This window comes from Aeromonas sp. 600276 (genome assembly GCF_049175815.1).
GTDB classification, from domain to species: Bacteria; Pseudomonadota; Gammaproteobacteria; order Enterobacterales; family Aeromonadaceae; genus Aeromonas; species Aeromonas dhakensis.
Genome location: NZ_JAAKVU010000007.1, coordinates 55984 through 228670, shown reverse-complemented (window position 1 = coordinate 228670; position 172687 = coordinate 55984). Strand labels below are relative to the sequence as shown.

Annotated in this window: 150 protein-coding genes, 2 tRNA genes, 1 other RNA gene and 2 pseudogenes; 62 read left to right on the top strand and 93 right to left on the bottom strand. The window is 61.0% G+C overall.

The genetic code is table 11. The features are described from left to right. Positions 1-76: 76 nt before the first annotated feature. From G5134_RS09695 to G5134_RS09675, 5 genes and pseudogenes are all read right to left on the bottom strand, one after another. A pseudogene (locus tag G5134_RS09695) lies at positions 77-175 on the bottom strand (AAA family ATPase); the annotation flags it as partial. A gap of 157 nt (positions 176-332) precedes the next feature. Beyond that, positions 333-1028 carry a hypothetical protein gene (locus G5134_RS09690; protein WP_065017921.1) on the bottom strand — a complete coding sequence of 232 codons (696 nt, stop codon included), beginning with the start codon at positions 1026-1028 and terminating at the stop codon, positions 333-335. A 446-nt stretch (positions 1029-1474) separates the two neighbouring features. Further along, entirely contained in the window at positions 1475-1951 is a 477-nt protein-coding gene (locus tag G5134_RS09685) for a GNAT family N-acetyltransferase (RefSeq protein WP_065017920.1), read from the bottom strand. Between the two features lie 54 nt (positions 1952-2005). Then, positions 2006-2269 carry a hypothetical protein gene (locus G5134_RS09680; protein WP_065017919.1) on the bottom strand — a complete coding sequence of 88 codons (264 nt, stop codon included), beginning with the start codon at positions 2267-2269 and terminating at the stop codon, positions 2006-2008. Between the two features lie 243 nt (positions 2270-2512). Beyond that, positions 2513-3550 (bottom strand): Mal regulon transcriptional regulator MalI, encoded by a 1038-nt coding sequence (locus G5134_RS09675; protein WP_065017918.1) that lies wholly within the window; start codon positions 3548-3550, stop codon positions 2513-2515. Between the two features lie 280 nt (positions 3551-3830). On the opposite strand from G5134_RS09675, the gene malX reads away from it, so the two are divergent. Next, on the top strand, positions 3831-5402 hold the full coding sequence (gene malX, locus G5134_RS09670) for a maltose/glucose-specific PTS transporter subunit IIBC (RefSeq protein ID WP_065017917.1): 1572 nt from the start codon (positions 3831-3833) through the stop codon (positions 5400-5402). 87 nt (positions 5403-5489) lie between these two features. Then, positions 5490-6686: a MalY/PatB family protein gene (locus tag G5134_RS09665; protein WP_065017916.1), complete on the top strand. Its 1197-nt coding sequence runs from the start codon at positions 5490-5492 to the stop codon at positions 6684-6686. 62 nt (positions 6687-6748) lie between these two features. On the opposite strand, the gene G5134_RS09660 is transcribed toward G5134_RS09665, so the two are convergent. From G5134_RS09660 to G5134_RS09650, 3 genes are all read right to left on the bottom strand, one after another. Continuing rightward, entirely contained in the window at positions 6749-7039 is a 291-nt protein-coding gene (locus tag G5134_RS09660; RefSeq protein ID WP_065017915.1) for a hypothetical protein, read from the bottom strand. A 41-nt stretch (positions 7040-7080) separates the two neighbouring features. Then, a complete protein-coding gene (locus G5134_RS09655) occupies positions 7081-7215 on the bottom strand; it encodes a hypothetical protein (RefSeq protein ID WP_268038277.1) in 135 nt (44 codons plus the stop codon). Positions 7216-7410: 195 nt separating this feature from the next. Further along, entirely contained in the window at positions 7411-9300 is a 1890-nt protein-coding gene (locus G5134_RS09650) for a PTS fructose transporter subunit EIIC (RefSeq protein ID WP_065017913.1), read from the bottom strand. Between the two features lie 735 nt (positions 9301-10035). Between G5134_RS09650 and G5134_RS09645 the strand changes: the two genes are divergently transcribed. Further along, positions 10036-10185 (top strand): hypothetical protein, encoded by a 150-nt coding sequence (locus G5134_RS09645; protein ID WP_081050850.1) that lies wholly within the window; start codon positions 10036-10038, stop codon positions 10183-10185. Positions 10186-10259: 74 nt separating this feature from the next. Here G5134_RS09645 and G5134_RS09640 read toward each other — a convergent pair whose 3' ends face one another. Together G5134_RS09640 and manA are read right to left on the bottom strand one after the other, a co-directional pair. Then, entirely contained in the window at positions 10260-10766 is a 507-nt protein-coding gene (locus tag G5134_RS09640; protein ID WP_017766110.1) for a hypothetical protein, read from the bottom strand. Between the two features lie 235 nt (positions 10767-11001). Beyond that, the gene (manA, locus tag G5134_RS09635; RefSeq protein WP_065017912.1) at positions 11002-12201 is read right to left on the bottom strand and encodes a mannose-6-phosphate isomerase, class I; all 1200 of its coding nucleotides are present in this window, start codon (positions 12199-12201) and stop codon (positions 11002-11004) included. A gap of 129 nt (positions 12202-12330) precedes the next feature. Here manA and G5134_RS09630 point away from each other — a divergent pair, with 129 nt between their 5' ends. Then, positions 12331-13206: a helix-turn-helix transcriptional regulator gene (locus G5134_RS09630; RefSeq protein ID WP_005298937.1), complete on the top strand. Its 876-nt coding sequence runs from the start codon at positions 12331-12333 to the stop codon at positions 13204-13206. A gap of 202 nt (positions 13207-13408) precedes the next feature. Continuing rightward, positions 13409-14662 (top strand): NADP-dependent isocitrate dehydrogenase, encoded by a 1254-nt coding sequence (gene icd, locus G5134_RS09625; protein WP_005298939.1) that lies wholly within the window; start codon positions 13409-13411, stop codon positions 14660-14662. Between the two features lie 77 nt (positions 14663-14739). Here icd and G5134_RS09620 read toward each other — a convergent pair whose 3' ends face one another. The 3 genes from G5134_RS09620 to G5134_RS09610 form a co-directional block, all read right to left on the bottom strand. Next, positions 14740-16194: a SulP family inorganic anion transporter gene (locus G5134_RS09620; protein ID WP_065017910.1), complete on the bottom strand. Its 1455-nt coding sequence runs from the start codon at positions 16192-16194 to the stop codon at positions 14740-14742. A gap of 294 nt (positions 16195-16488) precedes the next feature. Then, a complete protein-coding gene (locus G5134_RS09615; protein ID WP_005298942.1) occupies positions 16489-16665 on the bottom strand; it encodes a hypothetical protein in 177 nt (58 codons plus the stop codon). Between the two features lie 334 nt (positions 16666-16999). After that, on the bottom strand, positions 17000-18331 hold the full coding sequence (locus G5134_RS09610) for a D-serine ammonia-lyase (RefSeq protein WP_065017922.1): 1332 nt from the start codon (positions 18329-18331) through the stop codon (positions 17000-17002). A gap of 357 nt (positions 18332-18688) precedes the next feature. Here G5134_RS09610 and dsdC point away from each other — a divergent pair, with 357 nt between their 5' ends. The 7 genes from dsdC (at position 18689) to G5134_RS09575 (ending at position 30247) form a co-directional block, all read left to right on the top strand. Then, positions 18689-19657, top strand: coding sequence for a DNA-binding transcriptional regulator DsdC (gene dsdC, locus G5134_RS09605; protein WP_065017909.1), 969 nt, complete (start codon positions 18689-18691; stop codon positions 19655-19657). Positions 19658-19936: 279 nt separating this feature from the next. Further along, entirely contained in the window at positions 19937-21556 is a 1620-nt protein-coding gene (gene dptF / locus G5134_RS09600; protein ID WP_026141823.1) for a DNA phosphorothioation-dependent restriction protein DptF, read from the top strand. A 2-nt stretch (positions 21557-21558) separates the two neighbouring features. Further along, positions 21559-22887: a DNA phosphorothioation-dependent restriction protein DptG gene (gene dptG / locus G5134_RS09595; protein WP_421231984.1), complete on the top strand. Its 1329-nt coding sequence runs from the start codon at positions 21559-21561 to the stop codon at positions 22885-22887. Continuing rightward, positions 22868-27973, top strand: coding sequence for a DNA phosphorothioation-dependent restriction protein DptH (dptH, locus tag G5134_RS09590; protein WP_421231983.1), 5106 nt, complete (start codon positions 22868-22870; stop codon positions 27971-27973). Before dptG ends, dptH begins: the two co-directional genes overlap by 20 nt. Next, a complete protein-coding gene (locus G5134_RS09585; RefSeq protein ID WP_421231982.1) occupies positions 27973-28440 on the top strand; it encodes a hypothetical protein in 468 nt (155 codons plus the stop codon). Before dptH ends, G5134_RS09585 begins: the two co-directional genes overlap by 1 nt. Positions 28441-28443: 3 nt before the next feature. Next, the gene (locus G5134_RS09580) at positions 28444-28953 is read left to right on the top strand and encodes a hypothetical protein (RefSeq protein WP_421231981.1); all 510 of its coding nucleotides are present in this window, start codon (positions 28444-28446) and stop codon (positions 28951-28953) included. Positions 28954-28972: 19 nt separating this feature from the next. After that, positions 28973-30247: a DNA sulfur modification protein DndB gene (locus G5134_RS09575; protein ID WP_421231980.1), complete on the top strand. Its 1275-nt coding sequence runs from the start codon at positions 28973-28975 to the stop codon at positions 30245-30247. A 12-nt stretch (positions 30248-30259) separates the two neighbouring features. On the opposite strand, the gene dndE is transcribed toward G5134_RS09575, so the two are convergent. Genes dndE through dndB form a run of 4 tightly spaced genes read right to left on the bottom strand, consistent with a single transcriptional unit; the run spans position 30260 to position 35337 of the window. Continuing rightward, positions 30260-30616 (bottom strand): DNA sulfur modification protein DndE, encoded by a 357-nt coding sequence (gene dndE / locus G5134_RS09570; protein WP_421231979.1) that lies wholly within the window; start codon positions 30614-30616, stop codon positions 30260-30262. Then, complete coding sequence (gene dndD / locus G5134_RS09565) at positions 30609-32588, bottom strand: DNA sulfur modification protein DndD (RefSeq protein ID WP_421231978.1); 1980 nt, start codon at positions 32586-32588, stop codon at positions 30609-30611. Before dndD ends, dndE begins: the two co-directional genes overlap by 8 nt. Continuing rightward, positions 32585-34249 (bottom strand): DNA phosphorothioation system sulfurtransferase DndC, encoded by a 1665-nt coding sequence (gene dndC / locus G5134_RS09560; RefSeq protein WP_421231977.1) that lies wholly within the window; start codon positions 34247-34249, stop codon positions 32585-32587. Before dndC ends, dndD begins: the two co-directional genes overlap by 4 nt. Then, on the bottom strand, positions 34246-35337 hold the full coding sequence (dndB, locus tag G5134_RS09555) for a DNA sulfur modification protein DndB (RefSeq protein ID WP_421231976.1): 1092 nt from the start codon (positions 35335-35337) through the stop codon (positions 34246-34248). Before dndB ends, dndC begins: the two co-directional genes overlap by 4 nt. Before the next feature lie 98 nt (positions 35338-35435). On the opposite strand from dndB, the gene dndA reads away from it, so the two are divergent. Together dndA and G5134_RS09545 are read left to right on the top strand one after the other, a co-directional pair. Continuing rightward, on the top strand, positions 35436-36560 hold the full coding sequence (dndA, locus tag G5134_RS09550) for a cysteine desulfurase DndA (RefSeq protein WP_421231975.1): 1125 nt from the start codon (positions 35436-35438) through the stop codon (positions 36558-36560). Next, positions 36557-37378, top strand: a complete 822-nt coding sequence (locus G5134_RS09545) for a restriction endonuclease (protein WP_211162445.1) — start codon at positions 36557-36559, stop codon at positions 37376-37378. The genes dndA and G5134_RS09545 overlap by 4 nt, the downstream gene beginning before the upstream one ends. Here the strand turns inward: G5134_RS09545 and G5134_RS09540 are convergent. The 4 genes from G5134_RS09540 to smpB form a co-directional block, all read right to left on the bottom strand. Further along, positions 37375-39402, bottom strand: coding sequence for a DNA phosphorothioation-associated putative methyltransferase (locus tag G5134_RS09540; RefSeq protein WP_421231974.1), 2028 nt, complete (start codon positions 39400-39402; stop codon positions 37375-37377). The two genes, G5134_RS09545 and G5134_RS09540, sit on opposite strands and share 4 nt — an antisense overlap. Next, on the bottom strand, positions 39396-39941 hold the full coding sequence (locus G5134_RS09535) for a hypothetical protein (protein WP_156559784.1): 546 nt from the start codon (positions 39939-39941) through the stop codon (positions 39396-39398). Before G5134_RS09535 ends, G5134_RS09540 begins: the two co-directional genes overlap by 7 nt. A gap of 163 nt (positions 39942-40104) precedes the next feature. Next, positions 40105-40464: a transfer-messenger RNA gene (gene ssrA, locus G5134_RS09530) on the bottom strand. Positions 40465-40643: 179 nt separating this feature from the next. Then, positions 40644-41132 (bottom strand): SsrA-binding protein SmpB, encoded by a 489-nt coding sequence (smpB, locus tag G5134_RS09525; RefSeq protein ID WP_025201963.1) that lies wholly within the window; start codon positions 41130-41132, stop codon positions 40644-40646. A gap of 169 nt (positions 41133-41301) precedes the next feature. Here smpB and G5134_RS09520 point away from each other — a divergent pair, with 169 nt between their 5' ends. Together G5134_RS09520 and G5134_RS09515 are read left to right on the top strand one after the other, a co-directional pair. Beyond that, positions 41302-41736 carry an SRPBCC family protein gene (locus tag G5134_RS09520; protein WP_005298951.1) on the top strand — a complete coding sequence of 145 codons (435 nt, stop codon included), beginning with the start codon at positions 41302-41304 and terminating at the stop codon, positions 41734-41736. After that, a complete protein-coding gene (locus tag G5134_RS09515) occupies positions 41729-42076 on the top strand; it encodes an RnfH family protein (protein WP_065017461.1) in 348 nt (115 codons plus the stop codon). The genes G5134_RS09520 and G5134_RS09515 overlap by 8 nt, the downstream gene beginning before the upstream one ends. 125 nt (positions 42077-42201) lie before the next feature. Here the strand turns inward: G5134_RS09515 and G5134_RS09510 are convergent, their stop codons facing one another. From G5134_RS09510 to yiaY, 3 genes are all read right to left on the bottom strand, one after another. After that, positions 42202-42837 (bottom strand): NAD(P)H-binding protein, encoded by a 636-nt coding sequence (locus G5134_RS09510; protein ID WP_065017460.1) that lies wholly within the window; start codon positions 42835-42837, stop codon positions 42202-42204. A gap of 124 nt (positions 42838-42961) precedes the next feature. Next, on the bottom strand, positions 42962-43300 hold the full coding sequence (locus G5134_RS09505) for an outer membrane protein assembly factor BamE (protein ID WP_005298963.1): 339 nt from the start codon (positions 43298-43300) through the stop codon (positions 42962-42964). A gap of 135 nt (positions 43301-43435) precedes the next feature. Beyond that, positions 43436-44587, bottom strand: a complete 1152-nt coding sequence (yiaY, locus tag G5134_RS09500; RefSeq protein WP_065017459.1) for an L-threonine dehydrogenase — start codon at positions 44585-44587, stop codon at positions 43436-43438. A gap of 391 nt (positions 44588-44978) precedes the next feature. Between yiaY and udp the strand changes: the two genes are divergently transcribed. Next, complete coding sequence (gene udp / locus G5134_RS09495) at positions 44979-45734, top strand: uridine phosphorylase (RefSeq protein WP_005298967.1); 756 nt, start codon at positions 44979-44981, stop codon at positions 45732-45734. Between the two features lie 119 nt (positions 45735-45853). Here the strand turns inward: udp and G5134_RS09490 are convergent, their stop codons facing one another. Further along, the gene (locus G5134_RS09490; protein ID WP_065017458.1) at positions 45854-46618 is read right to left on the bottom strand and encodes an RluA family pseudouridine synthase; all 765 of its coding nucleotides are present in this window, start codon (positions 46616-46618) and stop codon (positions 45854-45856) included. 164 nt (positions 46619-46782) lie between these two features. Between G5134_RS09490 and rihA the strand changes: the two genes are divergently transcribed. Together rihA and G5134_RS09480 are read left to right on the top strand one after the other, a co-directional pair. Next, on the top strand, positions 46783-47718 hold the full coding sequence (gene rihA / locus G5134_RS09485; RefSeq protein WP_065017457.1) for a pyrimidine-specific ribonucleoside hydrolase RihA: 936 nt from the start codon (positions 46783-46785) through the stop codon (positions 47716-47718). A gap of 34 nt (positions 47719-47752) precedes the next feature. Next, positions 47753-48223, top strand: a complete 471-nt coding sequence (locus tag G5134_RS09480) for a hypothetical protein (RefSeq protein ID WP_005298971.1) — start codon at positions 47753-47755, stop codon at positions 48221-48223. A 213-nt stretch (positions 48224-48436) separates the two neighbouring features. On the opposite strand, the gene G5134_RS09475 is transcribed toward G5134_RS09480, so the two are convergent. From G5134_RS09475 to G5134_RS09465, 3 genes are all read right to left on the bottom strand, one after another. Continuing rightward, on the bottom strand, positions 48437-48733 hold the full coding sequence (locus G5134_RS09475) for a winged helix-turn-helix domain-containing protein (protein ID WP_005298972.1): 297 nt from the start codon (positions 48731-48733) through the stop codon (positions 48437-48439). Continuing rightward, complete coding sequence (locus G5134_RS09470) at positions 48730-49260, bottom strand: DUF1523 family protein (RefSeq protein WP_010634531.1); 531 nt, start codon at positions 49258-49260, stop codon at positions 48730-48732. The genes G5134_RS09475 and G5134_RS09470 overlap by 4 nt, the downstream gene beginning before the upstream one ends. Before the next feature lie 178 nt (positions 49261-49438). Then, positions 49439-51061, bottom strand: a complete 1623-nt coding sequence (locus tag G5134_RS09465; RefSeq protein WP_065017456.1) for a methyl-accepting chemotaxis protein — start codon at positions 51059-51061, stop codon at positions 49439-49441. 164 nt (positions 51062-51225) lie between these two features. Here G5134_RS09465 and G5134_RS09460 point away from each other — a divergent pair, with 164 nt between their 5' ends. Together G5134_RS09460 and G5134_RS09455 are read left to right on the top strand one after the other, a co-directional pair. Next, entirely contained in the window at positions 51226-51858 is a 633-nt protein-coding gene (locus tag G5134_RS09460; RefSeq protein WP_017786084.1) for a LysE family translocator, read from the top strand. 208 nt (positions 51859-52066) lie between these two features. After that, on the top strand, positions 52067-52855 hold the full coding sequence (locus tag G5134_RS09455) for a DUF1460 domain-containing protein (protein WP_005298979.1): 789 nt from the start codon (positions 52067-52069) through the stop codon (positions 52853-52855). A gap of 86 nt (positions 52856-52941) precedes the next feature. Here G5134_RS09455 and G5134_RS09450 read toward each other — a convergent pair whose 3' ends face one another. The 9 genes from G5134_RS09450 to G5134_RS09410 all read right to left on the bottom strand — a co-directional run bounded on the left by G5134_RS09450 (position 52942) and on the right by G5134_RS09410 (position 61379). Continuing rightward, positions 52942-54150, bottom strand: a complete 1209-nt coding sequence (locus tag G5134_RS09450) for a cation:proton antiporter (RefSeq protein WP_065017455.1) — start codon at positions 54148-54150, stop codon at positions 52942-52944. A gap of 33 nt (positions 54151-54183) precedes the next feature. Continuing rightward, complete coding sequence (locus tag G5134_RS09445) at positions 54184-55287, bottom strand: beta-N-acetylglucosaminidase domain-containing protein (RefSeq protein ID WP_065017454.1); 1104 nt, start codon at positions 55285-55287, stop codon at positions 54184-54186. Positions 55288-55326: 39 nt separating this feature from the next. Next, entirely contained in the window at positions 55327-57054 is a 1728-nt protein-coding gene (locus G5134_RS09440; protein WP_005298984.1) for a potassium/proton antiporter, read from the bottom strand. A gap of 269 nt (positions 57055-57323) precedes the next feature. Then, entirely contained in the window at positions 57324-57470 is a 147-nt protein-coding gene (locus G5134_RS09435) for a hypothetical protein (RefSeq protein WP_005298986.1), read from the bottom strand. Further along, the gene (locus tag G5134_RS09430) at positions 57467-58156 is read right to left on the bottom strand and encodes a M15 family metallopeptidase (protein WP_065017453.1); all 690 of its coding nucleotides are present in this window, start codon (positions 58154-58156) and stop codon (positions 57467-57469) included. The genes G5134_RS09435 and G5134_RS09430 overlap by 4 nt, the downstream gene beginning before the upstream one ends. After that, positions 58153-59280, bottom strand: coding sequence for a succinyl-diaminopimelate desuccinylase (dapE, locus tag G5134_RS09425; RefSeq protein ID WP_065017452.1), 1128 nt, complete (start codon positions 59278-59280; stop codon positions 58153-58155). Before dapE ends, G5134_RS09430 begins: the two co-directional genes overlap by 4 nt. Before the next feature lie 9 nt (positions 59281-59289). Then, entirely contained in the window at positions 59290-59640 is a 351-nt protein-coding gene (locus tag G5134_RS09420) for an ArsC family reductase (protein WP_065017451.1), read from the bottom strand. Positions 59641-59836: 196 nt separating this feature from the next. Continuing rightward, a complete protein-coding gene (locus G5134_RS09415) occupies positions 59837-60748 on the bottom strand; it encodes a LysR family transcriptional regulator (RefSeq protein WP_017783426.1) in 912 nt (303 codons plus the stop codon). 316 nt (positions 60749-61064) lie between these two features. Continuing rightward, positions 61065-61379, bottom strand: coding sequence for a hypothetical protein (locus G5134_RS09410; protein ID WP_005298999.1), 315 nt, complete (start codon positions 61377-61379; stop codon positions 61065-61067). Between the two features lie 286 nt (positions 61380-61665). On the opposite strand from G5134_RS09410, the gene dcuC reads away from it, so the two are divergent. Together dcuC and G5134_RS09400 are read left to right on the top strand one after the other, a co-directional pair. Beyond that, positions 61666-63042, top strand: coding sequence for a C4-dicarboxylate transporter DcuC (gene dcuC / locus G5134_RS09405; protein ID WP_065017450.1), 1377 nt, complete (start codon positions 61666-61668; stop codon positions 63040-63042). 84 nt (positions 63043-63126) lie between these two features. Further along, positions 63127-64266, top strand: coding sequence for a M20 family metallopeptidase (locus G5134_RS09400; RefSeq protein ID WP_065017449.1), 1140 nt, complete (start codon positions 63127-63129; stop codon positions 64264-64266). Positions 64267-64351: 85 nt separating this feature from the next. Here G5134_RS09400 and G5134_RS09395 read toward each other — a convergent pair whose 3' ends face one another. The 3 genes from G5134_RS09395 to asnS all read right to left on the bottom strand — a co-directional run bounded on the left by G5134_RS09395 (position 64352) and on the right by asnS (position 68260). Beyond that, entirely contained in the window at positions 64352-65008 is a 657-nt protein-coding gene (locus G5134_RS09395) for a hypothetical protein (RefSeq protein ID WP_065017448.1), read from the bottom strand. Between the two features lie 131 nt (positions 65009-65139). Continuing rightward, positions 65140-66483 (bottom strand): anaerobic C4-dicarboxylate transporter, encoded by a 1344-nt coding sequence (locus G5134_RS09390; protein ID WP_005299013.1) that lies wholly within the window; start codon positions 66481-66483, stop codon positions 65140-65142. Between the two features lie 376 nt (positions 66484-66859). Continuing rightward, entirely contained in the window at positions 66860-68260 is a 1401-nt protein-coding gene (gene asnS, locus G5134_RS09385) for an asparagine--tRNA ligase (RefSeq protein ID WP_005299016.1), read from the bottom strand. 193 nt (positions 68261-68453) lie between these two features. On the opposite strand from asnS, the gene G5134_RS09380 reads away from it, so the two are divergent. Further along, positions 68454-68804 carry a hypothetical protein gene (locus G5134_RS09380; RefSeq protein ID WP_065017447.1) on the top strand — a complete coding sequence of 117 codons (351 nt, stop codon included), beginning with the start codon at positions 68454-68456 and terminating at the stop codon, positions 68802-68804. On the opposite strand, the gene G5134_RS09375 is transcribed toward G5134_RS09380, so the two are convergent. Next, positions 68801-69634, bottom strand: coding sequence for a HAMP domain-containing protein (locus tag G5134_RS09375; protein ID WP_065017446.1), 834 nt, complete (start codon positions 69632-69634; stop codon positions 68801-68803). The genes G5134_RS09380 and G5134_RS09375 overlap by 4 nt on opposite strands. 133 nt (positions 69635-69767) lie before the next feature. Next, positions 69768-71042, bottom strand: coding sequence for an adenosylmethionine--8-amino-7-oxononanoate transaminase (gene bioA, locus G5134_RS09370; RefSeq protein ID WP_065017445.1), 1275 nt, complete (start codon positions 71040-71042; stop codon positions 69768-69770). A 219-nt stretch (positions 71043-71261) separates the two neighbouring features. On the opposite strand from bioA, the gene bioB reads away from it, so the two are divergent. From bioB to htpX, 5 genes are all read left to right on the top strand, one after another. Then, the gene (gene bioB, locus G5134_RS09365) at positions 71262-72350 is read left to right on the top strand and encodes a biotin synthase BioB (protein ID WP_045529651.1); all 1089 of its coding nucleotides are present in this window, start codon (positions 71262-71264) and stop codon (positions 72348-72350) included. Further along, a complete protein-coding gene (bioF, locus tag G5134_RS09360; RefSeq protein WP_065017444.1) occupies positions 72347-73543 on the top strand; it encodes an 8-amino-7-oxononanoate synthase in 1197 nt (398 codons plus the stop codon). Before bioB ends, bioF begins: the two co-directional genes overlap by 4 nt. Further along, positions 73533-74336 (top strand): malonyl-ACP O-methyltransferase BioC, encoded by an 804-nt coding sequence (gene bioC, locus G5134_RS09355; RefSeq protein WP_065017443.1) that lies wholly within the window; start codon positions 73533-73535, stop codon positions 74334-74336. The genes bioF and bioC overlap by 11 nt, the downstream gene beginning before the upstream one ends. Positions 74337-74419: 83 nt before the next feature. Continuing rightward, entirely contained in the window at positions 74420-75100 is a 681-nt protein-coding gene (gene bioD / locus G5134_RS09350; RefSeq protein WP_005299037.1) for a dethiobiotin synthase, read from the top strand. A 112-nt stretch (positions 75101-75212) separates the two neighbouring features. Beyond that, positions 75213-76085: a protease HtpX gene (htpX, locus tag G5134_RS09345; RefSeq protein ID WP_065017442.1), complete on the top strand. Its 873-nt coding sequence runs from the start codon at positions 75213-75215 to the stop codon at positions 76083-76085. 61 nt (positions 76086-76146) lie between these two features. Here htpX and G5134_RS09340 read toward each other — a convergent pair whose 3' ends face one another. Together G5134_RS09340 and G5134_RS09335 are read right to left on the bottom strand one after the other, a co-directional pair. Then, positions 76147-77859 (bottom strand): methyl-accepting chemotaxis protein, encoded by a 1713-nt coding sequence (locus G5134_RS09340; protein WP_017766177.1) that lies wholly within the window; start codon positions 77857-77859, stop codon positions 76147-76149. A gap of 223 nt (positions 77860-78082) precedes the next feature. Beyond that, the gene (locus G5134_RS09335) at positions 78083-79897 is read right to left on the bottom strand and encodes an MOSC N-terminal beta barrel domain-containing protein (protein ID WP_065017441.1); all 1815 of its coding nucleotides are present in this window, start codon (positions 79895-79897) and stop codon (positions 78083-78085) included. Positions 79898-80273: 376 nt separating this feature from the next. Between G5134_RS09335 and G5134_RS09330 the strand changes: the two genes are divergently transcribed. Together G5134_RS09330 and nifJ are read left to right on the top strand one after the other, a co-directional pair. Then, the gene (locus G5134_RS09330; RefSeq protein WP_065017440.1) at positions 80274-81920 is read left to right on the top strand and encodes an NAD(P)-binding protein; all 1647 of its coding nucleotides are present in this window, start codon (positions 80274-80276) and stop codon (positions 81918-81920) included. Beyond that, a complete protein-coding gene (nifJ, locus tag G5134_RS09325; RefSeq protein WP_421231973.1) occupies positions 81917-85492 on the top strand; it encodes a pyruvate:ferredoxin (flavodoxin) oxidoreductase in 3576 nt (1191 codons plus the stop codon). The genes G5134_RS09330 and nifJ overlap by 4 nt, the downstream gene beginning before the upstream one ends. 72 nt (positions 85493-85564) lie before the next feature. Here the strand turns inward: nifJ and G5134_RS09320 are convergent, their stop codons facing one another. After that, on the bottom strand, positions 85565-88069 hold the full coding sequence (locus tag G5134_RS09320) for a penicillin acylase family protein (RefSeq protein ID WP_065017438.1): 2505 nt from the start codon (positions 88067-88069) through the stop codon (positions 85565-85567). A 188-nt stretch (positions 88070-88257) separates the two neighbouring features. Between G5134_RS09320 and G5134_RS09315 the strand changes: the two genes are divergently transcribed. Then, the gene (locus G5134_RS09315; RefSeq protein WP_065017437.1) at positions 88258-89373 is read left to right on the top strand and encodes a helix-turn-helix domain-containing protein; all 1116 of its coding nucleotides are present in this window, start codon (positions 88258-88260) and stop codon (positions 89371-89373) included. Between the two features lie 76 nt (positions 89374-89449). Here G5134_RS09315 and G5134_RS09310 read toward each other — a convergent pair whose 3' ends face one another. From G5134_RS09310 to G5134_RS09285, 6 genes are all read right to left on the bottom strand, one after another. After that, positions 89450-89665, bottom strand: coding sequence for a YdcH family protein (locus G5134_RS09310; RefSeq protein ID WP_005299061.1), 216 nt, complete (start codon positions 89663-89665; stop codon positions 89450-89452). Positions 89666-89951: 286 nt separating this feature from the next. Further along, positions 89952-90542 carry a hypothetical protein gene (locus G5134_RS09305; protein WP_017786544.1) on the bottom strand — a complete coding sequence of 197 codons (591 nt, stop codon included), beginning with the start codon at positions 90540-90542 and terminating at the stop codon, positions 89952-89954. Between the two features lie 11 nt (positions 90543-90553). Continuing rightward, the gene (locus G5134_RS09300) at positions 90554-91900 is read right to left on the bottom strand and encodes an MATE family efflux transporter (protein ID WP_065017436.1); all 1347 of its coding nucleotides are present in this window, start codon (positions 91898-91900) and stop codon (positions 90554-90556) included. Positions 91901-92045: 145 nt separating this feature from the next. After that, positions 92046-93869 carry a SulP family inorganic anion transporter gene (locus G5134_RS09295; protein ID WP_065017435.1) on the bottom strand — a complete coding sequence of 608 codons (1824 nt, stop codon included), beginning with the start codon at positions 93867-93869 and terminating at the stop codon, positions 92046-92048. A 70-nt stretch (positions 93870-93939) separates the two neighbouring features. After that, positions 93940-94560 (bottom strand): nucleotidyltransferase family protein, encoded by a 621-nt coding sequence (locus G5134_RS09290; RefSeq protein ID WP_065017434.1) that lies wholly within the window; start codon positions 94558-94560, stop codon positions 93940-93942. Next, positions 94550-94807 carry a GNAT family N-acetyltransferase gene (locus tag G5134_RS09285; protein ID WP_005299077.1) on the bottom strand — a complete coding sequence of 86 codons (258 nt, stop codon included), beginning with the start codon at positions 94805-94807 and terminating at the stop codon, positions 94550-94552. Before G5134_RS09285 ends, G5134_RS09290 begins: the two co-directional genes overlap by 11 nt. Before the next feature lie 134 nt (positions 94808-94941). Here G5134_RS09285 and cysM point away from each other — a divergent pair, with 134 nt between their 5' ends. Both cysM and G5134_RS09275 read left to right on the top strand, forming a co-directional pair. Further along, entirely contained in the window at positions 94942-95847 is a 906-nt protein-coding gene (gene cysM / locus G5134_RS09280) for a cysteine synthase CysM (RefSeq protein ID WP_065017433.1), read from the top strand. Positions 95848-96012: 165 nt separating this feature from the next. Next, the gene (locus G5134_RS09275; protein WP_065017432.1) at positions 96013-96294 is read left to right on the top strand and encodes a hypothetical protein; all 282 of its coding nucleotides are present in this window, start codon (positions 96013-96015) and stop codon (positions 96292-96294) included. A 34-nt stretch (positions 96295-96328) separates the two neighbouring features. On the opposite strand, the gene G5134_RS09270 is transcribed toward G5134_RS09275, so the two are convergent. The 4 genes from G5134_RS09270 to G5134_RS09255 are packed head-to-tail and all read right to left on the bottom strand — an operon-like array spanning position 96329 to position 100069. Further along, positions 96329-97513 (bottom strand): iron-containing alcohol dehydrogenase, encoded by a 1185-nt coding sequence (locus G5134_RS09270; protein ID WP_065017431.1) that lies wholly within the window; start codon positions 97511-97513, stop codon positions 96329-96331. 16 nt (positions 97514-97529) lie between these two features. Beyond that, positions 97530-98045, bottom strand: coding sequence for an SCP2 sterol-binding domain-containing protein (locus G5134_RS09265; RefSeq protein ID WP_065017430.1), 516 nt, complete (start codon positions 98043-98045; stop codon positions 97530-97532). Further along, entirely contained in the window at positions 98026-98628 is a 603-nt protein-coding gene (locus tag G5134_RS09260) for a TetR/AcrR family transcriptional regulator (RefSeq protein WP_421231972.1), read from the bottom strand. Before G5134_RS09260 ends, G5134_RS09265 begins: the two co-directional genes overlap by 20 nt. A gap of 10 nt (positions 98629-98638) precedes the next feature. Further along, on the bottom strand, positions 98639-100069 hold the full coding sequence (locus G5134_RS09255) for a coniferyl aldehyde dehydrogenase (RefSeq protein WP_065017428.1): 1431 nt from the start codon (positions 100067-100069) through the stop codon (positions 98639-98641). 211 nt (positions 100070-100280) lie between these two features. On the opposite strand from G5134_RS09255, the gene G5134_RS09250 reads away from it, so the two are divergent. Next, the gene (locus tag G5134_RS09250) at positions 100281-100574 is read left to right on the top strand and encodes a hypothetical protein (protein WP_005299095.1); all 294 of its coding nucleotides are present in this window, start codon (positions 100281-100283) and stop codon (positions 100572-100574) included. Positions 100575-100634: 60 nt separating this feature from the next. Here the strand turns inward: G5134_RS09250 and G5134_RS09245 are convergent, their stop codons facing one another. Continuing rightward, positions 100635-101084, bottom strand: a complete 450-nt coding sequence (locus tag G5134_RS09245; protein WP_005299102.1) for a C40 family peptidase — start codon at positions 101082-101084, stop codon at positions 100635-100637. Positions 101085-101936: 852 nt separating this feature from the next. On the opposite strand from G5134_RS09245, the gene ahh1 reads away from it, so the two are divergent. Continuing rightward, complete coding sequence (gene ahh1 / locus G5134_RS09240; protein ID WP_017781836.1) at positions 101937-103802, top strand: hemolysin Ahh1; 1866 nt, start codon at positions 101937-101939, stop codon at positions 103800-103802. A 68-nt stretch (positions 103803-103870) separates the two neighbouring features. Here the strand turns inward: ahh1 and G5134_RS09235 are convergent, their stop codons facing one another. After that, entirely contained in the window at positions 103871-104779 is a 909-nt protein-coding gene (locus G5134_RS09235) for a hydrogen peroxide-inducible genes activator (RefSeq protein WP_019838557.1), read from the bottom strand. 146 nt (positions 104780-104925) lie between these two features. On the opposite strand from G5134_RS09235, the gene G5134_RS09230 reads away from it, so the two are divergent. Beyond that, positions 104926-105528 carry a peroxiredoxin C gene (locus G5134_RS09230; protein WP_005299113.1) on the top strand — a complete coding sequence of 201 codons (603 nt, stop codon included), beginning with the start codon at positions 104926-104928 and terminating at the stop codon, positions 105526-105528. 5 nt (positions 105529-105533) lie between these two features. Here G5134_RS09230 and G5134_RS09225 read toward each other — a convergent pair whose 3' ends face one another. The 7 genes from G5134_RS09225 to G5134_RS09195 all read right to left on the bottom strand — a co-directional run bounded on the left by G5134_RS09225 (position 105534) and on the right by G5134_RS09195 (position 112048). Then, positions 105534-105725 carry a hypothetical protein gene (locus G5134_RS09225; RefSeq protein WP_156559781.1) on the bottom strand — a complete coding sequence of 64 codons (192 nt, stop codon included), beginning with the start codon at positions 105723-105725 and terminating at the stop codon, positions 105534-105536. Between the two features lie 11 nt (positions 105726-105736). After that, a complete protein-coding gene (locus G5134_RS09220; protein WP_011705412.1) occupies positions 105737-106702 on the bottom strand; it encodes an alpha-L-glutamate ligase-like protein in 966 nt (321 codons plus the stop codon). A gap of 3 nt (positions 106703-106705) precedes the next feature. After that, positions 106706-108244 carry an inactive transglutaminase family protein gene (locus G5134_RS09215; protein WP_011705413.1) on the bottom strand — a complete coding sequence of 513 codons (1539 nt, stop codon included), beginning with the start codon at positions 108242-108244 and terminating at the stop codon, positions 106706-106708. Positions 108245-108247: 3 nt separating this feature from the next. Continuing rightward, entirely contained in the window at positions 108248-109006 is a 759-nt protein-coding gene (locus G5134_RS09210; protein WP_197495604.1) for an ATP-dependent zinc protease, read from the bottom strand. 82 nt (positions 109007-109088) lie between these two features. Beyond that, the gene (cmoB, locus tag G5134_RS09205; protein WP_065017426.1) at positions 109089-110066 is read right to left on the bottom strand and encodes a tRNA 5-methoxyuridine(34)/uridine 5-oxyacetic acid(34) synthase CmoB; all 978 of its coding nucleotides are present in this window, start codon (positions 110064-110066) and stop codon (positions 109089-109091) included. Then, positions 110063-110806, bottom strand: a complete 744-nt coding sequence (gene cmoA / locus G5134_RS09200) for a carboxy-S-adenosyl-L-methionine synthase CmoA (RefSeq protein ID WP_065017425.1) — start codon at positions 110804-110806, stop codon at positions 110063-110065. Before cmoA ends, cmoB begins: the two co-directional genes overlap by 4 nt. 393 nt (positions 110807-111199) lie before the next feature. Then, the gene (locus G5134_RS09195; RefSeq protein WP_065017424.1) at positions 111200-112048 is read right to left on the bottom strand and encodes a DUF72 domain-containing protein; all 849 of its coding nucleotides are present in this window, start codon (positions 112046-112048) and stop codon (positions 111200-111202) included. A gap of 432 nt (positions 112049-112480) precedes the next feature. On the opposite strand from G5134_RS09195, the gene aspS reads away from it, so the two are divergent. The 4 genes and pseudogenes from aspS to G5134_RS09175 all read left to right on the top strand — a co-directional run. Further along, entirely contained in the window at positions 112481-114247 is a 1767-nt protein-coding gene (gene aspS / locus G5134_RS09190; RefSeq protein WP_026141833.1) for an aspartate--tRNA ligase, read from the top strand. 102 nt (positions 114248-114349) lie between these two features. After that, the gene (locus G5134_RS09185; RefSeq protein ID WP_005299136.1) at positions 114350-115090 is read left to right on the top strand and encodes a YebC/PmpR family DNA-binding transcriptional regulator; all 741 of its coding nucleotides are present in this window, start codon (positions 114350-114352) and stop codon (positions 115088-115090) included. Positions 115091-115348: 258 nt separating this feature from the next. Next, on the top strand, positions 115349-116965 hold the full coding sequence (locus G5134_RS09180; RefSeq protein WP_065017423.1) for a phosphoethanolamine transferase: 1617 nt from the start codon (positions 115349-115351) through the stop codon (positions 116963-116965). 22 nt (positions 116966-116987) lie between these two features. Further along, positions 116988-117086, top strand: a pseudogene (locus G5134_RS09175) (arylsulfatase); the annotation flags it as partial. A gap of 235 nt (positions 117087-117321) precedes the next feature. Here G5134_RS09175 and nagC read toward each other — a convergent pair. From nagC to nagB, 3 genes are read right to left on the bottom strand one after another with little or no spacing between them, the layout of a single operon-like run. Further along, a complete protein-coding gene (gene nagC, locus G5134_RS09170) occupies positions 117322-118536 on the bottom strand; it encodes a DNA-binding transcriptional regulator NagC (RefSeq protein WP_010634486.1) in 1215 nt (404 codons plus the stop codon). A 4-nt stretch (positions 118537-118540) separates the two neighbouring features. Next, positions 118541-119686, bottom strand: a complete 1146-nt coding sequence (nagA, locus tag G5134_RS09165) for an N-acetylglucosamine-6-phosphate deacetylase (RefSeq protein WP_017783866.1) — start codon at positions 119684-119686, stop codon at positions 118541-118543. 9 nt (positions 119687-119695) lie between these two features. Then, a complete protein-coding gene (gene nagB / locus G5134_RS09160; RefSeq protein ID WP_011705423.1) occupies positions 119696-120496 on the bottom strand; it encodes a glucosamine-6-phosphate deaminase in 801 nt (266 codons plus the stop codon). A gap of 273 nt (positions 120497-120769) precedes the next feature. On the opposite strand from nagB, the gene nagE reads away from it, so the two are divergent. The 3 genes from nagE to glnS all read left to right on the top strand — a co-directional run bounded on the left by nagE (position 120770) and on the right by glnS (position 127017). Further along, positions 120770-122224 (top strand): N-acetylglucosamine-specific PTS transporter subunit IIBC, encoded by a 1455-nt coding sequence (gene nagE / locus G5134_RS09155; protein ID WP_011705424.1) that lies wholly within the window; start codon positions 120770-120772, stop codon positions 122222-122224. Positions 122225-122346: 122 nt separating this feature from the next. After that, positions 122347-125010, top strand: a complete 2664-nt coding sequence (locus tag G5134_RS09150; protein WP_065017422.1) for a beta-N-acetylhexosaminidase — start codon at positions 122347-122349, stop codon at positions 125008-125010. Positions 125011-125355: 345 nt separating this feature from the next. Beyond that, positions 125356-127017, top strand: coding sequence for a glutamine--tRNA ligase (glnS, locus tag G5134_RS09145; RefSeq protein WP_065017421.1), 1662 nt, complete (start codon positions 125356-125358; stop codon positions 127015-127017). 98 nt (positions 127018-127115) lie between these two features. On the opposite strand, the gene fur is transcribed toward glnS, so the two are convergent. Continuing rightward, on the bottom strand, positions 127116-127544 hold the full coding sequence (gene fur / locus G5134_RS09140; protein WP_005299160.1) for a ferric iron uptake transcriptional regulator: 429 nt from the start codon (positions 127542-127544) through the stop codon (positions 127116-127118). Between the two features lie 241 nt (positions 127545-127785). Between fur and G5134_RS09135 the strand changes: the two genes are divergently transcribed. Continuing rightward, positions 127786-128268 (top strand): DUF4442 domain-containing protein, encoded by a 483-nt coding sequence (locus G5134_RS09135; RefSeq protein ID WP_042007121.1) that lies wholly within the window; start codon positions 127786-127788, stop codon positions 128266-128268. Positions 128269-128327: 59 nt separating this feature from the next. On the opposite strand, the gene fldA is transcribed toward G5134_RS09135, so the two are convergent. The 4 genes from fldA to G5134_RS09115 are packed head-to-tail and all read right to left on the bottom strand — an operon-like array spanning position 128328 to position 130250. Further along, positions 128328-128852 (bottom strand): flavodoxin FldA, encoded by a 525-nt coding sequence (gene fldA / locus G5134_RS09130; RefSeq protein WP_005299167.1) that lies wholly within the window; start codon positions 128850-128852, stop codon positions 128328-128330. A 39-nt stretch (positions 128853-128891) separates the two neighbouring features. After that, positions 128892-129188, bottom strand: a complete 297-nt coding sequence (ybfE, locus tag G5134_RS09125) for a LexA regulated protein (RefSeq protein ID WP_005299169.1) — start codon at positions 129186-129188, stop codon at positions 128892-128894. Positions 129189-129208: 20 nt separating this feature from the next. Continuing rightward, positions 129209-129430 carry a DUF2788 domain-containing protein gene (locus G5134_RS09120; protein ID WP_005299172.1) on the bottom strand — a complete coding sequence of 74 codons (222 nt, stop codon included), beginning with the start codon at positions 129428-129430 and terminating at the stop codon, positions 129209-129211. 55 nt (positions 129431-129485) lie between these two features. After that, positions 129486-130250, bottom strand: a complete 765-nt coding sequence (locus G5134_RS09115; protein WP_065017420.1) for an alpha/beta fold hydrolase — start codon at positions 130248-130250, stop codon at positions 129486-129488. A 292-nt stretch (positions 130251-130542) separates the two neighbouring features. Between G5134_RS09115 and seqA the strand changes: the two genes are divergently transcribed. After that, positions 130543-131052, top strand: a complete 510-nt coding sequence (seqA, locus tag G5134_RS09110; protein WP_065017419.1) for a replication initiation negative regulator SeqA — start codon at positions 130543-130545, stop codon at positions 131050-131052. Between the two features lie 57 nt (positions 131053-131109). Next, positions 131110-132759: a phosphoglucomutase (alpha-D-glucose-1,6-bisphosphate-dependent) gene (gene pgm / locus G5134_RS09105; protein ID WP_065017418.1), complete on the top strand. Its 1650-nt coding sequence runs from the start codon at positions 131110-131112 to the stop codon at positions 132757-132759. 85 nt (positions 132760-132844) lie between these two features. On the opposite strand, the gene G5134_RS09100 is transcribed toward pgm, so the two are convergent. After that, positions 132845-133726 (bottom strand): DMT family transporter, encoded by an 882-nt coding sequence (locus G5134_RS09100; protein WP_065017417.1) that lies wholly within the window; start codon positions 133724-133726, stop codon positions 132845-132847. A gap of 96 nt (positions 133727-133822) precedes the next feature. Between G5134_RS09100 and G5134_RS09095 the strand changes: the two genes are divergently transcribed. After that, positions 133823-134305: a MarR family winged helix-turn-helix transcriptional regulator gene (locus G5134_RS09095; protein ID WP_041216612.1), complete on the top strand. Its 483-nt coding sequence runs from the start codon at positions 133823-133825 to the stop codon at positions 134303-134305. Between the two features lie 24 nt (positions 134306-134329). Here G5134_RS09095 and G5134_RS09090 read toward each other — a convergent pair whose 3' ends face one another. After that, positions 134330-134920 (bottom strand): TetR/AcrR family transcriptional regulator, encoded by a 591-nt coding sequence (locus tag G5134_RS09090; protein ID WP_065017416.1) that lies wholly within the window; start codon positions 134918-134920, stop codon positions 134330-134332. A 112-nt stretch (positions 134921-135032) separates the two neighbouring features. Between G5134_RS09090 and G5134_RS09085 the strand changes: the two genes are divergently transcribed. Continuing rightward, complete coding sequence (locus tag G5134_RS09085; protein WP_065017415.1) at positions 135033-135698, top strand: peroxiredoxin-like family protein; 666 nt, start codon at positions 135033-135035, stop codon at positions 135696-135698. A gap of 78 nt (positions 135699-135776) precedes the next feature. Here the strand turns inward: G5134_RS09085 and mltB are convergent, their stop codons facing one another. From mltB to G5134_RS09045, 8 genes are all read right to left on the bottom strand, one after another. Further along, on the bottom strand, positions 135777-136880 hold the full coding sequence (gene mltB, locus G5134_RS09080) for a lytic murein transglycosylase B (RefSeq protein ID WP_065017414.1): 1104 nt from the start codon (positions 136878-136880) through the stop codon (positions 135777-135779). 95 nt (positions 136881-136975) lie between these two features. Next, positions 136976-137578, bottom strand: coding sequence for a CDP-alcohol phosphatidyltransferase family protein (locus tag G5134_RS09075; RefSeq protein ID WP_065017413.1), 603 nt, complete (start codon positions 137576-137578; stop codon positions 136976-136978). A 14-nt stretch (positions 137579-137592) separates the two neighbouring features. Then, on the bottom strand, positions 137593-138231 hold the full coding sequence (locus G5134_RS09070) for an ATP-binding cassette domain-containing protein (RefSeq protein ID WP_065017412.1): 639 nt from the start codon (positions 138229-138231) through the stop codon (positions 137593-137595). Positions 138232-138260: 29 nt separating this feature from the next. Further along, on the bottom strand, positions 138261-139931 hold the full coding sequence (locus G5134_RS09065; protein WP_065017411.1) for an ABC transporter permease: 1671 nt from the start codon (positions 139929-139931) through the stop codon (positions 138261-138263). Further along, positions 139931-141115 carry an ABC transporter substrate-binding protein gene (locus tag G5134_RS09060; RefSeq protein ID WP_065017410.1) on the bottom strand — a complete coding sequence of 395 codons (1185 nt, stop codon included), beginning with the start codon at positions 141113-141115 and terminating at the stop codon, positions 139931-139933. Before G5134_RS09060 ends, G5134_RS09065 begins: the two co-directional genes overlap by 1 nt. Positions 141116-141132: 17 nt before the next feature. Further along, positions 141133-143283 (bottom strand): FAD-dependent oxidoreductase, encoded by a 2151-nt coding sequence (locus tag G5134_RS09055; RefSeq protein ID WP_065017409.1) that lies wholly within the window; start codon positions 143281-143283, stop codon positions 141133-141135. Next, positions 143283-143864 carry a carboxymuconolactone decarboxylase family protein gene (locus G5134_RS09050; RefSeq protein WP_065017408.1) on the bottom strand — a complete coding sequence of 194 codons (582 nt, stop codon included), beginning with the start codon at positions 143862-143864 and terminating at the stop codon, positions 143283-143285. Before G5134_RS09050 ends, G5134_RS09055 begins: the two co-directional genes overlap by 1 nt. Positions 143865-143875: 11 nt before the next feature. Further along, positions 143876-144550, bottom strand: coding sequence for a DUF1499 domain-containing protein (locus tag G5134_RS09045; RefSeq protein ID WP_065017407.1), 675 nt, complete (start codon positions 144548-144550; stop codon positions 143876-143878). A 51-nt stretch (positions 144551-144601) separates the two neighbouring features. Here G5134_RS09045 and G5134_RS09040 point away from each other — a divergent pair, with 51 nt between their 5' ends. Beyond that, a complete protein-coding gene (locus tag G5134_RS09040) occupies positions 144602-145162 on the top strand; it encodes a peptide-methionine (S)-S-oxide reductase (protein ID WP_065017406.1) in 561 nt (186 codons plus the stop codon). A 14-nt stretch (positions 145163-145176) separates the two neighbouring features. Here G5134_RS09040 and G5134_RS09035 read toward each other — a convergent pair whose 3' ends face one another. Then, positions 145177-145455, bottom strand: coding sequence for a peptidylprolyl isomerase (locus G5134_RS09035; protein WP_065017405.1), 279 nt, complete (start codon positions 145453-145455; stop codon positions 145177-145179). An 81-nt stretch (positions 145456-145536) separates the two neighbouring features. Further along, entirely contained in the window at positions 145537-145911 is a 375-nt protein-coding gene (locus tag G5134_RS09030; protein ID WP_017779265.1) for a hypothetical protein, read from the bottom strand. 569 nt (positions 145912-146480) lie between these two features. Here G5134_RS09030 and G5134_RS09025 point away from each other — a divergent pair. After that, positions 146481-148256 carry an autotransporter assembly complex protein TamA gene (locus G5134_RS09025; protein ID WP_017783884.1) on the top strand — a complete coding sequence of 592 codons (1776 nt, stop codon included), beginning with the start codon at positions 146481-146483 and terminating at the stop codon, positions 148254-148256. Positions 148257-148465: 209 nt separating this feature from the next. After that, complete coding sequence (locus G5134_RS09020) at positions 148466-152248, top strand: translocation/assembly module TamB domain-containing protein (RefSeq protein WP_421231971.1); 3783 nt, start codon at positions 148466-148468, stop codon at positions 152246-152248. A gap of 128 nt (positions 152249-152376) precedes the next feature. Here G5134_RS09020 and G5134_RS09015 read toward each other — a convergent pair. Together G5134_RS09015 and G5134_RS09010 are read right to left on the bottom strand one after the other, a co-directional pair. After that, positions 152377-152461 (bottom strand) — tRNA-Tyr (locus G5134_RS09015). A 52-nt stretch (positions 152462-152513) separates the two neighbouring features. Continuing rightward, positions 152514-152598: transfer RNA gene (locus G5134_RS09010), tRNA-Tyr, on the bottom strand. A gap of 125 nt (positions 152599-152723) precedes the next feature. On the opposite strand from G5134_RS09010, the gene G5134_RS09005 reads away from it, so the two are divergent. Further along, positions 152724-153233, top strand: coding sequence for a VC2046/SO_2500 family protein (locus G5134_RS09005; RefSeq protein ID WP_042008255.1), 510 nt, complete (start codon positions 152724-152726; stop codon positions 153231-153233). A gap of 66 nt (positions 153234-153299) precedes the next feature. Here the strand turns inward: G5134_RS09005 and hpf are convergent, their stop codons facing one another. Then, positions 153300-153638: a ribosome hibernation-promoting factor, HPF/YfiA family gene (hpf, locus tag G5134_RS09000; protein ID WP_010634460.1), complete on the bottom strand. Its 339-nt coding sequence runs from the start codon at positions 153636-153638 to the stop codon at positions 153300-153302. A 370-nt stretch (positions 153639-154008) separates the two neighbouring features. Between hpf and G5134_RS08995 the strand changes: the two genes are divergently transcribed. The 5 genes from G5134_RS08995 (at position 154009) to yciA (ending at position 161323) form a co-directional block, all read left to right on the top strand. After that, positions 154009-156501, top strand: coding sequence for a putative bifunctional diguanylate cyclase/phosphodiesterase (locus tag G5134_RS08995; protein ID WP_024942825.1), 2493 nt, complete (start codon positions 154009-154011; stop codon positions 156499-156501). Positions 156502-156610: 109 nt separating this feature from the next. Further along, positions 156611-158527 carry a transglycosylase SLT domain-containing protein gene (locus G5134_RS08990; RefSeq protein ID WP_065018696.1) on the top strand — a complete coding sequence of 639 codons (1917 nt, stop codon included), beginning with the start codon at positions 156611-156613 and terminating at the stop codon, positions 158525-158527. 179 nt (positions 158528-158706) lie between these two features. Further along, positions 158707-159705 (top strand): LacI family DNA-binding transcriptional regulator, encoded by a 999-nt coding sequence (locus G5134_RS08985; protein ID WP_065018697.1) that lies wholly within the window; start codon positions 158707-158709, stop codon positions 159703-159705. Positions 159706-159963: 258 nt separating this feature from the next. Continuing rightward, a complete protein-coding gene (locus G5134_RS08980) occupies positions 159964-160776 on the top strand; it encodes an NAD-dependent epimerase/dehydratase family protein (RefSeq protein ID WP_065018698.1) in 813 nt (270 codons plus the stop codon). 148 nt (positions 160777-160924) lie between these two features. Further along, positions 160925-161323 (top strand): acyl-CoA thioester hydrolase YciA, encoded by a 399-nt coding sequence (gene yciA / locus G5134_RS08975; protein ID WP_024942822.1) that lies wholly within the window; start codon positions 160925-160927, stop codon positions 161321-161323. Between the two features lie 6 nt (positions 161324-161329). Here yciA and G5134_RS08970 read toward each other — a convergent pair whose 3' ends face one another. Next, positions 161330-161554: a hypothetical protein gene (locus G5134_RS08970; protein WP_005299261.1), complete on the bottom strand. Its 225-nt coding sequence runs from the start codon at positions 161552-161554 to the stop codon at positions 161330-161332. Between the two features lie 111 nt (positions 161555-161665). On the opposite strand from G5134_RS08970, the gene G5134_RS08965 reads away from it, so the two are divergent. After that, positions 161666-162511, top strand: a complete 846-nt coding sequence (locus tag G5134_RS08965) for an endonuclease/exonuclease/phosphatase family protein (RefSeq protein ID WP_010634455.1) — start codon at positions 161666-161668, stop codon at positions 162509-162511. 65 nt (positions 162512-162576) lie between these two features. Here G5134_RS08965 and G5134_RS08960 read toward each other — a convergent pair whose 3' ends face one another. Further along, positions 162577-164124: a lytic transglycosylase gene (locus G5134_RS08960; RefSeq protein ID WP_065018699.1), complete on the bottom strand. Its 1548-nt coding sequence runs from the start codon at positions 164122-164124 to the stop codon at positions 162577-162579. Between the two features lie 70 nt (positions 164125-164194). Further along, positions 164195-164959: a hydroxyacylglutathione hydrolase gene (gene gloB / locus G5134_RS08955; protein WP_065018700.1), complete on the bottom strand. Its 765-nt coding sequence runs from the start codon at positions 164957-164959 to the stop codon at positions 164195-164197. 71 nt (positions 164960-165030) lie between these two features. Here gloB and G5134_RS08950 point away from each other — a divergent pair, with 71 nt between their 5' ends. Continuing rightward, complete coding sequence (locus G5134_RS08950; protein WP_010634452.1) at positions 165031-165753, top strand: methyltransferase domain-containing protein; 723 nt, start codon at positions 165031-165033, stop codon at positions 165751-165753. A 43-nt stretch (positions 165754-165796) separates the two neighbouring features. On the opposite strand, the gene rnhA is transcribed toward G5134_RS08950, so the two are convergent. Continuing rightward, on the bottom strand, positions 165797-166261 hold the full coding sequence (rnhA, locus tag G5134_RS08945; RefSeq protein WP_005299276.1) for a ribonuclease HI: 465 nt from the start codon (positions 166259-166261) through the stop codon (positions 165797-165799). 52 nt (positions 166262-166313) lie between these two features. Between rnhA and dnaQ the strand changes: the two genes are divergently transcribed. Continuing rightward, positions 166314-167048, top strand: a complete 735-nt coding sequence (gene dnaQ, locus G5134_RS08940) for a DNA polymerase III subunit epsilon (RefSeq protein WP_005299278.1) — start codon at positions 166314-166316, stop codon at positions 167046-167048. Further along, positions 167045-168313, top strand: coding sequence for a TIGR03503 family protein (locus G5134_RS08935; protein WP_017786582.1), 1269 nt, complete (start codon positions 167045-167047; stop codon positions 168311-168313). Before dnaQ ends, G5134_RS08935 begins: the two co-directional genes overlap by 4 nt. Before the next feature lie 94 nt (positions 168314-168407). Here the strand turns inward: G5134_RS08935 and G5134_RS08930 are convergent, their stop codons facing one another. Continuing rightward, the gene (locus G5134_RS08930; RefSeq protein ID WP_005299285.1) at positions 168408-169925 is read right to left on the bottom strand and encodes an HD domain-containing phosphohydrolase; all 1518 of its coding nucleotides are present in this window, start codon (positions 169923-169925) and stop codon (positions 168408-168410) included. A 165-nt stretch (positions 169926-170090) separates the two neighbouring features. After that, the gene (fadE, locus tag G5134_RS08925) at positions 170091-172547 is read right to left on the bottom strand and encodes an acyl-CoA dehydrogenase FadE (RefSeq protein WP_065018701.1); all 2457 of its coding nucleotides are present in this window, start codon (positions 172545-172547) and stop codon (positions 170091-170093) included. Positions 172548-172687 lie beyond the last annotated feature (140 nt).

The window sequence follows — 172687 nt, the reverse complement described above, 5'->3', positions numbered from 1 at the left end:
GAAGGAAGTGCGCACTAAAGTAGCGTAAACAAGACACCGGTTTGAGGCCGGTGTCAGGTGATAACTAGATCTGTACATCCAGATTGACCTCGTGGATAGTCAACCGCTCAGCCCATCGAGCCGCCAACCCGCTCTTGCCCGATCCCGAGTTGCCAATAATCAGAATTCGTTTCATCTTTGAGTGCTCTTTTCTGGAACAGATATCTGGAGGCTGGAAAGTAGAGGTGATGACGCGAATGTCCGAATACGCTTCGCTATTCGAACCTACGGGCTATCAGGATTTATGGTCAAATTTGGTATCACCGCACATCTGCGTTATAGATAATTTTATTTTACTCATCAGCCATTAGATGGATTTCTATCTCGCCGATTAGATTTGATTTTTTGCGTCTGTACTCGTCGATAGCATAAATTTTATTTTCTTTATCTTTGGGTGGTACAGGTGTTTCTGGTAGCTCCTTAACCAAAATAATGCATTCTTTTGCGACCAAATCCTTATCAGCTAAATCACAGATATTATCCATTAACTTTAATATTTCATCTTGCACGTCATCAATCTTATCTACAATGTCAGTGGCGAGCATAGCTCCTTTTGCTCCGCGTTTAATGCTTTCCAGTTTATTAAATACTTTATGAATGGAACCAATAATTCCAGTTCTAGCTTCCACTCTGATTACATCGTGGTGTTTTGCCTTAGTTTGATATAAAGATTCCGATATGATGGCATCCGATAACCATTTTGCATCAGAATACAGAAGTTGAAGGCCCTCTCTGAAATCTTTATAAGAACTAATGCCTTGAAGTAGAAGCATTAGTGTGCCAATCACAGTTACACGAGCTTTTATTGAGCCATCTTCAAACTCAATATTGATATCAAGACCTTCAGATAAAAAGAACTCAGTGCGAGTTAAGGAAAACCTTCTTAAATTTTCCTTGAATAATTCTAACTGCTCATCTGTTTCCATTCCTCTCGGCTCAACATGAATGTAAGCCTGGCTAAGAATGTTTTTGTTTATATAGTCTGCCACAGTATCATCTTAATTTGTGTTGGTGGTTTAATCGCCAAAAAATTGTTGTTTAAAAATTAACATCGACTTCAATCGTCCTTGGAAATGACGATAAATATCACAATTATTGAAATCATCTACATTCTGGCTAAAGAAAATAAGCGGTGTGATTTCTTGTGTCAGCACCAGTTTCTACGCTTCGACCACTTGTATATTGAGCTGTATAGAGAGGCCAAACCCCACGCTACCGCCCGTGGATTACAGCCTCCAGCCTGCTGCGGTCATCCGGCGATGTGGTGGATGGCGAAACGGCTGCACAGATGTGTCTCTGCAAGAATGGTTGCCAAGTGGACATCTTAACCAAGGTGACTGGGTGGCAAAACAAGAGGCTGATAAAAACCAGCCACAGATCAATAAATTGCTTGGTAAGGATGATGTGTTGGCTGCCGCCCACCGGTAGCAACGGGTTACTGGCCGCTATGGAGCGGGTTATTGGGTTCCAGCATCAGTGAAAGCCGCAGCATATCCTTGTGCTGGATACCGTGCTCCATCAAGGGCTCCGGATAGTGGATAAGGAAGTGATCCTTGATGACGCCATCCACGCGAAAGCCGTGGCGCTGGTAATAGGTGAGCTGGTGGCCGAAGCTGCCGGTACCGAGCTCGACGCGGTGTACCCCTTTCCCGGCCAGGCTGATCAGCACGAAGCGCAGCAGGCCGGAGCCGATGCCTTGCCGCTGGCGATTGGGGGCAACGGAGATATTGAAGATCTCGGCCGTTTGCTCCCCCACCAGACCCGCCACACAGGCGCCCACTACCTCGTTGCCCGCCAGGGCGGCAAAGCCCCAGGCGCCGGACAGATAGGTGGCAATGCGCTGCTCTGCGGGATCGGCCTCCAGCAGCAGCGCCAGCGGCAGTTGACCGGGGGCCATCTCGACAAAGGTCATCTTTATTTCTCTTTTATCTCGCTCTGACTGTCCGGGGGCGCCGTCTTCTGGGCCTCAATATTCCAGAAACTTCTCGCCGCAGCGCTCGCAAATCAGGTGCTTTACATGGGTGGCCTGGTAAGCCAGCGTTTCGCCAAACGCCCAGTTGGTGATACTGCTGGAAGTAAAAGCTTGCCAGAAGGCTTTGCGCGGATCCTTGGGCATGATGTCCTGAGTGTGATCGCGGGCGACCAGCACCACGATATGGCGGGTGCGCTCCCGGCATTTGTCACAGCGATGGATTTCACTCGGCGGGTTCTGGCCGTGCGGGTTGCTCATACAGGGGCTCGTGAAGAGAGTGGGTGCCCATCATATTCCTCTCCACTTGGCTCTCAATATCTCCTTGCCAACCCAGTGAGCAGGCTCACATTTTTGCGCCCGCGCTTTTCTGCTTGACCACAACACCCCCTTGCCTGGCGCCGCAACAGGGGGCCTCAAGCCGATGCCCGTTTTTGCGGTTTGCTGATGAGCGGTGACGATATGGCAAATTCGGTCTGCTGCAGACGGACCTGCCTTGCCAACTCAGGCCGACGCCCGCTTCTGCAAGTTGGGGGTGATGATATGGCGGTTGGGGGCGAGCTCTGGTTGCTGCATCCGGGTCAGCAGTCGTCTTGCCGCCTGACGGCCGATTTCGCGGGCTGGTGAGCTGACGAAGGTGAGGGCGGGGGAGGTGAGTTCGGCCTCTGCCACGTCGTCAAAACCGAGCAGGGCCACCTGCTGGCCGATGTAGTTGTCCTTGCCCACGGTGCGGCCGCTCGCCTCGACGCCATAGATGGCGCCGAGCGCCACCTCGGGGTAGTGGCAGAGCACGGCGGTCACCTTGGGGTGCTGGTGCAGCAGCTGGGCGATGGTGTCGGCGGCGCTGCGCTGGGTGCGCTCGCACTCCAGTACCCACTCCAGTTTGAAGGGCAGGCCATATTGCAGCAGGCTGGCGCAGTAGCCGCCGATGCGCTCGGCGCGGGTGAGGGAGTCGGCCCGCCCGCCGACGTAGGCGATATGGCGGTGCCCCTGCTCGATCAGATAGGTGGTGGCCTGTTGGGCGGCGTGGGTGTTGTCGGGGCCGATAAAGTCGACGTCATCCCGATAGTAGGAGCGGGCGGCGCACACCACCGGCAGTTCGGAGTCGAGCAGGGTCTCCAGGGTTTTGGCCGCCGCGCCGCGCACCGGATTGAAGATGATGCCCGCCACCCCCTGCCGTGACAGGGAGTGGATGCTCTGCTGCAGCCGCTCCGGGCTGTGGCCGCACTGGGTCAAAAACAGCAGATAGCCCTGCTGCTCCAGCACCTCGCTCACCCCGGCGGTTACCTCGGTATAGAAGGGGTCGGTGATGTCGCGCAGGATCAGCCCCACCAGATTGGATTGCTGGCTGCGCAGGTTGGCGGCGGCGCTGTTGGGCACATAGTCGAGCTCTTTTATCGCCTGTTGCACCCGCTCGGCGGTGGCTGGGGAGATGCGCCCCTTGCCGTTGAGCACCATGGAGACGGTGGTGACCGACACTCCCGCCCGCTGGGCGACATCGGTGATCTTGGTGGCTTTGGCAGAGAGGGATTTGGGCGACATAGGGCGAATGGACGACGGACAGTTGAGAGAGAGGCCCCAGCATACCTGCTTGGGTTGCCAAGTGAAACGTTACATCACCATCTGGCCGATCCGGCTCACAAATTTGGATCCTGCTGCCAGTCAGCCCCCTTATTCTGTGATCATGTCGGCACTTGTAAGTTGATAAAACGTTTTATCATCCAGCAAAACCTGATGCTGACCCGCGCCTTTTGCTTCGAGATTGCCTCGAGCGGGGGAGGGCAGCCGCAGACATTGCTGTCTATTCACAAGGAGCCGTTTCATGGCCAAGCCTCAAGCCAAATCCACCATCTGGGAGTTCCTGCAGAGCCTCGGCAAGACCTTTATGTTGCCGGTCGCCCTGCTGGCCTTCTCGGGCATTTTGCTCGGTGTCGGCAGCTCGCTCACCAGCGATGCGGTCAAGCAGAGCATGCCCTTCCTCGACAATACCGTGCTGCAACTACTGTTCCTCTGGATGACCAAGGTGGGGCTGGTGGCCTTTATCTACCTGCCGGTGATGTTTGCGGTGGCCATTCCGCTCGGGCTGGCGCGAGAAGAGAAGGGGGTTGCGGCCTTTGCCGGTTTCGTCGGCTATGCGGCGCTCAACCTCTCCATCAACTTCTACCTGACCGTGGCCAACGTCATCGGTGACGCGGCGGCGGAGAAGGCCTACGGGGTGAAATCGATCCTCGGTATCAGCTCCATCGACACCGGGATTCTGGGGGCCATCATCGTCGGGGTGATCGTCGCGAAGCTCCATGCCCGTTTCTACACCTACAAGATGCCCGATGCGCTCGCCTTCTTCGGCGGTGCCCGCTTCGTGCCCATCATCACCGCACTGGTGCTGGGTGTGGTCGGCTTGGTCGTGCCGTTCGTCTGGCCCTGGTTTGCTGCCGGCATCAACGGTATCGGGGCGCTCATCTCCCACGCCGGTCCCTTCGGCCCCTTCCTGTTCGGTACCGGTGAGCGTCTGCTGCTGCCACTCGGCCTGCACCACATTCTGGTGGCGCTGATCCGCTTTACCGAAGCGGGCGGCACCCAGCTGGTATGCGGTCACGAGGTGAGCGGCGCCCTCAATATCTTCTACGCCGAGCTCTCCTGCGCCGACACCACCGGCTTCTCGGTCTCTGCCACCTCCTTCCTCTCCCAGGGCAAGATGCCTGCCTTCCTCGGCGGCCTGCCGGGTGCGGCGCTCGCCATGTATCACTGCGCTCGCCCGGAAAATCGCGGCAAGATCAAGGCGCTGCTGGTCTCCGGCGTGGTGGCCTGCGTCATCGGCGGCATCACCGAGCCGCTGGAGTTCCTGTTCCTGTTCGTGGCGCCGGTGCTCTACGTCATTCACGCCATCCTGACGGGTCTGGGCTTTATGACCATGGGGCTGCTCGGCGTCACCATCGGCAACACCGACGGCAACCTCATCGATTTTCTGGTGTTCGGCGTGCTGCAAGGTACCGCCACCAAGTGGTATCTGGTGCCGGTCGCGGCCGCCATCTGGTTTGCCATCTACTACAGCGTGTTCCGCTTCGCCATCGTGCGCTTTAACCTCAAAACCCCTGGCCGTGAAATCGAAACCAGCGAGGCTGCCCAGCCCGCAGGCAAGAAGGCCGGTAACAGCGGTTACAACGGTGAAATCATCCTCAACGCCCTGGGCGGCGCCGATAACATTCTGGCGCTCGATAACTGCATCACCCGCCTGCGGATGTCGGTGCAGGACATGAGCCGGGTCGATGACAAGGTATTGAAAGCGAACGGCGCCATCGGGGTGATCAAGCTCGACGAGCACAACCTGCAGGTGGTGATCGGCCCGCAGGTACATCTGGTGAAAAACCAGCTGCAGAGCCTGATGGGGGCCTGAACCGGCCAATAAGAACCGAACGGGGGGCGCAAGCCCCCCTTGTTTGCCTCTCCAAATATGTCTCCTGTTTATGGAGGGAGAAACTTCATGCACGATATTTATGACTTCGACCGCGTGGTCGACCGCCACGGCACCTACTGCACCCAGTGGGACTATGTCGCCGACCGTTTTGGCCATGCCGACCTGCTCCCCTTTACCATCTCCGACATGGATGTCGAGACCGCCCCCTGCATTTGCCAGACCCTGGCAACCCGCCTTGAGCACGGGGTATTTGGCTACAGCCGCTGGAATCACGACGACTTCAAGGGGGCGGTGAGCAACTGGTTTGCCCACCGCTACGGCGCGAGCCTCGACCCCGAGACGCTGGTTTACGGCCCTTCGGTCATCTATGTGATTGCCCAGCTGGTGAGCCTCTGGTCGGCGCCGGGTGAGGGAGTGCTGGTGCACACCCCGGCCTACGACGCCTTCGGCAATATGCTGGCCGCCAACGACCGGGTGCTGCTGCCTTGCCCGCTCAAAAAAGCAGAGGGGAGTTACCAGATCGACTGGGAATGTTTCGAGCAGCAAGCGGCCCGCCCTGATTGCCGGATTTTGCTGCTCTGCAGCCCCCACAACCCCACCGGCCGGGTCTGGACGCGGGATGAACTGGGCCGGATGGCCGACATTTGCCAGCGTCACGGGGTCAAGGTCATCTCGGACGACATCCATATGGATGTGAGCTTTGCCCGCTACCTGCCGTGGAGCGAGGTGGCGCCGGATGACAGCTGGGCACTGGTGAGCTCGGGCTCCAAATCCTTCAATATTCCGGCCCTTGGCGGCGCCTATGCCTTTATCGCCAACGCTGGGGCGCGGGCCGCCTATCTGCAGCGGCTCAAGGCGGCCCATGGCCTCTCATCGCCCTCCATTCTCGGGGTGCTGGCCCATATCAGCGCCTATCGGGACGGCGCCGCCTGGCTCGATGCCCTGAAAAGCTATCTGCACGGCAATCTCGCTCATGTGGCGGCGCGGCTCAACGCCGCCTTCCCCGCCATTGACTATCGGGTGCCCGAGGGAACCTATCTCGCCTGGATTGACTTGAACGGCCTCGGCATCGACACCACCGAGCGGATGGATGCGCTGCAAGCCTTGCTGGTGGAGAAATACCGGGTCGCCATCATGCGCGGCGACACCTATGGCCCCGAAGGCACAGGCTATATCCGCCTCAACGTCGGCTGCCCACGCTCGAAGGTTGACCAGGGGCTTGACGCCCTGATCGGCGCGCTCACCGAACTATTGAGGGATTAATGGAAGGGAGACACCATCAGCGGGCCGCCTCAAGGGCGGCTCGTTGCATTTGGGGAGGCCATTTAGCGTGGCTCTTCGGTGCGAAACAACACCTTGCCGCAGGCGAGGCAGGTATGGCGAAAGCGGTGATCAAACCAGCCGGTCTGGGGGTGACCGAGCACCTTGTCCGAGCCGCAGGCACAGCAGCGGGCGCTGAGCGTATCCCCGCAGGCACACTCGGGATGGGCGCTCAGGTACTCGGCGCGAGTGGGCAGGCGCAGCCAGTCGGGGTGGGCGTGGCGCCTGTCCCAGAAACGCATGGCATAGAGGCTGGCCGCAAGGGCAAGCAGGCTGAACAGCCATAAGAGGTCCATGATGTAACTCCTTGGTGAAAAAACGCGATAAGGGGCCTGGATCAGAGAATGACACGGCTGCGAAACAGCACCTTGCCGCAGGCACAGCAGCTGGCGTTTTCACTATCGTCGGTGGCGCATTCGGGATGGTGGGCGAGGCACAGGGGCAGGGTGAGCCGTACATCCGTCAGATCCATCTGTGCAAGGCTCCGTCCATGTGTGGTCGCCAGGCCGGCTGGCAGGGGAAGGCACAATATGGCTCCTATCTTATCGATCCTGTGGGTGAGGTCGCCATCCCCGTTCGGGCGGCTGACGAAGGGCTTGCTGCCTGATGCCGGGATAAAAGAAGGGGCCCTCGGCCCCTTCTGTCGCAGGTACTCTCAAGTCCGTTATCAGGCCACCTGACGCCCCGGCCGGGTGCGGGCCAGCAGCCCCTCCGGGTTGTGGATGGCCTCCCGGGTCTTCACATCGATGACCTCGATATGGGCGAAGCGCTCCCTGTTCTTGATGGCCACATCGTGGGCCAGGATGACGCAGCGGGCGTTTGCCACGTCCTTGGCGCTGATGCGGTTGATGATGCCGTTGGCGCCCTGGGTTTCCACTTTGAGCTTGATGCCGGCCTTGGCGGCCGCCTTTTGCAGGCTCTTGGCGGCCAGGAAGGTGTGGGCCACGCCGGAGGGGCAGGCGGTGATGGCCAGCACCTCGGCTTCCCCTTCCGCCTCGATGATCTGGTACTCCTCCTGGCGCTCGCTGCTCTCTTCGGTGTCACTGACCGGCTTTTTCAGCAGGTTGACGATAAGGGCCGTGGTGAGGGCGCCGAGCAGGGTGCCGAGGATATAGCCCATCTTGCCCTCCACCACCGGCAGTACGATCCAGCCACCCCAGGGGGCGTGGTTGATGCTGTGCATCAGAAAGCCGGTGATGTTGCCGACGATGCCGCCTGCGACGATGGCCGGGATGACCCGCACCGGGTCGGCGGCGGCAAACGGAATGGCCCCCTCGCTGATGCCGATCATGCCCATGATGGCGGCCGCCTTGCCCGCTTCACGCTCCTCTTTCTTGTAGCGCTTGGGGGAGAGCAGGGTGGCCAGCGCCATGCCGAGCGGCGGTACGCAGATGGCGATGCCGACCCCGCCCATCAGCCAGGGCTGGGTGTTGACCTGGGTCTGGGCGAACAGGGTGGCCACCTTGTTGATGGGGCCGCCCATGTCAAAGGCGGTCATGCCACCGAGGATGGCCCCCAGCATCACCTTGCCAGAACCCGCCATGCCGGAGAGCCAGTGATTCATCCCCTCCATCATGGCGGCGATGGGGGCGCCGATCACCCACATGACGATGCCGCACACCAGGAAGGTGCCGATCAGCGGATAGATGAAGATGGAGCCGAGCGAACTCATGGAGTCCGGCAGCTTGATGCGTTTGAGCTGGTTGACGATGAGGCCGGCGATAAAGCCCACCAGGATGGCGCCGAGAAAACCGGTGTGAAACTGCTGCACGGCAATCCAGGAGCCGATCATGCCGGGGGCCAGGCCCGGTTTGTCCGCCATGGAGTAGGCGATGTAGCCGCCCAGCACGGCGGTAAACAGGGTGAGCCCGGCAATCCCCATGTCGGCCATGTCCTTGAGCACGCCCGCCTCGGGCACGGCGCCCTTGCCGCTGATCATCACCGACAGCGACAGCAGCACGCCCCCCGCGACGATGAAGGGGATCATGTGAGAGGTGCCAAACAGCAAATGCTGCTTGAGGGTGTTGAGCGGGGCCTTGATGCCGCGCTCCTGCGGCTCTGCCGGCTGGGCAGGTTGCGCTTGGGCGGGGGCGGCCGGGGCTGCGGACGGCCCTGGTGCGGCCAGCAAGGCGAGTACCTCGGCGTGGCTGGTGGCCGCCTGCATGCTGGCGATGAAACCGGGTTCCAGCAGCTTGGTGGAGAGCTCGGCCAGCACCTCGATATGGTGGTTGGCGCCGCCGGCCGGGGAGGCAATCATGAAGAACAGCTTGGAGGGCTCGCCATCCTCGGCGCCGTAGTCGATGCCCTGGCGGCTGATGCCGACCACGATGGCAGGCTCTCGCACCGCCGCGCTCTTGGCGTGGGGCAGGGCCACCCCCTGTTCGAAGCCGGTGTTGTCGAGCGCCTCTCGCGCCCAGAGGTCGCGCACAAACTGCTCCTGACTGGCTATCTTGCCGCTGGCCTTGAGCCTCTCGGCCAGTTCGACAAACAGCGCCTGCTTGTCGCGGGCCGCAAGATCGAGGCAGATCAATCCTTCATCTATCAGGGTGGTGAGCATGGTTCTCTCCTGGCTGGTGCCGTCCGAATGGAACGGGTCCTGTTGAAAACGGTGGTGTAACTGGTTGACCTGCCTATTGTTTCTCCCAAGTGCCTCGGCCGAAATCGGACATATGTGCCCTTTACTGGATTTTTGTGTTGATGGCGCCTGCCTGTGACCCTGCTCGCATTTTGTTCGGTTAGTAAAGACCGCGGGTGATGAACAAAAAAAGCTTTAAAAACAGATGATTATTCTTGGTGTGGGGGCAATTCATCACCAGTCGACGGTTGGGTGGTCTGCTCTTTGTGGGCTGAAGGATGGAGATTTGTGTGCTCCCGTGGTCAGCAAAACTGTGAGCCGCTCGGCAAAAGCGGCTGCCTGGCTCTGGGCGGCGCTTATGGTGGCGGGGCTGCAAGGGACGAAAACACGGGGCGTGAAAAATTAGTGCATAATCGGCGCCTTGAAAAGGGCGTGTGAACTCGCTACGAGATCACTTTAAGATACTGATATTTAATGGTTTACATCTCATGCACAGGAGCGGAAAGCGAGCCTTTTGAGCTCATTTAGATGGTTTTACGAGAGACGTTTAATCATTTTTTAGATTGCTTTGTGCATATCCAATCGTTTATTTAGTTGGACAGTTTTGGCAAACCGGAAGTCAAACTTGATGAACCGACAGGCCAACGCCCTTGATGCGGAGTGTGCCGTCAACCCGTTTTACTTGTCATGTTCACCCAGATGTAAGGAGACATCCTGATGGAAAATTTGGCCCAAAATATCGACACCATGCGCGAAGAGTTCAAGCAACAGGAGCGCAAACAGGCCCACGACAAATGGCAGGCCAGGGTCGAAGAGCTGCAGCAGATCCGTACTGAAGAGCCTCAGTCGGAGGCGGTAGAGGAGTGACCTCGCCATGGGCCCGGCGCTGATGCGTGTGGCCCGGCTGAATGCAAAACCCCCGCCTGTATGGCGGGGGTTTTTTATTGCAACTCGATGGCGTTGTGGTTCTGCCACTGGCGCAGGCGCTGTTTGAGGGAGCCATCGCCAGGGGGGATGAAGTCATCCATCAGGTAGCAGCGGTTGTCGCCGCTCTTCTGAAAGTGGAGGCTGACGGTCTGCGGCTCTTTCTGGGCGTCGGAGAGGGCGAACAGATAGTGCATCCTGACCGTTACCCCTTGCTCTTGCTCCTTGGCCAGGGTGAAGCTGACGGGTTCGCTCACCTCGCCATCCTGGGCGTTGATCCAGGGGTCTGCATCGATGGCACACACCTCGCCGTCGGCGTTGCACTCGGCCTCGCTGCTCAGCACGGCAAAGAAGTCGGGGGTGAGCAGCGCCTTGAGCGGCGCCGGATCGGCGTAATAGAAATCCTTGTGCTCGCTCCAGAACGCCTTGGCCAGCCTGAGCGCCACCCCCTTGTCGCAGGCGGCGTGCACCGGGCCGCCCAGCAGCGCCAGCAGTAAAACGGATAGTCCACAGTAGCCTTTCATGATGTTCTTCCTGAACTGGGGCCGGCTGGCAGTGCTGCTCCGGCGGGTATCAAGGCGTGTGATAGCCAGACGGGCATGATAGCCAACCCGGCAGAGGGCGACAGCAGGATCTGATGATTTTATGCCGCACATCAAGAAATTAGTCGGCAAAGGCGGAAGTGGACAGTGGCGGTCACTGCCAACAACAAGGGCCATCCTGGATGGCCCTTGTTGTCATGGCTCGATTTGAACCGGCTTAGCAGCGGTTGCCGGCGCGGGCGACCCGGCCCTCGGCCAGCAGCTGGTAGCGGCCGGTGGCGGCCGGGATGAAGGCGGACTGACCCTTCTCGAGGCGCAGGGTGTCGTCACCGCGCTTGAGGATCACTGCCTCGTCGATGGCAAACAGGATCTCGGCGCTGGCAGTGGTGAGCTGGTGCTCGCCCGCCGGATAGACGCTGAAGGTGAAGTCCGGCACCGGCACCTCGAAGTGCTGCACCGCCCCTTCCTGGCGGGGGGCAAGCAGGATCTGGTCGTCCGGCTTGGGCAGGCAGCGGGTGCAATCCAGCAGCTCGGCCACGTCTATGTACTTGGGGGTGAGCCCGGCGCGCAGCACGTTGTCGGAGTTGGCCATGATCTCGAGGCCGGTGCCGCGCACATAGGCGTGCGGGGTGCAGGCGTCCAGATACATCGCCTGACCGGGCTGCAGGGTCACTACGTTGAGCAGCAGCGGCGAGAACAGCCCCACATCCCCCGGGTACTGGGCGGCCAGGCTGGTGATGAGAGCGAAGGTCTCCTCATCCTGATGGGTGGCGGCAAAGGCCAGCAGGCCCGCCAGTGCCTCCTCCTTGCGCGCCCCTTCCAGCACCAGCAGCTGGTGGAAGAAGTGCTGCAGACCCGCTTCATTCTGGCTGGCGGCGAGGGCGGCGACCAGCTCGGCAAGGGCGGGCAGCTTGACCCGTTCGAACAGCGCCAGGATGGCCGGGATGGCGCGAAAACCGTTCATCGCCTGATAGGGGGTGAGGGCAAACACCAGCTCGGGCTTGTGGTTGGGATCCTTGTAATTGCGATTGGCGGCCTTGGGCGAAATGCCGGCGGCCTCTTCCTTGGCAAAGCCCGCTTCGGCCTGCGCCTTGCTCGGGTGCACCTGAATGGAGAGGGCCTTCTCGGCGCACAGCACCTTGAACAGGAACGGCAGGCTGCCGAAACGGGCCTGGGTGGCCTCGCCCAGCACGGCGGCGGGGGCGCGCTCTATCAGGGTCGAGAGCTTTTGCGCCTGCCCGGCCAGCATGACCTCAGAGCAGCCGTTGGGGTGGGCACCCATCCACAGTTCGGCCTGGGGCTTGCCCGCCGGATTGGGGATGCCGAACAGGGTGGTGAGGGCGTCATGGCTGCCCCAGTCGTAGCCTTGAATCGGATTTTGCATTGACAAAAAAGAGGGCAGATCGCGACTGCTCATAAGGGATGCCTCATTTGGTGTGCAGAAAAACGGGTGCAGAAAAGGGTGGCATTGCTGCCGTGGACCGGACTATAACATGGGCGGTCGCGGGCACCGCAACCGCTTGCCTCTCTCTTGATCAGGATCAGCATGTCTCTTGTCTTCAGCCAGTTGCTCGATGGCGCCCTCCACGAGCAGGCCCCCTTCGACCAGATCTGGTTTGCCCAGGATCAGGGGGTGCCGCCCGGTTTCAGCTATCAGGTCAACTTTCCCCGCCTCGAGCTGGTGTTCAGCGGCGAGTACCGCAACCAGATCTGGGACAGGGAGCAGGGTTGCCAGGAGATCTGCATCGCCCCGGGGCAGGCGCTCTACATCCCCCCCAACGGCTGGAACAAGCCGCTCTGGACCACCGACTGCTCGGTGCTGAGCCTGCTGTTCGGCAAGCGCCAGCTTGGCTTCAGTCTGGTGAGCAAGCGGCGGGAAGACCCCGATTTCTTTGACGTGCAAAAGCACAGCATCATGGCCAGGGCCGGCCATGTGAACGAACACATACTGGCGGCACTGAACGTGCTGACCGAGGATCCCGCGCGCTCCCCCACCGACAATCACCTGCTGCAGGCGCTGCTCACCAGCGTGCGCCAGCTGCTGGCCGAGTCGACCTTCGAGCGGCCGCGGGGGGCCGAGCTGTTTCACGGGATCTGCATCTATATCCAGGAGAACTTTCACCGCCCCATCAGCCGGGATTCGATCGCCCATCGCTTCAACGTCTCGGCCAGCCACCTGTCGCACCTGTTTCGCGAGCAGGGGCACATGCGCCTGGCCGATTACATCAGCTGGGTGCGCATCGATCGGGCCAAGTTCATGCTCAAGAAATACCGCTTTCGCCTCGAAGAGGTGGCCAGCCGCTGTGGTTACAGCGATGTGAACTATTTTTGCCGGGTGTTCAAGCAAAAGACCGGCTTGACCCCCTCCCAGTACCGGGCGCTCAGCCAGCCGCAGGGGCAGGCCGAGGGGCTGGCGGGATAAGCAGGGATGCCGCCGGAGCCTGCCCAGCTCAGGCGCCGGCGGGGCTGCTTCGGATCCGCAGCAGGCTGAATGGACGCATTGTGATCCAGTGCGCGACTATGGTCTGACATGCGTGCTCGCCATTTGATTCTGCCAATGGATGGGCTTAAGATGGCCGCGCGCAACTTACAGATTGATAACAAACGGAAGTTAGGAGATGCCGATGGAAAGCAAAGTAGTTATCCCGACCCAGGGCCAGAAAATCACAGTCGATGCCAACGGCAAGCTGCAGGTTCCCAACCATCCGATCATTCCGTTTATCGAAGGGGATGGCATCGGCGTGGACGTGACCCCGGCCATGTTGAATGTGGTGAATGCCGCGGTCGAGAAAGCCTACAAAGGCGAGCGCAAGATCGCCTGGATGGAGATCTACACCGGCGAGAAATCGACTCATGTCTATGGCGAAGGTGCCTGGCTGCCGGCCGAAACCCTGGATTTCATTCGTGAATACTGCGTGGCCATCAAGGGCCCCCTGACCACCCCGGTCGGCGGCGGTATTCGCTCCCTCAACGTGGCCCTGCGCCAGGAGCTGGATCTCTACATCTGCCTGCGTCCGGTCCGTTACTACGAGGGCACCCCGAGCCCGGTCAAGCGTCCTGATCTGACCGACATGGTGATCTTCCGCGAGAACGCCGAAGACATCTACGCCGGCATCGAGTGGAAAGCCGACAGCGATGAAGCCAAGAAGGTGATTTCCTTCCTGCAAAACGAGATGGGCGTGAAGAAGATCCGCTTCCCCGAGACCTGCGGCATCGGCATCAAGCCCATGTCCAAGGCCGGTACCGAGCGTCTGGTCCGTGCCGCCATCGAGTATGCCATCGACAACGATCGTGACTCCGTGACCCTGGTGCACAAGGGCAACATCATGAAGTTCACCGAAGGTGCCTTCAAGGATTGGGGCTACGCCCTGGCCCAGAAAGAGTACGATGCCCAGCTCATCGACGGCGGCCCCTGGTGCTCCTTCAAGAACCCGAAAACCGGCAAGACCATCGTGGTCAAGGACGTCATCGCCGACGCCTTCCTGCAACAGATCCTGCTGCGCCCGGCCGAGTATGACGTCATCGCCTGTATGAACCTCAACGGCGACTACATCTCCGACGCGCTGGCGGCTCAGGTAGGCGGTATCGGCATCGCGCCGGGTGCCAACATCGGCGACGGCGTCGCCCTGTTCGAAGCGACCCACGGTACCGCGCCGAAATACGCCGGTCAGGACAAGGTCAACCCGGGCTCTCTCATCCTCTCCGCCGAGATGATGCTGCGCCACATGGGCTGGGTTGAGGCGGCCGACCTCATCATCAAGGGGATGGAAGCGGCGATCCGCAACAAGACCGTCACCTATGACTTCGAGCGTCTGATGGAAGGGGCCACCCTGCGCTCCTGCTCCCAGTTCGCCCAGGACATGGTCGACCAGATGTAAGTCTGTAGAGATGCAAAAGGCCAGCCCCAGGGGGCTGGCCTTTTTTATGGGCGTTTGGTTCCAGAAGCGGCGTTCGGTCAGGTCGCCGGGGCAAAGCGGCCGAGCAGGGCTGCGCTGGCGTCGCTCACGCCTGTCAGCTGCACTTCGGTGCCGGCAGCCTCGAAGCGGCGGCGCACCGTGGTCAGGGCCTCGGCGGCGCTGAGATCCCAGAAGTGGGCGTCACTTAAGTCGATCACCACCCGCTCGAGGGATTCACCTGTGTCAAAGCCGGCGCAGAACTGCTCTGTGCTGGCGAAGAAGACCTGGCCGTGCACCCGGTAGGTGCGGGTGGCGCCGTGGCGCTCGCTGTCGCTGTGCACCAGCAGGGTACGCGCCACCTTGTGGGCGAAGAAGAGGCAGGCCAGCAGCACCCCGGTCAGCACCCCGAGGGCCAGGTTGTGGGTCACTACCACCACGGCCACCGTGCTCAGCATTACCAGGTTGGTGGCCAGCGGCGTCTTGTGCATGCGCAGCACTGAGCCCCAGGAGAAGGTGCCGATGGATACCATGATCATCACCGCCACCAGGGCGGCCATGGGGATCTGGCGGATCCACTCGTCCAGGAACACCACCATGACGATGAGCAGGGCCCCCGCCACCAGGGTGGAGAGGCGGCCGCGGCCACCGGATTTCACGTTGATGACCGACTGGCCGATCATGGCGCAGCCCGCCATGCCGCCCATCAGGCCGGCGGCGATGTTGGCCAGCCCCTGCCCCTTGCACTCGCGGTGGCGATCGCTGCGGGTGCCGGTCATCTCGTCGACGATGGCGGCGGTCATCAGGGATTCGAGCAGCCCCACCACGGCCAGGGCGGCGGAGTAGGGGAAGATGATGGTCAGGGTCTCGAGATTGAGGGGCACCTCGGGCCACATGAAGACCGGCAGGGTGTCCGGCAGGGCGCCCATGTCGCCGACCGTGCGCACCTCGAGGCCGAGGCCGACGCTCACCGCGGTGAGCAGCACGATGCACAGCAGCGGCGAGGGGAGCAAAGTGCCGATGCGCGGCAGGCGTGGGAACAGGTAGATGATGCCAAGCCCGGCTGCGGTCATGGCGTAGACCTGCCAGCTGACGTTGGTCAGCTCCGGCAACTGGGCCATGAAGATGAGGATGGCCAGAGCGTTGACAAAGCCGGTCACCACCGAGCGCGAGACGAAGCGCATCAGGGCGCCGAGGCGCAGGTAGCCGGCCAGGATCTGCAGCAGGCCAGTGAGCAGGGTAGCAGCCATCAGGTATTGCAGGCCGTGCTCGCGCACCAGGGTCACCATCAGCAGGGCCATGGCGCCGGTGGCGGCGGAGATCATGGCCGGGCGGCCGCCGGTGAAGGCGATGATGACGGCGATGCAGAAGGAGGCGTAGAGCCCCACCTTGGGATCGACGCCGGCGATGATGGAGAAGGCGATGGCCTCCGGGATCAGGGCCAGGGCTACGACCGTGCCCGACAGCAGATCCCCCCTGACGTTGCCAAACCACTCTTGTCTGATGCGCTCACGCATGGATTGTTCTCGCTCGTTGCTGGCGCTCTGGGCGCGCGTTGTCGTTATGGGCGCGGTGGCCGCGCGGCTCTAACAAAGGGGAGGGGCAGGGGCAAGGCGCGAACGGGTCGATGTGACGCCTAATTGCGCATGGCAGGCGGCCTTGCGCGGTAACCTGTTGAAACGATGCGGGTAACGATATGAAGCAGGCAGATCCGCACTGTCATGGCGAGAGAACAAAGGAGGCGAGGGGAGGAAGGGGCTGGATAAAAGAGAGCCTTGCAGTTTGGGGCTGCAAGGCAAGGATTCGGATGATTAGGTGGTTCGTTCCAGATGGTGCTGGTAGATCTGCTGCCATTTGTCCTGCTCGGCCTCGTCCCCTTGGGTCTGCCAGAACTCGCAGATGGAGCTGGCGAGTTCGGATGCCATGGCGTGGTCCCCATCACGGCGACTCATCAGATATTGTCCCAGCCAGCTTTGATATTGTTTCATTGCCCGATCTCCTTATCTCGTGTGTCTTGCTGACCGCCGCCAGGCTTTGTGCCGGACGGGGCCATCAGGCCACGGTTTTTCTGCATGCCCTTGATGGTTGTGATCAACGGATTGGGTCGCGATCTCGCCCGAACAGGGCGCCAACGTGGGTGCAGATGTCAAAAAACGGTCACTATCGTATCACAAAATAACCAGCTTGGGGGGATTGTCAGCAATTCAGGGTGTCCAGCTGTCTGGCCGTCTGATGTGTGGGATGGTGAGCAGAGGCGCCATCTTGCTGATCCCACACGAGAAAAACCCGCCAGTCTGGCGGGTTTTATGGCTGAAAAAAAGATCAGAGGCGGGCGCTGGCCAGGTACTTTTCCATCTCCTCGGCGGGCACCATGCCGCCGCCGGTGGCCCACACCAGGTGGGTGGCGCTGGCCATCTTGGCGACATCCAGCCCCTGACCGGCCTGCCACTCAAGGTCGGCCGCGACGCGCCACGGGCCTGCCATGCCGGCCAGCGCCGAGGGTTCCAGCTTGATCTGCTCATCGCGGGCCAAGAGTCCCAGCAGGTCGTACATCTCCTGATCGCTCAGGGTGTAGAAACCTGCCAGCAGCCGCTCCATGGCGCGGCCGACGAAGCCGGAGGCGCGTCCCACCGCGAGGCCATCGGCGGCGGTGAGGTTGTCGATGCCCAGATCCTGCACCGCAATGGCATCGTGCAAGCCGGTGTGCACCCCCAGCAGCATGCAGGGGGAGTGGGTGGGTTCGGCGAACAGGCAATGAACGTTGTCACCGAAGGCGAGCTTGAGGCCAAAGGCCACCCCGCCTGGGCCGCCGCCGACGCCGCAAGGCAGGTAGACAAACAGCGGATGGTCGGCGTCCACCACAATCCCCATGTCATCAAACTGCTTTTTCACCCGCTCACCGGCCACCGCGTAGCCGAGGAACAGGGTGCGGGAGTTCTCGTCGTCGATAAAGAAACAGTTGGGGTCGCGCTCGGCCTCCTTGCGCCCCTGCTCCACCGCCACCCCGTAATCCTCGGCGTATTCCACCACGATGGCGCCATGTTCGCGCAACTTGCGCTTCTTCCACTCCCGCGCATCGGCCGACATGTGGACGGTGACGCGAAAGCCGAGGCGGGCGCTCATGATGCCGATGGACATGCCGAGGTTGCCGGTGGAGCCCACCGCGATGCTGTACTGACTGAAGAAGTGGCGGAACTCGTCTGTGAACAGCTTGCGATAGTCGTCCTCTTCGCAGAGCAGACCGGCCTTGATGGCCAGCTGCTCGGCATGGGTCAGCACCTCGTAGATGCCGCCGCGTGCCTTGATGGAGCCGGAGATGGGTAGGTGGCTGTCTTTTTTGAGTAGCAGCCGGCCACTCACCTTGACCCCATAACGGCCATTCAGGGCGCGCTGCATGGCCGGGATGGCGGCGATGTCGGATTCGAGAATGCCCTTGTTGGCGCGGGTCTCGGGGAAGGCTTCGCACAGGTAGGGGGCGAAGCGGGCCAGGCGGGCGGAGGCATCCGCCACATCGCGGCCATCGAGCCCCACATAAGGCAGACCTTCCACCAGGGTGGTGGCCTTGGGGTTGAACCAGCTGACCGGTTCCAGCGCGATCAGGGAGTGCAGCAGCGGAAACTGCTGGGTGAGTTGTGATACGTCGATGTTTTTCATGGTGTTCTCGGCTTCGTCATTGAACTCGGGCATGCAGGTGCCAGCAGGGTTGCGCCCACCGTGGCAAACCTGGCACAGAGCCATGGGGTCCATGATGGCTGTCGGCCGGGGGCGCCGAGCCCTGTTGAGGCGCTCATAGCGCACCCCGGCATGGGAATAAGCTTGGCGTTATTCAATGCCAACGAGGTGGCCGTGACAAATGATGAAATGAGCGTCTTGGATGAGCTGGATTGATGCAAGGGCGCTACATTCATCACATTGTTGACCTGATGGCGATATTGGGTGGTGTGAGCTGATGCAAGGGGCGCTTTTTCGGTATCATCGGCGCACGTGTTGAAGGGGGGCAATGGGGGCGTCATGTATAAGCAGGATCACCAGGTGGCCAGAAGCCGTATCGCGGGCAACAAGCTGCTCAACGGCTATCAGCTGGCCAGGCTGCACACCTTCGAAGCGGCAGCCAGACACGGCTCCTTTGCGCTGGCCGCCGACGAGCTGGCGCTCAGCCCGAGTGCGGTGAGCCACCGCATAAGCGCCTTGGAGGAGGAGCTTGGCTTCAAGCTGTTCCAGCGTTTTCACCGCAAGGTGGCGTTGACGGCGGACGGGCAGCGGGTGTTCTGGGCGCTCACCTCATCGCTGGAGTTCATCAACCAGGAGATCCTGGAGATCCGTCATCAGGAGCTGTCGGGCCCCCTGACCGTCTTCTCACGTCCCTCCATCGCCCAGTGCTGGCTGGTGCCACGGCTGGCGGATTTCGCCCGTCAGCATCCCCAGATCGAGCTCAACGTCATGACCGGCAACGAGAACATCAACCTGCATGGTTACGGCATCGATCTCGCCCTCTATTTCGACGACAAGACGCCTGCGCGGCTCGCCATCCACCCGTTGATGGACGAGTACATGGTGCCGGTGTGCAGCCCCGAGTATGCCGAACAGCACGGGCTGCTAGGCAACCCGGCCAACCTGGCACACTGCCGCCTGCTCCATGACCGGCAAGCCTGGAGCCAGGATTCCAACGATGACGAGTGGTCCGGTTGGGCCGAGCAGTCCGGCGTGTCGCTTTCGGCATGCAGGGCCAGCATGGGGTTTGATCGCTCCGATCTCGCCATCATCGCCGCCATGAACCACGCCGGGGTGGCCATGGGGCGCCAGAACCTGGTGAGCCAGCGGCTGGCACGGCGCGAGCTGGTGGCCCCCTTCCCGGACATGGCGGTGCGCTGCGCTCAGCGCTACTACATCGCCACCCTGCCCAATTGCCAGAACCCCAAGGCGCAAGCCTTCATCGACTGGGCCTGCCAGCAGGCGCGGGAGAGGGTGCCGGTTTTGTAGAAAAAGAAGGCAGCAGGAAATACAAACAAGACGGACCGTCATCTTCTTCAGAGTGCTTTCAAAACATCGAAGCTGGAAGTTCAGAGGCTACTGTAGACCAAACCTGTTCTGTAGCTGGTGTTTGATTAAAAGTGCGCATATGGTGAGCACGTTTTGGTAATTAGTTGAGGTTTGATATGACGGGCATCAAGGAGTCATACAAAGACATGTCTTTCTAGTAGTCTCTCAATGATTCAATCGGTTACTATCTTGCTGATATGGAAATGGCAGGGTTATATCGTGAGTTCAATCCCCCTTCGCAAGGCCCTCGGGGTCTTGGCTAAATCTTCTTCTTTCTCGGTCAAGACGACAACACAACGTCAGAGAGATCTGTTTGATGATCTCAAGGATTATCTCTACGTTACGCCCGAAATCGAACATGACTTTGAGAAGTGCCTCCGTTCATTGCAGCCTGGTGAGTGCGTGTTTTTATGCGGCAGTAGTGGTGATGGCAAATCTGAAATATTGTCACGTAGCTATGACCAATATAAAAACAGATGCACTTTCCATCTGGATGCAACCCATAGCTTTTCGCCTCATCAATCAGCAATCGATGCGCTAAACGAACTCTTTGATCGCGCCGGAGATGGGGCTAAACCCCTAGTTGTTGGTATCAACATCGGTATGCTGGCCAACTTTGCCAAAGAAGGGGCTGAGCGGCACAGTGCACTGCGTGGCGTGATTGAGCGCTTCTTGGATAGCGGCGAGAGAACGCAAGGGACATATCACTTTCTGGATTTCGAGTCCTATCCAAAATTTCGTTTTAATGATGACGCAGGCAGCTATTCAAGCTTTATGCGTCAACTGCTCAAGCGGTTAACCCAGCCAACCGATGACAATCTGTTTCATGCTATTGCGCTTGCAGATGAGCAACGTCAACGTGACATGCGCCTCATCGCCAATTTCAGGCTGCTGGCCAATGAGCACGTGCAAGAGATTATCATTACTACTCTGTTCAAAACCCGTTTGATCAAGGATCAATTCATTACGACTCGTGCCTTGCTGGATCTGCTCCATCAGCTTCTGGCCGGGGAGCATTACCTCTTTGACAACCTGTTTCTGGCTAAAGACAGCGAGCTAAGCCTGCGTCTTGCTGACTTTGATCCTGCCCTGATTCATACCCAAGCGGTAGACCAGTTTGTGCTGCGTTATGAGCTGAATCTACCGGATGAGGCTCTGGATGCCTTTATGGACGAGCTGGCAAAACTGGGGATCGTGTTCAACGAACCTCGTGATAAAGCGGGTCAAGCCGCATCTCTTCTGCGCCTCTTTTATCTGCTTAAGGACTGTGAGTTTGGCAATAACTACCATCACCAATTCAAAGTCGATTTTGAAGAGCAGGTACTTGAACACTATGCCACCGTCTGGCTGCAGCATAGCCAGTACCTTGGGGAGGGTGGAAGCCAGCTGGCCTTGCGCAATTTCTATGTGAAGGCGCTGATCCCGGCCATTTTTGTCTATGCCAACCGCAATGCCCCTGAGTTGTCAAAGCGTGAGCTTTCTCTTGGTCAATTTGGCCAGTGTCATGTCGCGGCACCTGTCGAGCTGAAAGCTGATTACAGCGCAATTCAGCGCCAGCATGTCGAGAAACACGATCATTTCAGCGCCTATCTGAAGGTTGATGAGCAGCCCTTGGCACCGATGGCAATCAACCTCAATCTGTTTGAGCTGATCTGCAAGCTCAACAATGGCTATCGGCCAAACAAGTACGACAAGAATGCCATTGTGTTGCTCGATGAGATGGTTGAGCAAATCCGCGCTGTCGCCAAAAAGAGCCCTGTTCTTCACTATTACGAAGGTGATCAGCATTACCGTCTTGGCTTGGATGACGGCATGATCACTGTAGAAGGAACCAGATAGTCATGTCTCTGTATCCAATTCCTGTCGGATTAGCTCCGGTTGATAAAAACAAGCTCACCAACTACTGGCCCATTCGCAACAAAGGCAATGAGTTTGACTGGGATACCGTGACGGGTGTCGTGCTGGGGCTTTCCTTACGCAAGCAGGTGACTGCCTATGAGTTCGAGCAGTTTAAGGAAGAGTGCAAAGTCCGGTTTGTAGGCAAGCTAGATGATCCTGATTTTTGGCAGGTGCTTGAGCGAGCCTATTTTTTAAATGACTCACTCTTTCACATTTCACCTCTGTTCCTGTTGTTTAAGGCCAAAGGGAAGAAGAGTGGACAAGCCGATCTCAGCGCACCAGATACGCGATTGTGCAAATTATTTGCAGGCCTGTTGGGGGATTTCTTTCTTGCAGATGCGCTCGATGACAAGCTCAACTTTGTCGAGCAAGAACTGTTGTCAGTTTTGCAAGGCAGGCTGCAAAGCGGCAGCCTGGTAAAAAATGAGGATGAGCAACCTTATCTGCCGTTTTTGAATGCCGTATTTCGTGAAGATATTCGCTTTTTGGCTGCACATCCCCAATATCTGCTGCAAGCCTTGCCTGGCACACTCAAGCTGTATGCCTTTGCTTACTGTGCTCAGCTGGCGCTGAATGTGACCGACTGGCAACATGAGCCCCAAAGCAAGCCTCTCTACTTTATTCTCGATTCGGAAAAGGCCAGCTCTGAACGTACATCGGTAAAGCGTTCTGGCTACAAGCTGCTGGCTGCGGCCAGCGAGCGGGTTTTCCCGCTACTTTCCGCCCTTGACGTGCTCCAGTTGCCAGGGGATGCCAAGAAAAGACCGCTCTGGCAGGTTTATCGCGATGCCACGGAATATGCTGACCAGACTCAGTTGCTGGAAGATTTGAACAGTTATCTGCAGGCCTTTAGAGAAATCCGTAAATTGCAGTCTGTACGACCTCTCACAAACAGCGTGGCAGAAGCTTTTGAGCAACTCAAAGAGTTGGCTCTGGAGCAATTCCGTGATGCCAATACCTCCCGTGGCGGCGTGAACAAAAAATATGTCAAAGAGCTGGAAGAGAAGCTGCTGAGTGATTTTATTCAGGCCCGAGGGGCCGCTGGCCGCACCCTGGTACTGAATCAGGATCAGCTGTTGCTGTTGACCAATCTCACCATCGGCAAGGCCGACAAGCTGCGCCTGCACGATCTGCGCAAAGGCTTCGAGCAGCGCGGTTTTTATCTTGATAACCAGTCATTGCAGCAACTGGTCAGCTTCTATGAGCGCATGGGCAATGTAGAACGAATGAGTGATAGTGGAGACGCCGTATATGTCCGCAAGACCCTTTGAGCATTTTCTGGCCGAGCGTTTTATCGAGTGGGTCAGTGCTGACATTGAGCCGGGCTCTCGTTACCAGTTCAAATCCCCCAGCGCTGAAAACGGCCTGGTGCTCTATCAGTCACTGGTGACCTTTGCTGCCACAAATACGCTGGCTACGGCCGATGGCATTGACCTGCCATATATAGAGTGCAATGGCGTGCGGGTTTTACCTGTGTTGCATGGTGAGGCTCCGGGATTTACCGAAAACTACATTTCCCGTTTACGTGATCTGGTCGCAGGGCGCAGTGCAGAATTTGAAAAAGCAGCCCTGCTCATTATCCACAACAGCATGCTGGATACCCTGATCAACAGTGCGCTTGATTTGGGGGCGCCCGGTGCGGTCTGGCATCCGGATAGTCTCTCGCAGCAGCTTGGCGCACTGATTGATGTTGGCAGCAGTAACAAGGAGCTGTCAGCCTGCCTGCTTGAAGAGCAACTGGCCCTCATCACCGAAGAGGGGGCGACCGTATTTGGTTTTGCTCCTCTGTTCAGTGCACTTGATCAAGATGGTGTTCTGGAGTTTGATGAGCTCCAGCTATTCAATGATCCGGTCATTTTGAGCTGGAGCGGCAAGAAGGCTCAGATCAGCAAGCGGCTCCAAGCCAACCGCAAGCTGCGGCGCGAGATTGAAGATGCGGTTGAGCATTATGATCTCGATCAGCTTGAGAGTGTCCTGAAAGAGTTCAGCGCCAAATTTATCCGCCAGCATTTCCAGGATGAGAGCTGGCGTGAGCTGGAATTCGAGGCCTACCTCAAAGAGATTGAAGCCAACAAAGCGCAAAAGTTGCTATTGGAAGAGGTGGCCGTTGACAGCGGTTCACTGCAACAAAGAGCCAAGAGCCAGAGCAAGGCGGGACAACGCGATCTGAGCCTGCTGATCCAGCTCCCGCCGGGAGAGAAAACCCTCAACCTCTCTTTCACCTTCATCGGCAATGATCTGGACGAGAGCCAGTTCAAACTGATGCACAATGGGCCGCTCAAAAATGCGGTCACTTACTCTGTCAGCCGTGTCGGAGGTAAACGCTGCTGGGCGACGGTGACCTTGCCCGTCACAGGAGAACCCACCTTTTTTAGCCTTGAGCTTAAACGCGATAACCGCTCCGAAGAGTACAAGTTCCGCTGTCTGGTGGTAGAGCAGGGAGATTTCTATTTCGATGAGTTGCTGCACTGCTTCCGAGTGGATGCGGGCAAGAAGTGGCTGACCCTGCTGCTGGAAGAGAACAAGTTCAAGGTCAACCCAGAGCAAGACGCCATCATGCATCTGGTTGACGATGAGGGCGAAGTGGACTGCAGCACCTGTGGCTGGGTGAACTTTGATACGCTGGCCGAGCAGAGCGAACAGATCCAGTTTGAGCTGGTCAATGGCGAGCGTCGCTTGCCCATCAATATTGAAGGCCCGGCCGCCGATGAGAGTATTTGCGTTCCGCTGCTGTTTGACCGGGATCGTTTCGCCAAGCTGCTCAGAGATGACCGTAACGCCGAGTATCTGCGGGCCAAAGGCAAGATCATTTTTGATAACAGCGAAAGTGGGGTGGCCGGGATCCGCCAGCAGCTGCTGAACCTCGAAGCACGGATGGTTGATGAGCGGGCCTTGTATATTGGTTTGAGTGCCGATCCAATGCCACTTGCGGCGATTAGTGCAAGGTTCCCTGACTTGCATGGCGCTTATGCCGCCCTGTTTGACTATCTGCAACACCATAAAACATTGCCCAGCCTGGTGGCTTGGGGTGACAGCTATTGCGCCCTGGTGCAGCGGGTGCTGGATGCCTACGAAGCGGCGTTAAGCGAGATACCGACCAATGCGGTGTTGGCGCTCGAGCACAAACAGCTGATGCGCATTGGCCTGTGTCGCCAGGATGAGTGGCAACGCCTTAGCCCGCTGCACCCCTTGGTACTTGCCTATCACCTGCAACTGGTGACCGAGATAAAAGCCGATCGCGATGAAGATGGCGTCAGCTCTTTTGCCGAATTGCCAGAGGTGACCCGCGAGCGCCTGGTTGCATCTGGCTTGCTGCCGTTCGTATACGACAATGACTCTGGCTACGCTCATCTGCTACCGGTGCGGGAGAACAGCTTCTGGCTCGACGTAGTGCCACAAAAGCAGGAGAGCTACAGCTACATCAAGCGTCTGGTGCGCGACAAACTGGCCGAGTTTACCCAAGCCTATTCCCGACTGTTCAGTGCCGGGGCCAAGAGCACCCTGATCGTCAATGCCATCAATCAGGCGAGTGCGGCAGAGCTCTTCCTCGGTTTGATCGAACACTTCAAGCTGCACAAAGAGCAAGCGATCGCCATCCATGTGAACTTCTACGATGAGCGGCTGCAATTCAACGATTTCGACCGCTTTGCCGAAACGGCCGCTTATGACGAGCTGAAAACCTGGCTTGGCTTGAACACTACTGCGCTGCGTGCTGAGGCCGATATGCTGATCGACCTGATCCGCAGCCGTCTGACCTACAGCAAGTTCACCCTGCCCAACGAGCGCGAGCAGTTTGCCTATGCCCATCTGGCGTTCTTCCGCAACCAGGAGCCGGTAGAGTGCCATCCCATCAATACCGATGAGGCACTGAGTGGTGTGCTGTGTGATGGTTTGATCGCCGGGGAAGCGGCCGAAACGAAAGGGGCGGCCTATTTCACCGCCTTTGGTCTGCGTGGCGTGCCCTATCAAGGAGTACAGTCGCTGCGGGTGGCCCGCATGCTGGGCAACCTGTGGCAGCCGGCCAGCCAGAGCAATGCCCAGTATTTGGCAACCAGCCTGGGGCTGGCGGTCAGTGCCGATTTCAAGGCTCTGCTGACCCGCTCTTATGACAGCGCACTGTGGACCACCATCATCGATCCCAAGGTGACCCTCGATTTCTTCACCAGTCAGCAGGATGTGGTGCTGATCCACTACTCGGATCAATACACCAGCACGGCCGGTTATGACGCCATCACGGTAACCAAGCAGGTCGACCTCTTTAAACGCTTGTTGCAAAAAGAGGGTCACGGACAAGGGGAGACGCTGCTCTCCGAATTCAATGCCTTCAACGGCGAGTGGCTGCTCAAGATGCTCACGGCCAACGACAAGGAGCGCAAAGAGAAGAACGGCATCATCGGTGCTTACAAGTTTGTCTCGGCCCTGCTGCGGCAATCTGATATCTGCTGGGTCCCCCTCTCCGTGGCCGAGATGATCCGCGTTTCCGGCAATGTTGGCCTCAAGATGAGCGACAGCGAGTTCTCCCGTCAGGTGCATGGGTATCGCAAGGGGGCCATTTCCGATGACGTGCTCTTTGTCGGCTTCAAGGGCAAGCAACTCTATCTGCTGCCTCTGGAGGTCAAGACTGGTGTCAGACCCGACTTTGCCTATGCCGGGCAACAGGCGCTGGAGCTTAAACGTTACTTGATGGAGGAAGTTCTTGGCCCCAATACCCTGGCTGCGCGGCTCTACCGTGGTCTTTTTATTCGCCAGGTGCTGATGCAGGTCGACAAGCTTTGCCTCTATCAGGTGATGCAGTCGGCGCAGCTTGCACCGCTATTGACCGAGCGGGAGTGGTGGCTCAAAGGGGAATATACCCTGGCCAGCGTGCCAGACTATCCCGAAGGCTTTGTGGTCGCCCATATCGAAAACGACAGCTTCTTTGTGCCTCACTACCAGATGACCGAGCGGGGCGTATTGCAGGTTGAACTGCCCTATGCTTTGCTGGGAAGCCTTATTCAGGCCTGCAGTGCCCCTGCGCTTGATGAGCTGGTGACCCTGTGCCATGTAGACAAACAATATCTGCTGGGGCCCAGAGAAGAGGCGGCGGAGCCTGAATACGGCTCTCAACAGCAGCCAACAGAAGGGGGCAATCAAGCTGGGGATATGGCGCCAGTGGCACCAGCCACAGATACCCAAAACACCGATCCGGTTACCCCAGTAGCGGTGGAAACGGGACTGACCGACGAGCCGATAGAGCCCATGCGTATCCTGTTTGGCCACGAGGCGCTGCGGCAAACGCCGCTCTATTGGGAGCCCACCAATACCGCCCGTTTTATGAATACCAATACCGGCATCATAGGCACCATGGGCACCGGCAAAACCCAGTTTACCAAGTCGCTGATCACCCAGCTGATGCGCCAGCAAGACAACAACGTCGAGGGGGCACGGATCGGACTGCTGATCTTCGATTACAAATCTGACTATGTGGATGATACCTTTAGCGAGGCCAACCAGAGCAAGCGGCTGCGGTTGTATCGCCTGCCGTACAATCCGCTCTCGCTCTATGGCGATATGCCGATGCTGCCGGTGCATACCGCGACCGGGTTTGCCGAGACCCTGGCCAAAGCTTTTGGCCTCGGGCCCAAACAGCAGCTGCGACTGCGCAAGTTAATCCTCGATGCCTATGAGCTGGCGGGGATCAGCAGAGCTGACGCCAGCACCTGGTCAAGGCCTGCGCCTACCTTGGCTCAGGTGTGGGATCTCTATCTTGAACAGGAGAAGGTGGAGGAGGACTCTCTCTACGCGGCGCTCGACTCACTGGTCACTTACGAGATCTTTGAAACCATGCCGGATAAGGTGAGCTCCCTGTATGAGCTGCTCGATGGTGTGACGGTGATCGAGCTGGCGGGCTACTCACCCCAGATCCAGAACCTGGTGGTAGCCCTGACGCTGGATCTCTTCTATTCGCAGATGCAAAAGCGCGGCAAGCCGCAAGTCAACGGTGATTATCGCCAGATCACCAAGATGATCCTGGTCGACGAGGCCGACAACTTCATGTCGCAGGACTTCCCCAGCCTGCGCAAGATCCTGAAAGAGGGGCGCGAGTATGGGGTAGGGGTGATCCTCTCAACCCAGGACTTGAGTCACTTTAAAACCGGGGAAAACAACTACGGCTCTTATATTTTGACCTGGGTGGTGCATCGCGTCGCCGAGATCAAGAATGCCGATATCAAGGCCATCTTTAATAAAGATGATAAGACCGAGCAAGAACAATTAATGGAAACCATCCGCAAACTGGATAAGCACTTTAGTCTCTATATCGATGGAGATAAAAAGGTATCTATGATGCGGGATAAGGCATTTTGGGAGTTAATTTAATGGCTTCATTTCCATCAGATATTATTAGTGGGGTGGTTAGCGGTATTGTGACTTCGCTATTTATATGGATATTTATTGAAATAAAAAATAAGAGCTTGCTTCCACTGCTTAGGTCTTGGATGTATCGTGGTGTAATGATTTCTGGAAATTGGCATGCAGAGGTCAATAAACAAGATTGTAATGCTACGTATGTATTATTTATTGAACAGTCAGGATATCAGCTTTTAGGTGAATTCAGTGTTAGTTATAAAACTGATGGTGAGGTTAAAACTGGAAGTTATAAACTAAAAGGAGTCATTTCTGATGGTGTTGCTTCATTTTTAGTTGAAAATAGAAGTCTTGGTACTAGTGGGTCTCTAGTATTGAAGGTTGTAACTGGGGCTGGAGCAATGGTTGGACTGTTCACATATAAAGGTTCATCTTGCGAAAGAATAACAAGTGAAGAACTGACATTCAATAAGAAATAAGATATGGATAATGTAAATCACTCCAAAAAAATTGAAATATCATTACCAGTAGAGTTCATGCTGGATAAAAAGAAAATTCTTGATTTTAGACGAACATTTTCTGATATAGGTGACAAACTTATTTTTGATGTGGATAACAGAAATGCTGAACTACCACCTCAAATGGCACTCTATATATTAGTTTGGAATCCTGATTTATCGTTCGAGTTGGATGACATGACATCCATGAACTTCAATTATATAGTCTATGTTGGGTTAAGCCATAACATCCGTGATGAGTTTTTAAGTGGAGAACTTAGTGACCTGAATGAAAACATTGCTGTTCATCGTGATGCAAATAATAAAAATTATAAACAACATGCTAAAAATTTCAAAAAGTTAATATGCTGTTGTTTATTTGGTGAAAGGGATGTATTGGAAAAAATGAAAGGATTGATTAATGATTTATTTTGCCCATATGGTAATCAGATTAGAATCAATGGTTCATTTGGGTTGACTGAAAAAGCATTTTAATTAAAAGCGAGGAAATTAAATGTCAAATAGAACTTTAATACCAGCATTGAAAGCACATGTAGGTGATTGGGTTTACTTTGTTTGTGTGATGAAGTATGGGCAAGTCGCAAAAGAAATAGAGTTTGCACATGAATTAAATGGTAATAACCAACTTGGGCAACTTATTCAAAGAGGTATATCTGATAGAACCAAAGAAATCACTGAATATATATTGAACTCAAAGCATAGATTTCTTGGCTCATTAATTGTAGCTGCTTGGGGGGGGGATCCTAAATATACGCCTGTTCGTATGGAGCAAACAGAACATGTTTCTGGTATAGATAGTTCTTTTGGTCTTTTGACTTTTGATGGAACACAGAGATATTTTGCTCTTGATGGGCAACATAGACTTAAAGCAATAAAAGACGCGATTAAACTTGATGATTCTCTGACATCTGAAGAAATCAGTGTTATTTTGGTTAGTCATCAAAAAACAAAAGATGGTCAGCAAAAAACTAGGCGTCTCTTTACCAATATAAATAAAAATGCAAAAAGTACGTCTGTTAGTGAAAACATAGCACTTGATGAAGATGATGGGTATGCCATTATCAATAGATGGTTGATTGAAGGGCACCCTATTTTATCGGAACAAGATAGGGTTGCAGTTTTTACTAAAGCTGGTGATAGTGGGGAATTATCAATAGCATCTAGCGTCAAAGATAGTGATAGAAAGGCAATTACATCGATTAAACAGCTTTATGAAATAATTAAAGCAATAGGATATGGTTCATCAATTGATAACTTATCAAAAGCCGCAAGACCCAGTGAAGAGCAGCTAGATGAGGCTTATGATTTTATATCAAAGCGAATCGATGAGCTATTAATTTCCTGTGGAGACATCGTCAAATTAATTAGTGATAATCATGACTTGCGACTGCTAAGAAAATCCAAATTAAATCCTGGTTCTGAACATCCTTTTTTAAAGGGGATTATACAGCGGGCAATATCAAGTGTTATACGCCAACTTTTAGAGGAAAATAGAGTCTCTTGGGAGTTTATTCTTAATAAATTGGAAGATTTACCTTGGACTCTTGCGAGTTATCCATGGTGCAGTGTCACAACTATGAATGAATCAGGCATAAAAATGTTGACCCAGAGAGATTATCAACGTTTGCTTGAGGATTTGCTCATATGTCATATTGCGCCTCGAACAAAAGCTGAGATTAAAAAAACTAGAGAACGTTATAAAGATCTTAAAATGTCAGATTATGGGGTTGCCGCAAGTGAGTTAGAAAAAAATTTAATACAAAGCTAATTTATGGGGCAGCTATAGCTGCCCCATAAAATCATCAATTTTTAATATCCGGGCATGTAAATAAGAAATTCCACGGTGAATATGAATTTTAATCCAATTGTCATATTCATTTGGTGATAACTCATCATTATGGAATTTCATCATGATTATATTTATATAAATTTTATCATACTCTCCAGAGAATGTTTTCCAATTTATCTCAACAGAACTATCGGCTTTGATATCCTCGAATGGTGGGGCAGACTCTTCAGCTAAAGAAAGGCATAAAGCCCATCGGCAAAGCACATTCCAGTTCTCTATACCTGTCTTGCGCTTGATAACAATTAGCTGCTGTTTAGCTTTTTCTGATAAACGAATATTATCAATCATTATTTCTCTCCGGGAAATATCCAGGATTTATCGTAGAGGTAAAATTCTGTTCCTCGAAACAAATATGATACTCCTTGGCAATATAAGGCTTGAGTTCCTTATAGTATTTACCTTGGATCTCTTCATCGGTCGATAAAAGAATGACCTGAGATGCTGCTTGTGGGAAATAGTGCTTGATTAGATGGCTTCTATGCTGTCCATCAAGACGTCCCATTGGGGTGTCAATAATTGTTGGTAACTCTTTTCCTGACTCGTCAGCTAGCCCCCATAAGACGGCTATTGCCAGCAGCTGCCTTTCACCAGCGGAGAGTCTAGCAGGGGAGATAGGTTTATTATCTTGTGCATAAAGAGTTAACACAAATGTATCAGTATTGATTTCAATCTTGGTGATTAGGCTGTCTTTACGTTTGACCTGATTAAACTTGGAGATAATCTTGGTTTGTAGCTTATCAATATTATCTTTGATGAGATCTGTTTTAAAGGAATCCACAATATCTTGTAGTCTTCCCATATGAGCAAAGAGTTGTTGCTGCCGCTGCTGCTCAAAATCGATGGCATTACCTTGTACTCGAATTGAGGTAACCTGTATTTCTGCCTGCTCGATATCTGTTGCCAATTTTTGTGCGGCTACAAGTAAATCCTCTTTTTCTTTTTTAGCCTTGCCAAGTTCATTATCTGCTTCTACTGAGCGTGTAATGATATGCTCAACAGATGCTAACTCAGGAATGGCAGCGAGTTGCCGTTCTACGAATTGCAGCTTTTCATATAACTTTTCTTTTTCCTGAATTAGTGACGACGCTTCCTGTTCTTCGGCTGCGATCCGTTCAGCAAGGCCATCGAAAATTGCAGGGCTACTGTTTAAATAGCAGGGTTCCGAGTAGAGCTGATCAGAAGCCTCTCTCTCTTTAGATAACTCGGTTTGCAAAGACTGGATAATACTTTGCTCTGTACCTCGTTCATTTAATAATCCAAATATTTTATTCTCTTGGTTAATAAGTAAAGAGCGAGCGGTATGATAGCGTTTTATCTCATCTTCTTTATAAAGCTGAGATTTGGTCTGTTCTATTAATGAAGAGACGAGCTTCAAAGGCAAGGCCCCTGCAGCAAGTTTGATCAACTCGCTATTGATGCCATCTATCTTTGTTGAAATTTCAACTTGTTGACGAGAGAGCTCATCTTTTTTATGTAAAAGATGAGCGCCATTATCTTTCAGTTGTTGTCGCCAATAGGCTACTTCCGCTTCTCTATCTAGAGTCTGTTCATCTATATCAATTAGGTTATTATGTAATGTGTTTTTAGCTTCCCAAAAGGCTTCAAGCCGAGCTTCAGCCTCTTCCAGTTTCACCTTTTGCTTGGGATCCAGCAGCTGGTTTTGACCTCGTTTTTTCAGCACATCAAGGTCAATATTGAGCTGTGACAGCAATTCAAGACCGAGCAGACTTTCGATACCCGTCTTTACCAGACTGGCAGAACGAGCGGGATCTGCAAGATGTTCAATCTTTTCACCATCAAAAAAGAACAGTTCAGACAGTGATTGCGGGATAAATTCATTGATAAATTCTCCCCAATGCTCGCTCAATAGTGCATCTGGATGACCGTTATGACTGACGACAACTACTTCCTTGCACTCTTTGTCAATCTCCTTCTCCCAAGCTCGATTTATTTCATAAGTATGATCTTTACCGAGAATGGTATGTCTGAAGCGAAGTGAGAGAGAAGCTTTTTTTTCAGTTGCGTAACGGTTTATCGCCTGCTCCAGATATGCTGGATAGCTAAGGCGACCACGATTGGAGCATTTGGCATGTTTGCCATAAAGAGCCAATTGCAAGGCATCTAAAAAGGTTGTTTTACCACCGCCATTGAGTGCACCAAAGAGGATTATCGGTCTTTTATGATCGGGGCTATCAAGGTCAACCTCATGGCGTCCTTTATAGATACCAAAATTTTCTAACACGAGTTGTTCAAAAATCATGCTGATAGCTCTTCAATATCAATTTGTTCATCTTCCAAGAAATGACTATTGTTCGTCAAAGCAAGTTGTAGCTTCTCATTTTCCCACAATAGTTGTTCTTTATCCTGCTCAGGTAAATTGGGCTGTAATAGTTTTATTTTGTTTTCATTGAGTTTTCTGTTCAGTGCAAAGTCTCTGGCCTCTTTAATATTGTTGAAGGCCATAGTTTGCAAGCTTGTGTCCAGCTCTTTATATAGATTTGCACGACGCAACATATTGCTATGCTTATCTTCGATCGAGATCAGTGTTCTAATCTGCTCATAGATTAAGCCATCGGGATCATTGTACGTGGAGCATTTGTTTCTCAATTTTTCCATTATATTGCTATTTAATAAACTATGATGTGAGCGTTTGGCTCCGGGATATTTTTTACCCAGCGTGCGTTCATAAATATGAGGAACGCTATCTTCAACCTCGTGTTTATCTTCCAGCCATATATGGCGAATCGCTTCCAAATCTTCCAAAGAGAGTAACTCTAGGTTGCGAACTTCATCTGGACCTATCTCTTGTACGAGTTTTTGTGCTTCGAGCACTTTTTGGAGCATGTGTTCTCTAAATGGCTGCCGATAAGGACCACGAACCAGATCCGCACCATATTCATTGATATGAACGGTCAAGGAGCCATTCATTCGACGAAAATCACGACGCTCCTTGTCTGCTTGTATTTTTTTACCTTTGTGCTCTTTATTTGAATCATTAATGTCGATTTCGTTGCGGAGCTGCAGGAGAGGCAACATCCACTCTTTTTCAGTGTCATTTTGAATCATTGCAGCCATAGATTTATCTTCACCTACCATGGTACAGACATAACAGCCAAAACGACTATCTCCACAACTAGGTGTTGACTTATCAACGACGAGAGGGCATTCACCATCCGCAGTTGCACCTTGATACATACCAAGTAGCTCTTGATTTTTAAAACCCCATGGATTTTTAAATTGCATCAGGTATTGCCAGACATCGTCATTACTCCAGTCGGCGATAGGAGTATATATCCAGACACGATCAAGCTGTTTGTTAACAGTTAATCCAACTGCGCTACGAGTATTATCTTCTCTGTTTTCGTAACTTTCCATTGTTGCTGCTCTTGTCGCGCTTTCCGCTTTCCGCGTGCCAAGAACAAGAATAGCCTCACCGTTATTTTTAACGACTGTCTTAATAAAGTTATTAGATGGACTGATTTTGAGTCGATCGGTACACCAGCGAAACTTATAGCGAGGCGCAGGGTAACCACGACCAATCAGATTGACCCAGAAGCGATCTTTTACTTCTGGTGTCAGGCGATGTGGAATAATATTTAAGTGTTGCTCAGCTACCGCTTGTCGCATCTGTTCCAATGAGCGTCCTACCCACATGGCAACAATCGGATTTTCAACAAGCGTGTCAGTACTGATCACATGGACAGGTTTATTAGCTTTACCTTCGGCATGCAGTTCCTGCATGGCATACCACACTAGCTGGAGTATAGCGGTGGAGTCTTTACCACCACTGTAACCAATTACCCAGGGGATCTGATCACTAAGATAAAGTGATTTGGTGCGGTCAACCAAGAACCGAATTGTCTCTGTAAACCCGGCTGTATCAAATGCTGAACGGGAAGGGGTATGTATTTCGGTACTCATGCCTTACCTTTTCTAAATAGATATTCAGCTTGTTCCTCTCCTTCAGAGAGGGGGAGGCCAAGGTGTTGTTTGATCAGTGTTGCAGTTAATAACGTCGTATTTGATGTCTTTTGAACACGGCCAGCGATTAGAGCCCGACCTTCCCATATTTCTGCATTTTGACGTAGCCAATCTAGTGTCAATAGCCCAGATAGGGATTGCTTCAGGTCATAATTCTTTTCAAGAAGAGTCTTACCAGCCAAACCTAATGCGTGCAGTGTTACGGCATGGCTATGGATAAAGTCTTCACGAACTTCCCCAGCAGTCAGTTTGGATAGCCTGACAAGTTTCCATTCTGGTATGACATGATCTACTTCATTCCAAAAACGGCATGCCTCACGGGTCGCTTTAGTTATGTCGATGCTTTCCCAATTGCTAAACAAGGCATGAGTTGCCTGATGAATAGCGCTAAGAGTAAAGAGTTTGCGGGAGCGTTTACCAAGTTTGTTTTGCTCCATATCGACAATCCCTTTAAAGGCTTTGGATTTGGACGCAACAGCCCGAGCGACAGCTGCACTCTTATCTCGTTGGTCGTATGCGATGGCCAGAGATTTGCTGGCTTTGACCTGATTCTGATTGAGGTCTGTAAACATCTGCTGTGAACGAGCTAATCCCTGATCGAGGAAAAAAACCACAGAGATGCTTTCATCTGCCAAGGATGGATCTTCTTTTAGGGCTGCTTCAATCGCAGCTCTGCGATGTTGTCCGTCATTGATGATAAATTGTGCGTCCAACCCAATTCTGAGGGCCCCGATACGGCTCGCTTCACCACTGGTTCCCATTGGTTCAAATCTCACATCTCCGTCAATCGAGGCGGTGATGGCAGAAAACACGTAGGAATCTCTATTGCGAACTATATAGTCAGCCATCACCGGGATCCGCCCTACGTTGAGGGTTCTCTGTGCGCGCAGTTCAGGCGAGAGATCCTCATCATCAAACCTGAAGATGCGTGGCAATAGCTTGAGAGGACACATTGACACGTAGTACTCAGAGCCCGCCTGGATACCACGAATTGCTGGAAAAACGAACTCAAAGGAGGGTTCAAACATGGTAACCTCTTGCGCTCCACACTGTATGTGACACCATGTCGATGGGTTCGAACAAAAGTCGTGTGTACGTACGAACATTGAAAGAGGTGGCAAGGATAATGGCAGTTTACTTGGATTGCAATGCGACAACACCGGTTTCTTCAGGGGTCGCAGAGGTTGTCATACGCTATATGACTGAGGAATATGGCAATTCTGGGAGCCGTACTCATGAGTTCGGGGTTGTAGCAAAGCAAGCTGTTGAGAGGGCGAGAGGGCAGGTTGCAGCTGTTGTTGGTGCTGACAAGTCTGATGTCTATTTCACCAGCGGTGCAACCGAAAGCAACAATTTAGCTATTTTGGGACTGGCTCAATATGCGGAACAACAGGGACGCAAACATATCATCACAACTCCTATTGAGCATAAGGCTGTATTGGAACCAATTGCTCAACTTGAGGCTAAAGGATTTGAGGTCACGTATTTGCCGATGGATTCTTCAGGCATGGTGGATCCTGCGCATCTTCGTGATGCATTGCGCCCCGACACCGCGCTGGTTTCGATCATGCACATTAATAACGAAACTGGGTCTATTCAGCCAATCAGCGAGTTGTGCGAAGTGCTTACTTCCCATGATGCTTTTTTCCATGTAGATGCGGCTCAAAGCTATGGAAAATATTCTGAGGTTCTTGAAGATCCACGTATCGACATGATCAGTGTCAGTGGTCATAAAATGTATGCTCCAAAAGGTGTGGGTGCTTTGTTACTGAAGCGGCGCAATTTTAAAAGGGCACCTCTTACCCCGCTGATGTTTGGTGGTGGGCAGGAGAGAGGCTTGCGCCCAGGCACTCTTCCTGTTGCCTTGATTGCAGGTTTAGGTCAAGCCTGTGAAGAAGCCAAACGCGATAGCGAGCAGCGTCGTCGTTATTGCGAGCAGATCAAGGAGCAATTACGTTCTGCCCTTCGCCCGCTCGGGTGTATTGAAAATGGCCAGAACACGGCTAGTCATGTTTTGAATGTCTCAATTCCTGGGATCAACTCTGAAGCGGCACTCGTTGTGCTTAAAGGTATCGTTGCGTTATCGAATGGTTCTGCATGCACCTCTCAAAGCTATGTGCCCAGCCATGTCTTGATGGCTATGGGTCTAGATGAAGAAAGAATTGAAGGTGCGATACGGATCTCTTGGTGCCACATGACAAAAGACATACCATTGGTAGAACTTGTTGATCGGATTAAGAAATTACAGTGACTAATCGAACCATCGTTGAAGCAGCTAAGCAGGCTTTGTTATTGATTGGGCATTCTGCCTCGGTAGATGAGGTGTATGACGTAATCGTGACACATCAGCTATATGAGTTTGGGGCCAAATCACCTCACTCGGTGATTCGTGTCACCATGGATCGCCACTGTGCCAACAAGTCACTAGGTTCCATGCATAAGCAGCGTTTTTTCCAAAAGAACGATGATGGGTCATATGAGCTGCTGTCAGATGTGAAAGAAGTCCTACAGCCTGAACAGAATACCTCTTCTTCGGAACAGCAACGCTCTGCTCAGGAAGTTGAGAACTATATAGAGCAGATCCTTGATTTGGCTGCTGTCCAGCGTGAGAAAGTAAAAGCTGAAATTTTAAGCAGCCTGCGGAGCTTTTCTCCTGAGCAGTTTGAATCGTTTTGTCGCTTATTTTTATCAAAATATGGATTTACTCGTATGGAGTTAACATCTCGTGGTCGAGATGGCGGCATTGATGTAAGAGGATTGTTGAAAATGGGGCTTGCTGAAATGCGCGTAGCAGTGCAATGCAAGCGATATGCAGAAGATAATAAGGTTGGGCGTCCGTCAGTATCTGCATTTCGGGGTGATATTACCGGCGACTTTGAGCAGGGAATATTCATGACGACCAGCGGATTTACCAAAGAAGCTGAGGAAATTTCATTCAAGCCTGGCTGTGTGCCTATTATTCTGATTGATGGTGAGCAACTGGCAGATATTATGATAGATAAAGGAATTGGTGTTCAGCGCCAGCTCATTGATGTATTTGATTTTGATGCCTCATTGTTTATCAATTAACGTTTTTTGCCTCGATGTATTCGGTAACCAATGATTTTCATATCAGCATGATCTAATGCACTGTTAAATTGGGAGCGGCTCAGGTTGAGGTCCTGAGCCAAGTCTACTGATAGTAATTTGCTCAATCTTTGCTCCAGTGCTCGTTGTGCCTTGAAGCTCGGATCATCCGGTGCCATCAGATAGCTTTTGTTGAGCAGTGGTGGCCGGGTCTGCTCATTGATGTAGTCAAAGAAATCGACCTCCTGCTCGGCCATCTTGATCTTGACCCGCTCCACCAGATGGGGGATGGGCTTGCTGAAGTCGTCATACCCCATCAGGCTCACCTTGCCTGAGCGGATGTGCAGCTTGATCACGTCGATATCGGTCAAGTCACCGTAGAGCTGGCAGGCCGCCCCGAGGTAGACACGCAGCAGCGGCGGTAATTGCGGAATAAAGCATTTGTGCAGCAGCAGTGAATGGCTGGGATAGAGCAGGCTGTTGGGGAGCTGTTGATGGGCCAGCTCGCAGGCCTGGTTGATGAGGGCGATATCCGCAATCTGGTAGAGCAGTGCTCTGGCTGCCTGTTGTGCCTGCGGGTTGCCACCGAAAAAGGCTTTGATATCCCGCTGCAGCTCGCTGGGATACTGGGTATAAGCATGGCGTTTACCAAACAGGTTGAGTGCCAGGTAGACCTGCAAATCTTGCTGCCGTTCCAGCTCGGCCTGCTTTAACTGGGCAAGGTCAAAATGCTGGCCAAGCAGGGTCATGGCTTTACGATGGCTGCCTGCTATCTCTCTTAACTCATCGCTTTGTTCAAATTCGTCATTGGCCGGGATTCGGCCAAGGGTCAGCGCCCGTTGCCAGAAGGCTTCAAACAGTGGTTGATGGCGAGTGATCAGCAGTGCTGCTGCGGCCTGGTGGTTGGGCGTGGGCGAGGTCAGCTGCTGCCAGCTGTGGCTTCTGCGTTGACGCAGTGCCAAAAAGCGTTGCTCTTCGAGCTTGTCTTTGAACACATAGAAGATGCCTGGCCCCACGGCAATGGCATTTTCATCCAGTGTTCTGTCTATGTAGTGCTTGAGCTCGCTTTGGTTGTAGTAGCGCTGAAAGGTGTTGCGCGAGGTGATGACGCCATCTTTATAAGGGGTGAACTGGGCAATAAAGCTGTCGTTGGCCAGCATGGCCGAGACAACCAGCAGTGTTTGGGTCAGCTCCCAGGCACCGAGCAGCGCTTCCATTCGCTCATCTTGATCCTCAATCACATTGATCACAAAACCGAGATTGACCAGATGGGAGACCACCTTCTCGCCATCTGGGCGAAAGTTCGGGTCCCAGCCCAGCGCGTCAATACCGTGTGCTTCCAGTTCCCGCAGGTCATCCCCCCGGCCGCAACCGTAATCAAACAGCGCATAGTCGCCGTTGAGATAACCATGGCGTGCCAGCATCTTTATGGGGGTCGAGAGTTCATGGCGAACCAGCGCCGTTTTATGGCGATCAATCTGTGGGCCACCCTCTTCAGGCGGCAGGGCGGAGGTGCGAAACAGGCGTCCATCAACCAGTTGGTAGCCATGTCTTGCGATAAGGCACTCCCACGATGCTTTGAAGCCAATCATGTGGGGATGATTGTAAAGTCCCGCCAACTCTCCCTCTTCGGTGACCTGGCGACAGCTCTCTGCCTGTGGGTGATCGGGGGTCAGCATGCACTCTTTGCGATGCAGAATGGGGGGATTGTCTTGGCTGTCGTAGCAGGTAACGGTATGGCTCAGTTTGGCCAGATCAACGGTCACGCTCTGCTTGAGGCTGGGGTAGGCCTCTTCGAAGAAGGTGGGGTAGCTGAGCAGGGATAGCCGAAAGTCCTGCTTTGCCAACTTGACTAGATCCCATTCACATTCCGGCAGTTTGAGCGCTTGTGCCACCGCACATATAAAGCGGTAGAGCTGTGGGCTGGTCGTGGCCAGGGTCTCTTTGTGCAGATAGACCGCGTCAGGCAGCACTTTTTTGTATGGCAGGGCTGCGACCAGTTGCGTGAAGTGCTCGGGGGTCAGCATCGGCACACTCCTTTGAGTTGGGTGAGTGTCAGCCGCTTGGGAATTCGCCTTTCATGGTGAGTGGTGAGTTCGACCAAGGCACGGTTTTGTTCGTGCCCATAGCTGATATGCAGTGGCCGGTCTGGGCCATAGAGATAGAGACGATCAAACGGGGTGTGCTGCGCCAACCAAAGGGCTACCTGATAGCTGTTTTTCCCTGGGTATATCAGATCAACCGCGGCCCCTTGCCGAGGACAGACAACTCTTCCTCGCTGATTGAGTTCACAGGCCGCATGTTGATCCAGTGTGGGAGCTATTCCGGGGGAGGCGTTGGAAAGAATAGCTTTGCGCAGTGTTACCCCGCAAAACCCATAGGTCAGCAATGGGTGGCCAAATGCTTCTACCAGCGGATCGAGAATATGCGTTGCCAGTTCACGGTAGGCCAACCAGCTTTCGGTTTGTTCCGGCAAGTTTGGGCACTGGAGGCGTTGCCAGGTTTCACCACAGTGAAACAGCATCTCGAAGGTGAAATGTTGGCTGCAGGCATCCTCTAAGCGCATGACGAATCCTTATGAACCAGTGCGTTATATTACTGGTTTTGCCTTCACAGTAGAGCCATCAATCCGTGAGAGTGATCTCGAAAAGCCAACAGGTTGGGTCTTTGTGAACAACATAGACAAACAAAAAGGGCCACCTCTTGCGAAGTGGCCCTTTCCAAACGTTTGGTGGAGCTGGGGGGATTTGAACCCCCGTCCAAAATTACTACATCCTTGGCACTACATGCTTAGTCACTCTTTACATTCGCCAACCCGCTGCGGAGAGACACGCCACGAATTGACTAGCTCGATTGGTTTTAATGCTTCCGCCCCGAGCAGGACTTCCACACGATCCTGTGAAGGATGACCTTCCGATTCCCTAGGACACAGGCAAGCTAGGGTAGAAGGGCTCTGCGCAGGTTATTAAGCTGCCAGTGCGTAGTTTTCGTCGTTTGCGACTATTTTTTTGCGGTTTATTAACGAGGCCTACCGCACCTCGGCATGCACCTTGGGTTTCGTGAATCTTGTCGAATCCAGAATCAGCCCCAAGTTGTTAAGAGGGATTGTACGCAAAAATCCTGCCATGGCAAGGCGTTGATGGTCATTCCCGCAGGGAGCTGCTCTGTTTGCCGATTTATTGTGCGCACGCCTGGCGGGAGCGGGTAAGCGGCGGGCCGGAAAAGAAAAAGTCCGGGCAGGAGCCCGGACCTTGCAGCATCACGCGGATTAGCCGCGGTGCTTGTTCTTCATGATGCGCGCTTTTTCCCGATCCCATTCGCGGGCCTTGGTGTCTTCGCGCTTGTCGTGCTCTTTCTTGCCCTTCACCAGGCCGATTTCGACCTTGACCCAGCACTGTTTCCAGTAGAGGGCGAGCGGCACGATTGTATAGCCCTGACGGGCGATCAGACTTTCGAGCTTGTCGAGTTCACGACGGCTCAGCAGCAGTTTGCGGGTCCGGGTCGGGTCGCACACCACGTGGCTGGAGGCAGCCTGCAGTGGCAGGAAGCTGGAGCCGAACAGGTAGGCCTCGCCATCGCGGAAGATGACATAGGCTTCGCTGATGTTGGCCTTGCCCGCCCGCAGGGATTTGACTTCCCACCCTTGCAGGGACAGACCGGCCTCGATCTTCTCTTCGATGAAGTATTCGTGGCGCGCGGTTCTGTTGAGTGCAATGGTGTTGGACCCGGCTTTGTTTTTACTGTTTTTTTTGCTCATGACGGGCGATTTCCGGCAATGACTGGGAGGAGGGCATTATACGTGGGCAAGGGCGGCTGTAAAACGCGCAGCGGGTCAACTGATGGCTTTATGAGCAGTTTGACCGAGGTTTTACCTCCAAAAGCGCAAACATGGTGATAAAATCGCGGCGATTGGATGAGGAAAAGCCATGCCCCGTATTACTCGCAGTGCCCTGGTGATGTTCAGCGCAGAACAGATGTTCAGGCTGGTCAATGATGTTCACGCCTATCCGGAGTTCCTGCCCGGTTGTGTCGGCAGCCGTGTCCACGAAACCGGCGATGACTATATGACGGCGTCGGTCGATGTGGCCAAGGCCGGGATTGCCAAGACCTTTACCACCCGCAACCTGCTCGAGGCCAACCGGCAGATCAAGATGGAGCTGGTGGAGGGGCCCTTCAGCAAGCTGGCGGGCTGGTGGACCTTCACCCCGCTGGACGTGGATGCCTGCAAGGTGGAGTTCGATCTCGACTTCGAATTTACCTCCAAACTCATCGAGCTGGCGTTTGGCCAGATCTTCCGCGACCTGGTGAGCTCCATGGTGCTGGCCTTCTCCAACCGCGCCAAGGTGGTGTACGGTGCCTGATCAACTCAATATCGAAGTGGTCTATGCCCTGCCTCAGCAGCAAACAGTGCTGCGGCTGCGGGTGGCGCCGACCACGACGGTGCAGGCCGCCATCGAGCAGTCCGGCATCATGAGCAAGCATCCCGAGATCGATCTGGCGGTCAACAAGTTCGGCATCTACAGCCGGCCGGTCAAGGGCGCCGAGTTGCTGCAAGATGGCGATCGCATCGAGATCTACCGCCCGCTCATCGCCGATCCCAAGGAGATGCGCAAGAAGCGCGCCGAGAAGGCCAAGGAGGAGGGGCGTGCCGACGTGGTGACCGGCGGCCGGCCCAATGCCAACCGCAAACACTCTGACTAAATGCCTGTATTGGCAGGCATGATACTTCGTATAAAAAGTGCCAGCACTGGCACGGCACCGCATATAAAAGGCGCCTTGGCGCCTTTTTTGATCCCGTTATCCACCTGCCAAGTTAAGACGCTTCGCTACAGCTGGAGCAGCCGCTCGTTCTCGACCACTTCGCAGCCGGCGGGCTGGCGGGAGAGGGCTATCATGGCGCGGGCCACCTGGCCGGCCTCGATGGCGCGCCAGCGGCGCAACCTGCCGACCAGCAGCGGTTTCAGCAAGGGGTAGATGGCCTGGAAAAACTGCTCCGAGCGGCGCGGTGGCTGGCGATCCCCCAGCAACATGGCGGGGCGCACGATGGCGAGCCGCTGCCAGGGCTGGGCCAGCAGAGCCTGCTCCATCTCCCCCTTGGTACGGGGATAGAGGGCGGGGGAGTGCGGGTTGGCCCCCAGGCTCGAGACCACCACCAGCCGCTGGCAGCCGTGGCGGCTGGCCAGCTCGGCAAAGGCCAGCACATAGTCAAGATCGACCTGGCGAAAGGCCTCGGCGGAGCCCGCTTCCTTGCGGGTGGTGCCAAGGCAGCAGAAGGCGAGATCCACCGGTTCGGGCAGATTCACCTCGGCCAGCATATCGAAATTGACCGGCAGCCAGTGGTGGGCGGGCTGCGGCTCTCCGGGCTTGCGGCAGAGCAGGGTCAGTTCATGCTCCGCGGGCAGTTGCCGCACCAGCTCGCGGCCGATAAGGCCAGTGGCTCCGGCGATCAGGATCCTGCTCATGCTGCTCTCCCTGTGTGATTGAATCGAGGCCAGTATTGGGCGAGGGGCAGCCCTCTGCAAGGGGGGAATGGGTGGCCGGCGGTGTTAAAACAAAACCGGCGCGAGGCCGGTTTTGTGGATGGGATCAGAGCGGGGTATGGAAGGCCGCTGGCAGCGGGAAGTCGCCGGTGACCGTGGCCAATCTGTCGTTGACGAAGGTCAGGGTGAGCTCCTTGCGCTCTTTTTCGCCGCGCCCCGGCTGGAATTCATAGAGGTAGTACCAGGTGTTCGGGTCAAAGCCATCGCGCAGCATGGCGGAGCCCAGCACGAACTCGACCTGCTCGCGGGTCATGCCCTGGCGCAGTTTGTCGACCTGTTTTTGTTCCACATAGTTGCCCTGAGGAATATCGATGCGATAGACCAGGCTGCAACCGGACAGGGTGAGGGCGGTCAGGGCCGCGGCAATCAGGTGTTTCATCCGCATATCGAGTTCAGATCATCCATTCAAGTCTTTTTAAGCTCGGCAAATCATACCGGCTCCCTCTACGGAAGTAAAAAGCCATTGATCCATCAGCCAATAAAAAGGGCCGCCATGCGACCCTTTTTGCCCATTGCCCCCTTACATGGCGGCGCGGAAGATGGCGACGATCTCGGCGTGGCTCGCCTGTTTCGGGTTGGTGAAGCCGCAGGCGTCTTTCAGGGCGTTCTCGGCCAGCAGGTTGAAGTCGTCAGCCTTGACGCCGAGCTGCTCTAGTCCGGCCGGGATCTTGACGTCGCGGGCCAGCTGCTGGATGGCGGCAATGGCGGCGGCGGCCCCTTGCTCATCGGTCATGGCGCTCACGTCCACCCCCATGTGACGGGCCACGTCCTTCAGGCGGCCGGCGCACACCTGGGCGTTGTAGGCCTGCACGTGGGGCAGCAGCACGGCATTGCACACCCCGTGCGGCAGGTCGTAGAAACCGCCCAGCTGGTGGGCCATGGCGTGCACATAACCCAGGCTTGCGTTGTTGAAGGCCATGCCGGCCAGGAACTGGGCGTAGGCCATCTGCTCGCGGGCGTGCAGATCGTCGCCGTGGTTGACCGCGGTGCGCAGGTGTTTGGCGATGAGCTGGATGGCCATGATGGCGCTGGCATCGGTCACCGGAGTGGCGATGGTGGAGACATAAGCCTCGATGGCGTGGGTCAGCGCATCCATGCCGGTGGCGGCGGTGAGGCCGGCCGGCTTGGCCAGCATCAGCTCGGGGTCGTTGACCGACATCAGCGGGGTGACGTGCTTGTCGACGATGGCCATCTTCACGTGGCGGGCCTCGTCGGTGATGATGCAGAAGCGGGTCATCTCGGAGGCGGTGCCGGCGGTGGTATTGATGGCGATGAGCGGCAGTTGCGGCTTGGCGGAGCGATCCACCCCTTCGTAATCCTTGATGCTGCCACCGTTGGCGGCCACCAGGGCGATCCCCTTGGCGCAGTCGTGGGGAGAGCCGCCCCCCAGCGAGATGACGCAGTCGCAGCCATTGGCCTCGAGCATGGCCAGGCCCGCTTCCACGTTGGTCATGGTCGGGTTGGGTTTGGTTTCGTCGAAAACTGCGCTTTCAATGCCATGTTCTGCCAGCAGGCCGGCCACCTTGGCCACCACGCCAATCTGATTGAGGATCTTGTCGGTGACGATCAGCGCCTTGCGATGGCCATAACCCTTGATATCGGCTGCCGCCTCTTGCAGGCAGCCTGCTCCCATCAGGTTGATTGCGGGAATATAGAACTTGAATGTCGCCATGATGGACTCCGTATGATTAGCCATTAAGTGGTATACGGGCGCCAACATAGCACCGTCAGGGGGGATGAAAAGGGGTCAATAGTATCTGCTTTGCAACTTTATGGACTCGATCACGTACCGGAAACATGGGCCGCGACAGGGATTGACAAGCACGCTAGCCTGTTCGCGAACAGAAAAACGTTTTTCAATTAATTCATCAAGTTAGCAAACGTTTTGCGCCGAATTTGTGGCTGTCAATGCAAGGAAGTGTGAGATGCTTCAAGGAATTGGAAAGCGCTTTCGACCATAGTTGGCGCCTCCCCGACGAGGGGAGTGAAGGCTTGAAAGTACCATAAAGAATCACCTTAACTTGCCCCTGACCATGCTGGTGGGGAGCAACCAGGAGTCCACTATGTCTGATGTATTTCACTTGGGTTTGAAAAAAGCGGATCTGCAAGGCGCCACCCTGGCGATCGTTCCCGGTGACCCCGAGCGCGTGAAGCGCATCGCAGAGCTGTTGGATAACCCGGTGCACCTGGCCAGCCATCGTGAATTCACTACCTGGCGCGGCGAGATGGACGGCAAGGCCGTGATCATCTGCTCCACCGGTATCGGCGGCCCGTCCACCTCCATCGCGGTGGAAGAGCTGGCTCAGCTGGGCATCCGTACCTTCCTGCGCATCGGCACCACCGGCGCCATCCAGCCGCACCTGAACGTGGGCGACGTGATCGTCACCACCGGCTCCGTGCGCCTCGACGGTGCCAGCCTGCACTTCGCGCCGATGGAGTTCCCGGCCGTGGCCGACTTCGACTGCACCACTGCGCTGGTCAACACCGCCAAGGAGCTGGGTTCCAAGCTGCACGTGGGCGTTACCGCCTCTTCTGACACCTTCTATCCGGGTCAGGAGCGCTACGACACCTTCTCCGGCCGCGTGGTACAACGCTTCCAGGGTTCCATGAAAGAGTGGCAATCCATGGGCGTGCTGAACTTCGAAATGGAGTCCGCGACGTTACTGACCATGTGTTCCAGCCAGGGCCTGCGCGCCGGCATGGTGGCCGGTGTCATCGTGAACCGTACCCAGCAAGAGATCCCGAACGCCGAGACCATGGCGAAGACCGAATCTGATGCCATCAAGATCGTGCTGGGCGCTGCCCGCAAGCTGATCTGATAGCCCTCTTTGTAACAAAGAGTACCGAGTGGGGGGTGGGGGCCGTTGCGAAAGCGCGGCCCCTATCTTTAGCCGCCGTTGACCGCTTTTCCCCTTCTCCTTTTCCCCTCTTTTCTGCGTTACCCCTGTTGCCCCGTCATGGCCGCCAGCACCTGCTCAAAGGGTGCCTCACAGCGGATCTGCATCGGCTCGCCACTGACCGGGTGAACAAAGTCGAGTTCACTGGCGTGCAGCATCAGCCGCGGCGCCTGGGTGCAGCCGGGCGGCAGCAGGCCGCCATAGAGATCGCAACCCAGGATGGGATGGCCCAGCTGCTGGCTGTGGATGCGCAGCTGATGGGTGCGGCCGGTCTCCGGCACCAGTCTGACCCAGGTCAGCGGCACGGTTTGTCCCTGAATCTGCTGCTCCAGCCGCTCAATCACTTGATAGCGGGAGCGGGCGGGCTTGCCGCTGACGGCGCAGATGCTCATCAGCGGAAACAGCGCCGGATCCTTGGCGATGGGGGCGTCGATCACCCCTTCGTCTTCGGCCAGGTGGCCGCACAGCAGGGCGCTGTAAGCCTTGCTCACGGTGCGCTGGCTGAACTGGTGGCAGAGCAGGGCGTTGATGGCCTTGTTCCTGGCCACCAGCATGATCCCCGAGGTGCCAAAATCGAGGCGATGGACCAGGGCGCAACCGGGATAATCCTGCACCAGCCGGTGGTGCACAGAGTCGAGGTTCTGCGGGTTCTTGCCCGACAGGCTCAGTAGGCCGCTCGGCTTGTTGATGAGCAGCAGGTGCTCATCCTCAAACAGGAGCTCGATGGCGGCCGCACAGGGCGGGGCGATGAAGGTGTCGATGATGGCGGACATGGGGCGCACGGTCTGAAAAGGGAGGGGGATCATACCCGAACCGGCGGGGCACGGCGAATAACTGCAGGGGCGGCCCTCGTCTTGTGACTAACTGCTTGATAACGCAGGGAAGGGGCCATTTTGTGACCCCTTCCAGAGTTAATGCAGCCGCGGCTTGCTAAGGTATGGCTCCCTGTCATGTTGTAAGGAGCCTGTCCATGGCGTTGCCCGTTATTCTCGATTGCGATCCCGGCCACGATGATGCCATCGCCCTCATCCTGGCGCTGGCCAGCCCCGAGCTCAAGGTGCTGGCGGTCACCACCAGCGCCGGCAACCAGACGCCGGACAAGACCCTCAATAACGCCCTGCGCATCCTGACCCTGCTGGGGCGTGACGACATTCCGGTGGCGGCGGGGGCCCCCAAGCCGCTGGCTCGCGAGCTTATCATCGCCGACAACGTCCACGGCGAGTCGGGCCTCGATGGCCCCAAACTGCCGGATCCCGCCTTTGCCCCCGTGGCCATGACCGCCCTTGAGCTGATGGCCAAGTGCCTGCGCGAGAGCCCTGAGCCCGTGACCCTGGTGCCGACCGGCCCGCTCACCAACATCGCCCTGCTGCTGGCGGCTCACCCCGAGCTCAAATCCAAGATCGCCCGCATCGTGCTGATGGGCGGCGCGGCGGGAGCCGGCAACTGGACCCCGGCGGCGGAGTTCAATATTTATGTGGACCCGGAGGCGGCCGACATGGTGTTCAAGTCGGGGCTCCCCATCACCATGTGCGGGCTGGACGTGACCCACGAGGCGCAGGTGATGGACGAGGACATCGAACGGGTACGCGCCATCACCAATCCGGTGGCCCAGTGCGTGGCCGGGCTGCTCGACTTTTTCATGATCTACCACCGGGATCCCAAGTGGGGATTTGCTGGCGCGCCGCTGCACGACCCCTGTACCATTGCCTGGTTGCTGGCTCCCGCGCTGTTCCACGGGGTCGAGTGCCGGGTCGATATCGAAACCGGCGGCACCCATACTAGCGGCATGACGGTGGTGGATCGCTACGGTCTGACCGGTAAGCCGGCCAATGCGCTGGTGCTGCTGGGGCTGGATCGGGCTGGCTTTATCGATCTGCTGGTCACGCGGCTGCGGGCCTTTGACTGAACGCAGTTCCACTCTTGCAAGAAGGGGCGAAGCGATGTGGAAGACAGGGCTGGCACTGTTGGCCGGGTTGCAACTGACGGGATGTGCCACGCCGTTCGAGTCGATGTGGCAGGGGCTGGCGACCTGCGAGCTGGATGATCTCTATCTCGACAGCGAGACCGGCAAGCCGGCGCACCCGCAGCTCAACCACTACACCCCCTACAAGGTGGCGGATGGCTTCGCCTGGTACAAGACCCGCCAGGAGTTGCACGGCCTACCCATCAGCGGTTTTCTCATTCCGGCCTCCACCTTCGAGGTGCACGCCCTGTTCGTGGATACCCCCATCGCCAACGCGCGCCGGCTTACCCACAATGCCTACGGCAGCGAGTTTTCCGACGAACAGAAGCACGACGAGGGGTTGGCCCCTTTGCTGCTGCGCGATCCCAACAACCCCAAGCGCTCCATCATCGACTGCACCCGGGGCGAGAGCCAGGAGTCGCTGCCGGAGGAGCCTTTCCCCGAGTAGAAACAAGGCCGACGCCTTGGCGGAGATAGAAAGAGGGCCAGCCTTGTCGGCTGGCCCTCTTTCATTTTCGCGGATTGTCCCCCAGTCACTGACGAGTGATGCTCAGGTCTTTAGGGATAACCCAGCGTCTCTTTGATGACCGGCAGTTGGGCCTTGATCCAGGCCGGGTTGTTCGGATTGTCCCCCAGTCACTGACGGGTGACGCCGATGTCTTTAGGGGTAACCCAGCGTCTCCTTGATAACCGGCAGTTGGGCTTTTATCCAGGCGGGATTGATGGGCCCCCAGTCACTGATGCGATAGTGCCCCTGCAGATGGCGAGCCCCCTCGGTCTGCTCGAAGCCGCAGCTGATGTCCAGCTCGGCCAGGGCGCTGAGCGTATCCTGCGCGGTGCGGCGCGGCATGCCGGTCGCCTCCATGATGGCCGGCACCGTATCCGTGCCCTGGCTGATGAGCCAGGCCACGTAGAGCCGCCGATAGAAGCTGGTGCGCGTCTTGCTCGGCTCACTCATATCTCGTCCTCGAGACGATCGAAGTAGCGCCAGGTGGCGATGGCAGCCTTGCCCATCACCAGGGCCCAGATGCCGAACCAGAACCAGCGGAAGAAGCTCCAGGTGGAAGCGTCGGGCTCGGTGCTCTCAATCTTGGTGACGTTGGGGAACATGGAGAACATGTTGATGCGCCAGCCGTAGGAGGTGATGATGGCCAGCCGTTTTTCGAACTCCATCGACTTGGCCTTGGCCTGCACGTCGGCGGCGTTGAACTTGAAGTAGAAGGGCCAGCCCCACTCGGTGTCTTCGTTGCGGAACACGCGGATCTTCTCGCCGGGACGCTCGGTATAGATGTAGTAGACGTCGGTGGTGGGGCCGTCGGCCGGGTTCTTCTGGCTGATGGGGCCATCCTTGTCGGTGCGCTTCACCTCCACCCCTGTGATGGTGGCGATGGTGTGTTCCGGCAGGTAGTAGTCGAGCCAGATGGCGGTGACGAGGGCGATGAGCCCGAGGCCGATGAAGGCCGGTTTCTTGAAGGACAGCTTCATGATGATCTCGCATGAGGGGGAGTGACGTGCCTCTACCATACCCATATTTGGTGAGGTAGCCCAGCCCCCAATGAAGCCTGATCATAAAAAATAGCGTTTAAAACAATAACAAGTCGTCAGCGTCATTAACAGAGAGGCCCCGCATGCGGGGCCTCTCTGTCTGGTCAGCGGGTTGGCGTCACAGCTGGAACTGGGACAGCTGTTTGCGCTGCTGCTCGGCGAGCTGTGACAGTTCGTGACTGGCGGCGGCACTCTGGCTGATACCGGCCGCGTTCTGGTTCACGATCTCGTGGATGTTGGTGATGTTGCGGTTGATGTCGGCGGTGACGCAGGACTGCTCCTCGGCGGCGGTGGCCACCTGGGCGTTGGCGCCGTTGATCTGGTTGACCGCCTCCGTGATGCCGCCCAGCAGCTCCTGCACCTGGCCGGAGAGCTGCTGGTTGTGGGCCAGGATGGCCAGGGTATCCTGCACGCCGCTGTTGGCGGAGAGAGACTGGCTCTGCAGCTGCTCGATGATGGCCTGGATCTCCTTGGTGGAGTCCTGGGTGCGGGCCGCCAGCATGCGCACCTCGTCGGCCACCACCGCAAAGCCGCGGCCGGTTTCGCCGGCGCGGGCGGCCTCGATGGCGGCGTTGAGGGCCAGCAGGTTGGTCTGCTCGGAAATCCCCTGAATGACCTCGATCACCTTGCCGATCTGCTCGGACTGGGACTTGAGGCTGGCCACCACGGAGGCGGCGCTCTCCAGACTGTTGGCCATGCGGCTGTTGGCCTGGATGCTCTCGGCAAACAGTGCCAGCCCCTCTTCGACCCGCTGGTTGGCATCGCGCGCCAGCTCGTCGGCCAGGGCGGCGTTGTGGTTGACGTTGTCGGCGGTGCTGGCCAGCTCGGTGACGGCGGAGGCCACCTGTTCGGTCTCACCGCGCTGCTGCTGGGCATTGACCTCTGCCTGGGTCATCACGGCGGCGAGCTCGGTGGCGGCGGAGGCCACGTTGCCGCTGATGCCGGTCAGGGTGTTGATGGTGCTGCCAAGCTGGGTCAGGGTCTGGTTGATGTCGGCGGCCAGCTGGCTCAGCTCGTTGTTGCCGTTGGCGGCGGCGCGCACGTTGAAGCGGCCCTGGGCCACCGCGCGCATCACCTGCTGCAGCTGACCGATGGGGCGCACGATGCGGCCGGAGAGCCACCAGCCGCCAAACAGGGCGGCGGCCAGGCTGGCCGCCATCAGCAGCAGGGTGCGCAGCAGGGTGGCATGGTAGTGAGCCTGCTCTTCGGCAATTTCAGCCAGGATCAGCTGGTTGACGTGGGCGGACATGGCATCGATCTGCTTGATGAGATCTTCCCCCAGATCGCGAAAGCGCAGGCGGGCCTGCTCATAGGCGGCAGGATCGCCGCCGCCCTGGTGCTTGGCGGCCAGCAGCGGCAGCATGTTGCTGCGGGTGTGGCCGAGGTAGGCCTGCAGGGCGGCCGCGACCCGGCTGTTGTCCTGCTCGGCACCGGCGATGGCCAGTCTGGCCAGGATGGCACCTATCTCCTGCTCGGCGGCGGAGAGCTCGCTGGGCAGCTGGGCAAAGCGGGCGGGATCGTAGAGGCCGTAGATGGCGTTGGTGCGCAGCCGATAGGTGGCGTGGATCAGGGTGGCGATGTCGTCCTTGTGACGGGTCACGCTGGCGGTGGTCTCGTTCATGTCGTCGATGGCGCGGTCGATGTCCTGTTTGCCGATCCCGATCATCAGGATCATCAACAGGCTGGCGAGCAGGAGAGGGATGAGTACTTGCAGACGGATAGAGAGATTATTCAATGACATGAAAGATCCTGACCCAAAAGAGAAACAAGGCGGCATCTTACACAGGCGCGACAAAGCTTGTCACAGGTTTTTAAGGTGCAAAACCGGCTATTTGAAAAGGTTTTTTCTTGTGTTAAATGAGTGTGATAGGCAAGATCGTCGGTCTGTTACCATGGAGGTGTTGTGTGTCCGACTGGATCGATCCTGCCATTTTGGCGCTGTTTATTCCCACGTTCTTTTTTGTCTCCGTGACCCCCGGCATGTGCATGACCCTGGCGATGACCCTCGGCATGAGTCTGGGGGTGCGCCGCACCTTGCACATGATGTGGGGCGAGCTCATCGGAGTCGGCCTGGTCTCTGTGCTGTCGGTGATCGGGGTGGCGGCCGTCATGCTCAACTACCCGGCGCTGTTTGCCGCCTTCAAGTACGTGGGCGGCGCCTATCTTATCTGGCTCGGCATCCAGATGTGGCAGGCCAAGGGCAAGCTGGCGATCCCGGCGGATCTGTCGGCCGCCCAGGAGACGCGGCCGCTGGCGCTGGCCATGCAGGGCTTCGTCACCGCCATCGCCAACCCCAAGGGGTGGGCCTTCATGGTCTCCCTGCTGCCCCCCTTCATCAACGCGGCCAAGCCGATGGCACCCCAGATCAGCGCCCTGGTGGCCCTGATCCTGCTCATCGAGTTCTCCTGCCTGCTGCTCTACGCCAGCGGCGGTCGCACCTTGCGCCACTTCCTCGCCAAGAGCGGCAACGTCACCCTGATGAACCGGATCGCCGGCTCTCTCATGCTGTTTGTCGGGGTCTGGCTGGCGTTGGGTTGATACCGCACTTGCCAGCTGGTCTGTTACTGCCGAGAAGCCCCGCCATGCGGGGCTTTTTCGTATACTGGCGGGCGGTTGGCCACATTTGCTTACATTTATCCGGTTTGCAAACGGCCGGGATGCCGTCAGTCTCGAATGGCATTCTCTTGCGCCTGCGAGAGGGTGTACAGGGTCCGTTTATTAACATTTCGAGCAAGGAGATTTAAGGATGATGAGGCTGACCAGTATTGCATTGCTCCTGTTTGCCGGCGCGGCGGCTGCCGGCAAAGAGAGGAACCTCGATTTCTACAACATCAAGGAGCCGCAACTTATCGAGCTGTTTGCCCGCCAGCAGGGGGCGCCGGGTCAGACGATCAAGACCTTCTCCAGCCTGTTTCTGGGCAACCCCTATGTGGCCAACCGGCTGGTGGGGTCGAACGAGGTGCAGGAGAAGCTGGTGGTGGATTTTGGCGGGCTCGATTGCTTCACCTATCTGGATTATGTCGAGTCGCTGCGTCGCGCAACGAGTGTGCATCACTTCATCGAGAACCTGATGCACACTCGTTACGTGAACGGTGAGGTCAACTATCTGACCAGAAAGCACTTCTTCTCCGACTGGGTGCATGGTGACAACAAGGTGAGCGACGTGACCCATCTGGTGGGCGGCGCCGCGGTGACCACCGCCAAGCTGCTCAACCAGAAGGCGGACGGCGGCCACTACATTCCGGGGCTGGGGGTGACGGCGCGGGACATCACCTACATTCCGTCCGCCAGCATCGACGAGAACACCCTGAGTCTGCTGGAAGAGGGGGACTACATTGGCATCTACACCGATCTGGCCGGGCTCGACGTCACTCATACCGGCATCTTTATCCGTGGCGAGAACGGCCCCGTGCTGCGCAATGCCTCCTCCCTCTCGAGCAAGATGCAGGTGGTGGACTCCCCCTTCCTGGAGTATGTGCAGAACAAGCCGGGGATCCTGGTCTATCGGCCGCAGGCCGAGGACGCGAGCTCCTAGGGAGGGCTCTGGCAGAGATGGACGCCTTGCGTCCGATAAAAGAAAGCCCCGGGCAGTGTCCGGGGCTTTTTGTTGGCGGCACTCCCTCAACGGGGTTTGAAGCGGGCGACCCAGGGATTGGCGGTGAGACCGTGCAGGATGACGCTCAGTATGATGGTGCAGAGCACGGTGGCGATGATGGGGCGCTGGCCGAGGAGGGCCGGCTCATTTTGCAGCACCATCACCGCAAAGACGATGCTGGCCAGCCCCCGCGGCCCGAACCAGCCGATGAAGAGCTTGAGTTCAAGCTTGAGGCCGGTGCCGAGCAGGCTCAGCCAGACCGGCACCATGCGCAGCAGGGTGAGGCTGGCGGCGGCATAGAGCCAGTATTGCCAGTGCAGCAGCTCCGTCAGCATGGGCATCAGGGTGGCGCCGAACACCATCCAGATCACCACAGAGAGCAGATCGCCATAGCCCTCGCAGCTGTCCAGGTAGGCGTGCTTGTGCTCCCCCAGTTTGCGGCCCATCAGCAGGCCGCCGACGAAGGCGGCGATGAAGCCGCTGCCGCCCAGGGTCTGGGCCAGTGCGAAGCAGAGCAGGGCCAGCCCCGGCATGGTGAGCTGGCGCCAGAGCGGCAGCTGCCAGCCGTTGAGGTAGGAGGTCTTGAGTAGGCGCAGGGTGAAGGTGGTGAGTCCCCAGGCCACCAGCAGGCCGATGCCGATCTCCTCCAGCAGCAGGGTGATGGCCAGCAGGCCGGTGCCGCTGTGCTGCTCGGTGGGGGCGATGAGGGCGAGCAGCAGGAGCAGCACGGGTACGCAGATGCCGTCGTTGAGGCCGCTCTCCTGGTTGAGCCCCTCCCGGATGGGGGCGGGCACCGCCGGGTTGCTCACCACCGCCTTGCCGAGCGCCGCATCGGTGGGGGCGAGTATGGTGGAGAGGATCGCCATCTCCAGCAGCGGCAAGTCGGGGAAGAGCCAGTGACCGAACAGGGCGCCGGCCGCCAGGGTGAGCGGCAGGCCGATCAGCAGCAGCCGGATGGGCAGGCTGCGGTTGGCCAGCAGCACCTGCCAGTTGGTGTTGGCCGCATCGCTGAACAGCACTATGACCAGGGTCAGCTCCGCCAGCAGTTTGATGCCGTCGCTGTCGATGGAGAGGGAGAGCAGCTCGATGCCGCCCGGCCCCAGCAGCCATCCCATCAGCAAGAACAGCAGGGGGCCGTTGATGAGGCGGGATTCAAAGCGCCCGGCGATCAGGCTGTAGATGAGCAGGAAGGCGGCGATCACCGCCAGGTTCTGGTAAATCAGGGACGCGTCCATGCTGCCTCCTGTGGCAATGTGCCTGGGTGGGGATCAGTCGGTGAGACAGTCCGGGTCGAACACGTACTCGCCATCCAGCCAGCGCAGGATCTCGTCGACGCAGGATTGGTCGCGAAACGGCAGATAGCGGGCCTTGAGGTGAGTCACCTGCTCAGGGGTCAGCTGGGCCAGCCCTATGTCCTGAAACAGCGGCAGATCGGCCTGGATCATGGCGGAGATCTGCGGGCCGCAGGTGGCGTTGAGGGAGGCGTGCAGCGCCTTGTCCGGGTCGTACTGCTTGCCGAGCCGGTAGCTCATGGGCAGGGTGGCCAGCGGCAGGGCCGACAGCGCCGCCTGCTTCATGGGATTGACCGCATGGCCGCTCACGAGATCCGCCAACTCCGCTGGGCGGTTTTCGAAGGCGCGCAGGTGCAGGAAGCTGCTGGCCTTGCTGCCGTCGTTGACCGGGTAGTTGTCCCACAGGAACGGCTTGCGGTGCAGCCACTCGGCCGTCTGCCGCAGGTGGGCCGCCGGGTACTCGCTGGAGCAGACCTTGGAGCCGGTCCAGAAGATGTCGATGCGCCGATCCAGCCCCTGCCCCAGATCCTGCAGATAGTGGGGGGGCATGGCGCCGAACACCTTCTCCAGCACAGGGTCCGTGCTGTAGTAGCTGGGGCAGAACAGCAGCCGGCCGGCACTGGTATGGGCCGCGATGTCGTGGGCGATGGTGAGCTGCCAGTGGGCGAGATCCGGGGTATCCCCCTTCATGTCGTCAAACAGGATCGCCAGGATGTCGGGCTTGAGCTCCTCCTCGATGAGCCGCACCTTCTCCAGCAGGGCCGGTCGCTGGCGGGCATAGTCGTGGTGGGCACCCATGGGGCTCAGCCCCACCCCGAAGGCGAGGCCGTTGTCGCGGCACTGGCGGGCGAGCTGGCGCAGTGCCTCGAGCTGGGCGGCAGGCCAGGGCTTGGCCCAGTGCTTGCGCAGATAGCCATCCTCTTTCGGGGCATAGAGATAGAAGCCGTAACCGTGGCGGGGCAGCCACTGGGCGTAGCGGGCGCGGGCTTCCCAGCTCCAGCCCTTGCCAAAGAAGCCCTCGATCACCCCCAGGTTGGGCGAAGGGGGTTGCAGGCCGGACAACAGGGTTTGGTAAGGCATAGATAACTCCCTTCTCGCAGAGGACGAGGCAGACGGCGATCAGACCGGATCTTCTTCCAGAAAACGCACCCCTATCTTGCGGGGTTCACCCTCTTCCATTTCGGCCACGGTCCAGATCAGCCCCTGCCATTCGACGTGGTCGCCGACCACCAGATTATCGCCCAACTGTTGTGCAATAAAATGGCCAAGGGTCTGATCCGCCACCTCGCTCACATCCAGCCCGTACAGCGGTGCCAGATCCACCAGCTTGGCGGCCGCCTCCAGCAGGAAGTCGCCGAAGAAGCGCGGGCCCAGATCCTGCTCCGGCGCTTGGCTGAACAGCTGGCCGAGGGCCGGCAGGTCGCGCTCGTGGCCGATGACGCAGAGGATGTCGTCGGATTGCAGACAGGTACTGCCCGAGGGGTGCAGCAGCTCCTGCTCGCGGAACAGGGCGCAGATGCGGGTGCCCTTGGGCATGCGCAGATCCCGCAGCGGCGAGCCGATGCACCACTTCTCGTCGCTCAGGCGATAGACGAAGGTCTCCCACTGGCTGTCGAGATCGATCTCGAGCCCGGAGCGGTTGATGGGCGAGGGGGGCGCCGGCACTTCGACCCGGGCGAGGCGGGAGGCCAGCGGCAGCGAGCTGCCCTGCAGGATCAGCGAGACCAGCACCACGAAGAAGGCGACATTGAAGTAGAGCTGGGCGTTGGGCAGCCCCGCCATCATGGGGAACACCGCCAGAATGATCGGCACCGCACCGCGCAGGCCCACCCAGGAGATGAACCAGCGCTCTCGGGGGGCGAAGTTCTTGAACGGCAGCAGGCCTATCCAGACCGAGATGGGGCGGGCGAACAGGATCATCCACATGGCCAGCGCCAGCGCCGGCAGGGCGATGGGCAGCAACTTGTGGGGGGAAGCGAGCAGCCCCAGCACCAGGAACATGCCTATCTGGCTGAGCCAGGTGAGGCCGTCCAGCACCGACAGGGTGGTGCTGCGGCTGCGCAGGGAGAGGTTGCCGAGCAAGAGGCCGGTGAGGTAGATGGCCAGGATGCCGCTGCCGCCTACCGCCGTGGTGAGGGCGAAGATGAGCAGGCCGCCGCTGACGGTCAGCAGCGGGTAGAGGCCGGGGGCCAGCCGGGCGCTGTTGATGAGCTTCCACAGCAGCCAGCCGGCGCCAAGGCCGATGCCGGCTCCCAGCCCGAACTGCTTGAGCAGTTGCAGCAGCAGAAAGCCGCCATCCAGCCCCTGCTGAGCGGTGGCCAGCACCTCGATCAGGGTGACGGTAAGAAACACCGCCATGGGATCGTTGCTGCCTGACTCTATCTCCAGGGTGGCGCTGACCCGCTCGTTGAGGCTGCGCCCGCCGAGCAGGGAGAAGACCGCCGCCGCATCGGTGGAGCCGACGATGGCGCCGATCAGCATCCCCTGCAGCAGGTTGAGGTCAAACAGCCAGGCGGCGGCAAGGCCCGTCAGGCCGGTGGTGATGGCTACCCCGACCGTCGCCAGCGACAGGGCGGGCCAGAGCGCGACTCGAAACGAGGAGACCCGGGTGCGCATGCCGCCGTCCAGCAAGATGATGGCGAGCGCCAGGTTGCCCACCAGGTAGGCGATGGAGTAGTCGGCGAAGTGGATGCCACCGGGGCCGTCCTCACCGGCCAGCATGCCGACGGCGAGGAAGATCACCAGGATGGGGATACCGAGACGGGAGGAGAGCGCGCTCAACAGGACACTGGCACCCACCAACAAGGCCGCGACGAGGAAGAAACTGTTGATGGTGACGGCATCCAATGGCGAACTCCTTCTGTCAAAATGCAAATCAGGCACATTATATGCAGTTTGACCGGCTACGTGTGGCTTAATTGTGCATTTATTTGCACTTTTTTACATTTTCAGTGCGATTGCTGCGAAGGGTTCTGGCCATCAAAAGGGGGTCAGCGGGGTGATCAGAGAGGTCGGCAACGTGATGATGTTCACAAAACGGACACAGGAGGGAAGATGAGCGCCGCAGCGGGCAGCAAACGGCAGGGGCCACGCCGGGCCCCTGCCGACGGAGGTCGTCAGTCGTCCTCGTCGTCCTTCACTTCCCGGATCTTGTCCTTGTAGCGGGGCAGCTCTTTCTCCAGTCGCTTCATGTCCTTGATGGCGTTGAGAAACAGGCCGAGCAGGAAGAGCAGGGGCAAGCCTATCCAGAGCCAGAGGTTCATGTGCTACTCCTTTCGTCGGTGGCCAGGGTGACATAGCGGGCCAGGATCTCGTCGAGGTTGGCCAGTATGGTCGCCTTGCCTTCAATATCCGCCTGTTGCAGGCAAAGTGCCAGCGCGGCCGGGTCGAGCCGCTGCTCGCGGGACTCAGGCGCAAAGCTGAGGTGCCAGGGCTCGTAGGCGACGCCGCTGCCGGCACCGGCCGGCTTGGCATAGGGCAGGAAGAAGCCGAAGTCGTTCATGCGATCCTCCAGCCACTCGCTCAAGTCGGCAAACCAGCCTCCCTCTTCATACTCCCAAGGCTCCAGCGCCAGCCTGGTGCCGGCGGGCAGGCAGTCCGGGTCGTAGATGTCGAGATCGGTGCCCCAGTGGTGGCGGCTGGTGCCGGGCAGGGCGCTCCAGTGCAGGATGGCGTGCAGCCGCTCCTCGTCGCTCAGTTGCAGGGCGTCGATGGGCTGGCTATGGGTATCGAGCAACGGCCGCTCGCCGCGCCACTTGCCGTTCCAGATGGCGAGCTGGCGCTCGAAGCCCCGCCAGCTGGAGGCGGGCTGCAGGTTGAAGCCGGCGTGGGCGGCGGCCACCTGCATGTCGTTGAAGGCCGCCGCGGTGGCGGCCGTCAGCCGGTGCGGGCCTTGCCCCACCAGGATGAGGTGACCCTCATCCTGGCCCAGTAGCTGATCCTGGGTCATGCCAGCAACCTCGCGAGCACCCCTTGGTACATGTCAGCCAAGAGATCCAGGTCGTCCGCCTTCACGCACTCATTCACCTTGTGAATGGTGGCGTTGACCGGGCCCAGCTCGATCACTTCGGCGCCGGTGGGGGCGATAAAGCGCCCGTCCGAGGTGCCGCCGGTGGTGAGCAGGGCCGGCTGCTGGCCGTTCACCGCCTCGATGGCAGAGACCGCCGCCGCCAGCAGCTTGCCGGTGTCGGTGAGGAAGGGCTGGCCGGAGAGGGTCCACTTGATCTGGTAATCCAGACCGTGCCGCTCGAGCAGGGCTTCGACCCGCTCGCGGATCGCGGCATCGGTGAGCTCGGTGCTGAAGCGGAAGTTGAACTGGACGTGCAGTTCGCCGGGAATGACGTTGGAGGCGCCGGTGCCCGCCTGGATGTTGGCGATCTGGAAGCTGGTGGGGGGGAAGTAGGCGTTGCCCTGATCCCATTCGATGGCGGCGAGCTCGGCCAGCGCCGGGGCCGCCTTGTGGATCGGGTTGTCCGCCAGATGGGGATAGGCGACGTGGCCCTGCACCCCGCGCACCAGCAGATCGCCGGTGATAGAGCCGCGCCGGCCGTTCTTCACCACGTCCCCCACCACGGCGGTGGAGGAGGGCTCGCCGACGATGCACCAGCGGATCTTCTCGTTACGGGCCTCCAGAGTGTCGATCACCCGGGTGGTACCGTTGATGAAGGGCCCCTCCTCGTCGGAGGTGATGAGGAAGGCAATCGACCCTGCGTGATCCGGATGCTCGGCCACGAAGCGCTCGACCGCCACCACCATGGCGGCCAGCGAGCCCTTCATGTCGGCGGCGCCGCGCCCGTACAGCACGCCATCCTGGATGGTCGGCTCGAACGGCGGGGTGTGCCATTTGTCCAGCGGGCCGGCGGGCACCACGTCGGTGTGGCCGGCGAAGCAGAACAGCGGCCCCTCGCTGCCGCGGCGAGCCCAGAGGTTGGTGGTGTCTTCGAACACCATGGGCTCGATGACGAAGCCGAGCTTGGCGAGGCGCTCCGCCATCAGGGTCTGACACCCTTCATCCTGCGGGGTAACGGAGGGGCGGCGGATCAGATCCTTGGCCAGTGCGATGACATCCGACATCGTTTTTCCTTAACGAGAGAAGAGGGATTGGTAGTGATCGGCCTTGAAGCCCAGAGTCAGCTCGCCGTCTTGGTCCAGCAGCGGGCGCTTGATCATGGCCGGGTGCTCCAGCAAGAGGGCGCGGGCCTTGGCGGTGTCGAGCCCCTGTTTGGCCTCCTCCGGCAGGGCGCGAAAGGTGGTGCCGCGGCTGTTGAGCAGCGCCTCCCAGCCGAGCTGGTCCAGCCAGCGGTCGAGGTCGGCCGGGTTCAGACCGTCGGCCCTGTGGTCGTGAAAGCGGTAGTCGATGCCGGCCTGCTCCAGCCACTTGCGGGCTTTCTTGATGGTGTCGCAGTTCTTGATGCCATAGAGAGTGGTGGCCATGGGGAGTCCTTTGTCTGCGGGCATGGGCCCGGAAAGCCGAAACTTGAGTCCTGAAACGGGAAATCAAGAAGAGGCCCGATTCTGGCATTGTGGCGATCCCAAGGCAACGCCGATGCGCATGGGGGAAGTGAGGCGAGGCGCTGGTCGGGCCTGGGAGGAGGGGAAAAGTACCCGGCGCGGGACGCGCCGGCGGGTATCAGAGTTCGCTCTGGGTGCGACACCAGAGGTGCAGTTCGGATTCGAACCAGTTGAGCATGGCGTTGTTGTCGTCGCGACGATGGCGAATGAGGCTCACCTCGAAGGTGGGCAGGGCGAAGCGGGTCTCGTACTCCACCAGATCCAGCAGCGGCATCAGCGGACGCAGCACCCGGGCGGGGGAGGTGAGCAGCAGAGGCGCGCAGGGCAGGATGAAGGGGGCCGCCAGAAAACTTTGTACTATCAAGGGGGTGTGTCGGGTCATGCCGTGGGCGGCCAGCAGATCATCGACGATGCCCCCTTCGCTGCCGCGGGGGGCGACCAGCAGGTGCTGGGCCTGGGCGAAGGATTCGATGCACAGCACCTGGCCCTGCAGCGGATGGCTGCGATGGGCGGCGCAGATCAGCTTGTCTTCGAACAGCGGGATGCGGCGAAAACGACCGGGCACCTCGTCCTGCTTGCTGATCACCATGCTGATGACCCCTTCGTCGAGCTGGCTCTCGTAGTCCGCATTGAGCGGCACCATGTGGATGCGCAGGTTGGGCGCCTGCTGCTGCAGCCGGGCCAGCAGGCTCGGCATCATCACGTACTCCACATAGGTGTGGGCCCCGATGCGCAGCACCCCCTCGAACTGGGCGGGGTCGAGCTGCTCTGGTGGGCTGAAGGTCTGCTCGATGTCGCGCAGGATCTCCCGCAGCGGCAGCAGCAAGGCCTCTGCCCGGGCGGTGGGTTCCATGCCCTGGGGAGTGCGGATCAGCAGGGGATCGTCATAGAGCAGACGCAAGCGGGCCAGTGCCCGACTGACGGCCGGCTGGCTCATGGCGAGCCGTTCGGCGGCCTTGGTGGTGTTGCGCTCTTCCAGCAGTGCCTTGAGCACCACCAGCAGGTTGAGGTCGACGCCTCGTAAATTCATTCTGTGCATAATGGAATACTAATAAATCATTTCCTTAAGCAGGGCCTTCACTTTAGTCTCATTTCCCGTCGATGGTCAGCATGAAGCTTGGATAAATCAGCGATTTATGCAAACCCATGTTGTCCTGTTACCTCTTTCGCGTGGTGCCGGAGGTGGCAAGATTCGACAGCCTGAACTCTTTACTCTGGTCATCCAGAGCGTTGCTTGCTTAGTACCCGCCGTCTCGGCGGGTTTTTTTTGCCTGCGGTTCAGGAAAATGGAGCCCGAAGAAGTACAAAACGCGCCGGTGGGCGCGTTATGGTGAGGGGCTGAGCACTCAGGGCGCAACCGGCCACTGGTAGTCAAACACCTTGGCCCGCTCCCAGGGGGCGTCCGGCAGACTGGAGGAGAGGCCGGTATATTTGCCCACATCGTCCACCACGATGGCGGAGAGGATCGGCAACTGGTGCTCGGTGCAGTACATGCGGATGCGTTGCAACAGGGTGCGCAGCTCATCCTGGCAATTCTCCAGCCCGGCCTGCCTGGCCAGCTTGGAGTAACGAATGGTGGTGCGTTCCTTTGCAGACTCGACGAGGATGTCCCATAGCTTGTAGTCGCAGGTCGTCATGCCTGCGGTGGCTCGGTCTGTCATAACTCTCTCCGGCGCGAAACGGTCTCTGTGTGTCGTTGCGCATCTTGGCCAGTTCACTGGCCCCTGACGTTGATCCAAAGCAAAAAAGCCTGAGGTTATTCGCCAGAACGCGTGGCAAAGGGATTCTAAAGGTTTGCCTTTAGTTTAAATTGCTGTTTTTTGTTAGGTGTGTAGCATTTTGTTTCATTGGAATACGGTCAAGCCATCTTTCTTGACGGGGATCAATGGGAAAGCGCGGTCAGACCACTAGATTTCGCTCCTCGATAACTTTATCAGGAGTGAATATTTGGAACTCGTCTTCGTCTTGCTCGTCCTGCTGGCCGTGGTCTACGGCATCGTCAAGGATTACAACCCGCAGGCGGTGCTGGCACTGGCCGGCATGGCCATCTTCACCGTCGCCTACTGGCTGGGATTGCACCCCATTCTGCCCGCCGACAAGAGCACCGGCTTCGCCCTGTTCGACCTGTTCGAGGTGTTCAAGGGGATCTTCTCCTACCGGGCGGCGGGGCTCGGCCTCACCATCATGGCGGTGGCCGGCTTTGCCACCTACATGTCCCATATCGGCGCCTCCCAGGCGCTGGTGCGGGTGGCGGTCAAACCGGTGGCGGGTATCCAGTCCAGCTACCTGATGCTGGCCATCTGCTACCTGGTGGCGGTCTTCGTCTCCCTGTTCGTCACCTCTGCCACCGGCCTTGGCCTGCTGTTGATGGTCACCATGTATCCGGTGATGCGAAACCTCGGCATCAGCCCGGCCTCCGCCTGCGGCGTCATCGCCACCTCCCAGGCGTTCGAAATCGGCCCGACCCAGACCAACGCCATCTTCTCCGCCGGCCAATCCGGTATGGATCCCACCAGCTACTTCGTCGACTATCAGATCTGGCTGGTGGCCCCCATGCTGCTGGTGACCATGGTGCTGCACTTCTTCTGGCAGCGGCACTGTGACCGCAAGGATGGCTGGGATCCTGCGTTGCATCGGGGCGAGCACGCCGAGCTGGACGAGAAGGGCACCGACGCGGTAGCGGCGCCCACCTGGTATGCCCTGCTGCCCATCATCCCCTTCGTGCTGATGATGACTTTCTCCAAGCTGCTGGTGACCACCATCAGCGTCAGCGTGGAAGTGGCCATGCTGCTGTCGGTCTTTATCGGCATGCTGTGCGAGCTGCTGCGTACCCGCTCGGTGCGCACCGCCTTCGCCGGGCTCTCCAGCTTCCTCGACGGCATGGGCAAGGTATTCGGCCCCGTGGTGGCGCTCATCGTCTGTGCCGAGCTGTTTGCCGAATCCCTCAAGGCCATCGGCGCCATCGACACCCTGCTGCACTCTGCCAGCAATGCCGGCATCGGCAGTGGCCTGATGACCCTGGTGATGGTGGGACTCATCATGGTGGCGGCGGTCATCATGGGCTCGGGCAACGCGGCGTTCCTGAGCTTCTCGACCCTGGCCCCCGCGGTGGCGGCCAAGTTCGGGGTGCCGGCGGTGACCATGCTGTTGCCGATGCAGCTCGCCTCCAGCATAGGGCGCACCGTCTCCCCCATCGCGGCTGTGCTGATCGCCAGTGCGGGCATCGCCAAGGTCTCCCCCTTCGTGGTGGTCAAGCGCACCTGTGTGCCCATGGCTGGCGCCCTGGTGACCGCGCTGACCCTCAACTATCTGCTGTTTATGTAAGCGGGTGGCGGACGGCACGGGTCGTTCGCCCCTTTCACTCGGCTGTCGGACGGGAGGCGTGCCCTCCCGTCCCAGGAGATGACAATGACAGACTCTCGCAACGCTTTTTCTCTGGACGCCTACCTGGCGGATCTGGCCCCCCTCATCAACCTCGATTGCGGTACCCGCACCCCGGCCGGGGTGGCGACGGTGGCCGACATCATGACCGAGAAATATGAGGCCATCGGCTGGCAGGTGACCCGCCACCAGTTTGCCGCCGAGTGCGGCCCCTGCCTCGAGGCAACCAATGCGCCGGGGGCGGATCACTACGATGTGATGCTGGTGGGCCACATGGACACCGTCTTCCCCGAGGGCACGGCGGCCAAGCGCCCGCTGAAAGTGGAAGGCAATCAGGCTTTTGGCCCCGGTGTGTCGGACATGAAGAGCGGCCTGCTCTCCACCTGGTATGCCCTCAAAGGGATGGACCCGGCCGTGCTGGTCAGGCTCAAGGTGCTGGTCTGCTGCAACTGTGACGAGGAGATAGGCTCCCCTTGGTCCAAAGAGTGGCTGGTGGAAAAAGCCAAGCAGAGCGGTTGCGTGCTGGTCGCCGAAGCGGCGCGCCCGAACGGGGATCTCATCAGCGCCCGCAAGGGCAATGCCAAGTACCGCATCACCTTCCACGGCAAGGCTTCCCACGCCGGCTCGGCGCTGAGCGAGGGGATCTCCGCCATTACCGAGCTGGCCCACTGGGTGCTCGCCATCAACCAGCAGGTCAACCTCGACACCGGCACCACCATGAACGTGGGGGTGGTGCAGGGAGGGACTGGCGTCAACGTGGTGCCAGACTTTGCCGAGGCGATCGTTGACCTGCGCTTCTGGAACAATGACGAAGCGGCCGCCGTGCACGAGCGGCTCACCTTCATGGCCAACAACCCCTTCCTCGCCGGTTGCCGGGTCAAGGTGGATCGCCAAAGCTTCAAGCCGGCGATGCGCCCGAGCGGCGACACCGAGGCGTTGATGGCACTGGTGGAGGCGGCAGCGAAAGAGGAGGGGATCTCCTTCAACTGGCTGGAGGCCGGCGGCGGCTCGGATGCCAACTTCACCGCCGCGGCGGGCGTGCCGTCGCTGGATGGCTTCGGCCCCATGGGCGGCGGCTTCCACTCGGAGGCTGAGTTCCTGCTGCTGGAGAGCATAGCGCCGCGCATCCGCCTGTTGCAGCGGGTGTTGGGCAAGCTGGCAAGATAGGCAGCATGAAGAGCAAAACGGGAGGCCATCGCCTCCCGTTTTTTATCTGTTGTGCCGGTGCAGACCGGTCGAACGGAACTGCGTGCTACTCCTCACCCTCCAGCAGATAGGCGAGCTGCTCCTGACGGGCGACCTGCCAGCGGCCGAGCACCAGCGGAGCTGTAAAACCCGGGCCGTCGGTCACCATGGTGTGGTACTCCCCCTGTTCGCCGCAGGCATCGAAGCCCCGGGTGGCCGCCAGCTGCTGCAGCTCGGTGAGGGCTCCCTTGTCCAGTACCCGCCCCACCCACTCGGGGGGCAGCACATCGGTATCGACACAGGATAGATGGGCGACGATGCCGCGGGCCAGCAGATCTGCCAGCAAGTCGTCGCGGCTCTGTTGCCAGAGCGGGGTGTGGACGGTGAGGCCAAGCGAGCGGCAACGCTCGCGGATCCAGTTTGGTGCGCCGCCCACGCTGTCGATATCGCCGGTGACGACCCCATCCAGTTGCCACTCCTTCTTGAGCTTTACCAGTGCCCGCTCATAACCGAGATCGAACGGCGCCTCTATGGTGACCAGCCGATGGGGCAGCCCGAGGGCCGCTGCCTGTCGACGCACTTGTGACAGAGGATGGGCGAGGAAGCGGGGCGAAGGGGGCGCGAAGGTGGCCAGTGCCACCACCTGATGACCCGCTTCACGGGCATGGCAGAGCGCCTGCATGGCATCCTTGCCGCCGCTCCAGAGCACGATGACGCGAGACATGGGGGAGATTCCGCAAGAAAAAGAGGGGTCATGCTACCCAGAGTGCGGGCGGTTGGCAAAGCGGGAAGGTGAGCGAAAAGCACAGGCCCCCGAGCGGGGGCCTGTGGAACGGATTGCGCGGTGTGACTCCGTCAGAGCAGGATGCTGGTCAGGATAAAGCCCAGCGAGCAGGAGGTCACCACCCCGATCAGCCCCGGGATGATGAAGCTGTGGTTGATGATGAACTTGCCGATGCGGGTGGTGCCGGAGCGGTCGAAACCGATACAGGCCAGATCGCTCGGGTAGGTCGGCAGCACGAAGTAGCCGTAGCTCGCCGGCAGGAAGGCGATCAGCAGCTTGGGTTCGACCCCCAGCGCCAGCCCCATGGGGGCGATGGCAGTCAGCGCCGCGGCCTGGCTGTTTACCAGCTTGGAGATGAGGAACAGTACCAGGGCGTAGGTCCAGGGCTGGGCCTGTACCACGTGGGCCAGGGTCTCTTTGAGCAGCGGCATGTGGGCCTGGAAGAAGGTTTCGCTCATCCAGGCGACCCCGAACACGGAGAAGATGGCGACCATGCCCGCCTTGAAGACGGCGCCGTTGGCGATCTCGCCCGGCTTGACCTTGCAGCGCATCAGTATGATGGCGCCGGCGATCAGCATCATCATCTGGATCACCAGGTTCATGGAGAGCGGGCCGGTTTTGTCCTTGATGGTGAAGACCGGACGCAGACCTTCGTTGGCCCCCAGCAGTACCACGGCAGCGATGGCGGCGAAGAAGATCCAGGTAGACCAGTAGGCCTCTTTCGGGAACTTGGTGTTGAGCAGGGTTTCACCGCCGCCGTAGATGAAGGCACGCTGCTCCGGATCCTGGATCTTGGCCTGGAACTCCTCGTCCTTGTCCAGATCCTTGCCGCGGCGCAGGCTCCAGAGGGCCGCGACGATGACGCCGGTCAGGGAGGAGGGGATGGCGATCATCAGGATGTCGAGCAGACCGTAGGCCTGACCGATGCCGTGACCGGCCGCCAGGATGGAGACCATGGAGACCACGGCTACCGAGACCGGCGAGGCGCAGATGGCCATCTGGGAGGCGACGGAGGCCACCGCCATCGGGCGCTCGGGACGGATGTTCTTCTGCAGCGCGATGTCGGCGATGATGGGGAACATTGTGTAGACCACGTGGCCAGTGCCGCACAGGAAGGTGAGGGTCCAGGTGGTGAGCGGCGCCAGTATGGTGATGTATTGGGGGTGACGGCGCAGCAGACGCTCTGCCACCTGCATCATCAGGTTGAGACCGCCGGCGGTCTGCAGGGTGGCGGCACAACCGATCACCGCCAGTATGGTCAGCATCACCTGCACCGGCGGTTCGCCCGGCACCAGACCGAACACGAAGGTCAGCAGGAACAGACCGATGCCGCTGATGAGACCCAGCCCCATGCCGCCAAACCGGGTACCCAGCAGCAAGCAGCCGAGTACCACCAAAAATTCCATCAAGATCATTCCATTACCTCGCGTTATTTAATCCATGTAAGTGCTGTGTTGGGCGCATGGACCGGGATTGTCTGTTTTTTATTTAGCCCTAAAGGGTTAGTGGTTATTCTGCCTGCCACAAGGGGGCAAAAATTTGAGGTACTTCAATAACTCATCGCTTTTTGATTTAACGCCATAAAAACCACGTATTAACCCTTTTGTTATTTTATGGCTAACAGGTGGCATCGTATGGAGCTTGAAGGCGGGCAGGGTAGCAGGATAAAAAGGCGAGGGGAGCGGTTTGTTGCAAAAAAAGTGATTAATTGTGGCCAAGACAAGCCGGTGGCAGGGGAGCGGGCAACAAAAAGCCGACCCTGAGGTCGGCTTTGTCGGCAAAGTCCCGTAATCAGAACTCGGCGGTGCGTGGGGTACGTGGGAAGGGGATCACGTCGCGCACGTTGCCCATGCCGGTCACGTAGACCACCAGACGCTCGAAGCCCAGACCGAAACCGGAGTGCGGCACAGTGCCGTAGCGGCGCAGGTCGCGGTACCACCAGTAGTCTTCCTTGTTCAGGCCCATCTCGGCCAGACGGGCATCCAGCACCTCGAGACGCTCTTCACGCTGGGAGCCGCCGATGATCTCACCGATGCCCGGAGCCAGTACGTCCATGGCGGCAACGGTCTTGCCGTCGTCGTTGAGGCGCATGTAGAAGGCCTTGATGTCTTTCGGGTAGTTCTTCACTACTACCGGTGACTTGAAGTGCTCTTCGGCCAGGTAGCGCTCGTGCTCGGAAGAGAGATCGATACCCCAGGAGACCGGAAACTCGAAGCTCTTGCCACAGTTCTTCAGCACTTCGATGGCGTCTGTGTAGTCAATCTGGGCGAAGTCGGAGGCGACGAAGCGCTCGAGGCGGCCGATGGCGTCCTTGTCCACGTGCTGGGCGAAGAACTCCAGATCGTCGCGGCGCTCGCTCAGCACGGCGTTGAAGACGTACTTCAGCATGGCTTCGGCCAGCGCGGCGTTGTCTTCCAGGTCGGCGAAGGCCACTTCCGGCTCGACCATCCAGAACTCGGCCAGGTGGCGGCTGGTGTTGGAGTTTTCGGCGCGGAAGGTCGGCCCGAAGGTGTAGACCTTGGACAGGGCGCAGGCATAGGTCTCGACGTTCAGCTGGCCGGATACGGTCAGGAAGGTCTCCTTGCCGAAGAAGTCCTTGTCGTAGTCCACCTTGCCTTGCGGGGTGCGCGGCAGGTTTTCCAGATCCAGGGTGGAGACGCGGAACATCTCGCCGGCCCCTTCGGTGTCGGAGGCGGTGATGAGCGGGGCCGCGATCCAGAGGTAGCCCTGTTCGTGGAAGAAGCGGTGAATGGCCTGGGAGAGGCAGTTGCGTACCCGGGTCACGGCACCGACGATGTTGGTGCGGGCACGCAGGTGGCCCTGCTCGCGCAGATACTCGATGCTGTGGCGCTTGGCGGACATGGGGTAGGTGTCCGGATCTTCGACCCAGCCCACCACCTTGACCTCGGTGGCCTGCAGTTCGAACGCCTGGCCGCTGCCCTGGGACTCGACCACGGTGCCGGTCACTTCGACGGAGCAAGCTGTGGTCAGACGCTGCACTTCATTCTCGTAATTGGCCAGGGTATTGGGGACGACGGCCTGTACCGGATGGAAACAGGAGCCATCGGAAACGGCCAAAAATGAGATCCCCGCCTTGGAATCACGGCGGGTCCGGATCCACCCTTTCACTGTCAGGGTGGTGCCGACCGAATACTTACCGGCCAGCACATCTACTACGGATGCGTGCGTCATCGAAATATTGTCTCCAGCTTGTTCTTGCAGCGCTATTTGCAACACTAGGGGTCTGGCCCGGGCACAGATGGCCCACCATGGCAGACTAAGCCGTTCATCTTACCCGCGCAGGTTTGATAAACAAGCAAAAATGTCGGACTCTGGGGGGGATTTCGGCGCCAATCACTTCATTGGCGGGCCAGCGGAACGGGGGATGGACGTGAAAGAGCGGCGACGGGGGCCGGACGGGCTGACACGGGTGTTGCGGGGGCTGGTGATCCTCTGCTGGGGCGGCTTTATCGTGCTGCTCTCCCTCTACCACTTCGCCCGGCCAGAGGTGGCCTACGGTTTTCTGGTCTATGGCGGGATCAAGGTGCGCCAGAGCTGGGATCCCCAGCTCACCCCCTGGCTGCTGCACGGGCTCTGGGGATGCTGCCTGCTGACCCTGGCGGTGCTGCTGGCGGAGCGCCGACGCTGCCGGCGGCAGGAGGACACGGGGCGGGTGCACCTGACCATCTTGCTGCTGATCCTGATCGCCAGTCTGCTGTTCTACTACCTGGGCTAGCCCTCTTTTCTTCTCTCTGTCGCCTTCTGCTCGCTCCCCTCCATCGGCGCGACGGGCCGTTTGCCGAGCTGACGCTCCACGCTGTCGAGCATCTGGTTGTAGGCGAGCGCCACCCGACCAATCTCGTCCCCTTCATCCCCTTCCAGCCGGTGGCCGAAGTCGTGCAGATCGGTGGCCTCCTCCATGGAGCGGGTCAGCTGGTTGAGGGGGCGGACGATCCAGGTACGGATGACCCAGAGGGTGAGCAGCAGCCCCAGCCCGAAGATGACGGTGAGGCTCAGGGCCGAGGTGAGAATGTTCTGCTCGACCCGGGTAAACAGGGTGTCGAGGGAGTAATCAAAGCGCACCGCTCCCAGCACGGTATTCTCCGGCACCTGGTGGCAGCTGGTGCAATCGGTGCCGCGAAAATCCTTCTTGGCCAGCAGTGGGCGGGTCACCACCAGCTTGCTGTGCATGCCGTCGTGTACCACCTCCAGGCTCCCTTTACCCGCCAGTGCCAGCTCGTCGAACCTGTCCTTGGACTGCTCGTGCTCGCGGCCGGCCCCGTACTGCTTGCTCACCGCCTCGCTGCGCACGATGCGGGCATCCTCCACGTGAGCGTGTTCGAGAAACTTGTCGCGCAGGGTATCGCGGGCTTCCATCTTGCCGGTCAGCATCAGCATGTTGAGCCCATCGAAATAGGCTTCGGTCTGCTCGCGGCTCTGCTCCTTGATGAGGGTCAGAATGAGGTCGCGCTCGCGCACCGCCTGATAGGCCGCGGAAAACACCAGCACCATGGAGAAGATGAACAGCAGGAAGAAGTTGATTTTGGCAGCAATGGAGAGGCGCATGGGAACGGTACATCTGTTGGGTAAAACCCGCGCAGTCTACGCGTCTTGGCTGCCCGGGTCTGGTGTCTTGCTCACATTCTGATGAAAAAGATTCAAAAGACCCTGCCTGAGCGGCAGGGTCTGCGCTGTTGGCTCAGAACTCGCCGCTGTGGATGGCGGCGGCGATGGCGCCGGTCAGCACGGTCAACTGTGCCGGGCTGATGACGAAGGGGGGCATCAGGTAGATGAGCTTGCCAAAGGGGCGGATCCAGGCGCCCAGCTCCACAAACTTGCGCTGGATGCGCGCCACGTCCACCCGCTCCTTCATCTCCACCACCCCGATGGCGCCGAGCACCCGCACGTCGGCCACCGCCGGATGCAGGGTCAGCGCTACCAGCTCGGTGCGCAGCTGATGCTCGATGGCGCGCACCCGCTCAGCCCAAGGCGAGGCCAGCAGCAGTTCGATGGAGGCGTTGGCCACCGCGCAGGCCAGCGGATTGCCCATAAAGGTCGGCCCATGCATGAAGACGCCGGCCTTCCCATAACACACGGTGCGAGCCACATGCTCGGTAGTGAGTGTGGCCGAGAGCGTCAGGTAGCCGCCGGTGAGCGCCTTGCCCAGACACATGATGTCGGGGCTGATGCCGGCCCAGTCGCAGGCAAACAGCTGGCCGGTGCGGCCAAAGCCGGTGGCTATCTCGTCGGCAATCAAGAGCACGCCGAACTCGTCGCACAGGGCGCGCACCCACTGCAGGTAGCGGGGATGGTAGAAGCGCATACCGCCGGCGCCCTGCACGATTGGTTCGAGCACGATGGCGGCGATTTCCTCGTGATGGTCCGCCATGAGCGTCGCCAGCTCCACCACGCAACGCTCGTCCCACTCGGCGTGGAAACGGCAGCTGGGGGCTTCGACGAAATGGTGCTCGGGCAGGAAGCCTTGGTAGAGCTCGTGCATGCCGCCATCCGGGTCGCACACGCTCATGGCGCCGAAGGTGTCGCCGTGATAGCCGCCGCGCAGGGCAACGAACTTGGCGCGAGGCGTCCCCTTGGCGTGCCAGTACTGCTGGGCCATCTTGAGCGCCACTTCCACCGCCACCGAGCCTGAATCCGCCAGAAACACCCGATCCAGCCCCTTTGGAGTGATCTCTACCAGCTTGCGGCAGAGCTCCACCGCCGGTGCGTGGGTCAGACCGCCAAACATCACGTGGGACATCTTGCCGAGTTGGGTGGTGGCGGCCGCATCGAGCTCGGGCACCTGATAGCCGTGCACGCAGGCCCACCAGGAGCTCATGCCATCCACCAGTTCGCGGCCGTCGCTGAGGGTGAGGGTCACTCCCCTGGCGCTGGCCACTTCATAGCAGGGCAGGGGATGGGTGAGGGAGGTATAGGGGTGCCACACATGGTGCAAATCGAATTCTTGATTGGTCATTTGTTGTTCTATTGTCAATTGGTTTGATCTGGTCGGTGTTGACAGTCTACGCCCGCTCTCTACACTAGCCAACAATTTCAGCCACTTGGCCCTGCGCGCATCCCTGTTCGCCCGGGCCAGGTGGCGGGTTTTGCGCTTCTCTCTTGCAAGGACCTTTTGCAAAGAGGTCTTGCAAGCAAGGCGGCGCAGGATCCCACTTATAACAATTGGAAGCCATGTATGAATGCTGTCACCGCGGGCGCTCACGCCCTTCGTCACGACTGGACCCTCGCCGAGGTTCAGGCCCTGTTTGCCCTGCCGTTCAACGACCTGCTGTTCCGGGCCCAGACCGTGCACCGCGCCCATTTCGATCCGAACGAAGTACAGGTGAGCACCTTGCTCTCCATCAAGACCGGTGCCTGCCCGGAGGATTGCAAGTACTGCCCCCAGAGCGCCCGTTATCACACCGGCCTTGAGGCCGAGCGGCTGATGGAGGTGGAGAAAGTGCTGGAGCGGGCCCGCGAAGCCAAGGCCAACGGCTCGTCCCGCTTCTGCATGGGGGCCGCCTGGCGCAACCCCAAAGAGAAGGACATGCCCTATATCCTGCGGATGATCGAGGAGGTGCGCGGACTCGGCATGGAGACCTGCATGACGCTGGGTATGCTCACCGCCGATCAGGCGGCGCGCCTCGGCGCCGCCGGCCTTGACTACTACAACCACAACCTCGACACCTCGCCGGAGTTCTACGGCGACATCATCACCACCCGCACCTATCAGGACCGGCTCGATACTCTGGAGCACGTGCGCGGCGCCGGCATGAAGGTCTGCTCCGGCGGCATCGTCGGCATGGGCGAGCAGGCAAAAGATCGGGCGGGCCTCTTGATGGCGCTGGCCAACCTGCCGCGCCACCCGGAGAGCGTCCCCATCAACATGCTGGTCAAGGTGAAGGGAACGCCGCTGGAGAACCAGGAGAATCTGGATCCGTTCGAATTTATCCGCACCATCGCCGTGGCCCGCATCATGATGCCGGCCTCCCACGTGCGCCTCTCCGCCGGGCGGGAGAAGATGAACGAGCAGATGCAGGCCATGTGCTTTATGGCGGGGGCCAACTCCATCTTCTACGGCTGCAAGCTGCTGACCACCCCCAACCCGGACGAGAACAGCGACATGCAGCTCTTCAAGCGCCTCGGCATTCGCCCCGCCCAGCGGGCCCAGAAGCCGGATCAGGTTCAAGAAGAGGAGCTGCTGGCCGAGGTGAGCCGCCAGAGCGAGCCCGCCGAGATGTTTTATGACGCCACTCGCCCCCGTGCAGGGGCCGCGCGGTCATGACGGGCCCCGCAGTAACGGGCCCCTTCGGGTTGAGCGCAGCGCTGGCCGAGCGCGAGCAGGCGGGCCTGCTGCGCAGTCGCGTCGCCACCGACGGCGCGAGTGGCGGGCGCCTCAAGGTTGGGGGGGGCGATTACCTCAACTTTTCCGCCAACGACTATCTGGGGCTGGCCGATCACCCCGCCATCAAGGTCGCCTTCCAGGAGGGCATCGAGCGCTATGGTGCGGGGGCCGGCGCCTCGCCGCTGGTGACCGGCTACAGCCGGGCCCACCAACAGCTGGAAGAGACGCTGGCCGAGTGGCTCGGGCTGGAGGCGGTGCTGCTGTTCAACTGCGGCTTCTCGGCCAATCAGGCGGTGCTGAAAGCCTTGCTCGGCAAGGAACATCTACTGTGGCAGGACAGGCTCAACCACGCCTCCCTGCAGGAGATGGGTAGTCAGCTGCCCTGCAAGATGAAGCGCTTCGGCCACAACGACATGGCGGCCCTTGAGCGGCAGCTTGAGCCAAACCGGGGGCTCATCGTCTCGGAGGGGGTGTTCAGCATGGACGGGGATCAGGGCCCCTGGCGCGAGCTTAGCCAACTGGCCGCCCGGAGCGGCAACTGGCTGATGATCGACGATGCCCACGGCCTCGGCGTGCTGGGGCCGCAAGGGCGCGGCACCCTGGCGGCCCAGGGGGTGAACCCGGCTAGCGTGCACATCCAGATGGGCACCTTTGGCAAGGCGCTCGGGGTGGCCGGCGCCTTTGTGGGCGGCAGTCGCGAGCTGGTGGCGTATCTGGTCAACTTCGCCCGCCACTACGTCTACAGCACCCATATGCCGGCGGCCCAGGCCTGCGCCGTGCGCCAGAGCATCGCGCTGGTGCGTGCTGCTGACGAGGCCCGCGCCCAGCTTGGTGAACTCATCACCCGTTTCCGACAAGGGGCGCAGGCGCTGGGCTGGCAGCTGGGTGCCAGCAATACCCCCATCCAGCCGCTGCTGGTGGGGGAAAGCAGTGCTGCCCTGCAACTGGCCGAGCGGTTGCGGGGGCGCGGCGTCTGGGTGAGTGCCATCCGCCCGCCCACTGTACCGGTCGGCACGGCGCGCCTTCGCATCACCCTGAGCGCGGCTCACCGCGCTGAGGACGTGGATCGGCTGCTCGATGCCCTCGGTCCCTGCCAGGCCACCGACGAGAGAGGAGGCGCCCATGCTGCATGAGCGTTTTCAGGCGGTCGACAAGGCCCAGCTTGCCCGCCGTTTCGGCGCGGCCGCCCGTCACTACGACGCCCACGCCCGCTTCCAGCAGGAGGTGGGGCTGGCGCTGCTGGAGCGCATGCCGGACAGGCAGGTTGGCCTTGAGCTGACGGTGAGCGGGCTGGATCTGGGCTGTGGCACCGGCTTCTTTCTGCCGGCTCTGGCCGGGCGTTGCAGCGAGCTGACCGGGCTGGATCTCGCCCCCGGCATGCTGGCCCAGGCGGCCCTTCGCGGCAGCGGCGCCCGCCTGCTGTGCGGCGATGCCGAGCAATTGCCCTTTGCCGACGAGACGTTTGACTGGGTCTTCTCCAGCCTGGCCTTGCAGTGGTGCGAGCGACCGGCCCAGGCCTTTGCCGAGCTGCACCGGGTGCTCAAACCCGGCGGCCGGCTGCTGTTCTCGACTCTCTTGGCCGAGTCGCTTTGGCAACTGCGTGAGGCCTGGCGCACGGTTGACGAGTGTGATCATGTCAATCGCTTCCTCAGCCTGCCACAATTGCAGCATGCCATCGCCGCCGGCGGGTTTGTCGCCCCCGTGCTGGAGAGCCTGACCTGGTCGCTCGGCTACCCCGAGCTCAACGGCTTGCTGCGCGATCTCAAGGGGATCGGCGCCAGCCAGGTCAATGACGAGCGTCATACCGGCCTTGGCAGCCGTCAGCGCTTGTTGCGTCTGAGCCAGGCCTATGAGGCCCATCGTCAGCCGGACGGTCTGCTGGCCGCCAGTTATCAGGTTTGCCTCGGCCAGCTGATCCGCCGTTAACCGGCGGTCTTGGCCGATAGAATTGAGCTGCGGGTGCCCCGCCACATCGAGCCCGGGCACCTGCGCCGTATTGAGGAGTCATCATGGTCAAATCCTTCTTCGTCACCGGCACCGATACCGATGTGGGCAAGACGCTGGTCGCCCGCACCCTGCTGCTGGAATTCGCCGCGCACGGCATCCGCTGCGCCGGTTACAAGCCTGTCTCCGCCGGCTGTGCCCGCACCCCGGAGGGACTGCGCAATCTGGACGCTGTGCTGTTGCAGGAGGCGGCGAGCCTGCCGCTGCCCTACGATCTGGTCAACCCCTACGCTTACGAGCCACCCATTGCGCCCCATATCGCCGCCAGCGAAGCGCGCGACGCCATCACCCTGAAGGGGTTGTCGGACGGGCTGCGCCAGATTGAGCAGGCGGGGGCCGAGCTGGTGGTGGTGGAGGGGGCGGGAGGCTGGTTCCTGCCACTCGATCGCAAGCACCTGCTGTCGGACTGGGTCAAGCAGGAGAACATGCCGGTCATCATGGTGGTGGGGGCCAAACTGGGCTGTCTCAACCATGCCCTGCTCACCTTCGCCGCCATTCGCAACAACAACCTGCCGGTGGCGGGCTGGGTCATCAACCGGCTGCACGGCTCCATGAGCCACTATCAGGAGAATCTGGACACCTTGCGGGGCTTGCTGCCGGCCCCGTTTTTGGGTGAAATACCCTTTGTAAACAATCCGCTCGAGGCTGATCTGCGCGGGCGACTCGACATTTCGCCCCTGCTCTGAATCCGACATTCAGCGAACATTCATAGAAACTGTCTATTATGCGTGACAGGTGTGGCCCGGCCGGCAGCGAACTGGTGACGGGCCACGCATCCATATCTCACAAGGAGTCAATATGAAGCGAATTATGCTATTCCTGGTGACCAACCTGGCCGTCATGCTGGTGCTGGGGGTGGTACTCAATATCCTGTTCTCGGTTCTGGGGATCAACAAGTCCAGCATTTCCGGTCTGTTGGTGTTCTGCGCCGTGTTCGGTTTTGGGGGTTCCTTTATCTCCTTGCTGATGTCCAAGTGGATGGCCAAGCGCAGCTATGGCGTCCAGGTCATCGAGCAACCCCGCAACGAGACCGAGCACTGGCTGGTCAGTACCGTGGCCCGTCAGGCCCGTGAAGCGGGCATCAAGATGCCGGAAGTGGGGATCTACGACTCCCCCGAGATGAACGCCTTCGCCACCGGCGCCCGCCGTGACGACTCGCTGGTCGCTGTGTCTTCCGGTCTGCTCTACAGCATGAGCCGTGACGAGGCGGAAGCCGTGCTGGCCCACGAGGTGAGCCACGTGGCCAACGGCGACATGGTGACCCTGACCCTGATCCAGGGGGTGGTGAACACCTTCGTGATGTTCTTCGCCCGCATCGTGGCTGGCGTCATCAGCAACTTCTTCAGCTCCAACAACGAGGAAGAGAGCAGCAGCACCGGCGGTTTTGCCTACATGATCACCGTGTTCGTGCTGGAGATGCTGTTCGGCGTACTGGCCTCCATCATCGTCATGTGGTTCAGCCGTCAGCGTGAATTCCGCGCCGACGCCGGTGCCGCCAAGCTGGCCGGCCGCGACAAGATGATTGCCGCGCTCCAGCGCCTCTCCCGCGGTGCCGAGCCGCAGCTGGAAGGCTCCATGATGGCGTTCGGCATCAACGGCAAGCGCTCCATGAGCGAGCTGTTCATGAGCCACCCGCCCATCGAGCAGCGTATCGCCGCCCTGCGCGGTTAAGCGTACCGTACCAATGAAAACGGCTGCCCTCGGGCAGCCGTTTTGCTTTGTGCGCTTTGCGCTACAGCTTGAAGTGGGCCATCTCCTGGCGCAGCAGCCGTGACAGCTGCTTGAGCTTGGCCGCCTCCTGCGAGACGTGGCGGGCGGCATCCCCCGACTGCTCGGAGAGGGAGGTGATGTTGCCGACGGTGGAGACCACCTCGTTGGCGGCGGTGGACTGCTCGCGCAGGGTGTGGCTGATCTCCCCCATCAGGCCGGTCAGGTTGGAGGCGTGATCCTGGATGCTGGCGATGGCCGCGCCGGTCTGGCTGGCCAGGCTCACCCCGCGGGAGACGTTGTTGACCGTGTTCTCCATGCTGCGGATGGAGGCGTCCGCTCCACTTTGAATTTTGCCGATCATGCCGGTGATCTGCTGGGTGGAGGCGGCCGAGCGGCTGGCGAGGTTGCGCACCTCGTCGGCCACCACTGCAAAGCCGCGTCCCTGCTCGCCGGCCCGGGCCGCCTCGATGGCGGCGTTGAGGGCCAGCAGGTTGGTCTGATCGGCGATGCCGCGGATCACCTCGATGATCTCCGAGATCTGCTGGGTATGGCTGTTGAGATCCGCGATGCTGCTGGCGGCGTTGGAGACGGTGTCTGAGATGCTTTGGATGCTGTCGAGGGTCTGCTTGATGACACCGGAGCCCTCTTCCAGGGTGTTGGCGGAGATCTTGCTCAGCTCGTCGGCGTGGGTGGCGTTGTCCGAGAGGTGGCTGATGCTCACCACCAGCTCCTCGATGGCGGCCGCCATGGTCTGGGTGCTGGTCTGCTGGGAGGTGGCGAACTGGGCTGTCTGCTCCGCTATCTGGGCGATGCTGTCGGCTGAGCCTGAGAGCTCTTCGCTGGAGTGGGAGACCTGGGCGATGATCCCCTTGAGGGTGCTTTGCATGGTGGCGAGCAGGCCGATCAGGCTCTCCTTGGCACCGGCCGGCACCTTGATCGGCTGGGAGAAGTCCCCCTCGGCCAGGTGGTTGAGATCGCTTCTGAGCTGATCGACCGAGGTGCCGACTAGGTCAATCAGCGCCTTGTAGGTGCGCCAGAGGAAAAACATCAACACCAGGCCGAGCGCGATGAACAGGTAGCGCAACATGGCGGACTGGCTGGTGGCGTCATCCACCGCCTGCTGGGTGCGGGTCTCCATCATGACGTAGAAGTCGTCGATGGGGGACATGATGCGTCCCTTGTTCTGGTGATAGGCCTTGTCATGCATCATGGCGATGGCCTTCTGCTGGTTGGCGGCCAGATCGCCATCGGTCTGCTGCACCAGCTTGAAGGCGGCCACCTCGGTGTTGACCAGGGCATCCGAGTTGTTCTTGGCTTCGTTGAGCTTGGCCAGCTCGCCCTCGGTGAAGCCGGCATCCTTCATCAGATCGATGAGGCCGCGGCGCACCTGGCTGTCCGGGCGCGGGTTCTGGCCGTTGGCGGCGACGAAGTCCCAATAGATGCGGTTGTAGCCCTGCGGCCGGTTCTGCTCCCCGTTGCGAATGGCCAGGATCCGCATGTACTGCTGTTCGTAGGCGGGATCTTTGGTGATCACGTAGGTGCGGCCGAGGCGGGTCAGATCGTCGGAGGATTGCCGCAGTTCATCGGCCAGCAGATAGGATTGGTAGCGTTGCTGATAGCTCTGTTCCATCTGTTTTCCCGACCAGCTGTAGGCGAAAAACACCAGCGACAGCAGGATCAGGGTGATGACTGAGAGCAGCAGATTGAGCTGAAAGGCGGGTCTGTTCTGTTCCATGGTTTGAGCGTCCTTATTCTCACCGATAACCCCCTTTGTCACGCGGCGAAGGCCGGTACTTCTGTGGGGTTTTATTGTTGTTGCAGTGAGTATAGGAGCGCTCTTCGCCAAGGCTGCGGCGGGTCGGTGAAAAGGGGCGAGAAAGGAGGCGGAAGGCAAAGGAGGGGAAAAGCGCGGCCGGGAGCATGCTCCCGGCCGGCGGTATTATTGTGCCTCGATCACCTTATTTGATTACGATGTCGGTGAGGGGGACGGCGCAGCAGGTGAGGATCTTGCCTGCGGCCCGCTCGGCGGCGGTGATGGCGGGGGCATCCGGGTGATCCACTTCACCCGAGACCAGGGTCTGCTTGCAACTGCCGCAGATGCCGGCGCGGCAGCTCCAGGGCAGCTCCACCCCCTGTTTGTGGGCCTGATCCAGCACGGTGCCCTGATTGTTGCCGGCAAACGCCTGCTCGCCGATGCGCAGTTGCACCGCCTGATGAGGGCGGGAGAGGGAGAGGATGGCGCCGCCAAAGCTCTCCTGGCGGATCCGTCCGGCCGGCACGCCAAGGGCGGCCAGTCTGGTGGCCGCATCGGCCATAAAACCGTGGGGGCCGCAGATAAACACGTCCCGCTGTTGCAACCCTTTGATCTGTTTGAGGTGAACATCGTCCAACCGCCCCTTGAGCCCCTGCCAGTGCGTATCGGGCTGGCTCAGGATCAGGGTGAGGGTCATCCCCTGCTGCGCCAGGGCGTGCAACTCGCCGGCGGCGGGAATGTCCGCCTCGCTGCGGCACAGGTGCATGAAGTGCACGTCGCCGAGCTCCCCGCGCAAGGCCAGAGTGCGGGCAATGGAGAGCATGGGAGTGACCCCCGAGCCTGCCGAGAGCAGCAAGAGATTGCGATCCCGGCCCAGATGAAATTCGCCGGCGGGGTTGGCGGCCAGCAGACGGTCACCCGGTTGCAACTGCTGGTGCAGCCAGTGGGAGATGCGACCGCCCCCCACCTTCTTGACGCTGATGCTGTAACGCTCCGGCTGCTCCGGGGTGGAGCTCAGGGTATAGCGGCGCTGCAGGCGCTCGCGCCGCAGACCCAGGCCAATGTCCAGGCTGATGGGCAGGTGCTGGCCCGGCAGATAGTCGGGCAGGGGCTCGCCATCGGCCGCCTCGAACCAGAAGGTCTCCAGATCCCGCGCCAGCGGCTCGCGGGCCACGCACACCAGTTCCCGTTTTTTGGGGGCTGCGTTGGGGTAGACAGGGGCGCGGGCGCGCTCCAGCACCTCTATCTCGCTGCCCGCCTCAATCCACCCCTCGTTGAGGGCCACCAGGTTCTGACCGAAGTAGACCTCGCCATCCTCGCCGCGCCGGTAGCGGGTGAGGGTGGCCAGCGGCTCTTTCAGGGCATTGAAGCGATCCGTGCCCGGCTCCACCGTAGTCATGATGCAGCGGCTGCAGGGCTTGGCCACCAAGAACTCCACCTCGCCGATGCGGATCCGTTTCCAGCCGTCCTCCTCGAAGGGGAGGGTGCCGCTCGCCACCAGGTTGGTGCGAAACTGGCTCATCTGGTGCAGGGCATCGGATCTCAGGTTGAGATCTTCCAAAGACGCCTGGCTTATCAGCAGCAGGGGGTAACCGTCGGCAAAGCTGACCCGGGTGCCGGTCTTCTCCCGAAAGCGGGCAGACTCTTCGCCAAGCCAGAGCAACTGCACCGGCTCCCCCGCCACCTTGCTCAGCCACACATCGGCCTGGGCGTGGGTGTGCAGGGCGTTGAAGCTGTCTTTCCAGACGCCGGTGGCCCGGGGCGCGCGGCTGAACCCGGTTTCTTGCAGGGTGAGCGGCTCGAAGCCCGGATAGCGCAGCTGCAGGCCGCCCTCGATGGGGGTGGCCACCACCTGCTGCAGCTGGGGATGGGTGCGGGCGGTGATGAAGCTGCCGTCCGGTTTGACCACCATGTAGCGGCGATCTCCCTGCAGTCCCTCTTCGGTGACCAGGGCGCGGGTCAGTGGCATGCCTGCCGTCGACTTGATGGGGTAGAGATGAATGCTGGCGAGTGTTGGCATGGCCGGGTCCTTGTGCGATGGCGGTTCCAGTGCAGGAGAGAAGCGGGCGAGCCCCGTTCCGTGCAGCAATGGTTGCAGGGATGGCGCTCACCCAGGGTGGCCGACGATGCGGTGTCGCTTGCGGGGCGTGAGCCCGAGCGGAGTTCCTGCAGACGGGCAAGATGTTACACGGGTCACGTTGTGCACTCCATACCTCATAAAGTGCAACATTTTTTGATCCTGATCCGTCATTCAGTACAAAAATCAGTCCATTATCGAGTCAGCTTCCAGTTTCTGACGCTTTCGCTTCTTCCCTCTCCGGCCACCGTCCGCTTCGGTTAAACGGTATCAAGTGCATTCGGATGGGGCCTGTCACCCAAAAAGAAGAAAGCAATGTATGAGCAAACAACTGGATATGACCCCACCGCCGGATCTCTCCCAGAAGACGGGAACAGGTCCGGTCCGTACTCGGCTACCCGTTTGGCGGCCGGCCCTGCCACCCTGCAATCATGCCTGCCCGGCTGGCGAGAACATCCAGGCCTGGCTTGCCCTGGCTGAAGCGGGCCGCTTCGAGGCGGCCTGGCAGACTCTCATCGAAGAGAATCCCCTGCCTGCGGTCCACGGGCGGGTCTGCTATCACCCCTGCGAAAGTGCCTGCAACCGGGCCCAGGTGGATGATGCCGTCTCCATTCACGCCATCGAGCGTTTTCTCGGCGACGAAGCGCTGGCCAGGGGCTGGCAGCCTGCAGCCCCCGCGCCCGCCAGCGGCAAGAAGGTACTCATCATAGGTGCCGGCCCCTCCGGCCTCTCCTGCGCCTGGCACCTCAACCGGCTCGGCCATCAGGTGGAGATCCGCGAGGCGGGGCCGCTTGCCGGTGGCATGCTGCGCTTTGGCATTCCCGCTTACCGTCTGCCCCGCGAGGTGCTGGATCGGGAGGTGGCCCGCATCGTCGCTGCCGGGGTGACGTTGACCCTCAATCACAAGGTGGAGGATGTGCTGCGCGAGCGCGACCAGGGGGGCTTTGACGCCGTCTTCATGGCCATCGGCGCTCATCTGGCCAAGCGGATCGACATTCCGGCCCGGGAGGCGGGCAAGATCCTCGATGCGGTGAGCTTCCTCGAACAGGCCAGCCTGGCCGAGGAAAAAGGCTTGCCGCCCCCCAAACTGGGGCGGCGGGTGGCCATCTACGGCGGCGGCAACACCGCCATGGACGCGGCCCGCACCGCCCGTCGTCTCGGGGTGGAGGAGGCGATGATCATCTACCGCCGCGACCGGGATCATATGCCGGCCCACGCCTTCGAGGCCGACGAGGCCGAGGAGGAGGGGATCAAGATCAACTGGTTGCGTACCATCCGTCAGCTCGACAGCACCAGCATCGAGGTGGAGGTGATGGCGCTTGATGAACAGGGCAAGCCGGTGCCCACCGGCCAGTTTGAAACCCTCGAAGCGGACTCCCTCATTCTGGCGCTGGGTCAGGAGGTGGACTTGAGCGTGCTGGAGAGCATCCCCGGCGTGCGGGTCAACCAGGAAGGGGTGGTGCAGGTTGGCGAAAACCTGATGACGGACGTACCGGGCCTCTTTGCCGGCGGTGACATGGTGCCTTCCGAGCGCACCGTCACCATCGCCACCGGCCACGGCAAGAAGGCGGCGCGCCACATGGATGCCTGGCTGCGCGGTCGTCACTACCACAAGCCGCTCTCCTATCCGCTGGTTGGGCCCGAGCAGCTGCAGCTCTGGTTCCAGACCCATGCCCCTGCCAGCAGCCAGCCGGTCAAACCGCCCTCGGCGCGGGACGACTTTGGCGAGATCATCGGCGGACTGGACGAGACGGCGGCCCGCTACGAGGCGGCGCGCTGCTACTCCTGCGGCAACTGCTTCGAGTGCGACGGCTGCTACGGCAGTTGCCCCGAGCAGGCCATCGCCAAGCTGGGGCCGGGTCTGGGGTATCAGGTGGATGCCGAACTCTGCACCGGCTGCGGTGCCTGCCATGACCAGTGTCCCTGCCACGCCATCGAACTGCGCCAACCACAGGAGTCCCTATGAAACACGAACTGATCATGGTTGACGGCAACGAAGCCGCGGCCCGGGTGGCGTATCAGCTGAGCGAAGTGTGTGCCATCTATCCCATCACCCCGAGCTCGACCATGGCCGAACTGGCCGATGCCTGGGCGGCAGAGGGGCAGACCAACCTCTGGGGCAACATCCCTACCGTGGTGGAGATGCAGAGCGAAGGGGGGGCGGCCGGCACGGTGCACGGCGCCCTGCAGGCGGGGGCGCTCGCCACCACCTTCACCGCCAGCCAGGGATTGATGCTGATGCTGCCCAACATGTACAAGATCGCCGGTGAACTGACCTCGGCGGTGTTCCATGTGGCGGCCCGATCCTTGGCGGCGCAGGGGCTGTCGATTTTTGGCGACCATCAGGACGTGATGGCGGCGCGCAGCACCGGCTTTGCCATGCTCGCCTCCGGCTCGGTGCAGGAGGCGCAGGACTTGGCCTTGGTCGCCCACAGCGTCACCCTGCAGTGCCGGGTGCCCTTCATCCACTTCTTCGACGGCTTTCGCACCTCCCACGAGGTGAACAAGATAGTCGCGCTGCACAAAGATGAAATTCGTGCCCTTATCGACAACGACTGGGTGCGCGCCCACCGCGCACGGGCGCTGAACCCGGATCATCCGGTGATGCGTGGCACCGCCCAGAACCCCGACACCTATTTCCAGTCCCGCGAGAGCGTCAACCCCTTCTACGAGGCGGTGCCGGCGCGGGTGCAGCAGTGCATGGAGAGCCTCGGTGAGCTGACCGGCCGCCACTACCGGTTGGTGGAGTATCACGGCGCCCCCGATGCCACCGATGTCATCGTGCTGATGGGCTCGGGGGCGGCCACCGCCCGCACCACCGTGGATTGGCTCAACCGGCAGGATCGCAAGACCGGGGTGCTGGTCATTCGCCTCTATCGCCCCTTCCCGGTGCAGGCGCTGCTCGATGCGCTACCGCAGAGCGTGCGCCGGATGGCGGTGCTGGATCGCACCAAGGAGCCGGGGGCGGGCGGCGAGCCGCTGCTGCTGGATGTGCAGAGCGCCCTCATCGATGGCTTGCAGCGCGGCCTTATCAAGCGGCTGCCCTGGCTCAGTGGCGGTCGCTATGGCCTCTCTTCCAAGGAGTTCACCCCCGCCATGTGTGCGGCTGTGTTCGAGGAGCTGGCATCCGATGCGCCGCGCCCCCGCTTTACCGTGGGAATCGTCGATGACGTGTCGGGCCTCAGTCTGGCCTGGCACCCCATCGGCGATCTGGAGCCTGCCAGCCGGGTGCGGGCGCTCTTCTTCGGCCTCGGTGCCGACGGCACGGTCGGTGCCAACAAGAACAGCATCAAGATCATCGGCGAGCTGGAGGGCTTCCACGCCCAGGGCTACTTCGTCTACGACTCCAAGAAGTCGGGCTCGCGCACCGTCTCCCACCTGCGCTTTGGCCCCGAACCCATAGACGCCCCCTGGCTTATCGAACAGGCGAGTTTTATCGGCTGTCACCAGTGGGGCTTTGTCGAATCGGTCGATCTGCTGGAGTTCGCCGCCGAAGGGGCGACCCTGCTGCTCAATGCCCCCTATGAGCCCGACCGGGTCTGGGCCGAACTGCCCGAGCGGCTGCGCGCCCGCATCCGGGCTCTCGATATCCGCCTCTACTGCATCGACGGGGATAGGGTGGCCGAGCGCAACGGCATGGGCAATCGCATCAACACCATCATGCAGACCTGCTTCTTCGCCCTGGCCGGCATCTTGCCGCGGGACGAGGCGATTGAGCTCATCAAGAAAAGCATCGAGAAGAGCTATGCCCGCAAGGGGCCCGAGGTAGTCGAGCGCAACTTCGCGGCGGTGGACGATACCCTAGCCCACCTCCATCAGGTGGCCATTCCAGCCGGTGAGGAGGTGGCGAGCGACTATCCGTTGCCGCTGGCGCCGGGTGGCAGCGAGTTTGTCCAGCGGGTCACAGGCGAGATGCTGGCGGGGCGCGGCGATCTGATCCCTGTCTCCATGCTGCCGGTAGATGGCACTTACCCGACCGCTACCAGCCGCTTCGAGAAGCGGGATATCGCCCGCGAGATCCCTATCTGGCACTCCGATATCTGCATCCAGTGCGGCAACTGCGTCTTCGTCTGCCCCCACGCGGCGCTGCGGGCCAAGTTCTACCATCAGGACTGGCTGGCGAGCGCTCCCGAGGCCGCCCAGTCGGTGCCCGTCACCGCCAGGGGCTTCCCCGACAGCCGCTACACCTTGCAGCTCTATCCGGAGGATTGCACCGGCTGCGGCCAGTGTGTGCAGGCCTGTCCGGTGCGGGTCGGAGAAGATGAGAGCCATGAGGGCGAGCGTGCCATCGCCATGATGGACAAGGCGCCGCATCTGGCTGGCCAGAAACAGGCGCTGCGCTGGTTCGAGAGCCTGCCGTGGCCGGCCCGCGAGCGGGTGGATTTCTCCACCGTGCGCGGTGCCCAGTTCCTCGAACCCCTGTTCGAGTTCTCCGGTGCCTGCGCCGGCTGTGGCGAGACCCCCTACCTCAAGCTGCTGACCCAGCTGTTTGGCGATCGCATGCTGGTGGCCAACGCCACCGGTTGCTCCTCCATCTACGGCGGCAACCTGCCGACCACCCCCTGGGCCAAGAACGGCGAAGGGAAGGGGCCGGCCTGGTCCAACTCACTGTTCGAGGACAACGCCGAGTTTGGCTTTGGTTTTCGCCTCACCGCCGATCAGCATCACGGTCAGGCGGTGGCGGCCCTCAAAGCGATGAAGGAAGAGCTGGGCGCAGAGCTGGTCGAGTCACTGATTAGCGCACCGCAGCGGCTGGAGTCGGAGATCCGCGCCCAGCGCACCCGTGTCGCGCAAGTGCGCGAGCGGCTGGAAGAGGTGAAGTCCGGCAAGGCCCGCGAGCTGCTCTCGCTCATCGATCAGCTGGTGCGCCGCTCGGTCTGGATCATCGGCGGCGATGGCTGGGCCTATGACATCGGCTCGGCGGGGCTCGATCACGTGCTCGCCTCCGGGCGCGATGTGAACGTGCTGGTGATGGATACCGAGGTCTACTCCAACACCGGCGGCCAGATGTCGAAATCGACCCCGCTCGGTGCCGTCGCCAAGTTTGCGGCGGGGGGCAAGACGCTGGCCAAGAAGGACGTGGCGTTGCAGGCCATCTCCTACGGCAACGTCTATGTTGCTCGCATCGCCTTCGGGGCCAACCCGCAGCAGGCGCTGCAGGCCTTGCGTGAGGCGGAGGCCTATCCGGGCCCGTCGCTCATCATCGCCTACAGCCACTGCATTGCCCATGGCATCGATATGGAGTTTGGCCTGACCCAGCAAAAACGCGCCGTGGCCTCCGGCCACTGGCCGCTGATGCGCTACAACCCGGTATTGCGCAGTGCCGGGCAGAACCCCTTCAGCCTCGACAGCCTGCGCCCCTCCATTCCGCTTGCCGAATATCGGCAGGAGGAGACTCGTTATCGGGTGCTGGCCCAGAGCCATCCGGAAGAAGCGCAGCGGCTGATGCAGGTGGCGCAACAGGTGGCGTGGCAGAAGTGGGCCACCTACGAGGAGATGGCCACCCGCGAGGCCAGCCAGTTCCATCCGCCGGTGTGATGATGGGGCGAAACAGGTATGACGAAGCGGGCCATTGGCCCGCTTTTTTATGGCTGGATAGAGAGGGTTGACTCAGGGGCTGGTGGTACGCAGCACCTTGAGGTGCAGGGTGCGCTCCTGGTGGGCCGCTATCTCCTGCTCGGTGAAGCGCATGGGCTGCCACTGCTGACGGGCGAACTGCTCGGTCTGATCGGTGAAGTGCGGGCTCTCGGGGTCATGGGACTGGCCGTAGCTCAGGAAGCGCTCCGCCTTGGGGCCGGCGTCATCGAACTGCAGGGCCAGCACGAAGCTGGAGCCGTAGTTGGCGCGATAACGCAGCTCGGGCTGGCCGTCACCGTCGTCATCCAGGCTGCGCAGCGTGGTGCCTGCCACGGCCTTGCCGGTCACTATGTTGGCGAGATCCGAGCTGCTGCGCGAAGGCAGGTTGGTCTGCACCATGTTGAACAACCCCTCGAAGGAGTTGCCTCCAGGCAGCGCGATGGGGGTCAGCCCGGCCGCTTTTTGCACGAATTGCAGTGCGCCGAGTTCGGCATCCGGCGCGATACCGGCCGCCTGCAACCGTTGCTGGACCTGGGCCAGCGCCAGCAGGGCCGGGTCTTCATCCGGCGCGCCGCTCCAGGGGGCCAGCCCGCTCGGCGTGGTGGCGCCATGGGCCGGATCGAAGGGGATGGCAAACAGGGCATCCTTGATGTCTCTGTGGCCGCTGGTGCGAAACGCCGTCAACCATTCGCGCATCAGGTGAGCCCCCCGGCTTTCAAGCTGATATCCTCCATCCCAGTTGGCGAGCGCGTTGCAGCTCGGCGTCAAGTCCAGCGGGCCGCTGGTCAGCTGGATCAACGGATGGGCCTGACAACGGGCCAGTAAGGGATCTCTGAGCTCGCGGGCAAACAGGGAGCCGTTGTGGGTCACCACACCTTGCAGTGTCTGCAGGGTAAAGCGGCGATCAGCCCCGGTCAGTCCCATTGCATCGGGCGTGCTGATGAGCTGGGCGTTGTAGCGGGTACGCGGGCTGCGCACCGTCTGCTCCGGCCCGTAGAGAATGGAGTATCCCTCCAGCGGGGCCGCCAGGTTGGTCAGCCAGTGGCTGCTGTTGGCGTTGTAGACGTAGTCGCTGCGACTCAGGCGGGGGGCCTGGCTGAGGGGAACAAGGCCGGGAGCCCGGGTCTGGCCGCTGTCGACCCACTCGAAATCGGGGTCGTTGCCCGGCAGCAGCACGCTGCCCTCGCCATCCAGCCAGATGGGGGCCAGTTGCGGTGTCTGGGAGGCGGCTCGCCACCAGGCCTCTGCCTTGGCGCCGAGGCGGGGTACCTGGGTGGCATCCACATAGCTGGCCTGGCCCGTCTTGTCGATCAGCAGGGTATTGACCCAGGGCACCCCCTGATGCTCGGCCAGCGCCTCGAAGAAGGCCGGGGTGCTTTGGGCCCTGGCCATGGCCAGCCACTGTTCCAGCATCTTGTAGTTGCCGGCGTTGGCATCGCGGAAGCTGATGGCGCTGCTGCTGGTCCAGCCCAGGCTGGGCGAGAGGGAGGCGAGGTTGACCATGGGGCCGAAGTGGCTGGAATAGACGGTCTGGACATGGGGCTGCAGGCTGCCATCGGCCTGGCGGACCTGTACGGTGATCTCTTTCTGGCTCATCTCCCGCCACTGGTCGCCGTAGCGGTAACGCAGCGGATTGGCGGGATCCAGGGTGAGCTGATAGAGGGTGAAACGCTTGGACTGGGAGACGGTGTGGGTCCAGCCCAGCTGCTCGTTGAAGCCGATCAGAATGGCGGGAAAACCCATCATGGTGGCACCGGTCACATTGAGTTTGCCCGGGATCTGCAGGTGCTGTTCAAAGAATCTGAGCTCGCCATCCCAGGGAAAGTGGGGATTGCCGAGCAGCAGGCTGTTGGCGTTGCTGCTGCGATCCGCCCCCAGCGCCCAGCCGTTGCTGCCGATCCCCTCCGAGGTGAGCAGCGAGACGGGATCCAGCGCCGGGGCGGGCAGGGCGGCACGTCCCTGTGCACTGGTAGTGGCGGGGGGCTGGGCGCTGGCCATGGCGCTGATAAAGCTGCGGCCGCTGGCCAGCTGGGCAAGATCCAGGTGATAGGCCAGCAATTGGACCGGGGTGATGGGGTCGACCCACTCGGCCCCGCGGCAGGGGGAGGGGTAGTCCGCCGGACTGGTTCGCCAGGCAAGGGAGTGGTTGAACCCCGCCACATAGCCTTCGACAAGGTCACGGGCATCCGGCGCCAGCTTGCCATACAGGGCCGCGGCCTGGGCAGGCAGGTCGAGGGCGCGATAACCCACGTCGGAGAGCAGGTTGCGCTGCTGCTCCCCCGCGCCCAGCCTGCGGGATTTTTCTCCTCGCAGCTTCATGATCTGCTCGCTCAGGGTGCAGAGGTTCTCTTCGGCATGGGCATAGCCGGCCCCGAAGCCCAGGCTGGCGTAGTCGTTCGCCTTGATGTGGGGAACCCCTTGCTCCGTGTAGGTAAGGGTGACGTCGTAGTGGCGAGCGGGATCCGGCTCGCTGTTGTTCTCCTGACAGCCGGCCAGTACGAGGCAGCCGAGCAGGGGGAGGGGAAAATGGGTTTTCATCCTGGTTCCTTCTGTGGTCCTGACTTGTTATTGTTCTGTTGCTTTTCAGCCGCAGGCGAAGGTATTTAAGCGCAGCCCTTCCGCCCCTGTCGCCTCGCTGGATGGAACCGGTCAATGGTTGGAAAACATAATAAAAACAAGGGTAAACAGGTACGTCTCGATGGAGGCGTACCTGCAGGAGGACGCATATGCAGTGGGAAGAAGTGGCCGCCGTGCTCAGTTTGAGCCTGACCGGCATGTTGCTGCTGGCCACGCTCGGCTGGCTGCGGCGCATGCGGCGGGATGCCGCCGCCGGTTATCTGCTGGCCCTGCTCAGCCTGAGCGGCTTGCAGGCGCTGGAGTATCTCTATCACCAACAGCAGTGGTTTCACCATTGGCCCCATCTGCTCAAGCTGGCTGACCCCCTGGTGGTGATGTTGCCGTTCTGCCTGTATGGCTACATCAGAGCCCTGCAGGGGGAGTCGGTACTCGGTGGCTGGCGTGAGCGGCTGGTGCACTGCTTGCCAGCGCTTCTGGTGATGGGGCTGGCGCTGCCCTATTGGTTGCTGCCGGGGGCCGACAAGGTGAGCTGGATCCTGCTTGGCAAGCAGGGGGATGCGTTGTGGCCCGGGGTGACCCTCTATGGCAACCGCTATCTGGCCTGCATCGCCCTGCTGGGGCTGGCTTACTGGTGGCAGCAGCAGCGCCTTGGGGTGGTCAGCCGCAAGCCGGCGCTGCGGGCCTGGGTGGCTCAGCTGCAGGGGCTGCAACTGCTGGTGGCCTTGCTGTTGCTGGTGCGCATCGCCTTGAGCTGGCTCGGCTGGCCGCTCTCTACCGTCTATCTGCAGGCCCCCGTCACCGCCTATCTGCTGCTGCAGGTGCTGGCCCATGCCAGGCTGCCCCAACAGGGAGGGGCGCCGGAGGGGGGCGTGCGCGAGCGCGTCAATGATGCCGCATCGGAACCGGTACGGGATGAGAGCCTGCGCCCCCTGTTCGAGGCGCTGGAGCGCCAGCTCGGGCGCGGTGCCTATCGGGATCCCGCCCTCTCCCTTGGCAAGCTGGCCGAGGAGTGCGGTCTGAGCCTTCATCAGGCGTCCAGCGCCATCAACGCCTGTTCGGGGGGCAACTTCTACGACTGGCTCAATCGATATCGGGTGGCGGAGGCCAAGCGACTGCTGCAGGAGAGCGACGAGACTGTGGCTACTGTCTGTTACCGGGCCGGGTTCAACAGCAAGTCCACCTTCAACAGTGCTTTTCGCCGCCATACCGGCCAGACGCCGAGCGAGTTTCGACGCCAGGGGGCGCAAGCGGCCGTCGCCTCCTGATGAGCGGCCAACAAAAAGCCCGGCGTCGGGCCGGGCTGGCAGGATAAGTTGCTTATCCAGGTATTCGTCGAGGCGTCTATTGTGGATGTTGTTTGAGGATGTCGTAGATCTCCTCTTTCAGTTTGAGTTTCTGTTTTTTCAGATCCTTCACCTCGGCGCTGTAGTCGCTGGCGTGATGTTTCTCCAACTTTCTAATCTCCACATCCAGGTCGTTATGCAAGTCAAACTTCTTTTGGAAATGGACATCACTGCTCTTCAGTTTCGAGATGAGCTCTCTGTACTCTGGGAACATGTAATGCGGCCTCCTTGGTTTCGTTTGATTGTGCCTGCAAGACCAAACTACCGCGTCCCCTGCGAGATAAATGTGATCCGGCTCCAATTCGGGACCAATGATTTGCTGCATGCGACGGGCGATTTTTAACTATTTGAATCACAAGCTGATAAGGCTTTTATCGGTAAGCGGAGAGTCTGAAAAGTGCCGGATGGATCACAATTGTGACGGCTGGATGACAGCCTGGGGCCGCCGGGCGGGCAGCAAAAAGGGGCGCAGGGCCCCTTCTTGGTAACAGGTGTCGCATCTACTCTTTTTTCTTTTTCTTCTCGGGCAGCGGCTTGCCATCGCGGGCGATCACCTTGCCCACCTCAAAGCCGATTTGCGCCGCCAGCTCTTCCAGATCCGGTGACTTGGCTTCGTTGCCGATGGCGTACTGATAGTTGGCGATGGAGATCTTCTCGGCCACCGGGGTGCCCGGGACTATGGGCTCGCGCCAGCCCTGACCCACATGGGCCACCAGGGTGCCGTTCATGATGAGCTCGCCGACGATCTCCTGGGTGGGAATGCCCTTGCCGTAGGTGAGGCCCTGCGGGTGCTTCTTGCCGACCAGGGGGTCGCTGCTTGCCGGCATCAGCTTGGTGCGGATCAGCCACTTGGGCGACTTGGTCTTGCCCACCGCCTTGCCGGTCTGGTACTCGTTGATCTTGATGGTCTTGATCATCTGGGCCATGAAGTCCTTGGTCAGCGCCTTCTGGGCCTCGCTGGTTTCATCGATGGCGATGGGGGCCACGTACCAGGTCTGGGCCGCCTGCGCCTTGGGGGCGGCGGGGGCGGTTTGCGCCATGGCGAGCGGGCTGAGCAGGATGGCCGCCAACAAGAGTCCTATCTTCTTCATTGTGATTCCGCTTATGTTTCAACAAGAATTTTGTTTTGCCAGCGACGACTGCGCCAGCGCCAGAACATGGCCAGACCGCGCACCCACTCGTCACAGGCGAGCGCCAACCAGATACCGACCAGTCCATAACCCTGCATGATACCAAGGAAATAGGCCAGTGGAACGGCAATTCCCCACATGGAGAGCAGCGCCATGTAGAGCGGGAAACGGGCGTCACCGGTGGCGCGCAGGGCGTTGATCACCACCAGGTTGAAGGTGCGGCCGGGTTCCAGAATGAGGCTTATCAAGAACAGCTGCGCCACCTGGGTGATGATGTCTGCGTCATCGGTGAACAGGCTGATGATGGTGCGGCCGTTGAGGGCGGCGGCGAGGGCGATGAGCGCGGTGACGACGAGCCCCAGCTTCAGGCTCTTCATCAGCTGGGTATAGGCCTGCTCGAAGCGGCGGGCCCCCGCCAGATGGCCGATGATGATTTCGTTGCCAAGGCCGATGGAGAGGCCGAACAGCAGGATGAACAGGCAGATCTGGAAGAAGTAGGACTGGGTCGCCAGCGCCTTGTCGCCGAGCAGGCCGACGAAGGCGGTCACCACCATGAACTGCAGCATCCAGGAGAGGTTCTCCCCGGCGGCCGGCAGGCCGATGTGCAGCACCTTGCCCAGCATCAGCCGGCTGGGTTTGACGATCTCCGGCAGTTTCAGGTGGATGCCGGTCCTGCGCGCCACCAGCCACACCAGCAGCACCACCCCGACGATGCGACCCGCCACCGTGCTGATGGCGACCCCGGCCACCCCGAGCTGGGGCAGGCCGAACCAGCCGTAGAGCAGCAGCAGGTTGCCGACGAAGGTGATGAGGTTGACGGTCAGGGTCACGTACATGGCCTGACGGGTGTGGCCGTGGGCGCGCAGGGTGGCGGCCAGGCAGAGGGCCGCCGCTTCCGGCAGCAGGCACAGGCCGATGATCTGCAGGTAGAGGGTGGCATCGCTCATCAGGTTGGCGGGCAGGTTCATCAGCGCCAGCATGGTACTGGCGCCGGCGATGACGCCGACGGCGGCCACCAGCCCCACCAGCAGGTTGAAACCGATGGCGGTGTGGATGACGACGCGGGCCTTCTCCTTGTCGCCGGCCCCCAGATACTGGGTGATCACCACGCTGGTGCCGATGCTGACGAAGCTGAACAGGGTGATGGCGAGATCGAACACCTGGTTGCCGACCGCGAGCGCCGCCACCCCCTGATAGGAGACGTGACCCACCATGAAGGTGTTGAGGGCCCCGGTCAGAAAGTGCAGGGCGAGATCAATAAACAGGGGCCAGGTCAGGGAGAAGAGAGTGCCCGGACCTGCGTGGGATTGAGTTTGCATGGGGTGTCCAAATACTGGGGATGGCCCTCGTCGGCGCCATCTGGACGGGCATTTAACACCAAGCGGGTGCGAGGCGCAATCGTGGCGGTGGCCAAGAAGGGGGAGAGGCCGCGAGCCCTGCCGCAGGGGCAGGGCTCGCTCGGGATCAGGCAGGGGTGGCGCCCGCCTCCTGTTCGCTTGGCAGGGTGAGGCGCGCTGAATCGGGCAGGGCCTCATCCTGGGGCCAGCGCGACAGGATGGCCTCGGTGGTGCTCTCCACCACCTCGTCATCCTTGAACACCGGCTCGCGGTAGCAGCGGGTCATGCGCAGCGCCTGATACATGTCGGGGCAGAGGATGATCCCCTCGTCGCCGACCCGGATCCCGGCCTGCTTGAGCCACAGGCTCATCTGGCCGTGGCGGCCGGCCATCACCATGTGGATGCCGCGCCGTTTCAAGTCGTGGTGCAGCTCCCCCAGCATGCTCATCACGCTGATGTCCTGGTGGGTGAAGCAGGCCACCGCGTCCACCACCAGGCATTTGGGGCTGTGGGGATCCTGCACCAGCAGCGCCAGCACCCGCCGCTTGAAGTAGGGGGCGTTGAAGTAGGTGAGCGGCGAGTTGAAGCGATAGACCAGGATGCCGGGAATGGCTTTGGCCTGCTCGTTGTCCCCCAGGGTGCGCACCACCCCCTCGTCGTCCATGCCGAGCAGCTGGTCGGTGGGGCGCATCACGTTGCGCAGGAACTGGAACAGCCCCAGCAGCACCGCGAGGGTGATGCCCGGAATGACCCCCATGGCCAGCACGCTGACAAAGGTGATGAGCGCCAGCCAGAAGGCGGAGCGGTCGGAGTTGCGCAGGGCCCACAGGCCGCGAAAGTCGGTGAGGGACAAGGAGGCCATCACCAGCACCACGCCGAGGGCGGCGGTAGGGATGTATTGCAGCGGCGCCGTCAGGTAGAAGGTGACCAGGGCGATGACGGCGGCGGCGATGATGGAGACCAGCTGGCTCTTGCCGCCGTTGGCATCGTTGACCGCGGTGCGCGAATCCGCGCCGCTGATGGCAAAGCCCTGGGAGGCTGCCGCCGCCAGATTGGCCATGCCCAGCGCCCGGAACTCCTTGTCCGCATCGATCTCGTAGCCGTTCTTGGCGGCGAAGCTGCGGGCGGTCAGCATCATGGAGACGAAGCTCACCATGGCGAGGTTGAGCGCCGGCAGCACCAGCTCCCGCATCAGACCGGGGGGAAACTCCGGCAGCTGGAAGGCGGGCAGGCCCGAGCCGATGGCGCCCAGGGTGGCGATGCCGAACCGGCCGAGATCGAGCGCCCACACCAGTCCCGCCGTCACCACCATGGCCACCATGGAGGAGGGCCAGGCCGGTTTGAAGCGTTTGGCCAGCAGCAGGGTGAGCAGGGCGGTCAGGCTCATGGCCAGGGTGGGCAGATGGGTTTGGGTGATGTAGCTGGCACCGCCGGCGATCCGCTCGATGAGGTAGCGTTCGCTGAAGGTGAAGCCGAAGATCTTGGAGAGCTGGCCCACCATGATGGTGATGGCTACCCCGTTGAGCAGCCCCATCAGGATCGGGCGGGAGAGAAAGTCCGCCAGCACCCCCAGCTTGAAGCGGCTGGCAATGAGACACCAGAAGCCGGTCATGGCGGTCATGGTCATCACCAGCTGCCAGTGGCGGGTGGCATCCCCGGCGGCGAGCGGGGTCACCACGGCGGCGATCACCGCGCAGGTGGCGGCGTCCGGGCCGACGATGAGCTGGCGGGAGGTACCGAACAGGGCGTACACCAGCATGGGCAGGATACAGGAGTAGAGGCCGACCAGCGGCCCCACCCCGGCCAGCTCCGCATAGGCGATGGCCACGGGCAGAGCCACGGCGGCCACCGACAATCCAGCGCGCATATCCGGCATCAGCCAGGCCCGCTGGTATTGCAGCAGGGCGGCGAGGCCCGGTAGCCAGCGTTCGAGTGAGAAGAAGTCGCGCATTATTTAACCCATTGAGTTACAAACAGCTTTTCCTTAGTGTGCCCAAGGTTATCGAAACATTGCAATCAGGTTATGGCCAGTTCACCACCAGGTCAGGCCACAGCCGTTGCCACTCCTTGGCCTTGACCCGCTCGGTAAAGACCCGGCTCTCCTGGCGGCAGCGCGGGTTGGGATCCACCTGCAGGGACCAGTTGGGGGCAAAGCCGTAGGGGGCCAGCCATTCGAATGAGTCGTCTGCCAGCAGCCGGACCCCGATGCAGGTGGGCACCTCCACCCAGTGGCTGAGGGCCGAGAGCGAGCTGGTAAACGGGGGAACTTGCTGGCGCAGATGCATGCGGGCCTGGTTGCGCACCTCCCACTGCTGGCCCGGCATCCTGACGGCAAGCCAGGCTTCGTGATCGGCCTCCGCCAACCCATCCGGGTCGGCGCTATCCAGATAGATAAGATCGATGTCGTTGAGGGCGGTCGGCGTCGATTTGTGGTGCAGATGATCCCAGATGAGGTTGCGGATAAAACCGGCCCCCAGCGCCCAGTCGGGCAGTGCCAGTTCACGGGCAGCCCAGAGGCAATCCATGCGCAGGTCATCGGCCCGCAGCAGGGCTTCGGTTTGCGCCTGCAGGTCGGCTTCCCGGGCGCCCGGGCGAAGGTTGAACGCTTGCGTGTGGTGACGCGTCTGGGGGTCAGCCGGCATTGCGGCGCAACCAGACGTCGATGTAGCTGCAGCTCGGTACTATGGTGAGCCCTTCCGCCTGGGTCCAGTCGTAGAAGGTGCGAGCCAGCTGATCGGCGATCCCCTGCACCCTGAGCTCGGGCGGGACGAAGGTGCTGTAGGCGTCGATGGTCTTAGCGTCGAGCCGCCGGTAACGCAGTCTGGACTCCTTGCCATCCACCACACAGATGAATTGCTGCTGGTTGGCCTGATGAATGATCTCGCTCATGCTTGCTCCTCGGTACGGGGGATGGGGTTATCTGACCATGTCGGCGCCCCTTTGCCAACTGTTCGGGGTCGCTTACACTGCGAGCCCGGCCGGGTACATACCCGCTAGCCAAGGTATAGAACAGTTCACGAAGGATGGATCCCATTATGGCTTTTGCCACGCTGGAAGAGTTGATCGGCAATACCCCCCTGCTGGCGCTGCGTCGCATCAATCCCCACCCCGGTGTCACCCTGCTGGTCAAGCTGGAGGGCAACAACCCGGCCGGCTCGGTCAAGGACAGGCCGGCGCTGAACCTCATCAAGTGCGCGGAGGCGAGCGGTCACTTAGCGCCTGGGGCCCGCCTCATCGAGGCGACCTCCGGCAACACCGGCATCGCGCTGGCCATGGTGGCGGCGGCGCGGGGCTACCGGATGCGGCTCATCATGCCAAATACCATGAGCCAGGAGCGGCGCGATGCCATGCAGGCCTACGGCGCCGAGCTGGTGCTGGTGGAGGGGGGCATGGAGGCGGCGCGCGACCTCGCCCTGGCGATGCAGGCGCGGGGCGAGGGGCTGGTGCTCGATCAGTTCAACAACCCGGCCAACCCGGATGCCCATTACCTCTCCACCGGCCCCGAGATCTGGCGCCAGAGCGAGGGGGCGGTCACTCACTTCGTCTCGGCCATGGGCACCACGGGCACCATCATGGGGGTCTCCCGCTACCTCAAGGAGCAGAACCCGGCAGTGCAGGTGATCGGCCTGCAACCGGCCGAGGAGAGCCAGATCCCCGGCATCCGGCGCTGGCCGGTGGCCTACCTGCCCGCCATTTTCGAACCCGCCCGGGTCGACCGGGTGCTGGACGTCACGCTCGACGAGTCCCTCGCCATGATGCGCCGGCTGGCGCGGGAGGAGGGGATTTGCTGCGGAGTCAGCTCGGGCGGCGCCGTGGCTGGCGCCCTGCGGGTGGCGGCAGAGATCAGACAGGGGGTGGTGGTGGCCATCATCTGCGATCGGGGGGATCGCTACCTCTCCACCGGGGTGTTCAGCGACGAGCAGGGGTGAGAGCCCAGGTCGGCGTGCTGATTAACATGATATGTATCAATAGCTTGCTGATACATCGCACTGTGTACCGCTTGTAACAATCAAGCCTGCTGGCAGGCTTGATTCCATTTGCCTCCTGTTTGACACTCGGCCTCTTTTGTTGACCGCTGCAAGCAGGAGCGTCCCATGATCTTGCCTTCCTCTCTTCGTGTTTCTCTGCTTGGCCTCTGTCTGGCTACGGCAGGCTGCACCGTCGAACCCTATGCCTATCAGTGTGGCGACAAGCAGTGCTCGGTGACCGATCACAAGGGGCAGAAACAGGAGCGGCCGCAGGACGAGGTGAAACCCGTCTGGGAGCGCAAGCAGAAGCGGGAAGAGGCAGTGCGCCGCAACAAGGAGTCCATCTGGCGCGAGAAGACGCCCGAAGATGGCGGCAACTACGGCGCCGGCGCCACCATCCGCTGGTAACAGGTGGCCCCACAAGGCGGGGCCGCCTGCCTGATCACTCCCAGGCCTGCTCCAGCAGGGTCAGCAGCTGGGCCCGGTCGGCATCCTTGCGGTTGTAGAGCAGGGCGCCGTCGTTGATGGCGAGATCGCGGATCTCGGGCAGCAGCGCCTTGTCGGTGAGACCCGCCTCCCGCAGGGTGCGTGGCAGCTTCACCGTCTCCCACAGGGTATTGCGCAGCGCCTGTAGCGCCTCGATGGCGGCCTGGGGCCGCACGGCGGCCGGGGTCGCGGCAAAGCGCTCGGCCCCCACCAGCGGCAGCAGCAGGCGGGCCAGCTCGGGGTCTATGCCCGGCCGGTTGTAGTCGAGCACGGTGGGCAGGAAGAGGTTCATGCACAGGCCGTGGGGCAGATGACAGCGGGCTCCCAGGCTGTGACCGAGGGCGTGCACCAGCCCCACCATGGAGTTGGAGAAGGCCATGCCCGCCAGGGTGGAGCCCTCCGCCAGCTGCAGCCGCAACTGCTTGTCCTGCGGGTTGCTGAGTACCTGGGGCAGGGCGTTGGCGATCTTCTCCACCGCCATCAGGGCCAGGGCGTCGCTGACCGGGTTCTTGGCCGTGCCGATGAAGGCCTCGATGGCGTGGGTCATGGCATCCATGGCGGTGGCGGCGGTGATGTTGAGCGGCAACCCCTGGGTGAGACGCGGATCCAGCACCGCCAGCTGGGGCAGCAGGAAGGGGGAGGTAAAGGGCACTTTGCGCCCGCTCGCCTCGTCCTTGATCACCGCCACCAGGGTCACCTCCGAGCCGGTGCCCGCCGTGGTGGGCACCACCGCCAGCGGCTGCAGCGGCCGGGTCAGGCAGCCGGCGCCGGCGTAATCGAGCAGCCGATCCCCCCCCATGGAGGCGAGGATGTTGACCGCCTTGGCGGTGTCGATGACGGAGCCCCCCCCCAGCGCCACCAGGCTGTCACAGCCAAGCTCCCGGTGATGGGCCGCGATCCGCTCCACTACGGCGGTGGAGGAGTCGGCCGGGATCTCGTCCCAGATGGCGGCCACCGGCAGCTCACCCTCGGCCAGCACCCCGGCCAGCAAGGTAGCCAGCCCGGTGCCGCTGACCCCTTTGTCGGTGAGCAGCAGCGGCCGGCGCGCCCCCAATCCCGCCAGCTCGCCGGCCAGTTGCTCCAGCGCCTGCTCACCCGCGATCAGTTTGACCGGACAGAAAAAATCGTAATAGCGACTCATAGGCTCATCCTCTCGTTCAGCCGGTCAACAGACCCAGGTAGATGTGGCAGGCCCGGCTCAGCTTGTGGCGCGGGTCAGGATAGTGGCGCAGCAAGGGGCGGGCGATGAAGGCCGGCAGGATCAGCGCCTGCAACTGCTCCAGCGCGCGCACCAGGTGCATGGCGACGGTGAGATCCCCCTCCACCAGCAGGCGGTTCTCGCTGAACGCCTGATTGACCCCGAGCCGAAAGCTGAGGGCGCGAAAGGCGATGGCGGGATGCTTGAAGCGCACCCGCAGCGGGTGCAGAGCGCCGGCATCGGGGGCGGGGCCGTTCTGCCAGCGGCCGTTTGCCTTGTGAATGGTCAAGCCCTGGGCCATGCCGCCTACCTCCAGCCGGATGGTGAGCCCGTCCGGCAGAGGGGCCAGCTCCCGGCGCACCGCCTCATCGACCCGGGCAGCGCGGCACAGGGTGCGGCCTATGATCCAGAGCAGGCTGGTTATCCAGAGCCGGCGGCCCAGCGCCGCCAGGGTATCAAGGTGTCGGTTGTGCATCAGCGTGAGCTCCCGAGATGGCGGACCAGAACAGGGCGAAGGCACTGGCTTGCCAGTGAGCGTCCCGTCCCAGTTCAGGTTGGTCGACAAACAGGGAGGCGCAGGCCAGGAACTGGCCCTGGCACACCTCCAGCATCAGGGCCGGTGGGGCTTGCATCAAGTCGCCGCTGGCCTGGCCCTGGGCCAGCAGGCGGGGTAAAAAGCGAAGGCTGTCGCTCAGGATCTGGCTGCGCAGCGGGCGAGCCAGCAGGGGGGAGTGGAAGAAACCCAGCACGAACTTGAGCTCGTGGGGGTGGGCCTGCATCCAGGCCATCGCCTGGCTCCAGTAGTGGTGCGCCTGCTCCTTGAGGGGCAGGGTGGCGTCTGCCTCTGTGATGGCGGCGCCGAGGCGCAGCTTGATGTCCTGATAGAGGCTCTGGATCAGCACCTCCTTGCTGGGAAAGTGGTGAAACAGGGTGCCATTGGCCACCCCGGCCGCCTTGGCGATGCGGGCGGTGGCGGCCCCCTGCAAACCATCTTCGGCACAGAGGGCAAGGGCGGCATCCAGGATCTGGCGACGCTTGTCGGTCACGGGCGTATTCATATTTGTCTCGTCAACGTAAGAACAGGGCCATCATCAGCCGCTGGTGCCAGCGCCGATAGGGAGGGTGCACCATGGTGCCGGTGCTGAAGCGCCCCCGGCTCAGCACGGTCTTGGCCTTGGAGAAAGTGAGAAACCCCTCGTGGCCGTGGTAGTGGCCCATGCCGGAGGCGCCGATGCCGCCGAAGGGCACGTCATCGGCCGCCACCTGGAACAGACTGTCGTTGATGGCCATGCCGCCGGAGTGGGTCTCCTGGATCACCTTGTGCTGCAGGGCGGGATCCAGGCTCATCAGGTAGAAGGCGAGCGGGCGGGGCCGGGCGGCTATGTAGGCGAGCGCCTCGTCCAGCGAGTCATAGGGCACGATCGGCAGCAGCGGGCCGAAGATCTCCTGCTGCATCAGCTGGCAGTGGCTGGGCACCTCGGTCAGCAGATGGGGCAGCAGGCGATGGGCGCCATCGTCGCGGGCCGGGCTGCCACAGGGGTGGATCTGGGCGCCAGCTCGCTCCGCTTCGGCCAGCCAGCCGGTGAGCCGTTCATATTGGCGAGCGTTGATGATGGAGCCGTAATCCGCGCTGGCCAGCCCCTGGGGATAGAGACGGGCGAAGTGATCGCGATAGGCTTCGACAAAGGCCTGCTCCTGACCGCGCGGCAGCAGCACATAGTCGGGGGCGACGCAGATCTGGCCGGCGTTGAGGCTCTTGCCGAAGATCATCCGCTCCACCGCCAGCGCCAGCGGCATGTCGGGGGCGATGAGGCAGGGGCTCTTGCCGCCGAGCTCCAAAGTGAGGGGGGTGAGCTGGGGGGCCGCCGCGGCCATCACCAGCCGGCCCACCGCGGTGGAGCCGGTAAACAGCAGGTGATCGAAGGGCAGGGCGCTGAAGGCGGCTGCGACCTGGGCGTCGCCTTCAATCACCATTACCTCGCGCTCGTCGAAGACGCCATCCAGCAGCTCGCGCAGCACCCGGTTGGTGTGTGGGGTGAACTCGGAGAGCTTCAGCATGGCGCGGTTGCCGGCGGCGATGGCGCTGATGAGGGGGCCGAGGCTCAGCATCACCGGGAAATTCCAGGGCACTATGATGCCGACCACTCCGAGCGGCTGATAGAACACCTCCACCCGGGCCGGCGCCAGCAGCAGGCCGGTGTGGCGGCGGTGCGGGCGCATCCAGCGCTTGATCCGTTTCTGGGTATAGTTGATCTGCATGACGCAGGGGAGGATGTCGGCAATCATGCTGTCGTAGTCGCTGCGCTGGCCATAGTCTTTGGCCAAGGCGTCGCACAGCGGTTGCTTGTGGGCGATCAGGGCGCGCTTGAGCTGGCTGAGATGGGCTCTGCGCTCGCTCAGGCTCGGCATGGGATTTTGCTGACAGGCCTCTCTGAGTTTGGCCAGTCTGGCCGGGAGCGACAACTTGTCGGCGGCCTCCTGCAACTGCATCGCTTCCATGACATACCCCGCTGATAAATGGACCGACTGATTGGTCGGTCTAAATCTAGCTGCGTGTTAATCAAATGTAAAGTTCGGTGCACTGGTTTGGCATGGCGCACGGGTGACTCACCCGGCGACTGTGCTGGCTACCACATTTTCGTGGATCCAGGGTTGGTGAATTATCCAATAAGGGGTAGTTTTGGCTATCAATCGACAAGGAGAGAGCACGATGACCAGGGAACTGAACAGCTTGTTGGCCCGCCTCGAGGATGTGGTCGAGCGGATGCCGGATTGTTTCAACACCTATGAGTTTGCCCAGAAGCTGGCGCTGCAGCATCAGCGCGAATTTTTTGCCGCGGGTCACTCCCTGGCCGAACAGGAGGGGCGCCTGCTGCGGGTGCTGCACGAGAAGATTGCGGAAGCCCTGGCCGGCAGCGACAAGGTGATCGAGGGGGCGCTGCTGCCTTGCGTGACTCCCTGGGGGGAGCGGGCTACCTCGCCGCGCTGGCACCGCAAGCACTGAGCCATCCGTTGAATCAGCAACAAAACAGGGCCCGTCGTGTGCCCTGTTCTGTTGTTGCTGTCACTGGGTGAGGCGGCGCGCCTGCCAGTAGCGGCTGTTCCAGTAGACGTTGTCGAGGCGTGAGCGGATCACCCCCTTGCTGGTGGAGGCGTGGATGAACTCCCCGCCGCCGGTGTAGACGCCGACGTGGTATTGCTGCCAGCCGGTCTTGAAGAAGACCAGATCGCCGTGCTGCAGCCGGTAGCGATCGACCGGTCGGCCCAGGTTGGCCTGGGATTCGGTGGTCCTCGGCAGATTGAAACCCATCACCTGCTGGTAGGCGAGCTGGGTGAAGGCGGAGCAGTCGAGACCGGCCCGATCCGAGCCGCCCATGCGATAGGGGACGCCGCGCCACTGCTGATAAAAGCCTTCAAAGGCGCTGCTCTGCTGGCGCGGTGGGGCAGGCTCGGGCGTGCTGGAACAGGCGGCCAGCAACAGGGCCAGCAGGGGCAGCAGCAACTTGCAATCCATGGGGGCTCCTTCGAGACGACAACGTCTCCATCATAAACGGGGTTTGGGGCTCGAACATAGCCTTGCCTGCAAGAAACCACCTGTTGCTACCTCAAAAGAGGCGCGAATGGAGAGGGTTATAATATTGTTTGTATTCATTTGAATAATATTTTCTGATTATCTTGAATGAGTATTTCAATATTAAAGTAGTTATTCCAATCAGCCTGACAATGAAATGATAATTAACCTTGTTGACGTCACCCCGTGATCTGTGTCACGTTCTGTCTCAGGGCTAATTCGTTATGATGACCCCATGAAATAAATGGCAAGGGATCCCGCCATTTTCACCGCCAATATGACGGCAAACAACAAGATACCTCTGGGTATATTCTCGCAACTGGTTCACATAATAATATTCAGTCAATGACTGGCGTTGGCTGACAATATCACCAGACAGAGGAGGGCCGCCCCATGATATCCGGTCCATAGCAGTGAGTGTTCCCTCGCACCAGGATGCCTGCGGCATCTGGCTGTTGTGCCATCGTTCAGGCCGATGAGCGCGACGTTAAAGCCAATGGGTACCATGCGAGGTTCAAGGCGCAGTCAGGCGGCCTTGAGGGAAGATCGCCATCAGATCGCGACTCCCGTGTAATAGCATCGGCGCATGCCGAATCGTCCACCTTAGATCGCCTCGCGATCCTTGTTCTGTCAACCATAAATACCTTCGCCACCCGCTGTTAATTCACGGCGAAAATAATGAATGTCATGACAGACAAGCAGAATAACGCCCCGAAATATAACCGTGAATAATATGGTTATGCCATATTTGTTCGCTGTTTAAATAGCTTGGCGTGATTCGACAAGGAGATAACAATGAAAAACAAAAAACCACGCAAATTCATCACGCAAGCTCCCGCTCTCAGTCTGCTCGCGCTGGCCTTGTTGGCTGGCAGCGTGCAGGCCGAAGATATTGGCGAGCGTACCGACCAGGGCACCGCCATGTTGGCCAGCCTGCAATCCGAACAGGGACTGATTTACCTCAATGCCGACGTCTGGCTGAAGGGGCAGGGGGCGACGTCGCTGATGACCCGGGATCAGCTGCGCGAGCGGGTGCTGGAACGGGGCGAACGCCTGTTCATCGATTTCAGCGCCGTCACCGACAAGGCTGAGCGGCAGCAGGCCAGAAAGGCCATGGAGCAGCTGGCCGGCATCTCTTTTGATGCCGACTGGGTACTGGTGTCCGGCTACAAGGGGGAGTTGCTGTTCACTCCGCTGGGGGGCGTCGATGACCCGGCCTTCTATCAGGTGATGGAGCGGGTCGACAGCCTGGAAGGGCAGGGCAAGCGCCACAAGCGCTCGCTGACCCAGCCGCCTGCTGCCGAGGCCGGTCTGCCCCACGTGGCCTTCTACCTCAACGTCAACCGCAAGATCAGCGATGCCGAGTGCACCTTCCCGCGCTCGCGCACCTGGAGCCGGGGTGATCGGCTGTTCTGCGATTCGCCGAACATCTCGCTGGTCTACCGGGTCAACCTGGAGCGCTCCCTGCAATTTGGCAACACCGGCTCCGCCACGCCGGATGCCAAGATAGTGCGGATCTCGCTGGATGAAGAGTCGGCCGGTGCCGGCATCCAGCTCAACGAGGATCTCAGCTGGAGCGAGAACATCGCGGACTACCTGCTGCTGGACGGCTGGGCCCGCGACTATGCCACCGATGCCATCGCCCAGGATTACCGCTTCAGCATCGAGGCGTCCAACACCAAGGCGGCGGTGCTCAAGAGCCTGCCGACCAACCTCAACAGCAAGTATGAGCATCGCGAGATCTCGGGTTTCGAGGTGGGGGTCACCGGCGGGGTTGAGGTGAACAAGGATGGGCCCAAGGCCAAGCTGGAGGCCTCGGCCAAGTTCAGCCAGCAGCGCCAGCTCGCCTACAACACCCAGGATTACCGGGTCGAACGCTCGGCGCCGAGCGCCCAGAAGGTGAGTTTCAGCTGGGTGCGCGATCAGTACGCGACCGCGGAGTCCCTGCTCTCCTCCAAGACGGCCACCGTCTGGGGCATGGGCTACGACGTGGATCACAACCGTATCCAGCCGCTCAGCTACAAGGGGTTCGTGCCGAATCTGGACGTCATCTACAAGGCGGCGCCGGACGAGACGGGCAGCACCGAGTTCAAGATCGACTCCTCGGTCAACATCCGCCCCATCTACACCGGCATCTACAAGCACTACTACGTGGTGGGGGCCCATGTCTCCTTCCAGGGCTTCGAAGATACCGACAAGCGCAGACGGGTGACGGCCTCCACCAGCTTCAAGGTGGACTGGAACCACCCGGTGTTTACCGGCGGTCGCCCGGTCAACCTGCAGCTGGGGGGCTTTGACAACCGCTGCCTGAGCGCGGATGCCAACCACGGTCTGAGCGCGGTGACCTGTGACGAGACCTCGGCCGCCCAGTCCTTCATCTATGACCAGTACGGCCGTTATGTCAGCGCGCAGGATACCCGCCGCTGCCTGGACGGCAACAACCTCGGCCAGCTGCAGAGCTGCAGCCTGAGCCTGGGCCAGCGCTGGGAGTGGAAAGCGGACAGCGATGCGCTCAGCAACCTGAGTGCCCATCAACTGCTGGGTCACGACAAGCAGAGCGGAGCGCTGGGGCTCTATGACGAGAACGGCAATCCGCAGAATGTGAGCGTACGGACCCTGACCTCCTACACCCGCATCTTCGGGCCACCGGCCAGCCACTGACAGAGCAGGGCCTTGCGCCCAAGACAACAACGCCGGCACGTGCCGGCGTTTTTTTATGGGGGTGAGCTTCAGCCCTTGTTGTCGATGAGCGGGGCGAGCAGCTCCGCCAGCTTGTAGAAGGTCTGCACCCGGGTGGTGCTGGGGCGCCACACCAGCCCTATCTCGCGGTAGGGGTGTTCTCCCGGCAGCGGGATGGCCACCAGATCCGTGTTGTCGAGGATACCGGCATCGATGGCCATCTGCGGCAGGAAGGTGGTGCCGAGCCCGGCGCCGACCATCTGCACCAGAGTGTGCAGGCTGGTGGCGGCAAACGGGTTGATCTTGCTCTTGTCCCGCAGCCGGCAGGCGCTCACCGCGTGTTCGGTGAGGCAGTGCTCCCGCTCCAGCAGGAAGATGCTCTGGTTGGGCAGCTCCTTGTAGTCGAACGGGGTGTGCAGGCTGGCCGCCATGCTGGCGGGCATCACCATGTGGAAGGGATCCTGGCCGACCGTCTTGCAGTGAAAGCCGCCGATCTCCACCGGCAGCGCCAGGATCAGCAGGTCGAGCTGACCCTGCTCCAGCTGCTTGAGCAGGTTGGTGGTGGTGTCTTCACGCAGCAACAATTCCAGCTCAGGATAGGTCTTGCCGCACACCTGCAGCAGCTTGCTGAGCAGGAAGGGGGCGATGGTGGGAATGCAGCCCAGGCGCACCGTGCCGTGCATGACCCCCCCTTGATGCTGACCGAGCTCCATCAGATCCCGCGCATCGGAGAGCAAATTGCGAGCTCGCTCGACGATTTCCATGCCGACCGGGGTCATAATGAAGCTCTTGTGGTCCCGTTCCACCAGTTGCAGGTTCATCATGTCCTCCAGCGTCTGGATCCCGGTACTCAGGGTCGACTGGCTGACATGACAGGCCTTGGCGGCGCGGTTGAAGTTCTTGTGCTCGTCGAGAGCAACCAGATATTGCAGCTGTTTCAGGCTGGGCCAACGTTGCATAGGAAAACCCGATTAATGCTATCTATTTAATTTGATTTAACTAATCTACCATCGGGGCTATAGTTTGTCGCTTTAATTAGACGGACTTGGCTCTAGGTAGCCTGATCCTGACAGGATTGTTCACTTCACATAAAGAGGAATTGAATATGGTATTGGTAGGCCGTCCCGCACCCGATTTCACCGCTGCTGCCGTTCTGGGCAATGGCCAGATCGTTGACTCCTTCAACCTGGCATCCCACATCAAGGGCAAGGCAGCCGTCCTGTTCTTCTATCCGCTCGATTTCACCTTCGTCTGCCCGTCCGAGCTGATTGCCTTCGATCACCGTCTGGAAGAGTTCAACAAGCGTGGCGTGGAAGTGATCGGTGTCTCCATCGACTCCGAGTTCTCCCACAACGCCTGGCGCAACACCAAGATCGAAGACGGCGGCATCGGCCCGGTCAAGTACCCGCTGGTTGCCGACATCAAGCACGAGATCTGCAAAGCCTATGACGTCGAGCACCCGGAAGCCGGCGTTGCATTCCGTGGCTCCTTCCTGATCGACAAGAACGGTGTCGTTCGTCACCAGGTTGTCAACGATCTGCCGCTGGGCCGCAACATTGACGAGATGCTGCGCATGGTCGATGCCCTGCAGTTCCACGAAGAGCACGGCGAAGTTTGCCCGGCTCAGTGGGAAAAAGGCAAAAAAGGCATGACCGCCTCTCCGGATGGCGTTGCCAAGTACCTGTCAGAGAACGCCGCTTCCCTGTAATCGGGTCAGCAAACCGGATAGTGAAAAACCGATGCCCAGGCATCGGTTTTTTTATGGCCGTTATTTGGCACTCTCGTTTCGCAACGTTGGCCAGCAAGCCTTGTCCAGAAACTCATGCTCAGCAGATTGCTGTTGCCGGCAGATTGTCGATAAACGGCATGCATAAAAAAGCGCGCCCTTTGGCGCGCTTTTTTCATGGGTACCTGAACTACTCGTCAAAGATACCGAAGTGATCCTTGGCGAAGTTGACCCGCTGCTCCACGTTCATCTTCACCTGGCCCAGCTTCTCGATGGTCTTGAGGTTGGGCACCAGACCACGGCCGTTGGCGATCTGGATGGCGAGACCGGGACGGGCGTTGAGCTCCAGCAGCATGGGGCCGCGGAACTTGTCGAGCACCATGTCGGTGCCGATGTAGCCGAGGCCCGACATCTCGTAGCAGGAGGCCGCCAGGGTCAGCAGGGTGTCCCAGTGGGGCACCTTGAGCTCATAGAGATCGAGGCCGGTGTCCGGGTGGTGGCGCAGCGGATTGCCGAACTGCACCGCCCGCAGCGCACGGCCGGTGCGCAGGCACAGACCCACCCCCACGGCGCCCTGGTGCAGGTTCGCCTTGCCGTCTGACGCGGCGGTGGAGAGGCGCATCATGGCCATCACCGGAAAGCCCTTGAAGATGATCACCCGGGCGTCGGGGACCCCTTCGAACGAGTAGCCGTCGAACACGTCATCGAAGTTGATGAGGCCTTCCACCAGCGCCACGTCGGGCTTGCCGCCCAGCGAATAGAGCCCGGCCAGGATGTTGGAGACATGGCGCTCCAGATCCTGCCCGTTGGAGGCGCTGCCATTGGGCTTGTAGAACAGGCCCTCTTCCTGGCGCAGGATCACCAGGATCCCCTTGCCGCCGGAGCCGCGCGCCGGCTTGATGCAGAAGCCCGGCCAATCCTTCACCAGCTCGGTGATGCGGCTCACGTCGTGCTGGGCACGAATGGTACCGATCAGTTCCGGTACCGTGACGCCTGCATCCAGCGCGATGCGCTTGGTCTGCAGCTTGTCATCCACCAGCGGATAGAGGCTGCGCGGATTGTAGCGGCTGATGTAAGAGTGGTTGCGCTTGTTCATGCCGAGGATGCCTGATTGGGACAGGCTCCACGGGGTGGTGTACTTTTCCCAGAACCACATCTGTTACTTGTCCTTACCCGGAGTGGCACCCGATTTGATCTCGTCCACCAGCGGCTTGAAGCGTTTGAGTTCGCTCAGCTTGTAGCCGGTGTAGTTACCCATCAACAGCACGGTCGCCATCAGCACCAGCTGCAGGCCGAGGAAGTTGAAGGTGAGGTGACGGATCAGTTCGTTATCCATGGCCAGATAGGCGATGACGGCCACCAGCAGAGAGCCGCCACCCTGGCGGAACACCTCTTTCGGACCCTCTTCTTCCCACAGGATGGACATCCGTTCGATGGTCCAGGAGAGGATGATCATCGGGAAGAAGGTGATCTTCATGCCGTCGGTCAGCCCCAGCTTGAAGGCAAACGCGGAGAAGATGCCGATCATCGAAATCACCATGATGATGATGGCCGATATTCGGGCGACCAGCAGCAGGTTGAGCCGCGACAGGTAGGAGCGGATCACCAGACCGGTGCCGACGATCAGCAGGAAACCGATGAGACCGGTGACCAGGGAGGTCTGGATGAAGGCGACCGCGATCAGCACCGGCATGAAGGTACCCGAGGTCTTGATCCCCACCAGTACCCGCAGGAACACCACCATCAGCACGCCGATGGGGATCAGCAGCAAGCCCTTGAACAGGGTCTGCTCTTCCAGCGGCAGGCTGTGGATGGAGAAGTTCATCATCTCCGATTTTTCAAACTTCTGGGCCAGCGCCACGCTGACCGGCTGTTCCTGCTCGATCATCGAGAAACTGACGCGGGAGTTGTGACCACCGGTCACGTCCAGCAGGGCGCCGGAGTTGTATTCCCACAGCAGCAGGTTGGCAGGGCGCCCCTGTTCACCGGTCTGCGGGTTGAACAGCTTGTAGTCGGTCGGGCTGTTGAACACCTGCAGGTAATCCACCAGCTCCTGACGACGGCGGCCATCTTCCAGGCTCAGGGCGTGAACGACCCGGGTCGGCACGTCGGCGTTGTTGAGCAGCTCGGCGATCAGGTTGGCGCGGCTCTTGTGCTTCTTCAGCAGCTCAGCGTTCTGCTCCTGCTTCTCGATCTCCTTGATGATCTCGCGAGTCAGGGTGTAGCCGTCGGCGGAGCGCTCCTGGGCACGTTCCAGGATCTGCTTCATGGCGGTGGCGTAGGGCTCGCTCTCGATCTGCTTCTCGATGGCCGGCGGCAGCGGGTTGGCGGCCGGTTTGGCATGGGCATCGGCCATCATGTCGACGCGGTAGTAGAGCTCCTGACGGCCGGAGGCGCTGCGGATGGACCACTCGGCGCGGGCATCGCCATCCTTCTCGACGAAGGAGAGGCCGTAGCCCGGGCTCGCGGCGTTCTCGTTCATCAGGGTGAAACCGGGCTGGGTGCCTGGAATGGCCAGGGAAGCGATCACCGGCTCGCCGGTGGCCTCGAACTCCAGCTTGGCTTCGATGGACCAGATCTGGCGTTTTTCACCCGGCGTGAGCGGTACGTCCAGCGCGATGTGGTGATAGAACGTCATCCCCAGGCCGACAATGTACAGCAGGGCTACCAGCAAATAGAACGGCTTACGGGAAACCATGGATTATTTCACATCCTTGAGCTTGGGTTTGGGTTGGATATATTCGCGGGCCACATCAACCACGGCGATGTCTTTCAAAAACTCACGGCCCAGCAGCACGGGGAAGGCCATGTCGCTGCGGTCCTTCAGGGTAAATTCTGCCTTCTCGGTCATGTCGCCGATGCGTACCGCGAGGCGCACCACCGGACGGCGGTCGAGATCGTCGGCGGAAGCCTGGCGCACCCGCACGTGGCGCACCAGCGGCGCTTCAATCTGGATCTTGTCGTCCATCTCCTGATGGCTCAGGAAGAAGCGCACCCAGTTCTTGCCGTTGCGCTCGAAGATGGTGATGTCCTGGGCGCTGATGGAGGAGGTGGTGGCACCGGTATCGACCCGTGCCTGGAAGGCGTCGTTGGCCGCGTCAACCCAGATCCACTCCGCCTCGCCGACCAGCAGCTTGCCGTCGACGGTGTGACCCTGGCTCGGGGCCTGGCACTTCTCGGTCGGGATCGCCATGGGTTTGGGCGGCTCGGGCGGCAGGGATTCGAGCTTGCTGCCGACTTTGTTCACGGACTCTTTCATGTTGTTGACATCAGTGTTGAGCTGAATCAGCAGGTGCTGTTGCTGCACATACTGCTTCTGTTGCTGTTCCATGGATGTTTGCAGGCGCTGCTCGCTCAGATTGATCTCGTTGCGAAGCTCGGCCAGCGTCAGGGTAGGTACCGGGGGCGCTTTTTCCATCGTGACACACCCGCCGAGACTGAGCAGGGAGAGCAGGGTCATTCCTTTTAATTTGCTTTTCATGTCATTCATTTAACTGTGCTTCCTGGAATTGGGTCAGTGTAACTTCCACCGCGGCCATCGGCTAGTCTTTGGCCTTTCTGGCAATCAGTACGGCACGTTTGGGTGCCGGGTGTCCTTCTACCGTGAGTGCCGGATTGGCTGGGTCCAGATAATCACTCAGGGATTCATTAATCATCCAGTCGGTACGACGCTGTTCGTCCGTGCTGGTCATATTCTCGTCGACTATCCGTACATCGGTGAACCCGCAGCGCTCGACCCACAGCTTGAGCGCCGCGCTGGAAGGAATGAACCAGACGTTGCGCATCTTGCCGTAGCGATCGGTGGGCATCAGCACGTCGTTGACGCCGCCGTCGATCACCAGCGTCTCCAGTACCAGCTCACCGTCGTCTTTCAACTGGTTGCGCAGCTGCTCGATGTGCTCGATGGGGGACTTGCGGTGATAGAGCACCCCCATGGAGAAGACGGTGTCGAACGCCCGCAGCTCCGGCAGCTCCTGAATGCCGAGCGGCAGCAGGTGGGCGCGCTGGTCGTTGCCCGCGAAGTGACGAATGGCCTCGAACTGGCACAAGAACAGCGGACTCGGATCGATGCCGACCGCCAGCTTGGCCCCTTCGCCCACCATGCGCCAGAGGTGATAGCCGCTGCCGCAGCCCACGTCCAGCACGTAACGGCCGGCAAGCGGGCTGATGTGGGGCAGCACCCGATCCCACTTCCAGTCGGAGCGCCACTCGGTGTCGATGTGGATGCCGTGCACCGTGAACGGGCCCTTGCGCCAGGGCATGAAGTGGCGCAGCAGGCTCTCCACCTTCTTGCGCTCCCCTTCGCCGAGGCTCTCGGTCGAGCCGATTTCGACCCGGCTTGTCAGCTCGACGTGGCCGGGGGCCACCTGCGGCAGCTTGTTGAGGGCGCGGCTCCAGCGCGGCAGATCGCCGTGCTGGTTGTCGTGTTGCCAGGCGTGCAGCTGGGCGGGCAGGGTGTGCAGCCAGTGGCTCAGCCGGTTCTTGGCGATCAGCTGATAGAAATTGGCAAAGTCGATCATGGCTGGGCAGGCTCGCTGGATTTGATGGCGATCATGGAGCCGAAGTTGAAGCACTGGAACCAGAGATCCTGATGGGCGAAGCCGGCCTCCCGCAGGCGGGCCTGATGCACCGGTAGGCTGTCGGTGCGCATCACGTTCTCAAGGGCGGTGCGTTTCTGGCTGATCTCCAGCTCGCTGTAACCGTTGGCGCGCTTGAAGTCGAGGTGCAGATCGATGAGCAGTTCGTTGACCTGCTCGTCCTCGAAGCGGAACTTCTCGCTCAGGATCAGGATCCCGCCCGGGCGCAGGCCGTCAAAGATGCGCTGGATGAGGGCGGCCCGTTTCTCGGGCGCGACGAACTGCAGGGTGAAGTTGAGCACCACCACGGAGGCGTTCTCAATCTCGATGTCGCAGATGTCCGCCTCGACGAGCTCCACCGGCACCTCGGACTTGAAGCCTGAAAGGTGGGCGCGGGCCCGCTCTATCATGGGGTGGGAGAGATCCACCGCCGTGATGCGGCAGCCGGGCTGGGCAACATGGCGACGCATCGCCTGGGTGGCGGCACCCAGGGAGCAGCCGAGATCGTAGAGTCGGCTCTCGGGCTGGGCGTAGCGGGCGGCCATCATGCCGATGGCGGAGATGATGTTGCTGTAACCCGGCACCGAGCGCTGGATCATGTCGGGAAAGACATCGACGACCTGTTCGTCAAAGCAAAAATCCCCCAATCGGGCGATGGGGGCGGCAAAAATCTGATCGTGCATGCTGGCGCAACCTGACAGCCGGTGCGCGAACCGACTGTTTTGTTCAATTGAATCGTTGGGTGACACCCGTCCGGGTCGTGTCGTCACCGGTTCACGAACGGGGTGGCGGGCCTTGAGATCCATCGGGCCGCTTCCGTTCGCAATGGACCATCATCCTGGTCCTTTTGATGGGCTGCGCCCTGGGCGACAAGCGGTTGTCGTCAAGGGGCGTCGGGGCCCTGTTACCGGAGCCGGATGCTCGCCTGCAACGAAGTGCGATGGGCGGGCAGACCGGGTCCTTGCATGGGGCGCTAGTGTAGAGGAAAGGCGGCCGTTTGTCTTGACGCCAAGCCCCGTCAGATCAGAAAAAAACGGCTTTTTTTCGCGCCGAAGCGGGGGCGGCGAAAGCGCCGCTCAAAAGGGCAGCACGCCCTGGCGCGCGCGATCGTTTTCCCCCGGCCAGGGGGCCATCTCCTGCCCCAGCAGGCGGGCCACCTGACGGGCCAGTTCGGGGGCCTGGGCGTTGTCGGCAGTATGTATAAAGAGGTAGAGATCTTTTCCCTCCGCCAACCACTGACGCCAGTGAGGGAGCCAGCCTGGCAGGAAGGGGTGGTTGTCCTCGGGATGTGGCAGGCCGATGAGCCGCACCACGGGGGCATCGGCAGTGGCCAGCAGGTGCACCGGCAGCCTCGGTTTCTTGCCCTGGGCATCGATCATGGCCGCCGTGGTGGCGGGCACCGAGAAGAGCGGCCGGCTGTCGAGCATGATGCGGTTGATGCCTCTCTCCATCAGCAGCCGGTTCAACTGCCGCTCCGCCTCGCCCTTGGCGAAGAAATCGGGGTGGCGCACCTCGAGGGCATAGTTAAATTGTGTCGGCAGCCGTTCGAAAAAGGCCGCCAGGCGAGGAAGACCGTCGGGTCCAAAGCGGGCGGGCAGCTGCAGCTTGAGCAGCCCCAGCTTGTCATGCAGGGGGGTCAGCAGGCGGATAAAGTCGCTCACTGGTTTGTCGGCGCTCACCAGATCGCTCTGGTGACTGATGGTTTGCGGAAACTTGAAGCTGAAACGAAAGCCCGCTGGCACCGCATCGGCCCAGCGCCGGACCGTATCGGGGGTCGGTGAGGCGTAGAAGGTGGTATTGCCCTCCACCGTGTTGAAGACCCGGGCATAGTGGGCGAGGTGCTCGGCGGGCTTGGCGCCCACCCCCAGCAAGTGACCGGGCCAGGCCGGATGTGACCATTGTGGCAGGCCCAAAAAGAGGCTCATGAGGGATCCTGTCTGCGGGTTTGTCTCGATTTTCCCCTTTTTTTGCCCCGGGATGTAAAAAACAGGGCAAAGGAGGCTGCTGGCCATTTTACCCAAATGGGGGTTTTCCTCTATAATGCCAGCCCTTTTGTTTGCCAATTTGTTGTGACTCACGCCGCTGTACGCATATTGTGACGACGGCAGCGGCCATGATGCGGCCAAACAACAATCGCTTGCCGATGCCCTCCGCCCGACAACCCGGCCGCTTGTCAGCCGCCTCTGGTCGAGCCGATATCGGCGGCAGGTGTCCGATCCCGGCGGTCGGACGGTACGAGACAGATTTCAAACCGGGCAAGAAGCAGGATCTGGCCAGCTGTGAGACAGACGGTGCTTGCCAGTCGTGCCCGGCGACCCAGGTTAACCGTCTCTCTACAATTTCGAAGGAAGAAGTCCATGCGCTCTATTTATTGCGGACAGGTCAATGAGGCCCATGCAGGGCAGACCATTACATTGTGCGGTTGGGTCCATCGTCGTCGCGATCTGGGCGGCCTCATCTTTATCGACATGCGTGACCGCGAGGGCATCGTCCAAGTGTTCTTCGATCCGGACAAACCGGACGCCTTCGCCCTGGCCTCCGAACTGCGCGGCGAGTTCTGCATTCAGGTCTCCGGTGTGGTGCGCACCCGTCCCGACTCCCAGCGCAACAGCGACATGGCCACCGGTGCCATCGAGGTGTTCGCCCATGAGCTCACCATCATCAACCGTGCCGAGCCGCTGCCGCTGGACTTCAACCAGGTCAACAGCGAAGAGGTGAGCCTCAAGTATCGCTACCTGGATCTGCGTCGCCCCGAGATGGCCAAGTACCTGAAGACCCGCGCCAAGGCCAGTGCCTTCGTGCGTCGCTTCATGGACGAGCACGGCTTCCTCGACATCGAGACTCCGATGCTGACCAAGGCCACCCCGGAAGGGGCCCGTGACTACCTGGTGCCGAGCCGCGTGCACAAGGGCAAGTTCTACGCTCTGCCGCAGTCCCCCCAGCTGTTCAAGCAGCTGCTGATGATGTCTGGCTTCGACCGTTACTACCAGATCGTCAAGTGCTTCCGTGACGAAGACCTGCGTGCCGACCGCCAGCCGGAATTCACCCAGATCGACGTGGAGACCTCCTTCATGACCGCACCGCAAGTGCGTGAAATCATGGAAGAGATGATCCGTAAACTGTGGCTGCACATCCTGAACGTGGATCTGGGCGACTTCCCGATCATGACCTTCGACGAAGCCATGCGTCGCTACGGCTCCGACAAGCCGGACCTGCGTCTGCCGATGGAGCTGGTGGATGTGGCAGATCTGCTGACCGCGGTCGAATTCGCCGTGTTCGCCGGCCCCGCCAACGATCCGAAAGGCCGCGTGGCTGCCCTGAAAGTACCGGGCGGCGCCGAGCTCTCTCGCAAGCAGATCGACGAGTACACCAAGTTTGTCGGCATCTACGGTGCCAAGGGCCTGGCCTGGATGAAGGTCAACGAAGCGGCCAATGGCATCGAAGGGGTACAGTCCCCGGTGGCCAAGTTCCTCTCCGACGCCATCGTGCGCGAGATCCTGGCCCGCACCGGTGCGATGGATGGCGACATCATCTTCTTCGGTGCCGACTCCAAGAAAGTGGTGTGCGATGCCATGGGCGCCCTGCGCTTGAAAGTGGGCCGCGATCTGGGTCTGCTGGAGAACGTCTGGAAGCCGCTGTGGGTCATCGACTTCCCGATGTTCGAAGAGGATGGTGAAGGCGGTCTGGCTGCCATGCACCACCCGTTCACCGCGCCGAGCGGCCTGAGCCCGGAGCAGCTGAAAGCCAACCCGGTAGGCGCTTACGCCAACGCCTACGACATGGTGATCAACGGCTACGAAGTGGGTGGCGGTTCAGTGCGTATCCACAACAGCGAGATGCAGTCCACCGTGTTCGACATCCTGGGGATCACCCCGGCCGAGCAGCGCCTGAAGTTCGGCTTCCTGCTGGATGCCCTCAAATACGGTACCCCGCCGCACGCCGGCCTGGCCTTCGGCCTGGACCGTCTCAGCATGCTGCTGACCGGTACCGAGAACATTCGGGACGTGATTGCCTTCCCGAAAACCACGGCGGCCGCCTGTCTGATGACCGACGCCCCCAGTTTTGCCAACCCGACCCAGCTGGGCGAGCTGGCGATTGCGACCACCGTCAAGGGTGACGAATAAGCCTTTAACGGCAACCAGGGCCGCAGCAATGCGGCCTTTCCCGTTTCCCCGGGTAGTCGCAACCTGTGTTACTGAAATTTCAAACTATAACGGAGAGTCCCTATGGCAGGTCACAGTAAATGGGCCAACATCAAACACCGCAAGGCGGCGCAAGACGCCAAGCGCGGCAAGATCTTCACCAAGCTGATCCGCGAAATCACCACCTCCGCGCGTCTCGGTGATGCCGACCCGGCCAACAACCCGCGCCTGCGTGCGGCGGTGGCGGCGGCCCTGACCAGCAACATGACCCGTGACACCATCAACCGTGCCATCGCCCGTGGGGCCGGCGGTGGTGACGGCGAGCAGCTCGAAACCATCGTCTACGAAGGTTACGGCCCGGCCGGCTCCGCCGTCATGGTGGAGTGCCTGACCGACAACCGCAACCGCACCGTGGCCGAAGTGCGTCACGCCTTCAGCAAGTGCGGCGGCAACCTGGGTACCGACGGCTCCGTGGCCTACCTGTTCACCAAGAAGGGTGTACTGACCTTCGTGGGCGCCGATGAAGATGCCCTGATGGACGCCGCCCTGGAAGCCGGTGCCGACGACGTGGTGACCGAAGAAGATGGCACCATCGAGGTGTACACCACCCCGAACGACTTCGGCACCGTGCTGGACGGTCTGGAAGCCGCCGGCTTCAAGCCCGAGAGCGCCGAAGTGACCATGATCCCCTCCACCGAAGCGGAGCTGGATGCCGAGACCGCGCCCAAGCTGATGCGCCTCATCGACATGCTGGAAGATCTGGACGACGTGCAGGAGGTGTACCACAACGGTTCCATCTCCGACGAAGTTGCCGCTACCCTGTAATCAGGTCAGCAATACTCCTCGAAACGGCAGCCTCGGCTGCCGTTTTTTTTCATCCGTATAACCCGCATCGAACCGCCCTTCGGCCAGAACAGGCCCCGCCTTAATTCTCCCTTAAGTTTGGTTTTCTACCCTGCCTGCGTCCCGGGGCCCTCGCGCCCACGGCCGGTCTGCACCTCGGGAAGAGGGCGCCGGCGCGGAAGATCCAAAGAGGGGCTGTTGCCAAGCCCCCTGTCTTGTCTGGTTTGTCGGAGTATCGTTATGCGTATCACCTTGGGTGTGATGAAGGTGAATCTGTTGTTGGTGCTGCTGTTTGCACTGCTCTTCAACTGGCCCATTTTCCTCCACTTCTACACCATTCTTACCAAGCTGGAACACGTCAAGGCGGGCTTCGTCGTCTCGATCCCCTTCGTGCTGCTGGCCGCGCTCAACGCGGTGTTCCTGCCCTTTACCTTTCGCTATCTGCTCAAGCCCTTCTTCGTGCTGCTGATCCTGATGGGATCCGTGGTCAGCTACGCCATGCTGAAATATGGCGTCATCTTCGACGTGAGCATGGTGCAGAACATCGTCGAGACCAACAGCGGGGAGGCGGCCTCCTACCTCAATGGTTCCGTGTTGCTCTGGTTCGCGCTGACCGGCCTGCTGCCGGCCTTGGCCCTGCTGTGGGTGAAGATTGACTATCCCCGTCCCTGGTACAAGGGGCTGGGGTTGCGGCTCGGCTCCATCGCCCTCTCCTTGTTGTTTCTGGTGGGGGTGGCCGCCCTCTATTACCAGGATTACGCCTCGGTCGGGCGCAACAACAAGTCCCTCGGCAAGGAGATAGTGCCCGCCAACTATGTGCACGGCCTCTATCGTTACGCCACCGACATCCTGTTCGCCACCCCGATCCCGTATCAGCAGCTGGGCACGGACGCCAGGGTGGTGGGGCAGGGCAGCAAGCCGACCCTGATGTTCCTGGTGGTGGGGGAGACGGCGCGCAGCCAGAACTACTCCCTCAACGGTTACGGCAAGGCCACCAACAGCTTCACCGCGAGGGAAGCGGGCATGGTCTCGTTTCGCAACGTGCGCTCCTGCGGCACCGCCACCGCGGTCTCGGTGCCCTGCATGTTCTCCAACCTGACGCGACGCGGCTATGACGACACCCTGGCCCAGTCCCGTGACGGCATGCTGGATGTGCTGCAGCACGCCGGTGTCTCCGTGCTGTGGAAGGAGAACGACGGCGGCTGCAAGGGGGTGTGCAAGAACGTGCCCACCATCGAGATCGAGGCCAAGGATTTTCCCCAGTACTGCCAGAAGGGTTCCTGCTACGACGAGGTGATGCTGGAGGGGCTGGATCGGCAGATCGCGCAGATGAAGGGCAACAAGCTGGTGGCCTTCCACCTGATGGGCAGCCACGGCCCGACCTACTATCGCCGCTATCCCGCCAGTGAACGGACCTTCGTGCCGGACTGCCCGCGCAGCGACATCGAAAACTGCACCAATGAAGAGCTGGTCAACACCTACGACAACACCATCCGCTACACCGACAAGGTGGTGGCCCGTCTCATCGACAAGCTCAAGACGCTGGAGCAGGATTACAACGTGGGGCTGGTCTATCTGTCGGATCACGGCGAATCCCTCGGGGCCATGGGGCTCTACCTGCACGGCACCCCCTACAAGTTCGCGCCGGACGATCAGACCCGGGTGCCGCTGATGACCTGGTTCTCACCCCAGTTGCAGGCCGACCGCAAGCTGGACCTAGATTGTCTGCAGCAGGAGGCGGCCGGCAAGCGCTTCTCCCACGACAACCTGTTCCACTCCATGTTGGGGATCATGGATGTGCAGACCCAGGTCTACAACGGCGCGCTGGATCTGTTCAAGCCGTGCCGGGCGGGGTGAATGGGCCAAAAAGGTTGAGCTGCACGACAACCTGTTCCACTCCATGTTGGGGATCATGGATGTGCAGACTCAGGTCTACAACGGCGCGCTGGATCTGTTCAAGCCGTGCCGGGCGGGGTGAATGGGCCAGAAAGGCTGAGCGGCACGACAACCTGTTGCCCCGCGCCATGCTGGGGATCATGGATGTGCAGACTCAGGTCTACAACGGCACGCTGGATCTGTTCAAACCGTGCCGGGCAGGGTGAGTCACCGCGTCCGATTACGCCGCTATGCGGCTAATCGAGCCTACGCTCGAAGAATCTATCAATAAAAACGGCAGCCACAGGCTGCCGTTGTTGTTTCGCAAGGCCTCGGCCCTACTTCTGCTCCATGATGATCTGCAGCAGGTCTCCCTCCAGCAGGGCTCGCTTCACCAGCGCGAAACCACCGACGGTGGGTTGGTTCTGGAAGCGCGCCTTCACGATGGGCAGGCCACGATGGAAGCTTGGCAGCGACTGGTGCTCCACACAGCGGCGGATGGCCGGAAACAGGATCTCTTCGGCGGCGGTGATTTCGCCGGCGATCAGCACCTTCTGCGGGTTGAACAGGTTGACCGTGATGGCCACAGCCCGTCCCAGATGCTCACCCACGTTCTCAATCACGCTACGGGCCAGCTCGTCACCGGCCATGGCTGCCTTGCACACCTCCTGGATGGTGATGTGCTTCTCCTGCAGCGAGCTCAGGTGGCCGCGGCTGATGAGCTCCTTCACCTTGTCGACGATGGCCTCGTTGGAGGCTATGGTCTCCAGACAGCCGAAGTTGCCGCAGTGGCAGCGTTTGCCGAGCGGTTCGACCTGGATGTGGCCGATTTCGCCGACATTGCGGTTCTGGCCGAGGAACACCTTGCCCTTGGTGATGATGCCCGATCCTGCCCCCTGATGGACGCTCACCAGAATGGAGTCCATGCAGTCACGGGACTCGCCAAAGAAGTGTTCGGCCAGTGCCAGCGAGCGGGTGTCGTTGCCCACGTAGCAGGGCAGGTTGAAGTGGTTTTCCAACAGCTTGGCCAGCGCCAGATTGCGGATCTGGTACTTGGGGGTGTAGATGACCATGCCCGATTCCGGATTGACCAGGCCCGGCATGGTCAGCGCGATGCTGATGAGGTTGCGGCTGCGATCCTGCTGGGAGTCGATGAAGGCACCGATCTCCCGCAGCAGCATGTCGACCACCGGTTGTTGCTCGATCTCGGTCACCTGGGTGACATGCTGGTCGAGCTCCTTGCCGTCGAGATCATAGAGACTCAGCTGCAGGTAGCCGCGACCCAGCTTGGCGGACACAAACTGGAAGCGATGCTTGATGGTGGTCAGGGAGATGGCGCGCCGTCCACCGGTGGAGGCTTGCGGCGAGGTCTCCTTGATCAGGCCATGCTCGATCAGTTGCCGGGTGATCTTGGTCACGCTGGCCGGGGCCAGCTGACTCAACTCGGCAATTTTGACCCTCGAGATGGGCCCCTGCAGGTCAATGAGCCGATACACGGCTGCACTGTTGACCTGCTTGATAAGATCTACGTTTGCTATTTGTCCGCCAGTCATAGTGTCACTGTGTTGTGTAGTGTCCGTTAACCACGGTCCCGCAGACCGTGAAGGCCTGATCAAAGACAGTCAGGTTGGCTATTTTTCCGACCTGGATACTACCGAGACGTGAGTCCCATCCAATGGCGCGTGCAGGGTAAAGGGTGGCCATTCTCAGTGCTTCATCGAGCGGTAATCCGACCTGTTTGACCAGATTCTCCACCCCTTCAATCATGGTGAGGGCAGAGCCGCCGAGTGTACCATTCTCGTCGACGCACTGACCATCGCGGAAATAGACGGTTGCGCCACAAAAATCAAACTTCTCAAAGCCTTCCGGTGCCCCCGCCGGCGCGGTCGCATCGGTGACCAGCACCAGTCGTTCCCCCAGCATCTTGTGGGCGAGGCGCACGTTGGCCCAGTGCACGTGATGGCCGTCGACGATGACGCCGGCGTAGACATCCTTGCGATCATAGATGGCACCCACCACGCCCGGCTCGCGGCCGTTCAGGGTCGGGGTCATGGCGTTGTAGAGGTGGGTGGCGAAGCGAATGCCGCTGTCGAACCCGGCCATGGCCTGATCGTAATTGGCGGCGGTATGGCCGGCGGAGACCAGAATGCCGGCCTCCACCAGACGACGGATGTGCTCGGGCTTGTTGCGCTCCGGCGCCAGAGTGATCTTGGCGATGGCATCCGCGTTGGCGCAGAAGAAGTCGATCATCTCGTCGGCGGGCTGGCGGATCTGCTCGGCCGGGTGGATCCCCTTGCGCTTGAGGTTGGTGTAGGGGCCTTCCAGGTGCACGCCAAGGACTTCGTTGGGGTGCGCCGCCATGTAGTCGCGGGTGACGGCGACGGCCTGCTTCATGTCCGCATCCGGACTGGTGATCAGGGTCGGCAGGAAGCTGGTGGTACCGGATTTGAGGTTGGCGGCCTGCATGGTCGCCAGGGTCTCGGTGGTGATGTGGCCGTTGAACATGACGCCGCCGCAGCCGTTGAGCTGCACGTCGATGAAGCCGGGGCAGAGGTTGGCACCCTTGAGGTCAATCTGTTCGATGCCGGCCGGCAGTTCGGCCTGGTGGGAGATGGCGACAATCTGGTCGCCCTCGATCACCACCCCGTAACCGGTCAGCACGCAGCTGCCGGTGTAGAGGGTGCAGTTGGTCAATGCGTACATGGTGACTCCTTACAGACGGCCGATGTTGGCGGCTTCGAGCTGCTGGAAGTAGCGTACCGTCTTGACCTTGAGCTCCATGGTGGAGGGCTCGTCACACACCATCATTCCCTTCGGATGCAGCTGCAGGGTGGAGATGGTCCACATGTGGTTGACGCTGCCTTCCACTGCGGCCTGCAGGGCCTGAGCCTTGCCGTGACCGGTCACCAGGATCATGATCTCTTCCGCATCCATCAGGGTGCCGACACCCACGGTCAGCGCCAGCTTGGGCACCTGCTCCATGTCGCCGCCAAAGAAGCGGGAATTGGCGATGCGGGTGTCTTCGGTCAGGGTCTTGACCCGGGTGCGAGAGGAGAGGGATGAGGCCGGTTCGTTGAACGCGATGTGGCCGTCGTTGCCAACACCGCCCATGAACAGGTGGATCTTGCCGTAGGACTTGATTTTGTCTTCGTAGCGCTTGCACTCGGCCACCAGATCCGGCGCGTTGCCGTTGAGGATGTTGATGTTCTCGGGGCGAATGTCGATGTGGCTGAAGAAGTTGTTGTGCATGAAGCTGTGGTAGCTCTCCGGGTGATCTTCCGGCAGGCCGACGTACTCGTCCATGTTGAAGGTAACCACGTTCTGGAAGCTCACTTCCCCGGCTTTATGCAGTTCAATCAGGCGCTTGTAAGTGTTGAGCGGGGTGCCGCCAGTGGGCAGGCCCAGTACGAAGGGGCGCTCGGCAGTGGGTTTGAACCCATTGATACGGTCAACGATGTAACGGGCAGACCACAGGCCCACTTGGCTGGCAGATTTCAACGGGATCAGGCGCATTGTAGATACCTCTGTACGGGTTGCTGCCGGGATGTCGGCGGCAAATAGACTGGGACGGATTCAAGTTGTTTTATAGCGTAAATAAAGATTGCGAACTAAGCCACATCTATCCGCCACCTTTATCTCGTTTGGGTGATAATGATCACGATTACAGGTTTATTAATTTGCGCAGCGAAATAAAAGCCCTAGACTGCCAATCAAGCCTTGATGGCTTATGCGTCAAACGTGATAAGCACTTAATTTCTAGAAAAACATTAACTAAGGAGAGGAACCGTGAACATTCTCGGTTATTTGCAAAAGATCGGCCGGGCCCTGATGGTGCCGGTAGCGGTATTGCCTGCCGCCGCGATCCTGATGGGGATTGGCTACTGGATTGACCCGAATGGTTGGGGTGGTGGCAGTCCTGTCGCCGCGTTCCTGATCAAGGCCGGCGCAGCCATCATCGACAGCATGCCCGTGCTGTTCGCTGTCGGTGTTGCCTATGGTATGTCCAAAGACAAAGACGGTTCTGCCGCGTTGGCCGGTCTGGTCGGTTTCCTGGTGGTGACCACTCTGCTGAGCCCGGGCGCCGTTGCCCAGATCAAGGGTATCCCGGCCGATCAGGTTCCGGCTGCCTTTGCCAAGATCAGCAACCAGTTCGTCGGTATCCTGTGTGGTGTCATCGCCGCTGAGCTCTACAACCGCTTCAGCAGCGTGGAACTGCACAAGGCGCTGGCCTTCTTCTCCGGCCGCCGTCTGGTGCCGATCGTAACCTCCGTGGTGATGATCGTCGTCTCCTTCATCCTGATGGCCGTTTGGCCGGTCATTTACGGTGGTCTGGTGAGCTTTGGTGAATCCATCGTCAGCCTGGGCTCCACCGGCGCCGGTATCTACGCCTTCTTCAACCGTCTGCTGATCCCTGTCGGTCTGCACCACGCCCTGAACTCCGTGTTCTGGTTCGACGTGGCCGGTATCAACGACATCCCGAACTTCCTGGGCGGCCAATCCTCCATCGACGCCGGCAAGGGCATCGTGGGTGTGACCGGCATGTATCAGGCTGGCTTCTTCCCGATCATGATGTTCGGTCTGCCGGGTGCCGCGTTGGCCATCTACCACTCCGCCAAGAAAGAAAACAAAGAGAAAGTTGCGTCCATCATGATCGCAGCCGCCTTTGCCGCCTTCTTCACCGGGGTGACCGAGCCGCTCGAGTTCTCCTTCATGTTCGTGGCACCGGTGCTGTACGTCATCCACGCCCTGTTGACCGGTCTGTCCGTGTTCATCGCTGCCTCCATGCAGTGGATTGCTGGTTTCGGCTTCAGTGCCGGCCTGGTGGATATGGTGCTCTCCAGCCGTAACCCGCTGGCGACCCACTGGTACATGCTGCTGGTACAAGGCCTGGTGTTCTTCGGTCTCTACTACGTGGTGTTCCGCGCCGTCATCGTCAAGTTCAACCTGAAAACCCCGGGTCGTGAAGATGACGAAGCGGTACCGGCACAGGCTCAGACCACCGACCGTACCGAACTGGCACGCCAGTATCTGGAAGTGCTGGGCGGTCAGGAGAACCTGGTGACCATCGATGCCTGCATCACCCGTCTGCGTCTGACCCTGAAAGACCGCAGCATCGTTGACGAGCGCAAGCTCAAAGCCCTGGGCGCGGCCGGTGTGGTCAAGCTCGGTGAGCAGAACCTGCAGGTGATTCTGGGCCCATTGGCCGAAATCATCGCCGGTGAGATGAAGGCCCTGCGTTAATCGGGCGCCAAGCTCGCCTCAAGTCTAAGTCCATTGTTGACATAACTAAGGGCCCCGCCTCGGGGCCCCATATAAAAAAAGCCAAGAAAATCCAACCTTTACTTCAAATGAGAGCAGCAGTTATGAACTTGAAACATTCTCTGTTAGCCATTGCCATGTCTACCGTTTTCGTCAGCCAGGTACAGGCAGCCGATGCCGCCAAGCAAGCCGTGGTCGACGCCCTCGCCAGCAACCTCGTCGTCAAGTACGAAGTCGTCACCAACGACGGTGCCGGTGCCGGTCTCGACTGCCAGGCGCTGGGCTCCGAGTGGGCGAGCTGCGGCGTTGCCAAGCTGCACCTGACCAATACCGGTGCTGACGTCACCTCCAAGGACTGGAGCATCTATGTCTCCTCCATCCGCCGCATCCAGCGGGTGGACAACGACCAGTTCACTATCACCCACCTGACCGGCGACCTTTATCGTTTGACGCCGACCGAGAAGTTCCAGGGCTTTGCCAAGGATGCCACGGTCGAAGTGCCGCTGGTGGTGGAGTACTGGGTATTGTTCGAATCTGACATCATGCCGAACTGGTATGTCGCCAGCGAAGGGGCCGAGCCGAAAGTGCTGGCCAGCATGAGCAACATCGACGATGCCACCACCTACGAGAAGCCGATGCCGGCCGACGGCTGGAAGCGCACCAAGGATGACAACAACATCCTGATGAACAGCGAAACCCGTTTCGCCGCCAACCAGACCAGCAGCTTGCTGCCGGCTGGCAAGGTCGACAACCAGATCCTGCCGACCCCGATGAAGCAGGTGGTCAAGGCCGGCCCGCAGGTCGACTTCTCCACCATCAAGCTCAATGCCCTGGACCTGCCGAGCGATCGCGCCGAAGCCCTGAAGGCTCAACTGACCAAGCTGGGTGTTACCCTCTCCGACACCGGCTACCCAGTGACCATCAAGCTCGGCAGCAAGCTCAAGCAGGCCGAAGGCTACGACATGACCATCGGCAAGAAGGGAACCGTCATTCAGGGGCACGACATCGAAGGTGCCTTCTGGGGTGCCCAGTCCCTGATCTCCCTCTTGGGAGTCAACGACAAGCTGGTCAGCCAGATGACCGTCGAGGATGCCCCGCGCTTTGAATACCGCGGCATGCAGACCGACGTGGCCCGTCACTTCAGAAGTCCCGAGACCCTGAAGAAGCTGGTGGATCAGATGTCCGCCATGAAGCTCAACGTGCTGCACCTTGGCCTGACCAACGATGAAGGCTGGCGTCTGGAGATCCCGGGCCTGCCGGAGCTGACCGACGTCGGCAGCCAGCGTTGCCACGACGAGTCCGAAACCAAGTGCCTGATGCCGCAGCTGGGCTCCGGCCCGACCAGCGACAACCAGGGCTCCGGTTTCTACAGCAAGGCCGACTACATCGACCTGGTGCGCTATGCCAAGGCCCGTGGCGTGACCGTGATCCCCGAGATCAACATGCCGGCCCACGCCCGTGCCGCCGTGGTCTCCATGGAGGCGCGTTACAAGCGTCTGATGGCTGAAGGTAAAGAGGCCGAGGCCAACCAGTTCCGTCTGACCGACCCGGCCGATACCTCCAACGTCACCTCGGTGCAGTTCTACGACAAGATGTCCTTCATCAACCCCTGCCAGCCGGGCGCCGCCACCTTCGTGGCCAAGGTGATGGACGAAGTGGCCCAGATGCACCAGGCCGCCGGCCAGCCGCTGACTGCCTGGCACTACGGTGGTGACGAGGCGAAGAACATCATGCAGGGCGGTGGTTACCAGGATCCGGCCGTCACCAAGAAAGAAGATCTGGTGGCCTGGAAGGGCAACGTCGACTCCAGCAAGCAGGACAAGCCGTTCGGCAAGTCCCCCATGTGCCAGAAGATGGTGGATGAGGGCAAGATCAAGGACGTGGCCGAGCTGCCGGTCTACTTCGCCAAGGAAGTGAGCGAGATGGTCAAGGGCCACGGTTTCTCCACCCTGCAGGCGTGGGAAGATGGTCTCAAGTACGCCACGGATGCCAGCGTGTTCGCCACCGACAAGACCCGGGTCAACTTCTGGGAAACCCTCTACTGGGGTGGCTTCAACGAAGCGATGAAGTGGGCGCACAAGGGCTATGAGGTGGTGCTCTCCAACCCGGATTACCTCTATTTCGACTTCCCGAACGAGGTACACCCGGCCGAGCGCGGCTACTACTGGGCTACCCGCTTCAACGACACCCGCAAGGTGTTCGCCTTCGCCCCGGAAAACCTGCCGCAGAACGCCGAGACCTCGGTTGACCGCGACGGCAACGCCTTCGTGGCCAAGGGTGACCAGGATCCGGTCAAGTTCAAGGGGATCTCCGGTCAGCAGTGGAGTGAAACCGTGCGTACCGACGCGCAATACGAGTACATGGTCTACCCGCGCATCTTCTCCATGGCCGAGCGCGCCTGGCACAAGGGTGGCTTCGAGCTGGACTACGTGAAGAACCGCGAGTTCTCCGGCACCACCAAGTTCGTCAACAAGGCCACCCTGAACAAGGAGTGGAACCAGTTTGCCAACGTGCTGGGTCAGCGCGTGCTGCCGAAACTGGATCAGGCCGGGGTGGAATACCGCCTCTCAGTACCGGGCGCCAAGGTGGTGAACGGCGTGCTTGAGGCGAACGTGGATCTGCCAGGCCTGCCCATCCAGTACAGTCTGGATGGCAAGAGCTGGAGCGCCTACGACGCAGCCGCCAAGCCGAGCGTCAACGGCAAGGTCTACCTGCGCACCACCAGCTTCGATGGCAAGCGTACCAGCCGCGTCACCGAGCTGAACTGATAGCCCTCACTCCATAACGCAAGGTGGGTCGCAAGACCCGCCTTTCCCAAGGACGATGGTCATCGGGCTTGGGAAAGGTTGACTGTGCGTGTGAGCCTTTGTTGTGTGTGTATTGTCTGTTTTTGTTTTTCATCACCTTGAACCCCGCCTCGTGCGGGGTCTTTTTTTCACCAGTCAGTCAAACCGGCCACCAGGGCGGGGCGTTTTGCGGCGCCAGTACCCCGAAACGGGCAAATTCAGGTTGAGACAGGGCGCGTAATGAGGGATCATATCCGGCTTGACGGCGGGGGGTTGAGGGTGCCAGCCGGCACAACTTCCGCCAGTGACGCATTTTTGAGGTGAGCCATGAGTCAGGCGAACAGCCCAACTAACTTTATTCGTCAGATCATTGATGAAGATCTGGCCAGCGGTAAGCACTCCAGTGTGCATACCCGTTTTCCGCCCGAGCCGAACGGTTATCTCCATATCGGTCACGCCAAGTCCATCTGCCTGAACTTCGGCATCGCCCGCGACTACCAGGGCCAGTGCAACCTGCGCTTCGACGACACCAACCCGGTGAAGGAAGATATCGAGTACGTTGAGTCCATCAAGCAGGACGTGCAGTGGCTCGGCTTCCAGTGGAATGGCGAGATCTGCTACTCCTCCGACTATTTCGACAAGCTGCACGGCTATGCCATCGAGCTCATCGAGAAGGGGCTGGCCTACGTGGACGAGCTCTCTGCCGAGCAGATGCGCGAATACCGCGGTACCCTGACCGCGCCGGGCAAGAACAGCCCGTTCCGCGATCGCTCCGTGGAAGAGAACCTGGCCCTGTTCGAGAAGATGAAGAACGGCGAGTTTGCCGAAGGCACCGCCTGCCTGCGCGCCAAGATCGACATGGCTTCCCCTTTCATGGTGATGCGTGACCCCGTCATTTATCGCATCAAGTTTGCCCACCATCACCAGACCGGTGACAAGTGGTGCATCTACCCGATGTATGACTTCACTCACTGCATCTCGGACGCCCTGGAAGGGATCACCCACTCCATCTGTACGCTGGAGTTCCAGGACAACCGTCGCCTGTACGACTGGGTGCTGGACAACATCACCATCGACTGCCACCCGCGTCAGTACGAGTTCTCTCGTCTGAACCTCGAATACACCGTCATGTCCAAGCGCAAGCTGAACCTGCTGGTGACCGAGAAGCACGTGGACGGTTGGGACGATCCGCGCATGTTGACCGTTTCCGGTCTGCGCCGCCGCGGCTACACCCCGGCCTCCATCCGCGAGTTCTGCAAGCGTATCGGCGTGACCAAGCAGGACAACATCGTCGAGATGAGCATGCTGGAAGCCTGCATCCGCGAAGATCTCAACGAGAATGCCCCGCGCGCCATGGCCGTGCTGCATCCGGTCAAGGTGGTCATCGAGAACCTGGCCACCGACGAAGTGCTGACTGCACCGGCGCACCCGAGCAATGCCGAGATGGGTACCCGCACGCTTCCCTTCACCCGCGAGATCCTCATCGATGAAGCGGACTTCAAAGAAGAAGCCAACAAGCAGTTCAAGCGTCTGGTACTGGGCAAGGAAGTGCGCCTGCGCAACGCCTATGTCATCAAGGCTGAGCGGGTCGAGAAGGATGCCGACGGCAAGGTCACCTGCATCTACTGCTCTTACGACCCCGAGACCCTAGGCAAGGATCCGGCGGACGGTCGCAAGGTGAAGGGGGTGATCCACTGGGTCAGCGCCACTCACTCCCTGCCGGCCGAAGTGCGCCTCTACGACCGTCTGTTCAAGGTGCCGAACCCGGGCGCCGAAGAGGACTTCGAAGCGGCCCTGAACCCGGAATCCCTGGTGATCATCGAGGGTGCCCGCGTGGAAGCTTCCCTCAAGGATGCCAAGCCGGAGCAGGCTTACCAGTTCGAGCGTGAAGGGTATTTCTGCGCCGACAACAAGCTCTCCAGCCCGGAGCACCTGGTGTTCAACCGCACCGTGGCCCTGCGCGACGTGTGGGGCAAGGCCGAGGCCTGATGAAGGAGGGCAGGGGAGACCCTGCCCTTTCTTGTCCGGAATATGGGCACAAAAAAGCCAGCATCATGCTGGCTTTTTTATTGCGCGGGTTCTGCCAATCAATCGTCGTGCTTGCAGTCGCCGGCGGCGCAGTGGCCATAGAGATAGAGGCTGTGATTGGTCAGACGGATGTTGTGCTTCTTGGCGATCTCGGTCTGGCGCTGCTCGATCACCTCGTCGGAGAACTCGATCACCTTGCCGCAGTCGAGGCAGACCAGGTGGTCGTGGTGTTCCTGGGTGGCCAGCTCGAACACCGACTTGCCCCCTTCGAAGTGGTGACGGGTGACAATACCGGCATCATCAAACTGGTTGAGAACGCGGTAGACGGTAGCGAGACCAATCTCTTCACCCTGGTCGATCAGTCGTTTGTACAGATCTTCCGCACTGGTGTGCTGGCAGTCCGGCTGTTGCAGGATTTCCAGGATCTTGACGCGGGGCAAGGTGATCTTGAGCCCGGCCTTTTTTAACGCTTGGTTGTTGTCTGCCATTTCTATTTATTCGCATTCTCGAAGGTGTGGTTATTCTGATTGACTGCCGCTGTAATGGCAACCACGAACTCGCTTGGCCTGTCATTATAGGTCGTAGCTCACCTAAAAATAAACCCAGCAATTCAAGGGCTTTAGCGCGCTCGACCGCTTATCCACGAATTGTGCGGATTGTGACGGCGGCTTGCTCACCCGCCGAATGTTGATAAAATGTAACCTTCTTCACTCTGGTCGGATGAGATCCATGGATTGGCTTTTTGACAACGCGGCCTGGGTGCGCCGCGCCCTCAACGCCTGGCCCCCCTTCTGGGGCGCGGGCATCAAGATAGAGACATTGAGCGATGATTTTCGCTTCTGCCGGGTCACCCTCAAGTCCCGCTGGTGGAACAAGAACGCCAACCGCACCCAGTTTGGCGGCAGCATGTTTGCGATGACGGATCCCATCTATCCGCTGATGCTGATGGGCTATTTCAGGAACCGTTATTACGTCTGGGACAAGGCGGGCAGCATCAACTACATCAAGCCTGGCAAGGGCAAGCTGGTGGCCGAGTTCAACCTGACCGACGGCAAGCTGGCCGCCATAGTCGCGGCGACCGAAGGGGGAGACAAGCACTTTCCCGAGTTTGAGGTGACGGTACAGGATGGCCAGGGCGAGCTGGTGGCCCAGGTCAAACGTACCCTCTATGTGCGGGCCAAGCCCGAGCACAGGGGCGGCGAGAGCGCATGACCAGAAAACAACAAGGGCCCCGCGGGGCCCTTGTTGTCAGAGGTGCTGGCAAGCGTGGATCACTCCAGCTCGGCCAGGCACATCTCTTCATGCAGCTGTTTGCACCAGCCCTTGACGCGCTCGGCAGTCATCTCGGGTTGGCGATCTTCGTCGATACCCAGACCCACGAAGTGCTTGTCATCCACCAGCGCCTTGGAGGCTTCGAACTCGTAACCGGCGGTCGGCCAGTGGCCGATGACGATGGCGCCTTTGGCTTCGACGATGTCACGCAGGGTGCCCATGGCGTCGAGGAAGTACTCGGCATAATCTTCCTGATCGCCGCATCCGAAGATGGCGACCAGCTTGTTGGTGAAGTCGATCTCTTCCAGCTCGGGGAAGAAGTCGTCCCAGTCGGCCTGGGCTTCGCCATAGTACCAAGTCGGGATACCGAACATCAGCAGATCGAAGCTGTCGATGTCGGCCTTGCTGCTCTTGGCAATGTCACGGACTTCAATCAGTTGTTTGCCCAGTTCTTTCTGGATCATCTTGGCGACAGCTTCGGTATTACCGGTATCGCTGCCGAAAAACAGACCTACACTAGCCATAGTGTTTAGTTACCCGTATCTGGTGTTAATGCTTAACGGTCAGATTGCGATGCCTGCTGCATGTGCAGACTCAATCTGTTGCTTCAGGATAGATTGGATCAGCTCGGCTCGGCTGACGTTCTGTTGTAACGCAAGTTGGTTCAGGCGCTCCAGCAATTCGGCCTCCACCTTTAACTCTACCCGCTTCAAACCGTTCTCTCGATCGCGCTTGAGCTGGTTGCGCTTGTTGATCTTGAGCTGGGTCTCGCGGGGGAGTGGGTTGGTCTTTGGCCTGCCGGGGCGCTTCTCGTTTGCGAACAGATCCAGTGTTGTTCGATCAGTTTGCTGTTTGGCCATACATCACAGATGGAAATAAGTTAGCCGATGCCTGAGCCTTCCCAGCCCAGTTCGATCAGCCCCTTGGCGACAAAACCTGCACAACCCAGGAAGAGTACCAACCAGACGATGAATCGGCCGAAACGGGGCACATTGCCGCGTTTGAGCACGTCCTGAATGGCCAGGCCAATCAATACGAAAATGGCCACAAAGAATAACTTCAGGCCCAGACTCTCGATCAGGTCGATATGTTCACTTAGCATGGATTGCGCACACTCCTTATGACGGGCGCACTATATCACAAAGGATTTGAAACTGTTAACCGCCTGTCGACAGGAAATCCACAACCAGTTTGTTGAACAAAACCGGCTTTTCCGCGTGCAGCCAGTGACCGGTGCCGGCGATGACCCGGGCCTTGGCAGCGGGAAATTGGGCCATCACCGTCTCGGTATGTTCAGGCTGCATGTAGTCGGAATCGCCCCCCTTAATGAAGAGCGCAGGCCCCTCGAAACGGCTCTGTGGATCGGGCCAGCCCATGATGTTGGCGTAGTTGCGCTCAAGGGCCGGCACGTTGAAACGCCAGCCCCAACCTGACTCCCCCTTGGCGAAGGACTTGAGCAGGAACTGGCGTACGCCGGCGATCTCGACATGCTCGGCCAAGATGGCTTCCGCCTCGCCGCGGCTTTGCGGAGCCTGTTCGAGCGTGGCATTGAGGCCGGCAAACACGTTCTGGTGGCGGGAGTGAGGGTAGGCGACCGGCGCTATGTCGGCCACTACCAGCCTGGCGACGCGGGCTGGTGCCTGCTTGGCAACCTGCATGGCAACCTTGCCCCCCATGGAGTGGCCCACGAGCGCCACCTGTTCAAGCCCCAGCTGATCGAGCAGGGCGAGCAGATCGGCGGCCTGGGCCGGGTAGCTCATCTCATCGGAGTGAAAGGAGGCGCCGTGGTTGCGCAGATCGACGCTGATGACCCGGTATTGTTCGCTCAGCGGGCGTGCCAGCAGGCCCAGGTTGTCCAGGCTGCCGAACAGCCCGTGGATCAGCACGACGGGTTGGCCCTGGCCCTGCTCCTTGAAGTTCAATAATGGGTTTTGTTGCAAAATGACACCTTGTCGGTCGTGAGTACGTTGCTCGCCATGATTTAACGCACTGGAAAGAAAAGGATTTCACTCATCACGGAGCAAAAAAGTGTGGTTTTTTTCCTAAAAAAAGCCAGCCAGAACGGCTATCAGTGCGACGGATCACACACTTGGGCCGCTATTATGCCGTATTCTCGATGAGATTCATGCACATCTGTCCGCCCCTTGCTTGGGCTGCCGGGTTTGCCTATGTATAATCGCCGCATCCGAATTTCGACGAGTCCAGCGCATCCCTATGAAAACCATCGAGCTTGATGACGATCTCTACTTCTATATCGCCAGCCAGACCCGGCACATTGGTGAGAGTGCCTCCGATATCCTGCGCCGCCTGCTGGAACAGCCCGCCCGCCAGGCCTCGCCGGTCGCAGCAGAGGTGACGGAGGCTCCGTCGCCTACCGTGGCCGACGCCATGGGGCTGGAAACGCTGCTCGATTCCGGCGAGCTGCAAAAAGAAGAGAAGTCCATCAACCGCTTCATGCAGGTGCTCAGTACCCTCTACCGGGATGATCCGGTCGGGTTTACCCAGGCCACCGAAATCAAGGGGCGCAAGCGCGTCTATTTCTCGCGGGATCCCGATGCCCTGCGCGCCAGCGGCAGCACCACCAAGCCCAAGCAGGTGCCACAAACCCCGTTCTGGGTGATCACCAACACCAACACCAGTCGCAAACAGAACATGGTGGCCCAGCTGATGGCCAGCATGGGATATGGCGACGAGGTGATCGCCCGGGTGTGCGGCGCAATCTAACGGTTCATCAGACTCAGGCCTTGCCGGGCAAGGCCGCCATCAAGCAAGGACAACGCCATGGCACAGCATTCCCACGCCGGTCAGCCGGCCCGTTTGAGCGACCTGACCAACATTCCCCGTCTGGTCAGCGCCTACTACCTCAACAAGCCGGACATGAGCCGCCCCGAGCAGCGGGTTGCCTTCGGCACCTCCGGCCACCGCGGCAGCGCCCTGCACAATGCCTTCACCGAATCCCACATCCTGGCGGTGACCCAGGCGCTGGTGGAGTATCGCCAGCAGGCCGGCATCACGGGCCCGCTGTTTGTCGGTATGGATACCCATGCTCTCTCTGAATCTGCCTTTGCCAGCGCAGTCGAAGTGTTGGCCGCCAACGGCGTCGAGACTCGCATTCAGGCCGGCCTCGGCTTCACGCCGACCCCGGTCATCTCTCACGCCATCCTGCGCCACAATGCCAGCAAGCCTGCCGCCCGTGCCGACGGCGTGGTGATCACCCCGTCCCACAACCCGCCGGAAGACGGTGGCTTCAAGTACAACCCGCCCCACGGCGGCCCCGCGGAAGGGGAGATCACCAAGTGGGTGGAGGATCGTGCCAACGCCATTCTGGAAGCGGGTCTGGCCGGCGTGAAACGGATGCCGTTCGCCGAGGCCCTCAAGAGCCCGTTCGTGGTGGAGCACGACTATGTCACTCCCTATGTGGATGACCTGAAGAACGTGCTGGACATGGATGCCATCAAGCAGGCCGGCATCAAGATCGGTGTCGATCCGCTGGGTGGCTCCGGCGTCGCCTACTGGGACGTCATCGCCAAGACCTATGGTCTGAACATCGAGGTGGTGAATTACAAGGTCGACCCGACCTTCTCCTTCATGACCCTGGATAAAGACGGCAAGATCCGGATGGACTGCTCCAGCCCGTTTGCCATGGCCAGCCTGATTGCCCTCAAGGACAAGTTCGACATCGCCCTTGGCAACGACCCTGACTACGACCGTCACGGTATCGTCACCAAGTCGGGCCTGATGAACCCGAACCACTACCTGGCGGTAGCGATCCAGTATCTGTTTACCCATCGTACCGGCTGGTCCAAAGAGTCTGCGGTCGGCAAGACGCTGGTCTCCTCTTCCATGATCGACCGGGTTGCCGGCGAGATCGGTCGCACCCTCAAAGAGGTGCCGGTCGGCTTCAAGTGGTTCGTGGATGGCCTCTACAGCGGCGAGTTCGGCTTTGGTGGCGAGGAGAGCGCGGGCGCCTCTTTCCTGCGCAAAGACGGCACCGTCTGGACCACTGACAAGGATGGCTTCATCCTGGCGCTGCTGGCGGCCGAAATTCTGGCGGTGACCGGCAAGGATCCGCAGGCTCACTACGATGCACTGGAAGCCAAGTTCGGTCGCTCCAGCTACCGCCGCATCGACGCCCCGGCCAACAGTGCCCAGAAGGCGGTGCTCTCCAAGCTGGATCCGGCGTTGGTGGAAGCCTCCACCCTGGCCGGCGAGCCCATCGTCGCCAAGCTGACCAAGGCGCCGGGCAACGATGCGGCCATCGGTGGCCTCAAGGTGGTGACCGAGAACGGCTGGTTCGCGGCGCGCCCCTCCGGCACCGAGTCCATCTACAAGATCTACATGGAGAGCTTCAAGGGCGAGGCGCACCTGGACCTCATCCAGCAGGAAGCCCAGCAGATCGTCTCCGCCGCCCTGGCCAAGGCCGGGGTCTGAGTTCGACTCAAATACCCGCGGAATGTGAAAGAGGAGCCTTGATGGCTCCTCTTTTTTATTGCGCTTGAGCTTGGATGGGTCGTGCTCACGGCTTGCCGCACTGGCCGGTGCTAGCCCGGCGAGCCTGCCAGCGCTTGAAGAAGGGGCGGGCCGGCAGCTTCATCAGGAACAGGGATAGCAGGATCACCCCGATGCCGAGCCATTGGCGAGCATCCAGCGTCTCGCCCACCATCAGCACCCCGCAGGAGACCGCAACCATGGGGTTGGTGAGGGCCAGCATGCCCATCACCTCCGGGCCGTGGCGCTTGAGCCCCCACAGCCAGGCCCAGTAGGCCAGCGCCGTGTTGAGCAGGATCAGCCAGAGCAGGCCGGGGGCGCTTGCCGGCTGCGGCAGCGGCATGGGGCCGGCCAGCCACCAGGCGAGCGGGATCAGCATCAGGCCGCCCAGCAGCAGCTGCCAGGCGGTCAGCGCCAGCAGATCGCTCACCGGCCAGTGGCGCATCCAGCGGCTGGACTGGCCGATGAGCAGGGTAGCCAGCAGAGCGCAGGTCACGCCGACGGGATCCAGATTGGCGGAAGGGTTGAGCAGCAGCAAGACCCCGCCCAATCCCATCAGCCCCAGCAACAGCCATTTCAGGGACGGTCTGACACCATCCTGCAACCAGGCCAGCAACATCAGGATCAGCGGCAGGGTGGCACCCAGGGTGCCCGCTACGGCGCCCGGCAGGCGGAAGGCGGCCACGAACAGCAGGGCGAAGAAGGCGGCGATGTTGCAAAACGCCAGCAGGCTCTGCTTGCCCCAGGACAGGGGCGGCAGACGCGGGCGTACCAGCAACAGGAGCAGGCCGGCCGGCAATGCCCGCCATACCGCCACCCAGTAGGGGGAGTAGTCGGTCAGATAAAGGCTGACGACGGCATAGGTGCTGCCCCAGAGCAGGGGGGCCAGCAGGGCGATCAGCATGGGCATGTATTTGTCTCTTTATAAAGTATCTTTAAGTAAAGATAAATTAGCCTCTAATTGGTTTATCATCAAGTATCTCGATAAAAAGATAAGTGGCCGAAGATGGAATCAGATCATGTAGACCTGCTGCTGGCCCAGTGGGCCCGGCAGCGACCGGATCTCGACTGCTCTCCCATGGGCGTGCTGGGACGGGTGGCGCGAATGGCGGCGATCGCCGGACGGGAGGTGAGCGAGGAGCTCAAGGAGTGCGGCCTGCTGGGCAGCGACTTCGACATTCTGGCGACCCTGCGCCGGGCCGGCGAACCGCTCACCCCGACCGTGCTCTATCAATCCGCCATGTTGAGCTCGGGGGCCATGACCGCCCGCCTCGACAAACTGGCAGAGCGGGGCTTGGTCGAACGTCAGGCAGCCCCGAGCGATCGGCGCAGCCTGCTGGTCTGCCTGACCGACGCGGGTCGGGAGTTGGTTGACCGGGCGGTGGAGCGGCACGTGGCCAACGAGCGGCGCCTGCTGGCGCCATTGACCCAGGCCGAGCAGGAGCAGCTGGCCGCCCTGCTCAAGCGCTGGCTGCTGGAAAACGAGTGACCCCCACAGCCTGGTGAGCGGTCGTCATGCCTCCGCAGACAAGATGGCCTGCATCTGGGCCAGCACGGCGTTCACCTTGGCGGCGGGCGGATGGGTGCGGCCCAGCACACGCAATCCCCACACCATGGTCATCAGCAAGGCGGCGGTGGCGTCGACGTCGCGCCCGGCGGCCAGCTCCCCTGCCGCCTGCGCCTGGCACAAGGCTGCGCTGACCCGCAGCTCGACCTCGGCGAGGTGGCTGCTGGCGGTCTCCTGAATGAGCGGGTGGTGGCGGCCGATCTCCAGCAAGGTGTTGACCAGCAGGCAGCCACGGTGCGCCTCGCTGGCGATGGCATCCCGGGCCACTGCATCGAGCAGGGCCTGCACGCCCGCCAGCGGGGAGGCTGCCGAACCCAGGATCTGCTCGATCTGCGCCAGGCTCTGCGCCGAATAACGCTGCAGCACCTCCATGAACAACCCCTCCTTTGAGCTGAAGGCGCCGTACAGGCTGCTGGGCTTGAGTCCCATCCGTTCGACCAGCGCGGCAATGCCGGTGTTGCTGAAGCCGGTATCCCAGAAGGCGTTGAGGGCGATTTCCAGTACCTGTTCTCTGTCAAATGATGCGGGTCTTGCCATCTCGATTCCTGCCTTGTGAAACGTTATTTTGGAGTGATCGCTAAAAAACAACTTGACCATGGAGCTTGGTCCGCTTGATATTGTAGCGACCACTACAAAAAGGATGGTCATGATGCACACACTCGAGCAAAAAATCAAAGCGTACGATGAGCAGAAGCAGCGCCAGGTACCGGCCCCGGTACTGGCCCTGATGGAGGAGGCGACCCGCAACCTGCAGGCAAGCGGGCTGGAGCAGGCCGCCCTGGGACGCGGAGAGCGGATGCCCGACTTCGCCCTGCCGGATCAGCACGGGGTGGTGCGCCCGCTCTCCCACTATCTGGCGGAGGGGCCTGTGCTGCTCAACGTCTATCGCGGTGGCTGGTGTCCCTACTGCAACATGGAGATGCAGGCGCTCAACGCCGTGCTGCCGGCGCTACGCGAGCGCGGCGTGAACCTCATCGGCATGACGCCGGAAACCCCCAGCTCGGCGCAGGATACCCTCACCGCCAACGGGCTGGCGATCACCGTGCTGAGCGACGAGGGCAACCAGGTCTCGGCAGCGTTGGGACTGGTGTTCGAACTGCCGGAGGCCCTCAGGCCCATCTATGCCGGCTTTGGCATCGACATCCCGGCGAGCAACGGCGACGAGAGCTTCACCCTGCCGGTGCCGGCCAGCTACATCATCGGCCAGAACCGCACCGTGCTCTACCACTTCATCAACGCCGATTACACCCGTCGGGTGGAGCCGGCCGCCCTGCTTGCCGAGCTGGATCGTCTGGCGAAGGCGGGGGCGCTGTAAACGCACACTGCGCCCGAAGGCGCAGTGTGGATGGTTGGCGCGGCGGCCCCGAGGGCCGCCCTTTTTTATCCGGCCGGATCAGAAACCGCCGCGGGCATCCTTGACCGCCAGCCCCAGCTGCCACACCGCCATGGCGTAGTGGGTGCTGTGGTTGTAGCGGGTGATGGTGTAGAAGTTGGGCAAGCCGTACCAGTACTGATAGCCGGTGCCCACGTCCAGGCGCAGCAGGCTCGCCTCGCTGTGGTTGCCGAGGGTGCTGGTGGGAGACAGTCCGGCGCGGCGCAGGGAGGCGACCGGGTAGCGGGTCTGGAAGCCGTGCTCGTAGCCAGGTAGCTGGCCCTGACCGCGTACCGCCACCGGTTGCCCCTTCTCCCAGCCGTGGGCCTTGAAGTAGTTGGCCACGCTGCCGATGGCATCCACCGGGTCCCACAGGTTGGTATGGCCGTTGCCGTTGAAGTCCACCGCGTAGCGCTGGAAGCTGGAGGGCATGAACTGGCCGTAGCCCATGGCGCCGGCGTAGGAGCCCTTGGGTTCGGTGGGATCCATCCCCTCGTCGCGGGTCATCACCAGGAAGGATTCCAGCTCGCTGGTAAAGAACTCGGCCCGGCGCGGGTAGTCGAACGCCAGGGTCGCCAGTGCATCCAGGATGCGGGTCTTGCCCATCACCCGGCCCCAGCGGGTCTCCACGCCTATGATGCCGACGATGATCTCCGGCGGCACCCCATAGATCTGCTGGGCGCGGTTGAGCTCGTTCTCGTACTCACGCCAGAAGCTGACGCCGTTCTGTACGTTGTCCGGGGTGATGAACTTGGCGCGGTAGCGATTCCAGGCGCCGGTCGGGCCGGTGGGCGGCGTGGTGGTGGGGGCCTGGGCATCCATCAGGCGGATGATCCAGTCATAGCGTTCGGCCTGGGCCAGCACCCGGTGCAGCTCGGCGCCGTCGAAACCGTGCTTTTGCACCATCCGCTGCACGAAGTTGTTCACATTGGCGCGATTGGCGAAGTCCCCCTTGCTGACTCCCGGCTGGCTCACCTGCCCGTAGAAGGGTTTGCTCGGCGGCGTCTGGTTGATGAAGGCGCTGTTGGGCTGGGGCTTGACCACAGGCTTGGCAGCCGGCGTGCTGCTGCAGCCATAGAGCATGGGAAACAGGGAGAGGGTGAGCACGGAGACAAGGCGACGCATAAGGTTCTCATGAGCCTGAAAAAGAGTGTCGCCATGGTAAAACATTGTCGTCCATGCGCAAGTGTTCCGTAGCGGCCCCCTCCCGCCGTCCTGCCTCAACGCAGGGTGTGGTAACCGCTCCAGAGCCGGGTCAGGGTGGTGATGGCGCAGAGCAGGGCAAAGCCGTAGGCGAGTGGGGCGAAGGCGGCGGGCCACAGGCACATCAGCACAAAGAGGGCGATGGTCTCGCTCCCCTCGGTGAGGCCGCCCAGATAGTAGAGGGACTTGTGGTGGTAGACCGGATTGTCGATGCCCCGCTTGCCCGCCATGATGGCAAACGCCAGAAAGCTCGAGCCGGTGCCCATGAAGGCAAACAGCAGGGTGGCGGCGGGCAGCGCATTGGCGGGGGCGGCGAGGGCAAAGCCCAGCACCACGGCGGCGTAGAAGATAAAGTCCAGCGTGATGTCGAGAAAGCCGCCGCAGTCGGTGATGCCGGTTTCCCGCGCCACGGCGCCGTCGAGCCCGTCCAGCAGCCGGTTGAGCAGGATGGCCGCCAGCGCCCACTGATAGCAGGCAAAGGCCAGCAGCGGCAACGCCAGCATGCCGATGGCAAAGCCGGTGAGGCTGACTTGGTTGGCGCTGATCCCGGCGCGGCAGAGCGGTCTGGCAAGCCGGGCGAGGGGGCTGCGGATAACGGGGATCAGGTGGCGGTCAAACAAGGTGAACTCCTCGGTCAAAAACGGGATTCGGTGAGCTGGATTATGGTGCCCGGCGCGTCATCTTCGTCGTGGGTCACCAGAATGGCGGGGATGGCCAGTGCCTTGATCTGGGCGAATACCAGTGCGCGAAAGGCGGCCCGCAGCGGCTTGTCGAGGCGGGAGAAGGGCTCGTCCAACAACAATGCCTCGGGCTCGGCCAAGAGCGCCCGCAGCAGGCTGACGCGGGCCTTCTGGCCGCCGGAGAGCGCCCCCGGCAGCTTGTCCGCCTGATTTGTCAGATCCACCTGCGCCAGCGCGGCCACCGCCTTTTCCCGCCGTGCCCCGTGCCCCTTCACGCTGGCCGGCATGCCGAACATCAGGTTTTCCGCCACCGTCAGGTGGTCGAACAGCAGATCATCTTGAAACAGCATGCCGATGCGCCGCGCCTGGGGCGGCAGCTGGGTGAGCAGGCGCGCGCCCAAGGTCACGTCCCCCTCCAGCCGGATGGGGCCGCTGGCCGGCAATACCCCCGCCAGCGCCGCCAACAGCGAGCTCTTGCCACAGCCACTGGGGCCCATCAGGGTCAACACCTCGCCCGGCGCCACCTGCAGGGCGGGCAGCGAGAGCAGCAGGTTCTCCTCCAGATAGAGGCGAAGAGGCGTGGTGCTCAGCATATGGCTATTTCCATCATGAGAGTTCCTCGTCAGCGGGCGCCCTTGAGCGCCGGGTTGAGCCGGGCCGGCAGCCAGAGCGCCAGCAGATAGATAACGAGCGGCAACAAGAGTTGCAACAGGCCGTAGAGGCCCGCCAGCCGCCGGTTGAGGCCGCTGCCGATGGCCACCGCCTCGGTGGTGATGGTGACCACCCGGCCTGCCCCAAACAGCAGGGTCGGCAGGTATTGGGCCAGGCTTACCGCCGCTCCGACGCCGAAGGCAAACAGCAGCGGCCGGGCCAGCAGCGGCCCTTTCACCTGCCACCAGGCTCGCCACGGGGTTGCCCCGAGCAGCAGGGCGCTCTGGGTGATCCGTGGGTCGAACTGGCGATAGGGGCCCTGCAGGCACAAGTAAACGTAGGGAAAGACGAACAGCAGCTGGCTCCAGAGCACCCAGCCCCAGCCGATGCCATCGCCCCCCCACCCGAGGCTGAACCAGTCCACCCCGAGCCGAATGCCGAACAGCAGGCTGGCCTGTGGCAGCAGCAGCGGCAGGCAGATGAGCCAGAGCGGCCAGGGGCGGCGGCCCGCCTGCGCCTCCAGGCTCAGTACCGCCATCATCAGCGCTATCGCCCCGCTCGCCAATGCCAGCAGCATGCTGGTGGTCAGCAGCGGCGAGAGGGTCGGCAGCAGTTCGAGCCAATGGCGGCCGCTCCACTGGCTCGGCCAGAGGGCGGGAAAGGGCCAGCGCCGGGTCAGCGACCAGAGCAGCAGCGCCCACAGCACCGCCAGATTGAGGACGATCAGGGTCGCCACGCTGCTCGTGGCAAGGGGGCGGCCAAGAGCGCTTGGGGCTGATCGTCTGCCATCGAGCCAGCCGGGTTTACCAAGGGCTCTATGGGCCAGTTCCAGCAGCCGCAACAGGGCCAGCAGCAACGCCGTGATGGCGAGCAGCAGCAGGGCGCCGCTGGCGGTGACGCCGCGCCAGGCCAGATCCGGGTCCTGATACCAGAGCCACAGGCGAACGGCCAGCGGAGCGGGAGCATCGGGCCCGAGCAGTTGGGCCAGATCTACTACGGCTACCCCGTAGGCGGCCACCGCATAGAGGGGCAGACGCAGGGCAGGCCAGAGCGCCGGCAGCAGCAGGCGCCACCAGATCTGGGGGGCGCTGAAGCCAAGGCTGGCCCCCAGCCACTGCTGGCGCGCCACTCTGGCGGGGTCTTGTGCTCCGAGCGCCATCAGCAGCAGGAAGGGGGTCTCCTTGAGGGTCAGGGCGAGGATGAGCCCGAGCCCGGCGGGATCGCGCAGGGTCTGCCAGTCGGGGGGCAGCTCGAACCCGGTGAGGGTCGGCGAGAGCAGGCGCAGCAGCCAGCCGGAGGGGGCGAGCAGAAAGGCAAAGCCGATGGCAAAGGCGACGTGGGGCAGGGCCAGCAAGGGCGAGAGCAGCCGCCGCAGCCAGCCGACGGCCCGGCTGTCGCTGTGGGCCAGCAGCAGGGCGGTCAGCAGCAGGCTGGCCAGGGTCGAGGCGGCGCCAATCCACAGGCTCAGCAGCGCAGAGTGCCAGATGCCCGGCTGGGCCAGCAGCCGCTGCAGGTGGGCCTGACTGAGCCCCTCGGCCAGCAGTTGCCAGCCCCCCGCCAGCAGCGGGAGGCCAAAAACCAGGGCGCACCCCGCCGTAAACAGGGGGCGCCAATCACGCAAAGAGCGGCCAAAGCGGCTCATCAGTGGCCGTAGCGCTCGGCCCAGGCCGCTTCGAGCCTGAGCTGCCAGCTGGGGTGGGGCTCTGCCACCGATTTGAAACGCAGTGCCGGTGCCTGCTGCTGGGTGGCTGGCAGGGCATCGGCGCGCAGCACGCTGGGATCGCCCCAGAAGGCGGGCTCGGCCTTGCGCTCCTGGGCGGCGGGGCTCAGCAGGAAGTTGGCCACCACCTTGGCACCGGCACGGGCGTTGGCGTTGAAGGGGATGGCGAGGAAGTGGCTGTTGGTCAGCGCCCCTTTCGCCATGGCCACCGCCACCACGTTGGGGGGCAGGGTACCATTTTGCACCGCGCTCTGCGCCTCCTGCGGGTTGAAGCTGATGGCCATCGCCAGCTCGCCGTCATCGAGCAGTTGGCGGGTTTCGGCGGCGCTGGTGGGGAACAGCTTGCCTTTGCGCCAGAGCGTCGGATGCAGCTCGTCCAGCCAGGCCCAGAGCGGGGCGGTAACTTTGGCAAAATCGGCATCGGTCGCCTCCCGATAGAGGGGGGCGGGATCCGGGGTCAGCTCCAGCAAGATCTGCTTGAGGAAGCTGGAGCCGTGAAACTGGGGCGGTTTGGGATAGGTGAAGCGGCCGGGGTGGGCCTTGCTCCAGGTGAGCAGGGCCGCCGCCGAGGTGGGCAGCGGGCTGACCTCTTCGCCGTTGACCATCAGGTTGAGCTGGCCTATGCCCCAGGGGGCTTCCAGCCCCTCCACCGGCACGGTGAAGTCCTCGCTCACCGGCAGGGTACCGTCGACCAGCGCCATGTTGGGCAGCTCCCGGGTAAAGGGGGCGCCGAGCAGCCCCTGCTCCTTGAGCGCCTTGAAGTTCTCGCCGTTGACCCAGAGCAGGTCGATGGGGCCGCCACTGCGCTTGCCGGCCTGCTTGTTGGCCAGCAGCTGGCTGACGCTCTGGGCGATGTCATCCACCTTCACCTGCACCAGCTTGACCTGGTATTCGCGCGCCAGCTCCTGGCCGGCCCACACCAGATAGGCGTTGATCTCCGGGCTGCCGCCCCAGGCGTTGAAGTAGACGGTCTGCCCTTTGGCCTCGTCGAGAGTCTGCTGCCACTGCGGGTTGTCACCAGCGTTGGCCTGGGTGAAGAGGAGGCTGCCTGCCAGCAGGGGCAGGGTGCGCAGCATCTGTTTGAACGAGGGCAATGAGTGTCGCATCTGGGTTACCTGGTTGGTCAGGCGCCGCGGCGCCAGCGGTGATAACGGGTCAGCAGCGCCAGCAGGGTGGCGGGCTGACGGGCCCGGCGCCACTCGCCCGCCAGGTACTTGTTCCCCTCCATCAGGGTGGGGTAGGCGTGGATGGTGGCGAGGATCTTGCCAAGGCCGAGGCGGTGGCGCATGGCGAGCACGAACTCGGCGATCCGCTCGCCGGCGTGAGTGCCCACTATGCTGGCACCCAGGATCTGATCCTTGCCGGGCACGGTGAGCACCTCGATAAAGCCCTGGCGCTCGCCGTCGGCGACGGCCCTGTCCAGCTCGGCCAGCTCGAAGCGGGTCAGCTCGAAGGGGATGCCCTGCGCCCTGGCCTCTTTCTGGTTGAGGCCGACCCGGGCGATTTCGGGGGTGGTGTAGATGGCGGCCGGCATGGCCCGATAGTCGGCCCGAAAGCGCTTGAACGGGCTGAACAGGGCATTGACTGCGGCATACCAGCCCTGATGGGCGGCGGCATGGGTGAGCTGGTAAGGGCCCGCTACGTCCCCCACCGCCAGAATGCTGGGGTAGTTGGTGGCGAGGAAGCCATCGACCGCCACAGTGCCGCGCGGGGTCAGCGCCACCCCCAGCGCTTCGAGCCCGAAGCCGCTGACGTTGGCCACCCGGCCCAGCGCCAGCAGCAGCTGATCGCCTTCAATTGTTTGCGTCTCGTCGCCCCGCCGCAGTTGCAGCCGGATGGGGAAATCTGAGGCCGCTGGCAGATAGTTGGCTCGCTCGGCGCGCCAGCCGGTGAGCACCCGCACGCCGTCGCGGGCCAGCTGATCCGCCAGCAGTTCGGCCACCTCCCGCTCTTCGCGGGGCAGCAGCTGATCCGAGAGCTCCACCAGGGTAACGGGCACCCCAAGCAGGGCAAAACTCTGGGCCAGCTCGCAGCCGATGGGGCCGCCGCCCAGCACCAGCAGCTGGCGCGGTGCAGTGCGCAGTTGCCAGAGGGTGTCGGAGGTGAGCCAAGGCACCTGATCCAGCCCCGGCAGCTCGGGCACCAGCGGCCGGGCGCCGGTGGCGAGCACGATATGGCGGCTGGCAAGGCGCTGGCCGTTCACCTCCACCTCCCAGGGAGAGACCAGCCTTGCCTCCCCTTGGATGCACTCCACTCCCAGCCCCTGATAGCGCTCAATGGAGTCGTGGGGTTCGACCTCCTTGATGACGCGGGCGACTCGCTCCATCACGGCGGCGAAATCGGCGCTGGTCTGGCTTGGGCCAAAGCCCAGTTCACTGGCCCGGCGCTGCTCGGCGGCAAAGCGGGCGCTTCGGATCAGCGCCTTGGAGGGGACGCAGCCGCTGTTGAGGCAATCGCCCCCCATCTTGTGCTTCTCGATAAGGGCCACCCTGGCCTTCACCGCCGCGGCGATATAGCTGGTGACCAGACCGCCGGCCCCGGCGCCAATCACCAGCAGGTTGTAGTCATAGCGGGTCGGCTTGCGGTAGGGGGCGTGCAGTCGATGCAGGGTGAGGCGCCGCTGCAGATCCTTGAGCAGCATCGGCATCAGCCCGAGCAGGGTCAGCGCCACCATCAGGCCGGGGGAGAGGATATTGCCGGTGCTGGTGAGGTTGGCGAGCTCGCTGCCCGCCAGCACGTAGACGAATGTGCCGGGCAGCATGCCAAGCTGGCTCACCCAGTAGTAGGTGCTGACTCTGATGGGGGTGAGCCCCATCAGCAGGTTGACCAGAAAGAAGGGGAAGATGGGGATGAGGCGCAGGCTCAGCAGATAAAGCGCCCCTTCCTTCTTCATGCCGGCCTGCAAGCTGGCCAGCTTGTCGCCAAAGCGCCGCTCGACCCAGTCGCGCAGCAAAAAGCGGGCGCTGAGAAAGGCCAGGGTCGCGCCAATGCTGCTGGCAAAGGAGACCAGCAAGAGCCCCCAGGCAACGCCAAATACGGCGCTGCCAGCCAGGGTGAGCAGGCTGGCGCCAGGCAGGGAGAGGGCGGTGCTCACCACATAGACGGCGACGAACAGCAGGGCGGCGGCGCCGAAATGACGCTCGACCAGGGCGGCCAGCTCGGCCTGACGGGCCTGCAGCTGGGGCAGGCTCAGGTAGTGGCCCAGGTCGAAGGCGAAAAAGGCGCCGATGAGGCAGCCCATCACCAGCACCAGCAGCAGGCGGGAGCCTCTCATCAGGCGTCCTTGCTGTTCGGCTGGGCCGGGCGCTCGGGCTGGACCGGCAGCTGGCAGAAGCCCTGCGGGGCGATATCGAGGGCGGCGTTGAACTTGGCCGACATGTTCTGGAAGGCGATGAGGCCGGTGAGCTCCACCATGGCGTCGTCGTCGAACCAGGGCTTGAGACGGGCGGCCTGCTCGTCGCTGACCCCATCGAGGCCCGTCATCGCCTCTGTGTAGTCGAGCACGGCCCGCTCCCGCTCATCGAACAAGGGGCTTTCGCGCCAGTTGGCGAGCGCCTCCACCTTCTCGCTGGAACCGGCTCTCTTTATCAGGGTCATGGCGTTGATGTCGACGCAAAAGCGGCACCAGTTGAGCTGGGATACCCGCACCGTCACCAGGGAGCGCAGCACGGGGTCGATGGGGGAGCGCTTGCGGTTGATGACGCCGTAGAGGGTGGCGACGGCGGCAAACAGGCGCGGCGAGCGGCCCCAGCACTTGCCCGGAATGAGCACCTGGCCGTAGTTGCGCTTTTGCAGCCAGAAAAAGGGGCGGATAAACCAGGCATATTCCCGGTCGGCTTTCACCTCGACGCGCATGGATGACCTTCTTATTGCTTCAAGTTGGGTTTGTAGGCCTGACCCAGCCGCTCGTTGAGGCGGATCAGAAACTCCTCTATACGGGCCCGGTTGGTGCCCAGGTCGCTGCGTCCCAGGCGGGAGGCGGAGCGCATGTCGATACGGGTTTCGCTGGGTCCGGCAAAGACCCGCAGCGCCACGTCATCCTGAAAACCGAACCAGCCGGTGGTGACCACCGCCTCGAGCCCTTGTGGGCTTGGTCGCACCTGCCAGCCGAGCTGCTCCATCAGGGCGTGGGCCTCGGTGATCACCTCGGCCGGGGGGGCGCTGGTAAAGAGAGGACCGGGTTTCCCCTCAAATGCTTTCAAAGGGGCCGGATTAATGGGCAGATCCTGCGCCGTTCTGAGCTCGCTGGCCCAGCGCAGCTGGGGCGGGTTGCTGGGATCCGTGCTCACGTCGTTGACCAGCGGCGTGCGCAGCGCCTGCACCACAAAGGCCAGGGGTAACAGCAGGGGGACGGCGCCCCAGCCGTTGGCGCAGCGGTTGCGACACCAGGGCAGGCGAACCAGCAAGGCGAGGGAGACGAGCGCCCCGAGCAGGCAGAGGGCGAATCCCAGCCACCAGGGCCAGAGGTGAACACGGCTACCGAGGGCGCCGGCGAGCGGCAGCAACCAGGCCAGCAGTGGCCACCACAAATAACTGGGCATAACGGGGATCCCCTGGTTATGATGAACAAGTGCCCAGAAGGATAAACTTAATTGACTGATAACGTTAGTAAATTTATCTCAATCCTGCTGCTTTTCCCAAGCGTTCCGCTGTGGGCGGACAGCGCCGTGCTGGCGGCGGGGGACATGTGGCGCGCCGAGGCCGTCTACGAGACCCTGCCCGGGGTCAGCCGGGTGGAGCCGGGCTATGTCAGTCAGCGGGTGGCGACGGGGTCGAGCTGGCGGGAAGTGCCACCGCAGCGCCAGGCGGTGCGCATCGATTATGACCCGGTCAAGGTGGGGTATGGGGATCTGCTCAACGTCTTCTGGCTGCTGGTGGATGGGCGCGATGGCGACGGCCAGTATTGCAACCGGGGGCTGGCATTTGCGCCGGCCCTGCTGCCGAAGGATGACTATCAGTGGCGTTTGGCCCAGGTGAGCCTGACGCGCTGGCAGGCCCTGCACGGGCGGCCGAGCCGGGTTGCACTCTGGCCGCAGAGCCGGTTCACGCCAGCGCCGGAGATGGAGGACTGGGCGGCGCGCCACCCCTGGCGTTTCGGCTTCTATGCCCGCCGCTGCGGCGGCTGGCCGGTGGAGCTGACCCCAGAACCCTGAACCGGGCCCTGAACTCAGTTGCGGTAGAGCACCTTGATGAGGTGGAAGCCGAACTTGGTGCGCACCGGGCCGAGCACGGTCAGCAGCTCGCCCTTGAACACGGCATCGTCAAACGCCTTGACCATGTCGCCCTTCGAAAACTCCCCCAGATCGCCGAAGCGCTTGCCGGAGGCGCAGGTGGAGAAGCGCTTGGCCATCTGGCCGAAGTCGGCTCCCTTGGCAATCTTCTCCTTGATCTCCAGACACTCTTTCTCGGTCTTGACCAGGATGTGCTGGGCACAGGCTTTTCTCATCGGGACGCTCCTCGGCGGTGGGCAAATCGGGGGCGCAAAGAGTACTCCAATTCCTGCCGCGCGTCAGCCGTCATCGGCATATCAGCCGCGGGCGCGGGCCCCGAGCCGGGTTCTGGGGCGCGCCTGCCAGAGGATCTCCAGCCCGAGCAGGGCATAGAGGCTCCAGATGGCCAGCGGATTGAGCCAGTTGCCCCCCAGTTGCAGGGTCGCCAGGGCGCTGCCTGCCAGCAGCAGGGTGATGCCCGGCAGGCGCCAGTGGGTCGGCAGCGGTGCCAGCATGGCCATGCCCAGCAGGATGGCGAGCCCGAACGGCAGGTTCAGCGCGGTGAAGGCCAGCGCCTGCTGGCCGTTCATGCCGGTCAGCAGGGCCAGCAGGGCGCTGCAACAGGCGAGAAAGGTGATGAATTCGAGTCGGTCGGCGATGTAGTCCGCCATCTGTTCGCTGCGTGCGTGCATACGGTGTCTCCTCTGGTGGGATGCGAGCCTTGGTGCAATGACCCCAGTGTGGGCGAGAAGTGAGCAGGGGGGCAGCGGGATAAATCGATTGGGTTGAACGAGGCTTTGATTGCGTGACGGCAACTGTTTGATCCGGCAAGATAAAATCCACAGTCCCGCGGAGGCGCGAGTGAGATGGCCCAGTGTCGGCCAGGGGCCTGGCTATGCCGCTTGGGGAGAGGGCATTGCTGCTATCTTGACCCGTTGCCGACAGTTGGTGTCGCGCCCATCGGGAAATCGGGGAGATTGCGCCATCGGGCCGGATTGGCCGGCAGGGGCCATCTGGCCAGGCCCTGAGGGTCATGGATTGCCCTTTTGGGCCCATAGTGGCATAAGTCTGCGGGGGAATGCCTGAAAAATGGGCGGCCCGCGCGGGCAAAGGCTTCAATAATATGGCGAAATTCGCGGTCAACCCGCTCTGATGTCGAGCCGGGGATATGCTAGGATGAGGCGCGCTTGCGATCGAGTGAGCCTCATATTCGTTCTGAATATCGCATTATTTTAATCATGTTCTTCGGGGAAATTGACGTTTGACAGGATGCAATCCGCCCCTGCCTGCAGGGATCTCACCGCCCGCACGGGCTTTTCGTCGTGGGCTTCGCGCGCTGGGACTGAGCCTCTGTCTGCTGCTGTTCGTCACGCCCGCCATGGCGGCCAAACTCACCTATCAGATCAAGGGGTTGAAAGGGGAGAACAAGGACAACGTCGAGGCCTACCTCAATGCCCTGCCGGTCTATCAGGAGCGCCAGTACCGTCCGGCCCGCCCCAAGATTACCGAGAGCGTGCAAAAGGCGCTGCAGGTCTATGGCTACTACCAGCCCAAGATCACCCTGAGCCGGGACAAGAAAACCCCCTCTAAGGTGATCATCGAGGTGGATCCCGGCAAGCCGGTCATCATCTCCCGCCTCGACATCCTGCTGGAAGGGGATGCCGGCAGCGACGAGCTCTACAGCGAGCTGTTGGACAAGCTGCCCCTGAAAGAGGGGGATCCCCTCAACCACGGCAAATACGAATCCATCAAGGCGGATCTGGGCAGCCTGGGGCTGGCCCGCGGCTACTTCGACGCCAAGATCAGCAAGAGCCAGGTCAAGGTGTTTCCGGATCAGGGCACCGCCGAGATCTACATCCTGTTTCGCTCCGGCCCGCGTTACCACTTCGGCGAGATCCGCTACGACGCCACCCCGGAGGCGCTGCGTCTCATCCGCCCCCTCATCAACATCAAGAGCGGCGACCCCTATCTGGCGATCCGGCTGGCGGAGATGTCGCAGGATGTCTCCTCCACCAAGCTGTTCAAGCAGGTGGACATCAAGCCCCTCATCAGTCAGGCCGAGCATAACCGGGTGCCGGTGCAGGTGACTCTCTCCAACCGGGTCGATCACGAGATTGAAACGGGTATCGGCTATGCCACCGACGTGGGGCCGCGCATGAGTGCCACCTGGGAGAAGCCCTGGGTCAACCGCTACGGCCACCGGCTCAACGCCACCGCCAAGGTCTCCCAGCCCGAGGCCGAGCTCAGCTTCGACTACCAGATCCCGGTGGGCAACCCGCTGCGGGACTACTACTCGTTGCAGGCCGGCTATCAGTACAAGGACAACAACGATACCCGCTCCGATCTGACTACCTTCAGCGTGCACCGCTGGAAGCGGCGGCCGGAGAGCTGGGACCGGGACGTGTTCATCCGGCTGGAAAACGAGGTCTATACCCAGGGGGCCGACGAGGGCAACAGCTTGCTGTTGATCCCCGGCGTCTCCTGGTCACGGCTGCGGGTGCGCGGCGGTCTGGTGCCCGACTGGGGCGATCGCCAGCAGCTCACCCTGGAGTTCTCCGACCCCTACTGGGGTTCCGACATCAGCTTCGTGCGGGTGTGGGGGCGCAGCAAGTGGCTGCGCACCCTGGGGGAGGATCACCGCTTCCTGCTGCGGGCCGAACAGGGAGCCATCATAGGGGACAGCTTCTCGCTGGTGCCGCCCTCCCTGCGCTTCTTTACCGGTGGTGATCAGACGGTGCGGGGCTACGGCTACGAGACCATCTCGCCGCGCGGCAGCGACGGCAAGTTGCTGGGGGGCCGCTACGTGAGCGTCGCCAGCGCCGAATACAACTACCGTTTCAGCGACAAGTGGCTAGGGGCCCTGTTCGTCGACAGCGGTACCGCCACGGTCGACTACAGCGAGGCCTGGAAGATAGGCACCGGGGTTGGTGTGCGCTGGGTGACCCCCATCGGCCAGGTCAGGCTCGATCTGGCGGTGGGCATTTCCGAAGATGAGAAGCCGCTGCGGCTCCACTTCGCGCTGGGGCCTGAACTATGATCCGGTCCTGCTCAACCTCTCTTCTCTTATGTTCTTCTGACCGGCCGCTGCGGCTGCATCTTTCGCGGGGGTCTGCATTGTGATCTGGGTAAAACGCATCTTTCTCTGGCCGCTGCGGCTGCGTCTTTCGCGGGGGTCTGCACTGTGATCTGGGTAAAACGTATTTTTCTCTGGCCGCTGCGGCTGCATCTTCCGCGGGGGGCTGCACTGTGATCTGGGTAAAACGCATCTTTCTCTGGCTGATGGGGCTCATCTTCCTGCTGCTCATCGGCGTCAGCCTGCTGGGCTTCACCCATCAGGGCAACAAGTGGCTGTGGCAGCAGGCCAGGGCTGCCCTGCCTTCCCTCAAGGGGGAGCTGGTGGCGGGCCAGCTCGGCTATGGCTGGACCCTGGAAGGGGTCGGCTGGCAGGACGAGCTGGTGGACGTCACTGTGGATCGCGCCGTGCTGGACTGGGATCTGGGCAAATTGCTGCAGGGCAAGCTCTGGATCAAATCCCTTAACGTCACCCACCCTGTGGTCAAGGTGGCCGACTCGGAGCCGGCCCCGGAAGAGCCGTCGGAACCCTTCGTCTGGCATCCGCTGCCCCTGAAAATCCAGGTCGACAGCCTGAAGGTGGCGGATCTCGATGTGACTGTGCCTGGGGTGGGAGTGAGCCTCAAGTCCCTCGACATCGGCGCCACCTTCAGCCGCAAGGGGCTGATCGTGCAGGGGCCCGTGCTGGACGGCCTCAAGGTGACCCTGGCCGAGACGCAGGCCACCGAGGCTGCCAAACCGGCCAATCCCAAGGCGACCCCCAATCCGCAGACAGCGGCCAAGGCTGCCGGTAGCGGGAACAAAGCGGCAAATGCTGGCAAGGCGCAACCGCCCAAGCTGGCGGAGCCCATCGCGCTGCCCGCCATCCGGCTGCCTTTCCCCATCCAGCTGGAAGGCTTGCAGGTCACGGCGTTTCGCTATCAGCAAGGTGAATTGATTGAAGGGCTCGACAAGCTGCTGCTGTCGGCCAGCGCCGAGGGGAGCGACATCGTGCTGCGCGAGCTCTCCCTGCGCCACGCCATGGCGGATCTGGCGCTCAAGGGCAAGATCCAGCTCAAAGACGATTATCCGCTCACCCTGACCCTGGACGCCAAGGCCCGCAAGGGGCTGCTGGATGGCGAGCTGCAGGGGCAGCAGGCCAGCCTGACCCTGGGTGGCTCGGTGGGCAAGCTGGCGTTGGCACTGCAGGCTAAGGGGCCGGTGGCCGCCAACCTCAAGGGTTCTTTGGCGCCCCTCGACCCCGACTTGCCCTTTGATGCTGGGCTGGAGTGGAAGAGCCTGGGTTGGCCGCTGCACAAGCCTGCCAAAGACGAGCCCAGCTACCGGCTGGAGAAGGGCACGCTGAGCGCCAAAGGCAAGCTCTCCGGCTACCAGTTTGCCTTGAATACCGCCGGCAAGGGCACGGACGTGCCCCCCTTCAAGCTGGCGCTGACCGGCAAGGGGGATCTGACGCAGCTGAACCAGATAAACCTGCTGCTCAACGCCCTCAAGGGGGAGCTCAAACTGGACGGCAAGCTCGCCTGGGACAAGGGGGTACGCTGGCAAGGCACCACGGAGTTCAAGGGGATCAACCCGGCCGAGCTGGTGCCCGAGCTCAAGGGGGCGCTGGCGGGCAAGATTGCCAGCCGTTTCGAGCTCGATGAGGCAGGCCACTGGCAACTGCAACTGCCCGAGCTGAAGGTGGACGGCAAGCTCAACCAGTATCCGCTGGCCATCAAGGGCAGCGCGAGCGGCAACGACAAGATGGAGTGGACCATCCCGGCGCTGGCGCTGCAAAGCGGCCCCAACCAGCTGCAGGTCAAGGGCAGCCTGAGCCAGCAGGCGTGGAAGCTGGATGCGGATCTCGATGCCCCCAACCTGGCCGGGCTCTACCCCGGGCTCAAGGGGGACATCAAGGGGCTGGTACGGCTGACCGGCAATCAGCAGGCGCCACGGGTCACCACAGATCTGGCCGCCAGCCGCCTCTATTATGCCGGCACCGATCTGAAGGGGATCGCCATCAAGGGCAATGCCCTGGTCGGCGACAAGCCGGCAGGGGAGGTGGCCCTGACGGTGGCCAGCCTGGTGCAGGGAACGATCAGCCTCAGCCAGCTGGTGCTCAACCTGAACGGCGATCTCAACCAGCACGCCCTGTCGCTCACCATGAAGGGTGACCCGGTGGCGGCCAACCTCAAGCTGAGCGGCGGCCTGCGCGGGGATCGCTGGCGCGGCGCCCTCGGCGAGCTCAAGTTGAAGACGCCGCTGCGGCGCTGGGAGCTGAGCGCACCTTGGGATCTGGATGTGGATCTGCCGCGGCAGCGGCTGACCATGGGGGATCTCTGCCTCGGCTCCCAAGGGGCCAGCCTCTGCGTCAAGGGCAGTCAGGTATCGGCCCAGCAGGGCAGCCTGGAGTTTGCCCTCAACCAGTTCGACCTCAAGCGTCTGCGGCCCTGGCTGCCGGACAACTTCCGCTGGCAGGCGGTGCTCTCCGCCGACGGGCGGGCCAGCTGGCGCGGCAATCAGCCGACCCTGCACGCCACCGTGCGCACCACGCCGGGCAACTTCGTGGCCGACGAGCTCAAGACCGACTATCAGCGCCTCGAGCTCGGGGTGGACTTCGAGCGCCAGCAGGCGGCGATCCGGCTCGACTTTGCCTCCGGGCAGATCGGCAACATCGACACCAAGCTCTATATCCGGGATCCGTCCGGTCGCGGCAATCTCTCCGGCCAGCTCAAGTTTGACGACCTCAAGCTGACCACCTTCGCGCCGCTCATCCCAGAGGTGCGCTCACTGCAGGGGGTCATCTCGGCCGATGCCCGCTTCGACGGCACTCTGGCCTCGCCGCTGCTGTTTGGTCAGCTCAATCTGCTGGATGGGGAAGTACAGACCCACTCCGACATGGTGACCCTCTCCAAGCTGGTGACCCGCCTCAAGATTGAAGGCAACCGGGCCGAGCTGGACGGCACCATGCTGGTGGGCAAGGGGCCGCTGGCGCTGGGGGGCTGGCTGAGCTGGGCACAGTTGCCGGTCACCGGCAGCCTCACCATCGAGGGCAAGGAGCTGGAGGCCCAGTATCCTGGCATGGGCCGGGTGCGAGTCTCCCCGGACATCGCCATCTCGCTGGGAGAGGAGACCCGGATCACCGGCCAGGTGGATATCCCCTGGGCGCGGATCCTGGTCAAGAGCCTGCCCGAGAGCGCGGTGGCGGTGTCGGATGACGTGACCGTGGTCTATGACGATCTGCCACCGGTGCCCAAGGCCGCGCCGCTGCCGATGGAGATCAAGCTGGCCATCCGGCTGGGTGATGACGTGCGGCTGGAGGCGATGGGACTCAAGACCAAGGTGGGGGGCGGCATCAACATTCGCCAGGATCCCTCGCGGCCGCTGGCGGGCAATGGTCAGCTGGTGCTCAACGACGGGCGCTTCAAGGCCTATGGCCAGAACCTCATCATCAAGGATGGCCGCATCCTCTTCTCCGGCCCCCTCGATCAGCCCTACCTCAACATAGAGGCGTATCGGGATCCCGATACCATAGAGGACAAGGTGACGGTGGGGGTGCGGGTGACCGGGCCGGCCAGCAAGCCCAAGATCACCGTCTACTCGGAGCCGCAGATGGCCCAGTCCGAGCAGCTCTCCTACTTGCTGCGCGGCAAGGGGCTGCAGACCAGCGGCGAGGATGGCGGTTTCAACGGCCTGCTGGTGGCGGGCGCAGTCAGCCAGGCCAACGGCGTGGTCTCCAGTCTGGGGGAATCCCTCGGCATGAGCGACGTGGCCCTCGACACCGCCGGCAGTGGTGAGAACACCCAGGTGACCCTGTCGGCCTACCTGCTGCCGGGGCTGCAGTTCCAGTACGGGGTGGGGGTGTTCAGCCCCATCGCCGAGTTCAAGCTGCGCTACGAGCTGATGCCAAGGCTCTATCTGCAGGCCATGAGCGGGGTGGCCCAGGCGGTGGATATCTTCTATCGCTTCACCCTGTAACGGGCGGCAAGAGACAAAAACGGGAGGCGCAGGCCTCCCGTTTTTATGGGGGCGTTGAGGGGGCCGACGAATGAGGTAGGACGCTGAAAAGCGAAAACCCGGCGCGAGGCCGGGTTTTCTTGAATAGATGGTGGAGGGAGAAGGATTCGAACCTTCGAAGGCAGAGCCGTCAGATTTACAGTCTGATCCCTTTGGCCGCTCGGGAACCCCTCCACGGGGCATTGCTGATTTTGCATCACAACCTGGGTCGTGACGGCACTTGAAATGGTGGAGGGAGAAGGATTCGAACCTTCGAAGGCAGAGCCGTCAGATTTACAGTCTGATCCCTTTGGCCACTCGGGAACCCCTCCACAAGTGCGAGGCGCATACTAACAGATCTTCTGCGGTTGTGAACCCCTCGGCGGGATTTTTCCTGCTCAAAGGATTGGATTTGCGGCCGATAAAGGATGAAACCACCGTTTCCAAGAGTTATCCCATGCTACCCAGCGCCGTTCGTGAGCAATGGCTGGTGGACGAAGCCCAGCTCGGGCAACGTCTCAACCAGGATCTCCAGCACGGAGACAGGGCGGACTTTCGTCTGCATCTGGCCCTGCTGACCGATGCGGTGGAAGAGCAGCCCTGGTTTGATCCCAGGCAGCCAGCAAAGGCAGAGAGTCGGGTCTGGCGCAGCCGCTTTGAGCTGCCACCGGCTACCCCATTGCAGGGGAGCGAGGATGATGCCGAGGCAAGCGTGCTCAACGAACGGCTGCAGCAGGGGGGCTCCATGGTGGATGTGCGGCTCTGGCTGGCGCTGCGCTCGCCACCGCTGCTCGGCACCCCGCCTGCGCTGGAGCCGGCCGTCTATGACAACCTCTCGCCGCTTGGGCGCGAGCGTTGGCGAGGCAAGCTGGCGGATCAGCCCAGACGCGAGGATCCCTTGCTGATGCTGCCCGTACTCGATGCGCTCAAGGAGGGGGTGGATGCCGGCCTGCACTGGCTCAGCTGATAGGGCCAAGCAGCAAAAAGGCGGGGAGACCCCGCCTTTTGTATGATGGATGTGTCGTGCCCTGGATCAGGCGTCGGCTTCGTCCGGCAGCGGGACTTCCTTGCCGGCCGCAGCGGCGCGACGGGCGATGGGTTTCTCGGTGTGGCGGTTGATCTGACGCTCCAGTTTTTGCCCCAGTTCGGTGATGGCGGCGTACAAGTCCTCATGTTCTGCCTGGGCAAACAGTTTGCCGTTGGGGATGCCAGCAGTGGCTTCAACGATAAACATCAGACGCTCTTTGGAGACAATCACATGGGGTGTGATAAGAGGCACCTGAAGACGTTCGAGCTTGTCAAAGCGGGATTCAATGCGCTCGCGGATAGCCGGGGTGATCTCGATGATTTTGCTGGTAATTTCGATTTTCATATTGGCCCCCTTCGGGTCGTATTGCTTGTGTCTTCACCTTCAGATTACTCATGGCTGAACATTAAAACGTGATCTGCGTCACCAAATGGTACCTTGCTGCGAAGGGGAGGGGGAAATTGTGATCTTTTCCCGTTCTGCACCAAAAAGCACTTGAGCTCGACGAAACAGGCAGGCAGTATGGGGAAACTTGGATCGTTTCTGTCCCTTCGTGGCAGCGCCGCATGTCGACCTCATGTCCGGTTTTCACCGCTTAGTCTCGCATCTTTCGCACTTCCCCCCGCACCGCCCTTGCCGACGTGCGCGCTGAGAATGTGGGCGCTATCGAGTCGTCAGGGACTTGAACGTGGTTGTTGTGGTGTTGGAGTAGTACATGAAACAGCAAGCCACTCAGATGATGTGGTTTTATGATCGGCAACATGCCCAGTGGAGTCTGTCCGATCATGCCTCCTACCAGCTCTGGCAAGGGGAGGGGCCTCACCCCTGGTTCGGGCAACTGGCGGCAGATGACGAGGCCGGCTTTGCCGACTTTCTCGCCAGACTCTACCACTCCCAGCAACCGGCCCAGTTCATAGGCCACCTCGGCGACGAGAACGGCGAGGTGCGTCACGTGCTCTGGAGCGGCCAGTACGTACCGGCCCAGCAGATGTGCTGTGGCTGGATTGCGCCGCTCGACACCACCCGCAGCACCCAGCTGCCCGCCGATCTCTCCCAGCAACTGCCACTGCTGCAAGACCCTCTGCTGACCCAGCTGGCTCAGGCGCTCTCCGCCCGGACCGGGCTCGATTTCTTCAATACCCTGGTCAGCCAGCTTGCCCACATTCTGGTGGCGGATGCGGTCTGGCTGGCGGAGCGCACCGGCAGCGAGCGGCTCAAGGTGCTGGCCTGTCACGGCATCGACCTCAAGGAGTACGAGCTGGCGGGCATGCCGTGTCAGCAGGTCTACCAGCGCGGCGAGACCTGCATCCTGCCGCTCACCGCCGAGCATCTGCACTGCGCCGGCTTCAAGGCAGGGCAGGGCTACTACGGCCTGCCCCTGTGTGATCGCAACGGCCAGCTGCTGGGGCACCTGGCGCTGCTCTTCTCCGATCAGAGCGCGATCCCCAATCTGGGCTCGGTGCTGACCACCTTCTCCATGCGCATGGTGGCGGAGCTGGAGCGGCTGCAGAGCGACGCCCAGCTGCGCCTCTCGGCGGTGGCCTTCGAAACCCACGAAGGGATCATCATCACCGACCCCGACTTCAAGATCCTGCGAGTCAACCACGCCTTCAGCCAGATCACCGGCTTTGACAGCCAGCGAGTCATCGGCCTGCATCTGGGCAACGATCTCTGGTGCGGGCTGGGGGGGCTTGGCTACGAGCTCGGCAGCCTGAGCCGCTGGCAGGGGGAGACCCAGCGCCTGCACGCGGATGGCTATCCCTATCCGCAGTGGGAAATCGTCACCCCGGTGCAGGATGACAGGGGGGCGATCAGCCACTTCGTCATCTGCTTCGAGGATATCTCCGAGCGCAAGGAGGCGGAGCGCCGCATTCAGGATCTCGCCTACTACGACGAGCTGACCGGCCTGCCCAACCGCCGCCAGCTGCACGAGACCCTGGCCCACGCCTTTGGCGAGGCGAGCCGCGACTATCTGATCGGCGCCCTGCTGTTCATCGATCTCGACCACTTCAAGACCATCAACGACTCCCTCGGCCACGCCACCGGCGACTGGCTGCTCAAGGAGGTGGCCAGCCGGCTCAAGCGGCTGGTACGCCAGGGGGATTGTCTGGCGCGCCTTGGCGGCGACGAGTTTGTGCTGCTGCTGCCCTCCCTCTCGGCCAGTCCTCCCCAGGCGGAGATGCAGGCCGATCTCATCGCCGAGCGGCTCATCAGCGAGATTGCGGCCCCCTACAACCACGCCGGTCAGGTGCTGCACATCGGCGCCAGTGTCGGCATCACCCTCTTCCCCGGCCGTGAGCAGGGGGTGGACGATCTGCTCAAGCAGGCGGACACCGCCATGTATCAGGCCAAGTCGGCCGGTCGCAAGACCCGGCGTTTCTTCGACGCCTCCATGCAGTTGCAGGCGGATCGCCGGCTGCTCATCCACAACGAGCTGCGCAGCGCCCTCAACCAGCAGGAGCTGACCCTCTACTACCAGCCCCAGCACATGGTGGAGGGGGGCGACATCATCGGCGTCGAGGCGCTGATCCGCTGGCAGCCGCCAGGTCGGGCCCTGGTGTCCCCTGCCGAGTTCATCCCCATCGCCGAGGAGACGGACCTTATCGTCGACATCGGCAACTGGGTACTGTATGAGGCCTGCGCCCAGTACGTGCGCTGGGAGGAGAACGGCATCCACATCCCGCAGCTGTCGGTCAACGTCAGTGCCAAACAGTTTCACGCCGCCGATTTTGTCGACCGGATCCACGACGTGCTGGCCTCCACCGGCATGGATCCCGCCAGCCTGAATCTGGAGATCACCGAATCCGTGGTGCTGGGCCACGCGGAAGACACCATCAGCAAGATGAGCGAGCTCAAGGCGCTCGGCATCAGCTTTGCCATCGACGATTTTGGCGCCGGTTACTCCTCCCTGAGCTACCTCAAGCGGCTGCCGGCGGACGAGCTCAAGATCGACCGCTCCTTCATCCAGGACATACCGCGCGATGGCGACAACATGGCCATCGTTGAGGCGGTGATCGCCATGGCGCGTCACATGGGATTCAACGTGACGGCGGAGGGGGTGGAGTCGCGCCAGCAGCTGGAGTTTCTGCAGGCCCAGGGCTGCCACTTCTACCAGGGCTACCTGGCCTCCAAGCCACTGCCGGTGACCTACCTGGAGCGCTATGTGCGGCGCCTCGCCCGCAGTGAAAGCCTCGCCAGCGGCGAGTAAAAATAGTCTCGCCGGCGAGCTGTAGCCCCCGGGGTTAACGGGTAGAATGAGGGAATATGACACCACCGCCAACGGGCGGTGGCATTGCCTCTCAATGGAGACGTCTCTCGTGAAAGCCGTGCAGGGAATCATTTTATCGGCGCTGTGCGTGCCGGGGCTGCTGACGCAGGTGGCGGCGCAGACCCTGGAACAATCTCTCTATCGCCAGGCTTATGACGCGGTGCGGGCCGACGATCAGGCCCGTTTTCAGCAAATTCGTGCCCGTTTGACCCATTATCCGCTGCTGCCCTATCTCGATTACTACCAGCTGGCCTTCCGGCCCGGGGCGGCGGACTATGACGACGTGACCCGCTTCATCCGCGAGCACGGCGACACCCCCCAATCCAACCGGCTGGAGCGCAGCTACCTCACCTATCTGGCCCAGAGCCAGCAGTGGTCCCAGTTCCTGCGCTTCTACCCGGCCAAGCCGAACTCCACCGATCTGCTCTGCATGCACTATCAGGCGCGCTACTACACAGGTCAGCAGAGCCAGGCGCTGCAGGAGGCGGGCAAGCTCTGGCTGAGCGGCCAGTCCCGTCCCGATGCCTGCGATCCCCTGTTCCAGCTCTGGCAGCAGGCGGGCTTGCGCACCCAGGAGAAGATCTGGACCCGCATGACCTTGGCCTTCGAGGCGGAGAACCCGAACCTCATCCGCCACCTCGGCGCCCAGCTCGGTAGCGGCATGAAGGCCTATGGGGATCAGATGATCACCCTGTTCGAGCAGCCCGCCAAGGCGATGAACACGACCTATTTCACTAACGCAGCCCCTTCCCGGAAGTTGCTGCTGCTGGGATTGGCCCGCTATGCCAACCAGCAGCCGGAGGCGGTGCTGGGGCAGCTCGGCTATCTGCGCTCGCGTTTTGCACTGAGCGCGGCCGAGCTCAAACCGGTAGAACGGGCAGTGGCCAGACGGCTGCTGCTGGATCGCTCCACTGCCCAGCGCAGCTGGCTGGATGCCACCGTAGTGCGCCAGGCCGACCCGGATCTGCTGGAGCTGCGGGCCCGGCTCGCCATCTGGGAGCAGGACTGGAAAGGGCTCTCCGGCTGGGTCAAGCGCATGCCCATGGGGCTGCAGAAGGAGGATCGCTGGCGCTACTGGCTGGCGCGCTCGCTGGAGGTGCAGGGCCAGCAGAAACCGGCGCGGGATCTTTATCTGGAGACCGCCAATCTGCGCGGTTTCTACGGCTTCATGGCGGCGCAGCGCACCGGCGTGCCCTATCGGATGAAGAACCAGAGCGTGGCGCACAAGGTGCCGGACTGGCGCACCGCCAGCCGCCGCTGGCCCTTCCTGCTGCGGGTGCGCGAGTTGCTCGACATGAACGAGATCACGGCGGCGCGGGCGGAGTGGATCCACAACATGGATCGCAACCCGGTGGCTCAGCGCCTCGAGTTTGGTCACATCGCCCTCAATCAGGGCTGGCACGAGCTGGCCATTCTGGCCAGCATCCGGGCCGAGGCCTGGGATGCCCTCGACTTGCGCTTCCCGCTGCCGCTCAAGCACACCTTCTCCCAGATGGCGCAGGAGCGAACCATGAACACCAGTCTGCTCTACGCCATCTCCCGCCAGGAGAGCGCCCTCTACCCGCTGGCGCAGTCGCCGGTGGGGGCGAGGGGGCTGATGCAGCTGATGCCGACCACCGCCAAGGAGACGGCCAGCAAGCTGGGGGTGCCCTATCGCAACGAGCAGCAGCTGTTTGATCCCGCCATGAACATCCGCCTTGGCAGCGCCTATCTCAAGCGGCTGCTGGATGTGTATGACGGCAACCGGATCCTGGCGGCGGCGGCCTACAACGCCGGCCCCGGCCGGGTCAAACGCTGGCGCGATCAGAGTGCGGACAAGCCGATGGATGTCTGGGTCGAGAGCATTCCCTACAAGGAGACGCGCAACTATGTGCAGAACGTGCTGTCGTTCGACCTCATCTATCAGCACAAGCTGCAGCAGCCGCTGCGCTTCATGTCCGAGCGCGAGCTGAGTCACGCTTATTGAGACGGCTGCCGCCCTGGCGGCAGCCGGATTCCCATTCCTTCCCCAAAATGGTTATTATCCCATAAGGTTTTGTTACAAAAGGAAACCTGCCAGGTGATCGGGCGCCCTCTCTTGGTCTGGCAGGTTCGTTATAATCGCCCGTTCAACACAGACAGGCTTCCCCAACAAAGGAATTGATAGTGGCAACGATTAAAGACGTTTCCCGGTTGGCTAATGTGTCCATTTCAACTGTGTCGCGAGTCATCAACAACACGGCGCAGGTGGCACCAGAAAAGCGTGAGGCCGTATTGGCGGCCATGAAGGAACTGAATTTTCGTCCCAACAGTTTTGCCCAGGCGTTGGTCAGCAAGCGCTCCAACTGCATCGGTGTGCTGGTGGGGGATCTGTGTGGTGGCCCCTTCTTCGCCCAGATGATGCGCGGCATCGAGAGCGTGGTGGACAAGGCGGACAAGTTCACCATCGTTATGTCCGGCAATCACGACGAGGTGCGCGAGCGCCACGCCATCCAGGCGCTGCTGCAGCGCCAGTGCGATGCGCTTATCCTGCACAGCAAGGCGCTGCCCGACCAGGAGCTGAGCGAGCTGGTGGCGGGCAGCACCCCGGTGGTCTTCATCAACCGCCAGGTGCCGGGCGCCGAAGATCGCTGTGTCTGGCTGGACAACCAGGCCGGCATCACCACCGCCTGCCAGCACCTGCTGGATGCAGGCCATCGCAAGATTGCCTTCGTTACCTCGGACGATGAAGAGTTCGTCGATGGCCAGCAGCGGATGGCCGGGTATCACCATGCCCTGCAGCGGGCCGGCATCGCGATCGATCCTGCTCTCATCGGCCGCGCCTTTGCCGACGAGAACGGCGGCTACGTGGCGATGGGCGAGCTGCTGGATCGGGGCGTCGAGTTTACCGCCGTGCTCGGTTTCAACGACGCCATGGTGGCAGGGGCCATCTCCTGCTTGCTGGAGCGGGGATACAAGATCCCGCAGCAGATTTCGGTGGTGGGCTTCGATGACATTCCCTATGCCCGCTACATCTATCCCAAGCTCACCACGGTGCGCTACCCCATCGAGGAGATGGGCGGTCGGGCCGCCGAGCTGGCGCTGAGCCTGCTGGATCACAAGCCGGCCGAGGGGTTGGAGCTCAAGTTCGAGGCCGAGTTGGTGAGACGGGAATCCGTCGCCTGAGTGGCCGACATTGGCCCTGAACGGGCCAATGTCGCTCCGGTATTTTGTAGAAAAATTGAAAGCGTTTTCAGAAATCCTTTTCAACTGTGATCCGCTTCAAAGCTTTTTGGACTGCCTGCCACTAGCATAGGCCCCACGAATTAGGAGCCTGCGCTCCCGATTTTCCCGCTGTGGGAGGTAACTGGTTAATCCAGCTATTTCCTTCGTTACTTTCGACGGTCATCATGGATGGCCGTTTTTTTTTGCCAGGATTTTGTCATGACAACAGAGCGTGAATACCAGACCGGGATCGTGGGGGCAGGTTGGCTGGGACTGCCGCTAGCCCGGGCGCTGCAGGCCGAGGGCCGCCAGGTGGCGGTGACGGTCAGCTCGGCCGAAAAAGCCGCGCAGCTGACAGCAGAGGGGGTGAAGGCCTGGCCGCTGCAACTGGGTACCGGGCTGGCGGCCCTGCCGTTTCGTTGCCGCGAGCTGGTGATCTGCGTGCCGCCGAGCAAGGTCGAGGATTACCCGACCGCCATCGCGCGGGTGGCCGAGTTGGCGCAGAGCGCCGGCGTGCAGCGTTTGCTGTTCGTGAGCGCTACCTCGGTCTGGGGGCCGGGGCAGGGGGAGGATGAACACCCCATGCCTGCCCACGAACGCGGAATGCGGATGCTGGCCGCCGAGCAGGCGGCGATGGGGGCCGGCATTGCATGCTCCATGGTGCTGCGCCCGGCCGGGCTCTACGGGCCAGAGCGCCATCCCGGCCGTTTCCTGGCGGGCAAGACCCTGGAGGGGGGCGGCCAGGCGGTGAACCTGGTGCATCTGGATGATGTGGTGGCCGCCTGCCTGCTGCTGCTGAAACAGGGCAAGGATGGGGATGCCTACAACCTGAGTGCGCCAGTGCACCCGCGCCGGGAGCAGTTCTATCCCTTTGCCGCGCGCCAGCTTGGCCTGCCGGCCCCGAACTTCATCGAGCCGGTCGGCCGGTTTGCTCCCGTCGAGGGGCAGCGCATCTGCGAGCAGCACGGGTTTGTCTATCGCTGGCCCGATCCGGCGCACTGGTTTGCCGAGCTGGCAGCCCAGGGTCACTAAGCATACAGCCCGGTGCTATGCGTGGGTATGGCGGTGGGGCACAGGCGGCTCCGCTCCTTGGTCGGGCCTGCCGTTTGACGGGCAATTGAGGTTTGCCAAGGGGGAGCTCGCCCCCTATCATGCCGCCATCCATATAGAGAGAGCGGTAATGATGGTAGATACAAGACGTCACCCCGATGGGGAACTGTTGCTGAGAACCCTGGCAATGCCAGCCGATACCAACCCCAATGGCGATATCTTCGGGGGCTGGATCATGTCCCAGATGGATATAGGTGGGGGCATCATGGCCAAGGAGCTGGCAAAAGGACGTATTTGTACCGTATCCGTCGAGGGCATGACCTTTCACAGCCCGGTCAAGGTGGGCGACGTGGTGTGCTGCTACGGGCGCTGTCTGAAGATTGGCCGCAGTTCCATGCGACTGAAGCTGGAGGTGTGGGTCAAGCCGGTGCTGCGTGAAAACGAAGCCCAGCGCTACTGCGTCACCGAGGGGATCTTCACCTATGTCGCCATCGACGAACAGGGAAAATCCCGCCCGGTACCGGTCTGATCCGGGTCAGATAAGCCGGGCGTTGATGATGGATATTTCCTGCTCAAACCCGGTTTTTTGCCGTATCATGCGTTCCAACATCTCTTCCGAGCCGACGCACTGCTGGGTGTCGAACAGGCAGAGGTCGCACTGGGGATCCCGTCTGATCTGATAGACGGTGGAAAGCTCCACTTGATGACAATTTCCTTGTTGATCATAAAACGTCACGCGGTACTGGTGCTGTCTCGCCATCGTTGAATTCCTTCTGGATGAGCCGGGCCGGACACGAGTTATGAGCCTAGTCGGCAGCGATGATGTTTGGGATGGTCATGACACAATGCAGAGGCAGGTGGTTGTTAGCCAATGAAAAATAGTTATCGCATTCTGGGTACCTCGCTGCTGACGTTGGGACTGGTCGGCTGTTTCGAGGTGCCGGATCAGGATCACCTGGTCACGGCGCAGGGTATCATCCCCGGCGCCAGCTGCCAGAAGCCGCCGCTGGTGGCGCTGGCTTCCACCGCCTTGCCCCGCGAGTTTGGCATTACCGTCTGGAATCTCTACAAGGGTCAGCGCAAAAACTGGCGCGAGGGACTGGACGAGTATGCCAAGGCCCAGGATCTGGTGCTGTTGCAGGAGTCGGCGACCCGCCCCGAGATGCTGGCGTGGCTCAAGGCCGGTGATTTCCAGTGGCAGCAATTGCAAGCCTTTACTCAGGGCGGCGTCTCCTTCGGTGTGATGACGGTGGCCAAGACGCCGCAGGCGTTCGTGTGCGGCGTGCGCTCGCCCGAGCCGCTGCTGCGCATCCCCAAATCCGGTCTGGTCAGCCTCTACCCGTTGCAGGGGGATCCTGACGGTGTGCTGGTGGTCAACCTGCATGCGGTCAACTTCGAGCTGGGGATGGCGACCTTTCGCGAGCAGATCAACGATCTGACCGCTCTCATTCATCGTCACCAGGGGCCTGTCATTCTGGCCGGGGATTTCAATACCTGGAGCGACAAGCGGGAGTTCTGGCTGAAGCGGCTGGTAAGCGATCTGGGGCTGCAGGAAGCGATCCCGATGCCGGATCTGCGCCGGACCGCCTTCGGTCGGCCGCTCGATCACCTCTACTACCGCAATCTGGATCTGGTGGAAGTGAGCAGCCCGGCGACCGATGCCTCGGATCACAATCCCATCGTGGCCCGTTTCGCGGCCCAGGCCATCACCCCCTGAGCCCTGCTCCAGATAAAAAAATACCCCGCATCAGGCGGGGTATTTTTTTATGAAGTGATGAACGATCAGCTGTTGTTCTTCACGAACAGGGTCAGCTCCTGACCCGGTTTGAGGTAATCGCTCTTGCCCAGCTGATTCCAGCGCATCACGTCCATCACGGCGACCTGAAAGCGGGCCGCGATGGAGGAGAGGGAATCGCCGCGGCGCACCTGATAGACCATGGACTTGTTGCCACCCTTGCCCTGCTTGGGCCAGACCACCAGCTTCATGCCCGGTTTCAGGGCCGATTTGGCGTTGAGACCGTTCCACTTGGCCAGCTCGTCATGGGTCACCCCGTGTGCCTGGCTGATGCTCCACAGATTGTCGCCGGCCCGTACCTTGTACTGGATCTTGCCGCTGCCACGGCTGACGAGTTGCTGTGGCTTGCTCTGGACGTTCTGGCTGACCACCGGCTTGCTGCCGCTGGTCGGGATCATCAGGGTCTGACCACGGCGCAGGTTGTTGCTGCGCAGGTTGTTGGCCAGCTTGATCTGCTGCACACTCACCCCGTGATTCTGGGCGATGCGGGAGAGGGTGTCGCCACTGGTAACCTGATAGGAGCGGGTGCGGATGCGCTCGCTCTGCGGCAGGTCGGCCAGGGCCAGCTCCAGGGTATCGGCATATTCAACCGGTACCAGCAGGCGATAGGGGCCCTTGGGCGAGGTCGACCAGCGAGTCAGCGCCGGATTGACCTCTTTCAGCTGGGCCGGGCGCAGGCCCGCCAGCTGGGCCGCCACGTTCAGATCGATCTGACCCCCCGTGTTGACCACCCGCAGTTGCGGTTTGTTGGCCAGCACCGGCAGGGTGACATTGTACTTGTCCGCATTGCGGATCATGTCAGCCATGGCCAGGATCTTGGGCACGTACATCCGGGTCTCGCGGGGCAGATCGAGCGACCAGTAGTCGGTCGGTCGGCCAGCCTTCTGATTGCGGATGATGGCGTTGCGCACCCGTCCTTCACCAGCATTGTAGGCGGCCAGCGTCTGCAGCCAGTCGCCGTCGAAGAAACGGTTCAGGTACTCCAGATAATCCAGCGCGGCATTGGTGGAGGCCAGTACATCGCGGCGGCCGTCGTACCAGTTGTCGTGGCGCAGGCCGAAGTTCTTGCCGGTCGCAGGAACGAACTGCCACAGACCCACCGCATTGCTGCGGGAACGGGCGTGGGGATCGAACATGCTCTCGATCATGGGAATGGTAATAAGCTCCATTGGCAGCTCACGCCGTTCGATTTCCTCTACCATCAGATACAGGTAGGGCTCAGCCCGGCTGGCAATGGTCGCCAGATGCTTATCATTGCGCAACAACCAATCACGCTGCTGGCGGACACGGTCGTTCTCCTGCGGATCAAACTGCATATCATCGCTGATACGCACCCACAGGTTATCGGTGTCATCCAGTTCGTCGATCTGTTCGTCACCGAACAGGAAGCGCGCAGAATGTTTTTTATACGCTTTTTTGTTGACTTGGGGGGACTTGATCGGCTCGATTGCCGTTAGCGCCCGGTCATCCTGATGGCTCAGGTTTTGGCAGCCGCTGAGAAACAGCGCCGCCAATAAGGCCGTTCGTACCTTCATCTCGCTCAGGTCATCTTTGGGAAAAACAGCTCGCATCATAAGGGGCAATGGCCCCCTGATCAAGGTTTGTTCAAAAAACATCCTTCCATTGGCGCAGGATCGTGAAGGTATCTACCGGATTTTCCACGCATTTCAGAGCATGTTTCTCAGCAGAAAATTTCACGGAATCCAGTTCGCAACGCAGAAAAACATTGAAGCGCTTCTCATCCCCCAGCCGTGAGGGGAGACTCGGCAGGCCCTGCTGGCGCAGCTTGCTGATCAGCCCGATCTGTTGCTGGATCGCCTGGTTGTCGGGCTCGACAGCGTGGGCGAAGCGCAGGTTGGAGAGGGTGTACTCGTGGGCACAATAAATGAGGGTGTCATCGGGCAGGGCGGCGAGGCGCTGCAACGATCCGAACATCTGGGCCGGGGTCCCTTCGAACAGGCGGCCGCAGCCGGCACTGAAGAGGGTGTCGCCACAAAACAGCATGCCGTGACCGTGGTAGGCGATGTGACCGTGGGTGTGACCGGGCACGTGGATCACCTCGAGGCTCAGGCCGTGCCAGTTGATCTGATCCCCGTCATCGAGCCACTGGCCGTGGTGCGCCGGCATGGGGTCAAGCTTGGGGCCATAGAGGCGGGCATGGGGAAAATGTTCCAGCAACTCGCCCACGCCGCCCACATGGTCGTGATGGTGGTGGGTGAGCAGGATGGCATCCAGTTGCAGCTCCAGCACGGCCAGCCGTTCCAGCACGGGAGCGGCCTCGCCCGGATCGACGACCAGGCAGTGATTTTCGTGTCGGATCAACCAGATGTAGTTGTCGTTAAAGGCTGGAACTGTGATCACTGGATACATGAGTCTGCTTCTCTTTATGGAGGGTATCTTATATAACTGGATGGCGTTCGAACCCCAAGTTGAGCCCTATTATGCAGGTGGCACGTACCGAACAACAAATCGAGATCCCGACCAGTTGGTCGGCACTGCCCATGGGGGACTGGGTAGCGGCCGAGATCCAGGAGCGACTCGACAGCTGGTGCCCGCATCTGTTTGGTTATCATCTGCTGAAGGTCGGCGCGCTGAGCGCCGAGCTCTCCTGCGGTTGCTCCTCCATTCGCCACCAGATAGGGGTCGCCCCTGGCGGCCGCCTGCTGGATCTCAAGGGGGATCCGCTGGCCCTGCCGGTGCGCACCGGCAGCGTGGATGCCTGCCTGCTGGCCCACTGTCTCGATTTTTCACCCGACCCGCACCAGGTGCTGCGAGAGGCGGAGCGGGTACTGACCGACGATGGCTGGCTCATCGTCAGCGGCTACAATCCGCTCAGTCTGGTCGGCATCGGCCACTGTCTGCCTTTCCTGCGTCAACATCTGCCTTGGTCCGCCCGCATGTTCACCCCGGCACGGGTCACCGACTGGTTGCAGCTGCTTGGCTGCGAGGTGATGTTTGACGAGCGCTTCGGCTATTCGTTCATGGGCAGGCAGAGCCGGATCGGCTGGTGGCGGGAGAGTGTGGGGCGGGATTACTGTCGGCCGTTTGCGTCTGTCTACGTGATAGCGGCGCGCAAACGGCGCTTCCCCCTGACACCGGTGCGCCGTCGCTGGCGTCTGCCGGGTTCCATCGCCACGCCGGGGATGGCGCGCCAGGGCGGCTAGTCGTCAGCCGCCGATCAGGCTCATGTGCCAGAGGGGAAGGCGGTCAGGGTTGATAGCCGGTATCTTCGGCCAGCTGTTTGCCGCTGGCGGCCTCGCGGGCCAGCTCATCGCAGCGCTCGTTCTCCGGGTGTCCGGAGTGCCCCTTGACCCAGAGCCACTCGATCTGGTGGCGACTGACTTCCGCATCCAGCGCTTTCCAGAGATCGACGTTTTTGACCGGTTGACGGTTGGCGGTCATCCATCCTTTCTTCTTCCAGCCGATGATCCACTGGGTGATCCCCTGGCGCACATACTGGCTGTCGGTGGTGAGGCGCACCTGGCAGGGCTCGTTCAGGGTGCGCAGCCCCATGATGGCGGCCATCAGCTCCATCCGGTTATTGGTGGTGAGGCGAAAGCCGGCGGCGATCTCCTTGCGATGCTTGCCATAGACCATGACGGCACCATAACCACCCGGGCCCGGGTTGCCGAGGCAGGAACCATCCGTATACAAATCAATCTGTTTTAACATGAGGCTTGGGGTAAACTAGCGGGTAAAGCCGAAGTTTGACATAGATTGGATCATGAGCACACCCCAACTGAATCGCCAGATCATTCTGGATACTGAAACCACTGGTATGAACACGGCCGGTGGCCCCGTCTATCTGGGACACCGGATCATCGAGATCGGCTGTGTGGAGGTGATCAACCGCAAGCTGACCGGGAACCACTTCCACGTCTACATCAAGCCGGACCGGCTGGTGGACCCGGAAGCCATCCAGGTGCACGGCATCACCGACGAGTTTTTGCGTGACAAGCCGTCGTTCAGCCAGATTGCCGACGAGTTCATCGAGTTTATCCGCGGCGCCGAGCTGATTGCCCACAACGCGCCGTTTGACGTGAGCTTCATGGACTATGAGTTCAGCAAGCTCGGCCTCAACTTCAAGACCGCCGACATCTGCGGCATCACGGATACCCTGGCGATGGCGCGGGACCTGTTCCCGGGCAAGCGCAACAACCTGGACGTGCTGTGCGATCGCTACGGTATCGACAACTCGCACCGTACCCTGCACGGGGCCTTGCTCGATGCGGAGATCCTGGCAGACGTCTACCTGTTGATGACGGGTGGCCAGACCAAACTGAACCTGGCCACCGAGAGCAACGAGAATGAAAGCAACCAGGACACCAGTATCCGGCGGCTGGAGAGCAACCGTCCGCCGCTCAAGGTGATCCGGGCCAGCGCCGAGGTTGAGGCGGTGCACGAGGCGCGGCTGGATCTGGTGCAGAAGAAGGGAGGAGCCTGCCTGTGGCGGCAATGAGCAAGCTATGGGGCGGCCTGCTGCTGCTGGCCTCGCTGACGGCTGGGGCCAACGAGGTATTTGCCCCCTCCGACATCCCCCTGCTCGATAATCGCTTTCGCATCGATTACGGGGTGAAGGAGATCACCTTCATCGTGACGCGCAAGCCGGGCACCCCGTCGGTGATCCTGGTGCGGCCCGATGGCAGCAAGCTCTATGTGAGCAAGGTGACGCCGCCTGATGTGGGCTGGCTGGCCCTCAAGGATCAGGATCTCATCACCATTCGCAACCCCATGCCGGGCCCCTGGCAGGCCATTGGCGAGGTGGACCCCGACAACCGGGTGCGCCTGCTGTCGAACATCAAGCTGGAAACCGATCTGTTGCCGACCCAGCTTTATCAGGGGGAGAAGGTCAAGCTCAAATCCTGGCTGCTGATCGACGACGCGCCCCCCAAGGATGGTTACTACCTGTCCGATCTCGGCATGACGGTACGGCTGCAGCGTTTCAATGACGCCAAGCCGGAGGGGGAGCCGGTGGTCGATGAGGTGCTCGGTCACTATCGTGACGATGGCAAGGGGCTCGACGAGGTGCCAGGCGACGGCATCATGACCGCCGAGGCGGTGCTGGATGTGCCAGCCGGGAAATACCGGGCCATGTACAGCACAGGCAATCAGGTCTTCTCCCGTGCCCGCTATCAGGATGTGCTGATCTATCCGCTACCTGTCAGTTACTCCCTGTCGCCTCCCTCCCAGGAGTTCGGGGCCAAGCTCTCCTTCCTGATTGACGTGGATGAACTGGATCCCGCTTCCGTGGTGATCCAGGGCAAGGCGACCAGCACGGTCGGGACCAGCATGCCGTTCAATGCGGTGGCCACCGAACCCAAGGTGGAGGTGGATCTCTCCGCCATCAAGGAAGTCGGCCAATATGAGGTGACGGCCACCCTGTTTGGCACAACCCGGCTGGGCCGCGAAATTCAGGTGAGCCTGCCAGTCAAATCCTTCAATATCTTCCCGGTGCTGGCAACGCCCCCATCGGCCGCCTCTGCCGCGTCAGAAGCCTCGGCGGCAATTCCGAGCCAGGTCAAGTTCGAGGAAAAGGAGAGCGGCGGCTGGCTGGTCTGGCTGCTGGGTGGCGCTGGCATATTGTTGCTGCTTCTGCTCGGCGGCGTGGGCTTCATCGTGCTGCAAAAGCGGCGGGCGCTGAAAAAAGCCATGGCATCGCAAAAAGCCGAGAGCGAGAGCGCCAAGCCGGAGGCCAAGCTGGATCTCAACCTGCCCGAACAATAGGTGAGGGGAATGCTGCAAGCAGCAAAAAGCCGCCTGTCAGGGCGGCTTTTTCTATATGTGCAGATTATTGGGGTGGTTGAACAACCCATCCAGCTCAATGTTCCCCGACGTAGATATCCTTGTGCTGTTCGCGGATCTCGAGGAATTTATCGAGGTTGGCTAGCATCAGCTCCACCAGCTGGGGGTCGAAGTGCTGGCCTTTCTCCTCCTGGATCAGCGCCAGTACCTTGTCCAGCGGCCAGGCCTTCTTGTAGCAGCGATCCGAGCCGAGCGCATCGAACACGTCGGCCAGCGCCACCACCCGCCCTTCCAGCGGAATGGCATCGCCCTTGAGGCCACGGGGATAGCCGCTGCCGTTCCACTTTTCGTGGTGGTTGCCGGCGATGGTGGCACCAATCTGGAACAGCGCCAGATCGCTACCGGAGAGCATGTCCTGCCCCAGCTGGGCGTGGGTCTTCATGATCTCCCACTCCTCAGGGGTCAACTTGCCCGGTTTGTGCAGGATGGCATCCGGAATGCCCACCTTGCCGATGTCGTGCAGCGGAGAGGCACGCTTGATGAGCTCGCTCTGCTCCTCGCTCATGCCCAGCAACTGGCAGAACAGCTCGGTATAGAGGGCGACCCGCTTGACGTGCAGGCCGGACTCCTTGGAGCGGGTCTCCACCAGTTCGCCGATGCGGTAGATGATTTCGCGCTGGTTGTCGGCGATGACCTCGTTGAGTCGGATGTTCTCCAGCGCCACTATGATGTTTTCGGTGAACAGGCTGAGCAGGCCCGTATCCATCTGGCTGAGCTGGCGAGTGGTCTCGATGTGAAACAGCAGATGATGGCGGGGGTTCTGGCAGTAGAGCACCATCTGGTTGCCGTCATAGACGTTGGCGCGATTGTTCATGGCTTGACGCAGGATGACGGGAGCATCGGCCAGACGCAGCGACGGATGGCCCGGCAGCAAGGGTTCCAGGATCTGATCCCGTACCTCGTAGGCATACTGCTTCACATCATAGATATGTGAATCTTCCAGATTGAGCAGGGCACTGAGCTGCTCCTGGGCCCCTTCGACAAACTGCCGCAGTGCCCGCTTTTCGAAGATCCCCTTGGAGGCCTCGATGACCTTTTCCAACCCCTGGCGGTTGCTCTCGAGGGTACGGATGTCGCGATAGGAGCGCAGGCTGGCTCGCAGCAGGGTGCGCAGCTTCTGTGAGGTGAGCTCGGTCTTGTCCTTGTAGTCGTTGATGTCGTAGTTGCTGACCACGTCATCTTCCGGGGCCTGGCCCGGCTGACCGGTACGCAGCACGATGCGCACCATCTTGTTTTGCAGATCCTCGCGCACGAATTTGACCACATCAAGACCGGCGTGATCGACCTCCATGACCACGTCCAGCAGCAACAAGGCCACGTCCGGGGTCTTGGCGAGCAGCTCCTTGGCTTGAGCGGCTGAATAAGCATGCAAAAATTCAATGGGTCTATTATCGAATTCAAACTTGCTCAGGGTGATCTTGGTGATGCGATGCACTTCGGGCTCATCGTCCACAATCATCACCTTCCATCCAGCCTGCTGGTCGTCGAGAAGGGGCAGATCGTCATCGTCAATAATCAGGATTTGGTCATCCATCATGCAATCCTGTTTGGGATCCTGTGCTTACATTAACTGCTTCACTAAGGATAGGAAACTTATTGGGAAATAAAATTTGATCTGTGAAATCTCTTTGTCGTCATCCTGATCCTGCCCCATAAAAAACGCCTCCACTTGGGAGGCGTTTGACTATCTATCAGGCGTTCAGGCGGCTCTGTGATAGGCCGATGGCTCGAACAGGGCCTTGTTGGCGACCAGCTCGATGGGATCAAAATCATCGACGTTGATGGTGCGCAAACGGCTCTCTTCGGCGCGACGCAACAGGTCCGCTTCGGTCTGGTTGAGTACCCCCAGCGTCAGGCCGGATTCTGCCACCTTGTCCAGCTGCATAAACGGACGCTTGATGCCGTCAGCCTTGCATACTTTCTCAAACAGCGGCTCGGCAGAGAGCACGTCGTCCAGCGCTTGCTCCAGCAGACCAAAGGGGTTGCCCTCTTCGCGGGTGAGATACTGACCCTGGGCCAGTCGACTGCGGGTTTCGCTCGGGGTTTGCAGCAGGCGGGCTACCTGGTTGTCCAGCTTGTCGCTCGGGCGTTTCAGGTCGCGGCCCAGTGGCAACACCACGGCGCGCAGGGCAAGGCCAATCCAGCGGTTCGGGAAGTTGCGCAACAGCTCGTCGATCGCTTCCTGTGCCTTGAACAGGGCATCCTGCAGTGCCCAGTGCAAGAGCGGCAGATCGGCGTGCTGGCGGCCTTCGTCCTGATAGCGCTTGAGGGCGCTGGAGGCCAGATAGAGCTGACTCAGCACGTCGCCGAGGCGGGCGGAGACCCGCTCCTTGCGTTTGAGCTCGCCGCCCAGAGTACCCATTGCCATGTCCGACAGGAACGCCAGGTTGGCGGAGAGGCGGGAGAGCTGCTGGTAGTAGCCCTTGGTCTGATCCTTGAACGGCGCGGCGGCGAAGCGGGCACCGGTCAGACCCAGCCAGAAGCTGCGCACCAGGTTGCTGATGGCAAAGCCGACGTGGCTGAACACCGCCTTGTCGAAGTCCTTGAGGGCCTGCTCCTGATCCGGGTGGCTGGCCGCCAGCATTTCGGGCAGCACGTAGGGGTGGCAGCGGATGGCGCCCTGACCGTAGATGATCATGCTGCGGGTCAGGATATTGGCCCCTTCCACCGTGACGGCGATGGGCGCGCCCTGATAGCCACGGGCCAGGTAGTTGTTGGGGCCCATGCAGATGGCCTTGCCGCCGTGGATGTCCATGGCATCGATGATGCACTTCTGGGCACGATCGGTGAGGTGGTACTTGACGATGGCGGAGATGACCGAGGGTTTCTCGCCCAAATCGATACCGGTCACGGTCAGTTTGGCGGCGGCGCCCATGATGTAGGCGTTGCCGCCGATACGGGCCAGCGGCTCTTCAATGCCTTCCATCTTGCCGATGGGCAGCTTGAACTGACGTCGGATGCGGCTGTAGGCGCCGCTCGCCAGGGCCAGCATCTTGACGCCGCCTGTGCTGTTGGAGGGCAGGGTGATGCCGCGTCCGACCGACAGGCATTCGACCAGCATGCGCCAGCCCTGACCGGCCATGGCCGGGCCGCCGATGATGAAATCGAGGGGGACGAACACGTCCTTGCCGCGGGTCGGGCCGTTCTGGAACGGTACGTTGAGCGGGAAGTGGCGACGGCCGATCTCGACACCCTTGATGTGGGTCGGAATGAGGGCGCAGGTGATGCCGAGCTCCTCTTCGTCACACAGCAGGTGCTCGGGATCACGCAGCTTGAAGGCGAGGCCCAGTACGGTGGCGATGGGGGCAAGCGTGATGTAGCGCTTGTTCCAGGTCAGGCGCATGCCGAGTACTTCTTTTCCTTCCCACTCGCCCTTGCAGACGATCCCGAAGTCGGGGATGGAGCCTGCGTCAGAGCCCGCTTCCGGGCTGGTGAGGGCGAAGCAGGGGATCTCCTTGCCGACCGCCAGACGCGGCAGGTAGTAATCCTTCTGCTCATCGGTGCCATAGTGTTGCAGCAGTTCGCCCGGGCCCAGCGAGTTGGGCACGCCGACGGTGGAGGCGAGCACGGCGCTGGCGCCGCACAGCTTTTGCAGCACGCAGGACTGGGCGTAGGCGGAGAACTCCAGGCCACCGTATTTCTTCTTGATGATCATGGCGAAGAACTTGTTGTCCTTCAGGTATTGCCACACCTCGGGGGAGAGGTCGGCCCGCTCGTGGGTCACCTCCCAGTCGTTGACCATGCGGCACACCTCTTCCACCGGGCCGTCAAGGAAGGCCTGCTCTTCGGCAGAGAGAGTGCTGACCGGGATGGCGTGCAGCTTTTTCCAGTCCGGGTTGCCGGCAAACAGGTCGGCTTCCCACCAGGTGGTGCCCGCCTCAATGGCCTCTTTCTCGGTGCGGGACATCTCCGGCATGATGGACTTGTAGAGTTTGAACAGCGGCTTGGTCAGTTGATTGCGACGAAAATCCACCAGATTGAGGGGAATGGCGATCACCGCAAACAGTACCCAGACCAGCAGGGGAACGTGGCCATAGAGGGTGCCGGCAATCAGGGCTGCCGCCGTGGCCAGCGTGGAGGTGAACAGAGACGCCCGGCGATAAGCCATGGCGCCGATCACCAGGATCACTCCGAGCAGAGTGAGGGTCGTCGTCATTTTTCGCTCCTTGCATGAGTTGCCGAAATTGGGTGAACTGGGGGTTAACTGATCCAGAGGTCTGACCTGTTGGATATGGCCTCTGTTGTAATTCATACGCACAAACTTATCAAGCTGTTTACAAGCTTGTTACCTTGGCT

Excerpts from the sequence above, each read along its gene's own strand:
- nifJ (WP_421231973.1), top strand. The coding sequence starts at position 81,917 with ATGAAACACGAACTGATCATGGTTGACGGCAACGAAGCCGCGGCCCGG.
- G5134_RS09435 (WP_005298986.1), bottom strand. The coding sequence starts at position 57,470 with ATGAACCTCTGGCTCTGGATAGGCTTGCCCCTGCTCTTCCTGCTCGGC.
- dptH (WP_421231983.1), top strand. The coding sequence starts at position 22,868 with ATGTCCGCAAGACCCTTTGAGCATTTTCTGGCCGAGCGTTTTATCGAG.
- G5134_RS09455 (WP_005298979.1), top strand. The coding sequence starts at position 52,067 with ATGATGAGGCTGACCAGTATTGCATTGCTCCTGTTTGCCGGCGCGGCG.
- G5134_RS09655 (WP_268038277.1), bottom strand. The coding sequence starts at position 7,215 with ATGGATCTGACGGATGTACGGCTCACCCTGCCCCTGTGCCTCGCCCAC.
- G5134_RS09135 (WP_042007121.1), top strand. The coding sequence starts at position 127,786 with ATGGATTGGCTTTTTGACAACGCGGCCTGGGTGCGCCGCGCCCTCAAC.
- G5134_RS09480 (WP_005298971.1), top strand. The coding sequence starts at position 47,753 with ATGTGGAAGACAGGGCTGGCACTGTTGGCCGGGTTGCAACTGACGGGA.
- G5134_RS09585 (WP_421231982.1), top strand. The coding sequence starts at position 27,973 with ATGGCTTCATTTCCATCAGATATTATTAGTGGGGTGGTTAGCGGTATT.
- ahh1 (WP_017781836.1), top strand. The coding sequence starts at position 101,937 with ATGAAAAACAAAAAACCACGCAAATTCATCACGCAAGCTCCCGCTCTC.
- G5134_RS09215 (WP_011705413.1), bottom strand. The coding sequence starts at position 108,244 with ATGGTTTCCCGTAAGCCGTTCTATTTGCTGGTAGCCCTGCTGTACATT.
- G5134_RS09095 (WP_041216612.1), top strand. The coding sequence starts at position 133,823 with ATGGAATCAGATCATGTAGACCTGCTGCTGGCCCAGTGGGCCCGGCAG.
- G5134_RS08970 (WP_005299261.1), bottom strand. The coding sequence starts at position 161,554 with ATGGCGAGACAGCACCAGTACCGCGTGACGTTTTATGATCAACAAGGA.
- G5134_RS09610 (WP_065017922.1), bottom strand. The coding sequence starts at position 18,331 with ATGAAAAACATCGACGTATCACAACTCACCCAGCAGTTTCCGCTGCTG.
- G5134_RS09085 (WP_065017415.1), top strand. The coding sequence starts at position 135,033 with ATGCACACACTCGAGCAAAAAATCAAAGCGTACGATGAGCAGAAGCAG.
- G5134_RS09195 (WP_065017424.1), bottom strand. The coding sequence starts at position 112,048 with ATGAGCCTCTTTTTGGGCCTGCCACAATGGTCACATCCGGCCTGGCCC.
- gloB (WP_065018700.1), bottom strand. The coding sequence starts at position 164,959 with ATGTATCCAGTGATCACAGTTCCAGCCTTTAACGACAACTACATCTGG.
- nagB (WP_011705423.1), bottom strand. The coding sequence starts at position 120,496 with ATGCGCCTGATCCCGTTGAAATCTGCCAGCCAAGTGGGCCTGTGGTCT.
- G5134_RS09315 (WP_065017437.1), top strand. The coding sequence starts at position 88,258 with ATGCAGTGGGAAGAAGTGGCCGCCGTGCTCAGTTTGAGCCTGACCGGC.
- dndD (WP_421231978.1), bottom strand. The coding sequence starts at position 32,588 with ATGATTTTTGAACAACTCGTGTTAGAAAATTTTGGTATCTATAAAGGA.
- G5134_RS09520 (WP_005298951.1), top strand. The coding sequence starts at position 41,302 with ATGCCCCGTATTACTCGCAGTGCCCTGGTGATGTTCAGCGCAGAACAG.
- G5134_RS09070 (WP_065017412.1), bottom strand. The coding sequence starts at position 138,231 with ATGCTGAGCACCACGCCTCTTCGCCTCTATCTGGAGGAGAACCTGCTG.
- G5134_RS08965 (WP_010634455.1), top strand. The coding sequence starts at position 161,666 with ATGAAAAATAGTTATCGCATTCTGGGTACCTCGCTGCTGACGTTGGGA.
- G5134_RS09470 (WP_010634531.1), bottom strand. The coding sequence starts at position 49,260 with ATGAAGCTGTCCTTCAAGAAACCGGCCTTCATCGGCCTCGGGCTCATC.
- G5134_RS09650 (WP_065017913.1), bottom strand. The coding sequence starts at position 9,300 with ATGCTCACCACCCTGATAGATGAAGGATTGATCTGCCTCGATCTTGCG.
- G5134_RS09065 (WP_065017411.1), bottom strand. The coding sequence starts at position 139,931 with ATGAGCCGCTTTGGCCGCTCTTTGCGTGATTGGCGCCCCCTGTTTACG.
- G5134_RS09675 (WP_065017918.1), bottom strand. The coding sequence starts at position 3,550 with ATGTCGCCCAAATCCCTCTCTGCCAAAGCCACCAAGATCACCGATGTC.
- nagA (WP_017783866.1), bottom strand. The coding sequence starts at position 119,686 with ATGTACGCATTGACCAACTGCACCCTCTACACCGGCAGCTGCGTGCTG.
- G5134_RS08980 (WP_065018698.1), top strand. The coding sequence starts at position 159,964 with ATGACAACAGAGCGTGAATACCAGACCGGGATCGTGGGGGCAGGTTGG.
- rihA (WP_065017457.1), top strand. The coding sequence starts at position 46,783 with ATGGCGTTGCCCGTTATTCTCGATTGCGATCCCGGCCACGATGATGCC.
- G5134_RS09185 (WP_005299136.1), top strand. The coding sequence starts at position 114,350 with ATGGCAGGTCACAGTAAATGGGCCAACATCAAACACCGCAAGGCGGCG.
- bioD (WP_005299037.1), top strand. The coding sequence starts at position 74,420 with ATGGTCAAATCCTTCTTCGTCACCGGCACCGATACCGATGTGGGCAAG.
- cmoA (WP_065017425.1), bottom strand. The coding sequence starts at position 110,806 with ATGCACGATCAGATTTTTGCCGCCCCCATCGCCCGATTGGGGGATTTT.
- G5134_RS09305 (WP_017786544.1), bottom strand. The coding sequence starts at position 90,542 with ATGAAGAAGATAGGACTCTTGTTGGCGGCCATCCTGCTCAGCCCGCTC.
- G5134_RS09375 (WP_065017446.1), bottom strand. The coding sequence starts at position 69,634 with ATGCGCCTCTCCATTGCTGCCAAAATCAACTTCTTCCTGCTGTTCATC.
- G5134_RS09430 (WP_065017453.1), bottom strand. The coding sequence starts at position 58,156 with ATGACCCAGGATCAGCTACTGGGCCAGGATGAGGGTCACCTCATCCTG.
- G5134_RS08950 (WP_010634452.1), top strand. The coding sequence starts at position 165,031 with ATGCAGGTGGCACGTACCGAACAACAAATCGAGATCCCGACCAGTTGG.
- G5134_RS09300 (WP_065017436.1), bottom strand. The coding sequence starts at position 91,900 with ATGCAAACTCAATCCCACGCAGGTCCGGGCACTCTCTTCTCCCTGACC.
- nagC (WP_010634486.1), bottom strand. The coding sequence starts at position 118,536 with ATGACTGGCGGACAAATAGCAAACGTAGATCTTATCAAGCAGGTCAAC.
- G5134_RS09620 (WP_065017910.1), bottom strand. The coding sequence starts at position 16,194 with ATGCGTGAGCGCATCAGACAAGAGTGGTTTGGCAACGTCAGGGGGGAT.
- udp (WP_005298967.1), top strand. The coding sequence starts at position 44,979 with ATGTCTGATGTATTTCACTTGGGTTTGAAAAAAGCGGATCTGCAAGGC.
- G5134_RS09230 (WP_005299113.1), top strand. The coding sequence starts at position 104,926 with ATGGTATTGGTAGGCCGTCCCGCACCCGATTTCACCGCTGCTGCCGTT.
- G5134_RS09395 (WP_065017448.1), bottom strand. The coding sequence starts at position 65,008 with ATGTCTCGCGTCATCGTGCTCTGGAGCGGCGGCAAGGATGCCATGCAG.
- G5134_RS09475 (WP_005298972.1), bottom strand. The coding sequence starts at position 48,733 with ATGAGTGAGCCGAGCAAGACGCGCACCAGCTTCTATCGGCGGCTCTAC.
- G5134_RS09050 (WP_065017408.1), bottom strand. The coding sequence starts at position 143,864 with ATGCGCGTCGAGGTGAAAGCCGACCGGGAATATGCCTGGTTTATCCGC.
- G5134_RS09415 (WP_017783426.1), bottom strand. The coding sequence starts at position 60,748 with ATGAATTTACGAGGCGTCGACCTCAACCTGCTGGTGGTGCTCAAGGCA.
- G5134_RS09665 (WP_065017916.1), top strand. The coding sequence starts at position 5,490 with ATGCACGATATTTATGACTTCGACCGCGTGGTCGACCGCCACGGCACC.
- yciA (WP_024942822.1), top strand. The coding sequence starts at position 160,925 with ATGATGGTAGATACAAGACGTCACCCCGATGGGGAACTGTTGCTGAGA.
- G5134_RS09465 (WP_065017456.1), bottom strand. The coding sequence starts at position 51,061 with ATGTCATTGAATAATCTCTCTATCCGTCTGCAAGTACTCATCCCTCTC.
- bioF (WP_065017444.1), top strand. The coding sequence starts at position 72,347 with ATGACGGGCCCCGCAGTAACGGGCCCCTTCGGGTTGAGCGCAGCGCTG.
- G5134_RS09120 (WP_005299172.1), bottom strand. The coding sequence starts at position 129,430 with ATGCTAAGTGAACATATCGACCTGATCGAGAGTCTGGGCCTGAAGTTA.
- malX (WP_065017917.1), top strand. The coding sequence starts at position 3,831 with ATGGCCAAGCCTCAAGCCAAATCCACCATCTGGGAGTTCCTGCAGAGC.
- G5134_RS08935 (WP_017786582.1), top strand. The coding sequence starts at position 167,045 with ATGAGCAAGCTATGGGGCGGCCTGCTGCTGCTGGCCTCGCTGACGGCT.
- G5134_RS09090 (WP_065017416.1), bottom strand. The coding sequence starts at position 134,920 with ATGGCAAGACCCGCATCATTTGACAGAGAACAGGTACTGGAAATCGCC.
- G5134_RS09330 (WP_065017440.1), top strand. The coding sequence starts at position 80,274 with ATGAGCAAACAACTGGATATGACCCCACCGCCGGATCTCTCCCAGAAG.
- G5134_RS09575 (WP_421231980.1), top strand. The coding sequence starts at position 28,973 with ATGTCAAATAGAACTTTAATACCAGCATTGAAAGCACATGTAGGTGAT.
- G5134_RS09035 (WP_065017405.1), bottom strand. The coding sequence starts at position 145,455 with ATGAGAAAAGCCTGTGCCCAGCACATCCTGGTCAAGACCGAGAAAGAG.
- G5134_RS09100 (WP_065017417.1), bottom strand. The coding sequence starts at position 133,726 with ATGCCCATGCTGATCGCCCTGCTGGCCCCCCTGCTCTGGGGCAGCACC.
- bioB (WP_045529651.1), top strand. The coding sequence starts at position 71,262 with ATGAATGCTGTCACCGCGGGCGCTCACGCCCTTCGTCACGACTGGACC.
- cysM (WP_065017433.1), top strand. The coding sequence starts at position 94,942 with ATGGATCCCATTATGGCTTTTGCCACGCTGGAAGAGTTGATCGGCAAT.
- G5134_RS09400 (WP_065017449.1), top strand. The coding sequence starts at position 63,127 with ATGACAGACTCTCGCAACGCTTTTTCTCTGGACGCCTACCTGGCGGAT.
- G5134_RS09265 (WP_065017430.1), bottom strand. The coding sequence starts at position 98,045 with ATGCACAACCGACACCTTGATACCCTGGCGGCGCTGGGCCGCCGGCTC.
- G5134_RS09285 (WP_005299077.1), bottom strand. The coding sequence starts at position 94,807 with ATGAGCGAGATCATTCATCAGGCCAACCAGCAGCAATTCATCTGTGTG.
- G5134_RS09310 (WP_005299061.1), bottom strand. The coding sequence starts at position 89,665 with ATGTTCCCAGAGTACAGAGAGCTCATCTCGAAACTGAAGAGCAGTGAT.
- G5134_RS09295 (WP_065017435.1), bottom strand. The coding sequence starts at position 93,869 with ATGCGCGACTTCTTCTCACTCGAACGCTGGCTACCGGGCCTCGCCGCC.
- G5134_RS09660 (WP_065017915.1), bottom strand. The coding sequence starts at position 7,039 with ATGGACCTCTTATGGCTGTTCAGCCTGCTTGCCCTTGCGGCCAGCCTC.
- dnaQ (WP_005299278.1), top strand. The coding sequence starts at position 166,314 with ATGAGCACACCCCAACTGAATCGCCAGATCATTCTGGATACTGAAACC.
- cmoB (WP_065017426.1), bottom strand. The coding sequence starts at position 110,066 with ATGATCGACTTTGCCAATTTCTATCAGCTGATCGCCAAGAACCGGCTG.
- G5134_RS09630 (WP_005298937.1), top strand. The coding sequence starts at position 12,331 with ATGTCTCTTGTCTTCAGCCAGTTGCTCGATGGCGCCCTCCACGAGCAG.
- fur (WP_005299160.1), bottom strand. The coding sequence starts at position 127,544 with ATGGCAGACAACAACCAAGCGTTAAAAAAGGCCGGGCTCAAGATCACC.
- smpB (WP_025201963.1), bottom strand. The coding sequence starts at position 41,132 with ATGAGCAAAAAAAACAGTAAAAACAAAGCCGGGTCCAACACCATTGCA.
- G5134_RS09250 (WP_005299095.1), top strand. The coding sequence starts at position 100,281 with ATGACCAGGGAACTGAACAGCTTGTTGGCCCGCCTCGAGGATGTGGTC.
- fldA (WP_005299167.1), bottom strand. The coding sequence starts at position 128,852 with ATGGCTAGTGTAGGTCTGTTTTTCGGCAGCGATACCGGTAATACCGAA.
- G5134_RS08995 (WP_024942825.1), top strand. The coding sequence starts at position 154,009 with ATGAAACAGCAAGCCACTCAGATGATGTGGTTTTATGATCGGCAACAT.
- ybfE (WP_005299169.1), bottom strand. The coding sequence starts at position 129,188 with ATGGCCAAACAGCAAACTGATCGAACAACACTGGATCTGTTCGCAAAC.
- G5134_RS09275 (WP_065017432.1), top strand. The coding sequence starts at position 96,013 with ATGATCTTGCCTTCCTCTCTTCGTGTTTCTCTGCTTGGCCTCTGTCTG.
- pgm (WP_065017418.1), top strand. The coding sequence starts at position 131,110 with ATGGCACAGCATTCCCACGCCGGTCAGCCGGCCCGTTTGAGCGACCTG.
- aspS (WP_026141833.1), top strand. The coding sequence starts at position 112,481 with ATGCGCTCTATTTATTGCGGACAGGTCAATGAGGCCCATGCAGGGCAG.
- G5134_RS09505 (WP_005298963.1), bottom strand. The coding sequence starts at position 43,300 with ATGCGGATGAAACACCTGATTGCCGCGGCCCTGACCGCCCTCACCCTG.
- dndA (WP_421231975.1), top strand. The coding sequence starts at position 35,436 with ATGGCAGTTTACTTGGATTGCAATGCGACAACACCGGTTTCTTCAGGG.
- G5134_RS09255 (WP_065017428.1), bottom strand. The coding sequence starts at position 100,069 with ATGGAAGCGATGCAGTTGCAGGAGGCCGCCGACAAGTTGTCGCTCCCG.
- G5134_RS09490 (WP_065017458.1), bottom strand. The coding sequence starts at position 46,618 with ATGATCCCCCTCCCTTTTCAGACCGTGCGCCCCATGTCCGCCATCATC.
- manA (WP_065017912.1), bottom strand. The coding sequence starts at position 12,201 with ATGAGCAGTCGCGATCTGCCCTCTTTTTTGTCAATGCAAAATCCGATT.
- G5134_RS09045 (WP_065017407.1), bottom strand. The coding sequence starts at position 144,550 with ATGCCCAGTTATTTGTGGTGGCCACTGCTGGCCTGGTTGCTGCCGCTC.
- G5134_RS09380 (WP_065017447.1), top strand. The coding sequence starts at position 68,454 with ATGGACGTGAAAGAGCGGCGACGGGGGCCGGACGGGCTGACACGGGTG.
- dapE (WP_065017452.1), bottom strand. The coding sequence starts at position 59,280 with ATGTCGGATGTCATCGCACTGGCCAAGGATCTGATCCGCCGCCCCTCC.
- G5134_RS09640 (WP_017766110.1), bottom strand. The coding sequence starts at position 10,766 with ATGAAAGGCTACTGTGGACTATCCGTTTTACTGCTGGCGCTGCTGGGC.
- G5134_RS09535 (WP_156559784.1), bottom strand. The coding sequence starts at position 39,941 with ATGCGCTTAGAGGATGCCTGCAGCCAACATTTCACCTTCGAGATGCTG.
- G5134_RS09445 (WP_065017454.1), bottom strand. The coding sequence starts at position 55,287 with ATGCCTTACCAAACCCTGTTGTCCGGCCTGCAACCCCCTTCGCCCAAC.
- icd (WP_005298939.1), top strand. The coding sequence starts at position 13,409 with ATGGAAAGCAAAGTAGTTATCCCGACCCAGGGCCAGAAAATCACAGTC.
- G5134_RS09580 (WP_421231981.1), top strand. The coding sequence starts at position 28,444 with ATGGATAATGTAAATCACTCCAAAAAAATTGAAATATCATTACCAGTA.
- G5134_RS09060 (WP_065017410.1), bottom strand. The coding sequence starts at position 141,115 with ATGCGACACTCATTGCCCTCGTTCAAACAGATGCTGCGCACCCTGCCC.
- G5134_RS09540 (WP_421231974.1), bottom strand. The coding sequence starts at position 39,402 with ATGCTGACCCCCGAGCACTTCACGCAACTGGTCGCAGCCCTGCCATAC.
- bioA (WP_065017445.1), bottom strand. The coding sequence starts at position 71,042 with ATGACCAATCAAGAATTCGATTTGCACCATGTGTGGCACCCCTATACC.
- G5134_RS09225 (WP_156559781.1), bottom strand. The coding sequence starts at position 105,725 with ATGAAAAAAGCGCGCCAAAGGGCGCGCTTTTTTATGCATGCCGTTTAT.
- rnhA (WP_005299276.1), bottom strand. The coding sequence starts at position 166,261 with ATGTTAAAACAGATTGATTTGTATACGGATGGTTCCTGCCTCGGCAAC.
- G5134_RS09270 (WP_065017431.1), bottom strand. The coding sequence starts at position 97,513 with ATGAGTCGCTATTACGATTTTTTCTGTCCGGTCAAACTGATCGCGGGT.
- dsdC (WP_065017909.1), top strand. The coding sequence starts at position 18,689 with ATGTATAAGCAGGATCACCAGGTGGCCAGAAGCCGTATCGCGGGCAAC.
- G5134_RS09260 (WP_421231972.1), bottom strand. The coding sequence starts at position 98,628 with ATGAATACGCCCGTGACCGACAAGCGTCGCCAGATCCTGGATGCCGCC.
- glnS (WP_065017421.1), top strand. The coding sequence starts at position 125,356 with ATGAGTCAGGCGAACAGCCCAACTAACTTTATTCGTCAGATCATTGAT.
- G5134_RS09510 (WP_065017460.1), bottom strand. The coding sequence starts at position 42,837 with ATGAGCAGGATCCTGATCGCCGGAGCCACTGGCCTTATCGGCCGCGAG.
- G5134_RS09210 (WP_197495604.1), bottom strand. The coding sequence starts at position 109,006 with ATGACCCTGCTCTCCCTGCTCAGTCTCGGCGGGTGTGTCACGATGGAA.
- G5134_RS09615 (WP_005298942.1), bottom strand. The coding sequence starts at position 16,665 with ATGAAACAATATCAAAGCTGGCTGGGACAATATCTGATGAGTCGCCGT.
- G5134_RS09320 (WP_065017438.1), bottom strand. The coding sequence starts at position 88,069 with ATGAAAACCCATTTTCCCCTCCCCCTGCTCGGCTGCCTCGTACTGGCC.
- G5134_RS09450 (WP_065017455.1), bottom strand. The coding sequence starts at position 54,150 with ATGGACGCGTCCCTGATTTACCAGAACCTGGCGGTGATCGCCGCCTTC.
- G5134_RS09180 (WP_065017423.1), top strand. The coding sequence starts at position 115,349 with ATGCGTATCACCTTGGGTGTGATGAAGGTGAATCTGTTGTTGGTGCTG.
- G5134_RS08930 (WP_005299285.1), bottom strand. The coding sequence starts at position 169,925 with ATGGATGACCAAATCCTGATTATTGACGATGACGATCTGCCCCTTCTC.
- G5134_RS09290 (WP_065017434.1), bottom strand. The coding sequence starts at position 94,560 with ATGCCGGCTGACCCCCAGACGCGTCACCACACGCAAGCGTTCAACCTT.
- G5134_RS08960 (WP_065018699.1), bottom strand. The coding sequence starts at position 164,124 with ATGAAGGTACGAACGGCCTTATTGGCGGCGCTGTTTCTCAGCGGCTGC.
- G5134_RS09645 (WP_081050850.1), top strand. The coding sequence starts at position 10,036 with ATGGAAAATTTGGCCCAAAATATCGACACCATGCGCGAAGAGTTCAAG.
- htpX (WP_065017442.1), top strand. The coding sequence starts at position 75,213 with ATGAAGCGAATTATGCTATTCCTGGTGACCAACCTGGCCGTCATGCTG.
- G5134_RS09055 (WP_065017409.1), bottom strand. The coding sequence starts at position 143,283 with ATGAGAGGCTCCCGCCTGCTGCTGGTGCTGGTGATGGGCTGCCTCATC.
- dptG (WP_421231984.1), top strand. The coding sequence starts at position 21,559 with ATGTCTCTGTATCCAATTCCTGTCGGATTAGCTCCGGTTGATAAAAAC.
- seqA (WP_065017419.1), top strand. The coding sequence starts at position 130,543 with ATGAAAACCATCGAGCTTGATGACGATCTCTACTTCTATATCGCCAGC.
- G5134_RS09245 (WP_005299102.1), bottom strand. The coding sequence starts at position 101,084 with ATGGATTGCAAGTTGCTGCTGCCCCTGCTGGCCCTGTTGCTGGCCGCC.
- asnS (WP_005299016.1), bottom strand. The coding sequence starts at position 68,260 with ATGACGCACGCATCCGTAGTAGATGTGCTGGCCGGTAAGTATTCGGTC.
- hpf (WP_010634460.1), bottom strand. The coding sequence starts at position 153,638 with ATGAAAATCGAAATTACCAGCAAAATCATCGAGATCACCCCGGCTATC.
- G5134_RS09680 (WP_065017919.1), bottom strand. The coding sequence starts at position 2,269 with ATGAGCAACCCGCACGGCCAGAACCCGCCGAGTGAAATCCATCGCTGT.
- G5134_RS09420 (WP_065017451.1), bottom strand. The coding sequence starts at position 59,640 with ATGGCCACCACTCTCTATGGCATCAAGAACTGCGACACCATCAAGAAA.
- G5134_RS09235 (WP_019838557.1), bottom strand. The coding sequence starts at position 104,779 with ATGCAACGTTGGCCCAGCCTGAAACAGCTGCAATATCTGGTTGCTCTC.
- G5134_RS09220 (WP_011705412.1), bottom strand. The coding sequence starts at position 106,702 with ATGTGGTTCTGGGAAAAGTACACCACCCCGTGGAGCCTGTCCCAATCA.
- G5134_RS09410 (WP_005298999.1), bottom strand. The coding sequence starts at position 61,379 with ATGACAGACCGAGCCACCGCAGGCATGACGACCTGCGACTACAAGCTA.
- yiaY (WP_065017459.1), bottom strand. The coding sequence starts at position 44,587 with ATGGCGACATTCAAGTTCTATATTCCCGCAATCAACCTGATGGGAGCA.
- G5134_RS09685 (WP_065017920.1), bottom strand. The coding sequence starts at position 1,951 with ATGACCTTTGTCGAGATGGCCCCCGGTCAACTGCCGCTGGCGCTGCTG.
- dndB (WP_421231976.1), bottom strand. The coding sequence starts at position 35,337 with ATGTTTGAACCCTCCTTTGAGTTCGTTTTTCCAGCAATTCGTGGTATC.
- dndE (WP_421231979.1), bottom strand. The coding sequence starts at position 30,616 with ATGATTGATAATATTCGTTTATCAGAAAAAGCTAAACAGCAGCTAATT.
- G5134_RS09150 (WP_065017422.1), top strand. The coding sequence starts at position 122,347 with ATGAACTTGAAACATTCTCTGTTAGCCATTGCCATGTCTACCGTTTTC.
- fadE (WP_065018701.1), bottom strand. The coding sequence starts at position 172,547 with ATGACGACGACCCTCACTCTGCTCGGAGTGATCCTGGTGATCGGCGCC.
- G5134_RS09030 (WP_017779265.1), bottom strand. The coding sequence starts at position 145,911 with ATGCACGCACGCAGCGAACAGATGGCGGACTACATCGCCGACCGACTC.
- dndC (WP_421231977.1), bottom strand. The coding sequence starts at position 34,249 with ATGAGTACCGAAATACATACCCCTTCCCGTTCAGCATTTGATACAGCC.
- G5134_RS09335 (WP_065017441.1), bottom strand. The coding sequence starts at position 79,897 with ATGCCAACACTCGCCAGCATTCATCTCTACCCCATCAAGTCGACGGCA.
- bioC (WP_065017443.1), top strand. The coding sequence starts at position 73,533 with ATGCTGCATGAGCGTTTTCAGGCGGTCGACAAGGCCCAGCTTGCCCGC.
- mltB (WP_065017414.1), bottom strand. The coding sequence starts at position 136,880 with ATGCGTCGCCTTGTCTCCGTGCTCACCCTCTCCCTGTTTCCCATGCTC.
- G5134_RS09005 (WP_042008255.1), top strand. The coding sequence starts at position 152,724 with ATGCTACCCAGCGCCGTTCGTGAGCAATGGCTGGTGGACGAAGCCCAG.
- G5134_RS09390 (WP_005299013.1), bottom strand. The coding sequence starts at position 66,483 with ATGATCTTGATGGAATTTTTGGTGGTACTCGGCTGCTTGCTGCTGGGT.
- G5134_RS09340 (WP_017766177.1), bottom strand. The coding sequence starts at position 77,859 with ATGGAACAGAACAGACCCGCCTTTCAGCTCAATCTGCTGCTCTCAGTC.